This is a genomic window from Streptomyces sp. JL2001, from assembly GCF_050917515.1.
Lineage (GTDB): Bacteria > Actinomycetota > Actinomycetes > Streptomycetales > Streptomycetaceae > Streptomyces.
In genome coordinates, this window is record NZ_CP169421.1 from 225,437 (window position 1) to 450,479 (window position 225,043).

General features: G+C 71.7%; 199 protein-coding genes, 1 tRNA gene and 5 pseudogenes (2 of these 205 cut by a window edge). 102 read left to right on the forward strand and 103 right to left on the reverse strand.

The genetic code is table 11. The features are described from left to right. The 6 genes from ACE1OA_RS01015 to ACE1OA_RS01040 all read right to left on the reverse strand — a co-directional run. On the reverse strand, window positions 1–742 hold the start of the coding sequence (locus ACE1OA_RS01015) for an N-acetylmuramoyl-L-alanine amidase (protein WP_432752032.1). Its footprint begins 1,253 nt before the window's first position; the window shows 742 of its 1,995 coding nt (coding positions 1–742); it begins with the start codon at window positions 740–742; its stop codon lies off the left edge, out of view. Further along, the gene (locus ACE1OA_RS01020; protein ID WP_432752033.1) at window positions 739–1,749 is read right to left on the reverse strand and encodes an ABC transporter ATP-binding protein; all 1,011 of its coding nucleotides are present in this window, start codon (window positions 1,747–1,749) and stop codon (window positions 739–741) included. The genes ACE1OA_RS01015 and ACE1OA_RS01020 overlap by 4 nt, the downstream gene beginning before the upstream one ends. Next, a complete protein-coding gene (locus tag ACE1OA_RS01025; protein WP_384867186.1) occupies window positions 1,733–2,746 on the reverse strand; it encodes an ABC transporter ATP-binding protein in 1,014 nt (337 codons plus the stop codon). Before ACE1OA_RS01025 ends, ACE1OA_RS01020 begins: the two co-directional genes overlap by 17 nt. Then, the gene (locus ACE1OA_RS01030) at window positions 2,743–3,684 is read right to left on the reverse strand and encodes an ABC transporter permease (protein ID WP_432752034.1); all 942 of its coding nucleotides are present in this window, start codon (window positions 3,682–3,684) and stop codon (window positions 2,743–2,745) included. The genes ACE1OA_RS01025 and ACE1OA_RS01030 overlap by 4 nt, the downstream gene beginning before the upstream one ends. Further along, a complete protein-coding gene (locus ACE1OA_RS01035; protein ID WP_356606319.1) occupies window positions 3,677–4,603 on the reverse strand; it encodes an ABC transporter permease in 927 nt (308 codons plus the stop codon). Before ACE1OA_RS01035 ends, ACE1OA_RS01030 begins: the two co-directional genes overlap by 8 nt. 74 nt (window positions 4,604–4,677) lie before the next feature. Next, entirely contained in the window at window positions 4,678–6,099 is a 1,422-nt protein-coding gene (locus ACE1OA_RS01040; protein WP_356606321.1) for a peptide ABC transporter substrate-binding protein, read from the reverse strand. A gap of 870 nt (window positions 6,100–6,969) precedes the next feature. Between ACE1OA_RS01040 and ACE1OA_RS01045 the strand changes: the two genes are divergently transcribed. From ACE1OA_RS01045 to ACE1OA_RS01055, 3 genes are all read left to right on the forward strand, one after another. Further along, window positions 6,970–8,415 carry a glycoside hydrolase family 10 protein gene (locus ACE1OA_RS01045; protein ID WP_432754022.1) on the forward strand — a complete coding sequence of 482 codons (1,446 nt, stop codon included), beginning with the start codon at window positions 6,970–6,972 and terminating at the stop codon, window positions 8,413–8,415. A 231-nt stretch (window positions 8,416–8,646) separates the two neighbouring features. Continuing rightward, window positions 8,647–10,155 carry a PucR family transcriptional regulator gene (locus ACE1OA_RS01050; RefSeq protein WP_432752035.1) on the forward strand — a complete coding sequence of 503 codons (1,509 nt, stop codon included), beginning with the start codon at window positions 8,647–8,649 and terminating at the stop codon, window positions 10,153–10,155. Between the two features lie 356 nt (window positions 10,156–10,511). After that, window positions 10,512–11,021, forward strand: coding sequence for a hypothetical protein (locus tag ACE1OA_RS01055; RefSeq protein ID WP_384867190.1), 510 nt, complete (start codon window positions 10,512–10,514; stop codon window positions 11,019–11,021). Window positions 11,022–11,507: 486 nt separating this feature from the next. Here the strand turns inward: ACE1OA_RS01055 and ACE1OA_RS01060 are convergent, their stop codons facing one another. Next, window positions 11,508–11,987, reverse strand: coding sequence for a hypothetical protein (locus ACE1OA_RS01060; RefSeq protein WP_432752036.1), 480 nt, complete (start codon window positions 11,985–11,987; stop codon window positions 11,508–11,510). A gap of 327 nt (window positions 11,988–12,314) precedes the next feature. Beyond that, window positions 12,315–12,800, reverse strand: a complete 486-nt coding sequence (locus ACE1OA_RS01065) for a MarR family winged helix-turn-helix transcriptional regulator (protein WP_384867192.1) — start codon at window positions 12,798–12,800, stop codon at window positions 12,315–12,317. Between the two features lie 147 nt (window positions 12,801–12,947). On the opposite strand from ACE1OA_RS01065, the pseudogene ACE1OA_RS01070 reads away from it, so the two are divergent. From ACE1OA_RS01070 to ACE1OA_RS01095, 6 genes and pseudogenes are all read left to right on the forward strand, one after another. Beyond that, window positions 12,948–14,109, forward strand: a pseudogene (locus tag ACE1OA_RS01070) (PP2C family protein-serine/threonine phosphatase). A 125-nt stretch (window positions 14,110–14,234) separates the two neighbouring features. Beyond that, window positions 14,235–15,125 carry an STAS domain-containing protein gene (locus tag ACE1OA_RS01075; RefSeq protein ID WP_432752037.1) on the forward strand — a complete coding sequence of 297 codons (891 nt, stop codon included), beginning with the start codon at window positions 14,235–14,237 and terminating at the stop codon, window positions 15,123–15,125. Beyond that, on the forward strand, window positions 15,122–15,535 hold the full coding sequence (locus ACE1OA_RS01080) for an STAS domain-containing protein (RefSeq protein WP_356609636.1): 414 nt from the start codon (window positions 15,122–15,124) through the stop codon (window positions 15,533–15,535). The genes ACE1OA_RS01075 and ACE1OA_RS01080 overlap by 4 nt, the downstream gene beginning before the upstream one ends. Next, window positions 15,532–15,981 carry an ATP-binding protein gene (locus ACE1OA_RS01085; protein ID WP_432752038.1) on the forward strand — a complete coding sequence of 150 codons (450 nt, stop codon included), beginning with the start codon at window positions 15,532–15,534 and terminating at the stop codon, window positions 15,979–15,981. Before ACE1OA_RS01080 ends, ACE1OA_RS01085 begins: the two co-directional genes overlap by 4 nt. Continuing rightward, a complete protein-coding gene (locus ACE1OA_RS01090; protein WP_432752039.1) occupies window positions 15,978–17,024 on the forward strand; it encodes a SpoIIE family protein phosphatase in 1,047 nt (348 codons plus the stop codon). Before ACE1OA_RS01085 ends, ACE1OA_RS01090 begins: the two co-directional genes overlap by 4 nt. Window positions 17,025–17,041: 17 nt before the next feature. Beyond that, window positions 17,042–18,805 (forward strand): PP2C family protein-serine/threonine phosphatase, encoded by a 1,764-nt coding sequence (locus ACE1OA_RS01095; RefSeq protein ID WP_386540572.1) that lies wholly within the window; start codon window positions 17,042–17,044, stop codon window positions 18,803–18,805. A gap of 21 nt (window positions 18,806–18,826) precedes the next feature. Here ACE1OA_RS01095 and ACE1OA_RS01100 read toward each other — a convergent pair whose 3' ends face one another. Both ACE1OA_RS01100 and ACE1OA_RS01105 read right to left on the reverse strand, forming a co-directional pair. Beyond that, a complete protein-coding gene (locus ACE1OA_RS01100) occupies window positions 18,827–19,327 on the reverse strand; it encodes a MarR family winged helix-turn-helix transcriptional regulator (protein WP_356609648.1) in 501 nt (166 codons plus the stop codon). Window positions 19,328–19,882: 555 nt separating this feature from the next. Continuing rightward, entirely contained in the window at window positions 19,883–20,272 is a 390-nt protein-coding gene (locus tag ACE1OA_RS01105) for an alpha-amylase (protein ID WP_432752040.1), read from the reverse strand. Between the two features lie 322 nt (window positions 20,273–20,594). Here ACE1OA_RS01105 and ACE1OA_RS01110 point away from each other — a divergent pair, with 322 nt between their 5' ends. Further along, window positions 20,595–21,383 (forward strand): alpha/beta fold hydrolase, encoded by a 789-nt coding sequence (locus ACE1OA_RS01110; protein WP_386540474.1) that lies wholly within the window; start codon window positions 20,595–20,597, stop codon window positions 21,381–21,383. Between the two features lie 273 nt (window positions 21,384–21,656). On the opposite strand, the gene ACE1OA_RS01115 is transcribed toward ACE1OA_RS01110, so the two are convergent. From ACE1OA_RS01115 to ACE1OA_RS01125, 3 genes are all read right to left on the reverse strand, one after another. Beyond that, the gene (locus tag ACE1OA_RS01115; protein ID WP_386540476.1) at window positions 21,657–23,111 is read right to left on the reverse strand and encodes an RNB domain-containing ribonuclease; all 1,455 of its coding nucleotides are present in this window, start codon (window positions 23,109–23,111) and stop codon (window positions 21,657–21,659) included. Between the two features lie 480 nt (window positions 23,112–23,591). Further along, window positions 23,592–24,155: a GNAT family N-acetyltransferase gene (locus ACE1OA_RS01120; RefSeq protein ID WP_386540574.1), complete on the reverse strand. Its 564-nt coding sequence runs from the start codon at window positions 24,153–24,155 to the stop codon at window positions 23,592–23,594. 251 nt (window positions 24,156–24,406) lie between these two features. Continuing rightward, window positions 24,407–25,144, reverse strand: a complete 738-nt coding sequence (locus tag ACE1OA_RS01125) for a VOC family protein (protein ID WP_356609624.1) — start codon at window positions 25,142–25,144, stop codon at window positions 24,407–24,409. A 428-nt stretch (window positions 25,145–25,572) separates the two neighbouring features. Here ACE1OA_RS01125 and ACE1OA_RS01130 point away from each other — a divergent pair, with 428 nt between their 5' ends. Genes ACE1OA_RS01130 through ACE1OA_RS01145 form a run of 4 tightly spaced genes read left to right on the forward strand, consistent with a single transcriptional unit; the run spans window position 25,573 to window position 31,368 of the window. Next, complete coding sequence (locus tag ACE1OA_RS01130) at window positions 25,573–27,114, forward strand: site-specific integrase (protein ID WP_386540478.1); 1,542 nt, start codon at window positions 25,573–25,575, stop codon at window positions 27,112–27,114. Continuing rightward, window positions 27,111–28,844, forward strand: coding sequence for a hypothetical protein (locus ACE1OA_RS01135; RefSeq protein ID WP_386540480.1), 1,734 nt, complete (start codon window positions 27,111–27,113; stop codon window positions 28,842–28,844). Before ACE1OA_RS01130 ends, ACE1OA_RS01135 begins: the two co-directional genes overlap by 4 nt. After that, complete coding sequence (locus tag ACE1OA_RS01140; protein WP_386540482.1) at window positions 28,841–30,964, forward strand: integrase; 2,124 nt, start codon at window positions 28,841–28,843, stop codon at window positions 30,962–30,964. The genes ACE1OA_RS01135 and ACE1OA_RS01140 overlap by 4 nt, the downstream gene beginning before the upstream one ends. Next, window positions 30,961–31,368 carry a hypothetical protein gene (locus ACE1OA_RS01145; RefSeq protein ID WP_386540484.1) on the forward strand — a complete coding sequence of 136 codons (408 nt, stop codon included), beginning with the start codon at window positions 30,961–30,963 and terminating at the stop codon, window positions 31,366–31,368. The genes ACE1OA_RS01140 and ACE1OA_RS01145 overlap by 4 nt, the downstream gene beginning before the upstream one ends. A gap of 34 nt (window positions 31,369–31,402) precedes the next feature. Here the strand turns inward: ACE1OA_RS01145 and ACE1OA_RS01150 are convergent, their stop codons facing one another. Genes ACE1OA_RS01150 through ACE1OA_RS01160 form a run of 3 tightly spaced genes read right to left on the reverse strand, consistent with a single transcriptional unit; the run spans window position 31,403 to window position 33,740 of the window. Beyond that, on the reverse strand, window positions 31,403–32,512 hold the full coding sequence (locus ACE1OA_RS01150; protein ID WP_384867204.1) for a hypothetical protein: 1,110 nt from the start codon (window positions 32,510–32,512) through the stop codon (window positions 31,403–31,405). A 53-nt stretch (window positions 32,513–32,565) separates the two neighbouring features. Continuing rightward, window positions 32,566–33,177, reverse strand: coding sequence for a M15 family metallopeptidase (locus ACE1OA_RS01155; RefSeq protein ID WP_432752041.1), 612 nt, complete (start codon window positions 33,175–33,177; stop codon window positions 32,566–32,568). Continuing rightward, window positions 33,174–33,740: a GNAT family N-acetyltransferase gene (locus tag ACE1OA_RS01160; RefSeq protein ID WP_432752042.1), complete on the reverse strand. Its 567-nt coding sequence runs from the start codon at window positions 33,738–33,740 to the stop codon at window positions 33,174–33,176. The genes ACE1OA_RS01155 and ACE1OA_RS01160 overlap by 4 nt, the downstream gene beginning before the upstream one ends. A 193-nt stretch (window positions 33,741–33,933) precedes the next feature. On the opposite strand from ACE1OA_RS01160, the gene ACE1OA_RS01165 reads away from it, so the two are divergent. From ACE1OA_RS01165 to ACE1OA_RS01180, 4 genes are all read left to right on the forward strand, one after another. Further along, the gene (locus tag ACE1OA_RS01165; protein ID WP_432752043.1) at window positions 33,934–34,617 is read left to right on the forward strand and encodes a maleylpyruvate isomerase family mycothiol-dependent enzyme; all 684 of its coding nucleotides are present in this window, start codon (window positions 33,934–33,936) and stop codon (window positions 34,615–34,617) included. Window positions 34,618–35,172: 555 nt separating this feature from the next. After that, the gene (locus tag ACE1OA_RS01170; protein ID WP_432752044.1) at window positions 35,173–35,514 is read left to right on the forward strand and encodes an ArsR/SmtB family transcription factor; all 342 of its coding nucleotides are present in this window, start codon (window positions 35,173–35,175) and stop codon (window positions 35,512–35,514) included. Between the two features lie 3 nt (window positions 35,515–35,517). Continuing rightward, window positions 35,518–36,024: an SRPBCC domain-containing protein gene (locus tag ACE1OA_RS01175; RefSeq protein ID WP_432752045.1), complete on the forward strand. Its 507-nt coding sequence runs from the start codon at window positions 35,518–35,520 to the stop codon at window positions 36,022–36,024. Then, complete coding sequence (locus ACE1OA_RS01180; protein ID WP_432752046.1) at window positions 36,024–36,644, forward strand: dihydrofolate reductase family protein; 621 nt, start codon at window positions 36,024–36,026, stop codon at window positions 36,642–36,644. Before ACE1OA_RS01175 ends, ACE1OA_RS01180 begins: the two co-directional genes overlap by 1 nt. Window positions 36,645–37,177: 533 nt before the next feature. On the opposite strand, the gene ACE1OA_RS01185 is transcribed toward ACE1OA_RS01180, so the two are convergent. From ACE1OA_RS01185 to ACE1OA_RS01210, 6 genes and pseudogenes are all read right to left on the reverse strand, one after another. Then, window positions 37,178–37,684, reverse strand: a complete 507-nt coding sequence (locus ACE1OA_RS01185) for an RICIN domain-containing protein (RefSeq protein WP_356609610.1) — start codon at window positions 37,682–37,684, stop codon at window positions 37,178–37,180. Between the two features lie 178 nt (window positions 37,685–37,862). Then, window positions 37,863–38,546 (reverse strand): SDR family NAD(P)-dependent oxidoreductase, encoded by a 684-nt coding sequence (locus tag ACE1OA_RS01190; protein ID WP_432752047.1) that lies wholly within the window; start codon window positions 38,544–38,546, stop codon window positions 37,863–37,865. Between the two features lie 69 nt (window positions 38,547–38,615). Further along, window positions 38,616–38,996 carry a DUF742 domain-containing protein gene (locus ACE1OA_RS01195; RefSeq protein WP_384867214.1) on the reverse strand — a complete coding sequence of 127 codons (381 nt, stop codon included), beginning with the start codon at window positions 38,994–38,996 and terminating at the stop codon, window positions 38,616–38,618. Between the two features lie 7 nt (window positions 38,997–39,003). Then, a complete protein-coding gene (locus ACE1OA_RS01200) occupies window positions 39,004–39,537 on the reverse strand; it encodes a roadblock/LC7 domain-containing protein (RefSeq protein WP_386540494.1) in 534 nt (177 codons plus the stop codon). After that, window positions 39,527–41,827, reverse strand: a complete 2,301-nt coding sequence (locus ACE1OA_RS01205; RefSeq protein ID WP_432752048.1) for a nitrate- and nitrite sensing domain-containing protein — start codon at window positions 41,825–41,827, stop codon at window positions 39,527–39,529. The genes ACE1OA_RS01200 and ACE1OA_RS01205 overlap by 11 nt, the downstream gene beginning before the upstream one ends. A 172-nt stretch (window positions 41,828–41,999) precedes the next feature. Further along, window positions 42,000–42,374: pseudogene (locus ACE1OA_RS01210) on the reverse strand (endonuclease/exonuclease/phosphatase family protein); the annotation flags it as partial. 130 nt (window positions 42,375–42,504) lie between these two features. On the opposite strand from ACE1OA_RS01210, the gene ACE1OA_RS01215 reads away from it, so the two are divergent. The 4 genes from ACE1OA_RS01215 to ACE1OA_RS01230 all read left to right on the forward strand — a co-directional run bounded on the left by ACE1OA_RS01215 (window position 42,505) and on the right by ACE1OA_RS01230 (window position 47,234). Beyond that, window positions 42,505–43,158, forward strand: coding sequence for a DUF6357 family protein (locus tag ACE1OA_RS01215; RefSeq protein ID WP_432752049.1), 654 nt, complete (start codon window positions 42,505–42,507; stop codon window positions 43,156–43,158). Window positions 43,159–43,255: 97 nt separating this feature from the next. Further along, window positions 43,256–44,524 carry a DUF6357 family protein gene (locus ACE1OA_RS01220; RefSeq protein WP_432752050.1) on the forward strand — a complete coding sequence of 423 codons (1,269 nt, stop codon included), beginning with the start codon at window positions 43,256–43,258 and terminating at the stop codon, window positions 44,522–44,524. Between the two features lie 801 nt (window positions 44,525–45,325). Then, on the forward strand, window positions 45,326–46,444 hold the full coding sequence (locus tag ACE1OA_RS01225; protein WP_432754023.1) for a serine hydrolase domain-containing protein: 1,119 nt from the start codon (window positions 45,326–45,328) through the stop codon (window positions 46,442–46,444). A gap of 346 nt (window positions 46,445–46,790) precedes the next feature. Then, a complete protein-coding gene (locus ACE1OA_RS01230) occupies window positions 46,791–47,234 on the forward strand; it encodes a hypothetical protein (protein ID WP_432752051.1) in 444 nt (147 codons plus the stop codon). A 331-nt stretch (window positions 47,235–47,565) separates the two neighbouring features. On the opposite strand, the gene ACE1OA_RS01235 is transcribed toward ACE1OA_RS01230, so the two are convergent. After that, window positions 47,566–47,991, reverse strand: a complete 426-nt coding sequence (locus ACE1OA_RS01235) for a contact-dependent growth inhibition system immunity protein (protein ID WP_384867220.1) — start codon at window positions 47,989–47,991, stop codon at window positions 47,566–47,568. Between the two features lie 297 nt (window positions 47,992–48,288). Next, a pseudogene (locus ACE1OA_RS01240) lies at window positions 48,289–49,375 on the reverse strand (DUF5937 family protein). Between the two features lie 99 nt (window positions 49,376–49,474). On the opposite strand from ACE1OA_RS01240, the gene ACE1OA_RS01245 reads away from it, so the two are divergent. Further along, window positions 49,475–50,749: an MFS transporter gene (locus ACE1OA_RS01245; RefSeq protein ID WP_432752052.1), complete on the forward strand. Its 1,275-nt coding sequence runs from the start codon at window positions 49,475–49,477 to the stop codon at window positions 50,747–50,749. Between the two features lie 279 nt (window positions 50,750–51,028). Here the strand turns inward: ACE1OA_RS01245 and ACE1OA_RS01250 are convergent. Beyond that, a pseudogene (locus ACE1OA_RS01250) lies at window positions 51,029–51,286 on the reverse strand (Kelch repeat-containing protein); the annotation flags it as partial. 87 nt (window positions 51,287–51,373) lie between these two features. Then, the gene (locus ACE1OA_RS01255; RefSeq protein WP_432752053.1) at window positions 51,374–51,943 is read right to left on the reverse strand and encodes a hypothetical protein; all 570 of its coding nucleotides are present in this window, start codon (window positions 51,941–51,943) and stop codon (window positions 51,374–51,376) included. Between the two features lie 131 nt (window positions 51,944–52,074). Here ACE1OA_RS01255 and ACE1OA_RS01260 point away from each other — a divergent pair, with 131 nt between their 5' ends. After that, complete coding sequence (locus tag ACE1OA_RS01260; RefSeq protein ID WP_384867223.1) at window positions 52,075–52,305, forward strand: hypothetical protein; 231 nt, start codon at window positions 52,075–52,077, stop codon at window positions 52,303–52,305. Between the two features lie 126 nt (window positions 52,306–52,431). On the opposite strand, the gene ACE1OA_RS01265 is transcribed toward ACE1OA_RS01260, so the two are convergent. Both ACE1OA_RS01265 and ACE1OA_RS01270 read right to left on the reverse strand, forming a co-directional pair. Next, complete coding sequence (locus ACE1OA_RS01265; protein WP_384867225.1) at window positions 52,432–53,307, reverse strand: MBL fold metallo-hydrolase; 876 nt, start codon at window positions 53,305–53,307, stop codon at window positions 52,432–52,434. Window positions 53,308–53,555: 248 nt separating this feature from the next. After that, entirely contained in the window at window positions 53,556–53,969 is a 414-nt protein-coding gene (locus tag ACE1OA_RS01270) for a peptidoglycan-binding domain-containing protein (protein WP_356608919.1), read from the reverse strand. 164 nt (window positions 53,970–54,133) lie between these two features. Here ACE1OA_RS01270 and ACE1OA_RS01275 point away from each other — a divergent pair, with 164 nt between their 5' ends. Next, window positions 54,134–55,177: a helix-turn-helix domain-containing protein gene (locus ACE1OA_RS01275; RefSeq protein WP_384867227.1), complete on the forward strand. Its 1,044-nt coding sequence runs from the start codon at window positions 54,134–54,136 to the stop codon at window positions 55,175–55,177. A 145-nt stretch (window positions 55,178–55,322) separates the two neighbouring features. Here ACE1OA_RS01275 and ACE1OA_RS01280 read toward each other — a convergent pair whose 3' ends face one another. Next, window positions 55,323–56,000 carry a response regulator gene (locus ACE1OA_RS01280; RefSeq protein WP_432752054.1) on the reverse strand — a complete coding sequence of 226 codons (678 nt, stop codon included), beginning with the start codon at window positions 55,998–56,000 and terminating at the stop codon, window positions 55,323–55,325. Beyond that, the gene (locus tag ACE1OA_RS01285; protein WP_432752055.1) at window positions 55,997–57,199 is read right to left on the reverse strand and encodes a sensor histidine kinase; all 1,203 of its coding nucleotides are present in this window, start codon (window positions 57,197–57,199) and stop codon (window positions 55,997–55,999) included. The genes ACE1OA_RS01280 and ACE1OA_RS01285 overlap by 4 nt, the downstream gene beginning before the upstream one ends. Before the next feature lie 328 nt (window positions 57,200–57,527). Between ACE1OA_RS01285 and ACE1OA_RS01290 the strand changes: the two genes are divergently transcribed. Then, a complete protein-coding gene (locus ACE1OA_RS01290) occupies window positions 57,528–59,894 on the forward strand; it encodes an MMPL family transporter (RefSeq protein ID WP_432752056.1) in 2,367 nt (788 codons plus the stop codon). Window positions 59,895–59,979: 85 nt separating this feature from the next. On the opposite strand, the gene ACE1OA_RS01295 is transcribed toward ACE1OA_RS01290, so the two are convergent. Next, window positions 59,980–60,771, reverse strand: coding sequence for a PIG-L deacetylase family protein (locus ACE1OA_RS01295; RefSeq protein WP_432752057.1), 792 nt, complete (start codon window positions 60,769–60,771; stop codon window positions 59,980–59,982). 401 nt (window positions 60,772–61,172) lie between these two features. On the opposite strand from ACE1OA_RS01295, the gene ACE1OA_RS01300 reads away from it, so the two are divergent. The 5 genes from ACE1OA_RS01300 to ACE1OA_RS01320 all read left to right on the forward strand — a co-directional run bounded on the left by ACE1OA_RS01300 (window position 61,173) and on the right by ACE1OA_RS01320 (window position 66,504). Continuing rightward, a complete protein-coding gene (locus tag ACE1OA_RS01300; RefSeq protein ID WP_432752058.1) occupies window positions 61,173–62,792 on the forward strand; it encodes an alpha/beta fold hydrolase in 1,620 nt (539 codons plus the stop codon). A 14-nt stretch (window positions 62,793–62,806) separates the two neighbouring features. Further along, complete coding sequence (locus tag ACE1OA_RS01305; protein ID WP_386540521.1) at window positions 62,807–64,420, forward strand: alpha/beta fold hydrolase; 1,614 nt, start codon at window positions 62,807–62,809, stop codon at window positions 64,418–64,420. Window positions 64,421–64,653: 233 nt separating this feature from the next. Beyond that, window positions 64,654–65,451 carry a hypothetical protein gene (locus ACE1OA_RS01310; RefSeq protein WP_432752059.1) on the forward strand — a complete coding sequence of 266 codons (798 nt, stop codon included), beginning with the start codon at window positions 64,654–64,656 and terminating at the stop codon, window positions 65,449–65,451. An 88-nt stretch (window positions 65,452–65,539) separates the two neighbouring features. Further along, window positions 65,540–66,127, forward strand: coding sequence for a TetR/AcrR family transcriptional regulator (locus ACE1OA_RS01315; RefSeq protein ID WP_384867241.1), 588 nt, complete (start codon window positions 65,540–65,542; stop codon window positions 66,125–66,127). Next, a complete protein-coding gene (locus ACE1OA_RS01320; protein WP_356608901.1) occupies window positions 66,124–66,504 on the forward strand; it encodes a hypothetical protein in 381 nt (126 codons plus the stop codon). The genes ACE1OA_RS01315 and ACE1OA_RS01320 overlap by 4 nt, the downstream gene beginning before the upstream one ends. A 156-nt stretch (window positions 66,505–66,660) precedes the next feature. On the opposite strand, the gene ACE1OA_RS01325 is transcribed toward ACE1OA_RS01320, so the two are convergent. The 5 genes from ACE1OA_RS01325 to ACE1OA_RS01345 all read right to left on the reverse strand — a co-directional run bounded on the left by ACE1OA_RS01325 (window position 66,661) and on the right by ACE1OA_RS01345 (window position 71,010). Then, the gene (locus ACE1OA_RS01325) at window positions 66,661–67,038 is read right to left on the reverse strand and encodes an FKBP-type peptidyl-prolyl cis-trans isomerase (RefSeq protein WP_432752060.1); all 378 of its coding nucleotides are present in this window, start codon (window positions 67,036–67,038) and stop codon (window positions 66,661–66,663) included. Window positions 67,039–67,237: 199 nt separating this feature from the next. Then, window positions 67,238–68,197, reverse strand: coding sequence for an endonuclease/exonuclease/phosphatase family protein (locus ACE1OA_RS01330; protein ID WP_432752061.1), 960 nt, complete (start codon window positions 68,195–68,197; stop codon window positions 67,238–67,240). Between the two features lie 131 nt (window positions 68,198–68,328). Continuing rightward, window positions 68,329–68,877, reverse strand: coding sequence for a YciI family protein (locus ACE1OA_RS01335; protein ID WP_356608895.1), 549 nt, complete (start codon window positions 68,875–68,877; stop codon window positions 68,329–68,331). Window positions 68,878–69,020: 143 nt separating this feature from the next. Next, on the reverse strand, window positions 69,021–70,361 hold the full coding sequence (locus ACE1OA_RS01340) for an aldehyde dehydrogenase family protein (RefSeq protein WP_432754024.1): 1,341 nt from the start codon (window positions 70,359–70,361) through the stop codon (window positions 69,021–69,023). A gap of 55 nt (window positions 70,362–70,416) precedes the next feature. Continuing rightward, a complete protein-coding gene (locus ACE1OA_RS01345) occupies window positions 70,417–71,010 on the reverse strand; it encodes a flavin monoamine oxidase family protein (protein WP_432752062.1) in 594 nt (197 codons plus the stop codon). On the opposite strand from ACE1OA_RS01345, the gene ACE1OA_RS01350 reads away from it, so the two are divergent. The 3 genes from ACE1OA_RS01350 (at window position 71,009) to ACE1OA_RS01360 (ending at window position 72,603) form a co-directional block, all read left to right on the forward strand. Beyond that, a complete protein-coding gene (locus ACE1OA_RS01350) occupies window positions 71,009–71,347 on the forward strand; it encodes a TetR family transcriptional regulator C-terminal domain-containing protein (RefSeq protein WP_384867252.1) in 339 nt (112 codons plus the stop codon). The genes ACE1OA_RS01345 and ACE1OA_RS01350 overlap by 2 nt on opposite strands. Window positions 71,348–71,657: 310 nt before the next feature. Then, window positions 71,658–72,017, forward strand: coding sequence for a hypothetical protein (locus tag ACE1OA_RS01355; protein WP_356777148.1), 360 nt, complete (start codon window positions 71,658–71,660; stop codon window positions 72,015–72,017). A 70-nt stretch (window positions 72,018–72,087) separates the two neighbouring features. After that, the gene (locus tag ACE1OA_RS01360) at window positions 72,088–72,603 is read left to right on the forward strand and encodes an RICIN domain-containing protein (RefSeq protein ID WP_356777145.1); all 516 of its coding nucleotides are present in this window, start codon (window positions 72,088–72,090) and stop codon (window positions 72,601–72,603) included. 164 nt (window positions 72,604–72,767) lie between these two features. On the opposite strand, the gene ACE1OA_RS01365 is transcribed toward ACE1OA_RS01360, so the two are convergent. Beyond that, window positions 72,768–73,247 carry an RICIN domain-containing protein gene (locus ACE1OA_RS01365; RefSeq protein WP_356608863.1) on the reverse strand — a complete coding sequence of 160 codons (480 nt, stop codon included), beginning with the start codon at window positions 73,245–73,247 and terminating at the stop codon, window positions 72,768–72,770. A 658-nt stretch (window positions 73,248–73,905) separates the two neighbouring features. Here ACE1OA_RS01365 and ACE1OA_RS01370 point away from each other — a divergent pair. Further along, window positions 73,906–74,301, forward strand: a complete 396-nt coding sequence (locus tag ACE1OA_RS01370) for a hypothetical protein (protein ID WP_384867255.1) — start codon at window positions 73,906–73,908, stop codon at window positions 74,299–74,301. A gap of 271 nt (window positions 74,302–74,572) precedes the next feature. Then, window positions 74,573–75,019, forward strand: a complete 447-nt coding sequence (locus ACE1OA_RS01375) for a DUF7674 family protein (protein ID WP_432752063.1) — start codon at window positions 74,573–74,575, stop codon at window positions 75,017–75,019. A gap of 245 nt (window positions 75,020–75,264) precedes the next feature. Here the strand turns inward: ACE1OA_RS01375 and ACE1OA_RS01380 are convergent, their stop codons facing one another. Continuing rightward, the gene (locus ACE1OA_RS01380; RefSeq protein WP_356608857.1) at window positions 75,265–75,987 is read right to left on the reverse strand and encodes a dienelactone hydrolase family protein; all 723 of its coding nucleotides are present in this window, start codon (window positions 75,985–75,987) and stop codon (window positions 75,265–75,267) included. 219 nt (window positions 75,988–76,206) lie between these two features. After that, window positions 76,207–77,151, reverse strand: coding sequence for a glycoside hydrolase family 16 protein (locus ACE1OA_RS01385; protein ID WP_432752064.1), 945 nt, complete (start codon window positions 77,149–77,151; stop codon window positions 76,207–76,209). Window positions 77,152–77,582: 431 nt separating this feature from the next. Between ACE1OA_RS01385 and ACE1OA_RS01390 the strand changes: the two genes are divergently transcribed. From ACE1OA_RS01390 to ACE1OA_RS01400, 3 genes are all read left to right on the forward strand, one after another. Then, on the forward strand, window positions 77,583–77,837 hold the full coding sequence (locus ACE1OA_RS01390; RefSeq protein ID WP_356608853.1) for a hypothetical protein: 255 nt from the start codon (window positions 77,583–77,585) through the stop codon (window positions 77,835–77,837). A gap of 183 nt (window positions 77,838–78,020) precedes the next feature. After that, a complete protein-coding gene (locus ACE1OA_RS01395) occupies window positions 78,021–80,171 on the forward strand; it encodes a bifunctional polysaccharide deacetylase/glycosyltransferase family 2 protein (protein ID WP_384867262.1) in 2,151 nt (716 codons plus the stop codon). Further along, complete coding sequence (locus tag ACE1OA_RS01400) at window positions 80,168–81,424, forward strand: acyltransferase family protein (RefSeq protein WP_432752065.1); 1,257 nt, start codon at window positions 80,168–80,170, stop codon at window positions 81,422–81,424. The genes ACE1OA_RS01395 and ACE1OA_RS01400 overlap by 4 nt, the downstream gene beginning before the upstream one ends. 430 nt (window positions 81,425–81,854) lie before the next feature. Here ACE1OA_RS01400 and ACE1OA_RS01405 read toward each other — a convergent pair whose 3' ends face one another. Together ACE1OA_RS01405 and ACE1OA_RS01410 are read right to left on the reverse strand one after the other, a co-directional pair. Further along, on the reverse strand, window positions 81,855–82,235 hold the full coding sequence (locus tag ACE1OA_RS01405) for a DUF2690 domain-containing protein (RefSeq protein WP_432752066.1): 381 nt from the start codon (window positions 82,233–82,235) through the stop codon (window positions 81,855–81,857). Between the two features lie 212 nt (window positions 82,236–82,447). Next, on the reverse strand, window positions 82,448–83,680 hold the full coding sequence (locus tag ACE1OA_RS01410) for a PP2C family protein-serine/threonine phosphatase (RefSeq protein ID WP_432752067.1): 1,233 nt from the start codon (window positions 83,678–83,680) through the stop codon (window positions 82,448–82,450). A gap of 443 nt (window positions 83,681–84,123) precedes the next feature. On the opposite strand from ACE1OA_RS01410, the gene ACE1OA_RS01415 reads away from it, so the two are divergent. From ACE1OA_RS01415 to ACE1OA_RS01430, 4 genes are read left to right on the forward strand one after another with little or no spacing between them, the layout of a single operon-like run. Next, on the forward strand, window positions 84,124–84,366 hold the full coding sequence (locus tag ACE1OA_RS01415; RefSeq protein ID WP_432752068.1) for a BatC protein: 243 nt from the start codon (window positions 84,124–84,126) through the stop codon (window positions 84,364–84,366). Beyond that, window positions 84,363–85,568, forward strand: coding sequence for a cupin domain-containing protein (locus tag ACE1OA_RS01420; RefSeq protein ID WP_384867269.1), 1,206 nt, complete (start codon window positions 84,363–84,365; stop codon window positions 85,566–85,568). The genes ACE1OA_RS01415 and ACE1OA_RS01420 overlap by 4 nt, the downstream gene beginning before the upstream one ends. Window positions 85,569–85,578: 10 nt before the next feature. Beyond that, window positions 85,579–86,481, forward strand: a complete 903-nt coding sequence (locus tag ACE1OA_RS01425) for a sucrase ferredoxin (protein ID WP_384867271.1) — start codon at window positions 85,579–85,581, stop codon at window positions 86,479–86,481. Window positions 86,482–86,509: 28 nt separating this feature from the next. Next, the gene (locus ACE1OA_RS01430) at window positions 86,510–86,755 is read left to right on the forward strand and encodes a hypothetical protein (protein WP_432752069.1); all 246 of its coding nucleotides are present in this window, start codon (window positions 86,510–86,512) and stop codon (window positions 86,753–86,755) included. 150 nt (window positions 86,756–86,905) lie between these two features. On the opposite strand, the gene ACE1OA_RS01435 is transcribed toward ACE1OA_RS01430, so the two are convergent. After that, complete coding sequence (locus ACE1OA_RS01435; protein WP_384867275.1) at window positions 86,906–87,265, reverse strand: hypothetical protein; 360 nt, start codon at window positions 87,263–87,265, stop codon at window positions 86,906–86,908. A 771-nt stretch (window positions 87,266–88,036) separates the two neighbouring features. On the opposite strand from ACE1OA_RS01435, the gene ACE1OA_RS01440 reads away from it, so the two are divergent. Further along, window positions 88,037–88,375: a MerR family transcriptional regulator gene (locus ACE1OA_RS01440; protein WP_432752070.1), complete on the forward strand. Its 339-nt coding sequence runs from the start codon at window positions 88,037–88,039 to the stop codon at window positions 88,373–88,375. A 178-nt stretch (window positions 88,376–88,553) separates the two neighbouring features. Here ACE1OA_RS01440 and ACE1OA_RS01445 read toward each other — a convergent pair whose 3' ends face one another. Next, window positions 88,554–88,892: a thioredoxin family protein gene (locus tag ACE1OA_RS01445; protein ID WP_386546527.1), complete on the reverse strand. Its 339-nt coding sequence runs from the start codon at window positions 88,890–88,892 to the stop codon at window positions 88,554–88,556. Between the two features lie 284 nt (window positions 88,893–89,176). Here ACE1OA_RS01445 and ACE1OA_RS01450 point away from each other — a divergent pair, with 284 nt between their 5' ends. Beyond that, the gene (locus tag ACE1OA_RS01450; RefSeq protein ID WP_432752071.1) at window positions 89,177–90,298 is read left to right on the forward strand and encodes an endonuclease/exonuclease/phosphatase family protein; all 1,122 of its coding nucleotides are present in this window, start codon (window positions 89,177–89,179) and stop codon (window positions 90,296–90,298) included. A gap of 181 nt (window positions 90,299–90,479) precedes the next feature. Here ACE1OA_RS01450 and ACE1OA_RS01455 read toward each other — a convergent pair whose 3' ends face one another. The 7 genes from ACE1OA_RS01455 to ACE1OA_RS01485 form a co-directional block, all read right to left on the reverse strand. Then, a complete protein-coding gene (locus tag ACE1OA_RS01455) occupies window positions 90,480–90,890 on the reverse strand; it encodes an STAS domain-containing protein (RefSeq protein WP_361316105.1) in 411 nt (136 codons plus the stop codon). A 431-nt stretch (window positions 90,891–91,321) separates the two neighbouring features. Then, window positions 91,322–91,398 (reverse strand) — tRNA-Met (locus ACE1OA_RS01460). 115 nt (window positions 91,399–91,513) lie between these two features. Then, window positions 91,514–92,401: an ABC transporter permease gene (locus ACE1OA_RS01465; RefSeq protein WP_432752072.1), complete on the reverse strand. Its 888-nt coding sequence runs from the start codon at window positions 92,399–92,401 to the stop codon at window positions 91,514–91,516. Beyond that, the gene (locus ACE1OA_RS01470) at window positions 92,398–93,510 is read right to left on the reverse strand and encodes an ATP-binding cassette domain-containing protein (protein WP_432752073.1); all 1,113 of its coding nucleotides are present in this window, start codon (window positions 93,508–93,510) and stop codon (window positions 92,398–92,400) included. Before ACE1OA_RS01470 ends, ACE1OA_RS01465 begins: the two co-directional genes overlap by 4 nt. Window positions 93,511–93,615: 105 nt before the next feature. After that, a complete protein-coding gene (locus ACE1OA_RS01475) occupies window positions 93,616–93,771 on the reverse strand; it encodes a VenA family class IV lanthipeptide (RefSeq protein WP_187282522.1) in 156 nt (51 codons plus the stop codon). A 44-nt stretch (window positions 93,772–93,815) separates the two neighbouring features. Next, window positions 93,816–96,554 (reverse strand): class IV lanthionine synthetase LanL, encoded by a 2,739-nt coding sequence (lanL, locus tag ACE1OA_RS01480; protein WP_432752074.1) that lies wholly within the window; start codon window positions 96,552–96,554, stop codon window positions 93,816–93,818. A 912-nt stretch (window positions 96,555–97,466) separates the two neighbouring features. Continuing rightward, window positions 97,467–98,591: a phospholipase D-like domain-containing protein gene (locus ACE1OA_RS01485; RefSeq protein ID WP_361316095.1), complete on the reverse strand. Its 1,125-nt coding sequence runs from the start codon at window positions 98,589–98,591 to the stop codon at window positions 97,467–97,469. Window positions 98,592–99,601: 1,010 nt separating this feature from the next. On the opposite strand from ACE1OA_RS01485, the gene ACE1OA_RS01490 reads away from it, so the two are divergent. Together ACE1OA_RS01490 and ACE1OA_RS01495 are read left to right on the forward strand one after the other, a co-directional pair. Continuing rightward, on the forward strand, window positions 99,602–101,365 hold the full coding sequence (locus ACE1OA_RS01490; protein ID WP_384871051.1) for a D-alanyl-D-alanine carboxypeptidase family protein: 1,764 nt from the start codon (window positions 99,602–99,604) through the stop codon (window positions 101,363–101,365). Between the two features lie 168 nt (window positions 101,366–101,533). Beyond that, the gene (locus tag ACE1OA_RS01495) at window positions 101,534–102,370 is read left to right on the forward strand and encodes a hypothetical protein (RefSeq protein ID WP_384871053.1); all 837 of its coding nucleotides are present in this window, start codon (window positions 101,534–101,536) and stop codon (window positions 102,368–102,370) included. A gap of 94 nt (window positions 102,371–102,464) precedes the next feature. Here the strand turns inward: ACE1OA_RS01495 and ACE1OA_RS01500 are convergent, their stop codons facing one another. Then, complete coding sequence (locus ACE1OA_RS01500; protein ID WP_384871055.1) at window positions 102,465–102,890, reverse strand: DUF3592 domain-containing protein; 426 nt, start codon at window positions 102,888–102,890, stop codon at window positions 102,465–102,467. A gap of 217 nt (window positions 102,891–103,107) precedes the next feature. On the opposite strand from ACE1OA_RS01500, the gene ACE1OA_RS01505 reads away from it, so the two are divergent. After that, on the forward strand, window positions 103,108–103,533 hold the full coding sequence (locus ACE1OA_RS01505; protein WP_356609461.1) for an ATP-binding protein: 426 nt from the start codon (window positions 103,108–103,110) through the stop codon (window positions 103,531–103,533). A 194-nt stretch (window positions 103,534–103,727) separates the two neighbouring features. Further along, a complete protein-coding gene (locus ACE1OA_RS01510) occupies window positions 103,728–106,490 on the forward strand; it encodes a tetratricopeptide repeat protein (RefSeq protein ID WP_432752075.1) in 2,763 nt (920 codons plus the stop codon). Between the two features lie 88 nt (window positions 106,491–106,578). Here the strand turns inward: ACE1OA_RS01510 and ACE1OA_RS01515 are convergent, their stop codons facing one another. From ACE1OA_RS01515 to ACE1OA_RS01525, 3 genes are all read right to left on the reverse strand, one after another. Further along, window positions 106,579–107,262, reverse strand: coding sequence for an HNH endonuclease family protein (locus ACE1OA_RS01515; protein ID WP_384871209.1), 684 nt, complete (start codon window positions 107,260–107,262; stop codon window positions 106,579–106,581). Between the two features lie 242 nt (window positions 107,263–107,504). Continuing rightward, window positions 107,505–108,617 (reverse strand): ABC transporter substrate-binding protein, encoded by a 1,113-nt coding sequence (locus ACE1OA_RS01520; protein ID WP_356609449.1) that lies wholly within the window; start codon window positions 108,615–108,617, stop codon window positions 107,505–107,507. Between the two features lie 301 nt (window positions 108,618–108,918). Next, window positions 108,919–109,296, reverse strand: a complete 378-nt coding sequence (locus ACE1OA_RS01525; protein WP_356779820.1) for a VOC family protein — start codon at window positions 109,294–109,296, stop codon at window positions 108,919–108,921. A 63-nt stretch (window positions 109,297–109,359) separates the two neighbouring features. Between ACE1OA_RS01525 and ACE1OA_RS01530 the strand changes: the two genes are divergently transcribed. From ACE1OA_RS01530 to ACE1OA_RS01555, 6 genes are all read left to right on the forward strand, one after another. Beyond that, window positions 109,360–109,704 (forward strand): hypothetical protein, encoded by a 345-nt coding sequence (locus ACE1OA_RS01530; RefSeq protein WP_432752076.1) that lies wholly within the window; start codon window positions 109,360–109,362, stop codon window positions 109,702–109,704. A gap of 317 nt (window positions 109,705–110,021) precedes the next feature. Beyond that, window positions 110,022–110,579 carry a GNAT family N-acetyltransferase gene (locus ACE1OA_RS01535; protein ID WP_432752077.1) on the forward strand — a complete coding sequence of 186 codons (558 nt, stop codon included), beginning with the start codon at window positions 110,022–110,024 and terminating at the stop codon, window positions 110,577–110,579. A 142-nt stretch (window positions 110,580–110,721) separates the two neighbouring features. Next, entirely contained in the window at window positions 110,722–112,539 is a 1,818-nt protein-coding gene (locus ACE1OA_RS01540) for a methylmalonyl-CoA mutase subunit beta (RefSeq protein WP_361316067.1), read from the forward strand. Next, window positions 112,539–114,713 (forward strand): methylmalonyl-CoA mutase, encoded by a 2,175-nt coding sequence (gene scpA, locus ACE1OA_RS01545; protein ID WP_356609439.1) that lies wholly within the window; start codon window positions 112,539–112,541, stop codon window positions 114,711–114,713. The genes ACE1OA_RS01540 and scpA overlap by 1 nt, the downstream gene beginning before the upstream one ends. 4 nt (window positions 114,714–114,717) lie before the next feature. Then, window positions 114,718–115,704: a methylmalonyl Co-A mutase-associated GTPase MeaB gene (gene meaB, locus ACE1OA_RS01550; RefSeq protein WP_356609437.1), complete on the forward strand. Its 987-nt coding sequence runs from the start codon at window positions 114,718–114,720 to the stop codon at window positions 115,702–115,704. A 191-nt stretch (window positions 115,705–115,895) separates the two neighbouring features. After that, complete coding sequence (locus ACE1OA_RS01555; RefSeq protein WP_384871065.1) at window positions 115,896–116,681, forward strand: sulfite exporter TauE/SafE family protein; 786 nt, start codon at window positions 115,896–115,898, stop codon at window positions 116,679–116,681. A gap of 127 nt (window positions 116,682–116,808) precedes the next feature. Here the strand turns inward: ACE1OA_RS01555 and tsaD are convergent, their stop codons facing one another. The 3 genes from tsaD to ACE1OA_RS01570 form a co-directional block, all read right to left on the reverse strand. Continuing rightward, the gene (gene tsaD, locus ACE1OA_RS01560; protein WP_386542381.1) at window positions 116,809–117,879 is read right to left on the reverse strand and encodes a tRNA (adenosine(37)-N6)-threonylcarbamoyltransferase complex transferase subunit TsaD; all 1,071 of its coding nucleotides are present in this window, start codon (window positions 117,877–117,879) and stop codon (window positions 116,809–116,811) included. A 65-nt stretch (window positions 117,880–117,944) separates the two neighbouring features. Continuing rightward, entirely contained in the window at window positions 117,945–118,838 is an 894-nt protein-coding gene (locus ACE1OA_RS01565) for an alpha/beta fold hydrolase (protein WP_432752078.1), read from the reverse strand. 150 nt (window positions 118,839–118,988) lie between these two features. Further along, a complete protein-coding gene (locus ACE1OA_RS01570; protein WP_432752079.1) occupies window positions 118,989–120,008 on the reverse strand; it encodes a helix-turn-helix domain-containing protein in 1,020 nt (339 codons plus the stop codon). Window positions 120,009–120,092: 84 nt separating this feature from the next. On the opposite strand from ACE1OA_RS01570, the gene ACE1OA_RS01575 reads away from it, so the two are divergent. Then, entirely contained in the window at window positions 120,093–121,217 is a 1,125-nt protein-coding gene (locus tag ACE1OA_RS01575) for an alpha/beta fold hydrolase (RefSeq protein WP_384871075.1), read from the forward strand. 48 nt (window positions 121,218–121,265) lie between these two features. Here the strand turns inward: ACE1OA_RS01575 and ACE1OA_RS01580 are convergent, their stop codons facing one another. The 3 genes from ACE1OA_RS01580 to ACE1OA_RS01590 all read right to left on the reverse strand — a co-directional run bounded on the left by ACE1OA_RS01580 (window position 121,266) and on the right by ACE1OA_RS01590 (window position 124,474). Beyond that, window positions 121,266–121,835 carry a hypothetical protein gene (locus tag ACE1OA_RS01580; protein ID WP_432752080.1) on the reverse strand — a complete coding sequence of 190 codons (570 nt, stop codon included), beginning with the start codon at window positions 121,833–121,835 and terminating at the stop codon, window positions 121,266–121,268. Window positions 121,836–122,034: 199 nt separating this feature from the next. Beyond that, a complete protein-coding gene (locus ACE1OA_RS01585; RefSeq protein ID WP_384871081.1) occupies window positions 122,035–122,694 on the reverse strand; it encodes a TetR/AcrR family transcriptional regulator in 660 nt (219 codons plus the stop codon). Window positions 122,695–122,839: 145 nt separating this feature from the next. Continuing rightward, complete coding sequence (locus ACE1OA_RS01590; RefSeq protein WP_386542386.1) at window positions 122,840–124,474, reverse strand: right-handed parallel beta-helix repeat-containing protein; 1,635 nt, start codon at window positions 124,472–124,474, stop codon at window positions 122,840–122,842. 416 nt (window positions 124,475–124,890) lie between these two features. On the opposite strand from ACE1OA_RS01590, the gene ACE1OA_RS01595 reads away from it, so the two are divergent. After that, the gene (locus ACE1OA_RS01595) at window positions 124,891–125,730 is read left to right on the forward strand and encodes a DUF3626 domain-containing protein (RefSeq protein WP_386542387.1); all 840 of its coding nucleotides are present in this window, start codon (window positions 124,891–124,893) and stop codon (window positions 125,728–125,730) included. 106 nt (window positions 125,731–125,836) lie between these two features. Here ACE1OA_RS01595 and ACE1OA_RS01600 read toward each other — a convergent pair whose 3' ends face one another. Continuing rightward, window positions 125,837–126,316 carry a MarR family transcriptional regulator gene (locus ACE1OA_RS01600; protein ID WP_386542388.1) on the reverse strand — a complete coding sequence of 160 codons (480 nt, stop codon included), beginning with the start codon at window positions 126,314–126,316 and terminating at the stop codon, window positions 125,837–125,839. A 96-nt stretch (window positions 126,317–126,412) separates the two neighbouring features. Between ACE1OA_RS01600 and ACE1OA_RS01605 the strand changes: the two genes are divergently transcribed. Further along, window positions 126,413–126,853 (forward strand): HGxxPAAW family protein, encoded by a 441-nt coding sequence (locus tag ACE1OA_RS01605; protein ID WP_384871090.1) that lies wholly within the window; start codon window positions 126,413–126,415, stop codon window positions 126,851–126,853. An 89-nt stretch (window positions 126,854–126,942) separates the two neighbouring features. Here ACE1OA_RS01605 and ACE1OA_RS01610 read toward each other — a convergent pair whose 3' ends face one another. Beyond that, window positions 126,943–127,446, reverse strand: coding sequence for a GNAT family N-acetyltransferase (locus ACE1OA_RS01610; protein WP_356609962.1), 504 nt, complete (start codon window positions 127,444–127,446; stop codon window positions 126,943–126,945). A 266-nt stretch (window positions 127,447–127,712) separates the two neighbouring features. Then, window positions 127,713–128,552: a LysR family transcriptional regulator gene (locus tag ACE1OA_RS01615; RefSeq protein ID WP_386542399.1), complete on the reverse strand. Its 840-nt coding sequence runs from the start codon at window positions 128,550–128,552 to the stop codon at window positions 127,713–127,715. A 105-nt stretch (window positions 128,553–128,657) separates the two neighbouring features. Here ACE1OA_RS01615 and ACE1OA_RS01620 point away from each other — a divergent pair, with 105 nt between their 5' ends. Next, on the forward strand, window positions 128,658–129,383 hold the full coding sequence (locus ACE1OA_RS01620; protein ID WP_384871099.1) for an SDR family NAD(P)-dependent oxidoreductase: 726 nt from the start codon (window positions 128,658–128,660) through the stop codon (window positions 129,381–129,383). Between the two features lie 168 nt (window positions 129,384–129,551). Here the strand turns inward: ACE1OA_RS01620 and ACE1OA_RS01625 are convergent, their stop codons facing one another. Next, window positions 129,552–132,026 carry a CehA/McbA family metallohydrolase gene (locus ACE1OA_RS01625; protein WP_432752081.1) on the reverse strand — a complete coding sequence of 825 codons (2,475 nt, stop codon included), beginning with the start codon at window positions 132,024–132,026 and terminating at the stop codon, window positions 129,552–129,554. Window positions 132,027–132,221: 195 nt separating this feature from the next. Continuing rightward, window positions 132,222–133,013 carry an SDR family NAD(P)-dependent oxidoreductase gene (locus ACE1OA_RS01630; RefSeq protein ID WP_356609790.1) on the reverse strand — a complete coding sequence of 264 codons (792 nt, stop codon included), beginning with the start codon at window positions 133,011–133,013 and terminating at the stop codon, window positions 132,222–132,224. 141 nt (window positions 133,014–133,154) lie between these two features. On the opposite strand from ACE1OA_RS01630, the gene ACE1OA_RS01635 reads away from it, so the two are divergent. The 8 genes from ACE1OA_RS01635 (at window position 133,155) to ACE1OA_RS01670 (ending at window position 142,243) form a co-directional block, all read left to right on the forward strand. Then, on the forward strand, window positions 133,155–133,727 hold the full coding sequence (locus ACE1OA_RS01635) for a TetR/AcrR family transcriptional regulator (RefSeq protein WP_432752082.1): 573 nt from the start codon (window positions 133,155–133,157) through the stop codon (window positions 133,725–133,727). Window positions 133,728–133,993: 266 nt separating this feature from the next. Next, on the forward strand, window positions 133,994–134,917 hold the full coding sequence (locus ACE1OA_RS01640; protein ID WP_356609795.1) for an NADP-dependent oxidoreductase: 924 nt from the start codon (window positions 133,994–133,996) through the stop codon (window positions 134,915–134,917). A 354-nt stretch (window positions 134,918–135,271) separates the two neighbouring features. Then, window positions 135,272–136,876, forward strand: coding sequence for a glycosyltransferase family 2 protein (locus ACE1OA_RS01645; protein ID WP_432752083.1), 1,605 nt, complete (start codon window positions 135,272–135,274; stop codon window positions 136,874–136,876). After that, window positions 136,876–137,883 carry a glycoside hydrolase family 26 protein gene (locus tag ACE1OA_RS01650; RefSeq protein WP_384871113.1) on the forward strand — a complete coding sequence of 336 codons (1,008 nt, stop codon included), beginning with the start codon at window positions 136,876–136,878 and terminating at the stop codon, window positions 137,881–137,883. The genes ACE1OA_RS01645 and ACE1OA_RS01650 overlap by 1 nt, the downstream gene beginning before the upstream one ends. Beyond that, window positions 137,880–139,496 carry an ArnT family glycosyltransferase gene (locus ACE1OA_RS01655; RefSeq protein ID WP_432752084.1) on the forward strand — a complete coding sequence of 539 codons (1,617 nt, stop codon included), beginning with the start codon at window positions 137,880–137,882 and terminating at the stop codon, window positions 139,494–139,496. The genes ACE1OA_RS01650 and ACE1OA_RS01655 overlap by 4 nt, the downstream gene beginning before the upstream one ends. 158 nt (window positions 139,497–139,654) lie before the next feature. Continuing rightward, window positions 139,655–140,683, forward strand: coding sequence for a helix-turn-helix domain-containing protein (locus ACE1OA_RS01660; protein ID WP_356779783.1), 1,029 nt, complete (start codon window positions 139,655–139,657; stop codon window positions 140,681–140,683). Between the two features lie 248 nt (window positions 140,684–140,931). Then, window positions 140,932–141,504 (forward strand): dihydrofolate reductase family protein, encoded by a 573-nt coding sequence (locus ACE1OA_RS01665; RefSeq protein ID WP_432752085.1) that lies wholly within the window; start codon window positions 140,932–140,934, stop codon window positions 141,502–141,504. A 202-nt stretch (window positions 141,505–141,706) separates the two neighbouring features. After that, window positions 141,707–142,243: an NUDIX hydrolase family protein gene (locus ACE1OA_RS01670; RefSeq protein ID WP_356609807.1), complete on the forward strand. Its 537-nt coding sequence runs from the start codon at window positions 141,707–141,709 to the stop codon at window positions 142,241–142,243. Window positions 142,244–142,401: 158 nt separating this feature from the next. On the opposite strand, the gene ACE1OA_RS01675 is transcribed toward ACE1OA_RS01670, so the two are convergent. The 4 genes from ACE1OA_RS01675 to ACE1OA_RS01690 all read right to left on the reverse strand — a co-directional run bounded on the left by ACE1OA_RS01675 (window position 142,402) and on the right by ACE1OA_RS01690 (window position 147,072). Next, complete coding sequence (locus ACE1OA_RS01675) at window positions 142,402–143,925, reverse strand: AMP-binding protein (RefSeq protein ID WP_432752086.1); 1,524 nt, start codon at window positions 143,923–143,925, stop codon at window positions 142,402–142,404. A gap of 441 nt (window positions 143,926–144,366) precedes the next feature. Beyond that, complete coding sequence (locus ACE1OA_RS01680) at window positions 144,367–145,038, reverse strand: DUF2278 family protein (RefSeq protein ID WP_432752087.1); 672 nt, start codon at window positions 145,036–145,038, stop codon at window positions 144,367–144,369. An 88-nt stretch (window positions 145,039–145,126) separates the two neighbouring features. Further along, the gene (locus tag ACE1OA_RS01685; protein ID WP_356609813.1) at window positions 145,127–145,924 is read right to left on the reverse strand and encodes a hypothetical protein; all 798 of its coding nucleotides are present in this window, start codon (window positions 145,922–145,924) and stop codon (window positions 145,127–145,129) included. Window positions 145,925–146,226: 302 nt separating this feature from the next. Further along, a complete protein-coding gene (locus ACE1OA_RS01690; RefSeq protein ID WP_356609815.1) occupies window positions 146,227–147,072 on the reverse strand; it encodes a hypothetical protein in 846 nt (281 codons plus the stop codon). 583 nt (window positions 147,073–147,655) lie between these two features. On the opposite strand from ACE1OA_RS01690, the gene ACE1OA_RS01695 reads away from it, so the two are divergent. From ACE1OA_RS01695 to ACE1OA_RS01705, 3 genes are all read left to right on the forward strand, one after another. Continuing rightward, window positions 147,656–148,147: a GNAT family N-acetyltransferase gene (locus tag ACE1OA_RS01695; RefSeq protein WP_432752088.1), complete on the forward strand. Its 492-nt coding sequence runs from the start codon at window positions 147,656–147,658 to the stop codon at window positions 148,145–148,147. Window positions 148,148–148,267: 120 nt separating this feature from the next. Then, entirely contained in the window at window positions 148,268–149,308 is a 1,041-nt protein-coding gene (locus tag ACE1OA_RS01700) for a serine hydrolase domain-containing protein (RefSeq protein WP_432752089.1), read from the forward strand. Between the two features lie 291 nt (window positions 149,309–149,599). Then, entirely contained in the window at window positions 149,600–150,976 is a 1,377-nt protein-coding gene (locus ACE1OA_RS01705) for an NAD(P)/FAD-dependent oxidoreductase (RefSeq protein ID WP_432752090.1), read from the forward strand. A 250-nt stretch (window positions 150,977–151,226) separates the two neighbouring features. Here the strand turns inward: ACE1OA_RS01705 and ACE1OA_RS01710 are convergent, their stop codons facing one another. From ACE1OA_RS01710 to ACE1OA_RS01720, 3 genes are all read right to left on the reverse strand, one after another. Beyond that, window positions 151,227–151,895 (reverse strand): class F sortase, encoded by a 669-nt coding sequence (locus ACE1OA_RS01710; protein ID WP_356604620.1) that lies wholly within the window; start codon window positions 151,893–151,895, stop codon window positions 151,227–151,229. Window positions 151,896–152,046: 151 nt separating this feature from the next. Continuing rightward, on the reverse strand, window positions 152,047–152,901 hold the full coding sequence (locus tag ACE1OA_RS01715) for a hypothetical protein (protein ID WP_432752091.1): 855 nt from the start codon (window positions 152,899–152,901) through the stop codon (window positions 152,047–152,049). 262 nt (window positions 152,902–153,163) lie between these two features. Next, complete coding sequence (locus ACE1OA_RS01720) at window positions 153,164–153,985, reverse strand: class I SAM-dependent methyltransferase (RefSeq protein WP_432752092.1); 822 nt, start codon at window positions 153,983–153,985, stop codon at window positions 153,164–153,166. A 493-nt stretch (window positions 153,986–154,478) separates the two neighbouring features. Here ACE1OA_RS01720 and ACE1OA_RS01725 point away from each other — a divergent pair, with 493 nt between their 5' ends. The 8 genes and pseudogenes from ACE1OA_RS01725 to ACE1OA_RS01760 form a co-directional block, all read left to right on the forward strand. Next, window positions 154,479–155,801 (forward strand): diacylglycerol/lipid kinase family protein, encoded by a 1,323-nt coding sequence (locus ACE1OA_RS01725; protein WP_356604625.1) that lies wholly within the window; start codon window positions 154,479–154,481, stop codon window positions 155,799–155,801. Window positions 155,802–155,968: 167 nt separating this feature from the next. Then, window positions 155,969–157,204 (forward strand): nitric oxide synthase oxygenase, encoded by a 1,236-nt coding sequence (locus ACE1OA_RS01730; protein ID WP_384871146.1) that lies wholly within the window; start codon window positions 155,969–155,971, stop codon window positions 157,202–157,204. Window positions 157,205–157,344: 140 nt separating this feature from the next. Next, the gene (locus tag ACE1OA_RS01735; protein ID WP_147975991.1) at window positions 157,345–157,572 is read left to right on the forward strand and encodes a hypothetical protein; all 228 of its coding nucleotides are present in this window, start codon (window positions 157,345–157,347) and stop codon (window positions 157,570–157,572) included. Between the two features lie 71 nt (window positions 157,573–157,643). After that, entirely contained in the window at window positions 157,644–158,291 is a 648-nt protein-coding gene (locus tag ACE1OA_RS01740) for an alpha-ketoglutarate-dependent dioxygenase AlkB (protein WP_361312576.1), read from the forward strand. Window positions 158,292–158,643: 352 nt separating this feature from the next. After that, window positions 158,644–159,018 carry a PRC-barrel domain-containing protein gene (locus ACE1OA_RS01745; RefSeq protein ID WP_356604631.1) on the forward strand — a complete coding sequence of 125 codons (375 nt, stop codon included), beginning with the start codon at window positions 158,644–158,646 and terminating at the stop codon, window positions 159,016–159,018. 235 nt (window positions 159,019–159,253) lie between these two features. After that, a complete protein-coding gene (locus tag ACE1OA_RS01750) occupies window positions 159,254–159,538 on the forward strand; it encodes a DUF6400 family protein (RefSeq protein ID WP_356604633.1) in 285 nt (94 codons plus the stop codon). Beyond that, on the forward strand, window positions 159,525–159,782 hold the full coding sequence (locus ACE1OA_RS01755) for a hypothetical protein (RefSeq protein ID WP_384871153.1): 258 nt from the start codon (window positions 159,525–159,527) through the stop codon (window positions 159,780–159,782). The genes ACE1OA_RS01750 and ACE1OA_RS01755 overlap by 14 nt, the downstream gene beginning before the upstream one ends. A 59-nt stretch (window positions 159,783–159,841) precedes the next feature. After that, window positions 159,842–160,027, forward strand: a pseudogene (locus ACE1OA_RS01760) (cytosine deaminase); the annotation flags it as partial. Window positions 160,028–160,188: 161 nt separating this feature from the next. Here ACE1OA_RS01760 and ACE1OA_RS01765 read toward each other — a convergent pair. Next, window positions 160,189–161,031, reverse strand: a complete 843-nt coding sequence (locus ACE1OA_RS01765) for an endonuclease I family protein (protein WP_432752093.1) — start codon at window positions 161,029–161,031, stop codon at window positions 160,189–160,191. A gap of 200 nt (window positions 161,032–161,231) precedes the next feature. After that, window positions 161,232–161,525, reverse strand: coding sequence for a YkvA family protein (locus ACE1OA_RS01770; RefSeq protein ID WP_356604639.1), 294 nt, complete (start codon window positions 161,523–161,525; stop codon window positions 161,232–161,234). Window positions 161,526–161,686: 161 nt separating this feature from the next. Here ACE1OA_RS01770 and ACE1OA_RS01775 point away from each other — a divergent pair, with 161 nt between their 5' ends. Beyond that, a complete protein-coding gene (locus tag ACE1OA_RS01775) occupies window positions 161,687–162,220 on the forward strand; it encodes a hypothetical protein (RefSeq protein ID WP_432752094.1) in 534 nt (177 codons plus the stop codon). Window positions 162,221–162,402: 182 nt separating this feature from the next. Here the strand turns inward: ACE1OA_RS01775 and tpg are convergent, their stop codons facing one another. Together tpg and tap are read right to left on the reverse strand one after the other, a co-directional pair. Next, window positions 162,403–162,960 carry a telomere-protecting terminal protein Tpg gene (tpg, locus tag ACE1OA_RS01780; RefSeq protein ID WP_356604643.1) on the reverse strand — a complete coding sequence of 186 codons (558 nt, stop codon included), beginning with the start codon at window positions 162,958–162,960 and terminating at the stop codon, window positions 162,403–162,405. Between the two features lie 6 nt (window positions 162,961–162,966). Next, the gene (gene tap, locus ACE1OA_RS01785) at window positions 162,967–165,255 is read right to left on the reverse strand and encodes a telomere-associated protein Tap (protein WP_432752095.1); all 2,289 of its coding nucleotides are present in this window, start codon (window positions 165,253–165,255) and stop codon (window positions 162,967–162,969) included. 177 nt (window positions 165,256–165,432) lie between these two features. On the opposite strand from tap, the gene ACE1OA_RS01790 reads away from it, so the two are divergent. Beyond that, a complete protein-coding gene (locus ACE1OA_RS01790) occupies window positions 165,433–166,038 on the forward strand; it encodes a hypothetical protein (RefSeq protein WP_432752096.1) in 606 nt (201 codons plus the stop codon). A gap of 217 nt (window positions 166,039–166,255) precedes the next feature. Here ACE1OA_RS01790 and ACE1OA_RS01795 read toward each other — a convergent pair whose 3' ends face one another. Next, window positions 166,256–167,137 (reverse strand): diacylglycerol/lipid kinase family protein, encoded by an 882-nt coding sequence (locus ACE1OA_RS01795; protein WP_356604649.1) that lies wholly within the window; start codon window positions 167,135–167,137, stop codon window positions 166,256–166,258. A gap of 50 nt (window positions 167,138–167,187) precedes the next feature. Continuing rightward, window positions 167,188–168,783, reverse strand: a complete 1,596-nt coding sequence (locus ACE1OA_RS01800; protein WP_356604651.1) for an FAD-binding oxidoreductase — start codon at window positions 168,781–168,783, stop codon at window positions 167,188–167,190. A gap of 75 nt (window positions 168,784–168,858) precedes the next feature. Here ACE1OA_RS01800 and ACE1OA_RS01805 point away from each other — a divergent pair, with 75 nt between their 5' ends. Beyond that, window positions 168,859–169,458: a TetR/AcrR family transcriptional regulator gene (locus ACE1OA_RS01805; RefSeq protein ID WP_356604653.1), complete on the forward strand. Its 600-nt coding sequence runs from the start codon at window positions 168,859–168,861 to the stop codon at window positions 169,456–169,458. Further along, the gene (locus ACE1OA_RS01810; protein WP_432752097.1) at window positions 169,455–171,008 is read left to right on the forward strand and encodes a glycerol-3-phosphate dehydrogenase/oxidase; all 1,554 of its coding nucleotides are present in this window, start codon (window positions 169,455–169,457) and stop codon (window positions 171,006–171,008) included. The genes ACE1OA_RS01805 and ACE1OA_RS01810 overlap by 4 nt, the downstream gene beginning before the upstream one ends. Before the next feature lie 142 nt (window positions 171,009–171,150). On the opposite strand, the gene ACE1OA_RS01815 is transcribed toward ACE1OA_RS01810, so the two are convergent. After that, the gene (locus ACE1OA_RS01815) at window positions 171,151–171,873 is read right to left on the reverse strand and encodes a nitroreductase family protein (RefSeq protein ID WP_432752098.1); all 723 of its coding nucleotides are present in this window, start codon (window positions 171,871–171,873) and stop codon (window positions 171,151–171,153) included. Between the two features lie 133 nt (window positions 171,874–172,006). Beyond that, the gene (locus tag ACE1OA_RS01820) at window positions 172,007–172,924 is read right to left on the reverse strand and encodes an EamA family transporter (RefSeq protein ID WP_384871174.1); all 918 of its coding nucleotides are present in this window, start codon (window positions 172,922–172,924) and stop codon (window positions 172,007–172,009) included. 86 nt (window positions 172,925–173,010) lie between these two features. Here ACE1OA_RS01820 and ACE1OA_RS01825 point away from each other — a divergent pair, with 86 nt between their 5' ends. After that, window positions 173,011–173,895, forward strand: a complete 885-nt coding sequence (locus ACE1OA_RS01825; protein ID WP_384871177.1) for a LysR family transcriptional regulator — start codon at window positions 173,011–173,013, stop codon at window positions 173,893–173,895. Window positions 173,896–174,075: 180 nt separating this feature from the next. Here the strand turns inward: ACE1OA_RS01825 and gap are convergent, their stop codons facing one another. The 3 genes from gap to ACE1OA_RS01840 form a co-directional block, all read right to left on the reverse strand. Continuing rightward, complete coding sequence (gene gap / locus ACE1OA_RS01830) at window positions 174,076–175,074, reverse strand: type I glyceraldehyde-3-phosphate dehydrogenase (RefSeq protein WP_384871180.1); 999 nt, start codon at window positions 175,072–175,074, stop codon at window positions 174,076–174,078. A gap of 134 nt (window positions 175,075–175,208) precedes the next feature. Further along, window positions 175,209–176,165, reverse strand: a complete 957-nt coding sequence (locus ACE1OA_RS01835; RefSeq protein WP_432752099.1) for a GlxA family transcriptional regulator — start codon at window positions 176,163–176,165, stop codon at window positions 175,209–175,211. A gap of 110 nt (window positions 176,166–176,275) precedes the next feature. Continuing rightward, entirely contained in the window at window positions 176,276–177,058 is a 783-nt protein-coding gene (locus ACE1OA_RS01840; protein ID WP_356604667.1) for an SDR family oxidoreductase, read from the reverse strand. A 247-nt stretch (window positions 177,059–177,305) separates the two neighbouring features. On the opposite strand from ACE1OA_RS01840, the gene ACE1OA_RS01845 reads away from it, so the two are divergent. The 14 genes from ACE1OA_RS01845 (at window position 177,306) to ACE1OA_RS01910 (ending at window position 189,911) form a co-directional block, all read left to right on the forward strand. Beyond that, on the forward strand, window positions 177,306–178,127 hold the full coding sequence (locus ACE1OA_RS01845; protein ID WP_356604669.1) for a MerR family transcriptional regulator: 822 nt from the start codon (window positions 177,306–177,308) through the stop codon (window positions 178,125–178,127). A gap of 168 nt (window positions 178,128–178,295) precedes the next feature. Further along, window positions 178,296–178,919 (forward strand): DUF6230 family protein, encoded by a 624-nt coding sequence (locus ACE1OA_RS01850; RefSeq protein ID WP_432752100.1) that lies wholly within the window; start codon window positions 178,296–178,298, stop codon window positions 178,917–178,919. After that, on the forward strand, window positions 178,910–179,338 hold the full coding sequence (locus ACE1OA_RS01855) for a DUF6114 domain-containing protein (protein ID WP_384871188.1): 429 nt from the start codon (window positions 178,910–178,912) through the stop codon (window positions 179,336–179,338). Before ACE1OA_RS01850 ends, ACE1OA_RS01855 begins: the two co-directional genes overlap by 10 nt. Window positions 179,339–179,516: 178 nt before the next feature. Next, window positions 179,517–180,167 (forward strand): hypothetical protein, encoded by a 651-nt coding sequence (locus ACE1OA_RS01860; RefSeq protein ID WP_432752101.1) that lies wholly within the window; start codon window positions 179,517–179,519, stop codon window positions 180,165–180,167. Between the two features lie 425 nt (window positions 180,168–180,592). Further along, window positions 180,593–182,359: an ATP-binding protein gene (locus tag ACE1OA_RS01865; RefSeq protein WP_384871192.1), complete on the forward strand. Its 1,767-nt coding sequence runs from the start codon at window positions 180,593–180,595 to the stop codon at window positions 182,357–182,359. Beyond that, a complete protein-coding gene (locus tag ACE1OA_RS01870) occupies window positions 182,356–182,757 on the forward strand; it encodes a roadblock/LC7 domain-containing protein (RefSeq protein WP_030690508.1) in 402 nt (133 codons plus the stop codon). Before ACE1OA_RS01865 ends, ACE1OA_RS01870 begins: the two co-directional genes overlap by 4 nt. Then, on the forward strand, window positions 182,754–183,107 hold the full coding sequence (locus tag ACE1OA_RS01875) for a DUF742 domain-containing protein (protein ID WP_384871195.1): 354 nt from the start codon (window positions 182,754–182,756) through the stop codon (window positions 183,105–183,107). The genes ACE1OA_RS01870 and ACE1OA_RS01875 overlap by 4 nt, the downstream gene beginning before the upstream one ends. Continuing rightward, entirely contained in the window at window positions 183,088–183,717 is a 630-nt protein-coding gene (locus tag ACE1OA_RS01880; protein WP_356604681.1) for a GTP-binding protein, read from the forward strand. Before ACE1OA_RS01875 ends, ACE1OA_RS01880 begins: the two co-directional genes overlap by 20 nt. After that, complete coding sequence (locus ACE1OA_RS01885) at window positions 183,714–184,943, forward strand: cytochrome P450 (RefSeq protein WP_432752102.1); 1,230 nt, start codon at window positions 183,714–183,716, stop codon at window positions 184,941–184,943. The genes ACE1OA_RS01880 and ACE1OA_RS01885 overlap by 4 nt, the downstream gene beginning before the upstream one ends. Continuing rightward, window positions 184,940–186,184: a cytochrome P450 family protein gene (locus ACE1OA_RS01890; RefSeq protein WP_356604685.1), complete on the forward strand. Its 1,245-nt coding sequence runs from the start codon at window positions 184,940–184,942 to the stop codon at window positions 186,182–186,184. The genes ACE1OA_RS01885 and ACE1OA_RS01890 overlap by 4 nt, the downstream gene beginning before the upstream one ends. Window positions 186,185–186,384: 200 nt before the next feature. After that, a complete protein-coding gene (locus tag ACE1OA_RS01895; RefSeq protein ID WP_432752103.1) occupies window positions 186,385–187,554 on the forward strand; it encodes a PP2C family protein-serine/threonine phosphatase in 1,170 nt (389 codons plus the stop codon). A gap of 118 nt (window positions 187,555–187,672) precedes the next feature. Then, the gene (locus ACE1OA_RS01900; protein ID WP_356604689.1) at window positions 187,673–188,170 is read left to right on the forward strand and encodes a SigE family RNA polymerase sigma factor; all 498 of its coding nucleotides are present in this window, start codon (window positions 187,673–187,675) and stop codon (window positions 188,168–188,170) included. After that, window positions 188,163–188,573, forward strand: coding sequence for a hypothetical protein (locus ACE1OA_RS01905; protein ID WP_432752104.1), 411 nt, complete (start codon window positions 188,163–188,165; stop codon window positions 188,571–188,573). The genes ACE1OA_RS01900 and ACE1OA_RS01905 overlap by 8 nt, the downstream gene beginning before the upstream one ends. A gap of 84 nt (window positions 188,574–188,657) precedes the next feature. Then, window positions 188,658–189,911, forward strand: a complete 1,254-nt coding sequence (locus ACE1OA_RS01910; RefSeq protein WP_432752105.1) for a mannosyltransferase family protein — start codon at window positions 188,658–188,660, stop codon at window positions 189,909–189,911. Window positions 189,912–189,977: 66 nt separating this feature from the next. Here ACE1OA_RS01910 and ACE1OA_RS01915 read toward each other — a convergent pair whose 3' ends face one another. Genes ACE1OA_RS01915 through ACE1OA_RS01935 form a run of 5 tightly spaced genes read right to left on the reverse strand, consistent with a single transcriptional unit; the run spans window position 189,978 to window position 196,955 of the window. Continuing rightward, window positions 189,978–190,940, reverse strand: coding sequence for an ABC transporter substrate-binding protein (locus ACE1OA_RS01915; RefSeq protein ID WP_386545954.1), 963 nt, complete (start codon window positions 190,938–190,940; stop codon window positions 189,978–189,980). A gap of 1 nt (window position 190,941) precedes the next feature. Then, window positions 190,942–192,894: an ABC transporter permease subunit gene (locus tag ACE1OA_RS01920; RefSeq protein ID WP_356604697.1), complete on the reverse strand. Its 1,953-nt coding sequence runs from the start codon at window positions 192,892–192,894 to the stop codon at window positions 190,942–190,944. Further along, entirely contained in the window at window positions 192,891–193,934 is a 1,044-nt protein-coding gene (locus ACE1OA_RS01925; RefSeq protein ID WP_432752106.1) for a quaternary amine ABC transporter ATP-binding protein, read from the reverse strand. The genes ACE1OA_RS01920 and ACE1OA_RS01925 overlap by 4 nt, the downstream gene beginning before the upstream one ends. Continuing rightward, window positions 193,934–195,454: a GMC family oxidoreductase gene (locus tag ACE1OA_RS01930; protein WP_356604701.1), complete on the reverse strand. Its 1,521-nt coding sequence runs from the start codon at window positions 195,452–195,454 to the stop codon at window positions 193,934–193,936. Before ACE1OA_RS01930 ends, ACE1OA_RS01925 begins: the two co-directional genes overlap by 1 nt. A gap of 16 nt (window positions 195,455–195,470) precedes the next feature. Then, complete coding sequence (locus ACE1OA_RS01935) at window positions 195,471–196,955, reverse strand: aldehyde dehydrogenase family protein (RefSeq protein ID WP_356604703.1); 1,485 nt, start codon at window positions 196,953–196,955, stop codon at window positions 195,471–195,473. A gap of 306 nt (window positions 196,956–197,261) precedes the next feature. On the opposite strand from ACE1OA_RS01935, the gene ACE1OA_RS01940 reads away from it, so the two are divergent. From ACE1OA_RS01940 to ACE1OA_RS01950, 3 genes are all read left to right on the forward strand, one after another. Beyond that, on the forward strand, window positions 197,262–197,513 hold the full coding sequence (locus ACE1OA_RS01940; protein WP_356604705.1) for an antitoxin MazE7: 252 nt from the start codon (window positions 197,262–197,264) through the stop codon (window positions 197,511–197,513). A gap of 4 nt (window positions 197,514–197,517) precedes the next feature. Next, window positions 197,518–197,895 carry a toxin Doc gene (locus ACE1OA_RS01945; RefSeq protein ID WP_432752107.1) on the forward strand — a complete coding sequence of 126 codons (378 nt, stop codon included), beginning with the start codon at window positions 197,518–197,520 and terminating at the stop codon, window positions 197,893–197,895. Between the two features lie 61 nt (window positions 197,896–197,956). After that, window positions 197,957–198,505, forward strand: a complete 549-nt coding sequence (locus ACE1OA_RS01950) for a GNAT family N-acetyltransferase (protein WP_432752108.1) — start codon at window positions 197,957–197,959, stop codon at window positions 198,503–198,505. An 85-nt stretch (window positions 198,506–198,590) separates the two neighbouring features. Here ACE1OA_RS01950 and ACE1OA_RS01955 read toward each other — a convergent pair whose 3' ends face one another. The 5 genes from ACE1OA_RS01955 to ACE1OA_RS01975 form a co-directional block, all read right to left on the reverse strand. Continuing rightward, window positions 198,591–199,250 (reverse strand): DUF4232 domain-containing protein, encoded by a 660-nt coding sequence (locus ACE1OA_RS01955; RefSeq protein WP_384875336.1) that lies wholly within the window; start codon window positions 199,248–199,250, stop codon window positions 198,591–198,593. Between the two features lie 188 nt (window positions 199,251–199,438). Further along, window positions 199,439–200,353, reverse strand: coding sequence for a hypothetical protein (locus tag ACE1OA_RS01960; protein ID WP_386545944.1), 915 nt, complete (start codon window positions 200,351–200,353; stop codon window positions 199,439–199,441). Between the two features lie 41 nt (window positions 200,354–200,394). After that, window positions 200,395–201,576 carry a DUF2306 domain-containing protein gene (locus tag ACE1OA_RS01965; RefSeq protein ID WP_386545941.1) on the reverse strand — a complete coding sequence of 394 codons (1,182 nt, stop codon included), beginning with the start codon at window positions 201,574–201,576 and terminating at the stop codon, window positions 200,395–200,397. Window positions 201,577–201,686: 110 nt separating this feature from the next. After that, a complete protein-coding gene (locus ACE1OA_RS01970) occupies window positions 201,687–202,202 on the reverse strand; it encodes a PadR family transcriptional regulator (protein WP_356604717.1) in 516 nt (171 codons plus the stop codon). 97 nt (window positions 202,203–202,299) lie between these two features. Further along, on the reverse strand, window positions 202,300–202,740 hold the full coding sequence (locus ACE1OA_RS01975; protein ID WP_356604719.1) for a MarR family winged helix-turn-helix transcriptional regulator: 441 nt from the start codon (window positions 202,738–202,740) through the stop codon (window positions 202,300–202,302). Window positions 202,741–202,877: 137 nt separating this feature from the next. Here ACE1OA_RS01975 and ACE1OA_RS01980 point away from each other — a divergent pair, with 137 nt between their 5' ends. Then, a complete protein-coding gene (locus tag ACE1OA_RS01980; protein WP_432752109.1) occupies window positions 202,878–204,479 on the forward strand; it encodes an MFS transporter in 1,602 nt (533 codons plus the stop codon). Between the two features lie 79 nt (window positions 204,480–204,558). Here ACE1OA_RS01980 and ACE1OA_RS01985 read toward each other — a convergent pair whose 3' ends face one another. The 8 genes from ACE1OA_RS01985 to ACE1OA_RS02020 form a co-directional block, all read right to left on the reverse strand. Further along, entirely contained in the window at window positions 204,559–206,601 is a 2,043-nt protein-coding gene (locus tag ACE1OA_RS01985; protein WP_432752110.1) for a glycosyl hydrolase family 28-related protein, read from the reverse strand. 216 nt (window positions 206,602–206,817) lie between these two features. Beyond that, on the reverse strand, window positions 206,818–208,422 hold the full coding sequence (locus ACE1OA_RS01990) for a glycoside hydrolase family 13 protein (RefSeq protein WP_432752111.1): 1,605 nt from the start codon (window positions 208,420–208,422) through the stop codon (window positions 206,818–206,820). A gap of 126 nt (window positions 208,423–208,548) precedes the next feature. Further along, window positions 208,549–209,424 (reverse strand): carbohydrate ABC transporter permease, encoded by an 876-nt coding sequence (locus tag ACE1OA_RS01995; RefSeq protein WP_356604727.1) that lies wholly within the window; start codon window positions 209,422–209,424, stop codon window positions 208,549–208,551. A gap of 16 nt (window positions 209,425–209,440) precedes the next feature. Further along, window positions 209,441–210,400 (reverse strand): carbohydrate ABC transporter permease, encoded by a 960-nt coding sequence (locus ACE1OA_RS02000; RefSeq protein ID WP_432752112.1) that lies wholly within the window; start codon window positions 210,398–210,400, stop codon window positions 209,441–209,443. A 125-nt stretch (window positions 210,401–210,525) separates the two neighbouring features. Beyond that, window positions 210,526–211,941: an extracellular solute-binding protein gene (locus tag ACE1OA_RS02005; RefSeq protein ID WP_432752113.1), complete on the reverse strand. Its 1,416-nt coding sequence runs from the start codon at window positions 211,939–211,941 to the stop codon at window positions 210,526–210,528. Between the two features lie 622 nt (window positions 211,942–212,563). Further along, on the reverse strand, window positions 212,564–216,850 hold the full coding sequence (locus ACE1OA_RS02010) for a discoidin domain-containing protein (protein WP_432752114.1): 4,287 nt from the start codon (window positions 216,848–216,850) through the stop codon (window positions 212,564–212,566). A 268-nt stretch (window positions 216,851–217,118) separates the two neighbouring features. Further along, entirely contained in the window at window positions 217,119–220,493 is a 3,375-nt protein-coding gene (locus tag ACE1OA_RS02015; protein WP_432752115.1) for a CARDB domain-containing protein, read from the reverse strand. A 314-nt stretch (window positions 220,494–220,807) separates the two neighbouring features. Next, on the reverse strand, window positions 220,808–221,818 hold the full coding sequence (locus ACE1OA_RS02020) for a LacI family DNA-binding transcriptional regulator (RefSeq protein WP_356604737.1): 1,011 nt from the start codon (window positions 221,816–221,818) through the stop codon (window positions 220,808–220,810). 547 nt (window positions 221,819–222,365) lie between these two features. On the opposite strand from ACE1OA_RS02020, the gene ACE1OA_RS02025 reads away from it, so the two are divergent. Further along, the gene (locus ACE1OA_RS02025; protein ID WP_356604739.1) at window positions 222,366–223,730 is read left to right on the forward strand and encodes an ABC transporter ATP-binding protein; all 1,365 of its coding nucleotides are present in this window, start codon (window positions 222,366–222,368) and stop codon (window positions 223,728–223,730) included. Between the two features lie 272 nt (window positions 223,731–224,002). Here ACE1OA_RS02025 and ACE1OA_RS02030 read toward each other — a convergent pair whose 3' ends face one another. Both ACE1OA_RS02030 and ACE1OA_RS02035 read right to left on the reverse strand, forming a co-directional pair. Next, window positions 224,003–224,611 carry a DUF2867 domain-containing protein gene (locus ACE1OA_RS02030; protein WP_356604865.1) on the reverse strand — a complete coding sequence of 203 codons (609 nt, stop codon included), beginning with the start codon at window positions 224,609–224,611 and terminating at the stop codon, window positions 224,003–224,005. Window positions 224,612–224,741: 130 nt separating this feature from the next. Further along, window positions 224,742–225,043, reverse strand: partial view of an anti-sigma factor gene (locus ACE1OA_RS02035; RefSeq protein WP_432752116.1) — the 3' portion only. It continues 541 nt past the right edge of the window; 302 of the gene's 843 nt are visible here — the last part of the coding sequence; its start codon lies beyond the right edge, outside the window; its stop codon occupies window positions 224,742–224,744.

Here is a 225,043-nt window from a genome sequence, read left to right on the forward strand (position 1 = left end):
CCAGCTGCCCGGTCGCCGGTTCGACGGTGAGCGGAGCCAGTGTGACCACGGTTCCGTCGTCTGTACGCCTCGACTGTCCGGAATTGATCAGAGTGAAGACGTCGTCGGCGAACCGTCGCGCCGTGCCGCTCTCCGTTGCACCGGAGTAGGCGGCGACCGCTCCGTACCACTGGGCGGGGTCGGAGCTGAGGGGCGCGCCGGTGGCCACCTGATAGGCGGCCAGGAGGGCGGCTCCGCCTTCGATATTGGCGGCCGGGTCCGTCTTGAGGAGTCCGGTGGGCAGTCCGGTCAGATCGGCGGCCTTGTCGAGGGTCTGCAGGACTTCGGGGCTCGGATTGTTCTCTGTCACTGCGTCAGGTGACAGCGTAGGGCGGGATGCGTCGCCTCGGGGGTCTTCGTCGCCATCGGAGTGATGAGGCGTGCCGGCGAGGGCTCCTCGGGCGTCGGTCAGGTGCATGGGTCCGTATCCCGCGTCCATGCTGGGTGTGCCGCCGTGGTGGTCCCATCTGCTTTCCAGATAGGAAACGGCCAGCAGGACGGGTTCAGGAACCTTGTGGTGCTCGCTCGCGGAGTGAAAGAGCGAGGCTCGGGTCGTGGTGTCCGAGGCCGCCCTGGAGTGTTGGGGAGGTCGGTCCTGGGCCGTGGCCGGGGCGAACGTTCCGATGAGCAGAGCCGTGGTGATCATGGCGGTGGTCGCCGTCCCTCTGGGCCGGCTGTGTGGTGTCACGTACTCCTCCTTCATGCGGGGTCAGTTACGGGGAAGTGGCAGGCGGTGAGGTGTTGGGTTCCCTGGCGTACTCGAAGCTCCGGTTCGGTCAGGCACTGTTCGCGGGCGTAGGGGCAGCGGGTACGGAAGCGGCAGCCGGAGGGTGGTGAGGCGGGAGAGGGCAGATCTCCCTCCAAGAGGTGCTGTTCAGTGGTTGCCTGCCGCCGGGGGTCGGGAATCGGCGCTGCGGCGAGGAGGGCGCGGGTGTAGGGGTGGCGCGCCTGCGTGTAGATCTCCTCTCGCGTCCCGGTCTCCACGATCTTTCCCAGGTACATCACGGCGATCCGGTCGCACAGGTGCTGCACCACGGCGAGATCGTGGGAGATGAAGACGCAAGCGAGGTTGAGGTTCTTGCGCAGGTCGTCCAGGAGGTTGAGGATCTGTGCTTGGACGGAGACGTCCAGGGCGGAGACGGGTTCGTCGCACAGGAGCAGCTCCGGGCCCAGGGCCAGGGCGCGTGCGATGCCGAGCCGCTGGCGCTGTCCGCCGGAGAACTGGTGGGGGTATCGGGTGCTGTGGGAGGGATCCATGCCTACCGTTGTGAGGAGTGCTTCCACCCGGGAGGTGCGCTCGTTCCTGGGGACCGTGTCCGCGTGGATCGCGAACGGTTCCCCCACGATCTGCCCTGCTGTCATGCGTGGATTGAGTGAGGTGTAGGGGTCCTGCAGGACCATCTGGACACGACGGCGGATGAGGCGCAGTTCCTTGCCCGGCAGCGTGAACAGGTTCTTGCCGTCGATCGTGATAGTGCCTGACGTAGGCCGGTCGAGGGCCATCAGCAGGGCGGCCAGGGTGGATTTTCCGCAGCCGGACTCGCCGACGATGCCGAGTGTCTCTCCGCGCCGGACCGTGAGGTCGATGCCGTCTACGGCCCTGACCGATCCTGTGTGCCGTTTGAGCAGCACACCTTCCGTGATCGGGAAGTGCCGGGTGAGCCCTTGGGCTGTCAGGAAGGCTGGGGTGGTGTCAGCCGACGGAGGCATGGTGTACCTCCTCGGCGAAGTGGCAGGCGCTCTGATGGCCCGTGGTCGGAAGGGAGCGCAGTGTGGGTGCTTCGGTCTCGCATCGCGCTTCGGCACGGGGGCAGCGAGGGTGAAAGGCGCAGCCTTCCGGGACGGCGGTGGGCAAGGGCGGGGTGCCGGCAATGGGGATGAGGGGCTTGCCCAGGCGGTCGATTCGCGGGACGGAGTTCAGTAGTCCTCGGGTGTAGGGATGGGCAGGTCGTGTGTAGAGGTCGTCGGCTTCGGCGGACTCCACGGTGCGGCCCGCGTACATCACGGTGATCCTGTCGGCTGCTTCGGCGACCACGCCGAGGTCATGGGTGATCAGGAGAAGACCCATGTCGGTCTCATCTTGTAGCTGTTTGAGAAGCCGCATGATTTGCGCCTGGACGGTGACGTCGAGAGCTGTCGTGGGTTCGTCGGCGATCACGACTTCCGGGTCGAGGGCGAGCGCCATGGCGATCATGACGCGCTGGCGCATGCCGCCGGAGAACTGGTGCGGGTAGTCGTGGACGCGGCGAGCCGCGGCTGGGATGCGGACACGGTCCATGAGCTCGATCGATCGGGCGAGCGCGGCCTTGCGCGGCATTCCGCGGTGCACTCGGTACATTTCGGCCAGCTGCTCCCCCACCGACAGCACGGGGTTGAGCGCGGTCAGGGCGTCCTGGAAGATCATCGCGATGCGTGTACCTCGCACCAGTCGGTGGTGATCCGGCGCCATGGAGAGGAGGTCATCGCCCCGGAGTCGGGCGGTGCCACGGGTGATGTGCGCGGGCGGGGTGTCGAGGAGGCCCATGACGGCCTGCGCGGCAACGGACTTCCCTGACCCGGATTCGCCGAGGAGGGCCAGGGTCTCGCCTTCCGCGAGGGTGTAGGAGAGACCGTTGACAGCGCGGACGATGCCGCGCCGCGTCCGGAATTCGACGCTGAGGTCCTCGACCTGCAGAAGCGGTGGTGGGGCGGCGGACACGGCGCTCATTTCAGTCGAGGGTCGAAGGCGTCGCGCACGGCGTCGCCGAGGAGGATGAAGCTCAGCACGGTCGCGGACAGGAAGAGCGCGGGGAACAGCAGCAGGTGCGGGTAGTCGAGGACGAAGGCCTGCGCCGCGTTCAGTTGGAGCCCCCAGGACACCTGGGGGTATTGCAGCCCTACCCCCAGGAAGTCGAGGGTCGCCTCGCCCGAGATGACGGCTCCGACGTTGAGCATGGCGACCACGATCACGGGGGTGATCGCGTTGGGAAGGATGTGGCGCATCATGAGGCGCAGCGGACGTGCGCCCAGCATGCGGGCGGCGCGCACGTAGTCGGCACCGGTGAGTGCCATGACCTGGCCTCGCATGATGCGTGTCATGGTCGTCCACCCCAGGGCTGTGAGGACGAGCACCATCGCGCCGAGTCCGTGGTCGGGGAAGGCGACGAGGATGACGGTCGCACCGAGCACGAAGGGGAGGCCGAAGAAGATGTCCGTGATGCGGGAGACCAGGGCATCGAGCCAGCCACCGTAGAAGCCGGAGAGCAGACCGAGGACGACGGCGATCAGGAGGGACGCGGCGGTGACGGCGAGACCGGCGACGAGCGAGGGACGGGTGCCGCGGATGACCTGGGCGAGATAGTCGCAGCCTTGCAGGTCGAAACCGAAGGGGTGGCCGGCGGATGGTCCGACCTTGGAGTTGACCAGGTCGCATCGATCACCGCCTTCGGTCAGCAGCGTGGTGAGGATGCCGGGCGCTGCCGCCAGCGCGGTCATGATCAAGAGGGTGATCGTGGCCGCCCACACCGTGGGGCGGGCGCGAAGCTCGCGCCAGGCGTCCCTGCTCAGGGATGCCCGTTCGCCGGTCGCGGGTGCCGCCGGGGCGGACGTGGCGGTGCTGTCGGCGACGGTGGTGACGGCCGTCTGCGCTCTGGCTGTGTCAGTCATGGCGGATCCTCGGGTCGAGCAGGCCGTAGAGCAGGTCGACGAGCAGGTTGGCGAGCAGGAAGATGAGGACGAGGGCGGTGGTGGTGCCTACGACGACCGGGCCTTCGCGCAGCTGGATGGATTGGAACAGCTGCTGGCCGACGCCCGGCAGGTTGAAGATGTACTCCGTCACGATCGCCCCGGCCATGAGTCCGCCCAGTTCGAGGCCCAGGAAGGTGACGACGGGGATGAGGGAGTTGCGCAGCGTGTGCTTCACGACCACGCGCCGCCGGCTCAGTCCTTTGGAGTGGGCTGTGCGGACGTAGTCCGCTCGCAGATTCTCGATGAGGGATGAGCGGGTGAGCCGAGCGACGTAGGCGAGGCCGAAGGACGCCAGGACCAGCCCTGGCAGGAGGTAGGCGAGGGGCCATCCACCCTCGGTGCCCGCAACGGGAAGCCAGCCGAGCTGCACCCCGAAGACGAGTTGCGCGAGGTAGCCGACGACGAAGACCGGGACCGAGATGACGACCGTGGTTCCGAAGAGCACGAAGCTGTCGTCCCATCTGCCTTTGCGCAGACCCGCCCAGACCCCTAGTGCCATGCCGAGGATGACTTCGAGAACCCAGGCGGTGAGGCCGAGCTGGATGGTGACGGCCCAGCGGTCGGCCAGGAGGTCGGAGACCTCCCGTCCGGTGAAGGTGGTTCCGAGGTCGCCGGTCACCACGCCGGTGATGTAGTGCGTGTACTGCATCCAGAGGGGGTCGTCGAGGTGGTATCGGGCGTGCATCTCGGCCAGTACCGCCGGTGCGACGGGCTTGTCGCCGGCGAGTCCTTGGATGGGGTCACCGGGGAGAATGAACACCAGGGTGTAGATGAGGAAGGTGGTGCCCACGAGCACGGGCAGTGCGTGCAGCAGACGGCGGACGACGAATCTCCACACGGCGGACGGTCCTTCGGAGGATCGGTCCGCGGGACGCCCTGGGCAGAGGTCCCGCGGAGGGGTCGGTTACGGCGTCACTGGCTGACGGTGACGCGGTCCAGGTGCAACCCGCTGACGTAGGGGTCGATGACGACGTTGGCCACCTTGTCGCTCCATGCGGACTGGTCCTGCCAGTTCCACAGAGGGATGTAGGGAAGCTCGCGCAGCGCGATGTCTTCGGCCCGCTGGTAGGCGGCGATGGCCTCGGCCCCCTGGGCGGCGTTGCCCTGCTTGACGAGGGCGTCGAACTCCTTGTTGCTCCAGCCCGACCTGTTACCGGGGTAGTAGAGGCCGTCAAGGTAGTTCTGGATGCTGGGGTAGTCGATCACCCAGTTCTGACGGAAGGGCCCCTTGTTGCGCTGCCCGTTGAGCAGGGTGGACAGGTCCGCGGGCGCCATCTTGCGGAACCTCACGTCCTTGATGCCGAGGTTGTCCTTGAGCTGGTTGGCGACGGAGGTCATCCACTGCTCGTAGGTGGGGTCCGAGTTGGAGAAGTAGAGCTCGAGCGTCCCCGTGAATCCACCGGCCTCCGCCAGGAGCTGCCTGGCTGCGGCAGGGTCGTAGGTGCAGGTGGCGCCGCATGCCTCAGCGCGGTGACCGGGGATCATGTCACCCGTGATGGACGTCGCCGGCTTGTACACGCCGTTGTAGATGGCCTGCGTGATGCCTTTGCGGTCGATGGCCATCGACAGGGCCTTGCGGATGCGGGGGTCAGCGAAGCGCCGGTCCTTCACCGGCAGTCCGAGGTAGTCCATCGTTCCGCTGGGTCGGATCGAGAACCGGTCTCCGAAGAGCCGCTTGGCCTGCGTGGTGTTGGCGGCGGGGACGGTGGTCAGGATGTCGACGTTGCCGGCCTGAAGTTCCGTGAACGCTGTCTCACGGCTCGTGTAGATCTTGAAGTCGACGCGGTCGGCCATCGGCTTCCGCGGGCCGGTGTAGGCGGCGAACTTCTTCAGGCTGATCTTCTGGTTGCGCTCCCACGTGCCTTCGACCTGGTAGGGCCCGTTGCCTATCGGCGCGGTGTCGAAGGCGTCGGGGTCGGTGATCGCCGCCTTGGGCAGGGGCGCGAACGCGGGGAACGACAGCAGCATGGGGAACTGGCCGAATGGCGCGTTCAGGGTCACTTGGAGCGTGTCGTCGTCCACGACCGTCAAGCCGGCGAGTCGCTGCGACGAGGGTTTGGCACCTTCTTCGGAAGGGTTGAGGGTGTCGTATCCCTTGATCTGCGAGAAGTAGTAGTTGGCGTCCCAGCCGTTCGGCCCGTAGGCGGCGGCGCTCCAGGCGTCGGCATAGCTGTGGGCGGTGACCTTCTCCCCGTTGTGGAACGTCGTCCCGGGTCTGAACTTGATCGTCCACACGATGTTGTCGGTGGTGGTCCACGATGTGGCGGCGAGCGGTCTGACGCTGCCGTCCTCGGGGTCGAGGGTGGCCGGTGTGTCGAAGAGGCCTTGCAGCACCTGAAGCGAGTAGCTGCTGGTGGTGCGGCCGGGCAGCAGATGGTCCGGTTCGGTCAGAGCAACCGAGTAAGTTCCGCCGGGCTTGTTGGAAGCACCTTTCGGTTTCGCAGAATCGGTGGGGCCACAGGCCGTTGCGGCCAGGATGAGAGCGAGGGCGGCGGGCGCCGCGAGAGCGGTGGGACGACGTGGTGTCATGTGCGCTGCGCTCTTTTCGGAAGAAGCGGTCCGTAGCTCATCCGGACCGGGAGGGCGGGCATGTGCGGCTCTCGGGGTGAGGTCAGGCCGACACCGTAGGGAGGTGACCGCGCAGGCAACGACCGACAAGATGTCCATGGAGACTGCGTCGAGGTGGACGTTCGGTCGCTGCCGGATCGAGTCAGCCGAGAGGGCCGACCGAGCGCGGCAGCAGCGTGGCGGGGCAAGCCTGCGATGCGGTCGCACCGCCCTAAGAACCATCTGCGAGCGGGCTGTCGATGCAGCTCAGGCCTCAGAAGGTAAGGCGTCAGGAAGTCGGGATCGCCGCCCGCACTGACGGAAACAGAACATACAGATCGCCGTGATGCTCGGCTAGCGTTAACGCCTGTTACGACGCCCTGAGGGGACCCCTGCCGCCATGGACCGCGGGGGTGAACCCTGTCCATCCCCTTGACGGCACCGGCGCACGCAACGCCAGAGTGTCCCTCGCACATCGTCGCCACGTCGCCCACGGAGGCAGTCATGTCATCCAACAGGTCCGCCGATTCCTCGCGTCGCCCCTCCCCCACGCGCCGTGCGGTGCTGTCCGCCGCCGCTGTGGCCGGGTGTGCCACGGCACTCTCCCCGGCAGCCGCTCGCGCCGCAGCACCGCGCATCCCGGCAGCGCCGAGGCAGATGCGCGGGCTGTGGATCGCGTCCGTGGTGAACATCGACTGGCCCACGCGCACCGGGCTCGATCCAGCAGCCCAGCGCGCCGAGTTCGTCCAGTTGGCGGACTACGCCCTCGCCACCGGCTTCAACGCCCTGTTCGTACAAATCCGCCCCACAGCCGATGCGTTCTGGCCGTCGCCGCACGAGCCCTGGTCCCAGTGGCTCAGCGGATCACAGGGCAAGGACCCCGGCTACGACCCACTGGCATTCATGGTGGAGACGGCGCACGCCCGAGGACTCGCCTTCCACGCTTGGTTCAACCCCTACCGGGTGTCGATGCAACCCGACGTATCCGCGTTGGTCCCCGACCATCCCGCCCGCACCAACCCCGAATGGACCGTCAGCTACGGCGGCAAGCTCTACTACAACCCCGGCGTGCCCGCCGCGCGCCGCTTCTGTCAGACCGCCATGCTCGATGCCATCACTCGCTACGACATCGACGGGGTCCATTTCGACGACTACTTCTATCCCTATCCGGTGCCGGGCACGGACTTCCCCGACGAGGACGCCTTTCGCAATCACGCGGATGGCCACACCGACAAGGCAGCCTGGCGCCGACACAACGTCGACCTCATGGTCCGCGAGATGCGGGACGCCATCCGCGCCGCACGGCCGAACGCCCTCTTCGGAATCAGCCCCTTCGGCGTGTGGCGCAACGCCGCGACCGACCCCCGCGGTTCGAACACCACAGCCTTCCAGTCCTACGACGGCCTGCACGCGGACACTCGCGGATGGGTACAGCAAGGATGGCTCGACTACATCGCGCCGCAGGTGTACTGGCACATCGGCCTCACCGTTGCCGACTACGCCGTCCTCGCACCGTGGTGGGCCGAGGCCGTCAGGGGAACAGACACAGAGCTGTGGATCGGACAGGCCGTCTACAAGTCGGGAGCAGCCGGGCAGCCGGCCCCCTGGCAGGACGGCAAGGAGTTGACGCGCCACCTCACGCTCAACGCCACACTGCCTGAAATAGGCGGAGACCTCTTCTTCAGCGCCAAGGACGTACGAGCCGACCGGGTCGGCGATTTCACCACCATGCGCCTCGCGCACTGGCGGCAACCCGTCCTCGGCCCCCTACCCGCACGTCTGGAAGGCCGGCCGCTCCTGCCGCGGCCCACGGTCGACGTCCGGAGGACGTCCACCGATGGCAGCACAACCCTCCACGTCACGGCCGGTGCACACGGCAGCATCAGCACCCCGTTCCGGTATGCGATCTACCGCTTCTCCGGAAAGCCGGGCAAGCGGCCTGACATCGCCACCGCCACCTTGGTCGCCGTCATTCCCGGCGGACTTCGGGCCACGCATGTCGACTCCAACCCACCCACAGGGGAGTCCTGGTACGCGGTGTCGTCCGTCGACCGCCTGCAGCGGGAGAGTAAACTGTCACGACCCGCCCACCGGAGCGCATGACCGACTCCGACACCCCGTGCAACCACCACGACAGCCGCAGAACTCGCCCCCATCAGCTGAAGCCCAAAGGCTGGACCGTCACCCGCGGCTTCGCTATCGGCCCAGCACCCCCGAGGTCGCTGGGCCGACACATCCTCCGCACACAACTCCTCTTGCCAGACCCCCGCTCGAAGTCCGTGCGGCTTCGACATGGAGTCGACAGCGCAAGCCACTTCCTGGACCATGCGTCCCATGCCCCTCACCGTTCGCGATCTCTTGGCCATACCGTCCCTGCGCCTGCGCCTCATCGCGGGCGGCGCAGGCCTCGGCCGAGTAGTTGAGGCAGCCCATGCAACCGAGACCACGTCTCCCGCCGCCTGGCTGGAAGGCGCCGAAGTGGTGATGACCACCGGACTGCTGCTCACGGGCGACGATGCGGACAGCGCGGCGTATGTCGACGAGCTCCGCGAAGGCAAGGCCTCCGCGCTCATCGTCGGCGTGGGTGGAGGCCTTCCCTTGCAAGCTGTGCCCACGGCGTTGAGCCAGCATGCAGAGCGGGCAGGAATGCCCCTGCTCGTCGCCCCCGCCACCGTTCCTTTCGCGTCCATCACCAAGGCGGTGTTCGTAGCTCGCGCATCGGAGGAGCGGCGCCTCCTCGAACGAACCCTCCGCACCCAGCGTCGGCTGTCTGCGGCGGCCGCTTCCAGCGACGGGCTGGAGGGCCTGCTCTCTTCCTGGGTCCAGGCAACCGGATCGGGCGTAGCGGTGTGCGATGCGTCCGGACGGCTCCTCAGCGCGGCGGGAACCGACGGCCAGGCCCTGCTGACCGAGGCAGCGCCGGTGATCGACACCGTCGCCTTGCACGGTCTGCGCGGCAGCGGCGGAGGAGACCTGCCGTGCGGAAAGGTCGTCGTACAGCCCCTGGGCACAGCACGAATGCGTGGCCTCGCGGTGCTTCTCAACGCTGACTCGGCCGAATCCCGGCTGCTGATCAGTGTGCTGGTTTCCCTGCTCTCCGTGGAGCTGGAGCGTCGCCACCTCGCGGACGAACCTCAACGCCGGCGGCGTGCAACCCTGCTCGCTCGACTCTTCACCACCGATATCACCGCCGAGCAGGCGCATGCACTCCTTCGTACGGCTGACGTCCCGGCCGGGCCTGTTCGAGCCGTGGCTGTGCAAGCCGCGGGCGACCCCGTCGAGCTCGCTGCCGATCTGGCGCTGGCCCTCCCCGGAGGGCTCGCACGAGTAACCGGTGGCACGGTGGAAGTCGTCGTCGCCCAGGACACGGACATACACGCGGTGCTCCGCCGCTTCGCCCCCGGCAGACCCGCCGGCATTGGTCCCGCCGTCGCGCCACAACATGCCGCTCTCTCCCTACGCCAGGCCGTCGCCCTTCTTCCCTCCAGCGCGGAACTGGGAAGGCCCATCAGCGCAGCCGAGGCGGGCTCTGTAAGACTCCTGCTCAGCCTGGGCAGCCCAGCAACACTGGCCGCCTTCGCGGACACGGTGCTCGCGCCGCTGGATGCCGCGGACCCGGCCGGCGAACTCACCGAGACACTGCGTGTCTGGCTCGAGACCAACGGGTCTTGGGCGGAAACGTCCAACCTCCTCGGGCTGCACCGGCACACCGTGCAGAACCGGATCGAGAAGGTGGCCAAATTGACGGGCAGACAGCAAGACCGCGCAGAGGACCGCATCGATCTTTGGCTCGCACTCACCGCTCGCGCCGTAGGTCTGCCGCGCCCCCAACAGCACAAGTAGACCGACGAGTCCGCCACAGAGCCAAACAGTCCACTTCGCCGGAGCTCGCATCGACATCACGTCGATTCCGGCACCAGGTTGACGCTGCCTACAGTGTCCCCCGCTATCACCAGATCGCTGACACCCCGGCACTGGCACCCGCTCCGCCGTGGTCGACGCGTTCCCCACACCCCGGATCCGACCACGCTTCGGCCACGGCGCGCACATCGACGGCCCACCAGCGCGCAGCCGAAGTTCCCCCCTTCCATGGGGGCAGCTGGGCACCGGCCCAGCGGACACGAAGCCTGCTACTCGTCCCGGTGGCAGCAACCGCACAGAGGTTCGTTCGTCCGCAGCTCACTGCAGGAGGAAATCTCGTGAAGGTCCGTTCCGTCATCACCGCCCTGGCCCTCGTCCTCGGCGCGCTCTTCGCGCCCGGAGTCGGCGTCCTCACCAGCGCCACGGACGCCCACGCGGTCACCAAGATCAGCCATGCCACGGCGACGTCGATGTTCCGCAGCTCCGGAATCACCTGGTCCTCGTCCGGCGGCTGCTCCGACCGCAACAACCCCACCTGCACGTCCTTCGAGCAGCTCAACCTCGCCACCGCCCAGGGCGCCCAGACCCTCAAGAGCGCCAGCGGCTGCGCCCTGAACATCACCGGCGGCACCGAGACCGGCCACGCGTCGGGCACGTACTCGCACTGGAACGGCTACAAGCTCGACTTCAGCAAGGCCACCTGCGTCACCAACTACGTCAAGAACACCTTCACCTACATCGGGGTCCGCGGCGACGGCGCCCCGCAGTGGAAGTCGGGCGCCGGAAACGTCTACGCCGACGAGGGCAACCACTGGGACGTGACGTTCTACAACTGCGGCGGCTGCTGACCAGGCGAGACTGACTGCGGGTGTCGGATCATCGAGACTCTCGCCACCCACCGAAGGTGCCCCCATCGCCTGCTGCTTGTGGTGGCCTCGCCTGCCGGCGAGGCCACCACAAGCAGGGCTGTAGCCGTAGGCATCCGCCGACGGCCACAGCATGCGGCTGATGTTCAGGCGAACCACCGTGTCAGAAGCCTCTGGCAGCGCTCTGCGGCGGCCCGAGGCATGACCTCGCCTGGGCGCGCTCTGCCAGCCGCCGCGGTACGGAGAACGCTGGTTCAGGGCGACTGGTGAGAAAGGGCAGCAAGGCGTCCGTGCCACCTCGTGCTGTGGTGTCACCACTGCGGCAACGAAGGGGTGACGACCCGCTGCGTCCACAGCATGCGCCGCTCCCGCCTCAAGCGCGGCGCCCAGATCAGGGCCCTCTTCGTCGAGCACTGCGGCGACACCAGGAGGGCCCTCTCCGTCTGCCGTTGCACCAGCGTCCAGCCGTTACCCGCACGGTTGCCGAGCTCCTCGTGGCTGAAGGGCGCGAAACCTCCGGCTCAGGGCGAGATCGGCACCCCACACCCGGTCGCAGCCCTCTTCCGCCGCGAGACGCCAGGCTTCCTCGACGAATCGACACGCGGTGTGTGGGGCAATGCTCAAGACCTGTGGATCAGCCTCGCGCGGAGCGCGGAGCGCGGAGCGCGAAGCGCGATGGGCGATGGGCTCGTGGCTGTGCAGCATCAGCATCGTCCCGTCAGCGGGGGCATCGCTCGTGGGCGCCGGTCCAACTGGCCGAGGGGCCATCCCACGGCGGCCGAAGCATCCACGCGGCCCGTCATGTCCGAGGCCCGAACGTCGCCGGCCGGAACGATGGCGGGGCACACGTCCGCAGCCCCACGACATGGTTGCCGCTCGGCCCGTTGCCGGAGAAGTCGCCCAGCCGCCGGGCTCGACGACGCGGCAAGGGGCCCACTGACCGTTCATATACGCGACCGTGACGGAGAGGGTACGAGCCCCGGCATGCCCTGCGCGCCCCCGCAGGAACGGCGGCCCACCGGGCGCCTCCACGCACGGGTTCGCCGCCTGCGAGACATGGAACACGGACGCGGTGCGGCGATTCCGGGGTACGCGACCTGCATGGAGGGCAGAAGACAGACTGTTGTCGTTTGACAACTATAACCGTGAGGCAACAAAGTAATCGCGTCGTGTTGCACGGGAGGGATGTGTCATGTTCCGGTGGGCGGAGAGCGCTCCAGACGCGGGCCATCCGGGCATCGGGCCGCGAGAGCGGCCGGCGGCCCGCACGGCCGGTCAGGCCGTACGATCCTCCGCCGGGGAGGCGCTGCCGTGTATCTGCGTCGCCGCCACGTCGCAGAACGCCTCCAGCCCCTCGAGGAGCGCAGTGCGCTTGGCCGCCGGCATCAGGTCCAGCACCGCCCGCAACTCCTGCTCACGTCGCTCGCGCAGGTCGCCGAGGAAGGTGCAGCCCTGGTCGCTCAGGTGGAGCCGCACCTCGCGCCGGTCCAGCGGGCTGATCACGCGCTCGACGAAGCCGGCCGCCACCAGTCGGTCGCAGAGTCGGCTGATGGACGGAGGCGTGGAGGCGAGGGAGTCGGCGAGGGTGCGCAGGTTGATGCCGTCCTGGTGTTCGATCATGAGCAGCACGCGCATCTGAGAGGGAGAGGCGGGCGCGGTCGAGGCCCGACCCCAGAGGACTTCCAGCAACTCCCCAGCCGTCGAGGTCACACGTGCGGCCTCGACGGGTTCCGTGCGGGGGTGGAAGACAGTCACCGTCACACTCTCGCAGACACCAGGGCAGTCGCCAGCCTACAAGGCGACGGCGAGGTCAAGGGAAGTTCGGACGATCCGTGCGGATCGACTCAGCCGCGAGCCGACCGAGCAAGATCCATTCTCGTACGTCCAAGGATAGGTATTTCTTTCACCGTGAACAGATTTGTGACCGCCGAGCGCGCCTTGCGCACGGCGGCCCCGCACGAGCTGCTCGACGCCGTGCGACGCGTGCTCTCCGAGGAGTACGCGGCGGAGTCCGTCGAGCTGTTCCTGGCCGACTACGGCCTCACTGTGCTCCAGCCCGTGTCGGTGCCGCCACACACCGCGCAGCCGGTCGCGGGTGCACGACAGCCCCGCGGGGCGGGCCTTCGGCGCACAGGAACCGTTCATCGAGAAGGCGGACAGCGCCTCCATGCGCATCCACCTGCCGGTCACCGTGCGCGGGGACCGACTGGGCGTGCTGTCCGTCACACTGGGGAACGACGGGGCCACGCGCGGCGTCCTGGGAGAACTCGCGGACATCGCAGAGGTACTGGCGCACGAGGTGGTCGTGGCCGAGCGCGACACGGACGTGTACCTGCAGGCGCGCCGCAAGGCCCGCCTCACCCTGGCCGCCGAGATGCAGTGGCAGTTGCTGCCGGGCCGCTCCTGCTCCCGGCGCGAGTACGACCTCAGCGCGCAACTGGAGCCGGCGTACGCGCTCTTCGGGGACAACGTCGACTGGACCGCCACCGCGGACCGCCTGCAGCTCTACGTCACCAACGGCACGGGTGAGGGCGTCGAGGCCTCTCTGCTGACGAACCTCGCCATCAACGCCCTACGCAACGCGCGCCGGGCCGGCATCACCATCGAGAACCAGGCGGCCCTGGCCGACCAGGCCGTGTACGCCCATTACCAAGGGCGCCGCCACCTCGCCGTACTGATGTTCGACTTCGACCTCTCGACGGGCCGGGCGAAGGTGGTGGACGCCGGATCCCCACGGCTGCTGCGCCTGCGCGACGGGGTGGTCGAGCATGTCGACTTCGAGGCGCAGCTTCCGCTGGGGATGTTCGAGGAGACCGACTACGTGGTCCAGGACTTCCAGGCCGAGCCGGGCGACCGGCTCATCCTCGTCGGCGACCGAGCGCACGCGGCGGCGGCACCCGAGGGCGAGACGTACGGGGACGCCGCACTGGCCCGAGCGATCACGTCCACCCGCCTGCTCCCCGCCTCCGAGGTCCCTCGCGCCGTACTGCGGGAGCTGACGGGCCATCGTGGCCGGTCGGCCCCGAAGAACGACGCCCTGGTCGTCTGCCTGGACTGGCGGGGGCGCTGAGCCGGGGGCCGGATGTGCGCATCGTGTGTCGTTCCTGCGACCCGCGCCGAACCAATGCTTGTCATGTGGCAATAATTGTCGAGGTGTACCGGTCATGGTGCAGCAGCCGGTCCTGAGGAGAGACGATGCAGGTGTCGAAGCGGGAAGCAGCCGAATCGGCGGCGCGGGAGCTGAGTGGCTTCCTGGAACGCCGTCGCGAACAGATCGCCCAGCGGTGGGCGGACGCGCCGCTTTTCAGAACGGTGTTCACGATCTCCCGCGACGAGGCCGTGGAGGCGTGCAAGACCGTGGTGAACGCCCTGGCCGACGTCGCCTCGACCGGCCGGCTGGACGACATCGCGGCTCCCGGCTTCGACCCGGCCCGAGAGCAACTGGGCCGCATGGCCGCCTCCCGTGCCCGCAGTGGATTCAGTCCGGCCCAGATCGCGGAGGAGGCCGCCGGCCTGCGGGTGACGGCCTACGAGTCGCTGCGCGGCGACGTCCTCGACCGGCCGGCCTCGGGAACTCAGGACGTCGCGATGGCGCTGACCGTCCTGATGGGCACCCTGAGCCTGGTGATCATGGAGACGACGGTCAACGCCGGCGAGGAGCTGATCGCGCGGCAGCGGCAGCAGCTGCTGGAGGTGGCCACTCCCGTGATCAACCTGTGGGAGGGCGTCGTCGCGGTGCCCCTGATAGGCACGTTGGACAGCGCCCGCAGTCAGGTGGTCATGGAGTCGCTGCTGGACGCCATCGTGGACCAGCGGGCCCGCTACGCGATCCTGGACATCACGGGCGTGCCCACAGTCGACTCGCTCGTCGCGCAGCACCTGATGAAGACGGTCGCCGCGGCCCGTCTGATGGGAGCCGAATGCATCGTCTCCGGCATCCGTCCGGCCATCGCGCAGACCATCGTGCACCTCGGCATCGACCTGAGTTCGGTGATCACACGCACTTCGCTGGCCGACGCCCTGGCCCACGCGCTCGCCCGGCAGGGGATCGAGGTCTCCCCCGCGGCCGGTGCGACCCCGCGATGACGGCCTCGCTTCCGGGCGGCCCGGGCGTGGTGCCGGTCCTGGCGCTGGGGGACGTCCTGCTGGTCTCCCTCCAGGGGGAGCTGCACGACGGGATGGTCGAGCAGCTCCGACAGGACATCACGTCCCGCGTCGCCGGCAGCAGCGCGAGTGGCGTGATCGTGGACGTGTCCGGCGTCGAGATCGTCGACTCCTTCCTGGGCCGGGCGATCGCGGAAGTCGCCGCCAACGCCCGCCTGCTGGCCGCCCGCACCGTGCTGTGCGGGATGCGGCCCGCCGTGGCGATCACGCTGGTCGAGCTGGGCCTGACCCTGCCCGGCCTCGTGACCGCGCTCGACGTCGAGCGCGCCCTCGAACTGCTCAGAGGCGACGCCCCCGCGGCCGTCCCGGGCGCCCCTGCGGGGTGTTCGTGACGCCGGCCTCCGATCCCGGCACCGCGACGAGCCTGCCGATCGGCTCGGACGCGGACCTGGCGTGGGTGCGCCACCAGGTGCGGCAGTTCGCGGCAGATCTCGGGTTCGGGCTCGTGCAGCAGACCAAGATCGTCACCGCGGCCAGCGAACTGGCCCGGAACACCCTGATCCACGGCGGTGGAGGAAAAGCGGTGATCACCCCGATGACCAAAGGGGCGACGTGGGGGCTGCGACTGTCCTTCGTCGACACCGGCCCCGGAATCCGCGACGTCGAGTTGGCGATGACGGACGGGTACACCACCGGGGGAGGTCTCGGACTGGGCCTCAGCGGATCCAGGCGGCTGGTGGACGAGTTGACCATCGACACCCGGCCCGGTGAAGGCACCGCCGTCACCCTCGTGGCCTGGGCCGCCGGCGTGCCCACCGCTCGTCCGGGGTCCGCATGACACGCGTCTGGACCGTCCCGGTGCACGACTCGACCCGGGTGAGGGACGCCCGGGTGGCGGCCGAGGAGGCCGGCGCCCGGGCGGGCCTCGACGCCCACCGCACCGCGGTAGCGGCACTGGTGGCCACCGAGCTGGCGACCAACCTGCTCAAGCACGCCGGGGGCGGCAACATGGTGGTCGACCTGGTCGAGCTCCCGGGAACGGGGACCCGTGGCCGGGCGGTCCAACTGGTCGCCCTGGACCACGGTCCCGGCATCCGCGACGTCGCCGCCGCGATGCGCGACGGCTACACCACGAGCAAGGCGTCGCTCGGCGCCGGCCTGGGCACCTGCCGGCGCATCTCCAGCGCGTTCGGCGTGTACAGCACCCCTCGCGGCACCGTCGCGGTGGCTCGCATCGGCCAGGACGCCGGGCCGGAGGAGCAACGACCGCCCGCCCGAACCGGAGGCATCAACATTCCCCTGGCCCGTGCCGACCACTCCGGGGACGCCTGGGCCTGCGCCCGGTCGGGCTCCCGCCTCACCCTGATGCTCGCCGACGGCCTCGGTCATGGGGGCAAGGCCGCCCACGCGTCCGGCGCGGCGGTCGACGAGCTGCACCGCGTCGGGCACCTGCCGCCCGCCGAGATCCTGCGCCGCCTGCACGGGGCGCTGCGGGACACCCGCGGAGCCGCCGTCGCCTTGGCCCAACTGGACAGCGGGAGCGGGGAGCTCGCGTTCGCGGGCGTCGGCAACATCGGCGCCAGGCTGCACACCGCCGACTCGTGGGACCACCTGGTCTCCCACCCCGGCATCGTCGGCGCCCAGTTCCCCGCGACCGTACCCGTGCGTCACCGGCCCTGGAGGCCGGACAGCCTGCTCGTCCTGCACAGCGACGGACTGCCCAGCCGATGGGTACCGCCCCACGACCCCGCCCTCGTCGCCCACGAGCCGACCGTGATCGCCGCGACCATCCTCCGGGACGCGAGCAGCGCCGCCAGCCCCGCCCGCGACGACACCTGCGTGGCCGTCCTGACCTCCGAGCGGCAGGTGGAGCGCCCGTGAACCTGTCGGACGTCCATATGGTCACGTCGGCCGCGGACGCCGTCCGCGCCCGGACCTACGCCGCACGCCTGACGGCCGCGTCAGGTGCACCCGTCGTCGAACAGGCCCGCTTCCTCACCGCGCTGACGGAGCGCCTGCGCGCATGCCTCGCCCAGGGCGGTACGGAGGTCGCCTTCACCCTCCGGTCGTCCGCGTCCGAGGGGCCGCCGCTCGTGCGCCTCGTCGCGGAGCACCTCCCGGCCGACCCCGACCGCGGGGCGCCGTGGCGGCTGGCGCTCGTCTCGCCCGGATCCCTTCCGGCGAACCCTCCCCCGCCTGAGGGGCGGCCGGACGACACGGTTCTCGCGGAGGCGGTCCTGGCGGCGGACGCACAGACCGCAGCGATCCTGCGCCGGCTGGACGAAGCGGAGGAACAGCTCCTCCTGCACCGCGAGGAACTGCACCAGACCAACCAGGGCGTGTTGGCGCTGCACGCCGAACTCGACGCCGCCGCGCAGACCCAGCGCGACCTGTTCGACGCCGAACGAGCCGCACACGCGCGTGCGGAGAAGGCACGACGCCTGCTCACCTTCCTCGCCGACGCCAGCGCGGCTGTCACCGCGTCGCTCGACCAGGAGGACATCCTGCGGTGCCTACCCGATCTGCTCGTGCCGGAGTACGCGAGTCAGGTCGACGTCTGGCTCTTCGACGACGCGGCAGCGGACTCCGCCCACTCCGCCGCGGCGGTCGCCGCCGCCCGGAGCGACCGGCCCCAGCACGCCGGACCGCACCCCGGTGCCCTTCCCGGCGTGGACGACCTCCCGCCCTCCGCCCTGTCCCCCGACCGGCCGCTACTCTGCGTCCCCCTGACCACGCACCACACGTCGGGCGTGCTCACCCTGACCGCGCCCGGCGACCGGTTCGACGAGGACAGCAGCGTGATGCTGGTCGAACTGGCCCGCCGGACCGCCATCGCCCTGGACAACGCCCGCCGGTACGAACAGCACCGGGACACCGCCGAGGCCCTGCAACGCGCCCAGCTCACCGAGCTGCCCCCGGCCGAGGACGTGCGCCTGGCCGCCCGCTACCTCCCCGCCACGCGAGGACTCAACATCGGCGGGGACTGGTACGACGCCTTCCCCCAACCCGACGGCAGCCTGCTGACCGTGGTGGGCGACGTCACCGGACACGGCCTGCGCGCCGCCGTCATCATGGGCCAGCTGCGCACCGCTCTGCGCGCGTACGCGATCGAGGACGGCAGCCCCGCCCGGATCCTCACCCGCCTGCACCGCATGCTGCGCCACCAGCAGCCGAACCTCTACGCGACCGCCGTGATCGCCCGCTTCCGGCCAAACGACCCCCGCGTGGTGTGGGCGGCCGCCGGACACCCGCCGGCGCTCGTCCGCGCACCCGGCGGCGACGTGCGCGTCCTGGACACCAGACCCGGGTTGATGCTCGGAGTGCCCTTTCCTTTCGAGTACGAGGACCACGCCGTCGAGCTTCCGCCAGGTTCGACGCTCGTCCTCTACACCGACGGCCTGGTGGAGCGGCGGGCCAGCGGCATCGACCCGGGCATCGAGTTGCTCGGCCGGACGCTGGGGGCACTGGGCGAACCCCAGCTCGACGACCTCGAGGGGTGCGCCGAAGCACTGCTCAAGCCCCTGGTGCACGACGACGAACGCGACGACGACGTCTGCCTGCTCCTGTGCCGCACCACGTCGTACACGAGCGGGGAGCCGGAGGACGTCCGTGAGACCGGCGCCCTGACCGGCAGGTCCGACGCCCCGGATCGCTCGAGGTAGGTCCGGCCCGCTCCCGGCCCCTCAGGGCGGGTGAGGCGCCCGGTTCGGCGCTTCACCCTGGGCGGCAGCGAAGGCCTTCATGCCGCGGATCAAGGCCGACCGCTCCGCGGATTCCATGGCGGCCAGCACGCCGGCCAGCGCCTGGGTGCGCCGTCGGGCCACGTCGCTCAGCGCACGGCGGCCCTGCCCGGTCAGCCTCAACTGGACCTCGCGACGGCTGTGCGGGTGCAGGACTCGTTCCAGCATGCCGGCGGCCTCCAACCGGTCGCACAGCCGGCTGGCGGTGGGAAGCCCTATCTCCATCCGCTCGGCCAGACCGGTGACGTTCACTTCCGGCGTCCTCTCCAGTGCCCGGAGTGCGCGCAGCTGGTGGGGAGAGAACCGCACCGTCGCCTCTTGAGCGGCGCCGGCCCACAGATCGGCAAGCCGCTCCACCGCGCCGGCGACCTCGTGCGCGTCGGCGCTCGGATCGTCGCCCGAGCCCGTCGCACGGTCATCGCCTCCGGGAAGTGCCACGAACACATCGCTTTCAGGGAGGGCGGGTAGTGCGGGAGCATCCCACATTCAATCGCTGTACCCGGAGAGTCGCAGCACAACCGGCATCCTCCGAGGCGTTCGACCATACGCTTGCGCCGAGTGCCCGGGGTCGAGCCACCTTGTCCCTGGCGAACACCGTGCGCGCCGGTCGCACAGTGTCGCTGTCGTCCCACGATTCCCGTGTCCCACCACGGGAATACCAAACCCCTCGGTCCGGCTATGCACAGACCAGGTCGCCCCTGCGGGAGGTTCCAAACGACGGCCGGCTCAGCGTAGCCGGCGACGGCGGGGTGCTGGCCGGCTCGACCACAACCGCGGGCGGTAGGTGGCGATCAATGCCTCGATCTGCAGGGCTGCGGCGCGCGATTGACGATGCCGAGACCCCGGAGCAGTGATCCGAAGTGAACCGTCGTGGGCGTCGTGGCTGAGCAGCATCAGCATCCTCCCGGCTGCGGGGCACGACTCGTGGGCGTCGGTCCGCCCGTGCCGTCGGCCACGGAGTCAATCGAGGCTTCATCTCCATCGACCCGCTCCGAGGTGCTATCCCACGGCGGCCGAAGCAGCCACTCGGCCCGAAACATCCGAGCTCCGAACGTCGCCGGCCGGGACATTGGCGGGGTCACACGTCCACAGCCCCGCGACATAGTTACCGCTCGTCCCGTAGCCGGAGGAGGTCGCCCAGCCGCCGGGCTCGACGACGCGGCAAGGGGCCCACTGGCCGTTCATGTACTCGACCGTGACGGAGACGGTATCGCCGCAGCCGTTGTGGACGTCCGTATACCGCCAACTCTGGAAGTACTCCACGCACGCCGGAGCAGGCGATCCGGAGTCCGCCGCAGCAGACGGAGCGGTGGCAAGGGCCAAGAGACCTACCGCGGCCATGGCGGCAAGAGCGACGGGGCGCGACACGCGTGTCAGGTGATTTGCCATGTCGCGAATCTTCTGGCCACTTGGCCGCGCATGCAAGTTTCTGCAAGTATTTTCAGCCACATCCCCATCGGGGACACCAATGCACTGTTCAGTTGCTCATTTGACGATTGAAAGAAGTTGCACAGCTCTACTGGCCATAGTCGCGATCGAAGTCGGGCCACTGCCCATCCACCTCTTCGCCGCATCGCACGGAGCAAGGGGCACCCATCCTTGCCGTCGCCCCGTCGACGCCTCCACCAGGAGCCCTCGCGCGGCACTGAGAGCGCGACCGTCCCCTGTGCGCTGCCGCGACAGCGGTAGGGGCCGTGCCTACCCTGAAGGCATGGCGACAGTGCAGGTCAACGGCAGGGAGATCGCGTACGACCGTTCGGGCGAGGGGCCGCCCGTGGTGTTCCTGCACGGCGCCGGGCACGACGCGCGCGCTTGGAGGCCCCAACTCGACGCGCTCTCGGACGCGTTCTCGGTCGTGGCCTGGGACGAGCCGGGTGCGAGCCGCTCCGGCGACATCCCCGAGTCCTTCGGCCTCGCGGACTACGCGCACGCTCTGGCCGCAGTGGTGGAGTCGCTGGAGCTCGGTCCGGCGCACATCGCCGGACTCTCCTGGGGCGGCACCGTCGCCCTGGAGTTCTACCGCCACCACGCGGACCTCGTCAGGACGCTGATCCTCGTCGACACCTACGCGGGCTGGAAGGGCTCCTTGCCTCCGGAAGAGGTTCGGGCCCGGGTCGAGGGCACCCGCCGGATGCTGGCCGCGCCAGACGGTGGCTTCGATCCGACCCTGCCCGGACTGTTCGCCGGCGACCCGCCCGCCGCTTACGTACCGTTGTTGGACGCCATGGCGGCTGCCGTACGTCCAGAGACGCTGCGGACACAACTGTCCGTCATGGCCGTGACCGATCAGCGGGATCTCCTGCCCACCGTGTCCGTGCCCACCCTGCTGCTCTGGGGAGAACAGGACGCGCGTTCGCCACTGGCGGTCGCGCGACAGTTCCAGGAAGCGATCCCGGACACCGAGCTGCTCGTGATCCCAGGAGCAGGCCACGTCAGCAACCTGGAACGGCCGGCTGAATTCAACAGAGCCGTCCGCAACTTCTGTCAGGCCCACCCCTAAGCTTGCTCCGACCCGCCACCAGGGAAGCTGACAACCGGGCTGCTCGACAACATTCCACGCCGCACAACAGCCGAAGCGATCGCCGAGAACCGGGTCACGGGGCGACCCTGTCCGCACACGATCCGCGGTGGCGCGCGACATCGGGCACTGCCAGACCGCGCAGACGGAGACAGCGGGTGAGGACCTCGACCCCGGCGACAGATCGCTGCATTACTCGGCCTCGCCACCTGCATCATCACCCACCGTCACGTCCAACACCTCTTTCAGGACCTCCTAGGGCACGGTGAAGAGGACCTTGTCCTCGTCCGCGGCGGGGTCCGCCTGCTTGAGCGTGGCCCTGATGCTGGATCCGAGCTGGAGATCCAGGCCGTTGGTCGAGACGACCTTGGCCAGCACGGCGGGGTCGGCCAGGAACACCCTGCCCTCGCGCGGCCTGCCCCGCTCCGCGTCGGTGTCGATGACCGCGGCGTCGAACACCTCGCCCACGCGGCCCTTGAGCACCGCTGCCTCGGCCAGGTCCACGGTCTGCCGGTCCGCCAGGCCGCCCTTCCCCCGTGCCGTGTCGCAAGGGATGCAGGACAGGGCGTCGAGCACCCAGTTCGGCGGGGCCTTGTCCGCGCACGCCATCACGCACAGCTCACCGGTGTACCGGTCGACCAGGCGCCGCAGCGGAGCCGTGCAGTGGGTGTACGGGGCCGCGATCGCCGCGTGCATCGTGTGCGCCGGCATCCGTCCGTCGCGGAAGACGGTGTACTCCGACCTGAGCATCGTGCTCGTGGCCTCGCTGAGGAAGGCCATGTGCTGCTGGTTCTGGGGGTCGAGCTTGCGGACCAGCGTCGCGTACGAGATGCCGGGCCGCCAGACGATGCCCAGCGCCTTCGCGAGGTCGTGCAGGCGCTTGACCATGTTCTGATCGGTCTGCTCCCTCTGGGTCCGCAGGATGCCGGTACCGGTGTCGAGCATTATCTGGGCCGCGGACATCCCCGTCATGAGGGAGATCTGCTCGTTCCAGCCCTCGACCGGGAGCGGCGCGGCGTAGCGCAGCCGGAACGATCCGTCCTCGAGGGTGACCTCCTGGTCAGGCAGGTTCACCGAGATGCCGCCGCGCGCGATCTCGACCGCCTCCCGCAGCTCGCCGATCTCGCGCAGCAGCTTGAGGGACTCCCCCGCCGTACCGTCGTCGATGGCCTGCTGGGCGGCCGCGTAGTGGAGCTGGGCCCCGCTGCGGATCCTGGCCCGGCTCACGGACGAGTCGGTCAGGTTGCCGTGGGCGTCGAGGTCGTGCTGCCACACCAGGGCGGGGCGGACCTTGCCCGGCAGCAGGCTGGCTGCCTCCTCGGAGAGGGCGGGAGGGTGCAGGGGCACCTTGAGATCGGGGAAGTACAGCGTCTCGATCCGGTCGTGCGCCTCGACGTCCAGCGGGCTGCCCGCCCTGACGAAGGTCGCCACGTCCGCGATCGCGTAGTACACGCGGTAGCCGCCACCGGGCCGCCGTTCCAGGTGCATGGCCTGGTCGAGGTCCTTCGAGTCCGGCGGGTCGATCGTGAAGAACGGCAGGCCGGTGGCGTCCTTGTCAGGCAGGCGCGCCTCCTTCACGGCGTCGTCGGCCGCTTTGAGTACGCGCTTGGGGAAGCTCAGGGGGACCTTCAGCTCCGCGCGCAGTTCCTCCAGCGCGGTGCGCAGAGCGTCCTGGGCCTCGGCAGACATGTGCATCGGGCGGCGTTGCATGCCCAGAGCGTAGGGCGGCGGTCACGAGCCGGCGCGGCGAGCGGGGCCAGGCGGCGGAGGGGACCGGGGCGACGGCAGCCGCGCGGGGAGGGGACATCGCCGGAGGGTGCGCGCCGACAGCTACGGCACCTCGCCGCGTTGTCGGATCGCCCGAGTACGCCCAGATGGCTGCGGCCGGTGGCGGTGCCGAGGACGCCGTAGCCGCGTTTGTCGTAGCGAGTGGCCACCGCGCGGGACTGCTTCAAGCGCTTGATCGCCCGCTCGTCGGTGTTGCGCTTCTTGTACCGCTCTTCATCGAAGCCAGAGAACCCTGACCTGAGCGGCCGACTGCCGCCGGCTCCACCGGCGGCCCCCAGGCTCACCCGAGAGTCGATGCCGAAAGGGACGGACTTGAGAACACCTCGACCCTGCCGGTGCGGCCTCCGTCGTCCACCTACCGGTTCAGTGAACGTGGATGCAGAACCGGCGTGCGCGTAGTGGCTACTGCTGCTCCCACCGTGCGCGGGTGATCTCGTACCGCACGCCCCCGTGCTCGGAGCCCTCGACCATCTCCATGTCGGGGGGAGTGGGGATGGAGTCCGCGAGCCTCATTCCGAGCTTCTCCATGATGTTGCGCGATCCGTGGTTCACTGCCATCGTCTCGGCCCAGACCGTGCGTACACCGAGCCCTGCGAAGGCCTTGCTCAGCAAAGCCCGCGAGCCTTCGGTGCCATAACCCTTACCCCATGCAGCCTGCCGGAGCCGGTAGCCGAGTTCGACCTCGTCCAGCGGGCCCTGCGGCTCGGGACGCAGACAGAACCAGCCGATGAACGCGCCGCCATCCCTCTCGTGTGCGGCGAACAGTCCAAGATCGCCGCGCCACCTCTCGTAGCCGGCGATGATGTTCGGCAGGTGGCGGTCCCGGACGATCTCCGGAGCGGTCGGGTGGCCCCCGGTCAAATAGCGCATCACCGCGGCGTCGCTGTCCAACTCGATCAGCAGGTCCGCGTCGTCGGCGGTGAAGCGGCGCAGGGCCAGGCGCTCGGTCTCCAGGTAGGTGTCCACAGAGTGGATCATGCCCAGAGCAGGTCGGGCAGTTCAATGCCTGTACGCGGATGCTGTCGGCGAACCCCGAGATGCTGCCGTCGCATCGGGGAGGGTCGACACCGCGGTGGTGCGCTTGCGGACCTCAGCCGCCGTGGGCGCTTGCCGGGGTGCAGTGGCCGTAACAGCGCCCTCCTCCCCGTCTCCGGCGCATGGGCTTACGCCACGCGGTCTTCGCCATTGCCCCGGAACCATCCGGAGTCGTTGCTCAGTCAGCCAGGAGTGAGGAGGCAGAACTCGTTGCCTTCCGGGTCGGCCAGAACCGTCCAGGAGATGGCGGACTGGTCGTAATCAGGGATGGTGGCGCCCAGGGCGCGCAGTCGGGCTGCCTCCGCGGCCAGGTCGTCACCGGGGTAGGGGCGGACGTCGAGGTGGACGCGGTTCCACACGCTCTTGGTGTCGGGGGTGCGGAGGAACTCCAGGTAGGGGCCGACGCCTTGGGCGGAGCGCATGGTCGCGTGGTCGTCGGTGACCTCGTGCAGCGTCCAGTCCATCGCCTGGCCCCAGAACCGGGCCATCCGTCGTGGGTCGGTGCAGTCGACGACCACCGCGGCGATCGGCCCGGTGTCCTGGTAGATCGGACGGGGCTCCAGGACGCAGAACTCGTTGCCTTCCGGGTCGGCCATGACCGTCCAGGGGACGTCGCCCTGGCCCACGTCGGCGAGTGTCGCGCCCAGGCTCTTCAAGCGGGCGACCAACTCCGCTTGATGGGCAGCCGAGGTGGTGGCCAGATCAACGTGCACCCGGTTCTTGACCGTTTTCGGTTCCGGGCGGGCGATGATGTCGATGCAGACAGCCACGGGGTCGGGGTAGGCGAAACCCACGGGTTCGAGGTTGGTCACACCGGGTCCCTCACTGTCGACACCCCAATCAAGTGCCTCCGCCCAGAACCGGCCGAGCGCGGAATCGTCCTGGGCTTTCATGTTGATCTGCACGAGTCGTGTTGCCATGGCGCAGAGCTTGGAAGGTCCATTGCTGCGGGCACGCCGATGACCTCGACGCCTGCGGCTGTGACGGCCCGCTGCGGATGCGCCCCGGGAGAACCAGTACGCAGAACGCGCAGGAACTCGTCGGCGGGGAGATGCGGCTGAGGAAGGAGGCGCTCGCGGTGTCCGGACCCTACGGTCCACCCGCTCGCCGCACCCGAGTTCATCGGGGTTGCCGGTGCCGGTGCGCTGCCTGGACCGGCAGAGCTGCGCGCAGGGCGCGGCCACCGTGCCCGCCGAGGCTGGTCGCTCAGTTGCGCGAGTCGAGTTCTTTCGGACCGTAGAGGGCCGCGGTCTCTCCCGCGGTCAAGGCCCAGTAGCGGTCCCCGAAGGACCAGTGCCACCACTTCCCTGATGATTGAATGTGTTCAAGCATCAGGGAAGGGGCGGGTGTGAGTGAGTGGCATGTGGTGTGGGTGCCCGACCCGGGCCGGTGGGGGACGCTTCCTGAAGCGGGAGTGCTGGGGGTCGAGGACCTGCCGAGGGCGGTCGAGCGGATCGGCTTGATGCCGGGTGATCCTGTCTTCATCGCTCCAGATTTCACCATTGACTCCGACCTGTTGGAGTTCGTTCTCTCGAAGCACTTCCGCTTCCTTGCGCGGGAGACGAAGCGGAACTACGCCACGGACATTCGGATCCTCCTGACGTTCCTGTCGTCGCGCGGGATCGACTGGCGCCGGGCCTCCGAGCAGGACCTGCTGAACTACAGGACCTGGCGCTGCGATGCTCCGCAAAATCCCGAGCGGATCAGCGGGTCGAAGTGGAATCGCGAGGCCGCCGCCTTCACCCGCCTGTTCAAGTGGGCGAGGGTGAGCCCGCGGCCGGTGGACGCGTCCCGGCGGGAGGACCGTGCAGCTGACTCGGTCAGCGCTCGGGTGTCGTGGCTGACACCGCGTACGTGGAGTCTGTGGTCGGACGTCGGCCTGCGCGGTCACGGCCGCGATGGGGTGTCGACTTGGGGATGGGATGCGCGGACCGAGGCCCGCAATACCTCGTTCGTCCAGTTCGCCTTGAGTTCGGGGCTCCGGCGGCAGGAAGGTGGATCACTCTTGACGTTCGAGCTGCCCGCTCAGCGGTTGCAGCACGGGCGCTACCAGCACGGCCAGCTCGCCGGGGCGGTGACCCGATCGAAGAACGGCCGTACCTTCTACACCTCGTTGGACGCCCTGGGGCAGGTCGAGACCTATGTGCAGTCGGAGCGCGCTTGGGCGGTGAAGCGCGCTCAGCAGTTGGGCCGTTACGAGCGGGTTGCGCAGATGCGCCTGATCACGAAAGTGACCCACGGCCGAGCGCCGCGAGTCTTCTGGGTGGACCGAGACGGCGTCGAGGGCCATCAGTACTTGACCCATCTGGGCTGGCGGGAACGGCAGTGGCTGTTCCTCGAAGGCCCGGAGGGCCCGGAACCTGCGTGGCTTTGGCTGACCGAGCAGGGCTTGCCGATGCTTCCCGACCGTTGGAACACGGTGTTCACCACGGCGAACCGGCGCTGCGAAGAGGTGCTGTTGACCCCCGCTGAGCGGGAAGTGGGCCGGAACCTCCGAGCCGCGGAAGTCCACGGCCGGACTCCGTATGCGACCCCGCACTCCACGCGTCACTCCTTCGCGCTGTACATGCTCATCGTGCTGAACCAGCTGATGGAGGCCCGCTTCGGATTGACCGCGGCGGATCGCCGGGATTTCGCGATGCTGTTCGGCGATCCTTGGTGGCTGGTCAAGACCCTCCTCGGGCACGCGGACGTCGAGACGACCAAGCGTCATTACCTGGCCCCCGTCGCGCACCTGCAGCTCGAGTCGATCCTGGCGACGGTCGAGGCCGACGAACCCGACCGCAAGGTCGAGGACATAGACGGCGTGTTCGCGCGGCTCGCGAAGGAGTCAGCCGGGATCCAGGACATCGACGTCATCGTCGACCGGCTGCCGGTGGCCGGCCGATGAGTCGCCGCGGCCGTCGGGCGGTCCTGCCGCCGACCGACTTCACCATTGAACCAGCGCTCGCCGCAGACGGACTGGTGGTCACCATCGTCAACAAGGCCGGCAACGGGAAGGACTTCACCTTCTCCGACCTGCCCGTCCCGGAGCCGATGCAGCGCTCCCTGGCAACGGTGTTCGCTGCCCAACGGGCGAAGTGGACCAGCCACTACAGCGCCACAGCTGCCTGGAACAGGCTGAAGGTGTTCGCCGAGTTCATCTCCGGTCTCGATAGTCCTCCCGAGGATCTGACCGGCCTGGACGCGGCGACGCTCAAGCGCTGGCGGCTGCAGAACATCAGCACGAACACCGGTCGCACCACGCTGCGGGCAGTCCATCGGATGCTCCGCAGCGACCCCCGGTTGAGCGAAGGGCCGGTCGCGGAGGAAGTGGCCCGTCGCGTTCCCGCACCGAAGCCCGTCAGGAAGTCCTACGACGAGGCGGAACGCGAGCACGTGCTGCTGGCAGCAGGCCGTCAGTTCCGGGCTGCCTGGCTCAGGATCCGGGAGAACAGTGAACTGCTGGAGAGGTGGCGGGCGGGAGCCCTGGATGAGGGCAGCCGTGACTGGCGGCTCGGGGAAGCGCTGGACCACGTGGCTCGTGTCGGGGACGTACCCCGTACGCAGTTGCCGAGTGGTCGACAGGCCATCACCAACCGCGGATTGCTGGGCGGCCGCGACATCGAGCACACGTGGGGCCGACTGTTCCTGACCCCGTCGGAGCTGACAGCCCTGGCCGTACTGCTGACCGATCGCTTCGGCTGGAACCTCTCCGTCTATGACCGTATGCCGGCCCCGACCAGGGCTCCGTCGGTCGCGGAGAGCACGAACGTGACCTACCACGTGAAGGTCGAGAAGCGCCGGGCCGGGAACGGCCGCTGGTTCTCCACGGAGAACATCACCGACTCCGGGGCCAACTCGCCGGGGCGATTGATCACGCAGGCACTGCAGGCCACGCTCCATGGACGACTTCTGGCTGCTCAACTTGCGCCGGGGAAAGACCTGTTGATGACAGCCCGCGCGGTTCGGCAGAAGGACGGACGCAAGGACATGGACCGTCCCCCGGCAGTCGGCCCGCTCGTTTTCGGTGTCTCGGGTGTCGACGGGAAGTCCTGGGCGAGCGAACACAAGCTGAACGGCTCGCCCTTCCGTCAGATCCGACGCACAACGGTGACTCGGGAAGGCAAGCCTCTCCAGCACACGCAGGGGACGCACGAGAGCGTCTACGTGCTGCCCGACCAGAAAGTCCGGCAAGCCTCGCAGCAGACCTTCGAGGACGGCGCGCTCGAAGCTCTCGACCAAGCGAAGAAGATCTTCTTCGGCGGCCATCTCACTCAGAAGCAGGACCCGGCCCACGGGCAGACCGCGACCGCGGACTGCGCGGACGAGACCACAACCCCATGGCCTGCCCCGGACGGCGGCTGCGGAGCCGACTTCCTGCTCTGCCTCGCCTGCCCGAACGCACACGTCCACCCAGGTCACCACCCCCGCCTCGCCCTCCTTCACGAACACATCCAGGGCCTACGGTCGGCGATGCCTGAACACAGATGGCACCAGCGCTGGTACGAGCACTGGCAGCGGCTCGACGACCTGGCGGACAAGGTCGGCCGCCCGTCCTGGGCTGCCGCTCGGGTACGGGCCAGCGACACCGACCGCACCCTGGTCGATCTCCTGCTGAAGGGACAACTCGCCTCATGAGCCTCCCTCTTGCCTCGGAGAGCGACCCCTATCTGCTGCCCATCCCCACCCCGGACAGCCCGGTCGTCCTTCCTCGATGGATCAGCTCCGGTAACGCCAACCCCAACGGTCGTTACCAGGAGCCGGTCTGGCCGCTCGGGCCGCTCATCGACCGCCCCGGCGCCAGCCTGATCAAGATCCACTGGAGGAACTGCCCCGATCCGATGACGGGGCAGATCAAGCAGGTGACCTGGACTCTGCTGAACGGCCAGCTGCGACCCACCTACCTCCAGAGCCGAGGGATTCGGGCCCGTTCCAGAGGCTCCGCCAATGAAATGCGGGAAACCTGCTACGAGTGGATGCGACTCGGTCGCTGGCTGGACACCGCTGGCGTCAAAGATCTGCGTGGCTGCACCGACGACCACTGGATTGCTTACGTCACGGACCGTTTCCGTGCCAATCCGACCCGGCACCACGCTGAGGAAACTCTGAGTCGCCTTACTGATCTGTGGGCATTCGACCAGCTCTGCACTCAGCCGATCGGCGTCACGCAACCGCCTTGGGAAAGGGAAGGCGTCGACGACTATCTGCCATCCTCCACCCCGCAGGACACCGGCGAGAACACAACCGAGCCGCTGGATCCGAGCGTGGTGAGCCCGCTACTGATGTGGGCGATCCGCATGGTCGACGACCTCGCGGACGACATCCTGGCCGCCTGGGTGGAATGGCGCCGCATGCAGCAGTTGGCCATCACCAACCCGAGCTCGCCCGTAGGACTGGCCGCGCTTGATGACTACCTCTTGCCGCGACTCGCCGCGGGCACGGGTCTGCCGACCACCGAGTGGCGCGGCAAGACTGTCCTGGCCGCAACATTCATCGCGGCCACCGTCGGCTGCAGCGTCAACCAGGTCAGTGGCTTTCGACAACGCCATGAACTCAACACGCTGCTGCCAGGGCCCTGCCCGCTCCCGGTAGCCGTGACCGGGCAGATCAACGGCAGGCCCTGGCGCGAGCACCTCGACTTCAACGAGGTCTCGACCCTGATGAGGCAGTTGGCCACCGCCGCGATGATCGTCTGCCTCTACCTGACCGGCATGCGACCGCAGGAAGTACAAGGTCTCCGGTCCGGATGCTGCCCCGATCCTGAGGACCGCGGCCGCCATCTCATCCGCAGTCACCACTACAAGAACGTCACCGACGACGACGGCCAGCACGTCTCGGCCGGCGAGGAACGGGAGGTCCCCTGGGTCGCCATCACTCCGGTCGTCCGCGCGATCCGAGTCCTTGAACGCATGGTCCCCGAGGGCGAACTGCTCTTCAGCTCCGCCCATCACGACTTTGCCCGCGGCCGCCAACGCGGCGGCGCCTTGAAGAACAGCAGCATGAACCAGCGGATCGAGGACTTCATCGCCTGGATCAACCGGGAGACCGAATCCCATGGGCTGCAGAACCAGGGCGTCCCCCAAGACCCTCACGGCGCCATCGGGCTCGGGCGGTTCCGTCGGACCCTGGCGTGGCACATCGCCCGCAGACCTGGTGGGCTCGTCGCGCTCGCAATCCAGTACGGCCACATGCGCACCGTCCTCGACGCCCGTACGTCGAGCGGGTACGGCAGCCGAAGCCGCCGCGGCATCCACAGTGTCCTTGATGTCGAGACCGCCCTGGCCGCGGCTGACACCGCCGCGCGGCTGCGGGACCGCCTCGCCGCTGGCGAGAAGATTTCTGGTCCCGCCGCCCGACGAGCCCTCACCGCCGCGGTCCAGGTGCCACGATTCGAGGGCCGTACCGTCACCCAGAAGTTCGCCAAACAGGCCGCCGACTACCTGGCCCGCGACGGCCTGGTCCTCTTCGACAACCCGGACGCTTCGCTGATCTGCGTCTTCAAGCGCGACAACGCGCTCTGCGAACCAGGCCCCGACGCAACTGCCCCGAACCAGTTCGACTGCCGCCCCGGCTGCGGGAACGCCGTCCGCCTCGACAGCCACGCGACCGAACTGCTGGAAGAGACCGACCGCATCAACAAACTCGCGGCCCTCTCCCCTCAGCCGCTGGCCAGGCGCCTCCGCATCACCGCCGAGCAATACCGCGCCACCGCCGACACTCACCACGCCACCGCCCAACCTGCCGAGGACCTGTCGTGACCGAGCAATCCACCGACGAGCGGACACGCATCCGTGCCGCCATGGACCGGCTCCTCGCCGGCCGGCCCACAGCCTCCGACGGCGCACTGACCGTCGTCGCTCTCGCAGCCGAAGCCGGTGTTCACCGCATGGCCCTGCAGAAGCGCCATGCCGACTTGAAGCACGAGTTCTACGAGCGCGTGCGCGCAGAGACGAAGCAACTCCCGGAATCGGAAAAGCGGCTCCGCAAGACCGTGTCCGACCTGAAGGAAACCGTTGCCGCGCAGAAGGCCGAGATCACGGTGCTCCGGCACCAAGTCACTCAACTCGCGCTTGCCAACGTCGTCCTCACCCTTCAGGGCAAGGAGAGACACACGGGGGAGACTGCGGACAATGTGGTCCCCCTCCATCCGAAGGAAAGGTGACTTCCGGACCTGACTCCAGATCGTTTGGGAGCCGTCACCCGTCGAAGTGCCGCCAGGGGATATCGAGCCGGTTGAGAGCCTGCAGGGAGCTGCGGTGTTGGGCGCCGATCCAGATGTCAACCTTCCCGTCGTCCCAGCTGGGGCCGACCCTGGCGACGAGGCCGGGGGCGACGAGGAAGTCCGTCGGTGCGTCGGCGGGCGACAAGAACGGCCGCAGGGGCACGCGCTGTAGGCAGTTCTCGAGTGCGGGAAGGAGGTGCCTGGGAAGGTTGTCGCAACTGGCCTGGTAGACGGCCGAGAGCGTGGCCTCCTCAAGGGCGAACTGGAGGAGGAATCGGCTCAGGGGTTCCTCCTCGGGCACAGGGTGGCTGTCCTCGAACCAGACGGTGGGATCGGTGTCGCTGCCGCCGGGCTCCCAGGGGATCGACCACGTCCAGCCGCCCTGGCACTCGACGCCGAAGACCAGGTGCTCCGCGCTGCTGTCTGGGTGGACCTTGTTGATCGGCTTGATGCGGTTGTGGCTACCGAGAATGGCTGGTCGACGTGCGGCCAGTCGATAGAAGTCTGCCAGTGCCCACGGTATGGAACGGGGTATGTCGGCGACCGGCTCCTGTGTGCTGGTCGCCGGGTACCAACCAGTGACGAAGCGCTCGAGGGCCCGACCCGGGTCCGTGTGGACGTCACCGAGCCAGTCCAGAGCAGGGAGAAGCGGCGGCGTGGTCGGTGGCCGGACACAGTCAAGGCTTTCGCGGCTCAGCGGCGGGCTGATTCGCAAGCGGCAGCGGATGAGTACGCCCTCGCTGGCCTCGCACATCGCGACCCGCACTACGCCAAGGTGGATACATCCTTCGTCGAGCCGGACGAAGAGGTGAACGAGCGGCTCCGGTGGGGTCCCCGTAGTCGTGAACGGCATGGGCCCCATGAGACGTGACACGACTGGGGCGGGTGCCGGGCCGACAAGGCGGAACTCCTGAGCGTTCCACACCCCGCTGACCTCTGGGTCATCACCCGGGTCGGCGACGATCACCGTTGAGGAGTTGCCGACTGCAACGATCGCACCGGGCACCGGGAAGACTTCGGCGTCCGGACCGGCAAGGTTGAGGGCCGCATCCGTGTCGATGAGGTTCAGGAAGGTCCGTTGCACGCTGGAAGGATATGCGGGAAGCAATCAGCCAGAGTGGGTCGAGCGAAGGACCTCTACGCACTCAGAAGCTGAACACAAGAACTTGACTGGGAACACCACTCCGTGGGGTAGTTCACCAGGCCCGCGGACGTGAGGGCGGCGCCCAGCAACTGCCGGTTGACGCGGGCCTCTCCGGTGATGTTCGGGGCATGGGTGTAGCAGGCGCCCTCGCTCTCCTCAGGGTCCGCGTTCATGCGCGTCCCCAGGTCCAGCTCGTGCCCGTCGGCATCGGCGAGGGTGAGGTCGACGGCCGCGCCGGCGCTGTGCGGCGCGATGTCGGGGGGTGACACGTACCTGCTCGCCGCCGAGTGGATCTCATGGGAGGGCCAGTCCGGGTTGTCGGCTCGCAACTGGCCGGCGTACTCCTCGAAGTACTCCCGCTGGAGGGAGGGCGGCCGGTACCCCTCGACGAACAGCAGCCGCATGCCCGCCGGGAGCATCGTCTGCGCTTTGACCAGGCGCTCCAGCACGCCTTCCCGTAGGTGGACGAAGGCGTCCGCCGGGTCCTGCTTGCGTGTGTCGACGAGAAGCCGGCCGTCGTGGCGGACGTCCACGAGACGTTCCCCGGACTCGACCACGGGTATGGCGGCGACCTTCGGGTCGGACATCAGCACGATCTCGCTCATGGTGCCACCACCCCTCGTCCAGCCTGCGTGGCCGAAGGGCGCACGCCGAACCACTGCTCGGCGCCGTACTCCTCGAACCGCTCGACCTCGGTGAAGCCCAGCTTCTCCGCGAGGCGCATCGCCCGGTCGTTGGCGCTCTGTGTGGAGAGCACCACGGGTTCGCCGGGACACGCGCCGGCGAACCAGTCGAGTGCCGCCGCGCACGCCTCGAAGGCGTACCCGCGTCCCCATGCCTCCGGCAGGAACAGGTAACCGAGCTCGGCCTCCCCGGCCTCGGGGCGGACGTGCCCCCGGCGCTCGGCACCGCGCGGATCGAGAGTGATCATGCCGATCATCGTTCCGTCGAGTTCGACCACGAAACAGCCGGGGCGTCGGCCGGGCACTTCGGGCATCGCACGCTCGAGTTCGTCGCGAGGCCGGGCGCCGCCGATGTAGGTGCCCACCTCAGGCGAGGCGAACAGCTCGACGAAGGCCGCACGGTCCCGAGCCTCGGACTTGCGGAGCACGAGCCGGTCGGTCGGTATCGGGGCGGGCGGCCAGGCGAAGGTTCCAGGTTCGATCATGGCGGGGAACCTATCGCACGCCCGTGACAAGGATCGGCGGAGAGGCATGCCTGCGGACGATCTCTTTCCGGCAGGCTGCAACCGGGACCGCCCGGCGCGCGTGTCGATGATCGAGAAGCGAGCGCGGAGCGGAACCGGCGGGCCGGCCGGCGGAGTGAGCGCGGGACAGCGAACGGACGGAAGGCGGCACAGGGTGGGTCACGACCAGGTTCTCGAAGCGTTTCAGCTGGAATGCGGAGCACTCGGCGACGCCATGGCCGGACTGTCCGAGGCCGAGTGGGACCTCCCGACACGCTGCACTCCCTGGACCGTACGCGACCTCCTCGGGCACGTATGCGTGGTGATCGACTGGCTTCCGGCCATGCTGGACGAGCCGGAACCAGGCGAGGCGGAGATCTCCGCGGTGGAGTACTACCGCCCGGACGACCGCTTCTCGCCCCAGACCAACGGCAAGCGGATCGCTCTGGCCCAGGACCGTGCGGCGAGGGCGGCCGACGGAGCCGCCTTCGCCGAGGACTTCGCCTCGACGTGGCGGCAGGTCGAGCGGCTGTGCCGGGACCAGCCCGTCGGTCGGACCGTGCGGACACGCCATGGCGACGCCATGCTCCTGTCCGAGTTCGTCCTCACCCGCGTCGTGGAGGTCGCCGTCCACGGCCTCGACCTGGCCGACGCACTCGGACGCGAAGCCTGGCTCACCCCGGCGGCCGGTGACGCCGTGGCGGAGCTGCTCCTGGGCGCGGAGCACGCCCCGGCGGCCGACAAGCTGGAGTGGAGCCGTTCCCGCTTCCTGCGCAAGGCCACCGGTCGGGAGCCGCTCAACGAGGCGGAGGCCGCACAGGTCGAACGGCTCGGTATCCGCTGGCTCGCCCTGGGCTGACCTTCACGCCTGCCGTGATCCCGCGACTTCGGCCCTCTTCAGGTTCTCTGACCAGCTGCTACGGATGCCGGGACCCTTCGGGCACCCCCGTCGTGGGGCTGCGGGGTTCGCGACCGGGAGGTCGGTGGCAGCAGGGCGGTCCTGCGGCGGTGGTGCGGGGGCGGATCTGTGGAAGGCGGCGGGTGACGCGGGCGTGGGTGCAGAGGTCCAGTGCGCCGGCCAGGTGGTCCCATTCCTCGCCGTCGACGCCGTGTGGGCGGGCGGGGGCCGAGGATGTCGGGTCCGGCTCGGTGGTGACGGCGCCCGTAGTTGCTGAGGATGGTGACCAGCCGCATGCGGCGACGTGCGTGTTACGGCTCGGGACGGGGCCGGCGGTACCTAAGCCGTCGGAGCCCCCAGGTCGGCCGCGCACGCTGCGGGCGCCGCCAAGGCTTGCCTGGACCCGCTGCGTAAGCCCCCACGCCCACCGGTCGAAGCCGCCAGGCCGGACCTGCAAATACCGCTTGCTCGCTCTCGAACTTTCACGCATGCCGATATAGGCATATGATTGATGTCATGGCACGAGCAGCGACGACCTCGGACGTCTTCAACGCGATCGCCGAGCCGCAGCGCCGGGAGATCCTGCTGCTGTTGCGGGCAGGCGAGCGGCCGGTGACCGAGTTGGCCCAGGAGCTGGGGATGACCCAGCCAGGGGCGTCCAAACACCTGCGGGTGCTCCGGGAGGTCGGGCTGGTGCGGGACCGCAAGGCCGGCAAGCAGCGCCTGTACGGCCTTGACGCCCGCGGGCTGCGACCGGTCCACGAGTGGACCGGCGGGTTCGAGCGGTTCTGGAACGAGAGCTTCGACCGGCTGGACGAGTACGTGCAGGACCTCAAGCAGGCACAACAGGAGGAGTGACCGATGGGAGCAACAGGACGAGAGGCGTCGGCGCAGGCCACAGCGACCGACCGCGAGATCGTGATCTCCCGGGCCATCAGCGCCCCACGGGAGCTGGTGTTCGAGGCGTTCACCGAAGTGCGGCACCTGTCACGGTGGTGGGGACCGGAGGGGTTCACCACCACCACGCGGTCCTTCACGTTCCGCGTCGGCGGGGAGTGGGACTTCGTGATGCACGGGCCTGACGGGACGGACTACCAGGAGTGGATCTCCTGGACCGAGATCACCCCGCCGGACCGGATCGCACTGCTCCACGGTGAGTCCCGCGACGACCCGGACGCCTTCGAGTCGGTCATCACGTTCGCGCCCGACGGCGCGGCGACCCGGATCGAGATGCGCACGCTGTTCCCCACCAAGGAGCTGCGCGACGAGGCGGTCGAGAAGTACCACGCGATCGAGGGCGGCCGGCAGACCCTGGGCAACCTGGCTGCGTACGTCACCGAGATCGTTCGGAACGGAGGCGAGGGCTGATGGCCGGGAAAGTGTTCTTCAGTGTGTCGATGTCGCTGGACGGGTTCATCGCGCCCGAGTCCTCTGAGGAGTTGATGGGTCAGCAGTGGAGGGAACTGCAGCAGTGGATCTTCCCGCAGCGGTTCTTCCGGGAGAACCTGAAGCTCGGCGAGGGCGGTGAGGAAGGGCGCGACAACGACATCGTGCGGGAGACGTTCGAGCGCACCGGCGCGAGCGTGATGGGTAAGCGCATGTTCGACGCCGGAGAGAAGATGTGGCCGGAGGAGGCGCCGTTCCACACGCCGGTGTTCGTCGTGACGCACGAGAAGCGTGATCCCTGGGAGCGGCCGGGCGGGACCACCTTCCACTTCGTCAACGACGGCATCGAGACCGCGCTCGATCTGGCCCGAGAGGCCGCCGACACCCGCGACGTCCGCATCGCGGGTGGCGGGGCGACGATCCTGGAGTACGTGAACGCCGGCCTGATCGACGAGTTCTCGATCGCACTCTCACCCGTGCTGTTCGGCTCCGGGATCCGCCTGTTCGAGGGCGTGGACGCGGCCCGGGTGGCGCTGGAGCCGGTCCGCGCGGAGCCCTCCCCCAGGGTGACGCACCTGACCTACACCGTCCGGAAGCGGTAACCGTCCCGAACTCAGCGCTCTCCACCAAGGTCAGCCACCCGCGGACAGCAGCCTGCCCCGGCGACGACGGATGGCCTTACGTGCTCACCTATGGGGCGGGGAGCCGGCCATGTACGCCGGCACGGTGTCCGAACGTCCCTCCGCAGGGATCCTCGTATCCTCTTGATCTTCCGCCTGCTCAGACGTGGCCTAGCCGCATCCATGCTCGGGTCCGACGGAGAGACAGGGTGGCCTTTGCCTCCGCCTCGTGGCTCCAACCGGCGGATCACTCGAAGTGGCTCGACGCCCACCCGACCTCGTAGCGATCTGTCTGACACACGCATTGGGGCCCCGTACGGCACGTACGAGGCCCCAATGGCGTTGGCGTTCACGGGGCCAGGGCGTTCTGTTCGCGTTCTGTTCGCGTTCTGTTCCCGAAGGACCCCGGTCCCCCATGCAGAACGATCACGACCGCGGCAGCGGCCGGATCGAAGGGGCCTGTGGGGCCGACCGTGATGGCCTGGCTGCCGGCAGCCGGTCAGTGGCCCCCGGGTTTACCGGTAGTGGTCGGTCCACATCTGGTTGTATCCGCCGTTCTCCTGCCAGGTGACCATGCGGGCGCCCTGCTGGGTGGTTCCCCCGGGCGCGTCGACGACGCGAACCTTGTTCTCGGGTGCCTCGGCGTGAGGGTTGAAGATGTAGACCATTCCCTCACCAGAGGGAGCGGTTCCCGTGGGGTAGAAGTCCCAGTCCTGCGACCAGTTGTTGTCGCAGTACCACATGACGAGCGGTGTGCCGTAGCCGCCGTTCGCACCGTCGATGGACAGGCACAGGTCGCTCGCCCTGTTCTTCAGGACCTTCGTACCGTTGGCGTTGCTGCTCCAGTACCAGTTCTGGTTCGCACCCTCGTGACAGCGGTACTGGATCACCCACGAGCCGGGAGCGGTCCCCGCAGCGTCGAGGCACTGTCCGGTCTTGACGTTGCGGAACCACACGCTGAGGCCGGCGGCCGAGGCACTGCCCGCGAATCCCAGCTGAGCGGCCGTCAGGGCTGCGGCCATCGAGAGGCCGGCAACGAGTCTCCGTGCCTTGCGTGACGTCAGGTTGATCTTCAATGTTCCCCCAGAGAAGTCAGAAAAGCGCAGGTCGCAAGCAGCTCCCTGCGCGGTGTGATGATCATATACGGATGGCATGGGCGGGTCTTTTCCTTCGAGCGATGGGAAAAAGCGCCCAGGGAACTCACGAAGCGCGACATGACCTGCGGCCCCGAGATGCCCACCACAAGCGCTTGACCGGGTCCCTGATCGCATACGGCACAGAGGCGATCAGAGGCGCGGCCACGCGTGCGTCCATCCCCACGGTGTCGCGGGCTCTGGGCCGGCGGGCGGTCAGGGCTTTCTGCACGGTGGCGGCGGCGTGTTCGGGACCGCTGAATTTCGTCGAATCGCTCAGTGCCGCGGCGGCGTCTCGGTAACAGTCCGTGAACCTGGTCGAGATGCCGCTGGGCGGCGTGAGGGAACGGACCGCGTCGTCCAGCGGACCCGTAGCGTGGAAGCCGTGCTCAATCAGCACGACTCGTACCCCGGAGCCGGTCAGTTCCATCCGCAGCGCGTGGGTCAGGTCGGCGGACGCCGCTCTGCTCGCGCCGTACCATCCGCCGAGCGGCAGCACTGAGCGCCCCGCTGCCGAGGAGAGGTTGACGATCCTGCCCTGCCCGCAGCGGCGCATCGTCGGCAGCACCAGTCGTGCGATCCGCACGGCGGCGAAGGTGTTGATCTCCATGAGGCGGCGCGCGGTTCCCTCGCTGACGTCCTCCACGGCCCGCGCCACCGCGCATCGGGTGTCGGTGGCTTCGTCGCCACGAACGATCTGTAGCCGCAGCGGTACGCCGGGAACGGGGGCGGCGAAGTAGGTGTTGCCCACGACGGCGTGGTCGTGGAAGGGCCCGGAAGCGCCGGGTCTTCTGGCCCCGCGTCCGGCCCCGCCCGGCGCTCACAGCTCGCGCAGCCGCTCCACGATCTCGCGCAGCAGTTCCGGGTCGGCCGCCGGACCGCCGTCCGGCGGACGGCGCGGCTCGTCGATGCGCACCAGACCGGCCTCGGCCAGGTCACCGAGCAGCACGCGTACGACGGTCAGCGGCAGGTCGACGTCCGCGGCGAGCTCGACGACCGGCCGCGGTCCGCGGCGCGCCAGGTCGAGCAGGGCGGCCGGGGCATGATCGACACCGGGCAGCCCGGTGCCCGCCTCCAGGGCCGTGACCTGCGACATGAGATCGATGACGTACCCGTCCGAGGGCCGGGTCCGGCCCCCGGTGACGGTGTAGGGCCGCACCATCGGCCCGGTCTCGTCCTCGTACCAGTGATCGTCGGTCACAGGCGGATCAGGAGCCCGCGGGGTCGGCCGCCGAACGTACGGAGGCGGCCATGTGGTGTCCGACGCGGCGGACGAGCAGTTCCATCTCGTGGGCGAGTTGTCCGACGTCCGTCTGCACCTCGCTGAGCACGGCCAGCCTGCTTCCGTCGCCCGCCGGGGTGATGAAGAGGTAGGCGTCGTCGAGCATCACCATGGTCTGGCGCACCCCGCCCGCGGCGAAGCGTTCGCCCGCCGAGCGGGCGAGGCTGTGGAAGCCGGCGCAGACGGCGGCGAGGTGTTCGATATCCATCCGGCGCATGCCGTCCGAGCAGCTCAGCGGGAGACCGTCGACGGTGAGGAGCACGGCCTGACGGACATGGTCGGTTCTGGCCACGAGGTCGTCGAGCAGCCAGCCGAGGTCGGTACCGGGCCGGTCGGTACCGTCCCCGGACTCGGAGGCGCCGCCCGTCGGCCCCAGGTTCTCGGTCTCGGGGATCCGGGCCTCGCGGATCCGGGCCTCGCGGGTCTGGGCAGGGTGCTCTGGGAACTGGTCAGGGCGCATGGTCGACGTCGGTCCCTTCCTCGGTGTCGGTTCGCTGCGCGGGGCCGGACTGCCTGGTGCCCGGGTGCGTGGGCAGGCCCTTGCGGCCACGGTCGAGGCCGCGCTGGAAGGCTCCGAAGACCGCGCGCATCTCCTCCGGTGTGACCTCGCGTTCCGGTGGCCCGTCGGCCTCCGGTCCCGCGGTACGCAGTTCGGGTGCGAGGGAGGTCTGGCGAACCCGGGTGGGCAGCACGGGCGCGGCGGGGACCGGAGCGTCCTGCCGCACCAGGCCGACGTCCTGCTCGCGCTGCGCCGTCCGCCGCTCCTGCAGAACCGCGGTGCGCGCCCGCGAGGGCAGCCCCCGCGGGTCCGGCTCCGCCTCGAGGGCCAAACCCGTGGGTTCCACCGCCGCGAGAACCGCCTCCGGCAGCAGCACCACCGCCGTCGTGCCGCCGTACGGTGAACGGCACAGCGTGACCCTGATGCCGTGCCGTGCGGCGAGTCGCCCCACCACGTACAGCCCGAGCCGGTCGTGCCGGGCCGGGTCGAAGTCGTCCGGCCTCGTGATGGTCTCGTGGGCCTCCTCGATCTGTTCCGGCGCGAGACCGAGGCCCCGGTCGTCGATCTCGAGGACGAACCCGCTCCCCGCCCGCCCGGTACGCAGGGTGACCTGGGTGTGGGGAGGTGAGAACACCGTGGCGTTCTCAACGAGTTCGGCGATCAGGTGGACGACGTCGGCGACGGCATCGGCCGCGACGCCCACCTCCGGCATCGGGGGGACCACGACCCGCGCGTACTGCTCGATCTCGCTCACCGCGGAGGACACCACCTCGGCGACGGGCACGGGCCGCCGCCAACGGCGGCCCGGGGCCGAGCCGGAGAGGATGATCAGGCTCTCCGCGTGCCGCCGCATGCGGGTGGTCAGGTGATCGATCCGGAACAGGTCGTCCAGGACGTCCGGATCGTCGGTGCGCCGCTCCAGCGTGTCGACCAGTTTGAGCTGTCGGTGCACGAGCGCCTGGTTGCGGCGGGCGATGTTCAGGAGCACCGCGAACAGCCCTCGGCGCAGGGTGGCCTGTTTGACGGCGGCCTCGACGGCCGCGAGCCGGGCGGTGTTGAAGGACCGGCCGACCTGGCCGATCTCGTCGACCACCGCCTCCGCATCTGCCAGGGGCGGCGCCTCGGCGGCGGCGTCGATCTCCTCGCCGGCGCTCAACCGTTCCATGACGTGCGGGAGCTGACGGTTGGTCAGTAGATCGACGGCGTCCCGCAGCGACTCGAGGCGGCGCGAGATGCGCCGTGCCCCGCGCACCGCGAACCACAAGGACAGTCCTACGGCGGCCAGTCCCAGCACACCGACGATTGCGGCCTTGGCCATCTCACGGTAGGCGAACTCCCGCCCGCGCTCGGCGGAGTTGATCGCCGACCGGGTGCACAGCAGCATGTACTGCTTGACGGCGCGGTCCGTGGTGGTGCGCCAGGTACCAGCCGCGACGGCATCGCCCGCACCCTTCGCACCCGCCCGCAGCAGGGCGTCCTCACCCCGGGTCAGCTCCCGGTGGAGGTCTCCGCGCTGGAACTCCTCGAAGAGGGCGCGCGAGTCGGCCGGCAGGTCGGGCACATAGGTCCGCTCGAAGACCCGGCGGTCCTCGATCGTCGCGGTGAGGGTGTCGTACTGGCGGTCGGTGAGCGTTCCGGCGGCCCGTGCCCCGGCGACGAGCGCGTCCTCGCGGGACACGAACTCCCGCACCCGCACCAGCTCGACGACGACCTGTGCCTCGCGGGCCAGCTGTCCCGCCTGAAGTGCCGTGAGGGCGGACGGTACATCGAAACCGGGTTCCACCAGGGCGCTGTACTCGGCCACGGCCCCGTCCCAGGACACGGCGTGGGACAGCACCCGTCCACGCAGCCCCTCCAGCCCGTCGACCGAGTCGAGCACGATGTCGAGTACCTGCCGTTGGCGACCGGAGAGCAGGTCGCGGTCCCCGTACCGGATCGCGGTGCGCATCGCGGTGACGGCGCGGTCGGTGCGGCGCTCCTGCGCCAGCAGGTCGATGGCAGCCGCCGTTCCGTGCTCCTCGCCCAGGTACGCGGCCGCGAGGCGCCGCTCGATCTGGATCTGGCCGATCGCCGTGTCGACCGGCGTGCCGAAGGTGTTGTACACGTCCTGGAGACGGACGAGTGCGCGCAGTTCGCCGGTGACGGACACCATGGCGAAACTCCACAGCGTCATGAGGGCGATCACCGGAGCGAGCGCGAGGGCCACGATCCGCGTACGGACCGTGGTCGGACGGCCGAAGGGCCAGCGCATGGTCTCCCCAGGACGACAGGACGAATCGGGTGGCCGGGTGGACGTGTGGTGCCCCATGACTGTTACCCGCAGGTAGCGAGGCGGCTCAAACTAGTGGATCGTGTGCCCGGACCGCAATGGTCCGTACTGACTCACCGTTCAATGCCCACGGCCCGCCTCCCGGCCCGTCACGTCAGTCTCCGCGAGACACGGCGAAGACGGTGATGACCGCCGCGTGGTCGGAGGGCCAGTCGTTGCCCGCGGCGTCGGGCCAGGCACGCGGGGTTCCGCTGACGAGGGTGCGGGAGTCGAGAACGGTCAGGCCCCGGTGCAGGACGAAGTCGATCCGGTCCTGCGGTTCCGGACGCCCGCTGCCGTCCTCGTGCTCGGTGTGGACGGGCGACCAGGTGTGTCCGGGGTCCCGTACCGGGTCGGGGTGGGCCTCGCGGTAGGAGTCGCGCAGGCCCGCCCTCCTCGGCGGCCTTCGTCACCGGCCAGGCGACGTCCGCCAGTCCAGGTGCGAGGGCGCGTTGAAGTCCCCGACCAGGACGACCGGAACGGACCCGTCGCCGGAGTCGGCGACCCGCCGCATATCGCTCCCGGGGGCCGGCTCGCCCGGGCAGTCCTCGGATACGACGGCCATGATCGACCGGACATCCCATACGCTGTTGGAGGTAATACATGAACGAAGGACAACCATGGCCCGCCCTTACGACTCCGGACCCAAGCAGTTCGTCTTCGCGGTCGGTGACGGCAACGACCAACAGGTCTCCGTGGGCGACCCTCAGGAAGCGTACGTGGCGTTCTCGGCGTTCTTCCGGGATCGGAATTCCGGTACCTACACCATCGGTGACGAGCCGGCGGGGCAGAGTCTGGTACTCATGCCCGGCCAGGGTGTGATCGCCCGGGTCAAGGGCGCGGACCGGCCTCGATCGGAATACCTCCGGGTCGACCGGGCCAATCGCTACCTTCCGAGCGCGATGCTGTTCTTCGAGAACGGATATGCCGGCCTCGACCGCTTCGGCCAGTGGTTCTCCGACCTCGCTGACCTCGACGCGTCACCGGAGACTCGAGGCACTGCCCGCGCCGCCACGTTCACCACGGAAGCAGCCGCGATCGAAGAGGTCGCTCGGATCTGGGCAGATTCGGGCATCGTGGACCCGAGCGACCAGTACTACGTCTTCTTCGACTCGCACGATGTAGACGACGACCGAGCCGAACGAGCCGAACTGCTCGCGCTGATCGAGTTCCTCGGGATCGAACGAGTCAGTGCCCCGGCCGAGGTCGCCGGCGGCGAAGTCTGGGTGCGTACCGACGCACGCCTTGCCGCCGAATGCGCACGGTGGTCGTGAACAGGTGCGGGGTGGGGTCGCGACATCACCGTGGTGGTCGCCCCGCGCACGTGGCGGCCACGTCCAGCCGGCGCCGTTGCGGAGAGGCCCTGAGTTCATGAGAGACATCGTGTTCACCCGCAGCAGCGGATGGATTCCAACGGTGATCAGCGTGGACGGCCGGCTGAAGCTGATGCTCGGCGCCGGGGCCGACGCCAACCACGAGCCTCGCACGTTCACGTTCCCCATCAAGGAAGCCCATCTCGCGGTGATCCGGGAGGATCTGCCCAGACACCTGCTGCTGTGGAGTGCGGTCCTTCCGCTGTGCGACGCCGCCGGAACTGCGGGCCGGCTCGACGAGGACGCTGCCGCCGCCCTCCTGGACCCGGTTCTGCTCTCCTCGCCCGAGAAGGTCGACGCGCTCTTCCGGCGCATCCTGTGGGACAGGAGCCGGCTCGTTGCCCACGGCGCCGACATCGATCTGCTCAAGCGCGGACAGGTCTGCGCGGCGATGCGCGCGGCGACGGAGACACCGAACGAAAAGCGTGCCCAGGAGCATCACGCGGACCGCCGTCGCGCCCAGCGCGGCGCAGTCCTCGGCCCGCTCGACGCTGCGATTCTGCGGTACACGGGCCAGTACGCGCACGGCGCGACGGTTCCCAGGCGGATGCCCGATGCCGTCGACGCCGCGTTGCTGCCCGAGGTCATGAGGGTGATCGCGACCGCGGAGCAGGCGTGTGCCGGGATGCGGATCGACATCGATCCGCGACGGGGAAGACGCGCCGCGGACAAGCGCGACTGGAATCTGGTGGCGACGACGGTCGACTCGGCCGTCCGCCGTGCACACCCCGGACTCGTCGATGACGCGGTGCGAACGGTGAGCTTCCTGATGTGCTCGGAGACTTCGGACCGCTCCAGGAGCACACCCGTGGAAGATGACGCGGAGGATGCCGACGACCGCGCCGGCCTCGGTGGGGGTGCGAGTAGGACGGCCCTGACGTTCACCGACGACAAGGGCGCCGAGAAGAAGTGGCTGAGGAACGGCCGTCGCAGCGCTTCCGTGGAGTTCTGGGAGTTCGTCGGCGACCGCTCCGCCGCGGACAACGAAGTGTTCACCATCGAGGACGAGGAGATGGGTGAGGGGATCCAGCTCCACTTCTACGCGGACTCCATCGCCCGCATCACGACCGTGAGGGAGGGGAAGGGCAGGTCGGATCCGGAGTACCGGGTCGAGTACAGCCTGGTCGACGGGCTCAGCGACTATCGGAACCTGGTGAACGCCTTCGTCCGCGGCGGCTGCAGCGCGCTCGAACCGCACGGTCCCTGGATGTCGGATGTCGCCGAGTTCGAGCGCGCGCGTAGGCGGCGAGCGACGTCCGGACCCTGATGTCCTTCGACAACGCGTGCCCCAGGAAAATCGGTCTCCTCCCCAACCTGATCGGTCGACCCCACTCCCCCACGCTGGGGCCCTCGGGAAGGACAAGCCGGCGCCGGAGCCGGGGACGATATGGCGGGCGGTGGTTCCGCCCGGGCAGCGGGCGCGGATCGCAGACTCATCGGCAGCGCTGCGGAACGGTTGCTGCAGCTACGCGGCGTGCAGAGCGGGCCGACCGCCGAGGGCGCCGGGCAACTGCCGCACGGTCTCGGTTCAGTGCCGGTCTGATCGAGGCGGCCTCGAAGCGGACCGCGGTGGCGGCGGTGAACGGCGGGGTGAGCTCGTCAAGGTCGCGTCCATCGGTCGCCTGATCGTGGGAGTCGAGCAGATGGCTGCGCGTGAGCTCGGCCCGCAGCCGCCGGTCCTCCGCGGCCAAGCCCCGAAACCGGACTCCGACCCGGGCGACGGCGGTCGCTGCGAGCGTCCTCGACGGCCCATCGAAACCGGCCAGATCCCGTCTCCGCGCGGCGGTCCCACGGATGGGGCCGGAACACGCCGCCCGAGGCAGGAACCTTTCCAGCTTTCCGGCACTCATGATCGGTGAACGAGTCGCCCGGGCCGCCCGGGTCGACCCCGTCGAGGAAGAAGTAGAGGAATTACGTGCTCCGTTCGCCGCACCGACGCCTGGCCGTGGGCGCCACCGTCATCGCCGCGCTCGCCGGGGGTCTCGCCCCCGCCGCCACCGCCACCGCCGCACCGGCCCCCGTCACCACCACGACCACGCCCGCCGCATCCGCAGCCCCGGCGCCCGACATGGAGGGTGTGGTCGCCGCGCTGAACGCCGCCATGGCGAACGGGGCTCCGGGCGCGATGGCCCGGTACTCCGGCCCTGACGGCGTCCGCAGCCGGACCGTCGGCGTCCGGGACCGCGAGGCACAGGCCCCCATGGACATCCACGGGCGCTTCCGGATCGGCAGCGTCAGCAAGACGTTCTCGAGCGTCGTCCTCCTCCAGCTGGTGCAGGAGGGCCGCCTGGAACTGGACGCGCCGGTCAACCGCTATCTGCCGGGACTGCTGCCCGACGACCGCATCACGGTCCGTCATCTGCTGACCCACCGCAGCGGGTTGGCCGACTACACGGACGCCATGTTCGAGAAGACGGTGCCGGGCTTCGAGGCCGTGCGGAACCGCGTGTTCTCCTTCCAGGAGCTCGTGGACCTGTCCCTGGCCGAACCGCGCACCACGGAGCCCGGCGTCGCGTACAAGTACTCCAACACCAACTTCGTCGTGGTCGGCATGCTGATCGAGAAGCTCACGGACCGGCCGGTGGCGGACGCGTACGAGCGCCGCATCTTCAAGCCGCTGAAGCTGCGCGGGACCTCGTACGTCCACCCCGACACGCGCATCAAGGGGCTGCACGCGCACGGCTATCTGCACCCCGACGAGGCGGGGGCGCCGCTCGTGGACTCCACGGAGCAGACGGTGTCCTGGGCGCAGTCGGCGGGCGCCGTCATCTCCACGCCGGCCGACCTGAACACCTTCACGAGCGCGCTGATGCGCGGCCGGCTGCTGTCCCCGGCGATGCTGGACGCCATGACCACGGTCACCCCGACCGACACCACCAACACCCGGTTCTACGGGCTGGGACTGCGCCGCTACGACCTGTCCTGCGGGACCCAGGTGTTCGGCCACACCGGAACCGTGCAGGGCTTCTACACGTACGCCTTCTCGACGCGCGACGGCCGGCGCAGTCTGTCGGCCCTCGCGAACACCTCCAACCACGGGTCGGCGAACACGGCGCTCGGCGGGACCCTGGAAGCCGCGTTCTGCGGCAAGAAGCCGGCCGCCGCCTCGCCCACGGCCCGGGCCTTCACGGCGCCGGACTCGGCGACGGACCTGCCGGCGGAGCGGGACCTGCCCGAGCGGCACTGATGCCGGTGGACCGGCGCCGCTGAGGCCTAGACCTTCGAACGTCCCTGCCCGGACCACCGGTGTCCGTACCGGCGGTCCGGGCGGGGCCAGGGTCTGGTGCGGCAGTGGATCTCGGTCGTGGTTGATCACCTTCCGGGCGACCTGGGGGTCTGACGAAGGGCCGGTGCGCCTGCCTGACCGGAGACCGCTGGTGGGGATGATCCCTGGCGGAACCAGATGCGCCCGCGGGCTGGCGCGTATGGAGGCGAGGAACGCCATGACTGACTACTTGGCCGCTGCCAGAGGGACGTCGGATCGCACAATTCAAAGAAGGCGCCTTTTCAGCCCATCGTGACAGCATGCGGCAATGGCCTTCCGACACCCCGGCGGCGACTACGCGATCACCGCGATGTACTCCGTGCCCGATGACGCCTGGTATCTGGAACTGAATCTTGTGGCCGGGCAACGGAATCTCGTGACCGCCATCGTCCCCGACGAGGATCCGGCACGGGAGCCGACGGTGCGCTTCCATCCGCACGCAGGGCACGCGGACGTCCCGTACGAGGTCATGCGCTGGTTCATGCACCAGGTCGATGAAGAGATCCGCACCTCCCGTGCCTGGATGCGGCTGAGACCCGAACTCGTCGAGCCCATCTACCAACTCCGGCAGGAACACCTGGGCGCCATCGATGATGACGCCTTTGCTCATGTCCTGGCGGAGGTGCGCGCCACGGTCCCCGAGGCAGACGTCCCCGCCGTTCTGCAGGCCGCCTTCGGCCGGCATCCTGACGGCAGCTGCTGTCGGCCGTAGCAAGTCCGCTGGGGTGAACCCTGCCCCATTTCTTTGTGGTCGCCGATGAGCCGTACTCGGAGGAGTTCCGCCCGATGATGCACTGCCGACACCTCGGGCGGGTATTCGCGGAGCCGGTCCCCATGGCCACCGCTCAGCTGATCGAGACCGCGAGGGAAGCTGACCGACTGAGCCTGCGGGAGGGGGCCACGGCGCATGGCAGTCCGTCCTCGGGCGGTGGCGGGGCGTTGTTGATCATCGACAGAGTCGTTCGACAGAGTCGCCGCCTACTCCACCGAATCCCTGGTCCGGATCGGTAGCCCTTCGCGAGTTCCTTGACCCGTGCCTTCGGTCAGCGAAGCGATTCAGGCCGGGCGACGAAGCGTACGAGCTCCTCGGCAGCGCCGCGGGGCAGGCCGGCCACCGCCGCCTCCGGCAAGGCCATGATCACGGTGCGCAACTGCGTCCCGAGGTCTGGGAACAGGGCCCAGGCCGAAGCCGGGACGTTCACAGCGGCAAGCAACAGGTCACCCTCGTGGAAATAGGCGTCAAGCAGCGGCTCCTCCAGCAGCAGACGCACTGCGAGCGGAAGAGCGTACGACAGTGCCACCTGTTGCGATATGAGGGTGCGCAGATCCGCCGGACCGAGTTCGCCCAGCGGAACCCGCCGCAACTCATGCACCTTGCGCACCAAACGCGTCGCGTCAGAGCCAGGAGAAGGCCAGCGAGGTGGGTCCAGCTCGTCGAGCGTGCGGTCGAGGTGCAGCAGATGGTCCATGGGTTCATTGTCGCCGGAGCAGGACGCGAATCTCCGACTCTGGTCACCAGAGGTCTGGCGAAGGCTCAGGTCACTGGTCGGGCCACGTCAATGCTGAGCGGTGTCGGCATAGGCTCGTTCGATCGGCGGATTCGCCTCGATCACGGCGGTGGGTACGTGACGGCCGACGTCGTCACCCTTCCGGTCACGGCTCTTGCGCCGGGTGTCGCAACCATCAGACCATTCCCGGCTGCAGCCGACGGGCACCACGAGCAGAGAAGAACAGGCTCGGCAAGCCCCACTCAGCACCGCACGCACTCAGCGCAGCACGGCCGACAGCAGGTTCGTGCCCAGCGTCGTCATCGCGGACAGGTCGAGGGCGTAGTGGACGTACCGACCGCGCCGTCGGGCCGAAAGCAGCCCGGCGCGGCGCAGGACGGCGAGGTGGCGGGAAACCTCCGTTGGGTGAAAGTTCCCAGGCGTGGGCCAGCTCGCCGGTGGTGTGCGGACCACGGGCCAGGGTGCGCAGCAGTCGCAGCCGTACCGGATGTGCGAGCGCCTCCAGCCGTAGTGTGACCGTCTCCAGCGATACCGGCTCCGCTGTACTCGGCTCGGCCACGGGGTACTGCACCACCGGCTGCCACCCGGGCGCGTGGACCACCACCAGGTGCGGGCGGCCGAAGACGCTGGGGATGAAGGTGACCCCGTTGCCGTGGGCGGCGGTCGCCCTGTCCTGCAGCTTGTCCACGATGATGCAGTCGCCGTCCGGTGTCAGGGTGACTGCGCCGGAGACCGATGCGAGTGCCGCCCCGACGCCCTGGCGCTTCAGCAGGTCGTTCTTCAGGCGCAGGTCGGTGGCCAGTTCCACGGCGACGCTCTTCCAAGCGGCGTCGAAGAAGGCGTCGGCGCACTGTTCGAGGGTGTGGCGCACCCGTGCCCGCACGGCGATCGGGTCCGCGAGGAGCCTTTCCGCGAAGGCCTCTTGATGCGCGCCGCGGGCTTGAGCCAGGTCCAGGGCCCGCTCGCGCGCAGTCGTGTCGGTGAGCGGCGACGGCGCTGCGAAGTGGACCCGGTTGCTGCCGCACGTGGTGACAAGCGCGGAACTCACATACGTTTCGTCGTCGATCCGGTCCACGTCGTCCAACTCCTCGGCGAGGGTCGGCCGAGGTCGGGCCGGGACCAGGAAGTCGGCTCGTGAGGAACGCCAGAGGAATTCTGCCTCCCGCAGCCTCTCGGCCAGCTCCGGTCGCAGCCCCGCCCAGACATCCCCGGCCCAGCCGGCGAGTCGCGGATGATGCCCGGGATCGGCCAGCGCGTGCAGCATCGCGGTCAGCTCGGCCAGCGGGGAGGCCGCGAACCGCAATCGCTCGGATGGCAGGCCGCTGATGTCGATCCTCAACGTCACCCCGTCATCATCACCGACCGGACGGCCGGCGAGGGCGTCGATTGACGATGTCCGTCAACCCACGACGCCCGCCCGGCGGCCGAACGCACCGTTGACGCCATGGCAACCACCACCAAGATCCGCCCCCGCACCCTCGTCCGCGCCTCCGGAGGCCCCCGCTATGCCGTCGCCCTGACCGTGGACGCGCTCGGCACCGGCCTGCTGCGTCCCTTTCTGCTGCTCTACGGGGTGACGGTGCTGAGGCTGTCCGCGCCGGCCACCGGCATCGCCATGACGGCCGGCGTCGTCGTGGGTCTGGTGTGCATGCCCGCCGTGGGCCGATGGCTGGACCGGGGTGCACGCAGCACGGTCGTGGCCGCGTCGATGCTGGTGCGGGTGCTGGGCGTGGCGCTGCTGCTGGCCACCCCTGCGGGGCACGTCTGGCTGTTCGCCACCGCGGCGCTGCTCCTCGGCATCGGCAACCAGGCGTGGCCGGCCGCCCATGCGGCCCTCGTGGCCACCGTCGCCCGCGGCCGCGAACGCGACACCGCTCTCGCAGCAGGCCGCGCACTGCGCAACGCCGGCATGGGGGCGGGCGCTCTCCTCGCCACCGCATGCCTGGCGGGTGGCGCCACCGCATTTCAGGCGCTGGCGGCCGTCACCGGGCTCACCTATCTCGCTGCGGCGGCCTTGACATGGTCCGTCCACATGCGTGCACATCCGGCCGCTACTCCGGCCGAGGACGGGGACGACGGGCCCGCACCCCGGATGCGCGCGCTGCTGGCCGCCAACGTGGTCTACGCCTTCTGCCTCAACGTCCCCGAAATCGCGCTCCCTCTGATCCTGGTGACACAGTTGCACGCGTCGCCGGCGTGGTCGGCAGCCATCTTCGTGGCCAACACGGTGCTCGTGGTCACCCTGCAGGTTCCGGTCACCGTCCTGATGTCCCGATTCTCGCGGCGGTCCGTGCTGGCTCTCGCCGGCGTGGTGCTCGCCACGTCCTACCTCGGCTTCCTCGCGGCCACCTCGCTGGGCCACGGCTGGGGTGCCCCGGCCGTCGCCACGGTGTCCGTGGTCTGCACCCTCGGCGAGATCATCTATGCCGGCAGCGCCACCGCGCTCGTCACCGCCCTCGCCCCGGCCCAAGTCCTGGGACGCACCCTGGCGCACTTCCAGCTCTCCACAGGCTTCGGCCTCGCCGTCTCCCCGGCGGTCATCACCGCTCTCGCACCCCACGGCCCGGCCGTCCTCTGGGGCAGCCTCTCCGCTGCCACACTCCTCTCCGCCGGCGCGGTCGCCACCGAGAAGGATCGAAGCCCGGCTCAGCGGTTGATCCCGCCGCGCGCGAGCAGGCTCGTGAGCTCCGCGATCGCCTCCGGCGACGGTCCGAAGTAGCAGCGGACGTACTCCGGCTTCTGGCGTCGGGACTTCGCCGTCAGCATCACAGGGACGCGCCCTGCTCGCCGAGGTGGGTCAGCGAAGAGTGGCGGTACTCGTACGGATCCCAGCTCGTGCTCGGCCCCCGAAGGGCCGTGTGGCCCTCTGATCCAGGAGCGTCCACGAGAGCCGGCAGGAGGACATGCCACCCGCGCCGGCCCGGACGGCGCGGGCGGCCCGGCAACGGCCGGTGCCCGGCCTCGTGATGAGGCCGGGCACCTGATCTTCCGCCCGCGTTCAGAGCGTCGACGGGGCCGGAGGGTCGAGGGCTTCCAGTGTGCCCCTGACGTCGCCGATGCCGGTCGAACCGCCGGATGCGTAGACGCAGTTGCCGGCCACGCCGACGGGACACGCCGTGGCGGCCGCGGCGAGGCCGAAGCGAGGGGTCGGCAGCGGAGGCAGTTCCGTCCAGAGGTTCGAGACGGGGTTGTACGACTGGACAGTCCCCAGGGGAGGTCCGTTCACGATGTTCCCGCCTCCCACCGTGTAGAGGCAGGTTCCGCTCTGCCCGGGCGGGCAGGTCGTCGCGGTCGTGGCCGCGCCGGACCGGGCCGAAGGAGCGTGGCCGACGGTGGCCGGACCTCAGCAGCCTCCGGCGCCGGTGCCGCGACCGAGCGCGTCCCAGGCGATCTTCCTGTGTGGGTCCGGGGGCAGCGGCTTGGGCCGCCGGTGGTGCCGGACGAACAGGTCCACCTGGACGACGGGGGTGAGAGCCTGGTGCAACTCCCGGTGCAGAGCGACGGTGTCGGTTTCCGGGCTCAGCAATGTGGACCGGGTCCGGCCGTGCTGCAGTTGGACGGTCAGGGTGATCGTGACGGACTCAGGCAGCGGGTCCCCGTCGTACGGCTCCTCGACCGAGTGGTCGATCCGGATCCGTCGTACCTTGGCGAGCGGCCTCGGCCGGCCCGTGCGGGCGCCCCGGACCAGCGCGACGGTGGCCGGCATCGTGGCGGGCGAGAACCGGAGCCGATGCACGTCCAGGAAGGCCAGACATGCCCCCGCGAGCGCCCCGAAGACGGCGCCCACAGCGCCCACGACCCCGGCGACCGCCCAGACCGGACCCCACCCTGCACCAGCGAACAGCATCACGATGTAGACCGGCAGGGTGCACAGCACCCCGATCGCGGCCCACAAGGGCAGAGCGCGCACCATTCCGAGCGAACTCCTGGCGGCGTGCCGGAGAGACCCGCCTCCCTCCTGGAGAACCAGGTCGATCACATCGGGATTCGAACGGTCCACCCCCACCGTCTGCATGACACAAGGTTAGTGCAGCGTTACCGAATGTGGAATGGTTCGACGCCCGGGGACGGCCCCCCTGGCGGGTGTGGCTGGCCGACCAGCGGCTGGTGATCGTCAAGCAGATCACCGACAGCGGGGACACGAGCGCTGACGCGAAGACGCGCTTCGCGCGGGAGGTCGCCGGGCCGCGCCTGGCGGGGCGGGGCGCCGGGGTCGCCGGCGCCCCCGCGGTGGTCGGCCGTCCGGGGAAGGCGCGGCGGCCATCCCACTGGTGAGGTCGCGGGCGATGTCGTGGATCCAGCGACGCCCACGTGCGGGCGCGCGTCCGTACGACCGTGCCGCGCGCCTCGGGCGTCGAACTCAGCGGACCGCGGGCGACGGCTGTTGTCAGGTCCGGTTCGTCAGGTGGGGCAGAGGATGAACAGCGGGAAGGCCCGCCGGGCGGGCTGGTCGCCGATCTCGTCGAGCGCCGCCCGGATCTCGTGGAGATGGCCGGTGGTCATCTGCAGGGGTGGTTCCTCGGGCTGGTACACGGTGCGGACGGGGTAGTCCACGCCCGGGCGGCGGGTCATCTCGATGTGGCATCCGAGAATGTGGGTGATCGTCCGCTCGTCGCAGAAGTCGATGAGACGGTCGATCGTCCGGCGGAAGGCCTGCCAGTCCTGAATGTAGAGCCGGCCCGGGTAGACGGTGTCCCCGGTCAGGAGGATCCCGGTCCACCGGTCGTAGAACGTCACCGAAGCGTCATGGTGGCCCGGGGTGGCCAGGCACTCCAGCACGCGGCCGCCCAGATCGACCTGGGCGACCGACTCGGGGCGGTCGTCGAATCCGAAGTACGGCCAGGCGGCAGCGCGTTCCGCGCCGACCACCGTCGTGTCCGGGCGGTCGGCGAACTGGCCGTCTCCCGCGACATGGTCGCCGTGCGGATGCGTGTGCAGCACCAGCAGCTGGTAGTCGGCCCGAGGATGACGAGCGAGCCAGGACCGGACGAGTTCGTCGACCACGCGGCGCAGCGGAAGGAACCGGGGGGAGGCGGTGGCACCGGTGTCGATCAGCACCGCTCGTGTGTTTCCCATGAGCAGGAAGAGGAAGGGCGCCTCGTAGTCGATCGCCATATTCTGCCGGAGGATGAACGTGTGCTCGTCGTAGGCGTGCACCTGGATGTCGGGGTCGGTGTTGTGCTTGGCCGACGGCGAGCCGTGGATCCACCGCACATCGAGCGGCCGAGGCCGGGCCGGCGCGTCGGCGAAGTCGATCGGTGAGATCCGGGAGCCCATGGTGTCCCCTCGTCCGCGTCGCCGTCCTGAAGGGTGCGCCGCAATGTGCCCAGGTGAGGCCCGTGCACGCCTCGGCGACGAGGGTAGCAACCGGAATCGGCCGGTTGCCCGCACGCGGCAGCGTGGAGCGGCGTCGGCCGGTCTCACGTACTGCGCCCCGCCGACCATCAGGTCGGCGGGGCGCAGCGGCGGCCGAAGCCCGGATCACCGAACCACGTCACCCTGTCGACGGGGCGTCACCGGCGATGTCAGGGGACGCGGACGCACGTGGTGCCGCTGACGGGCTTGTGCTTGATGGCCTTCCGGGTGAGCGGACCGTAATCGCCGTCCACCGTGGTCCCGGCCTTCTGCTGGGCGCGGCGCAGCGCGGCGTCGGTGGCGGCCCCGAAGTCCTGGTCCACCACGAGCCTTTCGCCGTAGCACATGTTGAGCGTCTCCTGCAGCGTGCCCACCGCGACGCTGTTCATGACGCCCTGGGAGAGGGCGCAGTTGACGTTGACGCTGGTCGTGCCGTAGTTGGGCACCCAGGCTCCGTAGTACTTGGCGCTCCAGTTGCACGTCGGGTTGGCCGCCGCAGCCGGTGCGGCTGAGCCGAGCGCCATCGCTCCGGCACTTCCCAGCGCCAGGACGGTCGCGAGCAGTGCGTTGACGGGCTTGCGCACAGGGATCTCCTTTTCGGGAATCGGGCAGGAAGGACGCCGCCGGGCCGCCGGCGGCGGGGCGACGGAACTGCGTGTGCTATACGGCGAACCTTGTCAGCCGTGATCGGCGGCAGCCATCATGTTTCGCCGTATGTAAAAGACGCACGGCAATCGGGGGGAACTGCATGCTCCGCATTCATTTCACCGATGCCGATCTCGGGCGTACGCGGGTGGCTGCCGCCGCGGACCCGTTCTGGGAGATCGCCTCCAGCCTGCATCGATTCCAGACGCGCCGCGGGCGCTGGGCTTATGCCGAATGGCATCGCACGGCACGGAGCCGGCTTCGCGAGCAAGGGCTCGAAACGGCTGTACGCACCATGCTGTTACCGCTTTTCCCGCGGGCGGCCTATTTCCCCGATTTCCTCACGCCGGCCGCCGGGGGCGGCGGCTGGGAGGCCGGTGTGGACGCGATCCTGTCCACACCGGCCCCTCAGGTGCTGCAGGAAGTGGAGATGCTGGCCCGAGTGACCGGCGCTCCCCCATGGGCGCCCCGCCTCGCCGAGCCGGAGATCCGCACGGAGCTGGTGCGGGTGTTACGGGCCTACTACAACGCCGTCGTCGCGCCCCAGGCCGACCATGTCCAGGCGACCCTGGAGGCTGAGCGGTGTCTCCGGACCCGCGCCCTGCTCACCGAGGGCATCGACGGGCTTCTCCGGAGCCTGCGTCCGACCATGCGGTGGGAGCCGCCGGTCCTCCATGTGAGCGCGCTCGGCGGCGACCGGGATCTTCATCTGGCCGGCCGCGGGCTGCTGCTCGTGCCCTCGTACTTCTGCTGGGGCTCGCCCGTGCCCATCGCCGATCCCGAGTTGCCGCCGGTCGTCGTGTATTCGGTCCTCGACGGGATGCCGAGCTGCGAACGGGTCCCGGCGCCGGCCGCCATGGCGGCCCTGGCCGGAGTCGTCGGCCGGAGTCGTGCCGGCATCCTCCATGCCTGCGCGGCGGGGGCGACCACGGGTGAACTCGCCCGAGCGGTGGGGATCTCCGCCTCGGCCGCGACTCAGCACACCTCCGCACTGCGCGACGCCGGACTGATCAACAGCCGGCGCTCGGCGAACCGGGTGCTGCACACCCTCACCCCACTCGGCGCGGCGCTGATCAGGGCCGATCCCTTCGCACCCGCTCTGGCAATGCGACAGTCGCCCGGAGGGGCGGACATGGCCCCCGCCTGATCCCACGACACACGGCAGGACGCGAGGGCTTCCCGGTCCAGCGGACGGGATTCTGCTCGTACTCGCGCACGCGCCGGACGCATTACGGGCCGTGCGCACGGGACTCGCCGGAGTTCGTCCGTCCGCCACGGAAGCCCGGCACGGGTCACGATTCCCGTCGCGCCGTCACCAGGCCCGTCTCGTACGCGGCGATGACCGCCTGGGCCCGGTCCCGGACGCCGAGCCCGGCGAAGAGGCCGGTGATGTGGTTCTTCACGGTGGACGCGCTGACGCCGAGCCGTTCGGCTATCTCCGTGTTGTCCAGTCCGGCGGCGATCAGCCGCCACACCTCCCTCTCGCGCGGCGTGAGTCCTTCGGCACCGGACGGCACCCGGGGCGACGTGGGGTGGATGGGGGCCTTGACGTGCGAGGAGATGAGGCGGGTGAGGAGCCTGGGGGCGAGAATCGCCTCGCCGTCGCGGACCACCTGCAGGGCCGCGACCAGGTCCTCGGGTGAGATGTCCTTGGGCAGGAAGCCGTACGCCCCGGCACGCAGAGCGGCCACGACGTGCTCGTCCATGTCGAAGGTGCTCAGGGCGAGGACGCGGCAGTCGGGCAGTTCGGCGACGAGACGCTCGGTCGCGGCGATGCCGTCGAGGACCGGCATGCGGATGTCCATGATGACCACGTCGGGTCGGTGTTCATGGGCCAGGCGTACGGCATCGGCACCGTCGGCGGCTTCGGCGACGACCTGGAAGTCCGGTTCGGGGGCGAGCATCAGGGCGAGGCCGCGGCGTACCAGGGGCTGGTCGTCGGCGATGAGGACGGTGGCGGGCGCGGTCACGCGTACGCCTCCTCGTGTTCGGGGCGCAGAGGCAACCGGGCCCGGACGGTGAAGCCACCGCTGTCGCCGGGCCCGGCGTGCAGGGTTCCGCCGTGCAGGGCGACGCGTTCGCGCATTCCCATGAGGCCGTAGCCGGAGCCTCGTGCGGAGGGGTGTTCGGGACGTGGGCCGTCGTCGGTGACGGTGACGCGCACCTCGCGGGGCGCGTAGCTGAGGCGGACGTCCACCTTCGCGCCGTGGCCGGCGTGCTTGCGCGCGTTGGTGAGGGCTTCCTGGACGATGCGGAACACGGCGAGGGCGACGCTGGGCGGCAGAGTCCGCGTGTCGCCGTCGCTGGTGAGGGTGGTGGGCAGGCCGGAGCGGCGGCTGTCCTCGACGACTCGTTCGAGGTCGGCGATGCCGGGCTGCGGCGCGGTGCCCTCTCCCTCGTCGCGTTCGTCGCCCGCGCGCAGGACGTCGAGCAGGTGGCGCATCTCGTGCAGGGCGGTGCGGCCGGAGCCTTCGAGGGTGACGAGGGCCTCCCGGGCGGTCGCGGGAGACCGCTCGAGGTTGGCGCGGGCGCCGCCGGCGAGCAGCTGCATCGTGGTCAGGTGGTGGGCGACGATGTCGTGCAGCTCGCGGGCGATCCGGCGTCGTTCGTCGGCGACCGCGCGGTCGGCGAGGAGTTGCCGGTGGGTCTCGGCGTTGCGCTGCCAGCGGCCCACGGCGACGGCGGTGCCGGCCACCAGCAGCGCGGAGGCGGCGTTGGCCGCGAGGTCGAGCAGGGAGGGGGAGGGCAGGGCCGGGTGCACGAGCTGGAGCACCGCGACGTGCCCGACGACGGCGAGGGCGCTGACGACGGCACGGTGGTGACGTACGACCGTGAAGAGGGCGACGACGGTGGCGGCGCCGTAGTGCTGGCCGACGGCGCTGAACCAGTTGAGCGACAGGTTCGTCGCCAGGACGCCCACGAGGACGCCGAGCGGGGCGCGGCGGCGCGCGAGCAGGAACAGGGAGGCGGCGGCCACGACCAGGCAGCCGGCCGCGGGGACGCGGCCCTGGTCCATCTGGCTGGTGACGGTGAAGCCGACCAGGTCGACGGCCGCGGCCCCGACGGCGACGAGCCCGTCGTGCCGGCTCCACAGGTCGGGGCCACCGCGTCGCGGGGCCGCCCCCTGCGATGCCCGGCCCCGCTTCGCTGCGCTCTCGCGCCGTTTCATGTCGCCCCCGCGTTCTCCCTGTGATCACCGCACTGGCCTGCTGAGCTGCGGCTTGTCCGTCGGTGATCCATTGTGTCAGCCCGGTTCGCGGCGCCGGGTCGGGAGCGGGAGTGAGCGGCGGCTGGGAGCAGGGTCCCAGCCGAGGGGTGGTGGAGGGCCGTGCTCCCAGGCGGATTCTCGTTCCCGGCTCCGAGGTCCGGACCGGATGGCGCTGATGTGCTGGACACGTGCCGGAAGTCGCCCGGCACGGGGCGCCCGGGTATCCGCGGCGCCGTGCTCACCACCGCGTACGCCGATCCCGTACGCGCACTCGTACCGGAGGACTTCCGTGATCCGTGCCCTGACCGGTTTCTCGACCCGCAGACCTTGGCGGGTCATCGCCTTGTGGGCGGTGATCGGCATCTTCGTGTCCGTCCTGGGCCAGGTGCTGGTCTTCCGCGTGACGCAGACCGACAGCGCCGGCTTCCTGCCTGCGGAGTACGACGCGGCCGCGGCGCTGCGGGTCGCCGAGGAGAAGTTCGGCGCGGAGCCCGGCGCCGACGTGGTGACGGTGCTGGTGGCCCGGCGCGACGGCAGGCCGCTGGCCGACTCGGACCGGCGCCGTGTGGGCGAGGTGGCGCGCAGGCTGAGCGCCGAGCACGTGAAGATGCCGTGGGCCGACGAACAGATCCCGGGGCTCTCCAGGGACTACTCCCAGGTCCCCCGGGTGGCGCTGTCGATGACCGCGCCCGACGGGTCGTTCGCGCTGCTGAGCGCCCGGTTGCGGGGCAATCCGACCGACCCGGGCCTGCACGCGCTCTATCGGGCCTTCAGCGACCGTGCCGAGAAGGAGTTCGGCGATGCCGGGCTGCGCACGGGGTTCACCGGGGGCCTGGCGGACACCGTGGACCGAGCGGACGCGGAGAAGACCACGCAGACGGTGGTCGGTGCGCTCATGGTGGGGTTGATCGTGCTGGTCAACGTGCTGGTGTTCCGCAGTGTCCTGGCCGCGTTGATCCCGCTGTTCGCCGTGTCCGTGGTGGGTGGAGCGGCGGCCGGTACGGTCGTGGGAGCGGCCCTGCTCACCGGCTTCGACCTGGACCCCGGCACCCCTGGCCTGATCGGCACCGTGCTGCTCGGCATCGGCGTCGACTACTTCCTGTTCCTGCTGTTCCGCTTCCGCGAGGAACTGCGACGGCGCCCGGAGGCGCACCACCGGGTGGTGGCCGCGGACGTGGCCGGCCGGGTCGGCACCGCGGTGACCTCGGCGGCCCTGACGATCGTGGCGGCCTTCGCCACCCTCGGTGTGGCCAGGTTCGGTCAGTTCCGCGTGCTCGGCCCCGCGGTGGCGGTGTCCGTGCTGGTGATGCTCGTGGCGAGTCTGACCCTGATGCCGGCGCTGCTCGCGGTGGCGGGGCGGCGCATGTTCTGGCCGTCGCGGAGCCTGAAGAAGGCCGAGCGGCCGGGTCTGGCCGGCCGGACCGGCGAGCTGGTGGCGCGTCGCCCGCTGCTGGTGCTCACGGCGTCGGTCGCTCTCCTCGGTGCTCTCGCGGTCGGGGCGACGGGCGTGCAGATGGACTTCAGCACCGGCGGCGCTCCGCGCGACACGGCGGCCGCGGCGACGGCGCGGGAGATCGCCCGCGTCCTGCCGTCGGGAGTGTCCGATCCGACGACGGTGTACGTCACCGCCGGGGACGGCCGGGCGCTGGACGTCGCCGCGCTCGGCGGCCTGCCTCGCGCCCTGGCCCAGGTGGAGGGCGTGGGCCGGGTCGGCTCCCCCGTGTTCAGCGCCGACCGCACCGCCGTCCGGTGGGACGCGTACCTGACGGAGGACGCGCAGAGCCAGCGCGCTCGCGACCTGGTGGCGGGCCCGGTGCGCGAAGCCGTCCGCAAGGCGACGCCGGCCGGGTCGACGGCCCATGTGGGTGGCACGGCGGCCGTGTTCGCCGATGTGGCGACGGCGGTCGACGAGGACCTGCGGACCGTGTTCCCGGTGGCGGCGGCGCTGATCGCCCTGATCCTGCTGGTGCTGCTGCGCAGCCTGGCGGCTCCGGCCGTGCTGATGCTCGCGGTCGGACTGTGCTTCGCGGCGACGTTCGGCGCCTCGGCGCTGGCCTTCCAGCACCTGGGCGGCGAGCCGGGCGTGAACTTCGTCCTGCCGCTGGTGCTGTTCCTGTTCGTGGTGGCCCTGGGCACCGACTACAACATCCTCATCAGCGACCGGCTCCGGGAGGAGATGGCCCGCGCGGGGTCGACCCGCGCGGCCGTGGCCCGCGCGGTACGCCACACGGCGCCGGCGATCGCCACGGCGGGCGTCGTGCTGGCGGCCTCCTTCGGCAGCCTCGGCGTGAACGCGGACCCTTCCACGCGGCAGATCGGTTTCGCGACGGCGCTGGGCATCCTGCTCTCCGCCTTCGTCCTGTCCCTGCTGCTGGTGCCGGCGGCCGCGGCGCTGCTGGGGCGCGGGATGTGGTGGCCGATGCGCGGGGGCTCCGCCGGGAGCGCGAGGCGCACCGGGTCGGCCTCGACGGAACCCGAGGGCGTCTCCGTCGGTCACCCGCGCGCGTACCCGGGGCACGCCCCTCTCGGTACATCGGTCGGGACCGGGGAGGAGGCGAGCGCCGTGTACGGCCCCGCGGACGCCGACGGGCCGTCCCGTACGGCCGACCGGCTGGTCCACCGGACCGCGCGGCGGACGGCGCACGACGACGGGTGACGAGGAGACGACGCGTCTCCGGGCCGGCCGGTGGCCGCCGGACCCGCCGCGTCCAGCGCGGCGGGCCGGCTGTCCGGACTGGTCCCTACTCCTCCCACGGTGGCTTTCCGTCGGACATCAACTGGTACACCTCGAAGGGGACGGCCGCCTCGACGCCGAGCGCGGGGCCGGCCATGCGCGCTGCCCAGGTCAGGAAGGCGCGGGGTTCGAAGCCCTGCTCCCCCAGTCCCCTGGTGTACTCGGCGTGCGCGGACAAGGAGGCGATGCCGCGTTCCAGCGGCTCTCCCGTGACGTCCACGGCATGGGTGGGCCGTTCGGGCCCGGCCATGCACACGAGGCGGACTCCGCCCCACGGTTCGAGTCCCTCGTCTCCCAGTTCGGGGAAGATCCATCGGTTGCCCGCGTCCCTCGCGGCGTCCAGGGCCGCGAGGCCCACCACACGGTGGTCGGCCTGGTTGGTGACACCGGCGATCATCCGTACGGTGAAAGCCCCGGTCACCACGATCTCGGGCCGGTGCCGCCGGATGGCCCGCACAATGTCGCGGCGCAGGTCGGGCCCGTACTGGACGACGCCGTCGGGATGGTCGAGGAACTCCACCGTGCTCACGCCGACCTCGCGGGCGCCGGCACGCTCCTCGGCCTCGCGCAGTGGCCCCGCCTGGACGGGGTGCATGCTGTCGATACCTGCCTCCCCGCGGGTGACCAGGAGATAGGTCACCCGTTTCCCCTGGGAGGTCCAGCGGGCGACGGCCGAGGCCGTGCCGTACTCGATGTCGTCCGGATGGGCCGCCACGGCCAGGCACCTCTCCCAGTCCTCCGGCAGCGGCGGGAGCGCGCCCTGCGGGCCGAACGGGCCCGTGTCATCTCGCGTCGTCATCTTCTGATACTGGCCCTGAGGAACCGTCCTGACACCGAGGCGCGCGCCCGAACCCGCGAAGGGCCGACGACATCGGGCCCACGGCGTGCGCGGCTTCCCGGTCCACCGGGCCGCCCGCCTCGCTCCACCCCCCGGGCACCTGACGAACCAGTGGGTCCGCGCCGCCTGCCTCGGGCCCACGGCGGAGAGACCGCCGCCGCAGCGGGGGTGGCTCCGCCCCCGGCCGCCCGGGTGACCGGGGACCGCCCGACGGGGCTGCTCCAAGTGGAGGCGACGAGTGGTGGAAGCCCAGGCCCGAACGCAGGCTGGCGTACGCGCCCTGCCCGGCCATGCTGCGGGGCGCGGCCATGCCAACCGTCCCCCGACCGGAGTGGCCAGGGACGTCAGAGAGACGAGATCACATGGCGGAACACGACATCGGTCCCGGGCCCCTGCCCTCCCGCGCCGGGACCGGGACGGCCGCACGGAGCCGAGCTCGGCACATCCCACCACGACTCGGCCGGGGCGCGCGTACGAAGGCGGCGCTCCTCGCCGCCTGTCTGGGCGTCCTCGGTGCGGTCGGGACCGCGCCGAGCAGCGCCCAGTCGCCGCCCAACGGCGGGCCTCCGGCACGGTTCGTGCCGGGTCCCTGCCCCCAGACGCCCGTCCCGGTCCCCGGGCGGTGCGGCTTCCTGGAGGTTCCCGAGAACCGCAAGCTCCGCAAGGGACGGACCATCCGGCTGGCCGTCGCCACCATCCCGGCTGCATCGAAGACACCGGCCCCGGACCCCGTGGTGTTCATGGAAGGGGGCCCCGGCGGAGACGCGTTCGGAGCCATCCCCTTCCTGATCGACTCCGGCGTGAACCGCGACCGCGATCTGATCGTCATGGCCCAGCGCGGCACCCTCCACTCACAACCGAACCTCGCCTGCCCGGAGATGGACCGGTTCAACGCGACCGCCGTCGGCCTGCCCTACGACGCGCCGTCCACCGGACGGGGGCTGGTACGGGCGGCGAAGGAGTGCCGGAACCGCCTGACGGCCGAGGGAAACGACCTCGCGGCCTACAACACCACCGAGAACGCCGCGGACTTCGCCGCCCTCCGCAAGACCCTGGGCATCAAGAAGTGGAACGTCTACGGCTACTCCTACGGCACCGACCTGGGCCTCACCTATCTCCGCCGGCACCCCCAGGGCATCCGCTCGCTGGCGATCGACTCGGTCGTGCCGCCGCAGATCGTGAGCCTGCCGTGGGCCTGGGACAGCGCCCAGGAGGGGATCAACGCGATCTTCGCGGCGTGCGAAGCCCAGCCCGCCTGCAAGTCCCGCTACCCGGAGCTCTCCCGCACGCTCACGGAGCAGGTCCGGCGGCTGGAGGCGAACCCGCTGAGGCTGACCGTACCGCCGCCTGGTGGCGGCACCCCGGTGAAGGTCGTCCTCGACGGGGGCACGCTGGTGAACCTGCTGGTCGCCGACGGCGCCCTGGTCCCGTCCGCCGACGTCCCCGCGGCGCTCTACGAACTCGCCGCCGGCAATCCGGAACGCTTCGCGCGGGCCCAGGCCGCCGGCGCGACGCCCGCCGTCGGCGAGTTCGCCCACGGGCTGACGCACTCGGTGGCCTGCGCCGAGTGGGCCCCGGGCTTCTCGAAGCGCGACGTCCTGACGGCGGGTCGCCGGGCCTTCCCCGGATGGCCGGACTCCGTGCTGGCGCACGCACCGCAGCTGCCCTTCGAGCACGACCTGTGCCGCGTCTGGAACGTCCCGGACCGCACCGCGGTCCAGCGGGTGGCCACCCGCAGCAAGGTGCCCGCGCTCATCATCAGCGGGACCTTCGACGCGAAGACCGGGGCGAGCTGGGGGCCGTTCGCCGGCCGTACGCTGCCGCGCTCGACCGCCGTGGTGATTCCCGGCATCACCCATTGGGTGGTGCCGCAGAACACCTGCGCCGCGTCGGTCCTGCTCTCCTTCCTGGAGCGGCCGACCGCCCCCGACACCGGCTGCGTGCCGGGAGTCGAACCCAAGCCGTTCACCCTCATCCCCTGACCGGAGTACGCACGATGTCCCCGAGTACGACCCCCAGCCGGCGCCGCGCGAGACGGCTCCCGGCCACGCTGGCCGGAGCCGCGGCCGGCGCCCTCGTCGTCGGCCTGGCCGCCATGCCCGCACACGCCCGGTCCGGCACCGACGGCCCGATCGGCACGGTCGCCCGTACGGTGGGCGACGCCCGCTTCGAACCGGGTCCCTGCCCCAGGACGGCGGACCCGATCCCCGATCTCGCGCGCGCCCGCTGCGGCACCCTCACCGTGCCCGAGAAGCGTTCCCCGGCCAGACCCAAGGGGCCTTGGGGGCACCACGGACGCACGATCACCCTCGCTGTCGCGATCATGCCCGCGGAGAGCAGCAGCCCCGCGCCCGACCCGATCGTGTGGTTCGCCGGCGGCCCCGGCGACGACGCGGTCTCCGAGATCCCGATGGCGCTCGCCGGCAACCTGAACCGCGATCGCGACGTGGTCTTCATGTCGCAGCGCGGCACCTACTCGGCCGACCCGGAGCTCACCTGCCCGAACATCGACCGGTTCAACGCCCGTGCCCTCGGCCTCGTCTCCAACGCGCCGTCCACCGGGCGCCTGCACGTCGAGGCGACCCGGACCTGCCGCGACCGCGTGGACGCCAAGGGCGCCGACCGCAGCACCTACAACGACATCGAGAGCTCGGCCGACTACGACGCCCTGCGCAAGACGCTGGGTGTCAGGAAGTGGAACGTCTTCGGGATCTCCTACGGCACCCACTTGGCGCTCAACTACATGCGTCTGCACCCGAAGGGCATCCGCTCGGTCGGCATCGACGGCGTCCTGCCGCCGTCCATCGCCGGCGGGGCGGTGACCTGGAAGGCCGCACGAGAGGGTTTCGACGGCCTGTTCAAGGCGTGCGAGGAGCAGCCCGCCTGCAACACCCGCTACCCGAACCTCAAGGCGACCTTCCTCCGCCTCGTCAGCGAGCTGGAGGCCCACCCGGTCACCACCACCGTCACGGTCCCGGTCCACCCGGAGCCGGTGAAGGTCGTGCTGGACGGGGGCAACCTGGTCACCTGGCTGACCTCGGCCACCCACGTGGCGGCCGGTGTGCCGCGCTCCATCGACGAACTGGCCCACGGCAACCCGCAGCGGATCGCCGAGCAGCTCGCGGGTGGCAAGTACAGCCCGCAGGCGATCGGCAGGGTCGCCCACGGGCTGGTCTACGGCGTCTTCTGCAGCCAGTGGACCCCGTACGAGAGCCGGGCGGACATCATCCGGGGCGGGCGCCGCGCGTTCCCGTCGTTCCCCCGGTCGATGCTGGCCAACGCGCCGCAGCTCGCCTGGCTCCACGACGACTGCCGCGCCTGGGACGTCCCCCCGGCGCCCCGGTCGGTCCGGGACGTGACCCGCAGCGACATCCCGACCCTCGCGCTGTCCGGCGGGTTCGACGCCCAGACGGCGCCGAGCAACGGGGCGTACGTCGCCCGCACGCTGCGTCGCTCGACCGCCGTCACGGTCCCCTACGTCGCCCACGTGGTGTTCGCCGACTCGCGGTGCGCGCAGACGATCACCACGTCGTTCTTCGCCCGGCCGACCGCGCCGGACACCAGCTGCCTGGCGGGACTGCAGCCGCCGCAGTTCGAGATCGCACCGTAAGGCGCCCCCGGCGGCGACCGCCGGCCACGGTGCCCGCACGGCGGGGGCCCGCATCCCGCTGGGGGATGCGGGCCCCTGCCGTGCGGGCCGATCCGGCAGCCCTCCGTCGACGCCGCTCCAGGGCCATGCATTCCGGGCTCAGCGGGGGCGCCGCTGCCGTCGCTTCTTCGGACCGAGCGTCATCGACGTGGGAACCCAGGCCCTTGTCGGTGCCGTGCGCTTTCCTGTCCTCCATGGAGTTCACTCATTCGATGCTCAACGACCTGCTGGCCCGGCTCACCGAACCGAGCGGGATCCTGTACCTGTCGCAGGACATCGACCCCCATGCGCTCGTCGAGAAACTGGCCTCCCGTCACGGGGCACCACGCCCCCTGGTCCTCGACGGCATCACGGACCCGGGCGTGGACGAGGCTTGTGGCGCGGGTCTCCTCGACCTCCTCGCGGACCGGGGCGAGACGATGCTCGCCTGGGCCCATGCAGGACAGTGGATCGGCGCTGGGACCGCACAGGACGAGCAAGGCGATGTCGTGCCGGTGCTGGTCATCACCCCGCGGCGGATACGAGTTCCGCCCGCGGGGACGACCGGTCAGGACGAGGACTGGGTCGAACGGCTCATCGGCATCACCGGCTGGACCCTGCCCCCACAGCGGCCCGACATCGACTGGGCGGAGACCGAAGCGCGCCTGGGCACGTGTCTTCCCGGCGACTACAAACGCATGGTGGAGACGTTCGGGGAAGGCGCCTTCGACGATTACCTGCACCTGAACCAGGAACCGTGGACCGACCTCAGGAAGGACGGCCTGCTGATCTGGGCGGGCACCGAGCACAAGAACCTGTACTGCTGGCAGATGGACGAAGGCGACCCCGACCTCTGGCCGGTCACGGTTCAGACGTTCGACGGCGAGAACGTCCCCTTCGACTGCCGGACCGCAGAGTTCGTCTGCCGCATCCTCCTCGAACCGGACCACCCCTTCACCATGGCCCGCTACTTCGACACCCACTGGTTCATGAACTACCGCGTGCACGTGTGAACGAAGCCCGGTCGGCCTTCGCCCCGCGGCACGGTCGCCGCGATCGACCTGTTGTTTTCCATACGGGTCGACCCGTATGGTAAATGCCATGAGTTCCTCTCCGTCCTCCAGGGGGCGTCCCAGGGATCCTCGATCGCACGAGGCGATCATCGGCGCGACGGCAGAGCTGGTGGTCGAGGTCGGCTACGCCGCGACATCGATCGGGGCGGTGGCCGCGCGGGCCGGTGTCGGAAAGGACACGATCTACCGGCGGTGGTCGGGCAAGCCGGAGTTGGTCTTCGAGGCGGTCTTCACGACCACCGACGATGCTCCGATCCCGGACACCGGAACGCTGGCCGGGGACCTGACCGTACTGCTGCAGGGCCTGGTCGACGAGTTCCACGCGCCTGCCGCCGCCGCGGCACTCCCCGGGCTGCTCGCCGAGTTCGCCGCCGATCCGGAGCTGAAGGCGCGCATCCGCGGCGACTTCCTGGCCCCGTCGAAGGAACGGCTGCTGGTTGTCTTCGAACGCGCCCTGCTGCGCGGGGAGATCACGGCGGAAACGCCGGTGGACCTGGTCCTGGACACGCTGGCAGGAGCCGTGTTCTTCCACGTGGGACTGGTCGGGGAGCACCCTGACCAGCAGCTGGCCGCACTGCTTGCCGGAGTCGTGGCCAAAGGAATCGAGGTCCGGTGAACGGCTGGCTTCTCGCAGCGGGGATCACCGCGCTCGGCGTGGCCGCGGTGCACATCGTCGGCGGGCGCCGCGATGTGGTGCGCCCCCTGCTGTCCTGCGGGATCGCGGACGAACCCAAGCGCGTCCTGCACGCCGTCTGGCACATGGTGAGCGTCGACCTGGTGCTCTCCGGACTCGTGCTGCTTCGCCTCTCCCTGACGGGCAGTACGCCGGGGGCCGACCTGGTGGCGTGGTTCGTGGCCGCTCACTTCATCGCGTACGCGGCAGCCTTCCTGGTCGTCACGCTGTCCGTCGGCTGGCCCAGGCCGCTGCTGCGCCTGCCGCAGTGGATCCTGCTCCTGCCGGTCGCGGTACTGGCGGCGGCGGGTGCCGCGTAGCCCCGCCCCGGACCGCTCCCGCGGCCGCCGCCGTCCGCCACGGCGGCCGCGGCCTCGAACCCGTCGAAGGTCGGCACACACCGGGCCCGGCGGAGATCGCGGTCGTCGACGTGGTGGACACGTCGAGCCCAGGGCGGGTCAGCAGAAGGCCCGCCCTCAGGCCACCGAGAGCAGATCGACCACGAAGACCAGCGTCGAACCCGCCGGGATCAACGGCGAGGGCGACTGCTTGCCGTAGCCGAGACGCGGGGGCACGATGATCTCGCGTCGGCCGCCGACCTTCATGCCCCTCACCCCCCGATCCCAGCCCTTGATGACCCTGCCACCGCCCACGGCGAACTTGAACGGCAGGCCCAGGTCCCAGGAGGCGTCGAACTCCCTTCCGGACTCGAAGGTCACGCCGACATAGTGGACCTGGACGACCCTGCCCGGCTTCGCCTCAGCCCCGTCCCCGACGACAAGGTCCCGGATCGTCAGCTCGGTTGGAGCGTCCCCTTCCGGAACATCGATCACGGGCCTCGTCAGGTCACTCATCCCAGCCTCACCACTCTCCACCGGAAGCCCTCGCACGGGCCAGCCGGACGCATGGACACTCCATGCAGCAGATCATCACGCTACCGACACAGCCCGGGAGCGACACGGGTGCGTGCGCCGGGAGAGCATCCGGCTGGAGGTCGGCCGGGGCGCACCCCACGATCGGTCGGGGGGTGCGGAACCGGCCGACCCCCGTGGCCTACCTCAGGGTCACCGTGCCGGTGAGGATGCGGTGGTCGGAGCAGAGCCCGTCGGGGTTCTTGCTTCCCGGGGTGCAGTCCTTCGACGTGGTGAGGGCGTCCGCGCTGTAGCTGCCCGGGGCCGCGAGTGCCGACTCGCGGACCAGGATCAGGTCGATCTTCTGGTTGCCGCCGCACGGGGTCGGGTTGGTGGGCGAGGGGGGTGTGTTGGAGGTCGGTTCGCCGTAACCCGGGCAGTTGCCGGCGTCGTTGTCGTCGAGCTCGCGGTAGGCGCCGACGTTGCCGCCGTTGTGCGGCGTGTTCGCGGTGGCCGCGTAGAAGCTGTTCATGGACGGGTAGTCCGGCTCGACGTTGAAGTCGCCGGAGATCAGTACCTTCTCGCCGGCCGCGCTCCAGGCTTCCAGCTTCTGGTTGATCTCGCCGAGCTGCGTCCACTTGAAGGAGTCGACCGTCGTCAGGTGCGTGGTGCAGAACCGCACTCCCGAACCGTCGGTGAGCGGCGCGCAGAGCATGTTGCGCCGCTCCAGCGTGTTGCCGTCGTCTGCGAGAGGGATCCGGTCGGCGGTGCCGAGCGGGCGCTTGCTGAAGATCGCGTTCCCGAACGCCGCACCGCCGCACACACCCGTATTGGCCTGCCGGCTCGGCTCGAAGCGCGCGAAGTTCGTTTCGACCTGGGGCCAGTTCGTCGCCGCGAGCTGTCTCACGAGCTCGTCGAACTGGCCTTTGCACAGCTCGTTGAACGCGACGAAGTCCGCGTTGCGGTACACGATCGAAGAGGCCGCCAGGGACACCATGTTGGTATCGCTCCTGCCCCCGTGGAAGGTGTTGCCCGCCACGTTCCACTGCCAGACGTTGTAAGACGTCGGGCTCGCGGTCTCGGCCTGTGCCGTGGCCGCGGGCAGCATCACGGCGAACAACACACCCGCCGCCGCCAGCCGCGCCGTGCGGAACCCTCGCATGAAAAACCCTCCCGTTACGGAATTTCGATCTTCCTCGGTGCCTGTTGCGCGTTCGCGGGGGACCTGCGGGAGCTCCGCACGGACCCGGCGGACCGCCGGGCGATCCGTTCCCGACTCGCCCCTGATCGCCATCATGGCCGCCCGCCGAACCGCCAGTTGTGGACCTCGATGTCGGCATACCGGTCCGCGGTCAGGACGGCGCGTGCCGTGTCCGGGTCCGGTGCACGGACCAACGCCGCCGTGCCCAGCCAGCCGGCGCCGTCATCGGACAGCAGCGGCCCGTAGGCGATCAGCTCGTCGCCGTCGGACGGCACCGCGAGGTCGGCGGGCTGTCCCGCGCCGAGGCCTACGACCAGGTACCGGTTGCCGCCGGTCCGGCCGCCCGGGAAGTCCCACATCGTGCGCCCGAGCATGTTGTTCCACCGCCGCAGCAGCACGTCCCGGTAGACGCCGGCCTGGTAGCCGGGCTCGTCGAAGGCGAACCTGCGGGCGGCGGCGGGATCCGGCAGGTCGACGATGTGCACGCTGCCGGTGGGTGTGTCTCCGTCGTCGGCGAGGGTCGGTCCCCGGGCGATCATCTCCTTCGCGTACTGGTCCATGTACGACCAGTGCTCTTCCAGCAGCTCGTGGCGCAGCGGCGACGATCCGGGCCGGTCGCGGTGGTAACAGAGGAACTCCATGCCCGAATGATCTCCTCACGGAGGCAACCAGGTCGAGCGGGTTTCACCGTGACGGCTGCTCGACGACCACCCGGCGTCAGCGTGCGGGACGAGCAGGTCCGGGGCCTCCTGCGTCCGCCCCGCTCGGAGCAGGATGTCCGAGGTCACAGCATGACGTGCTTGGGGTGGGTGTAGTCGAGGAGGCCGTTCAGGGAGAGGTCGCTGCCGTAGCCCGAGTGGCCGATGCCGCCGTGGGGCATCTCGGACACGGTGGTGCCGTGGGTGTTGACCCAGACGATGCCCGTGCGGAGGGCGCGGGTGGCGCGCATCGCGCGGTCGTGGTCGGTGGTCCAGATGCCGGCGGCGAGGCCGAAACGGACGTCGTTGGCCAGGCGCAGGGACTCCTCCTCGGTGCGGAAGGGCTGGACCGTCACCACGGGGGCGAACGTCTCCTCCTGGACCAGTTCGTCCTCCTGGCGGACGCCTGCCACGACCGTCGCCTGGTGGAACCAGCCGGGGCCGGGGAGGGCTCTTCCCCCGGTGACGATCTCGGCGTGGGGCGGGAGGCGACGCAAGAGGGCTTCCACCGCCGCCCGTTGGGTCGCGTTGTTCAGCGGACCGAAGGCGGCCTCGCGATGGGCGGGGGTGGCGGCCGCGGCCGCGAAGGCCGTGAGGAAGGCGTCGTACACGCGCTCGTGGACCAGGAGGCGGCTGGGTGCCGTGCAGTCCTGGCCGGCGTTGTAGTAGGCGACCTCGGCGAGTGCCGTGGCGGTGGACTCCACGTCCACGTCGTCGTGGACGATGACCGGGGCGTTCCCGCCGAGCTCCAGGTGCAGTCTCTTGAGGCCGGCGGCCGCGGCGGCGGCGATCTCCTGACCTGCCCGTACGCTGCCGGTGACGGCGATCAGGGCGACGTCCCGGTGCGCGGTGAGCGCCCGGCCGGTGTCGCGGTCGCCGCAGACGACGTTGAGAACGCCCGGTGGGAGGTGCCCTGCCGCGATGCGGGCCAGGAGGACCGCGGACGAGGGGGTGGTGTCGGCGGGTTTGAGCACGGTGGTGTTCCCGGCCGCGATAGCCGGGGCGATCTTCCAGGCCGCCATCATCAGCGGGTAGTTCCAGGGGGTGATCTGGGCGCATACGCCGACCGGTTCGCGGCGCAGCACCGAGGTGCGGCCCTCGGTGTACTCCCCCGCCGCGCTGCCCGGCAGCGTCCGCGCCGCTCCGGCGAAGAAGCGGACCGTGTCGACGACGGCCGGGAGTTCGTCCTCGCGGAAGCGCTCGGCCGGTTTGCCCGTGTCCCGGCACTCGGCCTCGACCAGGGCGTCGGCGTGTGCCTCGATGGCGTCGGCGATGCCGAGCAGGGCCCGCTGGCGGGTGGCGGGCGTGGTCGCCGACCAGTGCGGGAACTCCGCTGCGGCCGCCGCGCAGGCCGCGTCGGTGTCGGCCCGGCCGGAGCGGGGGGCGTGGCCGTGGACCTCGCCGGTGGCGGGGTCCACCAGTTCCATGGTCCGGCCGGACGCGGCGGGGCGGTCCTTCCCCCCGATGTGGTTCGCGAGCGTGTCAGCCACGGGTCAGTGCCTCCTTCGCCGCCGCACGGCCGGTGCGTACGGCGCCTTCCATGTAGCCCGCCACCCACTGGTCGGATCCGCAGACGTAGAACGGCGGTTCGTGGGTGCCGTGGCGGGGTCCCACGGCCATGACGTCGCCGGGGGTCCAGTGGGTGACATAGCCCTGGGTCCACGGGTCGGTGCCCCACGTGCGCAGGTACGTGGCGAGGGGCCGGTGCGCCTCCTCGCCGTAGAGGCGGGCCATCTCGGCCAGCAGCTCGACGGTGCGCAGCGCCGGCGGCATGCCGAGAAGCACGCCGTACCGCTCGGGCGGGACGAGCGCGGAGAGGATGCCCTCGCTCTGGGGCCAGGTGCTGCCGAGGACCCCTTCGGATTCGGAGAGGCCGCTGAGTCCACGGGCGCGCCAGAACGGCTCCTCGTAGGCGGCGACGAACTTGGCGGCGACCGCGTGGCGCTGCCGGTGGAGCGAGGCGAGGCGCTCGTCGGACACTCCGGTGACCGCGACCGACCGGAGGGGTCCGACCGGCAGGGCGCTGACGACGGCGCGGGCGGTGAGGATCCTGCTCGCCCGCATCCTGCGCAGCATGCTGCCGACGGACGAGGAGCTCCGTCAGGACTGGAAGCTCTGGCAGGAACTGTGGGTACGCGCGCAGCGCGACCCGGCGGCGCGTCATCTCGCCGTCGACCTGTACGACCAGCTGCACGCCTGGGTCGCCGGGGCGGTCGAACGTGGGATCGCGTCGGGGGAGTTCGAGGAGTGCGATGTCCCCGCGCTCAGCACCTTGGTGCTGGCACTCTGCGACGGGCTCGGCATTCGCGTGATGCTGGACGACCCCAGGGTCGATCTGGCGACGGCCCGGTCGACGATCTGGGGGACGATCGCCCCCGCCCTCGGGATCGCCCCGGAGTTCCCGGAGGTCTGAACCGGGCGTCGCGGGCGCCGGGCAGCCGGGCGTGTCACGGAGCCCACGGGTCGTCCTTCCCGCACCTCGTGCGTTCTCCCTGGTCGCCGCGCGGCACGCAGAGCACAGAATCCCTGCACGCCACGAACACCACCACGCGCCGCTCGGTCCTAAGTTCACCTCTGGAGACACCGGAGCGTGAACGGATCCACTGGGGCGGCGCCCCAGCCTGGTGACCGGCGCACCATCGAGTGCGGCGGCCCGTGACAGCCGTGTCTCCATGCCTCCTCGCGTCCCCGCGAGAGGCCGAGTTCCCTTTCATGGAGAAAAGATGAGTCTGATCAAGAAGGCTGCCACCGCCGGCGGGGCCGTCGCCCTGGCCTTCGCCGGAGTGCTGGGGTCCGCCGGCCAGTCGTTCGCCGCGTCGAACGGCCAGCAGATCCGCTTCCACGACAACAGCGGCCTCGTCTACTCCATCCGCATCGAGGGCCACAACCAGAACGGCGACGTCGCGTCGGGATGCTTCGCCACCCCGAGCAAGGACACCTGGGTCGGCGGCTGGTGGTGGAAGGGCGAGGTCACCGTCACCTTCTACAAGAACAACTCCTGCTCCTTCGCCACCTATTACGGAGAGACGAACGCGTGGGTACCCACCTCGCAGAGCGGCGACTGGACGACCGTCTACTCCTGACCACACCCCCTCCCTTCCGTGACGAGTCACAGGAAGCGCCGCCGGCGCGCTTCATCCGAGAAAGTTGATCATGCGTAAGTCGATATTCGCCGTACTCGCGGCTCTCCTGGCCGTGTTCGCCATGAACGTCTCGACCGCTCCTGATGCGAGCGCCCTGACGTGGCACGAGCTGAAGAACAAGTACTCGGGGAAGTGCGCCACGCCGAAGGGCAACGGCACCTCCAACGGTACGATCATCACCCTGTGGGACTGCACCGGTTCGCCGCTTCAGCACTGGGAGATCCGGGTGGGCGGCTCGGGCTACCAGATCGTGAACAGGGCGAGCGGCAAGTGCCTCACCCCGTACGGCAACGGCTACAAGACCGACGGTGCGGTCCTGACGCTGTGGACCTGCGCCGGCACCGGCGACAACCACCCGCAGCTGTTCGACTACGACCAGGGCTGGACCTGGACCGCCTACTCGGGTCCGGACTACCGCTGCCTGACGAACAAGGGCGGCAGCCACGCCAACGGCACCTACCTCACCCTGTGGCGCTGCGCGAGCGACTACCCCACCGAGCAGCAGTGGGTCTTCAACTACGCGTAGCGGCAGTTCGTGGCACGGGCGGGCTCATCAGGGCCCGCCCTGCTGCCGGGGACGCTTCGACCCCACGGTTCGGTGGTCGATGACGTCCCGAGCAACGGCCCCGCGGCCGGGGCCGGGACTGCGGGGTGAGAGTGTGGACCGCTCTCACCCCGCGACGGGGCTCGTCAGAAGACGAGGCCCCAGGCCTGGGCGGTGTTGAACTCAGGGTTGCAGGTCCACAGGGTCAGCCAGGTTCCGTCGGCCGAGGAGTTGCCCTTGTTCGTGATGCACTTGCCGCCGAACTTGGTCCACGTCCGACCGCTGTTGCCGACGAACACCTGCGGGCTGGTGTCGCTCCAGTCACAGGTCCACAGGGTGAGGACTGCGCCGTTGGTGGCGGAGGCGTTGCCGCGGGGGGTGAGGCACTTGCCGCTGACGTCGTGCACGATGTGCTGGTTGAGCCAGTGCCAGTTCTGCAGGTTGCTGCCGGTGCACGACCAGACGGTGATGACGGTTCCGTTGGAGGTGCCGTTGCCTTCGGGGGTGGCACAGTTGCCGAGGTTGTAGAGCCGGTTGCCGGCCGCGTGGGCCGTACTGGTCGACAGGACACTGACGCCGAGCACGGTGAGCAGTGAGATGAGTAGGGCTGATGCCTTGCGTATCATTTTCGGTCTTCCTCGAAGGTCTTTCCCGGCCCTGCCGGCTGGGGTGGCGGGTGAGAGGGGTGAGCGCCCGTTCGTCCGCTCGACCTGCGCAGCCCTCGGGTCGGTTGCGCAGCGGCTTTCCGGGCCACTGCCCGGCGACGCACCCGCCTTTCGTCACCGGACCAGGCCGAGGCCCATGTCGCGGTGTTCACCGCGGGGACGGGCTTCGCGCCACCAGCGAATCTAGGATCGGGCGGACTGTGACGGTGTGCGTGGCATGCGAGGTTTCTGTGCACTGAGCGCAACATCCCCGAGCCGAGAGAACGCACGGATCGGGGCAGCACCGATGTCGGCCCGCTCGCTTGGCAGGAGCCCACGCTCACCGGCGAACCGCGGCGGCCGCTCCGGACCCCGGAGCTTCCGGCCGACTCAGGCGGTGCACGGAGTCGCCGCGGGACGCCGCCCCGCGGTGAACGCCGCACGCGACCACCGGGAGGCTTTCGCGATGATGCCGTGCCCCGTCGAGGGCCGCCAGGCTCTCGGGTATGAGGGCGGGGACACCGCACCGAGTGTCGCCCCGGGCGTCGTCCGTGCCTCCGCCGACGCGAGATGCGGATAATGGCTCGACCAGGGTTCACGCGCGGCCCCGGCCCCGAACCACCGAAGAGACGAGGGATCGATGGCGCTCGAAGAGGGCTCCCGGGTGAAGCTTGCGGCGGACCTCCGACTGGCCGGACAGGTGGAGCCGGCCGAGGGCACGTTCACCTCGGCGGATGCCGTCGTCGGGTCCTTCTCCCTGGCAGCGGGCTCCGAAGGCACCGTGGAACGGGCGGACGCACTCGCGCTGGAACCGAGCCGGCAGGTCCGCGAATACCTGCGCCTCAAGTCCCTTCTCGACGACTTCGGCTCCCAGATGCCTCCCGGGAGCCGGAAGCAGCTGGAAGAGCAGGTGGGCGCCCTGGAATCCGACTGGATCGCCCACCAGAAAGCCGAGCCGCGCGTGAGGCTCCGCGTCCGCCTCGACAACGGATTCATCCTCGACGACGCGGACGCGACCCTCTTCACCCCCTGCTGAACGGCCAGTTCATGGCTCCGGGCAGCACGGGCCCCCGCCGCGTCGGCGGGGACCCGCGGTGCGGAGAGCCGAGGGCGGCCGGGAGCGGTCCTCGGTGAGCGGCGTCCTGGGCCGTTTCGTTCGGTTTCGTTCGGATCACATGCCGTCGGCTTCGGTCACAACCGCGGCTCCGACCGTGGTCCCGGTGTACACGGGATACAGCGTCCGCTGTGCGCTCTTCGGCGACGGATGTCCCGCTCCCGTCGTGGCCTGACAGAAGGGGTGACCAGGAATGATCGCGGACCATTTCCTCCGGCAGCTGCTCGACAGGATTCCCGAGACGAGGGCCGGCCTCGAGGAGATGTACGAGAACGAGGACGCAGACGGGGACGGGGGCGCGCCGATCGAGGCGTTGCCGGCCTCGGACACCGACCTGGACCTCTACGGGATCCTGCTCGACGGTCTGGTCAGGCCCGTCCTCCAGCCCGCCCTGGCGGCGCCGGAGCGGGACGAGGACCTGCTGAGGCGGTGTTTCCGCTTCGTCGAAGAGGTCTACGAAGTGGACACCGAGTACACCCGTGGCGCGGTGTACTTCCAGGTCCTGGAGAGCCTCCTCGACGCCCGTGAGTACCTGGACAACGCGGTCCCGTTCCTCCGGGGAAACCTCAGGGAGCCCGTCTCCAAGATGCTCAGGAACTATGAGGTCGAGGGCTACGAGGACGGCCTGCCGTCCCTCTGACCAGCAGCGGTAGCGGTACGGAAGGAAGACGCCGAAGTGGCGCCCGGTTCCCACCGGGCGCCACTTCGGCATTCCGCGTCGTCCGAGCCGGTCGGTCGAGGGCGAACCGCTCGAGGTTCATGACCTTGCCGAAGCCGTCGGTCTCAGAGCGGGCGAGGTACGGGAGTGGCCCGAAGGAAGTGAGTGGCTCGTTCGGGACACGCTCCACAGATCACATCGTCCGCGGTCGGCCCGGCGGCCCGGCCTCACGTCAGGTGCCGGCCGAAGAACCGGTTCCCGTCCTCCACCTCGAACCACGGGGTGCCGGTGTGCCCGCCCAGGTTGGCGTGCAGTGTCTTCTCCTTGGTGCCGAAGGCGTCGAACAGGTCCAGGGCCCGCTGCCGGGGGTTGCCTTCGTCGTCCCATTGCAGCAGGAAGAGCAGCGGAACGGTGACCTGCCGGGCCTCCTCGCGCTGGGCGCGGGGCACGTAACCCCCGGCGAAGAAGCCGGCGGCCGCGATGCGCGGCTCGACCACCGCAAGGCGGATCCCGAGGGCCGTCCACCCCGAGTAGCCGACCGGGCCGCCGATCTCGGGCAGGGAGAGGAGGGCGTCCAGGGTGGTCCGCCAGTCCGGTACCGCCTTCTCGACCAGCGGGCCGACGAAGGACTCGAAGATCTCGTCGACCGGCCCGCCGGCCTGCATCGCGCGCTGGAAGTCGGCGCGGGCCTGCTCCTCGGCGGCGGAACGGGGCCGGTCGCCACAGCCACGGGCGTCGATGGTGGCCACCGCGTAGCCGTGCGCCGCGGAGTGACGGGCCCTGGCCACCAGCCGGGCCGCCCCCTTGGGCAGGCCGTTGTTGTGGGCCATCAGGATCAGCGGGGCCGGTGCGGCGGTTTCTGGCGTCCACAGGGTGCCGGGGATCTCGCCGAGGGTGAATTCGCGTTCGACGACGCCGTCGCCGAGGCGCTGTCGGGAAGTGAACTGCATGGGTCGTGCCTTTCGGGAGCACTCTGGAACGGTGCTCCCGGACGACCTACCGCCCGACCGTGACCCCGGAGGGGAGCACCCATGTCGATACTGCGTTCACGGGTACCACCTCCTCGACTTCTCGCACGGCCTCCGGAAACGTAGCAGTGCCCGCCGTGCTCGCGCCATCGGATTCCTGCGCGGGCTCCGTGGCGCGACGCCCCCTGAGTCCGGACGGGGTCAGGACTTCGGCACGGTGTTGACGTAGTTGGTGCCGGCGCCGTAGAAGCCGTCGACCGCCTTCTGGACATCCGCCTCGGAAACGGCCTCATCGGCCTTGTAGTAGAACCAGTTGACCTTCATGTCCCAGGTGCGCGTGCCACCGGTGAAGGGAAGGTCGATGAACCAGTTGCTGAAGTGGATGTCCATCTTCTCGCGCGGGACGTACTTGCCGGAGCTGGTGAACAGCTTCTTGCCGTCGAGGGAGTAGGTGACCTTTCCGTCCATGGCGGTGACCATCAGGGTGTGCCATCCCTCCAGGTGCCGCTTGAGCGCGTGGGTCACCCGGTCCGGCGGATCGGCCTTGTACCAGCTCGTGGTGTCGAGTTGCGGGCCCACCGAACCCCAGCCGCCGTTCGGCAGGTACTCGTAGTCGAGTTCGCTGTACTTCGTCGAGGAATCCGAGGCGGAGATCGGGAAGAACGTCTCGACGACGTGGTCGCCGTCGCGACCGCTGGTGGGCTTGTCGCTGAAGTGGACCCGGGCGGCGAAGGTCCCGGTGAAGAGGCTGGTGCCGGTGCTCTGCACCTCGACCTGCCTGGTGCCCTGGACGGTGCCGTCGGTGGAGGACTGCAGTTGCAGGATCCTGCCCCCCTGGGCGGTGGCGTCGGAGGGGAAGCTGGCACCCGCGGTGGACCAGGTGTCCTTGATCCCCGGGCCACCCCCACCGGTACGGACCTGCCAGCCGTTGGCGGCGAGCGAGGGGTCGTCGGGGCCGCTGTAGTGGAAGTTGTCGAACAGGGTTCCCGGCGGCCCGGACGGGGTCTCCGAGGCGCGGGGGGCGGCGCCACCGGCCCCCTTGCCGGAGACGGGGCCGCCGGAACACGCGGCGAGTACGCAGAGCAGGGCCGGCAGCGTGAGCACGGTCCACGCGCGGCGACGAGAGGTGCGGCGGGGCTGGCTCACACGGGCTCCTGGGGGGGTGAGAGGCGGTACCTGGACACGCTCTTTGCAAGAAGGTCGATGTCGACGAGCGGTCACGAGGGGGTCATCCTAACGACGGCCCGGACGGAGTCGTGCAGGTGGTCACGGGTGCCGGGAAAGGGGCGCCGGCGCTCGGTGGGCGATGCGGTGCCCGACCGTGGTGCGGCGTGAGGAGCTCCGGAAAGGGGCTGCCCGTGGTGGGCCGTGAAACGTAGCGGAGCATTGCAATCCGGTTACAGCGCGTTCGCAGATCGCACCAAATCCTCACATCGAACTCAATTCGTGAAGGCGGGGTGCACTAGCGTTCGCCCTGCCAACCCACGGTCTACGTACCCTGCACTGAAAGGCCTCGCAAGGTGCGCCCAGTCATCACCTCCGTCGAACGCGGATCGGCGCGCCAGACATCGCCTGACATGTACGGGTCCAGCTTTGAGGAGTCCGAGCCCGCTCCCGCGCCGGTGTTCGTCGACCAGTCGGGGCTGCGTGGCCGTCTCCTGCGGGGCCTCGGCTGGCCGGTCTCCGTGGTCGGCGCGATCCTGGCCGTCGCCATGGGCAGCAGCCTGATCGGTGTGCAGGCGGATGCCCCGGCGATGGGCATACCCACGCAACTCCCAGGGTCGTCCGCCCCGTCGTCCCCACCCGTGCCGTCGCTGTCGCCCACCCCGTAACGCTCGTCGCCCTCGCCTCGGACGCCGTCCCCACCTCGGACGCCGCGCGGTCCGCGACACCCCGGCCGAAGACATCGGCCACCGCATCGCAACCCACCACCACCGCGCCGCACGGGGCAATGCCTTCGGGCCGACCGACCAAGCACCCCTGATCGACCGCACCACCCATCTCCAGGAGCGCCATTGTCCCGCCACCAGCGCCGCCGGCAGTCCCTGCTCAGGCCGCGCCGACTGGCCGCGCCGCCGCTGCGCTTCTTCATGCCGCTGTCCCTGCTGGCCTGCCTGCTCGCGCTCCTGGTCCTGCGTGGCCTCGCCACGAACGAGGCGTTCCACGACGACCGGATCGCCATCTCGGTCGACAAGACGACCGTGCCGGAGAACCTGCTCAAGGGTGGTCCGATCATCGACGCGCGTGGCGCCAACAACGCGCGTCCCGTGAGCTACCACATCCCCGACCGCACCGTGGTTCTGAGCTTCGACGACGGTCCTTCGCCGGAGTGGACCCCGAAGATCCTGGAGGTGCTCGCGGCCCGCAACATCCGTGCGGACTTCTTCGTGACCGGCGCGATGACCACGCGCAACCCGGAGCTGATCCGGCAGATCGTCGCGGGCGGCCACGAAATCGGCGTGCACACCTTCACCCACCCCGATCTGGTGTACCAGTCCCACGCCCGGATCAGCTGGGAGATGGCACAGACGCAGCTGGCGCTGGCCGGCGTCGCGGGCGTCCACAGCGCGTTGTTCCGCCCGCCGTACTCCTCCGACGCCTCGGCGCTGGACGACTGGAACTACCCGGTGATCAAGTACCTGGGCGCGCGCGGCTACCTCACCGCGTTCATCGACCGCGACACCGACGACTGGAAGCGTCCCGGCGTCGACGAGATCGTCAAGGCGGCGATGCCGTCCAGGCCCGGTGCGGGCGAGCTGATCCTGCTGCACGACGCGGGAGGCGACCGCACCCAGACCATCGCCGCGCTGGTGCAGATCATCGACAAGCTGCAGGCCCAGGGCTACCGCTTCACCACCATCTCCGAGGCACTCGGCGCCTCCAGCGCCAACGTGCCGGTGCACGGTGCCCAGCTGTGGGCGGGCAAGGGGTTCATCTGGGCCACCCAGGTCGCCGTGCACACCCTGCCGGTGCTGGTCGGGCTGCTGGCCCTCGTCGGCTTCCTCAACTTCGGCCGGTTCGCGCTGATGCTCGTGCTCGCACCGCTCCACGCCCGCCGCTCCAGGCGGCGGGACGCCTGGGGGCCGCCCGTCACCGAGCGGGTCACCGTACTGGTCCCGGCCTACAACGAACGCGAGTGCATCGCCAACACCCTCCACTCCCTGGCCGCGAGCGACTATCCGATCGAGGTGATCGTCATCGACGACGGCTCCTCGGACGGCACCGCGGACATCGTCGAGGACATGAACCTGCCGTTCGTCCGGCTGATCCGCAAGGTCAACGGCGGCAAGTCCAGCGCCCTCAACGTCGGCATCGCCGCCGCCTCGCACGACATCATCGTGATGATGGACGGCGACACCGTCTTCGAGCCGTCCACCGTGCGCGAGCTGGTCCAGCCCTTCGGGGACCCGGCGATCGGCGCGGTCGCGGGCAACGCCAAGGTCGGCAACCGCGAGAGCCTGATCGGCGCCTGGCAGCACATCGAGTACGTCCTCGGCCACAACCTGGACCGCCGGATGTACGACATGCTCAACGTCATCCCCACCATCCCCGGTGCGGTCGGCGCCTTCCGCAGGGAGGCCCTGCAACGGGTCGGCGGGATGAGCGACGACACCCTCGCCGAGGACACCGACATCACCATCGCGGTGCTCGGCGACGGCTGGCGGATCGTCTACGCCGAGCGCGCCCGCGCCTGGACCGAGGCTCCCGCCAGCCTCCAGCAGCTCTGGTCCCAGCGGTACCGCTGGAGCTACGGCAGCATGCAGGCGATGTGGAAGCACCGCGGCGCGGTGACCTCCCGCGGCCCGGCCGGGCGCTTCGGCCGAATCGGGTTGCCGCTCGTCGTGCTGTTCGGCGTGGTCGCCCCGCTGCTGGCGCCGCTGGTCGACCTGTTCCTGCTGTACGGCGTGTTCTTCGGGGACGCCCCGATCACTCTCACCAGCTGGGGTGGCTTCATCCTGCTCCAGGGCGCGCTGTCCTGGTACGCCTTCCGGCTCGACGGCGAGAAGCCCTGGCATCTGATCAGCCTGCCGATCCAGCAGCTGGTCTACCGGCAGCTGATGTACATCGTCCTGCTGCAGTCCGCGATCACGGCGATGACCGGCGGCCGACTGCGCTGGCAGAAGCTCCGGCGCACCGGCGAGGTCGCTGCACCGGTGGAGGCATGACCGTGACCGCATCCATCGAGTTCGAGCGCGCCCACGACACCATCCGGCTGAGAGTCCCCGCCGATCTGCGGCCGGAGCCTCAGCCCGAGGGGGAGGGACCTTCCACGCTCAAGGCCGGCCGGGACCGCTACCTCGACCTGCTGCGTGCGCTGGCGCTGGTCCGCGTGGTGCTGTACCACAACTTCGGCTGGTTCTGGCTGCCCCTCGTCTTCCCGTCGATGGGCGTGATGTTCGCGCTGGCCGGCTCGCTGATGACCCGCTCGCTCAGCCGTCCCGCTCCCGGCGTGATCCGCGGCCGACTGCGCCGGCTGCTGCCGCCGATGTGGCTGTTCGGCGCCGTCATCGTCACGCTTCAGATCCTCGACGGCTGGGGCCCCGCCTCCGACGGCCACCCCACGTGGTGGTGGGCCAAGCTGGCGTTCTGGATCCTGCCCCTGAGCACTCCCCCGTACGCGGACGACCTGCCCGGTTTCCACGTGGTGGGGCACACCTGGGCGGCGCAGATCGTCGTCCCTCTCTGGTACCTCCGGGCCTACCTGTGGTACGTCCTGCTCTCACCGCTGATGCTCTGGGCTCTGCGACGGTTTCCGGTGGTGACGCTGTTCACCCCCCTCGCACTGTCGATCGCCCTGAACACGTTCTTCGTCGACCAGGAGTTCGTCTACGGCCGGGTCTGGGAGACCGCCGGCGACTTCACCCTGTTCGGCTCCTGCTGGATCCTCGGCATGGCGCACCAGGAGGGGCTGCTCAAGAAGATCCCGCAGTACGTACTGCCCTCCATCGCGCCGTTGATCATGGTGGCCGGTCTCTGGTACCTGCAGACCCGGCCGGTCGATCCGACCGAGCCGACCAACATCGAGGCCTGGCCGATCGCCCAGGCCCTGTGGTCCTTCGGCTTCGTCGCGATCCTGCTCCACATCAGCCCGTCCTGGGAACAGTGGCCCAGGCCGCTGAAACGCTGGAACGGCCTGGTCAGCCTGCTCAACGCACGCGCTGTCAGCGTCTACCTCTGGCACGAGGCCGCGCTGGTGATCGCCGTCCCGCTGATCGACCCCCTCTGGCGCGTCCCCTTCTTCTACGAGAACCTCCCGTGGCTGCTGGCCAGCCCGTGGTTCACGCTGCTGGTGGCGATCCCGCTGCTCGGACTGCTGGTGCTGATTTTCGGCTGGGTCGAGGACGTGGCTGCCAAGCGCTCACCACGGCTCTTCCCGTACCCGCGCCGCCTGCGGGGCAGGCGCCGGGCCGCGGGCTGACGGGGGACGCGAGGATCACGGCACCCCCGCGCCTGCTCCCGGGGACGATCCGGCCGGCGGTCACGACGAACGCGGGGGCAGGCGGTGGCCGGGGCCGGGAACGACCGGTGACGACCTGGTGGTCGGTGGAGTCACCGGTAGCTCTTCACATCTCGCGCTGGTCGGTGCGCCAGGGGATCTCCTGAAGAAACATCCTCAGGGGTCGGCGCCGCGTCCGGGTAGTGCCGGCAGATCTCCCGGATCGACGGAGTACCGGAGGGAGGCCCGGTCTCGACAAGAGGGACCGTCACGCCAGACCGCGAACGTGACCGACTGGAATGCGCCGGAGGGCGTTGCCTTCGGCGCGGGCTCCGTTCGCTTGCGGGAGCAGCGTGCTCTCACAGCGTGATCCCCTTCGACCCGCACCTGCATCTCATTTCGAGACCGTCGGTCAGAACCAGCCCGTGCATCTCATGTCGCTGAGGCTCGCGCCCCCGCAGGCACGCGCCTTGAGCGGATTGACGTCGTCCACCATGAGTGTGTAGACGTCGTGACCGGATGCGACGGTCGCCGTGTAGGACGTGCCGCCGTTGCTGTCCACATCGGCGAAGTCTCCGGGCCAGGCATTGGTGACACGGGCCCAGGCGGCTCTGCACGTGGGGCTGTACCGCAACTCGACCCGGACACCGAGGGGAGTGGTGGTGGAGAGGACGGTGCGTGCGTCTCCGCTGCACAGTCCCTGCGGATCACGGCCGTCGCATGTCCATCCGTAGCAACTCACGGCATTCGCCTGGCCTGTGGTGAAGGTCAGGCTGCCGAGCACGGTTGCCATGACCAGAAGCAGTCGAAGCGCTGCCCTCTTGAGCGAAGCCATGTATCCCCCCATGTCCATGAACGGTGCGCAGAGACTGATGCAGCCAACCGCCGCTGTCAAGAGGAGACTTCGCACCGTCCGGGCGAGCGGCCTCACCCTGGAGGGGCAAGGCTGAGACGCTCGGTGCGGAAAGTCGTCAGCGTGACCATGCCCGGCGTCGGGCACGGCTCTCAAAGACGGAGGACGACGAGGGCGGTGTCGTCGGTGATGCCGGCCGGCGGAATCAGGTCTCTCAGGAGGGAGTCGGCGAGGTTGTCGGGGTCGGCGGTGCGGTGGCGGGTGAGGGAGTCGGCGAGCCGCTGGAGACCTCTGTCGATGTCCTCGCCGCGGCGTTCGACGAGGCCGTCGGTGTAGAGGATGAGAGTGGAGCCCTGGGTGAACCCGGTCGTGGTCTGGGGGCGCGATACGTGTTCGGGGCGGGCGCCCAGTGGGGGGTCGGTCGCCCGGTCGAGGAACGTGACGGTGCGGTCCGGGTGGCCGAGCGCGGGCGGCGGGTGACCGGCGCTGCTGTAGGTGAGTGAGCGCCCGGCCCAGTCGATGAAGACCGACACAGCGGTGGTGGACTCCGCGCCGTCGACGGAGCGGGCGTACAGGTCGAGCGCTTCCAGGGCCTGCGCGGGGCCGGCCGCGACCCTGCAGGCGGCGGACAGGGCGCTGCGGAGCTGACCCATGACGCCGGCGGCGTGCAGCCCGTGCCCGACGACGTCACCGACGGCGACGGCGGTGAGGCCGCGGTCGGGCATGTCGATCACCTCGTACCAGTCACCGCAGACGTTGAGGGAGCCGGTTGCGGGGCGGTAGCGCACGGCGGCACGGTGGTGGTCGAGTGGGACGGGCGCGGGCAGCATCGCCTGCTGGAGGTGCAGCGCGACCTCGCGTTCGCGGGCGTGGGCGTCGCGAAGGCGCTGGTTGAGCTCCTGGAGTTCGCGTGCGCGCGTGTACAGCTCGGCTTCCAGGACCCGGGCACGGTCACCGCCACCGCGGGTCCCGCGGGCACGGATGAGCTCGGTCACCTCCTCCACCCGGTGCAGTACCAGTACCAGCTCGCCGCCCGGACCGAACACGGGGACGTTGACGGGACTCCAGTACCGCTCCTCCCACACCCCCGGCCGGTCAGGGTCCTCCACGTCGTAGCGCTGCAGGGCCATGCTGTCGCTCTCCCCGCCGGCCACGACCCTCCGCAGGGACGCGTGCAGGTTGCGCATGCCGCTCGCGGCCGGGTCGCCGGGATTGTCGGGGAACACGTCGAACAGATAGCGGCCCACCACCTGCTCACGCGTGCGTCCGGACAGAGCCAGATACGCCTCGTTGGTCTCGGCGAAGACGAGGTCCGCGGTCAGCAGGGCGACGGCTCCCGGCAGGGCGTGGAAGACCGCCTCGAAGTCGATGTCGGTGGGACGCACGCTTCACCTGCCTGCACGGGACCGCTGCGATCTTGCACCCCTCCCACCATAGGCAGGACGGGACGATCCGACCCGATGGCACGGGATCACGCCGGTCCGACGTCGCCGCGGCAGCCGGGCGACGGTGGCAGCCGACACCCCGGCGGCTCGTGCCGTGCAGCGCGCGGACGGTCACGTCCAGACGCGCCGCCGCCTAGGTCCTGTCCGGGTCGGCAGTGGCTTCGCGCATGCTGCCCAGCGTCGCCGCGACCGACTGGGATCGTCGCCCGTCCCGGAACGACTCCGCGCTGCACGGCATCGCCTCCGGCCGACGCGGGGTGCCCCGCCACAGCCCCTTGCGCGTCGCGCTCCGGTTGCCGCCCGTACCTGCGTGAGCAAGCTTGTAAGGAGGACTGGAGGTTTCCGAGCGGGACGCTCCCCTCGTCCGATCCCAGGAGGAACGCATGACTCACCCCGAGCAGGACCCGACCCAGCAGGAAGGTCCGGCGGACGGCGGCGCGGCCGGCACCCCCGGAGAGCACGACGGCGGTGCCGACGGCGGAGCCGAGGGACCCGCGGACGGCGGCGCGGCCGGCACCCCCGGAGAGCACGACGGCGGTGCCGACGGAGGAGCCGAGGGACCCGCGGACGGCGGCGCGGCCGGCACCCCCGGAGAGCACGACGGCGGTGCGGACGGCGGCGTTTGAGCACCACTTCCGCGACGCTTCGGGACACCGCGTCCGAGACCGGGGGCGGTGTCCTCGAAGCGCGTCTGATCGGCCTCAGCCGCGAGGAGTTCGCCCGGGACGTCTGGGGGCACGCTCCGCTGCACACACCCGGAGCCGGTGACTTCTCGGATCTCTTCTCGGCGGCCGCGGTGGACGAACTGATCTCCCGGCGCGGGCTGCGCACGCCGTTCCTCCGCGTCGCCAAGGACGGTTCCACCCGGCCGGAGTCGTCGTTCACCTGCTCCGCGGGAGTGGGCGCGACGATCGCGGATCAGCTCGACGACACCGCTGTGTGGCGGGCCTTCGCCGGCGGTGACACCCTGGTCCTGCAAGCGCTGCAGCGTACGTGGGAACCGATCACGGACTTCGTGTCCCGACTCGGCACGGAGCTGGGCCACCCGGTGCAGGCCAATGCCTACGTCACCCCGCCGCAGAACCGCGGGTTCGACGATCACTACGACGTCCACGACGTTTTCGTCCTGCAGATCGCCGGCACCAAGCGCTGGACCGTCCACGAGCCCGTACACCCGGCACCGTTGCGCGACCAGCCCTGGACCGATCACCGCGCCGCGGTCGCCGAGGCCGCCCGGGGAGAGCCCTGCCTGGACACCGTGCTCGAGCCCGGCGACGTCCTCTACCTGCCGCGGGGGTGGCTGCACTCCGCCGAAGCGCAGGGCTCCGTGTCGATCCATCTGACGCTCGGCGTCCACAACTGGACGCGGCACGCCCTGGCGGAACAGCTGGCGCAGGCTGCCCTCGCCCTGCTGCGTGACGACGCCGAGATGCGCGGCTCCCTTCCCTTGGGCGTGCCCGGACCGGACGACGAACTCGCCTTCGTGCGCGCGCGTCTCGTCGCCGCCCTGGCCGAGGCCGATCCGACGCCCCTGTTCCATCGCGCCCGCCGCAGCCAGTCACGCCCCGCGCCCTTGGGGCCGCTGGCCCAGCTCGCGGCCGTCGACAACCTCGCCGGTGATGCGCCCGTGCGGCTTCGCGAGGCGTTGGAAGCACGTCTCGACGACGGGCGCCTGACCACCCGCGTGGGCTGGCTGGACATCCCGGAGACCGACCTCCCGTCGGCGCGCAGAATCCTCGACGGGGACGTCCACAGGGCCGGCGACCTCGGCCTTCCCTTCGTCGAACGACTCCTGCGCGCGGGCGTACTGGTGGCTGCCACGACATGAAGCGGGCGACATGACGGCTCAAGAGCGCTTCTTCTGCGCCGAGGCTGCTCGCCTCCGCGGCGACGCGCTCGCGGGCACAGCGCCGTACGGCCTGGTCTGGATCCTCATCGAGTACCGGGCCGGCTGGCCGACCGACGGGTACGACGGCCTCGGTCTGGAGCCCGGTGTCAAGGCGCGGGTGTACTCCGCCGCCCAGGCGGTGCGGGCCCGCATCCTGCTCGTCAGACGTCAGGGACGGCGCCGGCCGGACGGTCCGCCGCGCTGGGCCGTCCTGCGGCACGAGAGGGACGGCACCCACCGTCAGGCGTGGGGCACCTGGCAGAGCGACGAGGACCTGGCACAGATCGTCGACGCCCTGGACGCGCCCGGCGAACGGGATCGCCCACCCGTCGTCCTCGTCTGCGCCCACGGCCTGCACGACACGTGCTGCGCCGTCCGCGGCCGTCCGGTGGGACGTGCGCTGAGCGATCGTTGGCCCGACCTGGTCTGGGAATGCACCCATGTGGGAGGCGACCGGTTCGCCGCCAGCGTCGTCGTCGCACCCGACGGCGTCTACTACGGCAACCTTGACGCCTCCTCGGCGACGACGACGGTCGAAGAGCACCTGGCGGACCGCATCCACGCGGATCACCTGCGCGGGTACACCGACCTCACGCCGCCCCAGCAGGTCGCGCTGTCCGCTGTGCTGCGGCATGCGGGTCCGGCCGGCCGGCACGACTACGTCATCGAGGGGACGGTCCGCGCGGACCGATGCTGGCGGATCCGCGTGGCCGGCCGCCTCGCCGGGCTGTCGACCTTCGAGGTCGAGGTCCACGGCCACCGGACGTCGCCCCATCGGCTGACCTGCCGCGGGCTCTCCCCCGCCTCGGCGGCGTACTACGAGATCGCGTCGCTGCACGTCGGATCGACGTGACTTGACGTGCAGGTGGGGTCGGGGTCAGGTGGGGTCGGGGTCCTCAGACGAGCCCACACGCCGTGCGACGTCCTCGCCGTGCTTCAACCTCTACCTGCTGGACTCCGCCTGCGGCACGCTCGAGCGGTCCGTCAACGACGGCAGCGGGACGGACGAGTCCGTCTCCCTGACCCGGACCGCGTCCGGCACCGGCACCGGCACCTACTACGCCGACATCGAGCCCTACGCTGGTTCCGGCGGTGACCCCTACACCTGCACGCTCACGAAGTCGTAGGGGATGGAAGGGGGGCGGGGCGGCACAGGGCCGACGCTCCGCCCCCGGGACAGCCAGGGCGATCATCCGCCATGGCCATGGGAAACGCCTCTCCCCTCACCCTGAGGACGACAATCCGGCAGCGTGCGGGGAATCATCGACGGACTGGAGTCAGTGATCGGAGTAGCTGAAGTCCCCCATGGTCCAGGCGCTGACATCGGCGATCGAGACGCGGTACATCCCGCCCGTCTCCGGGATTCCCACCGTGCCCTGGAGGATCCGGGCCATGTGGAAGTGCAGATGCGTGGGCGGCCCGTCCTCGCGTGTCGTGGTGGTGAAGACGCCGGAGAACTCGCGCAGTCGGACCGAGTCCGCCAGGACCTCCGACACCCGCTGCCTCCACACCGCTTCGGGCGCCAGCCGACCGGTGATCAGGGCGCCGCCGACAACCACGGTCAGGGACATTTGATTGCTCTGCTCGGACTCCACCAGCGCAGCGACGTCAACGAGCAGCTCGTCAGGCTTCGACATGAAAGCCGATTCTACGGGCTGTCCCGCTTCCTCAGGCGGCGCGCCGTCGAGCGAGGGGGGCAGTCACCGCCATGTCACCGCCTTCCCGCCACAGGCGCCGGGTGATCACGATCGCTCCGGCGGATCCGCTGCCCGGCGCCGGTGTAGCACACGCCCGTTCGCGTGACCGTTCGAGTTCGATTACCTCGCTGCCGAACAGGCAAAAATCTATGTCGGCGAGAGTAGACATTGGGCGGTGGCGTGGTTATGGTTTCTCTCGTAGCTCAGAGAGACAGCAGGGCCTGGCAGAGACGAACTGCCGGCAGTAGCAGCAGTACAGGTGGTTGCAGTTCGCAGGACGGTGCGGCGGTGGAGTTTCGAAGCCAGGGTTGTTGCAGGACGGCGACGGGACTGACGGCCGGACCGGGTGGCCCGCAGTGATCAGGGGCCGCCGGCGCGGGTCCGCGGTCATGACAGACGCGGTACCCGTGAGCGCAGTACGCAGTACCCAGCAGTGAAGTCAGTTCGATCACCGAGGGAAGAACGGAGGAACCGCGCCATCAGGATCGCCCGGGTGGAAGTCGTGAGCCCGGGTACCGCAGGACATCGATAGTGAGGTGGTCTCCGGTCAAGCAACCGCGATCCCCGCACCCCCGACAGCAGCCAGGTCGGGCCCGCGGACACAGAACGCCGGCGCAGTGTCAGGGCCGGCAGGTGGTGTAGTAGTTCCTTCGGGGCCCTGGTGCCGTACGGCACCAGGGCCCCTCAACGCGTTCCACGAGAGAGGTGCAGATGACAGCAGACGACTCGTACGACCGGCTCGACGACGACGATTACCCCGCCTACACGATGGGCCGGGCCGCCGAGATGCTCGGCACCACCCAGGGCTTCCTCCGCGCCATCGGCAAAGCCCGCCTGATCACCCCGCTGCGCTCCGAGGGCGGCCACCGCCGCTACTCCCGCTACCAGCTGCGCATCGCCGCCAGGGCTCGGGAACTGGTCGACCAGGGAACCCCCATCGAGGCCGCCTGCCGCATCGTGGTCCTGGAGGACCAACTCGAAGAAGCCCAGCGCATCAACGCCGAATACCGCCGCGCAGCCGAAGCGGCCGACCCGCCGCCCGCGGACTGAAGCGGTACGCGCCGCCCGCTGCTCACGAACGTCGCGAGCGGGGCGGAGGCTGGGGCGCGGCTGGGGCGGACCGGCCGCGAAGCGCCTCCGCACCCCGCCGGTTCTCATGCCGCCGTCGGTCGGCTACGGCCCGTCCGCCCGGACCGGGCCTCAGGGCGGGCTCGGTGCCTCGCCACCGTCAGAGGTGACCGTCCAGGAAGCCCCGGACCTCGACGTCGGTCGCAGGCCCCGCGCCGTGCGCCACCGCCTTTCCCTCCTTCAGCAGCACGTAGGACAGGGCTCCGGTGATCCCGTATCGCTCGGTCACGGCCGGACAGCGTGTGATGTCCGTGCGGACGACCGCCACGCGGCCCGTGTACTCGTCGGCGATGCCACCCATGACCAGGTCCATCGCCCGGCAGGGGTCGATCGCCTTGGGCCACGTCCCGATGAAGTACGCCAGGACCGGGGATCGGCTCATCCTGAGGATGAAATCGAACTCCGCATCCTCACGGGGTTGATGCACCCGTTGCGCCATGGAAGCTCCTGACCTCGTGTTCTGTCTCACCGTCCCATCATCTCCCGGGTGGGTGCGGCGGACCGGGCCCGGCCGGCTCCGTCATGGGATGCCCGGGGTTCCGTGTGTCGCGGGCATATCGAAAATCGCATACGTCCCCGCAACGGGCTTCCGTGTTCAGTGAGCGCATGGACCATGACCCGTCACCGCCGGCCCCTCCGCGCAGGATCGTGCTGAACCGTCAGGCGATCCCCGAGGAGGTCGACGATACGCCGACGACATGGGGCGACTCGTACCCTCGGAGCATGCGAGCGTCGATCGTCGAGAACGAGCCCCGTCAGGGCGAAGGTGGCCCGGTCACGGCCCGGGCCGGGCGGCGCGGCTCCGCTCGCGGGGGCACCGGCTCGGGTGCCCGGCGCGCGCGTGTCCGGCGGGCGATCCGCAGTCTCGCCGAGCCGGGCCCGTGGCAGCGCGGCCGGCTGCTCGCGGCGTCGGCGCTGGTACTCGGCCTGCTCATGCTGCTGCACGCGCAGATCACGGACCGGGGCGGTCTCGGCAGCCTCGTGGAGACGTTTCTCCCCTGGTTCGGCCTGTTCGTCCCCGTGCTCCTCGGCGGGGCGCTGTGGCGCCGCTCCGCCGCGGCGGGGGTCGCGCTGCTGCTGCCGGTCGTGGCGTGGCTGAACCTCTTCGGCGGACTGCTCCTCGACAAGTCCCGGCCGGGCGGCGACCTCACCGTGGTCAGCCACAACGTCAACGCCGAGAACCCCGACCCGGTCGGCACCGCCCGCGATCTGGCCGCCTCCGGGGCGGACCTGCTGGCGCTCCAGGAGATGACCCCGCAGGCCACGGTCGCGTACGGAAAAGAACTGGCGGAGGCATACCCGCACCACACGGTGCAGGGCACGGTCGGGCTGTGGAGCAAGCTGCCGCTGTCGGACTCCCGGCCGGTCGACGTCCTGCGAGGCAATGTCGGGCCGCTGGCGAAGACGCGGCGTGCCGAGGACCTCCCCGTGGACCCGCCCCGGGCCCTGCGCACCACGGTGGCCACGGACCACGGGCCGCTGGCGGTGTACGTGGCGCACCTGGGTTCGGTGCGGCTGATGCCCCGGCACGGCTTCTGGACGGACTCCCGCGACGTGGGCGCGGTCGCGCTCGCCAAGGCCGTCGCCGCCGAGCGGAACACGCGGGTGGTGGTGCTCGGCGACCTGAACGGCACCACCGACGACCGCGCGTTCGACGGCCTCACCTCCCGGCTCCACTCGGCCCAGGAGGCGGCCGGAGCCGGCTTCGGCTTCAGCTGGCCGGCGTCCTTCCCGATGGCGCGGATCGATCAGATCCTGGTCAGGGGCGTGGAGCCGAAGAAGTCGTGGGTGCTGCCGGCCACGAGCAGCGACCATCTGCCGGTGGCGGCCGGCATCAGCTGGTGACGACTGCCGCCGGCCGGAGCCGCGTCGCCTCCCCAGGACACAGCTCACCGGGCGGCCAGCGGACGGACGGCCGGCCCTCCCTCGTCCCTCCGGCGGACATCGGCTCCGATGCGCACGCCGGCGGTCTCCGGGACGGACCCTCGATCTGACCGTTCGCGATGGTCAGGAGCGGCCCGCGCCGTCAGGCCGCGAGGGTCTGGTCCAGTTCGATGTGGAACAGGTTCCGGGTGCCGGTCAGGTCCAGGACGTGGCGCACGGGCCTGGGCAGCGGGCCGATGAGGATGAGCCGGCCCGGCAGGTGGTGGGCGGTGGTGAGTTCGTGGACGAGCGCCGCGTCGGCGAACTCGACTCCGGCCAGGTCGAGGACCACGCGTTCGGTCCGGGAGGAGCGCACGGAGTCGAGCGCTTCGTGGAGGCAGCCGACGGTCCCGAAGTCGAACTCGCCGCTCATGCACAGGACGGCCGTGGCCGGGCAGCCGGTCGGGGCGTAGCGGACGAGGGCACGCCCGCGGCTGGGTTGCCATGCCGGTGCGCCGTCGACGAGGAAGAGTTGCGGGCGGGGGACGTTTGAGGGGGGCGTTCGGTCGGGCACGGTGATGCACCTCGCTCCTGCACTGATGGGAGAACCCTCCGCAGTGCGTTCTCGCTGTCCTCCGCGAGTGTCAGGCGTCGTGGCCTGGTTTCAGGGCGACATCGCCGCCGGCGGGAAGGTAGGTCGCCGGCAGCGACCCGGATGTGGTCCGGTCGCTCCCCCCACCCTCCTCCTCTCGCGGAGCAAAGTCACATCTGCAGGTCAGCCAGTCCGGTCGGGTGCACGCCGAGCGCGACGCGGGGAACGGCCGTCGCGTCGTGACCTGTTCACCGGTACGACGCCCCGGTGCACCATCTCCCGCGCACGGCGGCGACCGTCCGGGTCCGTCGTCGCGCGGGGCGCGCCCTCGGCGAAACCCGGCGCCCCGAGCCCTGTTGCACCCGTGAGGGGTGACGAGCGACAGGGGCCCGGCGGTGCCGGGCCCCTGTCCTTGGTAGCGGGGGCCGGATTCGAACCAGCGACCTCTGGGTTATGAGCCCAGCGAGCTACCGAGCTGCTCCACCCCGCGTCGGTGACACCAGCCTACGTGGCGGGACCCGCACGGCGACAACCTTTTCTCGAGCGGCGCACCGGCGGGTGGGATCTCCGTGCGCCCGGAGAGCACTCGGTCGGGCGGCCGGGGGTCATTCGGGGCGGCTGAAGCGGTGGGCCGCCCAGAGCAGGGCCATGGTTCCGGCGGCCAGCAGGAGGGTGCCCTCCAGGAGCAGGGGAGGTTGCCGGCCGGCCCACTCGATGCCCGCGGTGGCTGCCTGGTCGGGGACCCGCAGGGCGATGCAGCGGCGCAGCAGGTCCACTCCGTAGGCGAGCGGGTTGGCGGCGGCCAGCGTGTGGGCCCAGCCCGGCAGGTTCTCCAGGGGGAAGAAGCCGCCGGAGAGGAACAGCAGCGGCATCATCACCAGACCGAGCAGCACGTGGAAGACCTCGGGCCGGTCGAGGCTCACGGCCAGGGCGAGGGACAGGGACGTGATGGTGAACGAGGTCAGGATCATGCCGGCGAGGAGCAGGGCCAGGAGCAGCGGGTCGTAGGGCAGGCCGACGACGCCGGCGAGGCCGAGCAGGACGGCGCCCTGGACCGTGGAGACGATGGTGCCGCCGGCGCAGCTGCCGAGCAGAAGGGTGGGCCGGCTCACCGGGGCCATCAGGAGTTCGCGCAGGTAGCCGCTCTGCCGGTCGGTGATCAGGCGGATCCCGACCATGACGGCCGGTGTCTGGACCGTCATCATCAGCATGCCGGGGAAGAGGTAGGTCTGGTAGCCGACTCCGAGGGAGGAGCCGGGGATCAGGGCGGCCAGGCCGCCTCCGAGGATGAAGAGGTACAGCACCGGTTGGAGCAGCATCAGGGCGGTGTGGGTGGGCTGGGCCCACAGGCGCAACAGGTCGCGGTGGACCAGGGCGTGGACCGCGCGCAGTTCGTGGCGCAGGCGGGTTGCCGGCTCACGGCCGGCGCCACCGGAGGCGCCGGAGTCGTCAGGGGTGGCGGCGGCCGAGGCGGGGAGTGCGGGTGCGCTCACGGGGACTCCTCGGTCGCCGCCGCGGTGCCGTCCGGAGCCGGGGCGGGCGGTGTCGGGTGGGGCCGGGGGGTGTGGATGCTGCGGCCGGTGTGGTGGAAGAAGACGTCGTCGAGTGTCGGAGGGGTCGCGGACGCGGCGTGCACCGCGATGCCGTGGGTTTCCAGTGCCGCGCACAGGCGGGGTATCCAGGCGCTGCCGTCGGGCACCCGCAGGGACACCCCTTCGGTGTCCAGGGTGACGGCGAGGCCCGGCGGCGCGGTGCGGCCCACGACCCGTCGTGCCGCCGCGTCGTCGCTGGTGCGCAGGGCCACCCGGTCGTCCCCGATCGCGGCCTTCAGCGCGAGGGGCGTGCCCTGGGCCACGAGCCGGCCGTGGTCGATGATGCCGAGGCGGTCGCAGTTCTCCGCCTCCTCCAGGTAGTGGGTGGTGACGAAGAGCGTGCTGCCGTGCTGGTCGCGCAGTGCGCGCAGGTGCTCCCAGACCTGGGCGCGGGCGTGCGGGTCGAGTCCGGTGGTCGGCTCGTCGAGGAACAGCACCCGGGGCGCGTGCAGCAGGCCGCGGGCGAGCTCCAGGCGGCGCCGCATGCCTCCGGACAGGGTGCGTACCAGGGAACGCCGCCGGTCGGTCAGTCCGACCATGTCGAGCATCTCGGTGGTGCGCAGGCGGGCGTGGCGACGGCGCAGTCCGTAGAGGCGTGCGTGGATGTGCAGGTTCTGTTCGGCGGTCAGGTCCGGGTCCAGGGCGCTGTGCTGGAACAGCATCCCGACCCGCCGTCGTACCTGGTCCGGCCGGGCGAGCACGTCGGCGCCGGCCACCGTGGCCTGTCCGGCGGTGGGGCGGGCCAGGGCGCACAGCAGGGCGAGAGTGGTGGACTTCCCCGCGCCGTTGGGGCCGAGGAAGGCGTACGTCTCGCCTTGGAGCACGTCCAGGTCCAGGCCGCGTACGGCGTGGGTGGTGGTCCCGTCCGGGCCCGCGTAGCTCTTGACCAGACCACGCGTGCTGATCGCGTGCACCGGCCGGGCAGCTGACGGTGTGGTGTCCGGGCGCGCGGGGGCGGCGGTCAGGAGGGGTACGCGGGTGCGAGCGCCGTCACCGGCGTGTGGCTGCATGGTCGGGTCCTCCTTCACGGGGTGTCGTACGCATGCCGCCGGCCGCAGCGGCCTTCGCTCCGGCCGGCGGCCGCCCGAAGGCGGCCACCGGCCGGAGGATCTCGGTCAGGCGCAGCTGATGCCCACACAGACGGTGTTGAGCAGCGTCAGCAGGCCGACGCACTCGCACGTCGCCGCGAATGGCGCTCCGTCGACGCCGACCGGGTCGGTCTCCGGAAGGGCGTGCAGGTGGGCCAGCAGCTCGAGAGCCTGGTTCTCCATGACATTCTCCTTCTCTTCGAGGTGGCGACAGGGGTTCCCGTCGCTCAGCCCGGCTGCTGGACCATCCAGTGCCGGGAGTCCGTGTGGCGGGTCCGCAGGAGGAACGCCAGGATTCCCGCGGACCCGTCGCTCCAGCTCGTCGAGACGTCCCCGTACTCGTTGGGGAAGACGACGTGGCGGTCGCGGTGGGCACGTTCGGAGACGATGAGGCGGGCCAGGTCATCCGCCATGGCGCGGTAGGCGAGGTCCCCGGTGGCGTCGGCCATGTCGAGGAGGAAGTCACCGTTGCCCGCCAGTCCGTGACACTGGGCCAGGGCGGCGCGGGAGGCGCGCTCCACGACGGCGTGCGTGGCGCCGCGGGCGAGATCGACGAACCGCTCGTCCCCCGTCCGCTGCCAGAGGCGGACCAGGAAGGAGCCGATGCCCGCCGAACCGTGGCACCAGTACGGGGCCGTCGGCACGTCCGTGGCCTGGGCCGGCCACTGGGCCGCCTGCCCGACCATCACGGCGTCGGCCACCAGCCGCTCCCCCGCCGCCACGGCCAGGTCCAGGTGCTCCGGTCGCCGGGAGATGGCCGCAGCGGTGAGGAGGAAGCAGCCGATGCCGGACGTTCCGTGCGCGAAGCCGAGATAGCGTTTGCCGGCCTCCTCGGACACGGCTTCTGCCGGGACGGGCCAGCTCACGCCCGACGGCTCCGGCCGCGCGGCGGCGGCCAGCCGGTCGGCCGCGTCGACGACCAGCTCGGCCAGGCGCGGGTCACCGGTACGGTGCCACAGATGGGCGGCGGCCAGTCCACTGCCCGCGGAGCCGTGGGTGATGTCGTGGCTCGACGTCGGCTCGGAAGGGGCCACCGCGAGGGCCGACGCGTGGTCCTTCAGTGTCCGGTCGGCGATGGCGCGTCCGGCGTCGTACAGCGCCCAGGCGATTCCGCGGCCTCCGAAGTGCAGACCCGGCCGGATGGAACGCGTGTCGGTGCGCGCGGCGATCCAGTGGCCCGCGGCGGAGATCAGCTCCGGCAGGCGCGGGTCCCCGGTGAGCTCGAAGTACCGTGTCAGGACCGCCAGCACACCTGCCGCGCCCTGTTGCACGGTGCAGGGGTCGGTCTCCCCCGCCAGGGTGGACACCGGCCACAGCCACCGGTCGTCGGCCGGAGTCATCGAATCGACGAGATGGTTCACCATCCCGTCGATCGCGGCCTGTGTCGCGTCGCACGGTTCGGCTGTCCGCGCCGGTCCGGCCGCGGGGTAGGCCGAGCGCGCCGCGTCCCTCCCCGGAGGGGCTTCGCCCGTCCCCGCCGGCCTCGCGGCGGGACACTCGGGCTGGGCCAGGTCCGCCCCGCTCAGCGCCTCGCGCGCCCGGGCCGGGTCCCAGCGCTCGGCGGGATCGTCCCTCATCAGACCGAGGATCGTCTCCGGCAGGCCGTCCGGCGGGCGCAGCGTTCCGGCGCAGGCGCCCAGCCACTCGGCGAACCGCTGCTCCGCAGGTCTGGTGACCGGCCCCTCGGGCAGCAGGTTCGGTACCTTCCCGCCGAGCACGAAGCACACGGTGGCGCCCAGGCTGTAGTAGTCGGCCGTCGGGGAGACAGGGGCGTCCACCAGGCGCTCGGGGGCGCTGAAACCGGGGGTCCCCACCCGCGTCGGGAGGGGGGCGTCGTCCTCAAGGACGGCAAGCTCCAGGTCGATCAGGCGCAGTTCGCCGTCGGGGCGGACCATGACGTTGCCGGGCGTGAAGTCCCTCAGCACACAGCCGTGGGCGTGGGCCGCCTCGACCAGGTCCACCAGGCGTCCGATCTGGGCGAGCGCTTCGGCACGGTAGCGTTCGCCCCCTACGTCGCGGAAGCGCTCGGCGACCCAGGTACGCAAGGGCACACCCGGCACTTCCTCCTGGGCGAGGAACAGATGCCCGCCCATGTCGAACATCGCGAGCGGCTCCGGTGCGAGCCCCGTGCCCTTGAGCCTCTCCAAGGCCCTGGCCTCGGCCCGCAACCAGTCACGGACGTCGGAACCCGACGCGTCGCCCTCCACATGCGGCCGGGCCTCCTTGATCACCACGGGTGCGCCCGTGGTGACGTCCGTGCCCCGGTACACACCACCCTTGTTCGTGTGCCGGATCGCCTCCCGGACCGAGAACCGGCCGCCGAGCATCACCGGGCTGCTCGCCGCCTTCTCCTGACGTGGCGGAAGCGGCACCGAGGCAGGGAAGGGACACACCGCCCAGGACGGCGGACAGTACTGGCCGGTGCGCTTGTCCTCCACGGGATTGCCGTCGGGGTCCTCGATGAACCACACCAGCAGGCCATGATCCGACAGCCGCCGCCGGCCGACGAACGCGCCGTAGCGGTAGTGCACCAGGCTCTGCGGAGCGTAGGGCTGGTCGGACAGGATCCGTGGACCGGCCAGGCCTGCCGTGGCCTTGTGCAGCTCCAGCGCTATTCGGGCCGCGTCGTCGTCGGTGGTCGGGTAGACGGTGATGAACTTGCCCGAACTCCCCCGTGGCGTGGCACGGGAGTTGAGCGCGCTCACCTGCTCGAGCGACCGGACGAACTTGAATGCCGACTCCTCGCGCAGCAGCACGTCCAGAGCCTGCGCGAGGACCGCCGGCGCGGAGGCGGCCGTCGCGGACACGTGCAGCTTCCAGCCCTGTCGGCGTCGTACACCGGACCGGCGGGTGAGGCGGCACCACATCTCGTCCGCGTCGGTCGTCCAACGCGTGCCCGTACCTGTGGCCTGTAGCGCCCGGCGGAGCAGACTTTCGAGGTCGACTTCGGTCACGTGACTCGTCATGCGTGTCCCTCTCAACGGCGGGAACCGCTGGTTGGAAAATGCCTTCGGTGAGAAGAAAAGTACAACGCGTGCCTGGCAGAAGTCATTTGATTCAGCGAGCGCACGGTGTTGTAGCGGCAATGGATGGCGCAGTCCGGCGCAAAGAGAGGCGCACTTGTGCCGCCGGGGCCAACGAATAATCCATCTGTTCGATGGAACAGCCGCCCCTTGCCCGGGAATGACAAACGGCCTGAATTGATTCGTCACGCATCCCGCAGGTCCCGGTGATGGCGATTCAGCGAAGCCGTGGTGCCACTCCGGGGCGCCACGCCGACCCCGGGCCCCCACCTCTCCCACCAGGCTCGTTGCGCTCGACGGCGACGAGCGCAGACCCGCCTTCGCCATCGGCCGGCCCCCCGTTGTCGGACGGTCGGTCGGTCCACCCATTTCGAGCACGGGCAACGGCTTCGGCGCGACGAACGCCATCGGCGCGAACTGCCGCCGCCCAGCCCCCTCCCACCCGGGCATCCGGTGAAGAGTTCGATTTCGCCATAACCCCAGTCGGCGATGGGTCATTTCCGGAAACAGCAAGGCAGTGCATTTCGGCCACTCGGCCGCGGACGCCCGCACATTTCGTGGCGACAAACGGCGCACGGTCGCTCGAATTTGAGTCACGTGGCGAATTCGCACGTCACGGGTTCGGCCACGAATAAAGACCTCTGAGGCTGCCGATACGGCAGCGACACGCGATGCCCATTTGTCGACCCGGCAAAAGGGCCGCGCGCTTTCGGAGCCGACGCCACGCCCCCTACGCGAGAGGGGGCCTTCCTGATGCTGCCGGCCACGGAGCGGGTGCCTGTCACCGGCGAGGAGGGCGGGGCACCTGGGGTGGCTCGGTGCCGTCCGGTACGCCGGACGACACCGAGCGACCGGTCACTGCAGGACGGCCTCGGCACGCATGGCGAGGAAGTTCGCCTTGTAGGCGTCGTGCGCCGTCGCGCCGGCGAGGCGGATCAGCGCCTCGTCGTTCTCCCGAAGGGAGGAGAGGTCCAGGTTGTGCGAGCCCGTGAAGGTCCACTTCGTATCCGGATGGCCCGCGTAATTGCCCTCGACGAGCAGGTACTTGGAGTGGACGAAGTAGCCGCCGGCGTCGAGATGGTACGGCTTGATTCGTGCGTGGCCCTGCAGGGTCGCGAGGTCGTTGGAGTCCTTGTAGACGATCTCGATCCAGCAGTCCTGGTCGGCCAGCGAACGCAGCTTGGTCGCGATCTCGTCCCGGTGCAGGGCCCACGCCGAGATCCGCACGATGGTCTTGTGGGAGGTCGTGCCGACCGTCGTGTTCCCGGTGCAGGAGACGTTGTTCAGAAACCCGAGGACGACGTCGCCGCTCTGCTGCGGGAAGAAGTAGTACTTCGCGTCACCGGCTTCGCCGGTCCGGTAGTAGTCACTCGTCTTGCTCATGGCGGCGAGATCGTTGAAGTAGTCGGTGTACGCCGTGTAGAGGGCGGTGTTGCCGACCACGGTGTACGCGTTGTTCCACTGCCGGGTGGTGGCCGACACCGTCTGGTTGGCGGAGCTCTGGATGACCACGTCCTCGGCGACTCCCGCGCTGCCGACGCGGGAGAAGGTGAAGAACTTGTTGTGGTTGATGGGGTTGGTGCCACCGGCCGCGATGCAGGCGCCGCCCGCGCTGCACACCTGCACCCAGGAGCCCTGGGACTTGTCGGTCCCCAGGGCGGCGATCAGGTTCTGCGCGGGCGCCGGGGTGGGCGCTTCGACGGACTTGTGGTCGAGGACCACACGCACGTTCACGCCGCGCCCGTGCGCGGCGACGAGGGCATCGGTGAAGTCCTGGTCCTGCATGACGTACAGGGCCGCCCGCAGGGTGCGCCCCCCTTGGGTGTTGTCGATCGCCGCGATGATGTGGTTCTTCACGGCGTTCTGCTCGGCCGCCGTCCCCTTCGGGTTGTTGAAGACGGCACCGGTGACAACGGGGGGCACGTCCTCCGCGGCGGCGGGGGCGATGCCCGAGAACACGAGAGCGAGGGCGACCGACACGGTCGCCCAGAAACGCTGGCGTATGACTCCTCCTCGGCTGAATGGTGGCATGAGCCTGCCATGAGCCGTCCTTGACCAGGAACGGAGGGTCCCCGAAGACGCCGGACGCGGGCCCGTTCGTGCGGCGGGGGGACGTGGGCCCGTTCGTACGGCGGGGGGGGACGTGGGCCCGTTCGTGCGGCGGGGGGACGTGGGCAAGTGGGCCTCTCGGTGGGCACGTACCGGGAGGCCCGTCCCGCGCCCCACTCGTGCCCCCTCGTGGAGCACCTGGGCGATGCGGGTCTGCGGGTGTTCCGCCTGCCGGACGCCCCCGAGAGCTCCCGGCCGCTGAGAGCCCTGTCGAAACCGCCCGAAGATGACCTGCGGTGGCCGTGTCGCGCGTGCTGTATGACCGGACTGTCACAAGATCTGTTCTATGGAACATCACCGACTCGGTAGCCGTCTCGGGATGTGGCGGGGCCCCGGCCCCGGCGGAATGTATCGGCGAGCAAGGCTGGGCAGGGATGACGACGGTAGCGGTGACGGGTGGAGACGCGGAGACTCCGGAACCCGAGAAGGAGCCGGCAGCGGCGACGGCTGCGGACGACGGTAGGGCGCTCACACCGGACGACCGGACGGCGGAAGAGGCGCCGGCCCGCGAGAACGCCGAAGCCTTGGAGCCGGAGGCGTCGGCCGAACCCGCCGGATCGCCGGAAGGTGCCGACTCCACTGAGCCGGGGGCTGCGGCCGAGCCCGGCGATGCGTCGGCGGCCCACGGCGCGACAGGGGAGGACGACCCGACGGGAGACGACGACGCGGACGCACGCACCGGTGCGGAGGAGACGTCCGGACCGGCCTCGCAGACCGAGGACGAGCACGAGACACCGGACGGCGCCGTCCCGGAGGCGCCCGCGGAAGACCCGTCCCCCGAAGCCCCTGCCGCAGGATCGGCCACGGGTGCGTCGGAAGAGGCGGCAGATCACGCGCCGGGCGCGGAGGCGAAAGCCGCTGTCGCCGTGCCTGATCGGAGGGTGTCGGACGCGGCAGCGCCGGACGGAGATGCTTCGGAGCCCGTCCCCGACGAAGAAGCCCCGGCGGCCGCAGCGGACGAAGGGACGACGACGTCCGGACCGGACGAGGAGCCCGCGACGACCGCCCTGCGCACGGAACGCGGGACGGCCGTCCTGGACGAGCTTCCCCCGATCACCGAACGGGACGAGGAGCCCCGGACAGGCGAGCCGGGCCCGGTCGGGCCGCGCCGGCCCACGCCCTCGTGGGCTCGGTCCGAGACCGATGACCAGAGCACCCGCACGCTCGCCGCGCCGCATGATCTCGACACCCCCACGGCGAACCTCGCCACTGCCGCGACGCCACCGGCCGCCTCCCCGGTCTCAGCCGAGCCCGTGGCTCCCGGTGCACCGGGAGCGACCGAATTCCCGGCACCCACCGACGCACCCGCCACCCCCGCGGATCCCGCCGCGGCCCCGCTCGACCTCCTCGCCCAGCTGACCAACACCCCTCCCCCGGCCGAGACCCTTCGCCGCACCTCGGTGCGCCGCCTCAAGGTGTGGACGCCTCTCCTGCTGCTCCTCGCCGGGGCCGTCATCGGCGCGCAGATGCTGCGCCCGCTGCCCGAGCCACGACTCGTCGCGTCCGAACGGACGCACACCGTGGAGGGGCGCCTCGACATTCCGTGGCCCGCGAAGGGGCAGGGGGCCGTGCGCATCGCCGGCTCCGGGACCATCAGCACGTTCGGCGTTCAGAAGCCGGTCCCGACGGCCAGTGTCGCGAAGGTGATGACGGCGTACGTGGTGCTCAAGGACCACCCGCTGCGCAAGGGCGAGGCCGGTCCCCCCATCACCATCGACGCCAAGGCCGTCGCCGAAGGCACTTCCGCGAACGAGTCCCGCATCGAGGGACTCACCGAGGGCAGCACGTACAGCCAGCTGGACATGCTGAAGATGCTGATGATCCCCTCGGGCAACAATGCCGCCCGGCTGCTGGCGCGTTGGGACACCGGCAGCGACAGCGAAGCGGCCTTCGTGGAGAGGATGAACGCCGGCGCCCGAGAACTCGGCATGACCGACACCAGGTACACCGACCCCAGTGGCCTGGACGCGGGCACCGTGAGCACCGCCGTCGACCAGCTCAAGCTCGCCGAGGCGGTGATGAAGAACGATGTGTTCCGCTCCGTGGTCTCGCTGCCCGACGCCGAGATCAAGGACCTGTCCCAGCGGCTGATCAACAACAACACCCTCCTCAACGCGCCCGAGTTGAGCATCCGAGGCATCAAGACGGGGTCCAGCACCCCGGCGGGCGGCGCACTCATGTGGGCCGGTTACAAGTCCGTCGGCGACGAGACTCCGCTGATCCTGGGAACGCTCATGGACCAGCGCGCGGACGGACCGGACCCGAACGCGACCCGGAGCCTGGCTCTGGTGCTGGCCAACAGCCGGAAGGTCATCGAGTCGGTCCGTGGAGCACTGACCGCCGAGCCGGTGGTCCGCCGAGGCCGGACGGTCGGATACGTCGACGACGGGCTCGGCGGACGCACCCCCCTGGTGGCGACGGCGGACCTCAAGGTCGTCGCGACACCCGGCCAGCGTCTTCGACTCGTTCTCGGAGCCGCCGGGAAGGGCGGATCGGCTGCGCCCGTTCCGCACTCGGCCACGGCCGGCACCCAGGTCGGCGTACTGACCGTGGGCGAGGGACCCGGGGCCAGGAGCGTACCGGTCGCACTCGGCGAGAACCTGGCGGAGCCCTCCTTCGGCACCCGTCTGACCCGCCTCGGCTGACAGCGCCGGGCGCCGTCGACACGGGGGCCCGGCTCGGGCGGCATCATCGTCCCCTCAGCCAGGCCCCCGGAAGGGGTCCGGAGGGCACGGCGGCGCTCGACGTCTTCACCCAGTCCGGACAGAGCGGTGATTCGTTACGTTCCACCACCAAAGGGATACAGTCGGCGGGTGGCCGAAACGAGGGAGCACTCCGAGGGAGCGGGCCCGTTCACGACGCGCGTCACCTGGCGCCCCGAGGGCGGCGGCATCGCCGTCTGGGAGTCGCGACTCGCGCGAAAGCGCGCCCGCCTGACGGTTCACGCCGAGGGGGACACGGGGCCCCTTCCGAGGGCGGCGGACAGTCTGTCCGTCGCACGTGCACGGCGGTTGAACACCATCGCCGCGGCCGCGTTCACGGTCGGCGGCGCGCTCTTCGCCCTGGGTGCCGGGCTGGCGCAGTTCGGCCCGGGCGACATCACCAGCGCGTGGATCTACTTCAGCGGCGGGCTGTGCTTCAACACCGGCGGCTACGCGTCCCTGCTCCAGGCGATCAACACCCCCCACCGGGACAGCAGGACGGGTCGGCTGGCCACGCGGCGCTGGCGCTGGTGGAGCTACGAACCCGCTCGGATCGACTGGCTCAGCACCTTCGTGCTGTTCGCCGGCACGCTCGTGTTCGGCATCAACCTGGTGGGCTCCTTGCTGCACGGGCTCTCGACGCAGCAGGTGAACCGGCTGATCTGGGCGCCCGACATGGTCGGCTGCGCACTGTTCCTGATCTCCGGTCACCTCGCGCTGGTCGAGGTCTGCCATGGTCGGCCGCGGCTGCTCGTGCGGGACCTCGGCTGGTGGATCGTGGCGGTGAACCAGCTCGGTTCGATCCTCTTCATGGCCTCGGCGGTCACCGCCTTCGTCCGGCCCTCGACCGGTGCCCTGGTCAGCGTGGCCGTCACGAACTGGGGCACGCTCCTGGGCGCGGCGTGCTTCTCCGTGGGCGGAGTGCTGCAGTACTACGAACGGCCCTGACCGTCGGGCTGTCCCCCGCCCCGGTCGCCGATAGGCAGTCAGGCAGTCAGGCAGTCAGGCAGTCAGGCAGTCAGGCAGTCAGGCAGTCAGGCAGTCACAGGGTGAGCAGCCGGACGAGCAGGGCCACCGCCGTGCCTCCGGACAACACCGCCCCCACCACGGTGAACACCAGGTCGACCGTCGCGGTGTCCCAGCCCTGGATCGCGAAGCGGCGAGGGTCCTCCGGGTCGTACCGGACGGTGACCGTCGCGCCCACGCCGAAGCCGCCCGCGATCCGACCGCGGCCGAACCGGGACGGGTGTTCGCACGTGCGGCCGTCCCGCGTCGTCCAGGTCGCGACCGGGTAGTGGAACGTGGCGCCTTCGTCGTCGCGCCTGGTGTCATGGCGGACGATCCACCCCCGCGCGGTGACTCCGGTCCGGCGCAGCGCCTCGGCCCTGCGGAGTCCGTACACGCCGAAGCAGAGGAAGACCACGCCGATGAACAGCGGGATCAGCGAGAAGAGCCATTCACGTTCCATGTGGGGTGCGACGCATACGTGGAGGTGTCGGTTGCGTCGTACGGGCCCGGTGTGACGTGTTCGCCCTCACTGGCCGGGAGCGTCTTGGTGAGGTGCGCGGGGCGAGGAGCCCGTGCACGACGTCGAGGCCCCGGAAGAACGCCGCCCTCGACTCGCGTTCTGTCTGCCGTCTGCCGGGCAGACGAGACGCACAGAGCGGTCGGCCGGAGGAGAGACGATGGCACAGGATCCTTCATTGAGAGCTGTCGGGTGGGCGCGTTCGCTGCCGATCAGCAGCGGCGTGAAGACGGCACGGGACTGGACGCGCGAGCACCTCACGACCCTCGGCTGGGCGCGCACGGAACCGGACCTGGTGGACTCGGTCGTGCTGACCGTGTCCGAGATGGTCACCAACGCGCACGTCCACGCCCACAGTGCCGCGCAACTCATCCTCACCTGGGACGAGGAATGCCTGCACGTGACCGTCCACGACTCGTCCATGGAGCTGCCGGAGCAGCGAAACGCGGACGACAAGGCCCTCGGCGGGCGCGGGATGCTGCTGATCGACGCCCTTGCCGACGACTGGCAGGCCCGCCGCTGTCCCCGTGGCAAGGACGTCACCGCATGCTTCCAACCGCCCGCTCCGCGCGCCCGCCCGGCGTGAACGTACGCGCCACGGACGATCGCTCGGTGTCGGCGGTCACCCGGCAAGCGGGACGTGTGCGACGCCAGGAGAAGAGGGCCGTGACCGTCAGGGCGATGCCGTGGACGGCGGAGGCGACCATGCCGATCCAGCCGACACCTTCGGGGGCTTCCCCACCCCTCTTGAGTGAGGCAACCTGATCCTGGGGGTGGCGCATGGGTGAGCGTCGGCAGTCACGGCAGGAGCTGAACCGAGCGCGCAGGCGTGACGGATTCATCGGCCGCCATACGGAGCGCCAGTCCTTCTATGCGAACCTGTGCCGCAATGCCGGGGAGGCACACTATCTCTTCCATGTGCATGGGGTAGCCGGGGTGGGCAAGTCGTCGCTCGTGCGCCATTGGGAGGGGACCGCACGAGGCGTTGGTGCGCTCACTGCAGTGGTCGACGAAGACGTCAACGGCCCCGTGGAAGCGATGGAGGCCATCAGCGCCCAGTTGGCGCGGCAGGGCCAGGTATTGGGGAAGTTCGACGCTGCCACCGAGCGCTACCGCAAGCACCGTCACGAAGCCGACGCATCCCTTGCAGGCCCGGCAGGGGCATCCGAGAACGGCTCCGCGTCCGCGTCGAGTCGAACAGCCGCTCACCTGGGGATAGGCGCCCTGAGCTTGGCTCCCCTCATCGGTCCCGTCTCGGCGGGGCTGGACCCGGAGGCTCTGGCGCGCGGCACGGACCGGCTGCGAGCCGCGATCAGCAGCCGGCTGCGCAATCACCAGGATGTCGAACTCGTTCTGCATCCCCTGCGCGTCCTCACCCCTGTCTTCGTGCGAGATCTGGCGGAGGCGGCCGAAGACCACCCCTGGATCGTGCTCTTCTTCGACACCTGGGAACGCACCGAACCCTTTCTGGATGCCTGGCTGCGCAGCTTCGTGCTGAGCGACAGCCACGGTGACCTTCCGGTGAACGTCATCGTGGTCATATCCGGTCAGGCCGCCCCCGTCGCACGCGAGTGGTCCGAGTACCGCGACCTGGTCGTCGACATCGAGTTGGAGGCCTTCACCGAGGCGGAAGCCCGCACGCTGCTCACGGCCCGAGGCGTGACGGACGAGGCTCTGGTGGCGTCGATCCTGCACATGTCCGGACGTCTGCCCGTGCTGCTCGACACCCTCGCACGCGTGCGTCCGGCAAGCGCGGACGGCCTGGAAGACGCCTCGGAAACCGCAGTCGACCGCTTCCTCCACTGGGTGAGCGACCCACATCGGCGAGCTGCCATCCTGGCATGCGCCCTGCCCCTCCATGTCAACGAGGATGTCTACCGCACCATTGCGCCGCAGGAAGTCGCGACTGAGTACGCGTGGCTGCGCGGGCTCCCGTTCGTCTCCGGACAGGGCGGCCGCTGCCGCTATCACGACGTCGTACGCACCAGCATGCTCCGTTTCCAGCGCACCCGGTCTCCGCACGACTGGTCCGAAGGCCATACCCACCTCGCCGAGGCCCATGCCCGTTGGCGCTCTCACGTCGAACGCACACTCGATCCCGGCCGCAGGTGGACGAACAGCGACTGGCGGGAACACCGTCTGAACGAGACCTACCACCGCCTGTGCGCCTCCCCGCACTTCCTCGGAAGCACACTCGAAGAGTTGGTCGAAGCATGCGCCGAAGGCCTGCCGGTGGTGCGGCAGTGGGTGAACCTACTCTCTCGAGCCGGCGAGGACTGCGCCTCCGAATCACTCACCACCTGGGGCCGACGCCTCGAATCCGCCCTCGGCCGGGACCCCATCACCAGCACCCTCACCGCACTCATCACCACTGATTCACTGGGGCCCACGGCACGGGCCCGCGCCCACCAACTGCGGGGCCGGCAGTACATTCGCGCCGCTCGCCATGCGGATGCTCTCTGCGACTTCGACGCGGCACACACCCTCGACCCCGCGATCGCGGCGATCCACTCCGACCGAGGCACCGCGCTCACCTGGCTGAGACGTTTCGAAGAGGCTGTCGTCGACTTCGGCCGCGCCATCGAACTCCGACCGGACGACGCATGGGCGTTCACCCGACGCGGCGTGGCACACCGCCTGGACCGCCACTACGAGGAGGCTGTCGTCGACTTCGGCCGCGCCATCGAACTCCGGCCCGACGACGCATGGGCCTTTGCGCACCGGGGGCTGGCGCACCGGCTGGCCGGCCGCTACCACCAGGCGATCACCGACCTCGACCACGCCATCGCACTCAACCCCGACTACGCATGGGCCCTCGCCAACAGGGGCGAAGTACATCGCCTGGCCGGCCGCTACCACCAGGCCATCACCGACCTCGACCACGCCATCGCACTCGACCCCGATGACGCTTGGGGCGCCACCTACCGAGGCGATGTGCACCAGTTGTCAGGCCGCCACGATCTGATGTGGAACAGCAGCCACGCCACCAATGTCGATCCCGACTACCCGTGGGCCATCGCCAATCGGGGAGTCGCGCATCGGCTGGCCGGCCATGACGACCGGGCCCTCACCGACCTCGACCACGCCATCGAGCTCGACCCCGGATACGGGTGGGCCATCGTGAATCGAGGTCATGTGCACCGAAGAACGGGTCGGCATGGCCAAGCACGCTCGGACTTCGAACGTGCCCTCACCATCGATCCGGACAAGGCGGAGTACCTCCTGAACGAGGCGATCCTCACCAGCACGACCGAAGGGCTCAGTGCCGCCTCCGACACTTGGCGTTCGCTGGCCGAGCAGCATGGCGACCTCGGAGACGCGTACGACCTGCTCGCCGTCTTCTTGGCGTCCCTCATCACCGGAAGCCCGGGGCAATCACGCATCGCCTTCCAGCGGTTCATCCTGGAGGAGCCGAGCTCGGACGTCACGGATGACGCCGTCCGGTTCCTCGATGAACTCATCCTCGGCACCTCGATGGAGCGCGACCGTGTCGATGGCTACCACCGGGCGCTGTCGCACCGACTGGGCCACCTGCAGGGATAGCGCGCCCCGGCGCACGGGCGACGACGGACTGCTTCTCCTCCTGACAGAGAGCACCACCCCTCGTCGCCGGACGAATGGCCCCGGGCCGCTACGGAACCGGGGTGTAGTGGACGACGGCGTTCTGGCACGGGCCCTGGGCGTACACGTTCAGCGCGTCGGCCTCGGCCTGGTCCGCGCTCAGGCCCCAGCGGAGCTTCGTACCGGTCCACTCGGCGACGTAACGGCACGTCGCGTCCGGCGACGGCGGCATCCAGGCGCGCGGGTCGCGGTCCGCCTTCGACCGCTGCACGCGCGCCGTGACGGCGACCAGGCTCGCGCCCGCGCCCTGGTCGTTCGCGTACGCGTCCCTGCGTGACGCCGTCCAGGCGTACGCGCCGGAATCCCATGCCTCGGCCAGGGGAACCAGGTGGTCGACGACGAGCAACTCGGGGCCGGTGACCTCCTGGCCGTCGTAGTACGACAGCCACTCCCCCTCACCGAGCTCGCACCCCGCGGCCACAGGCGGCGCCTCGGTCGCCTCGGCCAGCAGGACCTCCGCCCGGGTGTCGCAGCCGTCGGCCGGGTCCATGCCGGTGTTCCAGTAGGTGAACCGGTCGCGGGTGTAGCCCGCGCGGGACTCCTCCGCGATCGGGAGCCGGTCCAGGGCGAGGGACAGTTTCATCACCTCCGCCGCGGGCTCGGGGGCGGGGATCCCGAAGGCGGGGGAAGGCGCGGCGAGCGGGGGCAGGGCGAGAGCGAGGGCGACGACGCCGTGAGCCATGTTCTTGATCATGGCTTCAGGCATACCGCGCCCTGCTCCCCGTCGTGGAGCGCCCGGGCGGCCGGTCGGCCATCCGGAGGAGCGCCTTCACCGGAGAACCGTTCCAGCCGGGCGCTGCCCGGAGCCTGCTCTCGGGGCCGGGACCTGACGGAACCGGAGGCGCTGAACCCGGCGGCACCGTGGAGCAAGGGTGGACGAGGAGTCCCGGGCTGCCGAGATCCGCGAACCTCGGCCGCCCGGTCCTCCGTGCTCACTCAGCCGGTGTGGAGGATCCGGAAGCGATCGGGTTGCCGCGGGTCGCGGTCGACGACCTGGACGGGTGGCCAGGCCCACTGCCAGACGTCGATGCCCGGCGGGCGGGAGAACCGGATCGGGCCGCGGGTGCCTTCGACGGCGAGGTGGGGCCAGGATGCGGCGATGCCCGAGCGGTCCGTGCCGTGGGAGCGCAGCGCGGCGGCGAGGACGGTCACCGTGTCGTAGCCCTCGAAGGCGACGAAGGAGGGCGCTTCGGGCAGCTGCTCGCTCAGCGTCTTCCCGACGCGTGCGCCGAGTGGGCCGAGGCGTTCGGGCAGGTAGCGCAGGAAGGGGATCGCGGTGCCGTCGTCGCCGAGCAGGTCAGCCCATTCGGTGAACTCCGGCTGCCCGGCCGGAGCGCCGACCAGGAGGTCGGTGAGGCGTGGGTCGCTGCGGACGGCCCGGACGATCGGCACGGCCGGGTCCGGGTGGCCGACGAGGAGGAGGAGGGCCGTCGCACGCGCGTCGACGAGGGCGTCGCAGACGTCGGCGGCGGTGAGCGAGCCCATGTCGAGTTCGACGACGGTGCCGCCGTGCGGAGCGAGGTGGTCGCGCAGGACGCGGGTGCCGGAGGCCCAGTAGACACTCGGCTGGGCCGCCACGGCGAGGCGCGTGTGGCCCGCGCCGAGGAGGAAGTCCGCGTAGATCCGCCAGCCGTGGGACTGCGCCGGCGCGAGGCGCGCCACCCGTTCCGTCGGCCGGTCGGTGAGCGCGTCGAGCACGGCCGACGAGCAGAGGAACGGCAGGCCGAGGGCGTCGGCCCGGGCGGCGGCGGCGCGAGCCACGACGCTGTGGTACTCCCCCGCCAGGGCGACCACGCCGAGTTCCGCCAACTCGTCCACGGCCGCCGCTGCCTTCTGCGGGTCGGCCGCGGTGTCCCGGACCAGCAGCTCCAAGGGTCTTCCGCCGATCCCGCCGGCGTCGTTGGCGTCGCGAACGGCCAGTTCGAGTCCGGCGAGCACGTGCCTGCCCGCCTCGGCCCAGCCGGGCCGGGACAGCGGGACGAGAACGCCGATCAGGACGGAGGGCCTGTCCGTGTGCTCCCTGCCGGGCGTCGATGTCGGCGTGTTCATGCGTCGGCGTCTCCCATGTGGCGATTCGGTCGCGGTGCCCGGGTGGCGGGGTGGCGGGGTCGGTTCGTACGCGTTCGTTCCGGCCGACCGTTGCGGGCGCACACCCGGACGATCACGGGGGACATTGCATCCACCGTCCTCGCCTATCGGCAACCCCTTTACTCGTTCGCCGAACTGCCTTGCCTCACAGGCCCTTTGACACCGCAGCGGTTCCGGGGCCGGCCTCGCGATCGGCCGGGCCGGTGCCGCGGGTCCCCGCCCCGGCCCCGGCTCGTCCCCCGGCCGCGCGGGCGGCGCGCGGCTACAGGGGCCGCAGCCGGGAACGCAGGAGGCAGAACTCGTTGCCTTCCGGGTCGGCCAGGACGTACCAGCTCTCGTCACCGGTCTGGCCCACGTCGGCGGGCTTGGCGCCGAGTGCGAGCAACCGCTCCAGCTCGGCGTCCTGGTCCCGATCGGTGGCGTTGACGTCGATGTGGAGGGGAAGCTTCCCGACCCGGGGGGCGCTGCTGGGGCTCAGGACGAGGGTGGGCAGGCCGGTCCCGTCGCCGGGCGGCCCGATCTCGATGCTTCCGTCGTCCTCTCTGCCCAGTTCGACGTAGCCGAGGACCTCGCTCCAGAACACGGCGAGCCGCTCGGGATCGGCGGCATCGATGACCAACTCGCTGATTCGGCATGCCATGCGGGCCAGTGTACGGAGACGGCAGCGGGGTGGGGCGGCGCCGGATCGTCGTACGCTTCCGGCATGCACAGCACCCTCACCCAGTACGCCCGGTGTCTGTACGGGGACGAGTACGGTCCCACCCCGGAATGCGGCCTCGAACACCGGGAGCACCACTTCGTCGAGGAGCTGACCTTCGCCGACGCGGATTCCCTCCTCGCCATGGTGCGTGAGCTCTGCCCGCACCTCGTGGACGGTCACCTACCGGTCTGGGTGCGGAACCTGGCCTATCGGCTGGCGCTCCTGCAGCGGCCGGAGGATCCGGTGCTGATACGGGAGGCTGCCCGCAACCTGTGGCTGCACGGTCCGGACTGGGACGGGATCGCGGCGGAGCTGGAGCAGCGGACCGAGGCGCTGGAGGCGGGCTGATCGCGCGGTGACCGGGGTCAAGACCCGGAGCCGTTCACCGAATCACCGGGCGCCGCACCGGCCCCGGCCCGACGCCGTGACGCGCGGCGGCACCCTCGCGGTCACCTCCCGGCCGGGTCGGCGGACCGCCGTCGTCATCGGCTTCCTCGACAGCCGCGCCTGAGCGCCCGGCCGCCCCGCGGCGCAGGCCCGGGCGCGGATGACCCGGCCCCGGCGTCCCGTCCTTCCGGGCGGCCCGGCGCGCCTCCCGAGGCACGAGGCCGGGACCCGGCCGGTGCGCGACGTCGACCGACCCCCACGACAGAAGGACGCGGTTCATGGACATCACCACCGTGGTCTACCCCGGCGAGGCGGCGCTCCGTCTCGTGGACGAGTTCGACCACCTGCGCCGGCTCGCCGCGCCCGGACGGGTGCCCGAGCAGGACGACCGGCACGCCCGGGAGTTGCGGGCCCGGATCACCGAGGAGGCGCGGACACCCGGCTTCCTGGCGGTGACGGCGCGGGCGGACAGCCTGCTGTGCGGGTTCGGGACGGCCACCCGCACCCCGGTGCCGTATGCCGGCGACCTGCTGCCGGGGGACCACCGCGCGCAGGAGTGGCTGGCCGGAGCCGTGCACGTGTCCGACCTGGTGGTCGCCCCGGCGGCCCGGGGCCGCGGCGTCGCCACGCGGATCCTGGACACGCTGACGGTGCCGGCGCTCGACGACCGGGTCTGGGTGGCGCCCGATCACCGGGACGGCGCGGCGCTGGCCTTCTTCCGTCACCGGGGCTGGCGGCAGACCGTGTTCCCCGTTCCGGGAGCGAGCCCGTCACGCGCGCTGTTCCTCGGGCCGCGTCACCCCTCGCTCGCCGGGAAGCCCGTGACGGGCTGCTGAGGTGCGCCGCCGTGCCGTCTTTCGCGCGGCGGATCGGGCGACCAGCACGGGAGGCGGTTCGCGATCAAGAGCGTCCCGGAGAGGTCAAGGTCACAGCTGATCACCCTGCTGCTCCTTTGTGCACCTGGCCTAGCATCCGGACATGACTGTGCTGCCTGAGGACGGCCTCGTGCTGGCCGCCGACTTCCCCGCAGCGACCCATGCGCAGTGGCAGCGCCTCGTGGCGGGCGTACTGAGCAGGTCGGGCAAGGACGTCCCCGATACCGAAGCCGAGGAGGCGCTGTCCACGGCGCTGGAGGACGGCCTGCGGGCCCGTCCGCTCTACACCGCGGACAGCCCCGCCGCCGACGCCGGCCTACCCGGTTTCGCCCCGTTCGTCCGAGGCGGGCGGGCCGAGGGCAACACCGCCGGCGGCTGGGACGTGCGCCAGCGCCACCGGGCCGCCGATCCCGAGGCCGTCCTCACGGACCTGGAGAACGGCGTCACGTCACTGTGGCTGTCCGTGGGTCCGGCCGGCATTCCGGTGACGGAGCTGGACCGGGCGCTCCGGGGCGTCTACCTCGACCTGGCCCCGATGGTCCTGGACGCCGGTGCCGAGACGGCGGCCGCGGCGCAGGAACTGCTCGGCCTCTACACGAGCCGCGGTGTCGCCCCCGAGGCGGCGCGCGGCAACCTGGGCGCCGACCCGCTCGGCACGGAGGCCCGCACCGGCTCCGCCTACGACGGTGACGGGTTCGCCGCCACGGTCGCGCTCGCGCGGCTGAGCGCCGAGTCGTACCCGGGGCTGCGCGCCCTGACCGTGGACGCCCTGCCGTACCACGAGGCCGGCGGTTCGGCGGCGCAGGAGCTGGGCAGCTCGCTCGCCACCGGCGTCGCCTACCTGCGGGCCCTCACCAACGGCGGCCTCACGATCGAGCAGGCGCTGGGGCAGCTGGAGTTCCGCTACGCGGCCACCGGCGACCAGTTCCTCACCATCGCCAAGCTGCGGGCCGCGCGCCGGCTGTGGGCCCGTGTGGCGGAGGCGTGCGGATCGCCCGCGGCGGGCGCCCAGCTCCAGCACGCGGTGACCTCGCCGGTCATGATGTCCGCGCGCGACCCGTGGGTGAACATGCTGCGGACGACGGTCGCGACCCTCGCGGCCGGAGTGGGCGGCGCCGAGTCGGTGACCGTCCTCCCCTTCGACCACGCGCTGGGCCTGCCGGACGCCTTCGCGCGCCGCGTCGCCCGCAACACCTCGAGCATCCTCATCGAGGAGTCCCACCTGGCGCGGGTGATCGACCCGGCCGGCGGCTCCTGGTACGTGGAAGCCCTGACCGACGAACTCGCCCAGGCCGCCTGGGACTTCTTCCAGGAGATCGAGCGGACGGGCGGCCAGGCGGCTGCCCTGCGCTCGGGCACGCTGAAGGAGCGGCTCGCCGCGAACTGGGCCGAGCGTTCCAAGGCGCTGGCCAAGCGCCGCGAACCGGTCACCGGCGTCAGCGAGTTCCCGCACCTGGCGGAGAAGCCGGTGGTGCGCGAGCCCGCACCCGCCGAGCCGGACGGCGGCCTGCCCCGCGTCCGGCGCGACGAGGCCTACGAGGCGCTGCGCGCCCGCTCCGACGCCCACCTGGCCGCGACCGGCTCCCGGCCGCGCGTCCACCTGGTGGCCCTCGGTCCGGCCGCCGCGCACACGGCCCGGCTGACGTTCGCCGCCAACCTCTACCAGGCGGGTGGCATCGAGCCCGTCACCGACGGGTCCTTCGAGGAGAGCGGCGCCACGGAGGTCTGCCTCTGCTCCAGCGACGCCCTGTACGAGGAGCGGGCCGAGACCGAGGCGGCGGCCCTGCTCGCCGCCGGCGCCCGGCACGTGACCCTCGCCGGCCGGCCCGGCTCGTACGCCGGCGTCGACAGCTACGTCTTCGCGGGATGCGACGCGATCGCCGTCCTCTCCGCCACCCTCGACCGCATGGGAGTGTCCTGATGGGAATCCCCGACTTCACCGGGATCGACCTCGGATCCCCCTCTCCGGCCGGCAGTGCCGAGGAGTGGCGCGCCGCCGTCAAGCGAGCTTCCGGCGGGGACGACCTGCTCTGGGAGACGCCCGAGGGCATCGCGGTCAAGCCGCTGTACACCGGCCGTGACCTGGAGGACGTCGACTTCCTGGGTACGTACCCGGGCGTGGCGCCGTACCTGCGCGGCCCGTACCCGACGATGTACGTCAACCAGCCGTGGACCATCCGCCAGTACGCCGGCTTCTCGACCGCCGAGGAGTCCAACGCCTTCTACCGGCGCAATCTGGCCGCCGGCCAGAAGGGCCTGTCGGTCGCCTTCGACCTGCCGACGCACCGCGGCTACGACAGCGACCACCCGCGCGTGACCGGCGACGTCGGCATGGCCGGCGTGGCGATCGACTCGATCTACGACATGCGCCAGCTCTTCGACGGCATCCCGCTGGACAAGATGTCGGTGTCGATGACGATGAACGGCGCCGTGCTGCCCGTCCTCGCCCTCTACATCGTGGCTGCGGAGGAGCAGGGCGTCTCCCCCGACAAGCTCGCCGGGACCATCCAGAACGACATCCTCAAGGAGTTCATGGTCCGCAACACCTACATCTACCCGCCGAAGCCGTCGATGCGGATCATCTCCGACATCTTCGCCTTCACCTCGCAGCACATGCCGCGCTACAACTCCATCTCCATCTCGGGCTACCACATCCAGGAGGCGGGCGCGACGGCCGACCTGGAGCTGGCGTACACGCTCGCGGACGGGGTCGAGTACATCCGGGCCGGACGCGAGGCGGGTCTGGACGTGGACGCGTTCGCGCCGCGCCTGTCGTTCTTCTGGGCGATCGGCATGAACTTCTTCATGGAGGTCGCCAAGCTGCGTGCGGCCCGCCTGCTGTGGGCGAAGCTGGTCCGGGAGTTCGACCCGAAGAACTCCAAGTCGTTGTCGCTGCGCACCCATTCGCAGACCTCGGGCTGGTCGCTGACCGCGCAGGACGTCTTCAACAACGTGACGCGGACGTGCGTGGAGGCGATGGCGGCCACCCAGGGCCACACCCAGTCGCTGCACACCAACGCCCTCGACGAGGCGCTCGCGCTGCCGACGGACTTCTCGGCCCGCATCGCCCGCAACACGCAGCTCCTCATCCAGCAGGAGTCGGGCACCACCCGGGTCATCGACCCCTGGGGCGGCAGCGCCTACGTGGAGCGTCTGACCTACGACCTGGCGCGCCGGGCCTGGCAGCACATCCAGGAGGTCGAGGCGGCCGGCGGCATGGCGCAGGCCATCGACGCGGGCATCCCGAAGCTGCGCGTCGAGGAGGCCGCGGCCCGCACACAGGCCCGGATCGACTCCGGCCGTCAGCCGGTCATCGGTGTGAACAAGTACCGTGTGGACGGCGACGAGCAGATCGACGTGCTGAAGGTCGACAACTCCTCCGTCCGCGCGCAGCAGATCGAGAAGCTGCGGCGGCTGCGCGCGGAGCGGGACGAGCGGGCCTGCCAGGACGCGCTGGAGGACCTCACCCGGGCGGCGGGCGGTGAAGGCAACCTTCTGGAGCTGGCCGTGCGGGCGGCCCGGGCGAAGGCCACCGTCGGCGAGATCTCGGACGCCCTGGAGAAGGTGTACGGGCGGCACGCGGGCCAGATCCGTACGATCTCCGGCGTGTACCGCAACGAAGCCGGCGAGTCCCCGTCCGTGGACTCCACCCGCGCGCTGGTGGACTCCTTCGAGGAGGCCGAGGGCCGGCGCCCCCGCATCCTGGTCGCGAAGATGGGCCAGGACGGCCACGACCGTGGCCAGAAGGTGATCGCGACCGCCTTCGCCGACCTGGGCTTCGACGTCGACGTCGGCCCGCTGTTCCAGACCCCGGCCGAGGTGGCCCGGCAGGCCGTCGAGGCGGACGTGCACATCGTGGGCGTCTCGTCGCTGGCGGCCGGCCACCTCACGCTCGTCCCCGCGCTGCGGGACGAGCTCGCCGCGGAGGGCCGGGAGGACATCATGATCGTGGTCGGCGGTGTCATCCCGCCCCAGGACGTGCCCACCCTCCTGGAGATGGGCGCCGCCGCGGTCTTCCCGCCCGGCACCGTCATCCCGGACGCGGCCGCGGACCTGGTGCGCCGGCTCGGCGCCGACCTCGGGCACGATCTCTGACCCCATGGCCATCGACATCGACACCTACGAGAAGGGTGTACGGGACGGGAAGCGCGCCCTCGTGGCGCGCGCCATCACCCTCGTCGAGTCCACCCGGCCCGACCACCGGGCCCTGGCCCAGGAGCTGTTGACCCGGCTGCTGCCGCACAGCGGCCGGGCGCGGCGGATCGGGATCAGCGGCGTGCCCGGGGTGGGCAAGTCGACTTTCATCGACGCCTTCGGCACCATGCTGACGGGCCTCGGGCACCGGGTGGCGGTGCTCGCCGTCGACCCGTCGTCCACCCGTACGGGCGGCTCGATCCTCGGCGACAAGACGCGGATGGAGCGCTTGGCGGTGGACCCGTCGGCCTTCGTCCGCCCCTCCCCCAGTGCCGGCACGCTCGGCGGGGTCGCCAAGGCGACCCGCGAGTCGATCGTGGTGATGGAGGCCGCCGGCTACGACGTGGTCCTGGTGGAGACGGTCGGCGTCGGCCAGTCGGAGACGGCTGTCGCCAACATGGTCGACTCCTTCCTGCTGCTGACCCTGGCCCGCACGGGCGACCAGCTCCAGGGCATCAAGAAGGGCGTCCTGGAACTCGCCGACGTCGTGGCGGTCAACAAGGCGGACGGCCCGCACGCGGCCGACGCCCGCGCCGCCGCCCGCGAACTCGCCGGCGCGCTACGGCTGATGCACGGCCGCGAGGCGGTCTGGACACCGCCGGTCCTCAGCTGCAGCGCCCGCGAGTCGACCGGCCTGGACGAGGTGTGGGGGCGACTGGAGAAGCACCGCACGCTCCTCGACGCGGCCGGCCGTCTGGACGCCCGGCGCCGCGACCAGCAGGTCGACTGGGCCTGGACGATGGTGCGCGACGAACTGCTCGCGCGGCTGCACGCCGACCCGGCCGTACGGGCGCTCACCCCGGAGGTCGAACGGCAGGTCCGGGCGGGCGAGTTGACCGCGACCCGGGCGGCGGAGCGCATCCTGGGCGCGCTCGGGGACGGGAAGGGCTGAGGCGTACGCGGGTCCTCCCGCCGCGGGGCGGCGGCCGCGCGGTGCGGACGGACCGCGGCGGGGCGGACCGCGGCGGGCGCGCGACGGCTCGGCGGGGAGCTGCGGGCTGCCCGTGAACTTCGTGTTGCCGCGCCGTCGCGTCGGCCGGTCGTCGGCGATACTCACCGGATCGGCGAGGAGCGGGGAGCAGGGTGGACTGGACGGTGGGGGCGGGCCTGGTCGCCGGTCTGCTGATCGCGCTGGTGACCGCACCCGTCGGGGTGTCGGGCGCGGTGTTCCTGCTCCCGGTCCAGCTGAGCGTCCTCGGCGTGCCGAACCCGGCGATCACCCCGACGAACCTGCTGTTCAACGTGGTGGCGGGGCCCGGCGCACTGTGGCGCTACCGCCGCGACGGGGCACTGCGCAGCGGCCTGGCCCGGCGTCTGGTCGCCGGCACGCTGCCCGGCGTGGTCGCGGGCGCCGCCCTGCGCGTCTATGTCCTCCCGGGCCCGGAGGTCTTCCGGGTACTGATCGCCGTTCTGATGCTGCCGCTGGGTCTGTGGCTGTGCCTCCGCGCCCTGGCCCCTGGCCGCGACCGGCCGGCCGAGGCGCGGGAACCCTCGCCCGGGGCGCTCACCGCGCTCGCCCTCGCCGTGGGGGTGATCGGCGGGCTCTACGGCATCGGCGGCGGCTCCCTGCTCGGCCCCGTGCTCGCCGCCCGCGGCATGCCGATGGTGCTGGTGGCGCCGGCCGCACTGGTGACCACGTTCGCCACGTCGGTCGTCGGCGCCGTCGCGTTCGCGCTGCTGTCGCTCGCGAGCACCGGCGACGTCGCGCCGGACTGGTGGCTGGGAGCGGCGTGCGGGGTGGGCGGGCTCGTCGGCGGGTACCTGGGCGCCCGGCTCCAGCCGCGCCTGCCGGATCGGGCCCTGCGCCTCCTGCTCGGCACGCTCGCCACGGCGCTGGGCGCGCTCTACGCCGTGCAGGGCCTCGGCTGAGCGACGCCGCGCCTGCCTGGCACCCGCCGAATCCCCGTCCCCCGGGCCGGTGTCCGCGTCCGCCGCCCGCACATCGTCGACATACGGGAGGGTGACCGCACGGAGACCTGCCGGGCGGCCGCGGACCTCAGGCGGCCTGGGGCGAGGGAGCCGGGACCGGGGTGAGGGAGGCGTACTCCAGCGGCGCCGACGGGTCGACGGACACGTTCAGCGGCGCGGGCTCGGCCCCGGAGCGTACGAGGAGGTCGCCGACGGCGGCGATCATGGCCCCGTTGTCCGTGCACAGCGTCATCGGCGGGACCCGGAGCTCGATCCCGTTCTGCGCGCATCGCTCTTCGGCCAGCGCGCGGACGCGCGAGTTCGCGGCCACACCGCCGACCACGATCAGCGTCCGTACGCCGTACGCCTCGCAGGCTCCGAGGGCCTTGCGGGTCAGCACGTCCGCGACGGCCTCCTGGAGCGCGGCCGCCCCGTCGGCCACGGACGGCTCCTCGCCGCGCAGCCGGTGACCTTCGACCCAGCGCGCGGCCGCCGTCTTGAGTCCGGAGAAGGAGAAGGCGTACGGGTCGTCGCCGGGGCGCGTGAGCGGGCGGGGGAAGACGACCGCGCGCGGGTCTCCCTGGCGTGCCGCCCGGTCGATCGCCGGCCCGCCGGGATAGGGCAGTCCGAGGATGCGGGCCACCTTGTCGAAGCACTCTCCGGCCGCGTCGTCGAGGGTGTCCCCGAGATGCACGATCGGCTCGCGGACCAGATCCCGGACGAGCAGCAGGGACGTGTGGCCGCCGGAGACGATCAGCACGACGCACGGGGTGGGCAGCGGCCCGTGTTCCAGGATGTCGGCGGCGACGTGGCCGGCGAGGTGGTGGACGCCGTACAGGGGCACACCGGCCGCGTAGGCGAGGGACTTGGCGCCGGCGAGCCCGACCTGAAGGGCTCCGGAGAGACCGGGTCCGGTGGTGACGGCGACGGCGTCGATCCGGCCGAGTCCCATTCCGGCCTGGTCGAGGGCCTGCCGGACGACGGGGTTGAACGAGTGCAGGTGGGCGCGTGCGGCGATCTCGGGGACCACACCGCCGAACCGCGCGTGCTCGTCCATGCTCGACGCCACGACGTGCGCCAGCAGTTCGCCGTCCCGCACGATCCCCACGCCGGTCTCGTCGCACGACGACTCGATCCCGAGCACCACCGGTCCACCCATGACCCACTCCTCTTGCCAATAGTCTGCAACTGCAATATATATGCAAGAAGAGCGGCGTCGTCCTCCTAGGAGTTGTCCCGTCGCCTGTTCGCGTCGTCCCCGGGGCCGCGACTCGTGCCCGTGCCGGTGTGGTCGAGGATCGCGGCGACGATCGTCGGCCAGTCGGCGCGCTCGACGCCGTGGCCGGCGTCCGCAAGCACCAGCAGGCGCGCCCCGGGGATCTCCTCGGCGAGTGCCTCGCCGTGCGCGAGGGGGAACATCGGATCGGCGGCCCCGTGGAGGACGAGCGTGGGCACGGCGATCGAGGTGAGCGGGGCGCGTGGCAGCGGGCCCTCCGCGAGCGAGTCGTGGTTGCGCGCGGCGGTGGCGTCGTGCGCGCGCACGATGTCGCGGCGGACGAGGTCGCGGGCGGCCGCCTCGTTGAACGGGCGCCGGCCGCCCGCGAGCATCCGGGCGTACGCGACCTGATGGGCGGTCACCGACTCGATGTCGGCCCAGTCGACGTGGGCGGCCGAGACGAACCGCATGAACTCGGGCGTCGGCGCGGGAAGCTCTCGCCCGACGGGAACGGCGCAGGTCGTGCTGATCAGGGTGAGGGAGAGGACGCGACCGGGGTCGCCGAGCGCGAGCAGCTGCGCGCACGCGCCACCGGCCGAGACGCCCACCACGTGCGCGGCGGCGATCTGGTGGGCGTCGAGCACGCGGGCGGCGTCGGCGACCAGATCGGCGCCGGTGTAGCCGGGGTGACCCGGCTCGTAGGTGACGGAACGGCCGGTGTCACGGTGGTCGTAGCGGATCACGAGACGTCCGCCGCCGGCGAGCAGCCGGCAGAAGCCCTCCTCCCACCACAGCATCGAAGCGCCCGCGCCCATGACGAGCAGGACGGGTGGATCCCGCGGGTCGCCGAACGTCTCCGTGCACAGGCCGATGCCGTCCACATCGATCAGGCGCTCGGCCATCGCCGCCGCTCCTCTCCGCACGCTCCGGCTCGCGTCTCCGGCCCCAGTGTGACCGTGCCCGCACGTCGGGGCACCCGGAAGCCGGTCCCGTGCCCGCGTGTCGGGACACCCGCGGACCGGATCCGTCGCGCGCACCCGCGGGCGAGCGGATCACAGCCCGTCCGCCGCGCCCCGCCCGTCCGCCACGCCCCGGCCGTCGGCCGCGCCGCCGCCGAGCAGCAGCTCCGCCAGCGCCGTACGCGTGTGGTGCACGGACCGGCCCGTGCGGGTGGTGGTGACGAGCCCGGCGGCACGCAGCGCCGAGGCGTGGGCGGAGGCCGTCGCCGCGCTGACGCCGATGCGTCGCGCGAGCCCCGTCGTCGTCCGTGCCACGTCGAGCGCGTGCAGGAGAGCGAGCCGTGTCCGGCCGAGGACTCCGGCGAGCGCCTCGTCCGGTGCGCCGGGCCCCGCCGGCAGCAGGGGCGGCCCCGGGGCGACCGGATAGGCGAGCGCCACCGGGCGGTCCGGCAGGTCCTGGACGAGCGGGCCGCCCCGCCAGTGGAAGGTGGGGCGCAGGACCAGGCCGCGTCCGGCGAGCCGGATCTCCCGGATGCCCGTCGTGTGCGGCCGCGGCCATTCCCACACTCCGCCGCGCAGCCGTGACCCCGGGGCCAGACGGGTCAGCGCGGCGCCCAGGCCCTGTTCCGCGACGGCGAGGGCATGACGGGCGAACTCGTTCCGGTGCAGGTCCTGAACCTGTGGCCACACCGGCGCGAGGACCGTCTCGTGGGCCGCCCGCTGGGCCCGGCCGAGCGTCCGCCAGGCGTCGGCGTCCCCGGCGTGCAGGGCACGGATCCACGGCGGAACGAGGCGTCGTCCCGCGTACACCTGCTCGATCCCGGCCCGTACGGACGCGGGACCTGCCGCCCTGATCAGGGCGAAGCCCTCGTCGGGCGTGTCGCCGAGGACGTCGAGGAACGCGGGCGCCACCCCTGCCGGCACCAGATCGGCGAGCGGCTCCACCGCCGCCGGCATGTGGCGCGCGATCCTGTTCCGCCAGCGCCCGAGCAGTGGTTCCTCGTGCGGGGCGCCCAGCGTCATCAGGGCCGCGTGCAGTTCCGGCAACGGCGAGGGCCGCGCGGCGAACCGCACACGAGTGAAGTCGTCCACCGTGAAATGGATCCGGATCATGCACGTCCCCCCGCCCCGCGCCGGCCTTTCGGCCCAGGCCACAAGGCTAGCTCCGCCGTACGGCCGGCTTCGAGGATGCCTCCCATGACCCCTTCCTTCACACCCGCACGCCGTTCCCTGACCAAGGGCGCCGTCGCCGGCGCGATCGGCATGCTGTTCGGCGCCACCCCGGCCGGCGCCGCACCCCACGGCACACCGCCGCCGCTGCGCCTGCCGGCACCGAGCGGGCCCCACACGGTGGGAGCCAGGACGCTGTATCTCGTCGACTCCTCCCGCAACGACCCGTGGGAGCCCCGGATCGGCGTACGCGAACTCATGGTCACGGTCCTGGAACCGGCCGTCGCGGGCCGCCGCTTCCCGCGCGCACCGCAGCTGACAGCGGCCGCCGCCGCGGAGTTCACCACCTACGGGCCACTCATCCATCCGCCGCTGCCGCCGACGGGTGTCGACTGGGCGGCCACCCTCACCCACGCCCGCGCCGGCGCACCGCGCCTGCCGGGTCGGGGGCCCACGCTGCTCTACAGTCCCGGCGGCGGCGACGCCCGCACGACGGGCAGCGCCCTGGCCGTGGACCTCGCCTCGCACGGCTGGACGGTCCTCACCGTCGACCATCCCGGGGACGCGAGCGAGGTGGAGTTCCCCTGTGACCGGCCGGGCAGGGACCGGGTCCGCCCGACCACGTTGTTCGGCCCGCCGGACGCGGCCACGTTCCGTACGATGCTCGACACCCGGGTGGCGGACCTCCGCTTCGTCCTCGACGAGCTCGGCCTGGAGCGCGTCGGGATGTACGGTCACTCCGCCGGCGGCACGGCGGTCGCCCAGGCCCTGCACGAGGACCGGCGCATCGCCGCGGCAGCGAACCTGGAGGGATACCTGGACCTGATGGACGGTGAACCCCTGCCGGTGGCCCGGTTCGGGACGGACCGGCCGTTGCTCCTGGCGGGCACCGACGGGTTCCGCGACGCCCGGCTCGACCGGTCCTGGGACACGCTGCTGCGCCACGGCGGACCGGTCACCCGGCGGCAGCTCGACGACGCCCAGCACTGGGTGTTCACCGACTACGCGGCCCTGGTCCCCCAGCTCCACCACGCCGGCCTGATGAGCACCGCCGGTCGCACCGCCATGGTCGGCCGCGCCGCACCCCGCGTCACCGTGCCGGCCGTCCGCGCCCTCCTGCGGTCGTTCTTCGCCGCCCATCTGGGCCGGTGAGCCGGCGCCGGGGAGGACGGGCGCAGGCCGCATCCTCGGGGCGGTGTCTCACGGGCCGGCGAGCCAGCGGCGGATCACCTGCAGGCACACCGCGGTGGCCACGACCAGCAGTCGTTGCTCGCGGTTGGCGTGCCTGTCCAGCTCCACGCGGTACTGCTGGAGACCGTCGAACGCGCGGGCGGTCGAGACCGTCAGCCGACCGGTCTCACCGTCGTGTCGGTCCCTCACCGACCAGGTGCGGCCCATGAGGGCGCTCCGGGTGACGCGCAGGGTGCCGGTGCCGTCCTCGGTCCGTATCTCCAGCAGTCGCGAGTGGCTGTAGCGGTGTGGTGAGCGGACCTCGCCGATCGGCGCTCCGCCGGAGTCGCCGACCTGGAAGCGTGGCCGGGCGAGGCCCTTTCCCGAGACGAGGTCGACCGCCAGGACGGGGCGGTCGGCGAGATCCCGAAGGACGTACCCGAAGCCGACGGGTTCGTGGAGATGCGCCAGGACCGTGCCGTCCGCGGCCAGCAGGTGCATCCGCGGTCCGTGCCAGGGGCGCAGGATCGGCCGGCGCGGCTCGGTGAGGATCACCGTCCCGCGGCTCTCGAGGACCGGGTCCGTCTCGTCGCCGCCCATGCCGCCCCCTCGGGCATCGCCGCTACCGGTACGAGCGAGTATGACGCCCGGCCGGCGAACCGGGAACCGGCCGGGCGGCCTCGGGCCGGCGGTGCCGGGCGGCCCCGGGCCGAGCGCGCGCAGCGGAGTCCGCGCGGCCGCCCGGTCGTTCGCACGTCGACTCACCCAGCGGGTGGCGAGTGATCGCACGGTTGCTCGGTTACCGCGCTCCTCCTTCCGTGGTCGGCTCCCGCAGTAGTTTCAGCGCGGCGGTCGCCAGTCGTCGTGCCGTGGTCCGTGGTGCGTCGGCGGGCAGGATGAGATGGCTGATCGTCATGCGGACGATGACGTCCGCCGTCATCTCGAGAGCCTCCGTGCCCTGCTCGGGGTACCGCGTGCCCAGCCAGTCCTTCACCAGGCCCTGGCCCGCGTCGAAGATCGGGTCCGCTCGGGCGGTGAGATAGGGGAGCAGGCTGTCGGAGCCGTGGCGGGCGGCTGCGATGACGGCCCGTATGAGGGGTTGCCTGTCAGCCTCCGTGAGCACGTACAGGATGGCGGCTTCGAGACAGGCATGGGAGTCGGGGAGGCCGGGGTGGAGTGTGTCGGCCACACCGGCGAGGAATTGCCGGGTTTCCCGGACGACGAGTGCGCGGCCCAGGCCGGCCCGGTTGCCGAACTCCTTGTAGACGGACGGGCGGGAGACCTGAGCGCGTGCCGCGACGGCCGAGAGGCTGACCTGGTCCCAACCGGCTTCGCACGTCAGCTCACGGGCGGCATCCAGGACGCGTACTCTCATCTGCTTGCGCCAGGCGATCCGTGGGGGGTCGGGTGCCGGTTCACCTGCGAGGTGATCCGTTCTGCGCCGCTGTTCGATTGCCATGACCGCAAGTCTGTCAGGGGGTTCGAGTCGCCGGAGCGGGAGTGGATCGGCGGCCTGACGGCGCATGAGCACGCGGTGGTGCCGACCCCGTGGTACGGGGGAACGGGGTCGGCACCACGTCGGGGAGTCCGGACGGCCCGGACCGTCAGGAACGCCTGCGACGGGCAGCGACGAGGAGACCGCCGCCGATGGCCAGACCCACTGCCGCGATGCCGAGGGGGAACAGGGGATCGGAGCCGCCGGTCTGCGCGAGCGGGCCGTCTCCGCCGTCGGCCTTGAGGGCGGAGCCGCTGTCGCCGTCGGTTCCGTCCGGCCCTTCCACGCTGCGCGAGGCGCCGGCTCCGCCGGGCTGCGCTTCCCCGGTCCGGGCGTCGGGCCGGCGACCGGTGGTGGTGGACTCGTCGGCGCCGGATCCGGAAGCCCCCTGCGTCACGTCAACTGCACCGGTGCCGGCACCGGCCGCGAAACCGAAGGCGCCACGGTCGGGTGCGCCGCCGGTCCGGCGGACGCCGGTGGGGACGGCGGCGAACGGAGTGCCGGAGCCGATGGCAGGAGAGCCTTCCCCGAGCCTGAAGTCGGCGTCCGCCCCGATGCCGGCGTGGGCGAACCCGGGATCGGCGACGATGTCGTTCGGGCCCCGGACCTCAGGCGGTCTGCCGCCGAAGTAGACGTTGTAGTCGTAGGTCACGTCGACATTGCGCGACTTGCTGTTCGTCGCCTGGCCGGGCCGGCCGTACGCGATGTTGTTGAGCAGCCGGACATCGGTGCTGTCGTGCGCGTAGATGTTGGCGTAGCTCTTCATACGAGTGCTTCGGCCGTTCAGGTACGCGGTGTTGTGGACGATGTCGACGTGCCGGCTCTTGTAGGCGTGGATTCCTGAGCCGCCGTTGTCGTAGGAGAGGTTGTCGGCGACCAGCACGCGTCCACCGTAGGCGGGATGACCGGCGTCGCCTTTGAGGGTGTCGATGATGATGCCGTTGCCGTCGGAGTAGCAGCGGCACTTCTCCCATTTGATCTTGGTCTCGTTGTCGTGGACGCGGTTGCCCGTGATGCGGATCTTGTACGTCCTGGCGTCGGCGCCACCGACGTCGCGTGGGGTGAGGACGGAGATGCCGCTGGTCGCGTAGACCGTGTACCAGGAGGTGGAGTACACGTGATTGCGGGAGATGGTCACGTGGTCGGCGTCGATCGCCGATATCCCTCCGCCGGCGCAGCCGTGCACGTCGTTGCCGATCACCTCGATGTGGTGCGACAGTGCGCCCGTGGACCTGTCGCGTTCCACCGAGATGCAGTTGGTGTTGTAGGTGGGGTCGCCCTTCCTGGATTCCCGTTCGGCCCCGGCCAGGGTCAGGGCGGTGTTGTTGCCCTTGATCTCCAGGTTCCTGATGGTGATGTAGGACGCGCCGTGGACGCTGATGCCGTTCCATGCCCTCACCGGGTGGATCACCGGGTGGTGGCCGGGATGTGCGGTGAAGGTGATGGGCGCGCCGGGACGGCCCGAACGTTTGACCGTCACCACGTTCGAGCCCGCGGCGCGTTCGGAGTAGGTCCCGTTCATGATCGAGACCGTGTCGCCGGGACCGGCGCTGTCCGCGGCCTTCTGAATGGTGCGGAAGGGTGCCCCGGCCGAGGTTCCCGGATTGCGGTCGTCGCCGCCCGGGCTCACGAAGTAGGTCTGGTCCGCGGCGTGGGCCGTACCGGCCCCGAGGGTGACGACGCCGAGCGGGACCGATGATGCGACGAGTGCTGCGGTGACGGCGAGGGTGTGCGTGCGTTTCATTGTTGCGTGGTCTCCGAGGTTGTCCGGACGAAGCGGTCCACGTCCCCCGTCGACCGAGAAGCCTTGCGCAGGAGGGCGGGCGCAGGGCTGAGGGTGCGGGGAACCGTCCGCGGCCGGGGCCATACGCCGGGTCAAGGCGCCGGTCCCGAGGGCGCGGTATGCAGTGGCGCTCCGAAGTCCGCTGCGTGGGGGGCGAGTTGCGTGAGTGACAGTCGCAGACCCAAAAATCGAACGCAACCCCGGACTGTCTGTAAATGTTCTGACAGAACATCAGATCCGCGTACGCGGAGGCGAGATCGAAGGGGTCGCCAAGAGATCGCGTCGGTCGGTGGTCGATCGACGCTGCGTCACGCCGGAACGGGCTGCCGGCGACAATCCGCGTGCACCGGCTGATCAGGGTGGGGAACACTGTGCCGATGAGCTCCACAGCCTCTCGGACAGCGCAGGAACGGGCCCTTCGGCACGTCACGGAGCTGGCGTCGGGCCCTCCGATGGACCCGGCATTGCGGGTGACCCTCAACTTCCACCCGGACCGCCTGCTGCACGGCAGGCCGATCCTGGACACCATGGCCGAGGACGGCGTCTACCACTCACAGTTCGTCACCGGGACCAGCAACGGCGGCCTGACCGCCCATCCCGGCGGCGACCGGTGGCGCTGGGAGAGCCGGATCTTCGACGGGGCGTACGACGAAGCGACCGCTCATGAGCGGCCCGTCTACGGGGCGTTGAACTTCCGTCGCAAGCCGGTCGGCGGGGCGCCGCGGTTCGGCTCGGCCCACTTCCGGCTGACGACCCGGACGCTGACGCGCAGCACGTTCTGCTACCCGGACAGTTTCCTCGAACCATCGGATTTCGGTGTCGCGGCCCGCATGGGGCTCATCGAGCTCGCTCTCGCCGATCGCCAGGACGAGTTGGACGACTACATCGAGGCCCAGGTGCACGGACCGGTCCAGCTGCAACGCCATGCGGAGGCGCTGGTCCTGGATCCCTGCTACCGAGGCACGACGGTCGAGGACGCGGCTCTGCGTCTCGGCTGCCCGGTGGAGTGGCACCCCGGCTTCCGGCTCGGCGTCGAGGAACTCCGGCGTCACCCCGGCTACCGCGGTCAGGAGTACGTCGACCTGGGCACGCGGATCGCGGTCGACGGCATGCTCGATCCACGGATCGTCGGAGACGCCGTACGCGCCGGCCTCCATGACCCCCAGGCGGTCAAGAAGGTGTGGCACTACCTGGCGCGATTCGGGTCCCCCGCATGACCAGGGACGGATCGGTGACTCCGGTACCGCCGGAGGGACCGTACGCGACACCCCTCAGGGGCCGTCCCGTATCCCGCGGCGCCCGCCGGGGAATACGGGACAGCCCTCAGAGCTCGCGCGCCCGCAGGGCGTCCAGGTGGGCGCGGGCGGCGTCGGCGGCCTGGGTGAACCAGTCGGCGATCACCGCCGTCTCCTCCGGGGTGAAGCGCGTCAGGATGTCCTCCAGCCGGGCGTAGAAGGGCTGGTAGAGCTCGACCAGCCGGGCGGCCGCGTCCGGATCCGCCACGACCCGCACGCGGCGCCGGTCGCCGGGGTCCGGGACCCGGTGTGCGTAGCCGGCCTTCTCCAGGCGGTTGAGGACTCCGGTGACGGCGCCGGTGGTGAGGTTCGCGCGCTCGGCCAGGTCGCCGGCCGCGAGGGGGCGGTCGCCCGCGCCGAGGACGTGGCCGAGGCAGGTCAGGTCGGTCACGTTCAGCCCGAGGGCCTGGGCGACCTCCTGCTGGCCGATGAGACCGAGAGCCACGTACGCGTCCATGCGCTGGATCGCCTCGCCGGCGGTGGCCGGGGGGCGGGTGTTGCCCTGCACGCAAAGACTCCTTAGCATCTAAGTTACTTAGCTCGTGAGATAAAAGTTCTCTTCCGGGCCCCATCCTGCCTGCTCACATCACTCTCGGGAGCACCCATGAGCGTCCATGGCGACGTCGATCTCGGCCACACGGTGGCCGGCTGGACCGGAACCACCCTGGCGGGGGTGGGCTGCGCCTCGGCGGGTGCCGGGCTGTGCCTCGGCCTGGCCCGGGGCGTATGGCTCGGCGCGCTCCTGCTGGTCGCCGCCGTCCTCGCGACCTGGATCCTGCACCTGACGGGCTGGGGCAAGCCCTCCGGTCCCCGCCCGGCCGATCAGTGGGACTGGCGGGTCCGGGACTCCGGCGCGCGGCACGGGCACCCGCGATGCGTGGGCTGCCGCCTCGCGGGGCGGCGAGGCGCGGCCGGCAAGGCGTCGCACCCTCACCACTCCCCCGTGCCCGGGCCTCCCTCCGGCTCGCCCGCAGGTATCGAGGACGGCTCGCGCGCCGGTGTCGAGGACGGCTCGCGCGCACCACGGGTGCACGCGGGCCGCTGACGGGCTTCATGGACCGGCCTGGTCACCCCGGCCCTGCTCGCCCACGCCTTCCCGGCGTGACACGGAGAACCCTGGGGCGCGACGCCGCGTCATGGCAACGAGCGCGTGAGCCAGACCACTTCACCGTTCTCTTCGGTGGAGAAGTGGTCCTGTTCGAACCCGAGCTTCTCCAGGACACGGAGCGACGGTGTGTTCCAGACACCTACGGTCGACCAGAGCCGTCTCCGCCCGGTCGCGGCAGCGGCATCGAGCACCGCGGCGGCCGCCTCGGTGGCATAGCCGCGACCGTGCGCGCGCTGGAACAGCTCGTACGCGATCTCAGGCTCCTCCAGCGTGGAGCGGCCGATGATCAACCCGCAATAGCCGATGAAGTCCCCCTCGTCACGGCGCTGGATGGGCAGCAGGGCGATCCCCGTCCTCTCCGTCGCCGCCAGCAGTTCCGCTATGGACGACCGGATGTGCTCGACCGTGGGCGTGCCTTTGCCGCGTTCGGAGAGGAGAGCGCAGAACTCGGCGGCGTCGGATTCGGCCCACGGCCGCAGGATCAGCCGCTCGGTCTCCAGGTGGAACGACATCGTCTCGTAGGTGGTCATGGCCCCTACTCTGCCCCAGGAGATCTGGCAGATGGTCAGTGAGTGGTGCTTGAAACGTTGCTGCCGAAGGGCGTCACGCCTGGTCGGCCACCGGTGCACGCCGAACGGCAGTTGATCAACGGGTCAGGGTCCCGCGGCTCGGCCCGGGACGGCCGCGCACCCGTCCGGGCAGGTTCGCGCGGACAAGGCGTACGGCTCCCGTGCGAACCGCGCGTACCGACTTGTCGATCTCGCCGTTGGCTAGGTCCTGTCCGGGCGATCAGGACCTAGAGGCGTGTCGCGGTGCGGACGAGGTCGGCGACGGCCTTGGATCTGCTGTGTGGTGGCCAGGCGATGACGGTCGTGACAGCCGGTGCGTCCGGCACCGGCACCGTCGCATGATCGTCGCGCAGGTGGGCTCGGAGGGACTCGGGCACCACCGCGCAGGCCCGTCCGAGCGCGATCAGCTGGAACAGCTGGGTGTGGTCGCGCACCTGCGGTCCAGGCCCGTCCGGATAGCCCCCGCCCCGTCGAGGCCAGCGTGGCAGGGGCAGGTCCGTCAGGGTGGTGACCTCGGCCATCGACATCCGGGGTCGGTCGGCCAAGGGGTGCCCCGCGGGCAGGACCACGACCTGCTGTTCGGTGTGCAGGTCCTCGGCGTCGAGTCCGGCCGTCGTGTCGAACGGCCGCTGGAGCAGAGCGACGTCGGCACGCCCGTCGCGCAGCAGCCTCTCCTGCTCGCCGGGCCCGCACAGCATCACCTCGACGGCGACCGCGCCGGGCTCGGCGGCGTAGGCGTCCAGCAGCTTCGACAACAGTTCGCTGGACGCTCCGGCTTTCGTGGCCAGCACCACACCGGGCGGTCCGGCAGCCGCGCGGCGGGTGCGGCGCTCGGCGGCCTCGACCGCGTCGAGCGCGGCCCGGGCCTCCCGCAGAAGCACCGACCCGGCCTCGGTCAAGGCGACTGCGCGAGCAGTGCGGTGCAGCAGGACCACTCCGAGCCGCCGCTCGAGCTGCTGGATCGCCCGCGACAGCGGTGGTTGCGCCATGGCGAGCCGCTGCGCCGCCCGCCCGAAGTGCAACTCCTCGGCGACGGCGACGAAGTACCGTAGCTCCCGCGTCTCCACCGCGTCATCGTATCCGGCGCTCACCTCGGCCCATATCCGTGCGGTATCACCGCCCACCCGGTCGGTCTTGGACGTCCCGCCCGAGTCCGCACCACGCTGGATGACATGAGTGAACAGACGATCGCGCTGGTGACCGGTGCGAACAAGGGAATCGGATACGAGATAGCGGCGGGCCTGGGCTCCCTCGGCTGGCGGATCGGCGTGGGCGCGCGGGATCGACAGCGCCGCGACACCGCGGTCGAGAAGCTGCGCGCAGCCGGGACCGACGCGTTCGGCGTTCCGCTCGACGTGGCGGACGCCGCCAGTGTGGCCGCCGCGGCCGAGCTGATTGCCGACCGCGCCGGAGGGCTCGACGTCCTGGTCAACAACGCCGCGATCACCGGCGGTGTGCCGCAGACGCCCACCACGGTCGATCCCGCGACCGTACGAGCCGTCGTGGAAACCAACGTGATCGGGGTCATCCGCGTCACCAACGCGATGCTGCCCATGCTGCGCGGCTCGGCATCGCCGCGGATCGTGAACATGTCCAGCAGCGTCGGCTCGCTCATCCTGCAGACCACGCCGGGCATCGACATGGGCCCGGTTCCCGCTGCGTACTCGGCGTCCAAGACCTTCCTCAACGCCGTCACCGTCCAATACGCCAAGGAACTGGGCGACACCCACATCCTGATCAACTCCGGGTGCCCCGGCTTCACCGCCACCGACCTCAACGGCTTCCAGGGCGTCCGCACCCCCCACCAGGGCGCGGCGATCGCGATTCACCTCGCGACCCTGCCCGACGACGGTCCGACCGGCGGATTCTTCGACGACGGTGGAACGGTGCCCTGGTGACGGGCTCACCGGCCTCTGGTGGTCCAGCTGATGTTCGTTGTCGGTGTGGTGGGAGGGGCTGACGGGACGGCCACCGCTCTTCCTCGTGATTCGCGACGTCGACGAGGAGTTCTGCGGTGGCCGTTGGCCATCAGCTTGAGGACTAGGTCCTGTGCGGCCGGACAGGACTTAGGCGGCGCTGATGGCCGTCACGTGCGTGGTGCCGTCGCGCAGGGCGGTGATGCGGACCTGCCCCGCGGGGAAGGGATCGCGGCCGTTGGGGCCGGGTATCTGGGCGAACGGGGTCCAGGAGCCGTCCGGTCTCCTGATGTTGTGCCAGATCCGGCCGTCGAGGCCGACGGCCACGACCTGGGCGGATCCGTCCGGCGTGCCCGTGATGCCGATGGCGCTGGCCCCCATGGTGGCGGTGGTGACGCCCCGCGGCGGGAGGAATCCGGTCCACGAGCCGTCGGGCCTGCGCTGCTGGTGGTAGACCATGCCGTCGAGCCCGATCGCGAGGACCTGGGCGGATCCGTCGGGCATGCCGGTGATCGCCAGGGCCGGTCCGGCGAAGGTCGGTGCCCCGTTGTAGCCGGCCAGGCGCCCCCAGGCCGTCCATCCGCCGTCCCGCCCGCGGACGCAGTGGTACATGGCGCCGTCCGTGCCGTAACTGAGCAGTTGGGCTGACCCGTCGGGCATGGCGGTGATCGACACCTTCGTCGCACCCCAGCGGCTCTGCGCCGTGAGGCCGGGCGCGGCCCGGAACCCGGGCAGTCCCCCGTCGGCCCGACGCTGCTGGTGGTAGGTGGTGCCGTCCATCGCCGTCACCACGATCTGGCAGGTGCCGTCGGGGAAGGCAGCGATGTCCGCCTCCCGTACGGTGAATCCGGTCGAGCCGTCCGGTCCGGCGACGCGCCGCCAGGGCTGGAGCGTGGTGGAGCCTCGCACGGTGGTCAGCCACAGAGCGTTGTCGGGCGCGATGCCCAGCACCACGACGGAGCCGTCCGCCATCCCGGCCGCGGCGCTCTGGACCCCGGCGAACGACGCGGCGCCGGCGGCGCCCGGCAGCGGACGCATGCCGCTCCACGACCCGTCGGCGCGGCGCTCGGTGTGGAACAGGGCGCGTCGCTCGACGTCGTACGGGGGCAGCTGCGCGGAGTAGAACCAGACCGGGTTGGTGAGGGCCACCAGTTGGTCGAGGGTGGTGGAGGCGGGTTTGAGCCGGCGCACCTCGGCCCGGGCGAAGAGGGACGCCTTGCCCCAGCCGCGCCACCGCAGCCGCCCCCTGCCGGTGCCGTCGATGCAGGTGGCGGCCATGATGCCCCACTCGGTGTGGAGCGTGGCGATGCTGTCCGGGGCGCCCGTCACGTCCAGTGTCACATCGACGGTGTCGAAGAACGACAGGGGCAGTTCCTCGCCGGGCCCCGCGACCGCCGTGCCGGCCCGCGCGGTGAAGTCCAGGGTGACGGCGGACGATTCGACGGCGTACGAGCGGCCCATGCGGAGCGCGTCCAGGACGGCGGGCGTCGACAGGCCGGCGGCGTACACCACGTTGTGGGGGCGGCCGACGGCGTCCGTGGGGCTGTGGGCGTCACTGTTGCCCAAGGCCGCGATCCGCTTGCCGAGGCAGAGCATGACGTGCCAGGCGGCGATGTTGGCCGCGTCGTCGAGCGTCCACGGTCCGTTCCACACCTCCAGCGCGTCCACGCGGTCGAGGCCGAACTCCCAGAAGGATCCCGGTGCCGGGGTGAGCGGGTGGGCGGCGATGGTGAGTCCGCCGAGGCTGTGGACGCGCCGGGTGTGCCGTTCGAACGCCCCCTGGTCGGCGGGGCCGTAGCGCCAGTCCACCCATTCGCCCTGGGGCAGGCCGACGGCCAGCCAGTGGCCGTGGCGTGTGGTGACCTCCTCGGCGTTGATGACCAGGAGGTCGGTCGGGACGTTGCCGTTCCAGGTCACACCGGTGGAGCTGGTGTTGTGGTCGGACGTGGCGAGGAAGTGCAGCCCCTCCCGTCGGCCGGCCGCGACGATCTCGTCGACCGTGCGCTGCCCGTCGGAGTGCACGCTGTGCAGGTGCAGGTCGCCTCGGTACCAGCCGGGCCCCCGCCCCGGGACGGCGGTCGGCAGGATCTCGTACGGGGCCTGGGGCAGCGGCGCTCCGTGGTGCAGGGTCACGTCGACCTGCCAGGCCATGCCCCCGCTCGCCCCGACCATCGGTCCCAGGATGACGGACCAGCTGCCGGCCTCGACGGGCCCGGGCACGTAGCCGGGGGTGGCGTCCGCGGCGGACAGCGTGAACCCGGTCCGTGCGCCGCCCGACCAGCCCCGGAAGCCGGACGGCCCGAAGATCCCGAGGTCGAGGATGCCGGCCGCGGCGTCGTGGGTGGCGGCGACGGAGATCCGCTGCACTCCGGCCGGGACGTCGAAGGCGACGTACGCCCACTGGTCGTTGCCGTACGGGGCGCGGCTCCGGTAGGTGGTGGTCACCGTGTCGGTGCCCTGGCCCCGCGTCGAGGCGTGGGCGACCGTCGCGGGGATCAGCGCGGCGACTCCGCCCGCGGCCAGCAGGGTCCCCAGTCGAAGCAGGGATCTGCGTTCGACGCCCGGACCGGGGGTCGGGGTGGGCGCCGGCGCGGGCGCGGCGTTCGGAAGGTCTTGACTCGGCACAGTCGTGCTCTCCGTTCACGTGGTGTGGCGGGGAAGACGTTCGGGTGCGCGGTCGTTCGGATGCGGGGGTCGTTCGGATGCGGGGGTCGTTCGGATGCGGGGGTCGTTCGGATGCGGCCGGGCCCGTGGCGTGCGAGCGGCGGCGAGGTGCCGGAAGGTGGCTGTCGAGGGGCGGGGGCTGTGGGTGCGCGGCTGCTATCGGCGGGTGCGCTGGGCGTCGACGATCTGTCGTACGGAGCCGTCGACGTCCGCCCGGGCCTGGACCCGTTCGGCGAAGCCGGGGAACTGGCCGGCGATGGCGCTGAGCAGCCGCAGCTCCAGCGGCGCCACGTTGACCTCGCACCGGTCGCGGTGCACGGCGCGTACGACGCCGTCGGCGACCTGGCCGGGCGTCACCGTCCGGATGCCGTTCGGCGGTGCGGCGCCCGTGTCCGCGAACATCCCCGCGTCGCGGACGAAGCCGGGCTGGACGAGCGACACCCCCACTCCGGTTCCCCTGAGTTCCTGACGCAGGGCCAGGGCGAATCCGCGCAGCCCGAACTTCGTCGCGTTGTAGAGGGAGGTCGACTTGGTCGCCGCCTTGCCCGAGATGGAACCGACGAGCACGATGTGGCCGCGCCCCCGGTCGACCATGTGAGCCGTGAGCAGCCGGGACAACAGGACGGGCGCCCGCAGGTTCACGTCGAGGGCGCGGTCGAGCTGTTCCTCGCTGTAGTCCAGGAGGTCGCCGCTGGCGGGGAGGGCGGCGTTCGCGACGAGGACGTCCGTATCGGCGCAGGTCTCGGCGAGCCGGACGACGTCGGACCGGACGGCCAGGTCGGCGACCACGGTGCGGGCCCCGCAGGTGTCCGCGGTGGCCTTGAGTGCCTCCTCCCGGCGGCCGGTGAGTGTGAGGCGGGCCCCCTGGGCCGCCAGGCGCGCCGCCAGGGCGGCGCCGATGCCCCCGGTCGCGCCGGTGAGCAGAACGTTCGATCCGGATATGTCCACGATGACTCCCGTGCGGCTGCCCTCAACTGTTCGTTCGAACGAACAGTAGGGATCGCCCCGCCCCACTGTCCACACCCCGGGCCGCCCAACTGCCGGATCCGGCCCGGCCGGTCGGGCCGCGCGATGGGGCAGAATGCCGACATGCCCCACGCATCCGACACCCGCCAGAGCATCATCGACGCCGTGCTGCGGATCATCGGGCAGGACGGCATCGCCGCCGTCACCAACCGGCGGATCGCCAAGGAGGCCGGCGTCTCGCTCGGTTCGGTCACCTACCACTTCGCCACCCAGCACGAGCTGCTGCGCGAGAGCCTGCTGCACTTCGTGGCCGAGGAGACCCGGCACTTCACGGCGCTCGCCGACGCGTGCACCGACGAACCCTTCGACATCGGGCAGGCGGCCGAGGTGGTGGCGCAGGTCGCCGGCGGCAACGCCTTCGACAGCCGCCACATCGCCCCGTTCGAGCTGTACGTCCAGGCAGGCCGCGACGAACGGCTGCGGGCCGCCGCGGCCGAGTGTTTCGCCGCGTACGACCTGCTGGCCACCCGGATCCTGACCCAGCTCGGCGTGCCGGACCCCGAACGCCTGGCGGGCGTGGCCGTGGCCCTGGTCTTCGGCCAGCAGCTGCGCCGCCTGGCCACCGGCGCCCCGGCCGAGGAGCTCGTCGACACCCTGCTGATACTGACCAGGTTCGCCCCGCCGCAGGTGCCGTAGGGCATCGGCCCGGGCCGGCGTCACCGAGAGCGAGCGCCCTCGCTCGGTCCGTGACGCGGATCGCCCGGGGCCTGTCCGCCGCACGGGTGACAGGCCGAGAACACCCCCCTCCTCCGCCACACCTCACCCCGTGGCCAGATCCTGTGATGTAGTGGCCTGACAGCCAATACCGTTCCGCGCCGGACTGCCGGATCGTTGACCACGTCGCGCCGGGAGGTCACCCGGTACGAGAACCACAGAGATCGAACGGAAACGAGGCGGACAGCATGCGCGCGGTGGTCGTGGAGCAGTGGGGCGGACCCGAGACCCTGGTCGAGCGGGAGATCGAGCGCCCGGTGCCGGGCCTGAACGAGGTGCTGGTACGGGTCCACGCGGCCGGTGTGAACCCGGTGGACTGGAAGACCCGCGCCAGCGGCGCCCTCATCGAGTGGGGCGCGGCCCCCGTGGTCGGCTGGGACGTCTCCGGCACGGTCGAGGCCGTCGGTCCCGGGGTCGGCGTCTTCCGGCCCGGCGACGAGGTCTTCGGCATGCCGCTCTTCCCCCGTCAGGCCGGCGCCTACGCCGAGTACGTCGTGGCCCCCGCCCGACACCTCGCCCCCAAGCCCGCCTCCCTGAGCCACGTCGAGGCCGCGGCGCTGCCGCTCGCCGCGCTGACCGCGTGGCAGGCCCTCGTCGACACGGCCGGTGTCCGGCCGGGCGAGCGCGTCCTGGTGCACGCGGCGGCCGGCGGCGTGGGTCACCTCGCGGTCCAGATCGCGAAGGCCCGCGGCGCCCACGTCATCGGCACGGCCAGCGCGGCCAAGCACGATCTGGTCCGTTCGCTCGGCGCCGACGAGGTCGTCGACTACCGCGACGTCCGTTTCGAGGACGTCGTCGCCGACGTCGACGTCGTCCTCGACGGGCTCGGCGGCGAGACCGCCGAACGCTCGCTGAAGGTCCTTCGCGCGGGCGGCCGCCTCGTCACCCTCCCCGGCCCCGACGACGTCCCCACCACCCCGGAAGGCGTCCACGCCCAGTGGATGCTGGTCGAGCCCGACCACCTGGGCCTGCGCGAGATCACCGCCCTCGTCGAGAGCGGCCGGCTCAAGCCCGTGGTCGACACCGTCCTGCCGCTGTCCGAGGCGGCGAAGGCCCACAGCGTCGGCGAGCAGGGCCGCACCACCGGCAAGATCGTCCTCACGGTCGCCTGACCCGCCGCTCCCGAGGCGGTTCGGCGTACCGGCAGGCCGGGGAGGGAGCGGACCCGACTCCTCGGCCGCCGGTCCGGGCGCACACCGGCAGTGGAGCACGCGGGCCACGACCCGCTCCACCGGTCCGGGCGTGCCCGGCGGCGGCGCGTGCGGGCGGTGGCCCGGCACGCCGGGAACGGGAACGCCCACGGGGTGACGCCTGCCGCATCCCCCGAGGACTGGCGGACGGGTCGTCAATTCGGGTCAACCACAAGCGCGGTCGATCGCGTCACCCCGTTCCCCTCGTGAACTCGGCCTACATTCTCCGGACATATCACCTCGATCCGTTCGAGGCGGGCAGGTCCGGAGGGTCTTATGAGTGCAGTCGACACCACCCGCGCGGTGGCGCCGGGCGTGCGGCGACGACAGGGCGAACGGCGGCCGGACGGGACGATACGAGGCGGCCTGTTGCCCGTACCGCCGTCCGACGCCGAGAAGTACGGATACGTCCGGCGCCGGTTGTGGTGGCTGACCCTCACCTCGCTCGTGAGCGTCGGCTGCCTGGCCGTGAGTCAGTACCGGCTGATCGTCTCCACCCCGGCCCTGTGGGTGTTCGCCCCGTTCCTGCTGCTCACCGCCCTCTATTACCTGATCTCGCTGCACACGAACCTGTTCAGCCGCGACTTCGACCTGTCGTCGCACCGCGCCCTCGTCGACGGCTGGCGTCCCGCCACCCCGCCCACCGTCGACGTCCTCCTCCCGGTGTGCGGGGAACCGATCGAGCTGCTGCACAACACCTGGACCCACGTGCGGGCGCTCGCCGACCACTACCCGGGCGTCTGCCTGCCCCTCGTCCTGGACGACTCGGCCGACCCGGCCCTGCGCGCCATGGCGGCCGACTTCGGTTTCGGGTACGCCGCCCGCGCCGATCGCGGCTGGTTCAAGAAGGCGGGCAACCTCCGCTTCGGCTGCGACCGCACCGACGGCACGTACATCCTCGTCCTCGACGCCGACTTCGCGCCCCGCGCCGACCTGCTGCACGAACTCCTCCCCCACCTGGAGGCGGACGGACGGCTCGCCATCGTCCAGTCCCCGCAGTACTTCCGGGTCCTCGACGCACAGAACTGGATCGAGCGCGGGGCCGGCGCCGTCCAGGAACTGTTCTACCGGGCCGTCCAGGTGTCCCGTCAGAGCAACGACGGGGCGATCTGCGTGGGCAGTTGCGCGGTCTACCGGCGCACCGCCCTGGCGGAGAACGGCGGTACCACCCTCATCGAGCACTCGGAGGACGTGCACACCGGCTTCGACCTCCGGCGCCTGGGCTGGGACCTGCGGTACGTGCCGATCGCCCTGTCGGCAGGCGTGTGCCCCGACAGCGCCGAGGCGTTCTTCAACCAGCAGTACCGCTGGTGCGCCGGCTCGATGAGCCTGCTCGGCAGCGCCAAGTTCCGCCGGACCGAGCTCCGTGCCGGCAGCAGGCTCTGCTACCTGTCGGGCTTCTTCTACTACGTCCACACCGCCCTGTTCACCTTCGTGGCGCCCCTGGTCCCGCTGCTCCTGCTGCTGGCGTTCCCCGAGAAGGCCACCGTGGACAGTCTGTGGCTGGTCCTGCCGAGCGTCCTCTACACCACGATCGTGTTCCCGTCGTGGCATCGGGTCCCCTACCGCCTGGAGGCGTGGGCGGTGCGCATGATGTACGGCTGGGCCCACGTCTTCGCGATCTGGGACGCCCTGCGCGGGCGGCGCATGGGCTGGCAGGCGACCGGCTCCTCCGCGGCGCGGCGGAGCGGGGCCACCCGGCACCGGGCCGCGGTGTGGCTGTGGGGCGGCGGCACCGCTGTGGTCTGGGTGGCCGCCGCGTTCTGGCGCACGCTCACCCGCGACCCCGTCGACTTCGCCCTCCTGCTGTGCTCCGGACTCTTCTACGCGCTGATCGTGGCGCGGGTCCTGCTGCTCCCCCGCGCGAAAGGTGCCAGCTGATGCGTGCGACCCGTGCCTCCGCCGCTCCGCTCGCCTCCCTCGTCGCCCTCGTCTCCCTCGTCGTCCTCGTCGCCGGCTTCGCGCTGACCGGATGCTCGCAGGGGTCCGGTGGCCGGCCCGCCGCCGGTGCGCCGGCGGCCGGAGGTGTCCCGTACGACGTACGCCCGTTGCTGCGGCCGGAGAAGAAGTACCTCGGGGTCTCCCGGCCCGGCGCGCCGCATTCGATGAAGCCGGCACGCGACTGGGCCCGGTTGGTGGGCAAGGACCCGAACCTGATCGCCTACTACGCCGCCTGGGGCGACGGCTTCGACGCCTCGGGCACCCGCAACGCCTGGAACGCGGGGGCGCTGACCGTCGTCTCCTGGGAGCCGCAGAACACCGCACTCTCCCGGATCGCCGACGGATCCAGCGACGACTACCTCCGCGGGTTCGCGCAAGCGGTCCGCACCCTCAACCTCCCGATCGGGATCAGCTTCGCGGACGAGATGAACGGCGACTGGGAGAAGTGGGGTACGCGCGGGACGACGCCGAAGGAGTACGTCCGGGCCTGGCGTCACGTCCACGACGTCTTCCAGGACGTCGGCGCCACGAACGTCATCTGGGTGTGGTCGCCGAACATCATCGAGCCGGAGACCCAGGAGGACCTGAGCCGCTACTACCCGGGCGACGGCTACGTCGACTGGGTCGGCCTGGTCGGCTACTTCACCCGGTGGGATCCGCACACCTTCGACGGTCTCTTCGGGTCGACCCTGGCGGAGGTCCAACGGTTCAGCCACAAGCCCCGGCTCCTGCTCGAGACGGGTGCCATGCCGGGGCTGCACCGAAAGAACGACGTGCGCGCCCTCTTCGACGGCGTCACCGCCGCCCCGGACATCATCGGCTTCGCCTGGTTCGACCGCAGGGCGCGCGCCGACTGGCGGCTGGCCGTGAGCGCCGACGGGGTCGCCGAGTTCCGTCGTCTCGCCGCGAACGACCTCTACGGCTTCGACGTACGGAGAGTGCGATGACCCCCGCGGAACCCACGCTCCGGACCGCCGCCCCGCTGCCGGCCCAGCAGGGCGACCAGCGGACCCCCGCCTACCACGTGGCCGAGGTGCCCGAGTCCGCCTGGAGCCATGCCGGCGGCCGGCGGCGCACCTGGGTCAGCCGGGCGGCCCTGCTGGCCGTCCTGGCCCTGCAGGCGGCGCTGTCCCTCCGGTTGTCCAACACGGCGTTCCAGGACGAGGCGCTGTACCTGACGGCCGGTCACGCCGAGCTGGACCACCTGCTCCACGGCGCTCCCGCGCCACGGCACTACGCCGCCTACTTCTCGGGCTCACCGCAGCTGTACCCCGTGCTCGCCGCCCTCGTGGACAGCCGGTTCGGACTCCACGGCGCACGCCTGCTGAGCCTGTGCTTCATGCTCGGTGCCACCGGACTGCTGTACTCGTTCACGCGGCGGCTGTTCAACGAACGGACGGGGCTCGCCGCCGCGGCCCTGTTCGCCGTGCTCCAGTCGACCGTGGTCATGGGGTACTTCGCCACCTACGACGCGCCGGCCGTCTTCCTGCTGGCCCTGGCCGCCTGGATCGTCGTACGCACGGCCCGGGCCCCCGCACCGGCCGTGCTGCTGGCCGCGCCGGTCACGGTCCTCGCCGTGGGCGTGAAGTACGCCGCCGGCCTGTACCTGCCGACCCTGGTCGCCCTGGCGCTGCTCACGGCGTGGCCGGGCCGGGGCGCGAAGGCGCTCCTGCGTCCGCTCCTGCTCGTGGCGGCCACGGGTGTTCTGGTGGCGCTCGGCATCCACGGCACGGATCTGCTGGCCGGCGTGCAGCAGACCACCACCGACCGCGACCACGGCACCGACGGGGCGGCGCTGCTGCTCGGGCGGTCCGCCGAGTGGGGCGGCCTGATGTTCCTGACGGCGGTCGGCGGCGCGGTCTCGTACGCCCGGCACGGCCGCCTGCGCGAGTCGCCGACCGCGTGGCGCCTCGGCGGACCCGGCCGCCGGCGCCGGACCCTGCTGGGTCTGCTGCTGTGCACCACGGCGCTGCTCGCCCCCGCGTACCAGGTGCACCTCGGGACCATGGTGTCGCTGTTCAAGCACGTCGGCTTCGGTCTCCTGTTCGCCGCCCCGATGGCCGGCGTCGGCCTGACCAGGCTGGTCGGCGCGCATTTCCGTCACCCGCAGCTCGGCATCGCGCTGTGGACGGCCGCCGTGTGCCTCGGCATCTCGCAGGCGGACGGGCGCTTCGGCAACTGGCCGGACTCCACCGGAATGGTCCGGACGATCGCTTCGGAGGTGAACGACCGCGGCCTCTACCTGAGTTCGACGCCCGAGGTACCCGTGTACTACCTGCGCGACAGGACGTCGCACGACCGGTGGCGAAGCGTCTTCGGCATGGACTACACGAACCCCAGCGGCCACTGGTTCACCGGGGACGACGCCTACCGGGCGGCCGTGCGCGACGGCGCGTTCGACCTCGTCGTGCTCGACGGGTTCACCAACCCGCGCGTGGACCGCGTCATCACCGAGTCGATGCGTGACAACCCGCACTACCGGCTGCTCGCCCACCTGATGCCCGCCTCCCCGAGCGGAGGGCAACGGCACCATCGCTACCGGATCTGGGTGAAGCACTGACGACCGCTCCCGGAGGCGGACGGTGCGGGGCGCGGGCCCCTCCGGGGCCGACCCGGCGGGCGGAACGGGTCGCCGGCCCAGGCCGGAGGGCCCGCCTGACGTGCGACGACGGCCGTGACGGATAATCGCCGACGCACCACAGGAACGGGGGGACGTCCATGAGTTCGGCAGGTCACGGTGGCGACGGCATGGCCCCGCCGGAGCGGTTCGAGTGGTTCCGTGACGCGGTGTCGGACCACGTGATGCCGGTGAGCCTCAGCACCGACCACGTACAGGACTTCCACGCGGAGGTCAGCGCCCTGGACCTCGGTCCGGTGCAGCTCTCGGCCATCACCTACTCGCCGGTCCTGTCGCGCCGGACGCCGGCGCACGTGCGGCGGGGCGACCCGGAGCAATACCAGCTGGCCCTGGTGACCGGCGGCGCGTTCCGGATCGCCCAGCGCGACAACCAGGCGGTCGTCAGCGGCGATCTGGTCCTGACGGACACCTCGCAGCCGAGCGAGGGGTGGAGCGGGGACGAGCGTGCCACGGCGCTGATCCTGCAGATCCCCCGCGCGGTCCTGCCGCTCCGGCACGACCGGGTGGACCGGATGGTGGCGCGGCGCATCCCCGCCGACCGGGGAACGGGCGCGATCCTCGGCGGTTTCCTGGGCAGCGTGCACGCCCAGGGCCCGGACTGCGATCCCGCGGAGCTGGCCGGTCTGGGTTCGGTCGCCCTCGACCTCGCGACGGCCTGCCTGGCCCGCCAGCTCGGCAGCCCCGACACGGCGCCGGCCGAGGCCCGGGCGCAGGAGATGTACCGGCGCGTCACCGGCTTCATCGACAACAACCTCGGCGACCCGGACCTGACGCCCCGGGCCGTCGCCGAGCGGCACAACATCTCCCTGCGCACCCTCCACTCCCTCTTCCGCGACCGTCCCCTCAGCGTGGCCGCCCGCATCCGCCAGGGGCGGCTGGAGCGCGCGTACGCCGACCTCGGGCGCCGGGAGTTCGCCGGCGAGCCCGTGCAGACGATCGCGGCCCGCTGGGGCTTCTCCAGTGCGACGTCGTTCAGCAGGGCCTTCCGCGAGCACTACGGCACCACTCCCACCGAGCGTCGCGCGGCCGGCACCTGCCCGTCCGGGATTGCACGCGATGTCGAGAAGTCCCGCACTCCCCGCACAGCGGCCCCCGGTTCGACGCCCTAGGTTGGAGGCTCGGGGAGGAACGCCGCAGCAGGGGAGCGGCGTTCCCCCCACCCCGCACGGAAGCGGGCCCGCCTGTGGGCCGCTGCCGGGACCCGCCGAAGACTCGCCGAGCGCACGGCGATGAGTTTCCCCGCGGACGACGGTCTTAGATCATGCTGGTGCCACAGCCGAGGGTGCACCACCGACCTGCCGCACGGACGGGCGGGCCGGAGACGGACCGACGAACACGGAAGACCGAGGATCCCGCGATGCGTACTCTGATCACCACCGCTTTCATCTCGCTCGACGGCGTCGTGGAGGCCCCGGGCGGCGAGCCCGGATACCGGAACTCCGGATGGACCTTCAAGGACATCGAGTTCCTCCCCGAGGCGTTCGAGATCAAGGGCCGCGAGCAGAAGGAGGCGGCGGCCATGCTCCTGGGCCGCGCCAGCTACGAGGCCTTCAGCCCCGTGTGGCCCGACATGGCGGACTTCGCCGACTACAAGGTGATGCCGAAGTACGTCGTCTCCACCACACTCACCGAGGACGACCTGGTGTCGAACTGGGGCGAGACGACGATCCTGCGCTCGCTCGACGACGTCGCCGCGCTGAAGGAGACCGAGGGCGGCCCGATCATCGTCCACGGCAGCGCCTCCCTCAACCAGGCGCTTTCCGACGCCGGCCTGATCGACCGTTACCACCTGCTCGTCTTCCCGCTCCTGCTCGGCGCCGGCAAGCGGCTCTTCAGCGCCACGGACAAGGACACCCAGAAGCTGACGCTGGTCGAGCACGAGGCGTACGCCAACGGCCTGCAGAAGAACGTCTTCGACGTGGTCCGCTGACCCCGCGGCCGGGACGTGCTCCGGTGCTCGGGGAGGCGCCGGCCGACGGTCGGCGGACCACAACCGCCGCCGGACGTCCGGCGCATGGCGTACCGACAGGCGCCGGCGCTCGGGCGGGGGCGTGCGGCCGCCGCCCGAAGTCCACCCGGCCGGCAGACACGCGACCTGGGCCGACACCCGGTCCAGGAAGTATGATCAAGCGATGTCTGACTTGACCGACACCACGCCCGGCTGGCTGAGCACGGACGAACTGAGCAGCGCCAGGGCTCGGATGCCCATCCTCTACGTCGAGGCCGTACCCGTACGCGTGGACGACAGCGGTGAGGTCGTCAGCATCGGTGTTCTCCTCCGGATCGGTGCGGAGGGCAGGATCAGCCGCACGCTCGTGTCCGGCCGCGTCATGCACCACGAGCGCGTCCGCGACGCCCTGCTGCGCCATCTGGAGAAGGACCTCGGCCCGGTGGCCCTGCCCCGGATCCCGGCCTCCCTCCAGCCGTTCACGGTCGCCGAGTACTTCCCCACGGCGGGCATCACCGCCTTCCACGACCCGCGCCAGCACGCCGTGTCCCTGGCGTACGTCGTGCCGGTGACCGGCGACTGCCGACCCCGGCAGGACGCCCTGGACCTGGTCTGGATCACGCCGCAGGAGGCGGCCTCCCCGGCCCTGCAGAGCGAGATGCCCGGCGGCCACGGCGTGCTGCTGAAGCAGGCTCTCGCGCACGTGGGACACACGTACTGACGCCCGTGACGCATCGTGCGGGCGACGCCCTTCAGGGGGTCGCCCGCGCGGGCCCGGCGCGCACCTGACACGAGGTGCGGCGCGTACGGGTGGCGTTCCTCGGGCGGGCCCGATCGGATGGCCGTACGGCTCCGTGAGCGCCGCCGGCGCGTTCCGGCTCAGTGAGCGGCGGGGGCGGGAGCCTCGGTCGTGAGGCGGCGGAGGGCGGCCCGGTCCGTCTTGCCGTGGGTGTCGCGGGGCAGCGACTCCAGGTGCACGAAGCGCCGGGGCAGCAGGTGCACGGGCAGCGTGAGGCGCAGTGCCCGGACGAGGTCGCGCCGGTGCACGGGGCGGCCGGTGTAGCAGGCGACGAGTTCGGCGACGTCTCCGCGCGCGTCGACGATCACGACGGCGTCGGCCACGTCGGGAAGACGGCGCAGAGCGGCCTCGATCTCGCCCGGTTCGATCCGGAACCCCATGATCTTCACCTGGTCGTCGAGCCTGCCCAGATGGACCAGCTGTCCCTGCTCCAGGCCGACGCGGTCCCCGGTGCGGTAGTGGCGGGAGGGATCGGGGCGGCCGGGGCCGGTGTGCCCCAGGAAGCGGCCGGCGTCGTCGGCCGCGTCGAGATAGCCGTCGAAACGCTGGGGGCCGCGTACGCACAGCTCGTTCAGGTCCGGGGTGACGAGGTGCTCCAGGCCGCCGTAGACGCGGCCGATCGGCACCGTGTCGTTGGCCGTGCGGGGCCAGCGGCGGGGGTCCAGGGGCAGCCGGTAGCCGGTACAGCCCACGGAGAGCTCGCTGGGCCCGTAGACGTTGTCGATCAGCGAGTCGGGCACCGCCGCGTGCCACCGGGCCGCCTGTTCACGCGTGAGCTGCTCCCCGCCGAACATGCTCTGGCGCAGGGCGGGCACCGGCCGGGTGGGCAGAGTCCCGAACTGGGCGCTCACCGAGATGGCCGAGGGTACGGAGAACCAGTGCGTGAGGCTTCTGCGCCCGAGGTACTCGGCCGGGTCGAACATCTCGGCCCGGTCGGCGACCACCAGGGTCGCGCCGCCGCCCCAGGTGACGAAGAGGTCGAAGAGGGAGGCGTCGAAGGTCAGGTCGAAGGTGTGCGACATACGGCAGCCGGGGCCGATGCCGTACCGGGCGATGTTGTGCTCGACGAACGGGACGACGTTGCGGTGCCTGACCGGAATCCCCTTGGGCCGGCCGGTCGTTCCCGAGGTGAACAGGACGTACGCGAGCCGGTCGGGGTCCGCCGCGTACGGGGCGAGGTCGCCCCGGGGCGTGGCTGTGAGTGCCTCGTCGGGCGTCGGCGTCAGTACGGGGAGGCCGGTCGCCCAGTCCGGGCCGGGGTCCGGCCACACCGTCGCGTCGGCCAGCACCAGGTCCACGCCCGCCAGTTCGCGCACGTCGCGGGTGCGGGCCGCCGGATAGGCGGGGTTGAGGGGGACGACGGCCGCGCCGAGCCGCAGCGCGGCCAGGTAGCCCACGCAGGCCACGGCTCCCTTGGGCGCGAACAGGCCCACCCGGGCGATCGGCCCCGCCGTGTCCGCGATCCGTCGGATCCGCTCCGCGAGGGCCTCCGCGGCCGTCAGCAGCTCGCGGTAGCTCACCGTCCTACCGGGCAACTCCAGGGCGGGCGCCTCCGGAAGCCGCTCCGCGGTACCGGCGACCAGCCGGTAGAGGGTGGTGCTCATGAACGGTCCCCCGGGGGCTTCCTTCGGGCACGCGCCAAAAGCGCTGCCGGGTCGGTGGGGGCGGGCGCGTCCTCGCCGCGGACGCCTCGCGTCCCGGCGACGGCATGACACGGGGCGTCGAACAGCCGTGCCTTGTCTCCCACTTCGCCTCCCCCGGCGGTCGGCCCGACCGCCGGAAGCCCCGGTGCGCGGTCACGGAGGCGAGCAGCCTCGCGTTCCGTTCGGCGGCGGTGGCGGCCGCGGCGTCGAACAGTTCGGCATCGTACTGGTGCACACGCGCGGTGTCCCCGGTCCGCGCGGGGTCGTCGGGTGCGTGGGGTCGTCGGGTGCGTGGGGTGGTTGGGTGCGTGGGGTGGTCGGGGCGCGTGGGGTGTCGTGTCGCCCGCCGGCCACTCCGGAAGTCGGCGCACCTGGCCGTCCGCCGGGACACCGAGGGCGTGGTCAGGCGGTGGGGTGGCCCGCGCCGTCCGTGCGGTCCGCCTGGCTGGAGAACTTGTTCAGGAAGACGTCGTACCGGCCGTCGGTGCGCTGGGTGACCGTCGCGCCGTCCTGCCAGATGCCGTTCTCCGCCCACCACTGCGATCCCGTCGGGTCTCCCTGGTTCTGGTGGACGTTGTGCATGCCCAGGTCGCCTTCGGGGGCGTCGTCGAAGGGTTCGCCGAAGACGAGGATGCGCCGCCCCGCCTCCAGGATCTCCTCCAGTGCGGCGGCGGCGTCGACGTTGGAGCCCGCGTGCCACGGCCGCGAGCCGAACAGGCCGAGGAGGTCCCGCAGCCAGTCCGGCGGGCGGCGCCGGAAGAGTACGCCGGAGTGATCCACGAGGGCCGGGTGGCGGAGGTAGTCCAGGGCTCCGGAATCCGGGGTGGGGGCGAGGTCGTGGTAGCCCGGGACGAGGGCCGCGGACGGGCCGAGGGAGGCGGCGTCCAGGGTGAACGCCTTCCACTGCACACCCACGTTGGACTTGTGGCTGTCGACGTCGACGGCGCAGTGGTAGCGCCCGGCGGGCGCATCGACGTCCAGGTTGACGTGGAACCAACGGCCCTGGCTGTCCGGCTGGTCGCGGTGGTACCCGTGGAGCGTCCCCGCGAGCACCCCGTAGCGTGCGAAAGGCATACGGCCAGTGAATCACCGACGGCGACGCTCCGCCCGGCGGTGCTCACGTTCCGTGACGCGTCGTCGTTCCGGGGTGCGGTGCTCGTGGTCAGAGGGTGAGCACCGGTCGGGTGGTGAAGTCCTCGCAGAGGTCCTCGCCTTCGGGGCCGTGGACGAAGTCGGCCATGGAGGGGTTGCGGTTGGCGGTGGCGAGGGGCAGCCAGGCGAGCAGGGTGCCGTATCCCCCGCACACCGACTCGCCGCCGTCTCCTCCGTGCACGGCGGTGCGGTCGCTCGTCAGCTCCGCGCTGTACGTGTCGTGGGCGATGCGCAGGCCGAAGGCGCTCGGCTCGTGCTGCGGGCCGCCGTGGTCTCCGTAGGGGAGGGCGTCGAGGGGGCAGGTGTCGCCCCACCGGAAGAGGGTGTCCGCCCCCGCCCCGCAGGCGTGCTCCCATTCGTCAGAGCTCGGCATCCGGACGCCGCGTGCCGCGAGGAGGGCGGGCGTCCGAGCGGGTGTGTCGGTCAGCTCCTCCGCCTCCACGGCCATGAGCACGGTGTCCAGGACGACGTGTCGACGAGGGCTGAGCACGTGCGCGAGATGGGCGCGCAGGTCCGGGCCGAGGGCGAAGCCCTGGTCCAGGCTCTCGGCGTAGTCGGCACTCTGTTCGGGGGTCGGCTGCCAGGCGGCGAGGTCGAAGCCGAGTGCGACCGGTCCGCCGGGGACCAGCGCGAACTCCTGTCCGTCCCGTTCGATGAAGGCGCGGTGCAGCGGGGCGCCGAGGTGCCGGACGGTCTCGAAGCGGGTCACCCGGCCGGCCACCCGGTCGGCGGCCTCGCGGGCGACGGCGCGTGCGGTGGACGGTGCGAAGGACCGCCATTGGTCGAGGGTGAGACGGGCGAGAAGCATGCGCGCAGTGTGGCAGCCGGGTCTGACACGGGGAGGGCGGCTGCGGTGGCGCCGGGGCCGGAACGGGCGTTCCGCCGACCGGGATTCCGGGTGTCGCCGGCCCACACGTGGGCCGTTCGGAGAGATTGCAGAGGGAACGATCGACGCCGGTGGATCGACCGCCACAGGCCTCCCGCCGCCGCGTCCCCCGCTCCCGCCCAGACCCGGGCGTCGGCCCCCGGCACCCCGCGCGGGCACCTGGCGGAGCGTGGCCCCGGCGCCGTCCCCACGGTGCCGGAGCCACGGTGCCGGATCCGCGTGCTTCAGAAGGAGTCCGTGACGTCGCGAGCGGGCGGGGACGTGATGTCCGGGCGGGGGAAGAACTCCCGTCGGCAGTGCGGGTGGGCGAGGGGATGGACGAGTGCCTCCCGGACGGTACGGAGGGTGCCGTGCGCGCGGTCGGGGTCGTCGTGGCCGGTCCAACCGCAGTCGGGGCCGTCGTACACCTCGATCCACGTGCAGTGCAGGTCGCCGGCGGCGGTGTGGAGGGCGCCGGTGTGAGCGGTGCCGAGTGCCTGCCAGGACAGGGCGTCGCGGGCCCAGGACTCCACGGGACGGCGGACGCCGTGTGCGTCGGCGACGGTGTCCAGCGGGTGCTCCCGCAGCAGGTTGTTCCCGTCGAAGCGGGGGACGCTGAACCCGTCGGCCCGGGCGCGGGCGACCGCGAGGGCGGCGCGGAGGAACGCGCGGGCGCGCCGCACGGCTTCGACGTGGCGTGCGGTGAGGTCGCTGTGGAACCGGGCCGTGAGGGTGGTGAGCGCGGTCTGGTGACGGGCCGTCCAGGTCCAGGAACGCTGGGGCCGGTCCACGTGGTGGAGGACGGCGAGCGCGCCCTCGCGATACGCGGCGGGCAGGTCGGTGGCCGCCCAGCGTTCGGTGAATCCGGCGATGGCCCGGTCGAAGGAGGCGACGGCCTGGTGGAAGGCGAGGGCGGCGGCGCGGGTGAGGGCGAGGGCGCTGCGGCCGGGCCGGATCACGGCGAGCGCGGACAGGAGCCGCGACTGCGCCGTGGTGAGGATGCGCCAGGCGGCGGTGACGCGGGCGGTGGCGTCGGCGACGAGGGCCACGAGCCGGGCCCGGGCGGAGCTGCGTCGCAGCGAGGTGGTCATCAGGACCCCCCGGCGGGATGGGCGGGCCCGGGGACGCCTGCCCGGAGGCGAGCAGGCCACGCGCCGGGGCCGGTGTGGTCGGTGGCGAGGGCGGTGCCGATGCGGCTGATCGGCCCGGTGCGTACGGCGGCGTGCATGCGGGTCCTCCGAAGGGTCGAGTGGGAAGGACGGGCGGATGCGGGCCCGGCTCCGGCGCCCCACCGGGGCCGGGCCCGTGATCGCCCGACGTCCGCCGGTAGCCTCGGCGGACGTGGCGTCCGGTGTCGCGTCTCCCCTCCTTCCTGGCCGTGGTGCGGGCACGGCCGGTCTGGCCACCGATACGGATTCCGGGGCCGGCGTACTCAGTTCGTTCGTACTCGGTTCGCACGTAATCGGTTCGCACGTAATCGGTTCGCACGTAATCGGTTCGCGGGAGTTCTCGCCGATGACGTCGTCTCGGGGCGCGCGAGCCGACGGGGCGGGCGGCGGCGGACTCGGACGGCATAGGGTCGGCCCCGCGTGCGCCGGGCGGGTCGACGGTGTCCGTGCTTCTCATCGGAACGGATCGGCGTCGGGGATCGACGTCGTGGACGGACGGACTCGTATGGAACTGCTCCCCTTCGCCCCGGCGCACGCCGACACGGTGGCGGGCTGGCCGGTCTCCGCCCAGGAGGTCGTCATGTGGTGCGGGCGGCGGGAGTTCCCGCTGCCCGCGCGGACGGTCGCCGAGTGGCAGCGGGACGAGGACGTGCAGGCACACGTCCTCGTGGTGGAAGCGGACGTCGTCGGGTACGGCGAGCTGTGGTTCGACGCCGAGGAGGACGAGGTCGAGCTCGCCCGGATCATCGTGGCTCCGGGCCGTCGCGGGTCGGGATGGGGCCGCACGCTCGTCCGCGGGCTTCTCGCGCACGCGGTGGCCGCGGGCCACGCCGACGTCTTCATGCGGGTCCACCCCCTCAACGCGGCGGCTCTGCGCTGCTATCGGGGTGCCGGATTCGTCACCGTCGACACCGATCTCGCCGCGAGCTGGAACGCCGCCCAGCCGACCGCCTACGTCTGGCTGCGGCACGAGGCGGACGCCCCGGCGACCGGCTGAGCGCCGGCGCAGTACGCGGGGCGAGGCGGACGGTCCTCCTGCTCATGTCGCACGCCGGTGCGGTGGAAGTCATCATCGAGGCGCATGAACGGGTGCGCGGGCGGCGTGATGATGGCGCGTATGGCAGCAGACATCGGCATCCTCGCCCAGCGGACCGCGGACCGGCTCGCCGAACGGCAGGTCGGGGTCGTGGTGGCCGCCGTCGCGGGCGGCCACGTGGAGATCAGGGGCGCCGGGAGCACCGGCGGCGACGCCGGCGGAACACCGGACGCGCACACCCTGTTCGAGATCGGTTCGGTGACGAAGACGTTCACGGCGCTGGCGCTCGCGCGGATGGCGGCCGCCGGCACCGTGCGGCTCGATGATCCGCTGGCCGGGCTGCTGCCCGACGGCACGGCGGTACCGGCCCGGGGCGGCCGGCAGATCACCCTGCGGCATCTGGCCACCCACGCCTCCGGTCTGCCGCGGCTGCCCAAGGGCATGCTTCTCCGGGCTCTGCTGCGTCCCGGGACCCCGGATCCGTACGCGGGCTGCACCGCCGACGTCCTGCTGTCCGGTCTGGCCCGTACCCGCCTCGGTGCCACGCCCGGGCAGCGCGTCCGCTACTCGAACCTCGGAGCCGGGCTGCTCGGCCTGGGCCTCGCCCGCAGGGCGGGCACGGACTACGAGCAGCTGATCACCAAGCAGATCTGCGCCCCGCTGGCCCTGCCCGACACCGTCGTGACGGTGGACGCCGCCCGCGCGGTGCGGACGGCCGGTGGGCACGACGGCAGGCGGCGGCCCACCCCGCCGTGGAACCTGGCCGCCCTGGCCGGCGCCGGCGCCCTGCGGTCGACGGCGACCGATCTGGTGGCCTACGTCCGCGCCCAGTTGGACGGCGGCCCGCCGGAGCTCGCGGAGGGGATCCGGCTCAGCCGGGAGGTCGAGCACCGCAGGAGCTCCTTCGCGTGGGTCCACCTCGGCTGGATGGCGCACCGCCTGCACGCGCGCCAGGGTGCCCATCTGCAGATCTGGCACAACGGCGGCACCGGCGGATTCAGCTCCTTCGTGGGCTTCGACCCGGAGACCGGGACGGGCGTCGTCGTCCTGGGCAACACGCGGCACTCGGTGGACGCGCCGGCCTTCGGGCTGTTGCGCACCCTGCAGGCCGCGCGCTCCTGAGCGGAGCCTCACGCGACGGAAGCCGACGGAAGCCGACGGGAGACGACGGGAGACGGCGGGAGCGACGGAAACGGCGGGAGCGAAAAGGGGCCGCCGAGGCCGACCGCGGCACCCCCGTGGGGCGGTCCCGGCGCCGGGCGAAGGGGAAGCCCCCGGGCCCTGTCCGTCGCCCGGCTGCCGCGTCCGGCTCGCCCGAACGCCGCCGACACGATGGGATCGGCAGGGTGCGAAGCAGCGATCCAGGGCAGGCGAACAGGGATCGCGGCAGACCGCTCGGAGCCGCAGAGAGGGATGAAGACCATGACACGACCCAGGATCCTGGTGGTCGGAGCAGGTTTCGCAGGCGTGGAGTGCGTCCGTCGGCTGGAGCGGAGGCTCTCCCCCGGCGAGGCGGACGTCACCCTCGTGACACCGTTCGCCTACCAGCTCTATCTCCCCCTGCTGCCACAGGTCGCCTCCGGCGTGCTCACGCCCCAGTCGATCGCCCTCTCGCTGCGGCGCAGCAGCAAGTACCGCACCCGGATCATCCCGGGCGGGGCCATCGGGGTGGACCTCGAGGCCAAGGTGTGCGTGGTGCGCACGATCACCGACGAGATCGTCGACGAGCCGTACGACCACATCGTGCTGGCCCCGGGAAGCGTGACCCGGACGTTCGACATCCCCGGCCTGACGGACCACGCGTTCGGCATGAAGACGCTCGCCGAGGCCGCGTACGTCCGCGACCACGTGATCTCGCAGCTCGATCTCGCGGACGCCAGCCAGGACCCGGCCGAGCGCGCCTCGCGCCTGCAGTTCGTGGTGGTCGGCGGCGGCTACGCGGGCACCGAGACCGCGGCCTGCCTGCAGCGGCTCACCCACGCCGCGGTCAAGCGTTACCCGCGGCTGGATCCGGGGCTGATCAAGTGGCACCTGATCGACATCGCGCCGAAGCTGATGCCCGAACTCGGCGACAAGCTCGGTCGCAGCGCACAGGAAGTGCTCCGACGACGCGGCATCGAGGTCTCCCTGGGCGTGTCCATCGACAAGGCGGCGGCCGAGGAGGTCACCTTCACGGACGGGCGGGTGGTGCCCACCCGCACCTTGATCTGGACCGCGGGCGTGGTGGCGAGTCCGCTCATCGCGACGCTGGGCGCCGAGACGGTCAGGGGGCGCCTCGCGGTGACTCCCGAGATGTGCCTGCCGGGCGACGACGGCGTCTTCGCCCTCGGCGACTGCGCCGCCGTACCCGACCTCGCCAAGGGCGAGGAGGGCGCGATCTGCCCGCCCACCGCACAGCACGCGATGCGGCAGGGCCGGCACGTCGCCGAGAACGTCATCGCGGCCCTGCGCAAGCAGCCGTTGAAGCCGTACGTCCACAAGGACCTGGGACTCGTCGTCGACCTCGGAGGCAAGGACGCCGTGTCCAAGCCGCTCGGTGTGGAGCTGCGCGGCCTGCCCGCCCAGATCGTGGCCCGCGGCTACCACTGGTCGGCGCTGCGTACCGGCGTCGCCAAGGCCCGGGTGGCGACGAACTGGCTGCTCAACGCGGTCGCGGGCGACGACTTCGTCCGCACCGGCTTCCAGGCTCGGAAGCCCGCCAAGCTGAAGGACTTCGAGTACACCGACAGCTACCTGACACCGGACCAGGTGCGGGAGCACGTCGAGGGGTCGCGCCGCGCGGGACGGTGATCCGTAGGTGATCCGGGGTGCCGGGGCGACCCGCCGGTGCTCCGGGGTGGTACCGGGTTGATCGCGGGGGCCGGCCGCAGGTGCGAGCGGGCGGCGGCCGCCGGTGGGCACGCCGCCGACGCGCCGAACGACCTGGTCCGACCCGTCATCGACGGCTTCCCGCTGGATTCCTCGTCCGGGCCGGTGCACGGCGGAAGGGGGCGCGGCCGGTGCCGCGCCCCCTTCCGCCGTGCACCGCCGGCGCCGTGCCTCAGGTGACGGCGGCGAGGTGGGCGAAGACGACGAGGTTGTCCTTGTAGTCGCGGGCCTTCTTGTCGTACACGCCGGCGCAGGTGATGAGGCGGATCAGCGGCCGGTCGGTGTCGGCGTACACCCGGTCGTCCGGGAAGGCGCCCTTGGAGAAGGTCTCGAGCGTGTCGACGGCGAAGGTGGCCGTGCGGCCGTCGGCCCGCCGGACGTCGAAACGGTCGCCCGGGATCAGCCTGTCGAGTCGGGCGAATACGGCGGCGGACGTCTTCGTGTCCACGTGGCCGGCGACGATGGCGGTGCCGCTCTCCCCGGGGCTCGTGCCGTTCGCGTGCCATCCGACGAGGTTGGTGTCGTTCGGAGGCGGGGCTTCGAGTTGCCCTCCGGAGTCGATCGCCAGATCGGTGAACGGAGCGTCCACGCCGATCCGGGGAATCACGAGCCGTACCGGCGCCGAGCGGGGCAGCGAGAGCGGTTCAGCGGGACGCTCGGAGGCGCGGGCCGGTGGTGCCGAGACGGGCGGCGCCGGCGCCGGTGGCACGACCGGGTCCGGTGTCGGCAGCCTCCCGAAGAGGCTCAGTACGAGCACCACCAGGCCCAGGGGCCACAGGATCGCGGCGATCTTCCGTCGCCGACCGCGGCTCTCGCTGAGGGGAACCGTCTTCCGGGGCATCCGCCACCTCCGCGGCGCGCACAGCGTCGAATGCGGTCGGCATCCGTCCGACCGCTCGTGTGGGGGCGGTGGCCGCCGTGTGCTGTCCGTCGCCGGACGGCGGCCACCGCCTGCCCCTGCTCATCGCAGGGGTGTCCTACCTGGGAAAAGCTCAGGCCGTGGCACCGGCCCGGCGGCGGCGCAGCAGGTAGACGCCGGCGCCGGCACCGCCGAGGAGCAGCAGGCTCGCGGCGGCGACGTTGGTACCGGAGTCGGCGAGGCCGCCGCCACCGGTGTGCACGCCGCCATGCGGCTTCTCGTGCTCCTTCTTCGGGTGTTCCTTCTTGTCGGACGGGTCCGCGGCGCTCTTGTCCTTGTCCCAGTCACCGTCGTTCACGAGGGACAGCGCGCCACCACCGGTGTGCACACCACCGTGCGGCTTCTCGTGGTCCTTCGACCACTTACCGTCCTTGTCCTTCTCCTTGTCCCAGTCGCCCTCGCCCACCAGCGACAGCGCACCGCCACCGGTGTGCACACCACCGTGCGGCTTCTCGTGGTCCTTCGACCACTTACCGTCCTTGTCCTTCTCCTTGTCCCAGTCGCCCTCGCCCACCAGCGACAGCGCACCGCCACCGGTGTGCACACCACCGTGCGGCTTCTCGTGGTCCTTCGACCACTTACCGTCCTTGTCCTTCTCCTTGTCCCAGTCGCCCTCGCCCACCAGCGACAGCGCGCCACCACCGGTGTGCACACCACCGTGCGGCTTCTCGTGGTCCTTCGACCACTTACCGTCCTTGTCCTTCTCCTTGTCCCAGTCACCGTCGCCCACCAGCGACAGCGCGCCACCACCGGTGTGCACACCACCGTGCGGCTTGCCGTGGTCCTTGTCGTGGTCCCAGTCGTGGTCCTTGCTGTGCGACGAGTCGTTCTTGTCCCAGTCTCCGAGGGGTGCGGCGATCGCCGTGGGGCCGGCGATCGTGAGCGCCACCGTGGCGGTGGCGGCGAGAAGGATGCGGGCTGAACGCATGATCTTTCCTTTCGTCGCCGGCGGCGTCAGCTGACCGTTCGTCGGCTCTTTCTCTACGCGGCGGCGACTGAACCACCGTCGAATCCCCGGTGCGGTGGCGCCACCGGGGGATGCCGGGGACAGGGCTCAACGAGTGGTGCTTCACCGGCCGTCATCCGTTGGGCGGTACGCCACGCCGTGGCGGTGTTTGACGGGGCGACAGGCGGTGCGGGTCGGCATCTCGAACAACCGTGGCGCCGGGCGAGGGCCGGGCGGGTCATCGTCACGGCTCGTCGGGCTTGCGGCCCCAGACGGTGAGCATGCCGGCCGACAGCGCGGCGCAGGCGTCGGAGTCCAGGTACCGGATCGCCGCGTCGACGGCCTCGTCGTCGACCAGGCCGGTGGCGGTCATCGCCGCTCTGCCGCGGTCCCATGTGTCCGCCCAGAAGCGGCTGATGGGGCTGCCCGGTACCAGGGGCGGCACGTGGATCTCCGCGGCGACCTGGTCGAGGCCCGCCGCGCGCAGCAGGTGCGGGTAGGAGGGCACCCCGGAGACGTCGGTGCCGATGGTGGCCCGCAACCCCTGCCACATGGCCCGCATCGCCGTGGTGTACGGCGTGTCGGGGGCCCGGTCGCTCGTCAGGTCGACCGCGTCGCTGAGGACCAGGACGCCGCCGGGTTCGACGAGTTCGGCGAGCCGGGTGATCAGCTGTTCGCGCTCGGTCAGGTGCATCAGGACGAAGCGCGCGTGCACGAGCCGGAACCGGCCGGGGTCGAAGTCGGGGGCGGTGAGGTCGGCCTCCAGTACGTCCAGCCCGGGCACGGGACGCTCGGCGAGGAACCGTACGTCGCGGTCCACGGCGAGGACGCTCGCCACCTCGGCCTCGGCCAGCAGCCGGCGGGAGACGGTTCCCGTGCCGGCGCCCAGGTCGAGGCAGTGCCACCCCGGGCCGGCTCCGAGGGCGAGCAGCCGCGCCACGGTGATGTCGTCGTAGGCGAGGGCGCCGAAGTCGATGCGTTCGCCCTCGCCCGCCTGTTCGGGACGGAAGACGGTCTCGCCGTAGCGGCCGCCGCCGGGCGCGTCGCCGCGCGGGGCGGCGGTCACGTCGACGCCTGCGGGTCGCCGAGGGTGTCGTGCGGCCCCGCCGGTCGGGACGGCGGGTCGTCGAGCATGCTCATGGCCGGACCTCTTCGCGCGCTGGTGCGGTATCCGGCGGCCCGTGCCGGGGCCGCCGCCGCACCGATCCTCCCCGGGGGGCCGCCCGCCCCGGCGAGGCGCGCCGGGCAGCCTGCGCCGATCGGCCCAAGCGGGTGCTGCGGTGACGGGGACGGGCGGGCGGCCCCGGCTTGATCGGCACGACACCCCTACGGCGAGGCGGGGTCGAACGGGGAGGGGCCGTCCCGCGGGCGGCGGCCGGCGCGGCCCGGCGCCCGCCTCTCGCTGGTCGGCTCGCTGCTCGGCTCGCTGGTCGGTCGCAGGTTGACCTCGTCCCCGGGCGCCGCTTGGGTAGGGAGTTCGGGCCCGGGCGAGCGGGGCGCATCATGGCCTGGTGGGCAGCGACGCCTCACGAGGCCGAGTGGAAAGGCTGGGGCCGGACGTGGAACCGCTGGATGGTTCGGGCAGGAGGCGGGGAGCGGCGCGGCTCCTGGCCCGCTGCGCCCTGTTGTTGCTGGTGGCATCGATCCTGGTCGTGTTGCTGGTGGTGGGCACGGCCGGGCCGCTGGTGCTCGTGAGCGGGATCGGCGGCATCGTCGTCTCGGCGGTGGGCCTGTGGTGGCTGGTGGCCCGGCGTGGGCTGGTGCGCGTGGCCGGCGCCCTCCTGGCGGTCGGCGCACCCGTCGGCGTGCTGCTCCACTTCACGTCGGAGGGGGTGTGGGGCAACGCCCTGCTGGCCATCGGCCTGTACGGCGTGGCCCTGTTGTGCGCGCGGGCGGCCGTGCGTGCGACGGGGAAGGCGTACGTGATGCGCGGCAGGACGAGGCCGGCTCCCCGGCGGCCCGTGCTGATCATGAACCCGGAGTCGGGCGGCGGCAAGGTCGGCCGTTTCGGGCTCGTGGAGCGGGCCGAGCGGCTCGGGGCCGAGGTACACCTGCTGGACACGAAGGCCGGGACCGACGTGGAGGCGCTGGCGCGCGAGGCCGTGGCCGCGGGGGCGGACCTGCTGGGGGTGGCGGGCGGTGACGGCACCCAGGCCCTGGTGGCCCGGGTGGCGGCCGACAACGACCTGCCGTTCCTCGTGATCTCCGCCGGTACGCGCAACCACTTCGCGATGGACCTCGGACTGGACCGTACGGACCCGGCCCGGTGTCTGGACGCCCTGACGGACGGCGAGGAGGTGCGGGTCGACCTCGGCTCGGTCAGCGGCCGGCCCTTCGTCAACACCGTGTCGTTCGGGGTCTACGCGGACATCGTGCAGCGTCCGGAGTACCGCGACGCGAAGGCCGGAACGGCGCTCGACCTGATGCCCGACCTGCTCGCGGACAGCAGCCGGCGCCTCGACGCGAGGGCGGGTGACAAGCGGCTCGTCGACCAGCAGGCGATCCTGGTCAGCAACAACCCCTACGCCGCGCCGGATCCGATGGCCTCGGGCCTCCGGGCCCGCCTCGACCGGGGGAAGCTCGGTGTGATCGGCCTTCGGGTGGAGACCGCCGGGCAGGCCGCCGACCTCGCCGTGCGGGGAACGCGTTCGTCGGGGCTCAGCGTCCTGACGGCGCGCGGGGTGGAGGTCACGGCCGACGCCGACACCATCCCCGTCGCGGTGGACGGCGAGGCGCTGACGCTGCCCACGCCGGTCGTCTGCACCCTGCGCCCGCGCGCCCTTCGCGTCCTCGTGCCCCGGAACCGGCCCGGCACCGCGGCCCCGAGTTCGCCGCTGAACTGGCGGTGGATCATCTCGCTGGCCGTGGGCCGCGCGCGCTGAGGGAGCCCGGGTTTCCGACCGGGCGGTCGTCGCGGGCCGGGAAGGCCGCCCGGACGGGGCACGGCGAGCCCGGCCTCGGGTCGTCGGGCGGCACCCTACCAGGAGGCATGCCTCTCCCGACGGACATTCACTCACTCTCCGCGCTCGGACGCTTCCTTCCGGTAGTCATGACCGCGGGAGGGAACACCGTGGTCTTCAGTCTGAGCCGCCGCTGGAAGCTGGTCCCGAGGAACAGCGCCTGCCCCCACACGTCCGACGACGCGCGCGGAGGCGCCGCTCCGGCGGTACGCGTGCCGCACGGACCGGATCCGGCGCCGGACGCGGCGGACCGGCAGCAGGCGGAGGACTTCGTCCGCCAGTTCCACGAGGAGCAGCCGCGCGCCGCGGGCGACGTGGACCGGAGGATCCGCGAGGTACTGGACGAGATCGACCGCACCGGGACGTACACCCACTCCCCCGCCGAACTCTCCTTCGGCGCCCGCGTCGCGTGGCGCAACGCGGCCAGGTGCATCGGCAGGCTCTACTGGCGCAGTCTGGTGGTGCGGGACCTGCGGCACGTCACGTCCGCCGACGACATCGCCGCACACTGCTTCGACCATCTGCGGTCGGCCGCCAACGGCGGCCGGATCCGTCCGGTGATCTCCGTCTTCGCGCCGGACGCGCCGGGCCGTCCCGCGCCGCGGATCGTCAACGACCAGCTCGTGCGGTACGCCGGACACACCGGGCCCGGCGGCCGCTGGATCGGCGACCCGCACGGCGCCGATCTCACCTCCCGGGCCCGCGACCTGGGCTGGAAGCGCGAGGAAGCGCGCTTCCAGCCACTGCCGCTGATGGTCCGGCAGCTGCCCGACGCCGCGCCCCGGTGGTACGAGCTGCCGGACGACGCGGTGCTGGAGGTGGCGCTGAGCCACCCCGACCACCCGTGGTTCGCGGACTTGGGGCTGCGCTGGTACGCCGTGCCCGCGATCAGCAACATGACCCTGGAGATCGGCGGCGTGCGGTACCCGACGGCGCCGTTCAACGGCTGGTACATGGGAACCGAGATCGGCGCCCGGAACCTGGCCGACGCCGAGCGCTACGACCTGCTGCCGGTGGTCGCCGAGCGGCTGGGGCTCGACCGCTCCTCGGAGCGCACGCTGTGGCGGGACCGCGCGCTGGTCGAGCTCAACGTGGCGGTGCTGCACTCCTTCCAGGAGGCCGGGGTGACGATGAGCGACCACCACACCGAGTCGGACCGGTTCCTCCGCCACATCGCCCAGGAGAGCCGCCTGGGGAGGCCGACGCCCGCCGACTGGAGCTGGATCGTCCCGCCGGTCTCCGGTTCGGCGACCCCGGTCTTCCACCGGTACTACGACCCCGTCGACCCCTCGCTGCGGCCTGCCTTCGTCGCACGCGAGAACTGATCCCGGCGGCCCCGGCGGCGACCGCCGCCTAGGGCGATCGGGGGCGACCCGGCGACCAGCCTGGTGCAAATGTGGTGCGGATTCGCACCACTGATGACATGCTGAACTCGCCCCCGCCGACCGGACCGAAAGGCCGCACCATGAGCCGCCTCCCCTCGCACCCCGACAGCGAGCGCCTCTCCGTGACGCTCTGCCCGCCGGCGGTGACCGCCGTGTCCGAGCTGGTCGCCGCGAGCGGCGTCAGCAAGGCCGACGTCATCAACCGGGCGATCCTGCTCCTCGGGTACGTCGAGCGGGAGCGCGCCAAGGGGCACGACCTCATGATCCGCGACGCCGAGGGGACCCTGGAGCGCATCCACATCCTCTGACCCGCGGCCCCTCGCGCGAGCACCCTTCAGCGAATCGCTCACATGTTCGGGCGAGTGTCTATGCTGGACCCATGACGGCAGCACGAACGGACATCCCGGGCTTCCAGGGGTCCCTCTTCGACCAGGGCGCGGACATCGGGCCCGGTCCGCTGGACGGCGTCCGGCGGACCGCGCTGGACCAGGGGGCCTGGGTCGACCACCTGCCCGGCTGGTTCGACGGCGCCGACGCGCTGTTCGACGACCTCGCCGCACGCGTGCCGTGGCAGGAGGAGACCCGCCGGATGTACGACGGCGTGGTGGCCGTGCCCCGCCTCCTCGCGTACTACCGCGAAGGCGCCGAACTCCCCCACCCCGCCCTGCTCGACGCGCGCGAGACCCTGAGTGCCCACTACGCCCCCGAACTCGGCGAACCCTTCGTCACCGCGGGCCTCTGCCTCTACCGGGACGGCCGCGACAGCGTCGCCTGGCACGGCGACCGCAACGGCCGCTCGGCCACGCAGGACACGATGGTCGCCATCCTCTCCCTGGGCGATCCCCGCACGCTCGCCCTCCGCCCCCGGGGCGGCGGCGCCGTGGCCCTGCGGCTCCCGCTGGGCCACGGCGACCTGGTCGTGATGGGCGGATCCTGCCAGCGGACCTGGGAGCACGCCGTCCCGAAGACGACCCGCGCGGTGGGCCCCCGGATCAGCGTCCAGTTCCGCACCCGGGGCGTGAACTAGGTCCTGTCCGGGCGATCTTCGAGGATCGGCCCGCGGCGTCGGATGTGGTGTATCGCAAGGCGGAGGATCGCCCTCGTACTGGGCGTACTCGGGCGACTCCGACAACGCCGCGAGACGCCGCAGCCGTCGTCGCGGGCCCGAGAAGATCGCCCGGACAGGACCTGGCGGGTGTCGTCCCGTCCGGATCGCGAGCTCCGGCGCGCAGGTGTGGATCGGCAACCCCCGGGCAGGCGGAGGGTCATGGGCCGGTGGGCCCGGCACCGTTCCGGCGGGGCGGCAGATGTGCCGACCGACCGGAGCGAGCGGCCGAGAACACGAATCGGACGGTTCCGAGAATCAGAGGAGTGACGACATGACCGAGAACTCGTGGAGCTACGGAACGACGACGGGTCACCTCACGGGCACGAACCTGATCGGATGGAAGGTCGAGGCGGTCGACGGCCACATCGGCAAGGTCGACAAGCACTCGGACGAGGTCAACGACGCCTACCTGGTCGTCGACACCGGCGTGTGGATCTTCGGCAAGGAAGTCCTGCTCCCCGCCAGCACGGTGACGCGGGTCGACCTGGACGAGCAGACGGTCCACATCGGGCTCAGCAAGGAGCAGATCAAGGACTCGCCGGAGTTCCACTCCGACAAGCACCTCGCCGACCAGCAGTACCGGGAGGAGATCGCCCAGTACTACCGCACGGGCGGCCCGTTCCCGGGTGGATCGCGGCCTGCCTGAGGCGACACCCGCCCCGGCGGCACACTGCGGCCCCGGCCCCCTTCGGGCCGGGGCCGTTCGCGCGCCCGGTCCGCGGCCGGGGAGTCCCGCCGCGGCGAGCGCCGCCGGGGCGGTCACGGCGGCCCTCGGCCGCGACCGGGGGCCTTCCGCGGGTCGACGACGGCGGCGCGCCGGCGGCTGTGACTTCTCCCACCCCTCCTTGCCGGATCAAGGAAGGGTTACCTAAGTTCCCTCCATGACCTCTCACGTCCCCCCGTCCCCCGCCCCGGACGGCTCCGGCCGCCCGGACTCCGCGCTGGTCGACTTCACCGTCGACCTCACCGCCCAGGAGGCCGAGCGCCAGGTCCTCGTGCTGGACGCCATAGGCCCGCACTGGGACCCGCTCCAGGTGATGAACGGCGAGGAGGCGGCGTACGACCTCCTCTACTCCGGGCTCGACGCGGACCAGCAGCGCCTGTACGACGAGCTCGTCGCGTCCGGCGTACTGCCCCGGCGCGGTGGCGGCCATGCTCCCGCTTGACCCGCAGGCGGACCGCGGGCGACGCGCCTGGGTGGCCTGTCCGGAGTGCGACGACAGCCGCGGCTGCGCGCCGTGCGAGCAGGGTCGTACGTGCCCCGACCACTGGCGCTACCTGCTGACCAACAAGGGCAGCCTGCTCCACCTCCAGTGCCCGTCGTGCACCCACGTGTGGGCGCACGAGAGCGGCTTCGGCGCCACCCGCTCCCTCTGGCACCGGATCACCAGCGGCCGACCGCGCCCCTGAATCCTTCCCGGGCCCGCCCGCACGGGTCGGCCCGCGCGTCGTCGCCCGCCACCTGGAGCCCGCGCGTCCACGCCGACGTGGCCCCGGCCTACGGGCTGGCCGGGGTGGAGGGCGTGGCGGACGCCCGGGAACGGCTGCGTCACGCGCTCGGCGTCCAGATCGCGGCCTTCCCCCAGCACGGTGTCATCCGCACCCCGGGCACGGCACAGCTGCTGGAGAAGGCGGCGCGCACGGGCGCCATCGACATGCCCCGCAGGGACATGGTCGTGCACGGCGGCGTGGTCGTGGCCCGGGACGGCGCGTTCCTGGACTAGGGCGCCCGCACGGACCCGTCCCGGAAGACCAGGCGCGCACCCGGTCGCGGCGGAGGACCCGCCGCGACCGGGTGCGCGTCACCTCGGGCGGACTACTTCCAGATCGCGGCGACCCATTCGGGGTGGTCCACGAAGGGGTTCCGGTTCTTCTGTATGCCGAATATCCGCTCGTTGCGCGCCTTCTCGAACGCGTCCGGCGGATCGGCGTCGTTCCACTGCCTCAGGGCCGTCAGGCTGCCCATGAAGGGCGCGCTGCCGTTGCCGACCCGGTCGTTGGGTTCGAGGTCGGGGAAGCCGTCGGATCCGTCGTACCGGACGGCCATGTAGAGGATCATGCGGGCGACGTCGCCCTTGACGGCGTCGCGCGGCTCGAACGAGTCGCCGTCGGCCTTGCTGCCGGGGGCCTCCTCCACCGGGTCGCCGCCGTTGTCGAAGTCCAGGTTCCCGCGGGTGGCGTTGACGGAGGCGTCCTCCGGGCGCAGGTGGTGGATGTCGGTGCCGGGTCCGGTCGCCGTGCCGAAGTCGCCGTGGCTCTTGGCCCAGACGTGCTCGCGGTTCCAGTCGTCGGCGCCGCTGCCGTGCGCGGCCTTCGCCTGTGAGCGACCGGAGTAGAGCAGGATCACGTTGCCGGAGTCGTCCGGGTCCTCGTCGGTGGTCTGCAGCGCGTCCCAGACCTCGTCGTAGGAGAGCTTGGTCTGTTGGCTGATGATCGAGTGCAGGGCGGTCTTCAGCTCGTCGCCGGTCTTCCCGACCGCGCCCTCGTAGTAGCTGTCGTCCAGCGCCTCGGCCGCCGTCGGGGCCGTGCCGCCCCGGGACGCGGAGGCGCCGGGCGGAGCGCCGGAGGCGAAGGCCGAGGCGGGTACGGCGACGGCCGCAGCCGCGACGACGGCCAGGACGGGGCGCCGCCAGGGGCGGTGCTTGTGGTGAGCGGACATGAAGTGGGGGGTGTCCTCTCCCTCTCGGCGGGCACCTCGTTCGGGCGTCGGCGCGGCCGACCCCCACGTGGTGCCCGGCAGGCGGATCATGACGGAACGTTCGAGCCATCGAGCTTGGCATGTCCCGACCACCCGCGAGTGGACGCTCCGCACCCATCCTGTGCCGACACCGTGAACGCCCCGCACACACCCCGGGACGGTCAGCCCGGCAGGTCCTTGCCGGCGGACCGCACGCCGGAAGCGGCCGAGTGGAGGGCCCGCAGGGCCACCAGGAGCACGCCGATGTCGTCCAGGTAGACCGGGTCGGGGATCAGGTCGACCGGCGAGATCGTGTACAGCACCGCCCCCCAGAACAACGCCTTGGAGCGCAGCGGCACCCCGGCGTCGACCAGCAGCCTGCGGGCGCGGAAGACGCGTACGAGCAGAACGGCCGCGAACCCCGCCGTCACGAGCGCGAGAACGACGGCCACGATGAGCCAGACTTCGCTGTCCATGGCGCACTTCTACCCTGTCGCGGCGGGGTCAGCGCCCTGGGGGGGTGTCTTGCCGGTCGGGCCGGAACCGGGAGCCCCGCCGGCGCGGGCCCACCGCCGCGCCGGCGACACGCTCTGACACGACGTCAGGGCGAGTCGGGGCGACGGCCTACCCTGACCGAATGGGGCAGGACGACACCGAAGGGACCGGGCAGGCGTCCATCCCGGCCGACGACCCGCAGGCCGCTGCCGAGCGGCTCAAGGAGCGGCTGTACGCGACCATCACGATGATCTCCGTGGTCATCGGCCTGTCCGTGGCCGAGCACCCCTCGACCACCGGGGCCGCGGCCACCGTGGCGACGGCGGCCGTGGGCCTCTGGCTGGCGGCGCTCGTCGCCGACCAGCAGGCGCACCGTGTGGTGCACGGCCGGCTCGCCTCCGGCGCGGAGTTGCGGCGGATGCTGTGGGTCGACAGCCCCCTGCTGCTGTCCGCGGTGGGGCCCCTGGTGCTCGTGGGCGCGGCGGCCCTGGACGTGATGTCGCTCCACACCGCCCTCGTCGCGTCCGCCGGCGTCAGCGTCGCGAGCCTCTTCGCCTGGGGCTGGTACGGCGGCCTCCGGATGGGCAGCGGCGCCGCCGTCGCCCTGCTCGGCGGTGCCGTCGACGCGGCGATCGGGCTGGCGGTCGCGCTCGTCAAGGCCTCGGCGGGGCACTGACCCGACTCGCCGCGATCCGCCGGTCACGCCGAAAAGTGGGCGGGCTCCTCGCGGTCGCCTCCTCCGGTGTCCACGGCGCACCCGGACGGAGCGGACGGCGGTCGCCCCCGGTCCCACCGGCTGCCGCCCCGTGATGAGTCGTGGCCCACTCGGCTGGCCCGGCGTCGCCTACACCCTGCGGGTCACAGGCCGAACTCGAGGTGCTGGATGTCGGTGAAGCGGACCTCTTCGAGCGAGCCCGCGCGGCGGCCGCCGTCCTGGAAGTAGACCTCCTTGAGCGCCTCGGCGGCGATCCGGCGGAGCTGCTCGTCGCCGGCGCCCTGGTCCTGGGCGTCGAGGAGGCGGGCGGCGTGCTGCGGGGGCAGGGCCACGGTGAGGTGGCGGACGCGGTCCTGGTCGGTGCTGCCGATCGGGGCGGTGTAGCCGAGCCGGGCGCGGGTGTCGAGGACGATACCGGTGGTCGTGGCGGCCTGCTGCCGGGCCTTGGCGCGGATCTGCGGCTGCCAGCGGGCCTTGACCTCGGCCTCCAGGCGGGCCGCGAGGTCGGGCCGGGGGCGCTTCGCGGTGCCGGCGACGTATCGTTCGACCTGGCGCTGGGACACGGCCAGGAGCGCGGCGACGGCCCGCGTGCCCTTGAGCTGTCGTACCAGGTAACGCATCTGCGCGCCCGCCGACTTGGGAGCGGGGCGGGTGAACGCCGACTGCACCGCCTTGTCCAGGCCGTCGCCGAACATGCTCATCGCGCTCTACTCCCCGTTGTCCGTGCCGGTGACGGTGCCGTCCTTGATGTAGCGGGCGAGGTTGAGCTCCGGAGCGTCGTACTGCTCGCGGATCCCTTCGCCCCACAGCACGCTCTGGGTGCCCTCGTGCTTGACCATGCCGGGTGAGACGCCGAGCCGCCACCCACCGGGCAGCGGCTTGCCCTCGCGGTAGGGCAGGAAGTCCAGCGGCCCGTCGCCGTCGACGGCGTAGACGGCGCAGTCGGAGAGGACGGCGACCGGGTACTGCCCGGTGAACGCCGCGTGCTTGACGATCTTGCGGTGCATGTTGGTGCGCGTACGGGAGATGACGGCGGCCCGGATGTCGGGGCGCCAGGTCGGCCGGGCGAGGGCGCGCCACGGCTTGCCGGGCGTCCAGCCCTCGCCGCGCGGGCGCTCGCGGAGTTTGCCGATGCCGCCCTTCACGGTGGCCTTGATCGCGGACACCACGATGGCGAGCTGCGGGTCGCGCAGGCGGTGGCCGTCCATCGCGGTCAGGAACTCCGCCGGCGACGCGTCCGCCGGCACGCCGAGGTCCGCCATGGTGGCGACGTAGGCGTCGCGCAGGCGGTTGTACCAGCCGTCGAGATAGCGGCCGTTGTCGTACCGGACGTAGGCCTCGACCGGCGATACCTCGTAGCCGAGTTCGACGGCGTAGGCGACCGTGGGCGTCGCGTACCAGGCCGGCCCCTCGGGGCGCTCGCCGGTCGGCGTGAACGGACTGGGCAGGAGGGCGCCGTCGAGTTCCACCCACTCCTTGCCCGACCTCACCCGGGACAGGTCGACGTGGGAGAGGTCGACCAGCCACGAGCCCGGCAGCTTCGGGTCGAACGCGGGCCGCCGCACGTGCGTCGGCGCGCCGAGGCCGACGACCAGGCCGTTGGCGCCGGCGGCGAAGGCCATGTTGACGTCGATCCCCACCAGGTTGCGGCGCAGGCACTCGGCGTCGGTGAGCGGGCGGGCCCAGTCGTACGCCTCCTCCCTGAGGGTCTCGGCGGCGGTCCGCTGGTGGAACCGGGGGAGGTCGGCCAGCAGCGGGTGTCCGTCGGGAGCCTCGCACGGCGCCGGGTCGACCGGCTCCGTACCCAGCGAGCCGGGGTTGTGTTCGCGGTGCCGCACGCCGGCGGCGTCCGGGGCGGAGGCGCGGGTCGGCGGGTGTACGGCGGTCATCAGTTCCAGGCCGGTCACGGCCGTCGAGCCGCGCGGGGTCATGACGCGGGACGCGTAGATTCCCAGGAGCTGGGCGAGTTCGGCCGGGGGCAGGTCGGCGGCGTCGCCCCAGTGGCGCCGGTCGAGCGCGTCCCACGAGGGGATGCACAGTTGCACGCAGGCGCGGGTCGAGCCCTGCGCGGGGCGGTAGATCCGCGCCCAGGGCCCGAAGCCCCGCCGGGTCAGCTTCCAGTCCGCGCGGCCCAGTCGACCGACGGCCTGGTGTCCTTCCGGCAGCCGGCCGGCCAGCCGCTCCTCGTCGGTGAGTTCCGTCGGCAGACCGTAGCGTTCGAGTGCGGACCGCGTCAGGACGAGGAGCGGGTCGGCGTCCCGGCCCGGCCCGGAGAGGCGGGGCTGGCCGAGCTTCGCCTCGGCGAGGGTCCACTCGACCAGGGCGGGCAGGGAAGGTGCGGGGACGTCGAGGACGAGACCCCCCACGCAGTAGGCCGACACCCGGCCGTCGGCGTCGGCGTCGAGGACCGCGAGCGGCCCGTGGGCGAACCGGGGGCCGTCACCGGCGCCGGCAGGGGCGTTCCGCGCGGCGGGCTTCGTCGTCCCCGGCTTCTTCGCGGCCGGACGGGGCGGGGACGTGGGCGTGGACGGTGGGGCGCCGGCGTGCGTCGAGGGGGCGGGCGGGGTGGCCGGAAGAACGGCGGCGGGCTCGGCGGAGACGGCCTCGACGGTGGTCGGCTCCACGGTGGCGGGCTCGGGCGCCGGGCCGGTCCCGACCGGGGGGCGCGCGGCCGCCGTTCGCGGCTCCGGGGGCGCGGGGGGTGCCTCGGCGGCCGGCGGACGCTCCGGCTCCTGCGCGGGAGCCGCGGGGTCGGGTGCGGGGTAGAGCCGGGCGAGGCTGCCCAGGAGGCGGGCGTACGCGTCTCGTTCCGGCGGCCTCGGCTCGGTCCTGCCGGCCTCCCAGCCGCTGACCGTGGCCCGGCGGACCTGGAGGGCCGCGGCCACCTCGTCCAGCGTCAGACCGTGGGCCAGGCGCAGCCGCCTGCGCTCCCCCGGTGCCGGGAGCGGGGAGCGGGACGCGACCAGTGCGTCGACCGCGTCGAACAACTCGGACACGTAAGCACCTCCTGAGGCGTGACCTTACCCCTCCGACCGTACGGAACGCGTACACGGGGCGTACGCCGTCCGTACCTGGTCGCGGACGAAGTCGTTCCGCGGTCCGGGCGCACCGCGAGGGGGGCCTGAGGCCGGGCGGCGACGAGAGGGGGCGAGGCGTTGTCGCAGAATGACGGGATGGAGATGTCTGAGCCCTTCGCGACGACGATCGCGGCCGTGGCGCCGGTGATCTGGGCGATCGGAACGGTGGAGGTCCATCAGGTGCTGAAGCGCGTGTGGGCCCTGCGCGACGAGCGCGACCGCCACCTCGCCGAGGCACGAGCGGCCTTGGCGGCCGCCGAGGACGAGGCGGCGCTGGCGCGAGCGCGCGGAGACCTGCGGGCCGCAGCGGACACGGACCGGCGCGCGCTGCCCTCGGCGGTGCTCTACGTGGCGTGGGTGGCGCTCGGGCTCACGATGGCCGCGTGCGTCCACCGCTCCCTCGCGTGGCTGACCGAGGCGGGAGGGCCGGGCGATGTCAGCGGCCCGGCCGCAGGCACGGCGGAGTTCTGTCTGGGGGCCGTGATGGCCGGCCTCGTCTTCATCACCGCCCTGCCCGTGGTCACGGCGACGGCCGAAGCGGTGCGTTCCCTCCGGCGGACCCGCGTGCGGCAACGTGACCTCGCCGCGCTGGAATCCGCCGCGGTCGCGCGCGTCGAGAACCGGCGGCGCGCCGCGACGACGGAGGCTTCGGCCGGGTCGTCGGCGGAGGTGGCCGGGTCGGTTCCGGCGCAGTCGGGGTGAGCCGGGGCGCGGCGGCAGCGCCGAGGTCCGTCGCCTCGGTCCTCGGGGAGGGCGTACGTCATCGCCCGGTACGCGCGGGCCAGGGAGGACAGAGGTCATGGCCCGGCACGCGCGGTGACCGCCCGGGGTGGTCCGTGGCCGTGGAACGCCGGCCTCCCGTCCGTGGGGGACGGGAGGCCGGTCCCGTGGGGGGAACTGTCGGCCGCGGGCGGGTCCGTCAGGCCAGGACCCGGAGCGCGCCCGGCTGGACCCGGACCGTCACGGGCAGGCTCGCGTCGACCTCGCCGTCCGCGCCGTACGGGATCGGGCGGTCCGCCTCGATGCGGATCTCCTTGCCGCTCAGGATCTCGACCTGCGGACGGTGCACGTGGGCGCCCGTCTTCAGCTCGTTCATCGTCGCGAAGAAGTGCCGCTTGGGGGCGTCGCCGATCACGACGACGTCCAGCACCCCGTCGTCGAGCCGCGCGCCGGGGGCGACGTTCCTGCCGAAGCCGTAGTAGCCGGAGTTCGCCGCGACGACGGTGTAACCGGCTCGTTCGTACACCTCTCCGTCGACGGTGATGCGGTACCGGGCCGCCCGCCAGGCGAGGACCGCGCGCAGGCCGCCCGCGTAGTACGACGCCGCGCCCCGCAGCAGCCGGGAGGCGTTGGCATGGCGGTTGGCGACCGCGTCGACGCCCGCGTACACGCTTCCGAGGACGGAGAGCCGTGCGTGCGCCGCGGACTCCACCTCGATGGTGTCGACGGCCCGCGGCGTGCCGTCGAGCAGGACCTCGGCGAGTCGCGGGGCGTCGGTGGGCAGCCCGAGGGCGCGGGCGAAGTCGTTGCCGCGCCCCGCGGGCACCAGGCCGAACACCGTGTCGGTGCCGCTGAGCGCGCCACCGACGCAGCCCGCCATCCCGTCGCCGCCGACGGCGAGCACGACGTGCCCCTGCTCTCCGGCCCGTTGGGCGAGTTCCCGCGCGTGGTCCAGGCTGCGGCTGTACACGGTGTCGAGCCGGGCGCCCGCCTCGCGCAGCAGCCGGGCCAGCGGGAGCAGGGCGGCCGTCCCGCTGGAGCCCCCTGCGGTGGGGTTGACGACGGCGGTGAACTGTCGCATGGATCGAGCCTCCGGACGGGAGATGGGGGTCGGCGGACGGGCGGGGCGGCTCAGCGGACGGGGATGAGGACGCCGGGGCTGAGGACGCCGGACGGATCGACCTCGGCCTTGACGGCCTGCAGCACGCGGATCCCCAGGGGGCCGATCTCGCGGGCGTACCAGTCGCGGTGGTCGGTGCCCACGCCGTGGTGGTGGCTGATGGTGCCGCCGGCCGCCAGGATGGCGTCGTTGGCGGCCCGCTTCACCGGCTCCCAGTGCGCGACGGCGTCCTCGCCCTGGGCCGAGACGACGGTGAAGTAGAGCGACGCGCCGTTCTCGTAGGTGTGCGAGATGTGGCACATGACCAGGGGCGGGGTGCCGGCCTCGGTCAACGTCCGGGTGAGGGCTTCGCGCACCGACGCGTAGAGGCCGGGCAGCGCGGACCAGAATCCGGCGGTCTCCAGCGTCTCCGCGAACGCACCGGCGTCCAGGAGCGCGTCGCGCAGGTAGGGCGCGTTGTAGCGGCCGTGCTCCCAGCGGTCGCCCGGCTCCTCGCCGACGTACTCGCCTCCGCAGGCGAGCAGGATCTCGCGCGCGGCGGCGCGGCGGACCGCCGTCTCCTCCTCGGTGCCCTCGTATCCGGCGATCGCCATGCAGCCCGGGCTCTGCGGGGCGTCGGCGGCGCCGATGGCGTCCGGCTGCGCGAGTCCGATGAACGTCTCGGTCTCGTCGGACAGCCGCAGCACGGTGGGGCGCGGGCCGTCCTGGGCGAGGCGGCGCAGTGCGGTGGACCCGGCCTCGAAGGAGGCGAAGCGCCAGCCTTCGTAGACCCGCCTGGTCGGGAGGGGGCGGATGCGCACGGTCACGGCCGTGATGACGCCGAGGGCGCCCTCGGAGCCGAGGACGAGCTGGCGCAGGTCGGGGCCGGCGGCGGAGCGGGGGGCCCGGCCGGTCTCCAGGGTCCCCTCGGGGGTGGCGACGGTCAGGCCGAGGACCATGTCGTCGAAGCGGCCGTATCCGGCGGAGGCCTGGCCGCTGGAGCGGGCCGCGGCGAAACCGCCGACGGTCGCCCACTCGAAGGACTGCGGGAAGTGGCCGAGGGTCCAGCCCTGTTCGTTGAGGAGTTCCTCGCACCGCGGTCCGCGCAGGCCGGGCTGCAGGGTCGCGGTACGGGACACCTCGTCGATCGCCAGCAGCGCGTCCAGGCGGCGCAGGTCGAGCGCGACGAAGGGCCGCTCGGTGTCGGGGGCGAGCCCGCCGACGACGGACGTGCCGCCGCCGAAGGGGACGGCGGACAGGCCGTGCGCAGCGCAGGCGCGCAGGACGGCGAGGACCTCGTCGTGGCTGTCCGGGAGGACGACGGCCGCCGGGATGTCGTCGACCTCGCCGGCGCGGATGCGCAGCAGGTCGGGCGTCGACTTGCCGCGGGTGTGCCGGATGCGGCTCTCGGCGTCCTCGCGCAGGGCGTCCTGCGCGCCGAGGGCCGCCCGCAGGGCGTCCCGCGCCTTGTCGGTCAGCGCCGGAGCGGGGACGTCGATCTCGTCGAGGACCGACGGGCCGTCCTCGCGGGGGGTGACGCCGAGCAGGTCGCGCAGCAGTCCGGTCACCGCGTCCGGCAGGGGGGCCGCCTTGGCCGGGTCGCCCCAGCCACTCCACAACATGTCCACTTCGAGAACTTCCTCACGGTCTGTTTCACGGACGGGTGCTGCCGCTCGGCCCGCACTGGCATTACACTGTGACAGATGACGCCCATTCGTCACAACCACTCGGATGCAGATCCCGTGCTCGACGCGGCACGCGACTGCGTACTCGCCGTCGGTGTACGGCGCACGACCCTGACCGACGTCGCCCGGCGCGCGGGCGTGTCCCGGATGACGCTCTACCGGCGCTGGCCCGACGTGCGCAGCCTCGTCGGCGACCTGATGACCCGTGAGTGGATCGCCGTGGCGGCCGGCGCCATGCCCGGCTCCGACGACGGCCGCCCCGTCCGGGAGCGGATGGTCGACGGACTCGTCGCGGGAGCGGCGGCCTTCCGGGCCCACCCGCTCTTCCACAAGATCCTCGACGTCGACCCCGAACTGCTGCTGCCGTACATCCTCGACCGCCGGGGCGCGAGCCAGGAGGCCCTTCTCGACCTCCTCGTCACGGCGCTGACCGAAGGCCACGAGGACGGTTCCGTACGCCGGGCGCACACGGACCTCCAGGCGCGGGCCCTCCTGCTCGTCGTCCAGTCCTTCACGCTCTCGCTGCGCACGATGACCGAAGAGACCGATCCCGAACTGAGCGAAGCCGCCTTCCTCGGAGAGCTGCGCACCCTGTTGGAGAGGACCCTCAGCCCATGAACCCCACGAGCAGCCCCGCCCTGCCCGGTTCCTCGCTGGACGCCGGACGCCGCCGCCGCGAGCTGGCCGTGCTCGCCGACGGCGCGGAGGTGGACGTCCTGGTGGTCGGACTCGGCGCGACCGGTGCCGGCGCCGCGCTCGACGCGGCCACCCGCGGGCTCCGCGTCGCGGCGATCGACGCCCACGACCTCGCGTTCGGCACGTCCCGCTGGAGCTCCAAGCTGATCCACGGCGGCCTGCGCTACCTGGCGACCGGTCAGCTCGACGTCGCCCACGAGAGCGCCGTCGAACGCGGCGTCCTCATGGAGCGGACCGCCCCCCACCTGGTCCGCGCGCAGCCCTTCGTCCTGCCGCTCACCCCGCTCGTGAGCCGCGGCCAGGCCGCCCTCGCCCGGGCCGGCTTCGTCGCGGGCGACATGCTGCGGGTCGCCGCCCGCACCTCGCGCGCCACGCTTCCCGCGCCGCGCACGCTGTCCGCCGTCGAGACCCGGCACCTCGCCCCGGCCCTGCGCCCCACCGGGCTGCGCGGCGGACTGCTCTCCTGGGACGGCCAGCTCACCGACGACGCACGTCTGGTGACGGCGATCGCCCGCACCGCCGCCGCCCACGGGGCGCGCATCCTCACCCGCACCCGCGCGCTCGAACTCACCGGCGACGGCGCGCTGGTGCGCGACGAGACGACCGGCGAGGAGCTGCGCATCCGCGCCCGCGCCGTCGTGAACGCCGCGGGTGTCTGGGCGGGCGGCCTCGTCGACGACGTACGGCTGCGGCCCTCGCGCGGCACCCACCTCGTGCTGCGCTCCGAGGACCTCGGCCGGCTCTCCGCCGGCCTGCACATCCCGATCCCCGGCGAAGCGAACCGTTTCGTCCTCGTCCTGCCGCAGGGCGACGGCCGCGTCTACGTCGGTCTCACCGACGAGCCCGTCGACGGCGACGTGCCGGACGTGCCGGAGGTCCCCGAGACCGACATCGGCTTCCTGCTCGACGTCCTCGGCTCCGCGCTCGACGTCACTCTCCACCGCGGCGACGTGGTCGGGACCTTCGCCGGCCTGCGCCCCCTCCTCGACACGCAGGGCCCGGGTGGTCGCACCGCCGACATCTCCCGCAGGCACGCCGTCCTCACCTCGCCGGACGGCGTCGTCACGATCGTCGGCGGCAAGCTGACGACGTACCGGCGGATGGCCCAGGACGTGGTCGACGCCGTCGTCGAGGCGCGGGGTCTCGACGCGCGCCCCTGCCGCACCACGTCCGTCCCCCTCGTCGGCGCCGACCGCCCCGCGCGGCTCGCCCGGCTCGACGTCCCGGCCCGGCTCGTACGCCGCTACGGCACCGAAGCGCCCGCCGTCCACGCGCTGGGGGCCGCGGACCCCGAGCTGGCCCGGCCCGTCGTGCCCGGCCACCCCGTCACCGTCGCGGAACTGGTGTGGGCCGTGCGCCACGAAGGCGCGCTCGACGTGTCCGACCTCCTCGACCGGCGCACCCGCATCGGCCTCGTGGCGGAGGACCGGAGCGTCGCGGAGAAGGCGGCGCTCGACGTCCTCGCCTCCTGACCGCGGGCCGGTCCTCGGAGATCACCCGGACAGGACCCCGGGGGGTGTCCTGCCGATCTCGCCGTGAGCCCGGCGGCACCGGCGGGACACCCCCCGGGCGCGGGCACCGCCCGCCCGTGCCCGGGGCCCGGCGGCTCCGTGGCTACCAGCGGTTCCGGTGGACGACCTCGGCGACGGGGCGGCGGCTGACCGGGCCGAACCTGCCCTGGGGCCGGCCGACCGGGATGGCGGCGAAGGTGTTCATGTCCTCCGGGATGCCCAGGGCCGCCTTCCACTCCTCCTCCAGCATCAGGTGCCAGATGGTGATGTTGGCGGCGAGGCCCAGGCCGCGGGCGGCGAGCAGCAAGTTCTGCACGCCGGGGTAGACGCAGGATCCTTCGGCCAGCGCGGCGAAACGTTCCTGGGTCTTCCCCATCCGGGCCGTCGCCTCCGCGCCGAGCGCCTCGGCGTAGCGCAGCAGCCCCTCCTGCTCGATCCTCGGCTCCGGGAACCGGTAGCAGGGGATGATCAGGGCGGGCGTCTCGGCGAAATGGTCGCGCTGGTACTCGATGGCGGCGACCATCCGCCCGTAGGCGGCCTCGTCCATGCCGTCGGGGGTGTACTTCCCCGTCGTCGCGAGGTAGGCGTCCACGCACCGCTTCCACAGCGGCGCCAGGGAGGCCATGACAGCCGGATCCGTGACGACCACGTACTCGTAGCGCTGCATGTTGCCCCCGCTGGGGCCCCAGACAGCTGCCTGTATCAGCCGGTCGAGCAGGGCCTCCGGCACCGGTTCGGGCTTGAGGCGGCGCATCGCCCGCATGGTCGACATGGTGGCGAAGAGCGCCGGGTCCGTCGATTCGTCGACGGGGAGAGGGGAGTTCATGATCGAAAGTGTACGAGCGTGAGTGGTTCCTGGGTACTGGTGATCGACCGTCGACAGCATCGACTTCCGTGGCCCTGAACCCCTTTGACGTCTGTTCAGGCGAAGCGTCCGGTGGTACCGGTGCCGGCGACCGTCACGCGGAGCGTCCGGGGCCGGCGGTGGGTGCGGGGAGCTGCCCCGCCACGATCGCGGCGAGCGAGAGCCCGAAGCCCACGAGTTGGACGGGGCCGAAGGTCTGGGCGAGCAGAACCGCCCCCAGGATCGTGGCGACGAGCGGTGACAGCAGGACGAGGACGGCGACCGAGGTGACCGGCAGGGCGGCGATGCCGCGGAACCACAGGACGAAGGAGATCAGCCCGCCGGCCACACCGAGCCAGAGGTAGCCCAGCGCGGAAGCCGCCCCGATCGGGGGCGGCGCCCCTTCGACGAAGCACGTGAGGGGCAGCAGGAAGAGTCCCCCCGCGGTGAGTTGCCAGCCCGCGAAGGTGGTGGGAGTGACCCCGGCCGGGCGCCCCCAGCGCTTGGTGAGCGTCACCCCCAGGGCCATCGTGGCCGCGCTCCCCAGGCCCGCCATGACCCCGACGGTGTCGATCGCGGCGCTGGGACCGATCACCACCAGACCGACCCCGGCGAGGCCCACCGCGCCCCAGAGCAGGTGCCACGCGGACAGCCGCTGACGGAGGACGGCCACGGCCAGGACGACGACGATCAGGGGTTGCGCCGCCGCCAGGGTGCCGGCGACACCTCCCGGCAGGCGTTCGGCCGCGACGAAGAGGAGCGGGAAGAGCAGCCCGATGTTCAGCACGCCCAGCACGGCGGCCTTGCCCCACCATGCTCCGCTCGGCATCGTCCGGGTGAAGGCGAGTGCGATCAGGCCGGCGGGCAGGGCGCGCACGAGTCCCGCGAACAGCGGGTGCCCGGGCGGGAGGAGCTCGGTGGTCACGACGTAGACCGTGCCCCAGGTCAGGGGCGCGAGCGCCGTCAGGAGAGTGCGCGGCAGGTTGCCCCGCGCGGCGGCGCCGAGGACCTGCGGGGTGGTGGGGCTCGTCATGCTCGAAGTCTCGATCCGCGGTGATCGATGAGTCCAACACATGTGTGTCAGCACATCGATCGTGATCCGCGATGAATGATGTCTGCATGGAGCTTCAGCAGATGCGGTACGTGATCGCGGTGGCCGAGACGAACAGCTTCACCCGGGCCGCCGAACGGTGTCTGGTGGTCCAGTCGGCCCTCAGCCACCAAGTCGCGCGCCTGGAACGGGAACTCGGTGCCCGGCTGTTCGAACGCACCAGTCGCCGCGTGCGGTTGACACCGGCGGGCGAGGCGTTCCTGCCCGCCGCCCGCCAGTGCCTGGAGGCGGCCGAGCGGGCGACGGCCGAGGTGGCCGCGGCGGTCGGAGTGGTCCGCGGGCGGCTCGCCGTGGGTCTGATCCCGACGGTCACGGCCGTGGACATCGCGGCCGCCCTGCGCGACTTCCATGAGCGGTACCCCGACGTCCGGATCAGTCTGCGCGTCGGGGCGAGCGACGAACTCACCCACCAGGTCGAGGAGGGCGACCTCGACGTGGCCTTCCTCGGGCTCCCCACCACCGCACGGCTCGACGGCGTCGACTCCAGGGAACTCGCCCGGGACCGGCTCGTGGCGGTGGTCGCGCCGGGTCATCCGCTGGCCGGAGAGACGGCGGTCGACCTGCGCCGTCTCGCCCGCGAGGTGTTCGTGGACCTGCCGGCCGGGACGGCCGGTCGTGTCCAGTCCGACCTGGCCTTCTCGGCCGCCGGCCTCAGCCGCGAGGTCGCCTACGAGGTGACGAACGCGGACTTCCTGGCCCGGCTCGTCGGGCAGGGGCTCGGCATCGCCATGCTCCCGCACGCCTTCGCCCCCCGGCTGGCCGGTGTCACCACCGTCGAGGTCACCGACGCGCCGACCCGGGTCGAGCACGTCGTGTGGAGCCGCGCGGGCCGCACCCCCGCGGCGAGCGCGTTCCTCGCCGCCCTCGGCATCCCGGGACCCGGCGTGGAGTGACCGGCGCGGCCGAGGACCCGGCGGCGGGCGGGCAGGCGCGGGCCCGGCCCGCCCTCACGCACGTGTGCTCCGGCCGGGAACCGGCCGGAGCACACGAAGGGACCACCGCACGCGGCCACGCCGCGAGGGGGCGTCCGGCCTGATCGGCAAGACGCCCCTGGGAGGCGCCGCGGGCTCGCGTCAGCGGCCGGCGAGCAGTTCCAGGGTGTCGATGACGCGGTGGGAGAAGCCCCACTCGTTGTCGTACCAGGCGACCACCTTGACGTGGCGGCCCTCGACGCGGGTGAGCGCCGAGTCGAAGATCGACGAGGCGGGGTTGCCCGTGATGTCGGACGAGACCAGCGGGTCGTCCGAGTACTCCAGCACACCCTTCAGCGGGCCCTCGGCCGCCGCCTGGTACGCAGCCAGCACGTCCTCGCGCGTCACGTCGCGGGCGACCGTCGTGTTGAGCTCGACGATCGAGCCAACCGGCACCGGGACGCGGATCGAGTCGCCGGACAGCTTGCCGTCGAGGTTGGGGAGCACGAGGCCGATCGCCTTGGCCGCACCGGTCGTGGTCGGCACGATGTTGACACCGGCGGCGCGGGCGCGGCGGGGGTCGCGGTGCGGGCCGTCCTGGAGGTTCTGCTCCTGGGTGTAGGCGTGCACCGTCGTCATGAAGCCGTGCTCGATGCCGGCCAGGTCGTCCAGCACCGAGGCGAGCGGCGCGAGCGCGTTGGTCGTGCACGAGGCGTTGGAGACGATGGTGTGCAGATCGGCGTCGTAGGCGTCGGAGTTGACTCCGTACGCGAGCGTGATGTCGGCGCCGTCGGCCGGGGCGCTGATCAGCACCCGCTTCGCACCGGCGTCGATGTGGGCGCGGGCGGCCTTGGCGGACGTGAAGCGGCCTGTCGACTCCACCACGATCTCGACACCGAGCTCGGCCCACGGCAGCTGGGCCGGCTCACGCTCGGCCAGCACCTTGATGCGGCGCCCGTCGACGATCAGGGTGTCGCCGTCGACCGAGACCGGGCGGCCCAGCCGGCCGGACGTCGAGTCGAAGGCGAGCAGCCGTGCCAGCGCGGCAGGCTCCGTCAGGTCGTTGACGGCCACGATCTCGAGGCTGCTGTCGCGCTCCAGCAGCGCTCGCAGCACGTTGCGTCCGATGCGGCCGAATCCATTGATGGCAATGCGAGTCATGAGCGGTGTCCCTTCGGTTCGAACACCACCCTCGCGCGCCCGCGCCCTCCCCGACAGCGGCGAGATCGCCACCCTCCGCAAGGATCGCGCCAGCCTCTCGCGGTGAGCCGTGGCGCTCGTCCGGGTGGGCGGGCCTACTCACCGCGGGCGAAGGTCCGCCGGTACTCGCTGGGTGAGGTTCCCAGGATCCGCTGGAAGTGCAGCCGCAGGTTCGCGCCCGTCCCCAGGCCCACGTCCGCGGCGATCTGCTCGACGCCGCGCTCGGAGCGCTCCAGCAGCTCGCGCGCCATCTCGACGCGCGCCCGCATCACCCACTGCATCGGGGTGTACCCGGTGTCCTCGACGAACCGGCGGGAGAACGTCCGCGCCGACACCCCGGCGTGGCGCGCCAGTACCTCCAGCGTCAGCGGTTCGCCCAGCCGGTAGAGGGCCCACTCGCGGGTGGCCGCGAACCGCTCCCCCAGTGGTTCCGGAACGCTGCGGGGCACGTACTGCGCCTGTCCACCGCTGCGGTACGGAGCCGCCACCAGGCGGCGGGCGGTGTGGTTCGACGCGGCGATCCCCAGATCCCCGCGCAGGATGTGCAGGCACAGGTCGATGCCCGAAGCGGCGCCGGCCGAGGTCAGCACGCTGCCCTCGTCGACGAAGAGCACGTTCTCGTCCACCCGGACCTGCGGGTACCGCGCCGCCAGCGCCCGCGCGTAGTGCCAGTGCGTCGTGGCGCGCCGCCCGTCCAGCAGGCCCGTCGCCGCCAGGGCGAACGCGCCCGTCGAGATCGCGGCCAGCCGCGCGCCCCGCGCGTGCGCGGCGACCAGTGCCGACACCACGGCGGGCGGCGGATCGTCCCGGTCGGGGTAGCGGTATCCCGGCACGAAGACGATGTCCGCCCACGCGAGCGCCTCCAGGCCGTGCGCGACCGCGTACGACAGGCCGTCGCCGCCCGTCACCAGGCCGGGGGCGGCCCCGCACACCCGCACCTCGTAGGGCATGCTCCCGCGGGTCGTGAACACCTGCGCCGGGATACCCACGTCCAGCGGCTTCGCCCCTTCCAGTACGAGGACGGCCACACGGAACAAGTCGGAATCGGACACGAGCGAAAGCCTACGCAGCCCGCGCCGGGTCGCGCCCCCGCCACCGCGGGTCGCCGTCGAAGATCACGGAGGGGCCGGCGGGGCGGCCGGACGGCGGGACGCGGACTCGGTCAGGAGAGGCCGCCGTTGCTCGTCAGCAGTTGTCCGTTGACCCACTGGCCCTGCGGTGAGCACAGGAAGTCGACCAGGTGGGCGGCGTCGCGCGGGGTGCCGAGGCGGTCGAGCGGTGTCCGGCGACGGACCACGTCGCGCAGGTCGTCGCTCATCCAGCCCGTGTCCACCGGTCCCGGATTGACGGCGTTGGCGGTGACACCGAGGTGGGCGAGCTCGTGCGCCGCGGCGAGGGTGATCCGGTCCAGGGCGCCCTTGCTCGCGCCGTAGGGGAGGTTGCCCACCGTGTGGTCGCTGGTCAGGCTGACGACGCGGCCGGTGCCGTGCGGGCCGGTGAAGCGCCGGCCGTACTCGCGGATCAGCAGCCATGCGGCACGCGCGTTGACGGCGAAGTGGCGGTCGAAGCTCTCGACCGTGGTGTCGAGCAGGCCCGAGTCGACCGACTCGCAGTGGCACATCACGAGTGCGGTGACCGGTCCGAGGCGGCGTTCGGCCTCGTCGAAGACACGGGCGGGTGCCTCCGGGTCCGCCAGATCCGCCTCGACGGCGGCGGTGGCCGCGCCGGCCTCGGCGAGGTCCGAGGCGATCGCCTCGCTCGCACCGCGCTGGGCGCCCCACGCCATGCGCGCGTCGTACGGGGTCCAGTAGGTGAAGGCGATGTCCCAGCCGGACTCCGCGAGACGCCGGGCGATGCCCGCGCCGATGCCGACACTGCGGCCGACGCCGGTGATCAGCGCCAACGGCCTGGGCTCCGGGTGCTGTTGTTCCTGAGAAGACGTCACGGCACGGGATCGTTCGCGACCGCTCCCGGCGACGCAAGCGCATTTCACCGCCGGATGCCGGTCCAGGGTCCGCGGGAGACGGAGCGCGATCCTGGACGAGGGCGGTGCGCGAGGGCGTACGGGGCCGGTTCGCGAGGCGTCCGCGGGGACCGGCGCGCGTCGGCCACGCAGGCCGGATCAGGCGGGTCGGACGTCATCGGCCGAATCCGTCGGCAGCCGCCCACCCCGCGGCACTAGGCTCGGCGGGGTGAGCAGCGAACTGGCAGGTCGGACCACGGCGGACGGCACGGCGGGCGCGGAGGCCGGGGCAGAGACGGGGACGGCGGAGGCCGACGGGGGCGTGCGCGGCGCGCGATACCGCCGTGAGGAACTGGCCACGGCGGCCGGAGTGAAGGTCCGGAACCTGCGGTACTACCAGGAGCGCGGTCTGCTTCCCCCGCCGCGGCGCGAGGGCCGCATCGCGTGGTACTCCGAGGACCATCTGGCCCGGCTCCGGCTGATCGACGACCTGCTCGGCCGGGGGTACACGGTGAACGGGATCGCCGAGCTGCTGGCGGCCTGGGAGCAGGGCGGCGGGATCACCCAACTGCTGGGCGTGGAGCGGGAGATGACGCGCGACTGGGTGCAGGAGGAGCCGGTCACCGTCGGTCTCGCCGAGTTGCGTGAGATGTTCGGCCCGGCCGCGACGCCCCAGGACACCCGGCGGGCCGCGGCCCTGGAGTACGTACGGGTCGACGGGGACACCGTCACGTTCCCGAGCAGGCGCCTGCTGGAGGCGACCCTGACCCTGGTGCGGCAGGGGGTGCCGTTGGCGGAGATCCTCGACGCCGGGGACTTCGTGCAGACACAGGCCGCGGCGCTCGCGGACCGGTTCGTCGCGCTCTTCCGGCGGCACGTCATCGGCCCGGAAGGGCTGGAGCGGCTTTCGGCCGCCCAGTTGGATCACGTCGCGGAGGCGGCCGGGGCGTTGCGCCCGGTGGCGGGAGAGGTCGTGGCCGCGGAGTTCGCGCGAGCGATGGCCCGCCGCGTCGAGGCGGAGGTGGCCGCGCTCCTGCGTACGGAGCAGTAGGACTTGGCCGAAAGGGGGCGCTCGCGCAACCTTGCCAACCACCATTGGCACTCTTACATTCAACTCCACGGTCATACCGGCGAGTAACGATCACGCACGCCGCGATCACGCCCGTGCCGACCGGTTCGCACTCCACCGCACCCCACCACTCACGCGAGGGGATCCGACATGGAGCACGATTTGGCGGAGCACGACTCGGGCGACGGAAAAGTCAGATGGCGGCGCTTCGCCGTCCTGACCGTCCCGGCCGTCGCCGTCACCGCCGGCCTGGGCATCGCCCTGGCCCAGGGGGCACTGGCCGCCTCCTTCGCCGTGTCCGGCCAGCAGTTCAAGGTCTCCGCCGAGAGCCTGGACGGTGAGGGCTTCGTCCAGTACGGCAGCGTGGACGTCAACGCCCGCGACGAACTCATCCCGGTCGCCGTCACCGCCATCAAGAAGGCCGAACTCAACAGCCTGTGCCAGTCGGTGGTCACCTCGCTCCCGGTGATCGGCGACGTATCGCTCAACCTGACGGCCGGCCGCAAGACCCCGGTCGAGGCGACGAACCTCTTCGTCGACGCCACCCAGCTCTCCGGCAACGCGAGCTTCACGAACATCGAGATCGGCCGCGACGCGTCCACCCTCGACAAGGGGCCGGACGACGCGCAGGGCATGCAGGACCTGTTCTCGCAGCAGGCCGACACCGTGCGGATCACCGATCTCAGGCAGACGGCGTGGGCGACCATCGCCGGCACCTTCACCCTCTCCGGCCTGGACCTGAAGATCAGCAAGGGCAAGAAAGAATGCTTCTGACGCCCCTGCGGACGCGGTTCCGGCGGTGGCGCCGCAGCCGTCCGTTCTGGGGCGGCCTCGTCGCCGCACTCGCCGGCGCCGAGATCTGCGCCCTGCCGCTCGCCCCCCTCAAGGTCATGCTCACCCAGGGCGTCGCGGGGATCCCGTCCGTCCTGATGGGTCTCGTGATGATCGTGCTGGGCGTGTCCGTCTGGTTCGCTCCGCACTACCGCACCCTCGCCGGGATCGTCACCACCCTCATCGCCACCGCCGCGCTGGTGCTCTCCAACCTGGGCGGCTTCCTGATCGGGACGCTGCTCGGGATCCTCGGCGGCGGCCTGATGTTCGCCTGGCAGCCGCGCGTCCCCCGGCGCGGCGCACCCGGCACCCCGGCCGAGTCCGCCACCCAGGCCGAGTCCGATCCGACCTCGGTGTCCTAGGTTCCTGGCCGACAACGGTGTCACGGACGGTATCCGCGTCCGTCCGGACACCGGCACGCGAACCCGAGCCGCCGGCTCCGCCACGGGCGGCGGGGCCGGGCACGACCAGGGTCCCGTACGCAGCCGCACGCACCGCACCCATCCCCACACCGCACGACCATCCCCAAGGAGCACACTCATGAGCCGCACGCACACGTCCCTCGCCCTCGGACTGATCGCCGCCGGCGCGCTGACGCTCGGCGCCGCCTCCGCCACCGCCGCCCCGTTACCGCTGGCCGGCCCGACCACGGTCACCCCGGCCGGCCACGCGTTCAAGGCCACCCTCAGCGGCAAGGCCACCCTCAAGGCCGGGTCGGTCACCGTGACCTGCACGGTCTCCGTGTCCACCGGCTCCGTCCCGGCTGCCCCCGGCAACCACAACCCCGCCGGCCCGGTCTCCTCACCGATCTCCGCCCCGACCTACGGCTCCTGCACCGCGAGCCTGCCCGGCGTCACGCCGACCGTGACGACCAGCGGCGCCTGGGCGGTCTCCATGCAGGACGGCGCCCCCGTCACGGCCACCATGTCCGTCCCCACCGGTGGCCTCGTGGTCCACACCTCCGGCCTGGCCTCGTGTACGGTCGTGGCCGCCCCCACCGCGGCGGCGAGCGTGCCGGGGACCTGGGCGAACGGCTCCCCGTCCACACTGACCTTCACCAACGCCTCGGTCCCGGTCACGGTCACCGGCGGGTTCGGCTGCCCGACGAGTGCGACGACCTCCACGTTCAACGCCGTCTACAAGGTCACGGACACCACCGACCCGGCGCAGCAGATCACCGTCACCCCGTAGGGCTCCTCGGCCCGGTCCGGCCGGGTCGGGTCGGGGAGCAGGGCGCCACGTCGCCGTCGTGCGGTCAGAGAACGGGGCCGTACGACGGCGCACGGCGTGCCCGGTGGCGGGGCGAGCGGCGTTCTCCCCCGGGGCCCGGACTCCCCCTGACCGAAACCGTGATGACGGTGCATCAGCCCCGTCCTTGCGATGACGGCACATCAGAGCGGGTCGGCAGCAGGCCGGATGAGCGGCGGAAAGGGGCGATCCGCACCGCGTCGCCCCGGCGTGAGCGCATTCTGACCCACTTGCTCACACCTGCGGCAAAGTATGCCTGTGCATGGATACCGATCCGGTCAAGAGAGTTCTCACCTGATCAACTACTCACCTATAGTGCGGTCGTCAGGCCTCCTTCCCGTGTGTGCCCGCTCCCGAGAGTCTGGTTGATGTCGGCGTCGTCCACTCCCTTCCGCCCTGCCCTGATCGCCTCTCTGCTGACGGCCGCCGCGGGTGGTGCGCTCGCCACGGCGGCGGCGACCTCGGCCCCGGCCGAGGTCCGTCCCGCACTGGGCTGGTTCGCCGCCTGCGGGGTCCTGTTGCTCTCCGCCGCGGCCTTCGCCGTGACCTGGTACGGACGGACCTCCCGCACGCTGGGCCGGCGGGCCGAGACCCTCGCCGCCGAGATCGCCTCCCGGGACGCGTACTTCAGCCGCCGCACCAGCGACCTGGAACAGACGACGGAGGCCCTGAAAGCCCGGTACGCGGCGGAGGCGGCCGCGTCGGAAGCGGCCCGGGCCGCGCAGGCGGAGGAGCTGGTCCGCGCCCACACGACCGCGATCGAGAAGCTGACCGGCGAACGGACCGCCGAGGTCGAGCGGTTGGAGTCGCGGCTGCGCCGCGCGGAATCCGGCCGGTCCGCCGCGATGGCGGCCGCGGCCAACGCCGCCGGGCGGATGCAGGCACTCGCCACCAGCATGCTGGCCGACCTGCGGGAGATGGAGCATCGGCACGCCGACGAGAACGTCCTGACGGACCTGCTCCGCCTCGACCACCGCACCGCCCAGGCGGGTCGGCTCGCCGACTCCATCGCCGTGCTGACCGGAGCCCGCTCCGGACGGCGCTGGGCCCGCCCGATCGTCATGGAGTCGATCCTGCGCGGCGCGATGGGACGCATCGGCGGCTACCAGCGCGTACGGCTCCACTCCAGCAGCGACGCGGCCGTCGCCGGTCACGCGGCCGAGGGCGTCATGCACGCGCTGGCCGAACTCATGGACAACGCGGCCAACTTCTCGCCGCCCACCGCCGAGGTGCACGTCTACGTCGAGGAGGTCCCGGCCGGGATCATCGTCGCCGTCGAGGACAGCGGCCTGGTGATGAGCGACGTGCAGCTGCGGCGCGCTGAGGCCGCGGTCGGCGCGGAGACCCAGGACCTGGCCGGCCTGTCCGGCACGCGGCTCGGCCTGGCCGTGGTGGGGCGCCTCGCGCGCAAGCACGGCCTCACCGTGTCGTTCCGTCCTTCGGCCCGCGGCGGCACCGGCGCACTGCTGATGCTCCCCCAGGAGCTCATCACCCGGATGCCGTTGGAGCCCTCCCCCGCCGACGCCCTGCCCCCGGTGTCCGGCCGGGCGGTGTCGGCCTCCGCGGCACTCCCGAGGCAGGCGACCGAGCCGGACCGGGCCCCGACGCCGCCGACAGGGCCCGGGGCGCCCGCCCCCGCTCCTGTGGCGGCCTCCGAGCCCGAGACCGTCCACGACACGGCGTCCGAGAGCACGGGCGACCATCCGCGGTTCGGCGAGAGCGGCCTGCCGCAGCGCCGTCGCGGACGGGCGCTGGCACAAGCCCACCCCGAGGGGCCGGAGGCCGCCGCCGAGAAGGCTCGCTCGGGGGGATCCCGCGGCGCGGCCGCGGCCGGTGCCGCGACGCGCTTCGGCACCTTCCGCCGTGCGGTCCGGGGAAGCACCGCGGCCGAGCCGGGCACCTCGGCGGCCGGACGGCTCCCGTCGGACGAGGACTCCTCCACAGCCGGTTCCGGGCCCGTCGACGCCTCCCCGGCCGGGGAGACCTCCGCCGGATCCCGTCCCGCCCCGGACCGTCCGGCGGCCGATGAACCCGCCGCCACCCCGTCCGCATCCTCCGACCAGGCCGCCCGGACGTCCGCCCCGCGGACGCCGCCGTCCTCGAACTCCTCGCTCCCGGAAGGCAATCCGCAATGACCGGCACCACCACCGACGAGAAGCTCAGCTGGCTCCTGGAGGGCCTGCTGGAACGCACCCCGGGCACCCGTCACGCCCTGGTGCTCTCCCGCGACGGCCTCAAGCTCTGCCGCACCCCCGAGCTCTCCGTCGACCAGGCCGACCAGCTGGCCGCGATCGCCGCGGGGATCCAGAGCCTGTCGCACGGTGCCTCCGTGGAGTTCGGCGACGGCACCGGCGGGGTCCGCTCCGCGATGGCCGAGTTCTACGGCGGCATCCTCTTCATCGTGGAGGCGGGCGAAGGCGCCCACCTCGCCCTCGTCGCCGACGAGGACGCCGACGCGGGGCTGGTGGGCCACAACATGTCGGAGCTGGTCGAGCAGCTGGGCGAGTACCTCGTCGCGAGGCCCCGGGGATGAGTGGCGGCAGACCGGGCCGGGACGACTCCCCCGACCGGCTCTACACCCTGACCGGCGGCCGCAGCCGCGCCGGATCCGACGCCTTCGACCTGGTTACCCTGGTGGTCTCCGAGAGCGACCCCGTCCCCGGCATGCAGTCCGAGCACGCCGGCATCCTGCGCATGTGCCGTTTCCCGACGGCCGTGGTGGAGGTGGCGGCCGGACTGGGCCTGCCGGTCTCGATCACGCGGATCCTGCTGGCCGACCTCCACGACGCCGGCCGGATCAGCGCACGGCATCCCCGCGTCTCGTACCGCCTTCCCGATCCCGACATCCTGGAGCAGGTGCTCGTTGGACTCCGTAACCTCTGAACAGCGCCAGACCCTGCACAGCACCGCCGACAACGGACTGAAGATCGTCGTCGTCGGCGGTTTCGGAGTCGGCAAGACCACCATGGTCCGCTCGGTCAGCGAGATCCGTCCGCTGAACACCGAGGAGACGATGACCCAGGCCGGCGAGGGCGTCGACGACACCGCCGGTGTCACCGAGAAGACGGCCACCACCGTGGCCTTCGACTTCGGCAGGATCTCGCTGGACGCCCGCAACGTCCTCTACCTGTTCGGCGCGCCCGGCCAGGAGCGGTTCTGGTTCCTCTGGGACCGGCTGTTCTCCGGCACGCTCGGCGCGGTCGTGCTCGTCGACACGCGGCGGCTCGCGGACTCCTGGTACGCGATCGACCGGCTGGAGCACCACGGCACCCCGTTCGTCGTCGCCTGCAACGACTTCGGCGGCCCCGCCCACACCCCGGCCCAGATCCGCGAGGCCCTCGACCTCGCCGACGGGGTCCCCCTGGTCTTCTGCGACGCCCGTTCCCGCGAGTCCAGCAAGCAGGTCCTGATCTCGCTCCTCGAACACCTGCGGACCGTCATCGCCCCGGACCCCCAGCCGACCCCCCAGCCGATCCCGGAGCCCGCCCCGTGACCCTTCCCGACTCCCCGCCCGTCCCGCTGAGCGGGCCCCGGTTCCAGACCGACCCGGTCGAGCTGTACCGGCAGATCCGGCGCGACCACGGGACCGTCGCCCCCGTCGTGCTGGACGGGGACGTCCCCGCCTGGCTGGTCCTCGGGTACCGGGAACTGCACCAGGTCACCAGCGACCCGGTGCTCTACTCCCGCGACTCCGAGCTGTGGAACCAGTGGGACGCCATCCCCGAGGACTGGCCCCTGCTGCCCATGATCGGCCGCAAGCAGCCGTCCATCCTCTACACGGTCGGCGAGCGCCACCGCGAGCGCGCCGGGGTCGTCTCCGGGGCGCTGGAGGCGATCGACCCGTTCGTCCTCAGGGAGCGCGCCGAGCACTTCGCCGACGAACTCATCGACGGGCTGTGCGGCAAGGGCTCGTGCGACATCATCGCCGAGTACGCGATGCTGCTGCCGGTACGGGTGCTGGCCAGCGTCTACGGATTCGCCGACGAGCAGGGCCCCGGGCTGGTCACGGCCATGAACGACATGATCAACGGCCAGGAGGGGGCGCTGGAGGGCCAGCGTCACCTGGCCGAATCGATGTTCGCGCTGCTCGCGGCCAAGGCCGAGGCGCCGGGCGACGACGTGGCCTCCCGGATGCTCGGCAACCGGTCCGGGTTCACGGTGGAGGAGGTCGCCCAGGACCTCATGGTGATGATGGCGGCCGGTCACCAGCCCACCGCCGACTGGATCGGCAACTCCCTGCGCCTGATGCTCACCGACGACCGGTTCGCGGCCTCGCTGGCGGGCGGGCGGCACAGCGTGGGCGAGGCGATGAACGAGGTCCTGTGGGAGGACACGCCGACCCAGAACGTCGCCGGCCGCTGGGCCTCGCGCGACACCCGGCTCGGCGGACGCCGGATCGGCCGCGGCGACCTGCTGCTGCTGGGCCTGGCCGCGGCCAACTCGGACCCGCACGTGCGGACCGACTCCGGGGCCCTGACCGGCGGCAACAACGCCTACCTCTCCTTCGGCCACGGCGAGCACCGCTGCCCGTTCCCCGCCCAGGAGGTCGCCGAGACCATCGCCCGGACGGGCATCGAGGTGCTGCTCGACCGGCTGCCGGACGTGGATCTCGCGGTCCCCGCGGACGCACTCAGCCGTCGTCCCTCCCCCTGGCTGCGCGGCCTGTCCGCGCTCCCCGTGACCTACACCCCGACTCCCGCCCTTGGAGCACCGAGATGAGCTGCCCGTACGACCCGACCGCCGCCTCCGGCACCGACGCACTCACCCTGGACCCGTTCGTCGCGGACCTCGACGGCGAGAGCGCCCGGCTGCGCGCCGCCGGTCCGCTGGCCCGCGTCGTCCTGCCCGGCGGGGTGGCCTGCTGGTCGGTCACCCACCACGCCGAGGCGCGGCGGCTGCTCACCGACTCCCGGCTGGTCAAGGACATCGACGTGTGGGGGGCCTGGCAGCGCGGCGAGATACCCCTCGACTGGCCGCTCATCGGTCTCGCCAACCCCGGCAGGTCGATGCTGACCGTCGACGGTGACGAGCACCGGCGGCTGCGCTCGCTGGTCGCGCAGGCGCTGACCGCGCGCCGGGTGGAGCGTCTGCGGGCCGGCATCGAGGCCCTGACCGAGGGCATGCTCGACCGGCTGGCGGAGCGTCCGGCGGGTGACGTCGTGGACCTGAAGGCCGAGTTCGCGTACCCGCTGCCGATGAACGTGGTCGGCGAACTGATGGGGGTCGACAGCGCCGACCACCCGCGGATGAAGGCCCTGTTCGACAAGTTCTTCTCGACGCAGACCCCGCCCGAGGAGGTGCCGCAGATGATGGCGGACCTGGGCGCCCTGTTCGCGGGGATCGTGGCGGGCAAGATCGACGCGCCCGGTGACGACCTCACGAGCGCGCTGATCGAGGCGTCCGAGGGCGGTGACCGGCTCACCACGGAGGAGATCACCAACACCCTCCAGCTGATGGTGGCGGCCGGGCACGAGACGACGATCAGCCTGATCGTCAACGCCGTCGTGGCCCTGGAGACGCACCCGGAGCAGCGTGCCCTGGTCCTCAAGGGCGAGGTGCCGTGGGAGAACGTGATCGAGGAGACCCTGCGCTGGTCCACGCCCACCTCGCACGTCCTGTTCCGGTTCGCCACCGAGGACATCGAGGTCGGGGACCGGGTGCTGCCCAAGGGCGAGGCCCTGATCGTCTCGTTCGGCGCGATCGGCCGGGACGAGAACCAGCACGGCCCGACGGCGGGCTCGTTCGACGTGACCCGTACGCCGAACCGGCACATCTCCTTCGGTCACGGCCCGCACGTGTGCCCGGGCGCGGCGCTGTCCCGGCTGGAGGCGTCGGTGGCGCTGCCGGCGCTGTACGCCCGCTTCCCCGAGCTGCGGCTGGCCGTGCCGCGCGAGGAACTGCGGAACAAGCCGGTCGTCACGCAGAACGACCTGTTCGACCTCCCGGTCGTCCTGACCTGACCCGCCGGGCGGGGCCATTCGGCGGCACGGCCGCCCACGCCCCGGACCGGGTCCGGGGCGCGGGCCGGTGGCGTACGTGCGGCCTGCCCGGGCCCGGCGCCCCCGAGTGGCCGCGGAGGAGTGCGGCCGGGGTCGGGCCCGCGTAGGGTCGGGAGGGCACCCGCAGTGCGCCCGCCCGGCGCTGCCGAGGAGGTGGGCCCGTGGACGACTCCGGCTTCCACGCGCTCGTCGCCGGTCTCCTGGAGGAGTCGCACCACACCGCCCCGGAGGACATCGCACGCCTGCTGCGGGACGTGGCGCTGGCCATGGGACTCCAGGGCGCCGACGTCTATCTGGCGGACGTCCAGCAGACCCATCTCGTGCCCCTCGACGTCCAGGTGCCGCGCCTCGGGGTGGAGGGCACGCTCGCCGGCCGGGCCTACAGCACCCAGACCCCCCAGACGGGTACGGACCCCGCGTGCCTGTGGCTGCCCCTCATCGACGGTGTCGAGCGGATCGGTGTACTGCGGCTGACCGGCACCGGCACGGCCGTGCCCGACCTCGCGCACGGCCGGACGCTCGCCTCCGTCACCGCGCTCCTGGTCGTCTCCAAGAGCACGTTCAGCGACACCCTCCAGCGCCTGGTGCGCACCCGTCCCATGACGTTGCAGGCCGAGCTCGCCTGGGCCTTCACCCCGCCCCGGACCGTCGGCACCCGGGCCGTGACGTCCAGCGCCGTCATGGAGCCCGCGTACGAGATCGGCGGTGACGCCTTCGACCACGCCCTGGGTGAGCGGCGGTTGCATCTGGCCGTCGTGGACGCCATGGGTCACGACGCCGCATCGGGGCTGTCCGCGGCACTCGCCCTCGCGGGCTGCCGCTCCACCCGCCGCCGTGGCCGCAGGCTCACCGACATCGCCGGCGCGGTCGACCGGACGCTCACCCGCTGGGTCCCCGAGCGGCTGCTGACCGCGGTCTTCGCCGATCTCGACGTCGCCACCGGGCGCTTCTCCTGGGTCAACTGCGGACATCCGGCACCGCTGCTGATCCGCAACCAGCACATCGTGGCGGGCGCCCTCACCCGTGAGGCCGACCTGCCGCTGGGTCTGGGGCCCCACCCCGCGTGGACTCCCCCGGCGCTCCACCACGCGCAGCTCGAACCGGGTGACCAGATCCTCATCCACACCGACGGCGTCACCGAGGCCCGCTCCGAGGAGGGCGAGCTGTTCGGCGAGGAACGCCTGGTCGACACCGTGGTCCGGGCGGTGGCGGCGGGCCAGCCGGCGCCCGAGGCGCTGCGCCGGCTGATCCGCGCCATCCTCGGCCACCAGAACGGTCACCTCATGGACGACGCCACGATCCTGCTCGCGGAGTGGCACCCCCGGACGTGACCGGGGCGCCCGGAGCCGCGTGTGACGGGCGTCACGGACGTTCTCCCTCGCACGTGTCGACCGGACGCCGTGGCGGGGGCGTATGCGGGGTGAAGCGAGAGAGATCCGGGAGTGGCTGTTGACCGTCGAGGAGTTCGAAGAGTTCTACGCCCAGACGGCGGCCCGTCTGACGGGTCAGCTGTACGTGATGCTCGGTGACCTGCACGAGGCCCAGGACGTCGTGCAGGAGGCGTTCGTCAGGGGCTGGGGACGGCGGCGGCAGCTGGATCGGGACGGGCGGCCGGAGGCCTGGATCAGGACGGTCGCCTGGCGGCTGGCGGTGAGCCGGTGGCGGGTCCGGCGGCGGTCGGCGGACGCCTGGCGGCGCCGGGACGCTCCGGTGGAGGTCGCCGGGCCGGGCCCCGAGCAGGTGGCGCTGGTCGACGCCCTGCGCGGGCTTCCGGACCGGCAGCGCCGGGCCGTGACGCTGCATTACCTGTGCGACCTGACCGTCGAGCAGATCTCCGCCGAGACCGGCATGTCCGCCAGCACCGTCAAGACCCATCTGGGCCGCGCCCGTACCGCGCTGGCCGATCGTCTGCAGGACCCGCGTATCGAGGAGGCCCCCGGTGCCTGAGCCCCACCACGACCCGTTGCGGCAGCTGTTCCGGCAGGCGGCCGACGCGGGGCAGGCGAGGGCCGCCGCCCCGCCGTTCGGGCACATCGCCGAGCGGGGCCGGCGCGCCCGGCGGCGCCGGCTCGCCGGAGTCGCCGCGGCGGCGTGTCTCGTCCTGGCCGGCGGCGGCGCCGCGACGGCCGCCCTCGTGACGAACCGGCCGGCGCCGGTGGTGCCCGCCACCACACCGTCGCCCGGTGAGTCGGAGCCGCCCACCTCCGCGCCGTCCGCGACCGCCACCGCGCCGCCGGACACGCCTGCCACCGGCGGCTCCGCGACGCCCGGCACGACGCCGCCCGGTGGCGGTCCCTCCGCGACGCGGACCCAGCCGCCGCCCGGCGGCTCCGTCACCACCCGGCCCTGACCCCCCTCACCCCGCAGGCTCGTCCACCCCGCAGCACGCGGGGCGGTCGGGCATGCCCGCAGACACCCGAGAGAGCCCCTCCCGATGACGCTCCACCCGCCCGGAACGCGTGGGCGCACGCCCGCCGCCACCCCCCTCCGGCCCCCGAGGTCCGCTCCCGCGCCGGCGGCGCGGCCGGCCGGGCGAATCTCCGGACACCTCCGCCGCATCCTCCGGCTCCAGCCCGGCGACGGCGAGGTGCTGACCCTGTATCTGGCCGTACGGGCGGGCGTCTGGGTGGTCGCCTACTGCACGCGCCTGCTGTTCCCCGCCGATTCCGGGAGCCACGTCCCGGCCGGGCCCCTCGCTCCCTTCGAGCACTGGGACTGGGGCCACTACCTGCACATCGCCCGCGACGGCTACTTCCCCGCCGACCCGGGGCCCGGCGGCGGCGACAACCGCGAGGCGTTCTTCCCCGGTCTTCCGCTGCTGCTGCGGGCGGTGCACGTCGTCGTGGGCGACTGGACCGCGGCCGGCCTGCTGATCTCCTTCGCCGCGGGGGCCGTGGCCGTCGTCGCCCTGGCCCGGCTGGCCCGGCCGTGGCTGCCCGACGCCGAGGGCGGGCGTCGGACGGTGCTGTTCCTGCTCGCCTCGCCCTGCGGGGTCTTCCTGGCCGTCGGCTACACCGAGGCGCTGTTCCTCGCGCTGGCGCTGCCCGCGTGGCTGGCCGCGCAGCGTCACCGGTGGGCCGTGGCGGCCGTGCTGACGGCACTGGCGACGACGGTCCGGGTCAGCGGGCTGTTCCTGGCCGCCGGGATCGCCCTGCACTTCCTGCTCGTGGCGCGGGCCGACGGACGCCATCGGCGCCGGGCGCCGTGGCTGGTGCTGCCGGCCGTGCCCGCGGCGCTGTACACCTGGTACCTCCACACCGAGACGGGCGACTGGATGGCGTGGAAGCACGCGCAGGAGCGCGGCTGGTACCGCGACTTCCACTCCCCCTGGTCGGCGTGGTCCCAGACCTGGGAGGGGGCGTTCGGGCAGACCCTGACCACGCCCTACGCGCTCATGTTCCAGGCGGAGTTGGCCGCGATGCTGGTCGGGCTCGCACTGCTCGGGCTGCTGGTGCGGCGGCGGCGCTGGCCCGAGGCGCTGTACGTCGCGCTCACGCTCTGGGCGCTCGGCACCTCGTACTGGTACACGTCGGTGCCGCGGGCCAGCCTCCTGTGGTGGCCGTTGTGGATCGCGCTGGCCCGGTGGGCGTACCGGCGGCCGCGGTTCTGCGTCGTGTACCTGTGTCTGACGGTGCCGCTGTCCGTGGTGTACGCCGTCGCGTTCATGTCGGGGCGCTGGGCCGGATAGCCCGGGGCGGTCCGGCGCACGGGTGCGGGCCCGGCCGGTTGCGGCCGGGCCCGCACCCGTGCGTGGCTACTTCGGCAGCCATGCCTTCCAGGTCGACTCGTTGGCGTCGACCCACTTCTTCGCCGCCTCCTGGGGCGACAGCTTCTCCTCGGCGATCATCAGGGAGACGTCGTTCTGTGCCTCGGTGGTCCAGCGGAAGTTCTTCAGGAACGCCGCGGCCTTCCCGCCGTTCCGCTCGAAACCGCTGTTGAGGAACTTCTGCAGCGGGGTGTGCGGGTAGGCGCACGCCACCTTGTCCGGCTCGGCGTCGCAGCCCTCCTTGTAGGCGGGCAGCTTCACCTCCGTCATCGGCACCTTCCGGAACAGCCACTGGGGCTTGTACCAGTAGGTGAGGAACGGCTTCTTCTCCTTGGCGAGCTGCTTGATCTGGGTGATCTGCGCCGCCTCGGAGCCGGCGAAGACGACCTGGTAGTCCAGGTCCAGGTTCTTCACCAGCGCCTTGTCGTTGGTGACGTACGACGGAGAGCCGTCCAGGAGCTGGCCCTTGCCGCCGCTCTCGGGGGTGCGGAGCCGGTCGGCGTACTTGTCGAGGTTCTTCCAGTCCGTGACGTCGGGGTGCGCCTCGGCGAAGTACGTCGGGACGAACCAGCCGATGTGGCCGGTGACTCCGAGGTCGCCGCCGCGGACGATGGTCTTCTTGTCGTCGACGTAGCGCTTCTCCTGGTCCGGGTGGCCCCAGTCCTCCAGGATCGCGTCGACGCGGCCCTGGCTGAGCGCGTCCCAGGCGGGGACCTCGTCGACCTGGACGGTGTCGACCCGGTAGCCCAGTTCGTGTTCGAGCAGGTACTGCGCGACGGCGACGTTCGCCTGCGCGCCCACCCAGGACTGGGTGGAGAGCGTGACGGTCCGCGCGCCCTGCGCGGCGGCGTACGGGGATGCCTGCTTGGTCATGTCGGCCGCGCCGCAGCCGGTCACGGCGACGGCGAGCAGGCCGAGTCCGGCGGCTCCGGCGATGATCGGAAGTCGCATGTCAGGCCTCCTTCTCGGGGGTGGTCCGGGTCGGTTGGGTCACCCGGTCGAGCATCAGGCCCAGGCAGACGATCGCGGCGCCCGCGACGAGCCCGGTGGCCAGGTCGCCCTGGGCGAGGCCGAACACCACGTCGTAGCCGAGCGCGCCACCGCCGACCAGGCCGCCGATGATGACGACGGCGAGCACCAGGACGACGCCCTGGTTGACGGCGAGCAGCAGGGCCGGGCGGGCGAGCGGCAGCTGGACCTGGCGCAGCTGCTGGAACCCGGTCGCGCCGAGCGAGCGGGCGGACTCCAGGGCCACCGGGTCGACGCCGCGCAGTCCCTGGGTGGTGATGCGGACGACGGCGGGCAGCGCGTAGACCACGGCGGCGGCGACCGCCGGCGCCCGGCCGACGCCGAAGAGAGCGACGACGGGGATCAGGTAGACGAACTGCGGCAGGGTCTGGAAGACGTCCAGGACGGGGCGCAGCGCGCGTTCGACGCGGGTGCTGCGGGCGGCGGCGATCGCGACGGCGAAGCCGATCACCAGGGTGACGGCGACGGCGGCGAGCACCTGGGAGAGGGTGTCGAGCGAGGCGTCCCACACGCCCAGGACGCCGATGCCGGCCATCGCGAGGACGGCGGTCAGGGCGGTGCGCCAGGTGCCGACCAGCAGGGCGAGCACGCCGACGAGCAGCAGGACCGCCCACCAGGGCAGTGCCTGGAGGCCCGAGCGCAGCGGGTCGAGCACCCACTGGGTGAAGTGGGCCGCCCAGTCGGCGGTGCCGCCGATGACCGGGACGCCCGAGTAGAGGTGGGCGGTCATCCAGTCGACGACCCTGTTGACGGGTTCGGCGATGTCGAGGTGCCAGGTGCCCGGCCACGTCGCGTGGCCCGCGAGGCGGCCGGCGACGGCCACCGCGGTCGCCGCGACGGCAGCGACGGCCCAGCCGCTCCGGCCGCGCAGGGCGGAGGTGCGGGGCGCGGCGCCGATCCGGGCGCCGGCCGCGCCCGCGGTGCGGTCGAGGACGACCGCGAGGAGCACGATGGGGATGCCGGCGGCGAGGGCCGCGCCGACGTCGACCGAGGCGAGGGCCTGGTAGACCCGGTCGCCGAGTCCGCCGGCGCCGATGACGGAGGCGATGACGGCCATCGAGAGGGCCATCATGATCGACTGGTTGACGCCCAGGAGGAGTTCCTTGCGGGCGAGCGGGAGGCGGGCGCTGAGCAGCCGCTGCCGGCCGGTCGCGCCGAGCGAGTCCACGGCCTCCAGGACGCCGGGGTCGGCGTCGCGCAGGCCGAGCGCGGTGAGGCGGGCCATCGGCGGGGCGGCGTAGACGACGGTCGCGAGGACGGCCGCGGGGACGCCGATGCCGAAGACGAGGACGACCGGCAGCAGGTAGGCGAAGGCGGGCAGGACCTGCATGGTGTCCAGGACCGGGCGCAGGGCGCGGAAGGTCCGGTCGGAGAGGCCGGCGGCCAGCCCGAGGACGCCGCCGACCAGCACGGACGCGGCGACCGCGACGACCATCAGGGCCAGGGTCTGCATGGTGGGGACCCACATGCCGAGCAGGCCGCAGACGGCGAAGGCGCCGACGGTCGTGAGCGCGAGGCGCGGTCCGGCGACGCGCCAGGCGACCAGGCCGCCGGCCGCGGTGACGCCGGCCCAGCCGGCGGCGAGCAGCAGCAGGTAGACGCCGCGGACGGACAGCACGACGCCGTTGCTGACGTGGCCGAGGAAGTACAGGAAGACGGGGTGGTCGTCGCGGTTGTCGATGATCCAGTCGCCGGTCCGGCCGAGCGGGCCGGACAGGTCGACGGTGAGGGAGGCGGGCCAGCTGCCGCCGCCCGCGAGCAGGATGCCCAGCGGGACGAGCACGACGACGGCGACGGCGAGGGGCAGGTACCTGCGGAGGGCGGCGCGGGAGACCGCGCCGGACTCGCGCAGGGGCGCGCTGACGGCTGCGGTCATGCTGCCGCCTTCCCGGTCGGGACACCGGCGACGACCGACAGCAGTTCCCTGTCGTCGACGATGCCGACGCAGCGGCCCTGGTCGAGGACCCGGACCGGGCCGCCGCTGCGGGCCACGGCCTCGATGGCCTCGGAGACGGTCGCGCCGGGGGCGAGGGCGGGGCCGTGGTCGGCCTCGTCGCCGCAGGGCGGCCGCATGGCGCTGCGGACGGTGACGACCTGCTCGCGCGGGACGTCGCGGACGAAGTCGCGGACGTAGTCGTCGGCCGGCGAACCGACGATCTGCTCGGGGGTGCCGAGCTGGACGATGCGGCCGTCGCGCATCAGGGCGATGCGGGTGCCCAGGCGCAGGGCCTCGTTGAGGTCGTGGGTGATGAACACCATCGTGCGGCCCTCCTCCCCGTGCAGGCGGACGACCTCCTCCTGCATGTCCCGCCGGATCAGCGGGTCGAGCGCGCTGAACGGCTCGTCGAACAAGAGCACTTCGGGGTCGACGACGAGCGCCCGGGCGAGGCCCACGCGCTGCTGCTGGCCGCCGGAGAGCTGGCCGGGCCTGCGGTCCTCGAGTCCGGCGAGGCCGACCTTGTCGACGGCCTCGGCGGCCTTGGCGCGGCGCTCGGCGCGGCCCATCCCCTGGATCTCCAGGCCGTAGGCGACGTTGTCGAGCACGGAGCGGTGCGGCAGCAGGCCGAAGTGCTGGAAGACCATCGAGGCGCGGTGGCGGCGCAGTTCGCGCAGCCGTGACCTGTCCATGGACAGGACGTCCTCGCCCTCCATGGCGACGCTGCCGGAGGTGGGCTCGATGAGCCGGGTCAGGCAGCGCACCAGGGTGGACTTGCCGGAGCCGGAGAGGCCCATGACGACGAAGACCTCGCCCTGGTGGACGTCGAAGGAGACGTCCCGGACGGCGGCGGTGCAGCCGGTGCGCTCACGGAGCTCGGCGGGCGGCAGGGCGGCCAGTTCGGAGCCGGGGACCCGGTCGGCCTTGGGGCCGAAGACCTTCCAGAGGTTCTGGACGGAGAAGGCGGACGGCGTGTTCATCAGGCATGACCTCCCAGGAGTTCGGCACACTTCTCGCCGACCATGAGGACGCCGATCATCGGGTTCACGGCGGGCATCGTCGGGAAGACGGACGCGTCGGCGATGCGCAGGCCGTCGAGGCCGCGCACCTTCAGGTCGGGACCGACCACGGCCTGTGCGTCGTCGGTGGCGCCCATGCGGCAGGTGCCGGCGGGGTGGTAGACGGTGTGGGCGACCTGACGGGCGTAGGCGCCGAGTTCCTCGTCGTCGGTGATCTCCGGCCCGGGGCATACCTCGCGCTTGAGCCAGCCGGCGAGCGGCTCGCTGCGGGCGATCTCGCGGGCGATCTTGATGCCGTCGACGAGGGTGCGGCCGTCGTAGTCGTCCTCGTCCGTGAAGTAGCGGAAGTCCAGGGCGGGTTTGACCTCGGGGTCAGCGCTGGTGAGGTAGAGCCGGCCCCGGCTGCGCGGCTTGGGGATGTTCGGGGTCATCGACACGCCGTGGGCGGGCCGCTCGTAGCCCAGCCGCTCCGGGTTGTCGGTGAAGGGGACCTGGTAGAAGTGGAACATCAGGTCCGGGCCCGGGGACGCGGGGTCGCGCCGTACGAAGAGTCCGGCGTCGCTGTCCATCGCGGAGTTCTCCGGGATGGGTCCGTGGGTCTCCCAGACGATGACCGACTCGGGGTGGTCGAGCAGGTTCTCGCCGACGCCCGGCAGGTCGTGCACGACGGGGATGCCGAGCGCCTCCAGGTCCGCCCTGGGGCCGATGCCGGAGTGGAGGAGCAGCCGCGGGGTGTCGACGGCTCCGGCGCAGACGAGGACCTCGCGGCGCGCCTCGACGAGGAGTTCCGCGCCGTCCCGGGTGCGCACGTGGACGCCGCGGGCCCGGGTGCCGTCGAGTTCCAGGCGGTACGCCCAGGTTTCCAGCATCAGGCGGAGGTTGGGGCGCCGGTCCATGACGGGGTGGAGGTAGGCGACGGAGGCGGAGGAGCGCTTGTTGTCCTCGGGGTGGTACGCGAGGTCGAAGAATCCGACTCCCTCGTGGAAGGGGGCCTTGTTGAACCCCTCGACGCGGGGCACGCCGAGGGCGCCCTGCGCGGCGTCGACGAAGTCGCGGGCGATGGCGTTGCGGTCGTTCTCGTCGACCGGGACGATGTTGTTCAGGAGCCGGTCGAAGTACGGCTCCATGGCCTGCGCGTCCCAGCCGTCGGCGCCGGCCTCGGCCCATTCGTCCCAGTCGGACGGCAGGGGCTTGAAGGATATGAGGGTGTTGTGCGAGGAGCAGCCGCCGAGCACCCGGGCGCGGCTGTGCCGGATGTGCGAGTTGCCCCGGGGCTGTTCGGTGGTGGGGTAGTCGTAGTCGAGGTCTCCGCCGAGCAGGCCCATCCAGCGGCGCAGGGTCAGGACGTCGGGCCGGTCGACGTCGGAGGGGCCGCCCTCGATGACGGCGACGGTGACGTCGGGATCGTCGGTGAGGCGGCGGGCCAGGACGGACCCGGCGGTGCCGCCGCCGACGATGACGTAGTCGTACGTGGTGGTCATGGTGTGCTCTCCCGGCTCAGCCCGCGAACCAGCGCACGGGGCGCGGGGCGAGGTTCTGGTAGACGTGCTTGGTCTCGCGGTACTCGGCGAGCCCGGCGGGGCCCAGTTCGCGGCCGATGCCGCTCTTGCCGAAGCCGCCCCACTCCGCCTGCGGGAGGTAGGGGTGGAAGTCGTTGATCCAGACGGTGCCGTGGCGCAGCCGGCCGGCGACGCGGCGGGCGCGGGCCGCGTCGGCCGACCAGACGCCGCCGGCGAGGCCGTACTCGGTGTCGTTGGCGAGTTCGACGGCCTCGTCCTCGGTGCGGAAGGTCTCGACGGTCAGGACCGGGCCGAAGACCTCCTCGCGGACGACGCGCATGCCGCGGTGGCAGTGGTCGAGGACGGTCGGGCGGTAGAAGTGGCCGGGGCCTTCGGGGCGCCGGCCGCCGGCGCGCAGGACCGCGCCCTCGGCGAGGGCGGAGGCGACGTACTCCTCGGTCCGGGCGAGCTGCCGGGCGGAGACGAGGGGGCCGCACTCGACGCCCGGGTCGGTGCCGCGGCCGAGGCGGATCAGGTCGGCGCGGCGGGCGAGTTCGGCGACGAACCGCTCACGCAGCGACTCCTCGACGATGAGGCGGGAGCCGGCCGAGCAGACCTGGCCGCTGTGGATGAACGCGGCGTTGAGGGCCTGGTCGACGGCGGTGTCGAAGCCCTCGTCGGTCGTGCACGCGTCGGCGAAGACCACGTTGGGGTTCTTGCCGCCGAGTTCGAGGGCGACCTTCTTGACGCCGTCGGCGGCGGCACGCATCACGTGCGTGCCGCTGACCAGTCCGCCGGTGAAGGAGACGAGGTCGACGTCGGGATGCTCGGCGAGCCGTGCGCCGACGGTGTCCCCGGGGCCGGTGACGAGGTTGGCGACGCCGGACGGCAGGCCGGCCTCCGCGAGCAGGCCGAGCAGCGCGACGGTGGTGAGCGGGGTGAGCTCGCTCGGCTTCACGACGAAGGTGTTGCCCGCGGCCAGCGCCGGGGCGATCTTCCAGCTCGCCTGGAGCAGGGGGTAGTTCCAGGGGGTGATGAGGGCGCACACCCCGACGGGTTCGTGGACGACGACACTGTGGATGTCGGGCGAGCCGGCGTCGACGACCCGGCCGCCGCCCTCGCCGATGACCAGGTCGGCGAAGTAGCGGAAGGCGTCGCTGACGCAGTCGACGTCGACGCGCCCTTCCTCCAGGGTCTTGCCGGCGTCGCGGCTCTCCAGCAGACCGATGGTCTCCCGGTCGCGCTGGAGCAGGTCGGCGACGCGGCGCAGCAGCGCGGCCCGTTCGGCGACGGGTGTGTGCGGCCAGGCGCCCTGGTCGAAGGCCGTCCGTGCGGCGGCGATCGCGGCGTCGGCGTCCGGCGTCCCGCCCTCGGCCACGACCGCGAGGGTGGTGGCGTCGGCCGGGTCGAGGATCTCTCGCGTGGCGCCGGAGGCGGCGGCTCGCCACTCTCCGTCGATGTGGATGGTTCGTTGGTCCGACACGTCGCGTTCTGCCTTCCGTTCCCGTTACGTCCCCCACCAGTGCGGCTGGGCGACCGGGGGCGCTTGCCCCTGGGGTCCCGATCCATGCGCGACGACTCACCGAACGTGGCGTTCGTCACTCCGGGTAGCCGGGGCGGGGGCGGTGGAGCGGGCGGACGGGACGGGGGCGAGAGCCCCGGGCGGGCCGGGGCCGGTGAGGGTCGGACGGGGGGGCGGGACCGGCCGGTGGCCGGGTGCCGGTCGGGACGGGGGGCGAAGCGGCGAAAGCGGTAGCCGCGCTCGTATACCGCGCGGCATACTCGGCTCATGGCTGACACGACCGTCAAGATCGACGACACGACACGGGACCGGCTCAAGGCCCTGGCCGACGGCGCGGGCATGTCGATGAAGGACTACCTGGCGCAGCTGGCCGTGGAGAAGGAGCACGAGCGGCAGCTGGACACGGCGACCGCCGCGTTCCGTCGCGCCCTCGCCGCGCCGGGGGTCGCGGACCGCTTCGACGCCGACTTCGGCGGGCTCCCCGAGGCCGCGGGCCACCCGGTTTCCCGGGCGGCCTGATCCGGTGGAGCTGCTCGTCGACCACCGATGGCTCCTGGCCCGCCAGGAGGACATCCTCCGCGCGGATCTGACCGTGGACGACCTGTCGGTGCTGGTCGGCATGGCCGCCCGGCACCGGGTGAACACACCGCGCCTGGACCGGGCCGACCCGGACGCCTTCTGGCGCGCCGCGGTGTTCCTGGAGGAGTGCGTCCTGCTCCGGCCGCTGCCCGCCCGCAACGAGCTGTACGGCTACGGTCTCGCCGTCGCCTACCTGGAGGCCTCCGGGCACCGCGTCGACACCGCCTACGAGCCGTGGCGCGATCTGATCCACGAGATCCGGGCCCTGCGGCTGGACGTGTTCGGGGTGGCCGACCGCCTCCGGTCCTGGCGCCTGCCCTGAGAGATCCGGATCGCGGAAGCCCTGCGACGATCGCCGGCGGAGAGTGTCGAGAGGAGCCGTCATGATCACCTGGCGCCGGGTCACCGAGGCGGACTTCCCCCTGCTCCGGCGGTGGCTGGCGGAGCCGCACGTCGCCCGGTGGTGGAACCACGAGACGTCCGCCGCCGCCGTGGCCCGCGACTTCGGTCCGGTCGCCCGTGGGGAGGAGCCCGCGGAGGACTGGCTCGTCCTGCTGGAGGGCACCCCGGTGGGCCTGGTGCAGCGGTGCCTGTGGGGCGACTATCCGGAGTACCTGGAGGAGATGGCCGGGGTGATGGACGTGCCGCCGGCCGCGGCGACCGTCGACTATCTGATCGGCGACCCGGCGTGCACCGGGCGGGGCCTCGGCCCCCGGATCATCCGGGCCATGGTCGCGCGCACCTGGCACGACCATCCGCACTCCCCCGCCGTCGTCGTCCCCGTCGTGGCGGCGAACCGGGCGTCGTGGCGCGCCCTGGAGAAGGCCGGCTTCGTCCGGGTCGCCGAGGGCGAGCTGGAACCGGACAACCCCGTCGACGACCGGCTGCACTACGTCTACCGCATCGACCGGCCGGCCACCTCGGGGGCGTGACGCGGGAGGGCCGCGCCCGCGCGGGGTCCGGCCCGGGGCGGGGGTACGGACCGAGCCCGCGCCCGGGCTGCCCGGGCGCGGGTGCTCAGAGGCTGAGCGCGTCCTCCGCGTTCGTCATCCACGCGGTCACCGAGTTCTTGTCCGGCGAGACGTTCAGGCCCGGGGTCGACGCCTTGAGCGGCTTCTGCTCCAGGTCCGAGTCGGTGGTCATCGTCATCCGGATCGAGTCGACCGTCTTGCCCTTGCCGTCCTTGAGGCCGCCCATGAGGCCGGCGTAGGCGGACTGGCCGGGCGCGAGCCTGATCGCGTCCTCGATCCCGGGGGCCGTACCCCGCTCGGTGGCCTGGCCGTCCAGATCGCCGAAGGTGATGACCGGGTGCCCCAGGGCACGGCACGGCTTGCTGCCCTTGTTGGTGATCTTCAGCAGATAGCTGCTGGTCGTGGGCTCCGCCAGGCTCGCGGTGAACGTCACGTCGAACGTGCTGCACGGGAAGACGTCGTAGTCCGGGTCGGTGGACGATCCGCCGCCGCCTCCGGACGTCCCCTTGTCCGGGGTCGCCGAGGGGGTCGCCGGCTTCGACGGGAGCGGGGCCTTCGTCGGCGTCGCGGTCTTCGTCGGCGTCGCCGACGGGCTGCCGGCTCCGCCGCCCGAGCCGGCCGCCCCGTCGTCGGTCGGCCCACAGGCCGTCAGGGCGAGCGCGGACACGGCGACGAGGACTGCGGCGGCTCTGCGAACGGTGCTCATGATGGTGTCCCCCGATGGTGAAGCGCGAACTGCGCGGTTGAGCCGAGCTGAGCTCCAGCGTCCCGCAGAAACTTCACGGGTTGGTGACGATGTCTTGCCGAAATCACCACGGTCATCCGCGCGTCACACCCCGGGCCGGCCGTCGGATCCCGCCGCTCGCGGCGCCGGGCCCGCTCCGATCGAGGACGTCAGGTGCCGGCGACCTCGCGGCGTGCTCCGAGCCGGTGGCCGACGACTCCCGTCGTCAACAGCCCGCCGACCAGGGCGATCAGGGAGACGCCCGGTCCCGAGGCCCAGTCGACCGTCGAGGCGTGGACGGCGAACACGACCGTGGCCGCGAGGGCGATACCGGGGACGGCGATGAGCGCCGGGCGGACGCGGGCGAGGTCGTCCTCGGCCAGCGCGCCGAGGCTGCCGACCCCGAGGGACAGGGCCCAGACGCCGAGCCCCTGGGCGTCCGCGCGGTTGACCTCCCACGGGACCAGGTCCGCCCAGAAGTCCGGGCGGACCAGCAGGCCGGTGCCGAGGCCCAGCCAGCCGGATCCCACGACCGCGAGGAACGGCTTGGTCCAGCCCGGCAGCGGGGAGACGGGCGCGCCGAGCGGGGTGCGCGGCCGGCGGTACTGCAGGAGGACGCAGACTGCGGCGCCGACGGCGAGCACCCCGAGCACCGCCACCCAGCCGAGGCTGAACAGGACGAGGAAGAGCGACCCGCCCTGAGCGGCCTGCAGTTCGCCACCGTTGAGCAGGCTCACGGTGAACAGGCCGACGAGGACGATCACCAGCGGGACGACGAGCGTGCGGGCCTCCTCCCAGACGCGGGCGCGGCCGACCGCGAACAGGCCCGGCGCCACCCCGACCATCGCCGCGCCGATGAGGCCGGGGCTCAGTGCCTCCGGTGACGTCCACGCGCCGAACACCCGGCCGGTGAGGCTGGCGACGGCGACGAGACCGCCGGTCATCAGGCCGACCATGGCCACGACGGCGGACAGCAGGGCCACCCCCGCGGTCAGCTCCCGGCCGCCTGTCGTGGCCGGGAAGGGGCCGGCGGCGGCGCCGGCCTCCGCGGCGCTCCCGGTCGGGTGCTGCGTTTCGCTGCTCATCGGCGCTCCGTGGCTCGGTGTCGGGTGGGGGTTCGCCTCGGTCACGAGGGCGTGGGCACGGAGGCGCGTGGGGTGGCGGGCGTCGCCGCCGCGCCGCGCCGCCGGGCCGCTTCACCGACGTACACGACGCGCAGGCTCACCACGGCGGTCGCGGCGAAGGCGAGCACGCCGCAGCCGATCCCGGCCCCCGCGGTCAGCGCGGTGAGCCGGTCGAGATGCACGACGGGCCCGAGGACCAGCGTGGCGCCGGCCGAGAACGCCGGGGCCAGGCACAGCGCGGCCAGATGGAGCCGCCACTCCTCGCGTGCCCAGGTCCGGCCGGCGCGGCCCGCGGCCCGCTGGCGTGCGGCCATGACCGCGTAGGCGACGGCGAACGGCAGCAGGTAGGCGAGGAGGAGACGCCGGCCTTCGGCGCCGTGTTCCGTCAGCGCCCGGCCGAGCCACCACAGGCCGGCGCCGCCGGCCACGTGGGCCACGGCGAGCACCGGCCACGGCGTCCAGGAGCCGGCATCGGAGGGCAGGGTGGCGCGCCGGTCCATCGCCCGCGAGGCCAGCAGGGCGCCGAGGACGACGACGGAGCCGAGGTGCATGACCGCGACGCGGTTGACGTCCTCCATCGGCAGCCCCGGCATGAGCAGCGGCAGGCCGCCCCACTCCAGGCGCAGCAGCGGCGCGGTCATCAGGTATCCGTAGCAGAGCAGCATCCAGCGCTGGTGCAGGTCGGGCCGGCGGCCGACGGCGGCCAGGACGCCGAAGGTGACGCTGAGCGTGGTGCCGACCAGGATGGTGGCGAGGACGATCCAGAACGCCTCGCCGCTGAACGCGTCGCGCGGGGCGGTGCGCGCCAGGTAGACGGCGGCGCCGGCCATCGAGACGTACACGGTGAGCGCGAAGACGATCCCCACGGCGCGGTGCAGCCGGACGCGGCGGCGGACCGCACCGAGGAGCTGGACGGGGCCGAGCAGCATCAGCGCGCCGCCGAGGACCGAGTGGACGATCAGCGGGACGAGGCTGCGCCCGTACGGGCCGATCCGGGTCTCCAGGGCCTCGGCGACGTACCGCGGCGAGACGGCGGCGCCGAGGAGGCGTTCGCCGAACGCGGGTGCTCCCGGTCGCGCGTAGGGCCACAGCTCGGTCATGGCGAGGGGCGCGTAGCCCACGCAGACCGCCACCACGGCGAAGGTGGCCACGCGGCCCCAGGCGATCTTGCGCAGTCGGTTCACGAGGAGCTCCCGTCACCCGCTCGACCCATAGTCCTTTCTGGACTATCGCGACCGTAGGGGCAGCGCGGGGCGCGGTCAACAGCCCTGCCGGACCTCGATGTTCGGCGGGATCAGACCTCGTCCCGGTCGACCCACTGCCAGAAATCGACCATCATCCGCTCATACCGGATGCCGAACTCCAGCGCGCCCCGCTGCCCCGAGGTGAGCAGTTCCCCCACCTCGTCGGCGAGTTCCTCGTAGGCAGCGAGGGTGCGGCGGTGCTCGTCGAGCTGCACGGGGGCCAGGTCCTGCGGACGCGCACCGAACCAGAGCTTGAGGATGCCGCGTTCGCGCGCCTCGACGGGTACGAAGGCGGGGTCGTCGAGCCAGCCGCGCAGCGCGGTGCTGCCCGCGTCGGTGAGACGCATCAGCCGCCGGTTGCGTCCGCCGCTCTGCCGGGTCTCCGAGAGCAGACCCGCTTCCAGGAGGCGGTCGCACTGCGCGTACACCTGCGCGTGCGGCATCGACCAGAACGGCGCGACGGTCCTGGCGGCCTCGACCTTGACGTCGTACGGGCTCGCCTCGCCCAGTTTGTCGACGATGCCGAGGACGAGGAACGAGGGCGTGGTCAACCGGGCTTCGGGCATGCGGCGACCGTATCGCGGCACCGCGGGCGCGGTGGTGCGCACGGTCGGACGAGGGGGTGGGCCGGGCCCGCGGCGAGCGGTGCCGCCGGCGGAGGACTCAGGCGTCCTTCTCCATCGTGGGGCGCAGGCGCTCCAGCAGGGCGTAGAGGGTGGCGCTCTCGGCCTCGTCCAGGGTGTCGAGCGCGGTGTGCGTGGCCTGCATCTCCTCGCGCACGCGACGGATGACGTCGCGGCCGGCGTCGGTGGCGACGACGTTCTTGACGCGGCGGTCCGAGGGGGCGGCCTCGCGCCGGACCAGTTCGCGGGCCTCCAGGCGGTCCACGATCCCGGTGACGTTGGACGCGTCGCACACCAGCCGGGTGGCGAGACCACGCATGGGCACCGGGCCGTCGAGCTGCGCGAGGACCTTGGCCTGGGTGGAGGTCAGGCCGTAGCGGGCGGCGGCGGTCGCGAAGTCGCGCCACTGCGCGGTGCCGATCACGGCGAGCAGCTCCAGGAGCTGGAGCTTGGTCGGGGCCTGCGGGGCGGTGGCGCTCATACGGGCAAGGGTACGACCGATGCTTCACATTATCAATTGTTTACTTGACCTCCTTAACTATCGACCTCTACCGTCGACGAAGTACTTGATGTTCTCAAACATCTACGCCCTGAATCTTCGAGAAGGTCCTCCCCGCCATGAGCCCCGCCTCCGCCCCCGTCACCGCCGGGCGCAGGAGCGAGACGATCGTCGTCTTCGCCCTGAGCCTCGCCGCCATGGTCGTGTCGATGATGCAGACCCTGCCGGTCCCGATCCTGGGACTGATCCGCGACGACCTCGGCGCCTCGACCGCCGAGGTCAGCTGGGTCACCACCGCCACGCTGCTGTCCGCGGCGGTCTTCACGCCGCTGCTCGGCCGCTTCGGCGACCAGCACGGCAAGAAGCCCACCCTGGTCGGCGTGCTCGTGGTGATGGTGGCGGGATCCGTCGTCGCCGCGCTCGCGACGTCCCTGCCCCTGCTGGTCCTGGGCCGGGTGCTCCAGGGCGCCGCCACCGCGATCTTCCCGCTGGCCCTCTCCGTCCTGCGCGAGGAGGTCCGCCCGCAGAAGCTGCCGGGAGCCATGGCGCTGGTCAGCGGCACACTCGCGTTCGGCAGCGGCCTGGCCCTCGTCGCGACCGGCCTGCTCACCTCAGGCGCCGGCGCCGACTACCGCGACGCCTTCTGGATGGCGACCGGATTCGCCGTCCTGGCCCTTCTCGCCGTCCTCTTCCTCGTCCCGGCGACCCGGCACAAGACCGGAGGCCGCACCGACTTCCTCGGCGCGCTGACGCTCGGCGTCGCGCTGCTGCTGCTCCTGCTGCCGATCTCCCAGGGCCACGAGTGGGGCTGGGCCTCCGGCCGGACGCTGGGCAGCTTCGCCGGCGCGGTCGTGGTGACCGCCCTGTGGGTCCTGGTCGAACGCAAGGTCCGCGAGCCGCTCGTCGACATGCGCATGTTCGTCCACCGCCCCGTGCTGATGGCCAACCTCGCGGGCATCCTCGTCGGCTTCGGCATGTTCGCGAACTTCCTGGGCGTCTCCTACCTCGTGCAGATGCCCCAGGCGCTCACCGGCTTCGGCTTCGACGCGTCCATCCTGCGGGCCTCCGTGGAGTTCCTTCTGCCGGGCGCGATCGTCTCGCTGCTCGCCTCCCCCGTCGGCGGCCGGATCGTCCGCGGTCGCGGTCCCCGGTTCGCGCTCGGCCTCGCCGCCGCCTTCGGCGCGGTCGGCTTCGCCTGGCTCGCCCTCGACCACGGCCACACCTTCTCGGTGATCGGTGCCGGTCTCGTCGTCGGCGCGGCCGTCAGCTTCGGCTACGCCGCCATGCCCGCCGTGATCATGTCGAGCGTCCCGCACCACCAGAGCGGCATCGCCAACGGCATCAACTCGATCTCCCGCTCCACGGGCAGCGCGATCGGCAGCGCCGTCGTCACCACGATCCTGGCCTCGAAGACCGTCGAGCACCTGCCCGCGGGCGTGCCGCCGCTGCCGGCCGAGTCCGGCTTCACCCTCACGTTCGGCATCGGGGCCGTCGCCTTCGCGCTCGTCGCGGTGATCGCCCGGTTCGGCCTGCGCGGGCAGCACGGTCCCCGGGCCGAGGCCACCACCGCGCCGACTCTCGTCGCCGCGAGCCCGCAGCACACGGACGGTACGAAGACCACGGACGGCACCGAGGGCGAGGACGTCGCCGCGGCCGCGACCGGTGATCCGGCCGGGGCCGACGAAGCGGCCGAGCCTGCCGGGGCGGCCTCCGTACGCTGACCTGCGGTCCGGGGACCGGGGACCGAACAGGACGCGGGCGCCCCGCCGGAGATGCTCCGGCGGGGCGCCCGCGTACGGTTCACCAGCGGGACGGCGGCGGGGGCACCACCACGGGCGGGCGGTCGTCGCAGGTGATGGTGTTGGGCAGCAGCCAGGCGGCGAGCCAGCCGCCGTCGTTGCCGCCCCGGTCGGTGAGACCGAACTCCGACCCGGTGGCGGGGAAGTTGAACGAGCCGCAGTTGTTGACGGCGACGGCGCCCACACCCCGCGCGTCGACGTTCTCGAAGGTGGCGGAGCCCTTGACCCGGGCGCTCAGCACGGAGGTGCCTGTTCCGTCGACGCGAACGTCCTTGAAGTGGACGGCCGGGATGTCGACCTCGTCCTTCACGCCGAACTCGCTGACCAGCATCATCGCGTTGTAGGTGCTGTCGAGGTAGTGGTCGCCGGTGACCCGGACGTCGGCGTCGATGCTCCGGTCGAGGGCGTAGAACCAGATCGCGCCGAGGCCGATCCTCCAGTTGAGGTCGAGCGTGCCGGACCGCACGGCGGTGTTGCCGGTGAAGCGGAGGGTCCCGGTGAAGGGCTCGGCGCCGAAGCGGGAGCCGGCGTGCAGGCCGCTGCCCTCGCGGACCGGGTCGGCGACCAGGTTGCCGCTGACGGTGTTGTCCCGTCCGCCGTAGATCGCGATGCCGTTGGCGAGGGTCGGCGACTGGACGGTGTTGCGGGCGAAGGTGTTGTTCGCGTCGGCTGTCCGGTCCGACCACATGGCCAGGCCGTCGTCTCCGGTGTTGCGGACGAAGTTGTTGCGGACCTCGGAATCGGTCACGCCGGTGTGGAGGTTGAGCGCGTCGGCGATCTGGTCGGCGATGACGTTGTTCGTGACCTTCACCCGGGTCATCGGGCCGTCGAACCAGAGGCCGACCTTGGTGTGGTGCAGGTAGAGGCCGTCGACGGTCGAATCGCTCATCGCGCCGCCGATGGCGTTGACCTGGTCGGTGTCCACGCGCTCGCGCACGTCGCCCTCGATCGCGAAGCCGGACAGGTGGACGCCGCGGCTGCCGCCCTCGGCCGCGCTCCGGCCGTAGAAGCCGACTCCGGTGTGGGTCGAGCCGTCGGGGGCGGGCGGGTCCAGGACGACCTGGCGGCCCTTGACGACGGTGTACCAGCTGCCGGCGCCGGTGATCGTGACGTCGTCCACGACGATGTGACGGTTGACCTGGAACGTGCCGGGCGGCAGGTAGACGGTCCTCCCGGTGCGCTTGGCGAAGGCGATGGCCCGTTCGATGGCGGGCGCGGCGTCGCGCCGGCCGGTCGGGTCGGCGCCGAAGGCGCGGACGTCGACCGCGCGGAGGTCGACGTGCGGGCGTCCGACCAGCTCCGTGTCGAGCAGGTCGATGACGGTCCAGGCGGCGGGGCTCCCCTCGGGGACGGTCAGGCGTACGCGAGCGCCGGCGCGGTGGGTCCGGCCCAGGAGCAGGCGCTGCTCGTCGTAGAAGTGCGTGGGACGGAAGGGCTTGTCGAAGGCCGGTGCCGGCGAGGTGGCCGCCGGGACGCAGGAGCACTCGGTGGTCCACCAGTCGGGGTGGAGCAGGTCCGCGCGGGGGTCGTCGGTGAAGGGGTACTGGTTGTACAGCCAGGAGTACTGGGAGGTGAGGGTCATGACCCGGCGGTGGCCGCCGTTCACCGTGACGTCCAGGGGCGCGGTGATGCCGCCGCCCTCGGGGGCGTCCGGGATGCTGTAACGGACCGTCAGGGCGTTGGCCGCGCGGGGCAGGACGAACTCGACGTACCGGCCCCGGGTGAGCCGGACCGCTGTGCGGCCGGACGCCTCGGAGGCGAGCGTGTACGGCGTCCGGTCGGGTCCGACGACGGTGCCGTCGGTCCGGGCGTTCTCCGCCTCCTGCTCGTCGAAGGCGACGTCGGCGCCGCGTCCTTCGACCAGGGCCGGGTCGAGGGCCGCACGGGTCACGACTGGTCCCGTCCCCACGGGGGGTCCGGGGCGGGGCGTGGACGAGGCGGTGGCGACGCCGTCGGCCGTCACCCCGAGGACGAGGAGGGCGCAGACGAGGACGGCGGTTCTCCTGCCGGTGCGGGCGCGGGAGGTGGCGCGGCTCGGGAACATCGGGGCTCGCTTCTGTCGGGCGGTGGGGAACGCGCGGCGTACGGCACACCGGCGGCGTGGGGACAGGGCCCGCGGGGCACGCCGAGTCCCTGCCCTCGCGCCCTGTCGGGAGGTGCGGGCAGGACGGGAGGCAGCGCGGGCGGGCGGGAGACGGCGCGGGCGGGCGGGAGACGGCAGGGGCGGGCGGGAGACGGCAGGGGCGGCGGGCGGCCGGGGTCAGGTGCGCAGCCAGACCGCCGTGTCCGCGGGCAGCCGTCCGTCGGCGTCCAGCACACCGCTGGCGAGCAGCAGTTCGTCGTGCGGCGGCAGGTCGGCGGGGGTCGCGGCGAGGTTGACGACGCAGACCAGGCCGTCGGTCCGGGCGAAGGCGAGGACGCCGTCCGGGGCCGGCAGCCAGCTGAGCGGGCCGTCCCCGAACCCCGCGCCGGCGCGTCGCTGCCGCAGGGCCTCGCGGTAGAGCGCGAGCATCGAGTCCGGGTCGGTGTGCTGGCGGTCCACGGCGTACTCGGCCCAGTCTCCGGGCTGCGGCAGCCACGGCTCGGTCGTCGCGCCGAATCCGTACGAGGGCCCCTCGGCGGACCAGGGCAGCGGGACCCGGCAGCCGTCGCGCCCCGGGTCGGTGCCGCCGGAGCGGGCGTGCATGGGGTCCTGGATGCGGTCGAGGGGGATCTCGGCCTCGGGCAGGCCCAGTTCCTCGCCCTGGTAGACGTAGACCGATCCGGGCAGGGCGAGGGTGAGCAGGGCCGCGGCGCGGGCGCGGCGGGTGCCGAGGCCGAGGTCCGTGGGCGTGCCGAAGGCCTTCGTGGCGAAGTCGAAGCCGGTGTCGGTGCGGCCGTACCGGGTGACGGTCCGGGTGACGTCGTGGTTGCACAGTACCCAGGTGGCGGGGGCGCCGACCGGTGCGTGCTCGGCCAGGGTGTCGTCGATGGTCCGGCGCAGCCGGTCCGGGTCCCAGGGACAGGAGAGGAAGTTGAAGTTGAAGGCGGTGTGCAGCTCGTCGGGGCGCAGGTAGCGGGCGAAGCGCTCGGAGTCGGGGAGCCAGACCTCGCCGACGAACACGCCGCCGTACTCGTCGGCTATCGCGCGCCAGGAGCGGTAGATGTCGTGGAGTTCGTCCTGGTCGATGTACGGGTGGGGGTCGACGCCCTCCTCGAAGTCGGCGAGCGCCGGGTCCTTGGCGAGCAGGGCGGCGGAGTCGATCCGTACGCCGGCGACACCGCGCTCGAACCAGAAGCGCAGGACCTCCTCGTGTTCACGGCGGACCGCCGGGTGGGCCCAGTTGAGGTCGGGCTGTTCGGGGGTGAAGAGGTGCAGGTACCACTCCCCGTCCTCGACGCGGGTCCAGGTCCGTCCGGAGAACTGGGAGGGCCAGTCGTTGGGCGGCAGTTCGCCGTGCTCGCCGCGGCCCGGCCGGAAGTGGAAGAGCTCGCGCTCGGCGCTGCCGGGGCCGGCGTCCAGCGCCGCGCGGAACCAGGCGTGCTGGTCGGAGACGTGGTTCGGGACGATGTCGACGATCACCCGGACGCCGAGTCCGCGGGCCTCGGCGATGAGCTTCTCCGCCTCGGCCAGCGTGCCGAACGCGGGGTCGATGGTGCGGTAGTCGGCGACGTCGTATCCGCCGTCGACCAGCGGGGAGAGGTACCAGGGGGTGAACCAGACGGCGTCGACGCCCAGTTCGGCGAGGTAGGGCAGTCTCGCCCGGACTCCCGCGAGATCCCCGGTCCCGTCACCGTCACCGTCGGCGAAACTGCGGGGATACACCTGGTAGATGACGGCGTCGCGCCACCAGTCTTCGGTGCGGGACGAGTGAGGGGCTGCCACGTGACGGTCCTTTCGGGCAGGTCGGGGTTCTTCGCCGCCGGCCCGGTTGCTGCGGGGCATGGGACGGGCCGGCGGCGAAGGCTTCTGGGTGCGGAGGCGGTGTCGGCTGCGGCGCGGTGCGCCGGGTCAGCCCTTGAGACCGCCGGCGGTGAGACCGCTCATGATGTTGCGCTGGAAGACCAGGAAGATGAGCAGCGTCGGCAGCGAGGCGATGGTGAGGGCCGCGATCAGGACGTTCACCGGGACGCCGTTGGACAGCGAGTAGATGCCGACGTTGAGCGTCTGCTTCGACGGGTCGGGCAGGGTGAGCATCGGCCAGAGGAAGTCCTTCCAGACGCCCACGACCGCGAAGATCGACACCACTCCCAGGATCGGCCGCGAGATGGGCAGCACGATCGACCACAGCGTGCGCGTCGGGGACGCCCCGTCCATGGAAGCGGCGTCCAGGAGTTCCTTCGGGATGGAGTCGAAGAAGCGCTTCAGCAGGAAGATGTTGAAGGCGTTGGTGACCGAGGGCAGCCAGATCGCCCAGGGGGTGTTGAGCAGGTTGCGCTCCACGATCGGCACGTCGAGCACCGTCAGGTACTGGGGCACGACGAGGACGGTCGCGGGGATCATCAGGGTCGCGAGCATCATGCCGAGCACCGCCTTGCCGAGGACGGGCCGGAGCTTGGAGAGCGAGTAGGCGGCCGCGACGTCGAGGACGAGCTGGAAGGCCAGTGCCCCGAAGGCGTAGTAGAGGGTGTTGAACAGCAGGGTGGAGAGGTCCATGACCTCCCAGGCGCGGCTGTAGTTCTCCGGCGCGAACGATCCGGGGACCAGGGTCGGCGGTGTCTGGACGACCTCCTGGGTGTCCTTGAAGCCGCTGGAGACCATCCAGTAGAGCGGGCCGAGGAACGCCAGGGTGAAGCCGCCGACGACCAGGGAGAACACGGTCCAGTAGACGGCCTTGCCGCGGGGGCGGGCGAGCTGCGCCGGTGAGATGAGTGTGCGTGTGGACATGCTGGTCTCCCCGGATCTACTCGTCCTCGGCGCGGCTGAGCTTGACGTACGCCGCCGAGAATCCGGCGAGGAGTACGAGCAGGAGCAGGCCGAGCGCCGCGGCGGCACCGTAGTCGTTGAAGTTGAAGGCGTACTGGTAGATGAGGTGGACGACGGTCGTGGTCGATCCCTCGGGGCCGGCGCCGCCGGTGAGCAGGAACGGTTCGACGAAGACCTGCATGGTGGCGATGATCTGCATGAGCAGCATCAGCGAGAGGATGAGGCGCGTCTGCGGGATGGTGACGTGCCAGATCTTGCGCAGGATGCCCGCGCCGTCGAGCTCGGCGGCCTCGTACAGTTCCCCGGGGATGCCCTGGAGGGCCGCGAGGTAGATGAGCGCGGCGCCGCCCATGTTCATCCAGGTCGAGGCGATGACGACGGAGAGCATCGAGAGGTCGGGGTCCTGGAGCCACTGCTGTTCGGGCAGGTGGAGGAACCGGAGCAGTTCGTTGAGCAGGCCGTACCCGGGGTCGTAGAGGTACTTGAAGAGGAGGACCGAGGCGACCGGCGGGAGCATGACCGGCAGGTAGACGAGGAGCCGCAGGTAGCCCTTGCCGTGGTGGAACTCGTTGATGACCAGGGCGACGACGAACGGGACGGCGAAACCGAGGACCAGTGCGAGCACCGTGAAGAGCAGGGTGTTGCGCCAGGCCTGCCAGAAGGCCGGGTCGTTGAAGACGGTGGCGAGGTTGTCCAGTCCGACCCAGGTGGTCCGGCCGCTCTCGGTCTTCTGGAAGGCCAGGAAGAACTCCCTGACCATCGGGTACCAGGAGAAGACCGCGAAGCAGACGACCGCACCGATGAGGAATCCGTGCGCGGTGAGGTTGCGCCGCAGGCTCTTGGCGAACCGCCCGCCGGCGGGCGCGGGGCCCGCCTCGCGCGGCGGGGAGTGGCGGGGGGATCCCGTCTTGCTCGGGGTCAGGCTGGGGGCCGACATCGTCGCTCCTCGGTGCTGGTCTGCCGGGTGGTCGTCGTGCGGGAGGTCGGGGTGCGGGCCGCCCCCCGCGGGGGCGGCGGACCGGCGGAGGGCGGCGGGACCGGACGCCCTCCGCCGGTGTCCGGTCACCCGTTGGCGAGGACCTGGTTGACCTGCGTCTCGGCGGTGGCGAGGAGCTTGTCGATGTCGGCGTTCTTGTTGGTGAGGATCCCCGACATCACGTTGTCCAGGACCTTGTAGACCTCCTGGGCCTTCGGCGGCTCGGCCTTGCCCGGGACGGGGTTGTCCATGAACGACTTGAAGTTCGCGACCGGCATCGTCGCGTGCTCGACACGTGCGGCGTCGTCCGTGGTCTTGGACTCGTTCAGCCAGAAGTTGGGCTGCGGAACGCCGACGGGCAGACCGTCCTGCTTGGTGCGGGACCAGGCGAACTGGCCCTTGCCGACGGTGAGGTTCTTGAAGTTCAGCCAGGCGACCGCGGCCTTGATCTTGTCGCCGGATATGCCCTGCTTGATCATGTAGTTGTTGCCGCCGGCCAGCGTGCTCTTCTCGCCGGGGATCGGGCCCATGCCGAAGTTCTCGTACTTCGCACCCAGCTGCTGGACCATGTACGCGATGTCGTCGGGCGCGGCTAGGAACATGCCGAGCTTGTCGGTGGCGATCTGCTTCTGGAGGTCGCCCCACTGGAGCAGCTGGGTCTTGCCCATGCTGTCGTCCTCCCAGCGCATGGCGTGGAGGTTCTCGGCGACCTCCTTGCCGATCTCGTTGTTGAACGCGGCCTTCTTGCCACCGGCGTCCACGACCTCGCCGCCGCGGCTGTACATCTGCGCGGTGAAGTGCCATCCGCCGGTGTTGCCGGCGCTGTACTCGCCGAAGCCCGCGATGCCCTTCCCCAGGCCCGCGATCTTCTTGGCGGCGGAGCGGACCTCGTCCCAGGTGCGGGGCGGGACGTCCGGGTTCAGGCCGGCCTGCTGGAAGAGCTTGCGGTTGACGAGCAGGCCCATGGTGTAGTTGCTGGTGGGCAGGCCGTAGAGCTTGCCGTCCTGCTTGAGGGAGCCCAGGACGTTCGGGTCGATGTCCTTCAGGAGCGGGACGCTCTTGTCGTTGACGTACGCGGTGATGTCCGCGGCGCCGTTGTTGTCGAGCACCTGCGGCAGGTCGGTGAAGTACGTGTAGAACACGTCCGGCTGCGACTTGGCCTTGAGCATCGCGGTGAAGCGCGGGGGTTCCAGACACTGGCCGGGAGTGGAGCGGCCCTCGATGGTGACGTTCGGGTACGTCTTGTTGAACTCGGCGACGTCCTCCTTCCACTCCTTGAGCTCGGCCGCCTTCGCCGCGGGAGGCATGCAGTCGATGGTGAGCGTCACCTTGGTCTTCGGGTCCAGCGGGGCGGCCGGGTCGGACGACCCGCCGCCCTCGGAACCGCCACTGCCGTTGTCGCTGCTGCTCGTGCCGCAGGCGGCGAGAGCGGTCAGCGTGAGCGCGGAGACGAGGGTGACCGCGCTGGCGCGGCGCGTACGGCGGAACCGGGCACTTCTCATGGGTGGTCCCCTTCGGGCATGAACGTGGAGGTCACCCCACCGCCGGTGCGTTGTGGGGCGCCGCACACTCAACCACCCCCAACAAGTGAACGCAAGATATCGCGCTGATTTCGTAATTGCCTGACAGTCGACAGCAGGACGGTGCGGATCGCCGCTGACGAAGCGGACAGCGCGGAGGTGGGTCGGGCGGCCGGGAGCAGCCACCCGTTCCCCGGGCGGAGCAGGCCGAACACCCCCGGAAACAGAGGCCGTCGCGACCGGGGACCTGCCGTTCACGGCGAAGCGGGAGCGGGGCCCGCCGGCCCCGCTCCCGCCACGGCACAACGCCACACCAGGCACCGGTGCGGCGCGCCCCACCCGGGGCGGCGCCCGGCCTCCGGACGCCCCGGCGGCACTCCGACCTCCCCAACTCGGCCGCTGCGCCGCCCCGTCGGCCGGGGCCCGACGGGGCGCCCTGGGCCGCCGCGTGTGCCGTGGCCGTCGCATGATGGCTCCCCCGCCCCGCCACGGCACCCCGGAAGGCGCGTACAGGGGCGCACACAGCCACGCAAGGCCGGTGCAAGCGGCTGCAAGCCACCGGCACCGACCTCGCCGCACGCGGACGGTTCCCCCCGGAGTGCCGCTACGGATTGACGTTGATCTTGAAGGTGGACGTCGTGTTGCGGATGTCGACGGCGTTGCCGCTCATCCTGAGGCCGTTGAAGGTCACCTCCCCGACGGCGGGGCCCTGTCCGGACTCGGGCATCTCGTTGGCCCACAGCCCGAAGCCGGACTTGGCGTCGTAGGCGTCACCGCTCTTGCGCGCGCCCGTGATCGAGACGTCCGAGAACACGGTGTCCTTGATCGGGAACTGCGGCTGCCCGCCGACGTAGTTCGTCTGGAACATCACGCCGCTGTAGGTCGGATCGACGATGTCGACGTGGTTGACCCGGATCCCCTGGAAGACCTTGGAGGCGGAGAAGACCCAGATGCCCGGGAAGGTCTGCGAGCCCCAGAAGTGCCCGCCGGCCCGCACGATCGAGATGTTCTCGAAGGTCGTCGGCGTGGTGCCGAAGCCGTTCATCGGGTAGCCGAAGTCCAGCGAGGAGATGGTGATGCCGGAGTAGACGAGGGTGTCCGCGATGTGGATGTTGCGGAAGGTGTTGTCGTACCCGCCGTAGACGGCGACGCCCGCGGCCCGCCAGGTCAGTGTCGAGGTCAGGTTCTCGTAGACGTTGTTCTTCATGTCCGCGCCGCCGGCGTCGATCGCCGAGAACAGCGCGAAGCTGTCGTCACCGGTGGCCCGGGCGTCGTTGTTGGTCACGAGGTTGTCAGTGGATCCGTTGGTCATGTTGATGCCGTCGGCGAACATGTCGCGGATCCGGGAGTTCCTGATCGTGATCCGGTCGGCGTTGGCGCCCCAGTACAGGCACACCATGTGCTCGTTCCAGATGTCGTCGATGACGATGTCGGACACGTTGGCGAAGTCGAAGACCTTGCCGGGACCGTCGATGCGCGAGGTGTAGTTGCCGAAGTACGCGAAGCCCTTGAAGAGCGAGCCCTTCGCCGCCGCCTCGGCCCGGAAGCCGATGTCGGTGTTGTCCTGCGTCGAGGGCGCGTGGAACCTCGTGTACCAGGGACCGGCACCGACCACCTTGACGGCCTTGCCGTACACCTGGAACTTGCTCGCCGTCTGGTAGTCGCCCGGCGGCAGGTAGACGCCGACCAGCGTGCCGGTGGTGTCCATCCGGACCTTGTCGAGCGCGTTCTGGACGTCCTGGTGGGTGAAGCCCGCGGGCACGGTGTAGGTGGCGGGGTCCGGGTTGGTCACCGGCGCGACCTGCTCCAGGTTCACGAAGTCGATCGCGTACGTGGAGGTGTTCGCGGCGTCCTTCTGGAGCCTGATCTTGGAGCCCGCCGGAACCGTCTCGCCGAGGAGCAGGTTCGCCTCGTCGTAGATGTGGCGCGGGGCGCCCGCGCCCGGGGAGTTGCCGGGGGCGGTCTCGGCCCCGTACAGCCAGGCGTACTTCGACGTCAGCGGCATCGCCTTCCTCAGGACCCCGTCGACGTACACGTCGATCGTGGCGTCGATGCCGCCGCCGCCCGGCGCGTCGGGGATGGAGAAGCGGGTGACCAGGGTGTTGGTCGGACGGCGGGTGGTGAACTCGACGTATTCGCCCGTCGCGTCCAGGTTGACGGCCCTGCGGCCGGACGCCTCGCCCGCGATGTCGCCGACGGTCCGGTTCGGGCCGACGACCTGGGCGCCGCCGCCGGCGGTGCCGTCCTCCGCCTCGTACATGTCGTACGGCATGTTGGCGCCGCGGCCGACGAAGAGGGGCTGGCTGGCGGTGTTGTTCTCCCGCTTGACCGGCAGCTCGTTCGCGTCGGCGGCGACGACGGTCCGGACGGTGTACGAGCCGTTGACCGCGGTCCAGGGGCCGAGGGCCACCTCGGCCGTGGCACCGGCGGCAATGGCGCCGGAGTGGGCCCCCGTCAGCGTCTTGACCGTCGCGCCCTTGGAGTCGATCAGGGAGAGCGTGACGTCGTGGCTGCCCGTCGCGCCGGCCTGGGTGCCCTGGTTCTTCACCGCCACCTTGAAGGTGACCGTGTCACCGGCGGCCGGGCTGGACGGCGAGGTCGTCACCGCGGCCGCGAGCAGGTCGGAGCTGGACACCGGCTTGACCACCAGGGCGTTCGGGCTGGTGAAGGTGTTGTTGGACTCGTTCTGCTCGATGACGGCGTTCGCCTCGTCCGCGACGGCGCTGAGCTGGTAGCTCCCGGCGTCGCGCGCCCCGATGGAGGCGCTGACCGTCGTCTGGGCGCCGGCGGCCAGGGCGCCGACCTGCGCGGTGGCGACCTTGGTACCGCCCAGGCGCAGCGCGACCGTGCTGGCCGGTGCGGCGGCCGGGCCGCCGTTGCGGACGGTGGCGCTGACCGTGATCGGGTCCGACTCGACCGGCGCGGCCGGCGAGGCGGTCAGGCCGGTGACCTCCAGGTCCGGGTTGGGCGCCGCGACGCCGATCACCTGGAACTCGGCGACCTGGCCGGCGGAGGAGCCGGAGTTGGCGGTGAACCTGAGCCGGACGTCGGCCACGCGGGCCGAGACCGGGATGGTGACGGTGTTGCCGCTCGCCGGGTCGAAGGTGTAGCTCTTCGAGGCGACCAGGCCGCCGAAGCCGGAGGCGCTCTGCTCGCGGCCCAGGACCTCGACGGTCTGGCTGCGGGTCGCCCAGGACGCGTCCGGGTTGAGCTTGAGGACGACCCTGTCGACGTCGGCGTTCGAGCCCAGCTTGACGGTCAGGGTGTTCGGGTAGCTGCCTCCCGCACCCTCCCAGTAGGTGCTCGTGCTGTTGTCGTTGGCGTTGGCCGCGACGAAGGTGTGCACCACGGAGGAGGCGGCGATCTCCTTGCCGACCGCGAGATTGGAGCCGGTGACGCCAGTGCCGTTGCGGGTCACCTTGTTGCTGTCGGCCGACTGGTTCCCGGCGGCGTCCTTGGCGCGCACGTGGTAGGTCACGGTGGCCGAGGCCGGCTGGGTGTCGGTGTACGTCGTGACGTTGCCGGCGACGCTGCCGCGCAGCGTGTTGTCGGCGTAGACGTCGTAACCGGTGACACCGGTGTTGTCCGAGGAGGCGTTCCAGACCAGCTTGACCTGGCCCGACGCGGGCTCGGTGAGGGCGAGGTCCGCCGGCGCGGTCGGCGCCTGGGTGTCCCCGGTGTCGCCGGTGCGGGTGACGGCGTTGCTGTTCGCCGACTGGTTCCCGGCGGCGTCCTTCGCGCGGACGAGGTAGGTCACCGTCTGGCCGGCCGGGCGGGTGTCGGTGAACGTGGTGACGTTCCCCGCCACGCTGGTCAGCAGGGAGCCGTTGGCGTAGACGTCGTAGCCGGTGACGCCGGTGTTGTCGGTGGCGGCGTTCCAGGTGAGCCGGATCTGGTCGGTGGCCGGCTGGGTGAAGGCGAGGTTCGCCGGCGCGGTCGGCGCCTGGGTGTCGCCGGTCTCGGGGCCGTAGACCTCCAGCTCGGACAGCTGCCCGGCGGGCTGCACGCTGTTCGCCGTCACGAGGACGCGGACGTACCGGGTGGTGGTGGCGTCGAAGGCGATCGTCGCGGAGCGCCCGCTCGCGGCGTCGAAGGTGTAGGCCTGGGCGGCGGTCAGGTCGGTGAAGGCCGTGCCGTTCGTGCTGCCCTGGATCTTGAGGGTCTGGCTGCGCGGTCCCCAGCCGTCGGGCAGCCGCAGGACGACCCGGTCGACGCGCACGGAGGCGCCGAGGTCGGCCTGGATCCACTGCGGCAGGGCGTTGTTGGCGCTCTCCCAGTAGGTGGCGCGGTTGCCGTCGTTGGCGTTGCCTGCCGTGTACACCTCGGTGTGGCTGCTCGCGGTGAGGGTCCGTCCGCTCGCCAGGTTGACGGAGGACCCGTCGGCGGCGTGCACCTCCAGTTCGGAGAGCTGGGCGGCCTGCCAGCCCGTGTTGGCGGTGATGTCGATCCGCACGAACCGGGCCTGGGTGGCCGGGAACGCCACCGTGACGGTGTTGGCGGTGCCCGGGGTGAAGGTGTAGGAGGCGGAGCTCTTGAGGGTGGCGAAGCCGGTGCCGTCGGCGCTGCCCTGCACGGAGAGCGTCTGGCTGCGGCTCTCCCATCCGGCGGGCAGCTTCAGGACGACCTCGTCCACGCGGGTCGGGGTACCGAGGTCGACCTGGACCCACTGGGGCAGGCCGCTGCCCGCGCTCTGCCAGTACGACCCCTGGTTGCCGTCGGTGATGTTCGCGGCGCCGTACTCCGCGTGGGCGCTGCCGGCGGCCGCCGCGTCGCCCAGGGCGATGTTGGGGCCGCCCGCCGCCTGAGCGGTCATCAGCGGACCGCCCAGCGCCAGGAGGCTGATCGCGATCGCGGCGCTCAGGCACCGTGATCTCCAGTTGCGGATAGTCATCTGTCCTCGATCTCGGCCTCGCGCCCAACGGCGGCGAGACGCGGCTCAGTCGGATATGTTCACGAGAGACGCAGAGTTGTAGCTTCTTTGCGTTGAACGCTCAGAGAGTTCCAGAGGATTGTGGGAACGTCTACGGCTGCGACGGGACGACTTCTCCCGCCCTCCCAGGGGCGCAGCAGCCCGTACGCGGGCACGCCGGTACGGCGGCCCGCGGAAGCGGGCCGCCGCTGCGGTGCCGGGAGTGTCAGCCGGTGCGGTGCGGGGAGTGTCAGCCGGTGCGGTTCACCACGAACTGCGAACCGGGCTCGATGAGGACGTCGCCCTCGGCCGAGTCGGTGATGGTGACGCCCGTCAGGGTCGCGCTGCCGCGGGCGCCGCTCATCGCGAGGACGCCGGAACCGTTGACCGACCTGTCGATCCGGACGTTGCTGATCTTCACGTCCGGCATCTCGCCGCCACCCGTCTTGAACTGGATGCCGTCGTAGGTCGAGTCGAGGATCTCGGAGTCCCGGATGGTGACCCCCGGGATGCCCTGCCCCTGCGCGAAGAGCGTGATGGCGCCGAATTCCTGGTCCTCGTTCCAGAACGCGCCGCCCGTGCGGTGCAGCGCGTTGTCGGCGATGAGGGTCTGCCCGGAGAAGGGCAGCGGGTCGTGGTCGGTGGCCAGCATGATCCCGGGGTAGTTCATGGTGTCGGAGATGATGTTGTTCTCGATGGTGTTGCCGTACCCGCCGTAGACGGCGATGCCGTTGGCGCGCCAGGGCAGCTGGATGGTGTTGTTGCGGAAGTGGTTGTCGTGACCGACGTCCACCGAGGTGTCCTTGACGTACTTGCTCGCCCAGACGGCCAGCGCGTCGTCGCCGGTGTTGCGGAAGGAGGAGTTGAAGACGGTCGAGTTCCGCGTGCCGTTCGCGAAGTTGATGCCGTCGGCGTACGTGTTGCGGATGCGCATGCCGCTGAACTCCAGGCCGTCGCCCGGCCCCCAGAGCTCGGGGATGTTGGAGTAGTCGCGGCCGGCCCAGACACCCACGTTGGCGTGCTCGATCCAGACGTTGCTGATCTTGGTGCCCTTGCCGAAGCGCCCGTTGAGCCCCACGCCGCCCTCGGCGTTGCCGTCGCCGCCGCGGATCGCGCCCGAGCCGAAGATGGCGATGTCGGAGATCTGCGTGTTGTGGTCGATGTCGAAGCCGAAGTTGCCCTCGTGCGGGTGGTTGATGCCACCGGCCTCGTGCGGCGGGGTGAGGGTGTACAGCTGGGAGTGCCACATGCCCGCGCCGCGGATCGTGACGTCCCGGATGCCGACCTGGTTGAACTGCCCGCGGTTGAGCGGGTCGTCCGTCAGGATCTTCTGCTCCTGACGCCACTGTCCGGCCGGGATCCACACGCACGGGATCTGGCCGTTCTGGTCGGCCGTGACCGCGCGCTGCAGGGCGTCGGTGTCGTCGAGGCCGTCGTTGGGGACGGCTCCGTACTCGGTGATGGAGACGCAGTTCGCCGGCTTGGCGGCCGGAGGCGCCACCTGCTCCAGGTCGATCAGGTCGACGATGTAGAAGGACGCCTTGTCGTCCGCGTCGCGCTGCAGGCGGAACCTGGTGCCCGTGGGGTACGACTGCGCCAGCAGTGCGTGCGACTCGTCGAACAGCCGGCGGGCGTCGCCGCCGGGCCGGTTGGTGAGTCCCTCGGGATCGTCGGTGCTGCCGTACAGCCAGCTGTGCTTGGACGTGAGGGTCAGCTTGCGGACGAAGACGCCGTCGGCGTAGAGGCTGATCGTGGCGTCCGCGCCGCCACCGGCGGCGGCGTCGGGCACGGAGTTGCGCACCACGAGGGAGTTGGACGGGGTGGTGGAGGTGAACTCCACGTACTCACCGGTCGTGTCGAGGCGCACCGACTTGCGGCCGGAGGACTCGGTGGCGAAGTTGGTGTGCCCGAAGGTCCGTTTCTGGTCCGAGGTGAGCAGGGTGCCCTGGTAGCGGGCGTCCTCCGCCTCGTACTCGGCGTAGGGCACGGCCGCGCCCCGGCCCACGACGAGGGAGCGGGAGAAGACGTTGTTCGTCTCGTCGGTCTCGGCGACGGTCCCGGTGGCGTCGGCGGTCGCCGTGAGCGTGGCGCCGCCGGAGGCCGCGGTCCAGCTGCCGGAGATCGCGACGTTGACCGTCCGACCCGCGGCGATCGCGCCCGCGGTGCCGTTCAGCGTGGTGGTTCCGGCGGTCAGCCGGGTGGTGGTGCCCGCCGCCACACCGGTGGTGCCGCGGTTCTCGACCGCCACGGTGAAGGTGACGGCGGAGCCGACGGCCGGGCTCGCTGGGTTGGTGGCGATGCCGGTGACCCGCAGGTCGGGACCGGGGCTCTGGCCGACGACCAGCTTCGCCGCCGCCGTCCGGCTGTTGTTGGTGTTGTCCTGTTCGGCGACGGTGTCGGTCGGGTCGACCACGGCCGAGACGGTGTACGAGCCCATCGGTCGCTTGCCCACGGTGACGGGGACGGTCGCCGAGGCGCCCGCGGCGAGGGCGGCGACCGGGGCGGAGCCGGCGACGGCGCCTTCCAGACTGACCTCGACGGTGGTGGCGGCGGCCGCGGCGGTGCCGGCGTTGCGCACCGTGGCGTCGACCGTCACGGCGTCCGTCTCGGAGGGGGAGGACGGAGCCCAGGTCAGGTCGGTGACGGTGAGGTCGGGGTTGGGCGCCGCGGCGCCGACGACCTGGAACTCCGCGACCTGGGCGCCGGGGGCGCCGGTGTTGGAGAAGAAGGTCAGCCGCAGGTCGGCGTAGCGGCCGGTCACCGTGATCGTCACGGTGTTCTGCGCGGTGGAGGGGCTGAACGCGTAGTCGGCCCGCGCCTTGAGCGAGGTGAACCCGGAGGCGGACTGCTCGCGCCCGAGGACCTGGATCGACTGGGTACGCGGGCCCCACGCCTGGTCGGGGTTGAGCTTGACGACCACAGCCCGCACGTCGGCGTTCGCGCCGAGCTTCACTGTCAGGCTCGACGGGAAGCCGGCGGACTCCCAGTAGGAGGCGGCGCTGTCGTCGTTGGCATTGGCGGCGACGTACGTCTGGGTGGTGGAGGTCGCCTCGATCGGCTTGTTGCGGGCCAGGTTGGTGCCCTCGACCGGCGGGTCGACCGGTCCCTGCCCGCTCTCGCCCCAGATCTCGAACTCGGACAACTGCGCCGCGTTCCAGCCGGAGTTGGCCGTCACCTGCACCCGGACGTAGCGGGTGGCGACGGCGGAGAGGGCCAGGGACACGGTGTTCGCCTGGGCGGGGTCGAACGTCCGGGACTGCGCGGCGGCGAGGGCGGTGAAGGCGCTGCCGTCGGTGCTGCCGAGCAGTCCGACGGTCTGGTTCCGCGCCTCCCATCCGGTGGGGAGCTTGAGCACGACCCGGTCGACGCGTGCGCTCGCGCCGAGGTCGACCTGCACCCACTGCGGGAAGGACCCGGCGGGGCCTTCCCAGTAGGACGCCTGACTGCCGTCGGTGACGTTGCCGGCCGGATAGGCGCCGTGGGCGCCCGTGGCCGTCACCGTCCTGCCGAGCGCCAGATTGGTGCTCGCGGCGGCGTACGCGGTCACCGGCAGCAGCCCGACGGCGATCAGCGCGCCGATCAGCGCGCCGACGGCCAGCCGCCGGCTCAGATGTTTGCCTCTCATAGGGGCCTCTCCATGTTCTGGGCCACGGCTCGACGACAGGAGCGACGCTCGCCAGGAACCCAGCAGGTCTCTGACAATGAATGACGACGCATTACAGGCTTATTGAGCTTCATAGTTAAGTTTTTGCGTCACCGGGGTGTCAGGTTTCTATCAGGTCACCGCTTTGTCAACAGCCGTGACAGAAACGGCAGTTGACGGACCTTCGCGTTCCGGACAACGAAACGGCTCCGGCGCCGGGAGGCGACGAGGCCTCCCGGCGCCGGAGCCGGGGAGTGGGGAGAGGGCGGGGTGAGCGGAGGAGAAGGGGCGGGCGGTCAGGCGAGCGGCGGCGGCGCCGTCGATCCGCGGACCACGAGCTCGGGCTCGAAGAGGAGCTCACCCGGGTCCGTCTGCGTGCCCTGGATCTGGGCACAGAGCAGCTCGACCGCGGCCCGGCCCATTGCCTCGATGGGCTGGCGCACCGTGGACAGCGGCGGCTCGGTGCAGTTCATGAAGGCCGAGTCGTCGAAGCCGACGACGGAGACCTGCGAGGGAACCGACAGCCCGCGCCGGCGGGCGGCCCTGATCGCCCCCAGGGCGAGCGGGTCGCTGGCGCACACGATGCCGGTGACGCCACGATCGAGGAGCCGGGTCGCCGCCGCCTGCCCTCCTTCGAGCGAGAAGATCGAGCGCACCACGTGCTCGTCGGGCAGCTTCGTGCCCGCCGCCTCCGCAGCGGCGCGAGCGGCTTCGAGCTTGCGCCGCGAGGGGACGTGGTCGCTCGGGCCGAGGACGAGCCCGATCCGCTCGTGCCCGAGGGAGGCGAGGTGACGCCAGGCCTGCTCGACGGCGACGGCGTCGTCGCAGGAGACGCAGGGGAAGTTGAGGCCCTCGATGGAGGCGTTGATCAGCACCACCGGGATGTTGCGCTCCGCCAGCTGGTGGTAGTGGTCGTGCGGGGCGTCCGCCTGCGCGAACAGGCCGCCGGCGAAGACGACCCCGGAGACCTGCTGCTGGAGCAGGAGGTCCACGTAGTCCGCCTCGGAGACGCCGCCCTTGGTCTGCGTGCAGAGCACGGGCGTCAGCCCCTGCTGCGCCAGCGCGCCGCCGATCACCTCGGCGAACGCGGGGAAGATGGGGTTCTGCAGCTCCGGCAGGACGAGGCCGACGAGGCGCGCACGCTCGCCGCGCAGCTGGGTGGGCCGCTCGTACCCGAGCACGTCCAGCGCCGTGAGGACGGACTGCCGCGTCGCCTCGGAGACACCGGGCTTGCCGTTGAGGACACGACTGACCGTCGCCTCGCTGACTCCCACCTTCTTGGCCACTTGAGCAAGTCGTCGCGTCATGAGCGCAAGAGTATCGCAAGCTCCGCAAGCTGGTTGCGTCGATCTCGTATTCGTGTGCTGTGCTGTCCGTTCGTTCCCCGGTCAGCCCGGAGCATCGGGGGTGAACCAGCCCGTCGGGGGCCGTTTACGTGGTCCGCACCCCGACATCCGCGCGCAAGTGCTTGCGTGCGGGCGCAACGGGGAGGCACGGTGCCGGACGGGACCGGATCCGGACGGGACCACCGCCGGACGGGACCGGATCCGGCGGGACGCCCGGCCACGGCACGGACCCGCCGCGACGTTCCCCAGGAGCGATCCCGCGACCGAACGGCCCCCGGGCGGCGGGAAATCCCCTCTTCCCGCAGGTGATCGTGCTCGCCCGCGGGCGGGAGCCGTCCGGCCCCGCCCGGACACCGACCCGGACATTCTCGCGATCTTGCGCCAAAGCGTTCCCTGGCGGGGTTTTGTGGGCTAGCTTCTGGCCGCATCTGCTTCACCACGCCCCTCACCGCGCCACCTCCCCCACACCTTCCCCTGACCTCCCCTACCCCAGTCCGGGTGGATCGCCATGAGCCGTACCATCGCGTTGCGCAACGTCAGCAAGAGATACGGGCGGGACGGCTACGCCGTCGAACGCGTCTCCCTGACCGTCGAGCCAGGTGAGTTCCTGGTCCTCCTGGGCCCCTCGGGCTGCGGCAAGTCCACGGTCCTGCGGATGATCGCCGGCCTGGAGGACATCACCGAGGGCGAGTTGTACCTGGACGACGTCCACGCCAACGACCTGCCGCCTCGCGAACGGGACATCGCGATGGTGTTCCAGAGCTTCGCGCTCTACCCGAACATGACGAGCCGCGAGAACATCGGCTTCCCGTTGAAGCTGCGCGATCCGGGCACGGACCACGACCCGCGCGTGGAGACGACCGCGCGGATGCTCGCCGTGGAGGACCTGCTCGACCGCTACCCCGGCCAGCTCTCCGGCGGTGAGCGGCAGCGTGTGGCGATGGGCCGGGCGATCTCCCGCCAGCCGTCCGTCTTCCTGATGGACGAGCCGCTGTCCAGCCTGGACGCGAAGCTGCGCAGCCATCTGCGGGCGGAGATCGCGCGGCTCACCGCGCAGCTCGGGGTCACCACGGTCTACGTGACGCACGACCAGTCCGAGGCCATGTCCCTCGGCGACCGGATCGCCGTCATGCGCGGTGGCGTGCTCCAGCAGATCAGCGCCCCGCGGGACACCTACGCCCGGCCGGCGAACGTCTTCGTGGCGGCGTTCATCGGCACGCCGCGGATCAGTCTGCTCCAGGCGGTCGTGCACGCTCCGCTGGACGCGCGGATGTCCATCGTGCTCGGCCGGCAACGCCTCGTGCTGCCCGAACCCCTCAGCTCCGACCACCAGTTGCTCCGCATCCAGCAGGGGCGGCCGATCATCGTCGGGCTGCGGTCGGAGGCGGTGCGGATCGCCCCGCCGAGCCAGGCCCGGCCCGGCGAGGTGCCGCTCACCGGGATCGTCGAGCACGTGGAGTACCAGGGCCACGAGGCGCTGGTACACGTGAACACCGGCTCGCAGCCCGCCGTCGTGCCGGAACTGGAGTCGGCGCGTCCGGCCGCCGGTCCGGGGCAGCGGCGCCGTCGCCCTCACCAGGGCGGTCTGCGCAAGCTGCGCAGGCAGGCGGCGGGCCGGCTGTCCGGCGCGGTCGCCACCCTCGCCCCGCCGCGGGGCGGCGGCCCCGGGGACGGTCCGGCGGGCCCGGACCTCGCCCGCGAAGACACGGCGACCGTGCGCAGCGACCTCGTCGTCCGTACGGGCCCGCACCTGCGGGTGCGCACGGGCGCGCAGATACCGCTGCTGGTCGACCTGGCCCAGCTGTACGTGTTCGACCACGCGGGCCACCGGATCTGCCCCGCGCCGGACGGACTCCCGGGTCTGGAGGTGTAGCGGGAACGGCACGGCGCTCCCCACGACGACGGATTCCGGGCCGGAACGCCTCGCCCGTGGGGGGGCCGCGGCGCGCGAGGGGCAAGAGGGCCGATCCGCGTCGAGGACCTTGTCGCCTCCCCGGCCGGCCGTGCTCGCCTCCCCGGCGCGTGCGAGGCGCCCGGCGGCGGCCCTCCGGTCGTCGCGGTCCTCGCCCCGACCGTGACTCGTCGGTGGTGCTCGTCGCTCCACCCTCCCCCGTGACCCGCCCCGTGGCGGACGACGGACAGGACCTAAGCGGTGCGATCGCGGTCGCGCCAGGCCCCTTCCCACTGACGTGTCATGGCCGGATAGACGAGCAGGTGGCGGAAGGGCGCGATGGCGGCCATGTACAGCCGGCCGAAGCGGCCGTTGGGCTTGACGAGGACGGCCATCCTCAGTTCGTACGAGCCGCCGGCGCCCCGCACCCAGCCGAGGTGCATGACCGCGTGCACGGTCTTGTTCGCCAGCTCCCGGGCGGCCTCGGTGTCGAGTTCGTAGACCGCCTCGAGGGGCATGCCGTCGCTGTCCGGGCCGCGAGGAGCGGCGCGCAGGTCGTCGGGCAGCCGGTCGCGGAGCGAGCCGACGCGCTCGCCGACTCCCGACGCCTCCTTGTCCCAGCCGAGGAGCGCGCCGAGCTTCCAGCGCACGGCGAACAGGAACCGCACCGGCGGCGACAGCCGGTCGGGGTCTGCGGCGGCGCGCAGTGCGGCCAGCATCACGGGGAAGTCGTCGGGGCCCGCTCCGGGAGTCCGGAACGACCACACGTCCTCCACCGCGAAGTCGCGGGTGAGTGCGTGGATGCGCCACGGAAGGCCGGTGTGGGCCGTCTGGGGAAGTCTCGGCACGGTGAGCCCCCTCATCTGTACGGTGCCGTACAACAGATCTATACGGTACCGCACAACTCCCGCACCGACGCAGGGGACATGGGCTTGCGACGCGGTGTCCGGCCGACGGGGCGCGGGGCGGCCGGTTCCGCGGGCACGGCCCGGCTCAGGCGGTGATGTCGATGATCCCGAGGGGCTCGGTGGTGGGCTGCGCGGACCCGCCGGAGGGTTCCACGGTCACGCCGACGGCCACGGCGTTCGCGAGCGGCCCCGCGAGCACCCGGGCGGACGGCCGGCCCGTGGCGGGCAGCAGACCGGCCGGTCGCAGGTCCCCGGTGGGCGCGGCGTACCAGAGTTCGTAGACCTTGCCCGCGGCCAGGGCCGGCAGGTCCTGTGCCGTGAACGCGGCTCGCCCCTCGACACGGGAGACGACGACCGCGGCCGTGGCGCCGCCGGTCAGCCGGGCGG

What these genes read in the sequence shown, in the direction of transcription:
- ACE1OA_RS01020 (WP_432752033.1), bottom strand. Translation starts at nt 1,749, where the DNA reads ATGCCTCCGTCGGCTGACACCACCCCAGCCTTCCTGACAGCCCAAGGG.
- ACE1OA_RS01025 (WP_384867186.1), bottom strand. Translation starts at nt 2,746, where the DNA reads ATGAGCGCCGTGTCCGCCGCCCCACCACCGCTTCTGCAGGTCGAGGAC.
- ACE1OA_RS01030 (WP_432752034.1), bottom strand. Translation starts at nt 3,684, where the DNA reads ATGACTGACACAGCCAGAGCGCAGACGGCCGTCACCACCGTCGCCGAC.
- ACE1OA_RS01045 (WP_432754022.1), top strand. Translation starts at nt 6,970, where the DNA reads ATGCGCGGGCTGTGGATCGCGTCCGTGGTGAACATCGACTGGCCCACG.
- ACE1OA_RS01050 (WP_432752035.1), top strand. Translation starts at nt 8,647, where the DNA reads ATGCCCCTCACCGTTCGCGATCTCTTGGCCATACCGTCCCTGCGCCTG.
- ACE1OA_RS01060 (WP_432752036.1), bottom strand. Translation starts at nt 11,987, where the DNA reads ATGAACGGTCAGTGGGCCCCTTGCCGCGTCGTCGAGCCCGGCGGCTGG.
- ACE1OA_RS01075 (WP_432752037.1), top strand. Translation starts at nt 14,235, where the DNA reads ATGCAGGTGTCGAAGCGGGAAGCAGCCGAATCGGCGGCGCGGGAGCTG.
- ACE1OA_RS01080 (WP_356609636.1), top strand. Translation starts at nt 15,122, where the DNA reads ATGACGGCCTCGCTTCCGGGCGGCCCGGGCGTGGTGCCGGTCCTGGCG.
- ACE1OA_RS01090 (WP_432752039.1), top strand. Translation starts at nt 15,978, where the DNA reads ATGACACGCGTCTGGACCGTCCCGGTGCACGACTCGACCCGGGTGAGG.
- ACE1OA_RS01095 (WP_386540572.1), top strand. Translation starts at nt 17,042, where the DNA reads ATGGTCACGTCGGCCGCGGACGCCGTCCGCGCCCGGACCTACGCCGCA.
- ACE1OA_RS01105 (WP_432752040.1), bottom strand. Translation starts at nt 20,272, where the DNA reads ATGGCAAATCACCTGACACGCGTGTCGCGCCCCGTCGCTCTTGCCGCC.
- ACE1OA_RS01110 (WP_386540474.1), top strand. Translation starts at nt 20,595, where the DNA reads ATGGCGACAGTGCAGGTCAACGGCAGGGAGATCGCGTACGACCGTTCG.
- ACE1OA_RS01115 (WP_386540476.1), bottom strand. Translation starts at nt 23,111, where the DNA reads ATGCAACGCCGCCCGATGCACATGTCTGCCGAGGCCCAGGACGCTCTG.
- ACE1OA_RS01125 (WP_356609624.1), bottom strand. Translation starts at nt 25,144, where the DNA reads ATGGCAACACGACTCGTGCAGATCAACATGAAAGCCCAGGACGATTCC.
- ACE1OA_RS01135 (WP_386540480.1), top strand. Translation starts at nt 27,111, where the DNA reads ATGAGTCGCCGCGGCCGTCGGGCGGTCCTGCCGCCGACCGACTTCACC.
- ACE1OA_RS01140 (WP_386540482.1), top strand. Translation starts at nt 28,841, where the DNA reads ATGAGCCTCCCTCTTGCCTCGGAGAGCGACCCCTATCTGCTGCCCATC.
- ACE1OA_RS01155 (WP_432752041.1), bottom strand. Translation starts at nt 33,177, where the DNA reads ATGAGCGAGATCGTGCTGATGTCCGACCCGAAGGTCGCCGCCATACCC.
- ACE1OA_RS01160 (WP_432752042.1), bottom strand. Translation starts at nt 33,740, where the DNA reads ATGATCGAACCTGGAACCTTCGCCTGGCCGCCCGCCCCGATACCGACC.
- ACE1OA_RS01170 (WP_432752044.1), top strand. Translation starts at nt 35,173, where the DNA reads ATGGCACGAGCAGCGACGACCTCGGACGTCTTCAACGCGATCGCCGAG.
- ACE1OA_RS01175 (WP_432752045.1), top strand. Translation starts at nt 35,518, where the DNA reads ATGGGAGCAACAGGACGAGAGGCGTCGGCGCAGGCCACAGCGACCGAC.
- ACE1OA_RS01180 (WP_432752046.1), top strand. Translation starts at nt 36,024, where the DNA reads ATGGCCGGGAAAGTGTTCTTCAGTGTGTCGATGTCGCTGGACGGGTTC.
- ACE1OA_RS01185 (WP_356609610.1), bottom strand. Translation starts at nt 37,684, where the DNA reads ATGGCCGCAGCCCTGACGGCCGCTCAGCTGGGATTCGCGGGCAGTGCC.
- ACE1OA_RS01200 (WP_386540494.1), bottom strand. Translation starts at nt 39,537, where the DNA reads ATGCGCCCTGACCAGTTCCCAGAGCACCCTGCCCAGACCCGCGAGGCC.
- ACE1OA_RS01205 (WP_432752048.1), bottom strand. Translation starts at nt 41,827, where the DNA reads ATGCGCTGGCCCTTCGGCCGTCCGACCACGGTCCGTACGCGGATCGTG.
- ACE1OA_RS01215 (WP_432752049.1), top strand. Translation starts at nt 42,505, where the DNA reads ATGGCCCGCCCTTACGACTCCGGACCCAAGCAGTTCGTCTTCGCGGTC.
- ACE1OA_RS01220 (WP_432752050.1), top strand. Translation starts at nt 43,256, where the DNA reads ATGAGAGACATCGTGTTCACCCGCAGCAGCGGATGGATTCCAACGGTG.
- ACE1OA_RS01225 (WP_432754023.1), top strand. Translation starts at nt 45,326, where the DNA reads ATGGAGGGTGTGGTCGCCGCGCTGAACGCCGCCATGGCGAACGGGGCT.
- ACE1OA_RS01230 (WP_432752051.1), top strand. Translation starts at nt 46,791, where the DNA reads ATGGCCTTCCGACACCCCGGCGGCGACTACGCGATCACCGCGATGTAC.
- ACE1OA_RS01235 (WP_384867220.1), bottom strand. Translation starts at nt 47,991, where the DNA reads ATGGACCATCTGCTGCACCTCGACCGCACGCTCGACGAGCTGGACCCA.
- ACE1OA_RS01245 (WP_432752052.1), top strand. Translation starts at nt 49,475, where the DNA reads ATGGCAACCACCACCAAGATCCGCCCCCGCACCCTCGTCCGCGCCTCC.
- ACE1OA_RS01255 (WP_432752053.1), bottom strand. Translation starts at nt 51,943, where the DNA reads ATGGTGCGCGCTCTGCCCTTGTGGGCCGCGATCGGGGTGCTGTGCACC.
- ACE1OA_RS01265 (WP_384867225.1), bottom strand. Translation starts at nt 53,307, where the DNA reads ATGGGCTCCCGGATCTCACCGATCGACTTCGCCGACGCGCCGGCCCGG.
- ACE1OA_RS01275 (WP_384867227.1), top strand. Translation starts at nt 54,134, where the DNA reads ATGCTCCGCATTCATTTCACCGATGCCGATCTCGGGCGTACGCGGGTG.
- ACE1OA_RS01285 (WP_432752055.1), bottom strand. Translation starts at nt 57,199, where the DNA reads ATGAAACGGCGCGAGAGCGCAGCGAAGCGGGGCCGGGCATCGCAGGGG.
- ACE1OA_RS01295 (WP_432752057.1), bottom strand. Translation starts at nt 60,771, where the DNA reads ATGACGACGCGAGATGACACGGGCCCGTTCGGCCCGCAGGGCGCGCTC.
- ACE1OA_RS01300 (WP_432752058.1), top strand. Translation starts at nt 61,173, where the DNA reads ATGGCGGAACACGACATCGGTCCCGGGCCCCTGCCCTCCCGCGCCGGG.
- ACE1OA_RS01305 (WP_386540521.1), top strand. Translation starts at nt 62,807, where the DNA reads ATGTCCCCGAGTACGACCCCCAGCCGGCGCCGCGCGAGACGGCTCCCG.
- ACE1OA_RS01310 (WP_432752059.1), top strand. Translation starts at nt 64,654, where the DNA reads ATGGAGTTCACTCATTCGATGCTCAACGACCTGCTGGCCCGGCTCACC.
- ACE1OA_RS01315 (WP_384867241.1), top strand. Translation starts at nt 65,540, where the DNA reads ATGAGTTCCTCTCCGTCCTCCAGGGGGCGTCCCAGGGATCCTCGATCG.
- ACE1OA_RS01325 (WP_432752060.1), bottom strand. Translation starts at nt 67,038, where the DNA reads ATGAGTGACCTGACGAGGCCCGTGATCGATGTTCCGGAAGGGGACGCT.
- ACE1OA_RS01330 (WP_432752061.1), bottom strand. Translation starts at nt 68,197, where the DNA reads ATGCGAGGGTTCCGCACGGCGCGGCTGGCGGCGGCGGGTGTGTTGTTC.
- ACE1OA_RS01335 (WP_356608895.1), bottom strand. Translation starts at nt 68,877, where the DNA reads ATGGAGTTCCTCTGTTACCACCGCGACCGGCCCGGATCGTCGCCGCTG.
- ACE1OA_RS01340 (WP_432754024.1), bottom strand. Translation starts at nt 70,361, where the DNA reads ATGGAACTGGTGGACCCCGCCACCGGCGAGGTCCACGGCCACGCCCCC.
- ACE1OA_RS01350 (WP_384867252.1), top strand. Translation starts at nt 71,009, where the DNA reads ATGCTGCCGACGGACGAGGAGCTCCGTCAGGACTGGAAGCTCTGGCAG.
- ACE1OA_RS01345 (WP_432752062.1), bottom strand. Translation starts at nt 71,010, where the DNA reads ATGCTGCGCAGGATGCGGGCGAGCAGGATCCTCACCGCCCGCGCCGTC.
- ACE1OA_RS01355 (WP_356777148.1), top strand. Translation starts at nt 71,658, where the DNA reads ATGAGTCTGATCAAGAAGGCTGCCACCGCCGGCGGGGCCGTCGCCCTG.
- ACE1OA_RS01360 (WP_356777145.1), top strand. Translation starts at nt 72,088, where the DNA reads ATGCGTAAGTCGATATTCGCCGTACTCGCGGCTCTCCTGGCCGTGTTC.
- ACE1OA_RS01365 (WP_356608863.1), bottom strand. Translation starts at nt 73,247, where the DNA reads ATGATACGCAAGGCATCAGCCCTACTCATCTCACTGCTCACCGTGCTC.
- ACE1OA_RS01370 (WP_384867255.1), top strand. Translation starts at nt 73,906, where the DNA reads ATGGCGCTCGAAGAGGGCTCCCGGGTGAAGCTTGCGGCGGACCTCCGA.
- ACE1OA_RS01375 (WP_432752063.1), top strand. Translation starts at nt 74,573, where the DNA reads ATGATCGCGGACCATTTCCTCCGGCAGCTGCTCGACAGGATTCCCGAG.
- ACE1OA_RS01380 (WP_356608857.1), bottom strand. Translation starts at nt 75,987, where the DNA reads ATGCAGTTCACTTCCCGACAGCGCCTCGGCGACGGCGTCGTCGAACGC.
- ACE1OA_RS01390 (WP_356608853.1), top strand. Translation starts at nt 77,583, where the DNA reads ATGTACGGGTCCAGCTTTGAGGAGTCCGAGCCCGCTCCCGCGCCGGTG.
- ACE1OA_RS01400 (WP_432752065.1), top strand. Translation starts at nt 80,168, where the DNA reads ATGACCGTGACCGCATCCATCGAGTTCGAGCGCGCCCACGACACCATC.
- ACE1OA_RS01405 (WP_432752066.1), bottom strand. Translation starts at nt 82,235, where the DNA reads ATGGCAACCGTGCTCGGCAGCCTGACCTTCACCACAGGCCAGGCGAAT.
- ACE1OA_RS01415 (WP_432752068.1), top strand. Translation starts at nt 84,124, where the DNA reads ATGACTCACCCCGAGCAGGACCCGACCCAGCAGGAAGGTCCGGCGGAC.
- ACE1OA_RS01425 (WP_384867271.1), top strand. Translation starts at nt 85,579, where the DNA reads ATGACGGCTCAAGAGCGCTTCTTCTGCGCCGAGGCTGCTCGCCTCCGC.
- ACE1OA_RS01435 (WP_384867275.1), bottom strand. Translation starts at nt 87,265, where the DNA reads ATGTCGAAGCCTGACGAGCTGCTCGTTGACGTCGCTGCGCTGGTGGAG.
- ACE1OA_RS01440 (WP_432752070.1), top strand. Translation starts at nt 88,037, where the DNA reads ATGACAGCAGACGACTCGTACGACCGGCTCGACGACGACGATTACCCC.
- ACE1OA_RS01445 (WP_386546527.1), bottom strand. Translation starts at nt 88,892, where the DNA reads ATGGCGCAACGGGTGCATCAACCCCGTGAGGATGCGGAGTTCGATTTC.
- ACE1OA_RS01450 (WP_432752071.1), top strand. Translation starts at nt 89,177, where the DNA reads ATGCGAGCGTCGATCGTCGAGAACGAGCCCCGTCAGGGCGAAGGTGGC.
- ACE1OA_RS01470 (WP_432752073.1), bottom strand. Translation starts at nt 93,510, where the DNA reads ATGCAGCCACACGCCGGTGACGGCGCTCGCACCCGCGTACCCCTCCTG.
- ACE1OA_RS01475 (WP_187282522.1), bottom strand. Translation starts at nt 93,771, where the DNA reads ATGGAGAACCAGGCTCTCGAGCTGCTGGCCCACCTGCACGCCCTTCCG.
- lanL (WP_432752074.1), bottom strand. Translation starts at nt 96,554, where the DNA reads ATGACGAGTCACGTGACCGAAGTCGACCTCGAAAGTCTGCTCCGCCGG.
- ACE1OA_RS01500 (WP_384871055.1), bottom strand. Translation starts at nt 102,890, where the DNA reads ATGGAACGTGAATGGCTCTTCTCGCTGATCCCGCTGTTCATCGGCGTG.
- ACE1OA_RS01505 (WP_356609461.1), top strand. Translation starts at nt 103,108, where the DNA reads ATGGCACAGGATCCTTCATTGAGAGCTGTCGGGTGGGCGCGTTCGCTG.
- ACE1OA_RS01510 (WP_432752075.1), top strand. Translation starts at nt 103,728, where the DNA reads ATGGGTGAGCGTCGGCAGTCACGGCAGGAGCTGAACCGAGCGCGCAGG.
- ACE1OA_RS01515 (WP_384871209.1), bottom strand. Translation starts at nt 107,262, where the DNA reads ATGATCAAGAACATGGCTCACGGCGTCGTCGCCCTCGCTCTCGCCCTG.
- ACE1OA_RS01520 (WP_356609449.1), bottom strand. Translation starts at nt 108,617, where the DNA reads ATGAACACGCCGACATCGACGCCCGGCAGGGAGCACACGGACAGGCCC.
- ACE1OA_RS01525 (WP_356779820.1), bottom strand. Translation starts at nt 109,296, where the DNA reads ATGGCATGCCGAATCAGCGAGTTGGTCATCGATGCCGCCGATCCCGAG.
- ACE1OA_RS01530 (WP_432752076.1), top strand. Translation starts at nt 109,360, where the DNA reads ATGCACAGCACCCTCACCCAGTACGCCCGGTGTCTGTACGGGGACGAG.
- ACE1OA_RS01535 (WP_432752077.1), top strand. Translation starts at nt 110,022, where the DNA reads ATGGACATCACCACCGTGGTCTACCCCGGCGAGGCGGCGCTCCGTCTC.
- ACE1OA_RS01540 (WP_361316067.1), top strand. Translation starts at nt 110,722, where the DNA reads ATGACTGTGCTGCCTGAGGACGGCCTCGTGCTGGCCGCCGACTTCCCC.
- scpA (WP_356609439.1), top strand. Translation starts at nt 112,539, where the DNA reads ATGGGAATCCCCGACTTCACCGGGATCGACCTCGGATCCCCCTCTCCG.
- meaB (WP_356609437.1), top strand. Translation starts at nt 114,718, where the DNA reads ATGGCCATCGACATCGACACCTACGAGAAGGGTGTACGGGACGGGAAG.
- tsaD (WP_386542381.1), bottom strand. Translation starts at nt 117,879, where the DNA reads ATGGGTGGACCGGTGGTGCTCGGGATCGAGTCGTCGTGCGACGAGACC.
- ACE1OA_RS01565 (WP_432752078.1), bottom strand. Translation starts at nt 118,838, where the DNA reads ATGGCCGAGCGCCTGATCGATGTGGACGGCATCGGCCTGTGCACGGAG.
- ACE1OA_RS01570 (WP_432752079.1), bottom strand. Translation starts at nt 120,008, where the DNA reads ATGATCCGGATCCATTTCACGGTGGACGACTTCACTCGTGTGCGGTTC.
- ACE1OA_RS01575 (WP_384871075.1), top strand. Translation starts at nt 120,093, where the DNA reads ATGACCCCTTCCTTCACACCCGCACGCCGTTCCCTGACCAAGGGCGCC.
- ACE1OA_RS01580 (WP_432752080.1), bottom strand. Translation starts at nt 121,835, where the DNA reads ATGGGCGGCGACGAGACGGACCCGGTCCTCGAGAGCCGCGGGACGGTG.
- ACE1OA_RS01585 (WP_384871081.1), bottom strand. Translation starts at nt 122,694, where the DNA reads ATGGCAATCGAACAGCGGCGCAGAACGGATCACCTCGCAGGTGAACCG.
- ACE1OA_RS01590 (WP_386542386.1), bottom strand. Translation starts at nt 124,474, where the DNA reads ATGAAACGCACGCACACCCTCGCCGTCACCGCAGCACTCGTCGCATCA.
- ACE1OA_RS01595 (WP_386542387.1), top strand. Translation starts at nt 124,891, where the DNA reads ATGAGCTCCACAGCCTCTCGGACAGCGCAGGAACGGGCCCTTCGGCAC.
- ACE1OA_RS01605 (WP_384871090.1), top strand. Translation starts at nt 126,413, where the DNA reads ATGAGCGTCCATGGCGACGTCGATCTCGGCCACACGGTGGCCGGCTGG.
- ACE1OA_RS01610 (WP_356609962.1), bottom strand. Translation starts at nt 127,446, where the DNA reads ATGACCACCTACGAGACGATGTCGTTCCACCTGGAGACCGAGCGGCTG.
- ACE1OA_RS01620 (WP_384871099.1), top strand. Translation starts at nt 128,658, where the DNA reads ATGAGTGAACAGACGATCGCGCTGGTGACCGGTGCGAACAAGGGAATC.
- ACE1OA_RS01635 (WP_432752082.1), top strand. Translation starts at nt 133,155, where the DNA reads ATGCCCCACGCATCCGACACCCGCCAGAGCATCATCGACGCCGTGCTG.
- ACE1OA_RS01640 (WP_356609795.1), top strand. Translation starts at nt 133,994, where the DNA reads ATGCGCGCGGTGGTCGTGGAGCAGTGGGGCGGACCCGAGACCCTGGTC.
- ACE1OA_RS01645 (WP_432752083.1), top strand. Translation starts at nt 135,272, where the DNA reads ATGAGTGCAGTCGACACCACCCGCGCGGTGGCGCCGGGCGTGCGGCGA.
- ACE1OA_RS01650 (WP_384871113.1), top strand. Translation starts at nt 136,876, where the DNA reads ATGCGTGCGACCCGTGCCTCCGCCGCTCCGCTCGCCTCCCTCGTCGCC.
- ACE1OA_RS01655 (WP_432752084.1), top strand. Translation starts at nt 137,880, where the DNA reads ATGACCCCCGCGGAACCCACGCTCCGGACCGCCGCCCCGCTGCCGGCC.
- ACE1OA_RS01660 (WP_356779783.1), top strand. Translation starts at nt 139,655, where the DNA reads ATGAGTTCGGCAGGTCACGGTGGCGACGGCATGGCCCCGCCGGAGCGG.
- ACE1OA_RS01665 (WP_432752085.1), top strand. Translation starts at nt 140,932, where the DNA reads ATGCGTACTCTGATCACCACCGCTTTCATCTCGCTCGACGGCGTCGTG.
- ACE1OA_RS01670 (WP_356609807.1), top strand. Translation starts at nt 141,707, where the DNA reads ATGTCTGACTTGACCGACACCACGCCCGGCTGGCTGAGCACGGACGAA.
- ACE1OA_RS01675 (WP_432752086.1), bottom strand. Translation starts at nt 143,925, where the DNA reads ATGAGCACCACCCTCTACCGGCTGGTCGCCGGTACCGCGGAGCGGCTT.
- ACE1OA_RS01680 (WP_432752087.1), bottom strand. Translation starts at nt 145,038, where the DNA reads ATGCCTTTCGCACGCTACGGGGTGCTCGCGGGGACGCTCCACGGGTAC.
- ACE1OA_RS01685 (WP_356609813.1), bottom strand. Translation starts at nt 145,924, where the DNA reads ATGCTTCTCGCCCGTCTCACCCTCGACCAATGGCGGTCCTTCGCACCG.
- ACE1OA_RS01690 (WP_356609815.1), bottom strand. Translation starts at nt 147,072, where the DNA reads ATGACCACCTCGCTGCGACGCAGCTCCGCCCGGGCCCGGCTCGTGGCC.
- ACE1OA_RS01695 (WP_432752088.1), top strand. Translation starts at nt 147,656, where the DNA reads ATGGAACTGCTCCCCTTCGCCCCGGCGCACGCCGACACGGTGGCGGGC.
- ACE1OA_RS01700 (WP_432752089.1), top strand. Translation starts at nt 148,268, where the DNA reads ATGGCAGCAGACATCGGCATCCTCGCCCAGCGGACCGCGGACCGGCTC.
- ACE1OA_RS01705 (WP_432752090.1), top strand. Translation starts at nt 149,600, where the DNA reads ATGAAGACCATGACACGACCCAGGATCCTGGTGGTCGGAGCAGGTTTC.
- ACE1OA_RS01710 (WP_356604620.1), bottom strand. Translation starts at nt 151,895, where the DNA reads ATGCCCCGGAAGACGGTTCCCCTCAGCGAGAGCCGCGGTCGGCGACGG.
- ACE1OA_RS01715 (WP_432752091.1), bottom strand. Translation starts at nt 152,901, where the DNA reads ATGCGTTCAGCCCGCATCCTTCTCGCCGCCACCGCCACGGTGGCGCTC.
- ACE1OA_RS01730 (WP_384871146.1), top strand. Translation starts at nt 155,969, where the DNA reads ATGACCGCGGGAGGGAACACCGTGGTCTTCAGTCTGAGCCGCCGCTGG.
- ACE1OA_RS01735 (WP_147975991.1), top strand. Translation starts at nt 157,345, where the DNA reads ATGAGCCGCCTCCCCTCGCACCCCGACAGCGAGCGCCTCTCCGTGACG.
- ACE1OA_RS01740 (WP_361312576.1), top strand. Translation starts at nt 157,644, where the DNA reads ATGACGGCAGCACGAACGGACATCCCGGGCTTCCAGGGGTCCCTCTTC.
- ACE1OA_RS01745 (WP_356604631.1), top strand. Translation starts at nt 158,644, where the DNA reads ATGACCGAGAACTCGTGGAGCTACGGAACGACGACGGGTCACCTCACG.
- ACE1OA_RS01750 (WP_356604633.1), top strand. Translation starts at nt 159,254, where the DNA reads ATGACCTCTCACGTCCCCCCGTCCCCCGCCCCGGACGGCTCCGGCCGC.
- ACE1OA_RS01755 (WP_384871153.1), top strand. Translation starts at nt 159,525, where the DNA reads ATGCTCCCGCTTGACCCGCAGGCGGACCGCGGGCGACGCGCCTGGGTG.
- ACE1OA_RS01765 (WP_432752093.1), bottom strand. Translation starts at nt 161,031, where the DNA reads ATGTCCGCTCACCACAAGCACCGCCCCTGGCGGCGCCCCGTCCTGGCC.
- ACE1OA_RS01770 (WP_356604639.1), bottom strand. Translation starts at nt 161,525, where the DNA reads ATGGACAGCGAAGTCTGGCTCATCGTGGCCGTCGTTCTCGCGCTCGTG.
- ACE1OA_RS01775 (WP_432752094.1), top strand. Translation starts at nt 161,687, where the DNA reads ATGGGGCAGGACGACACCGAAGGGACCGGGCAGGCGTCCATCCCGGCC.
- tpg (WP_356604643.1), bottom strand. Translation starts at nt 162,960, where the DNA reads ATGAGCATGTTCGGCGACGGCCTGGACAAGGCGGTGCAGTCGGCGTTC.
- ACE1OA_RS01790 (WP_432752096.1), top strand. Translation starts at nt 165,433, where the DNA reads ATGGAGATGTCTGAGCCCTTCGCGACGACGATCGCGGCCGTGGCGCCG.
- ACE1OA_RS01795 (WP_356604649.1), bottom strand. Translation starts at nt 167,137, where the DNA reads ATGCGACAGTTCACCGCCGTCGTCAACCCCACCGCAGGGGGCTCCAGC.
- ACE1OA_RS01805 (WP_356604653.1), top strand. Translation starts at nt 168,859, where the DNA reads ATGACGCCCATTCGTCACAACCACTCGGATGCAGATCCCGTGCTCGAC.
- ACE1OA_RS01810 (WP_432752097.1), top strand. Translation starts at nt 169,455, where the DNA reads ATGAACCCCACGAGCAGCCCCGCCCTGCCCGGTTCCTCGCTGGACGCC.
- ACE1OA_RS01815 (WP_432752098.1), bottom strand. Translation starts at nt 171,873, where the DNA reads ATGAACTCCCCTCTCCCCGTCGACGAATCGACGGACCCGGCGCTCTTC.
- ACE1OA_RS01820 (WP_384871174.1), bottom strand. Translation starts at nt 172,924, where the DNA reads ATGACGAGCCCCACCACCCCGCAGGTCCTCGGCGCCGCCGCGCGGGGC.
- ACE1OA_RS01825 (WP_384871177.1), top strand. Translation starts at nt 173,011, where the DNA reads ATGGAGCTTCAGCAGATGCGGTACGTGATCGCGGTGGCCGAGACGAAC.
- gap (WP_384871180.1), bottom strand. Translation starts at nt 175,074, where the DNA reads ATGACTCGCATTGCCATCAATGGATTCGGCCGCATCGGACGCAACGTG.
- ACE1OA_RS01850 (WP_432752100.1), top strand. Translation starts at nt 178,296, where the DNA reads ATGGAGCACGATTTGGCGGAGCACGACTCGGGCGACGGAAAAGTCAGA.
- ACE1OA_RS01855 (WP_384871188.1), top strand. Translation starts at nt 178,910, where the DNA reads ATGCTTCTGACGCCCCTGCGGACGCGGTTCCGGCGGTGGCGCCGCAGC.
- ACE1OA_RS01860 (WP_432752101.1), top strand. Translation starts at nt 179,517, where the DNA reads ATGAGCCGCACGCACACGTCCCTCGCCCTCGGACTGATCGCCGCCGGC.
- ACE1OA_RS01865 (WP_384871192.1), top strand. Translation starts at nt 180,593, where the DNA reads ATGTCGGCGTCGTCCACTCCCTTCCGCCCTGCCCTGATCGCCTCTCTG.
- ACE1OA_RS01870 (WP_030690508.1), top strand. Translation starts at nt 182,356, where the DNA reads ATGACCGGCACCACCACCGACGAGAAGCTCAGCTGGCTCCTGGAGGGC.
- ACE1OA_RS01875 (WP_384871195.1), top strand. Translation starts at nt 182,754, where the DNA reads ATGAGTGGCGGCAGACCGGGCCGGGACGACTCCCCCGACCGGCTCTAC.
- ACE1OA_RS01890 (WP_356604685.1), top strand. Translation starts at nt 184,940, where the DNA reads ATGAGCTGCCCGTACGACCCGACCGCCGCCTCCGGCACCGACGCACTC.
- ACE1OA_RS01910 (WP_432752105.1), top strand. Translation starts at nt 188,658, where the DNA reads ATGACGCTCCACCCGCCCGGAACGCGTGGGCGCACGCCCGCCGCCACC.
- ACE1OA_RS01915 (WP_386545954.1), bottom strand. Translation starts at nt 190,940, where the DNA reads ATGCGACTTCCGATCATCGCCGGAGCCGCCGGACTCGGCCTGCTCGCC.
- ACE1OA_RS01920 (WP_356604697.1), bottom strand. Translation starts at nt 192,894, where the DNA reads ATGACCGCAGCCGTCAGCGCGCCCCTGCGCGAGTCCGGCGCGGTCTCC.
- ACE1OA_RS01925 (WP_432752106.1), bottom strand. Translation starts at nt 193,934, where the DNA reads ATGAACACGCCGTCCGCCTTCTCCGTCCAGAACCTCTGGAAGGTCTTC.
- ACE1OA_RS01930 (WP_356604701.1), bottom strand. Translation starts at nt 195,454, where the DNA reads ATGACCACCACGTACGACTACGTCATCGTCGGCGGCGGCACCGCCGGG.
- ACE1OA_RS01940 (WP_356604705.1), top strand. Translation starts at nt 197,262, where the DNA reads ATGGCTGACACGACCGTCAAGATCGACGACACGACACGGGACCGGCTC.
- ACE1OA_RS01950 (WP_432752108.1), top strand. Translation starts at nt 197,957, where the DNA reads ATGATCACCTGGCGCCGGGTCACCGAGGCGGACTTCCCCCTGCTCCGG.
- ACE1OA_RS01955 (WP_384875336.1), bottom strand. Translation starts at nt 199,250, where the DNA reads ATGAGCACCGTTCGCAGAGCCGCCGCAGTCCTCGTCGCCGTGTCCGCG.
- ACE1OA_RS01960 (WP_386545944.1), bottom strand. Translation starts at nt 200,353, where the DNA reads ATGAGCAGCGAAACGCAGCACCCGACCGGGAGCGCCGCGGAGGCCGGC.
- ACE1OA_RS01970 (WP_356604717.1), bottom strand. Translation starts at nt 202,202, where the DNA reads ATGCCCGAAGCCCGGTTGACCACGCCCTCGTTCCTCGTCCTCGGCATC.
- ACE1OA_RS01975 (WP_356604719.1), bottom strand. Translation starts at nt 202,740, where the DNA reads ATGAGCGCCACCGCCCCGCAGGCCCCGACCAAGCTCCAGCTCCTGGAG.
- ACE1OA_RS01980 (WP_432752109.1), top strand. Translation starts at nt 202,878, where the DNA reads ATGAGCCCCGCCTCCGCCCCCGTCACCGCCGGGCGCAGGAGCGAGACG.
- ACE1OA_RS01985 (WP_432752110.1), bottom strand. Translation starts at nt 206,601, where the DNA reads ATGTTCCCGAGCCGCGCCACCTCCCGCGCCCGCACCGGCAGGAGAACC.
- ACE1OA_RS01995 (WP_356604727.1), bottom strand. Translation starts at nt 209,424, where the DNA reads ATGTCCACACGCACACTCATCTCACCGGCGCAGCTCGCCCGCCCCCGC.
- ACE1OA_RS02000 (WP_432752112.1), bottom strand. Translation starts at nt 210,400, where the DNA reads ATGTCGGCCCCCAGCCTGACCCCGAGCAAGACGGGATCCCCCCGCCAC.
- ACE1OA_RS02005 (WP_432752113.1), bottom strand. Translation starts at nt 211,941, where the DNA reads ATGAGAAGTGCCCGGTTCCGCCGTACGCGCCGCGCCAGCGCGGTCACC.
- ACE1OA_RS02010 (WP_432752114.1), bottom strand. Translation starts at nt 216,850, where the DNA reads ATGACTATCCGCAACTGGAGATCACGGTGCCTGAGCGCCGCGATCGCG.
- ACE1OA_RS02015 (WP_432752115.1), bottom strand. Translation starts at nt 220,493, where the DNA reads ATGAGAGGCAAACATCTGAGCCGGCGGCTGGCCGTCGGCGCGCTGATC.
- ACE1OA_RS02020 (WP_356604737.1), bottom strand. Translation starts at nt 221,818, where the DNA reads ATGACGCGACGACTTGCTCAAGTGGCCAAGAAGGTGGGAGTCAGCGAG.
- ACE1OA_RS02025 (WP_356604739.1), top strand. Translation starts at nt 222,366, where the DNA reads ATGAGCCGTACCATCGCGTTGCGCAACGTCAGCAAGAGATACGGGCGG.
- ACE1OA_RS02030 (WP_356604865.1), bottom strand. Translation starts at nt 224,611, where the DNA reads ATGAGGGGGCTCACCGTGCCGAGACTTCCCCAGACGGCCCACACCGGC.